Origin of the sequence: Haloferax prahovense DSM 18310 (genome assembly GCF_000336815.1) — an archaeon.
Lineage (GTDB): Archaea > Halobacteriota > Halobacteria > Halobacteriales > Haloferacaceae > Haloferax > Haloferax prahovense.
In genome coordinates, this window is sequence record NZ_AOLG01000047.1 from 109298 (window position 1) to 328698 (window position 219401).

The window sequence follows — 219401 nt, forward strand, 5'->3', positions numbered from 1 at the left end:
GGAAGCCGCAGGCTTCGGTGGTACAGCCCGGCGTGTCGGCGCGCGGGTAGAAGTAGACCACGACGTGTTCGCCGCGGAGGTCGGAAAGCGAGACGAGGTCGCCGCGCTGGTCGGGCAGTTCGAAGTCGGGGGCGTCGTCGCCAATGTCGAGCATAGCCACCAGTTCCGGCGGCGGAAAGAAGGGTCTTTCTCAGTCGAGTTTCTCGGCCGCGCCGCGCTCGACCAGCGGGTCGGCGTTGGCCGCCGGAAGCGTCACCACGTCCTCGGTGGCGAGGTCGTACTCGCGCTCGTCGACGCCGAGGATGGTCCCTACGTCGGCGGTGATGCGGACCGTCTCGCGCTCGTCGGCGAGACCGGAAAGCGGGTCGTCGGCGGACGGTTCAACCGTGTCGGTATCGCCCGCTGACGGGGCCGCGGTCTCCGAGTCTGGTTCGTCCGGCGGAACCGCGGGACCGGAGTCCGAGGGGCCGGAATCGGTCGACACCGCGGCGGCCTCGGTGGCCGGTCGGCCGGGGTCCGGTTGGGGCGTCGACTGCGCGCCCGAAGCGTCGTCGCCGGTTCCGCCGCCCATCGCGTCCGCGAGCACGTCGCCCGCGGCCGAGTCGCCGGTGGGGGTCTCGGAGCCGTCAGCGTCGGTGCCAATGCCGGTCGGCGCGGTCTCCGGGTCGGGTTCGTCCGGTGGAACCGCGGGTCCGGAATCGCCGGGCGCGCCCGGTTCCGCGGTCGTCACGTCGGTCGCGGAAACGGCGTCCTTCGGGGAGTCGGCGGCCGACACGTCTTCGAGCGCGGAGAGCACCGTGCCGCGGTTCTCCTCGATGCGGTCGACGAGGTCGTCGAACAGCCGCTTTTCCTCGTGGGTCAGCCCGTCCGTCTCGGAGGACATCCCCGCGGCCGCGAAGCTCGCGGCCTTGACGACCTTGCCGACGCGGCGCTCGTAGATGGAGGTGACGACCTCCTCCGCGGTCTCGATTTCGTCCGTGAGCCGCCGAATCTCCGGCGAGTAGTGGGTGCCGAGCTGTTCGGCCTTCTGCTCGCGTTTCGCCTTCTGCTCGGCGATGAACTCCGCGACGTCCTCGTAGAACGACTCGCGGAGGTGCTGTAGGCTGTCTTTCTGTCGCTCCGTCCGAAGCACGCTCCTGAGGTCGTCTACGTTCATTCTGTCACCTTCTCGGCTCGACCGCGAGTCATGAGAAACACGCCGAGGCTCTCGTCTACCGACTGCACGCCGGAGTCGAGTGTAAAGCTATCGCCGTCGAACTCGACCTCGCCGGGGTCGGTCACTCTGACGGCGATGTCGCGGCCGCGGAAGCGGTCCGGGACCGCATCGGAGAGGGGGTCGAAGTCGTCGATTTCGTCGCGGTCGAGCGGTTCGACGACGAGTCCCGACCCGCCGTGGAGGCTCTTCGGGAGGCGAATCAGCCGTTTCGTGTCGGTCGTCACGGGTTCGTCTATCGGCGAGGTCTCGTCCTCGACGGTCTCGTGGGCGAGCGCCTCGACCAGCGTCCGGACGCCCGGGCCGCCGGCCTCGACGTTGCCCTCGCGGACGGCGTCGGGGTTGTTCCGGAACGCGCCGAGAATCGTTTTCGCGCGCCCGTCGCCGATACCGTCGAGTTCCTTCAACCGCGAGAGCGCGGCGTCTTCTTCCATCTCCAACAGCGCGTCCACGAACGCGAGGAGTCGCCGGTGGGTCCGCCGGCCCCACCCGCCCTCGGTTCGGAGGACGCGCTGGGTCGTCGTCCCGTGCTGTCGCGTCTCGACGAGCGCGTCGAAGTCGAGGTCGATGGCGCGGATGTAATCGACCACCTCGCGGCGGGCCTCGCTGTCGAGGCCGCGGACCGATTCGTCGCGCACGTGGACGTGGTAGCCGCGGCCGCCGGAGAATACGGCCTGCATCTCCTCGAACGCGAAGTCGTCTTCGAGGAGGCTCAGCAGGTCGAGAAGGGCCTCCTTCCCGGCGTCGAGCATATCGGCGTACCCCGTCGTCTCGGGGTCGACGCCGGGGAGGTGGTCCGCGTCGATGTCGAAGACGAGGTCGGCCTCGCGCCAGTCCTTGTCGTCCATCGAGGCCGCGCCGGGGTCCGAAAACCGGGCCGACGAGAAGTAGACGTGCCGGGGCGCGCTCCGGGCGAGGTAGTCCGAGAGGTCGCCGAGGTCGAGAAGCGACTGGTGGCGGTGCATCCGCGTGCCGCCGGCCGACCACGGGATGACCCCCCACTCCCGTTCGCCCGGCGCGGGCGGGAGCGGAACGTCGGTGCTCCGGTAGTAGTCACCGAAGCGACCTTCGAGGTACTCACGAGTGCGCCCGTCCATACATCTCGGGTTCCAGAGGCGCGGGTAAAGCCATTACGTCTCCCCACGGCCGTGGTCGTTTCTCTCACGTCCGTGATGTGAGTATGCTTATCATTGACGTTCGTGTATGAAGCGGTGTGACCGACATGGAGTACACCTACCTCGGCGACACCGGCCTCGAAGTCTCACGGCTCTGTCTGGGCTGTATGAACTTCGGCTCCAGCGCGGAGTGGATGATGAACGACAGGCAGGCGAGTCTCGACCTCCTCGACAACGCGCTCGACGCCGGCATCAACTTCCTCGACACGGCGAACGCCTACTCCCGCGGGGAGTCGGAGGAAATCGTCGGCGAGGCCATCGCCGAGCGCGACCGCGAGGAGCTCGCCATCGCGACGAAGGTTTACTTCCCGATGGGTGACGGGCCGAACAAGTCCGGGCTCTCGCGCAAGCACATCATCGACCAGGCGCACGCGAGCCTCGACCGACTCGGCACCGACTACATCGACCTCTACCAGATACACCGCTGGGACGACGGCGTTCCCATCGAGGAGACGCTCTCGGCGCTCGACTACCTCGTCGAAGAGGGGCTCGTCCGCTACGTCGGCGCGAGCACGATGACCTCGTACCAGTTCACGAGGGCGCTGTACACCGCCGACGTGGAGAACTTCGAACGCTTCGCCTGCATGCAACCGGAGTACAACGCGGTCGACCGCCACGAGGAGGCGAACCTGCTTCCGGTCTGCGAGGGCGAGGGCATCGGCGTCATCCCGTGGTCGCCGCTCGCGGGCGGCTTCCTCACGGGCAAGTACGAGCGCGACGCCGAGGTCCCGGCGGACACGCGCGCGGACTCGGACGAGTACACGTCGAACCGCTTTACCGACGAGAACTGGGGCATCCTCGACGCGATTCGCTCGCTCGCCGAGGAGAAAGGGGCGACGCCCGCGCAGGTGTCGCTCGCGTGGCTCCTCCACAAACCCGTCGTGGACGCGCCCATCATCGGGCCGCGCCGACTCGACCACCTCGAAGAGAACGTCGGCGCGCTCGACGTGGACCTGAGTGAAAACGATATCGAGCGAATCGAAGCCCCAAAGACGCCGCGGTGGCCCGCGCCGGGTAAAGACTAAGCGTCAACGGCGCTATATTTTATAAACAATCGTTACAAATACTCTATTGATTGAATTCCGGACTGCCGAGACTATTGACAAGTAATTTACTACAACACCGGTAGTGGCCAGCACCAAAACTATAAATAATCACTAATTGTAGAATACAGACTGTAATGGTTGATGCTGACTCACGCAAGGGCAAGCGTACTGGCGTCTCTCGACGCAATTTTGTGAAGGCGGCCGGCGCATCGGGCGTCGCCGTCGGACTGGCCGGGTGCATTAGCACCGGCGGTGGAGACGGCAACGGCGGCGGAAACGGTGGCACCGACACCGACACCGACACGCCGATTAACACCGAAGAGACCACCGACGACATCACGCTTCAGTGGGCCGCCGACACCCGCGTCGCGGAGGCGGAAGAGGAAGTCGTGCAGGCGCTCCGGGACGCCGGCCTCCCGGAGAACATCGATATCGACATCCTCGCCGGGTCGCAGGTGACGGACAACCGGCAGGCACAGTACCAGCAGTGGCTCTCCGGTGGTCGCTCGGAGCCGACGCTGCTCATGATGGACAGCGGGTGGACGATTCCGTTCATCGCGCGGAACCAACTGCAGAACCTCTCGCAGTCGCTCCCGGAGGAGATGACCAGTACCATCGAAGAGGAGTACTTCGAGGCCAGCGTCTCGACGGCGAAGGGGTCGAACGGCGACCTCTACGGCCAGCCGCTGTTCCCCGACTTCCCGACGGTCCAGTACCGAAAGGACCTGCTCCGAAACGCGGGCTACACCGACGAGGACTTCTCGACGTGGGCGACCGAGTCCATGTCGTGGGAAGACTTCTCGCGCGTCACGAAGGAGGCGCTCGACGCCAACCCCGACATCGAGAACGGGTTCACGTTCCAGGCGAACGTCTACGAGGGCCTGTCGTGCTGTGACTTCAACGAGTTCATGACCTCGTACGGCGGCGCGTACTTCGGCGGCCGCGAGAACCTGTTCGGCCCCATCGGTGACCGCCCCATCACGGTCGAAGAAGAGCCGGTCATCAACGCGATTCGGATGGTCCGGACGCTCATCCACGGCGAGGACGACGAGTACGCCCTCGACGGCATCACGGGCGGCATCTCGCCCGAGGCGGTCCTCCAGTGGACCGAGGACCCGTCCCGACAGCCCTTCACGACGGGCAACGCGGTCATGCACCGCAACTGGCCGTACTCCATCGTCATCAACGGCGCGGAGCCGTCGGAGGAGAACGACCAGACCGGCTTCGGCGAGGACCTCGGCGTCATGCCGATTCCGTACGGCGTCACCGCCGACGAGGCCCAGTACGAGGGCACCGGCGGCCCCGTCGCCGCCCTCGGCGGCTGGCACATGACGATGAACCCGAACTCCTCGGACGAACAGAAGCAGGCCGCGGTGCAGGTGCTTCGGACGATGCAGACCGAGCAGTTCCAGCTGGACATGTTCCGCATCATCGGCTGGATTCCGCCGCGCCCGTCGCTGCTCGAATCCGACCAGGCCGCCGAGGTGCCCATCATCGGCCGCTACCTCGACGCCCTGAAGGTCGCCGGCGAGAACGCGATTCCCCGCCCGGTCACCGTCGTTTGGCCGCAGCAGTCCGGCCGCATCTCCCAGGAGGTCAACGCCGCGTTCGCCCAGGAGAAATCCCCCGAACAGGCGATGTCCGACCTCGCATCACAGCTCGAACAGATCGAGCAGAACGCGTAGAGCAACGTCTTTACCGAGACGTAACAAACATACACGTTATCATTTGACATGGCTACCGAACAACAATCAGGGGAGACACTTTCCGACACCCGGAGGAGCGGCCCGTACGCCTCGGCCATCAACTGGATGGAGTCGCTTTCCGAGACGCAGTTCGCGTACCTGCTTCTGACGCCCGCACTCGTCCTCTTGGGGGTAATCGCCGTCTACCCGCTGGTCTCGACGTTCAGCATGTCGCTGTTCGCCGACCGGCTGACGGGGACCGCGCGACTCGGCGAGTTCGTCGGACTGCAGAACTACGTGGACCTGTTCACCGGCGCGCGCAACTACGCGCTTCCGTCGCAGTTCCTCCCGACGTTCAGCTCGGAGTTCCCCTTCGTCACGAACATCTACTCCAGCGCGCTCGCGGTGACGCTCATCTTCACCGTGTTCAGCGTGCTGTTCGAAACGCTCATCGGCTTCGGTCAGGCGCTCATCCTCGACCAGGACTTCCGCGGTCGCCGCTGGGTCCGCGTCGCCATCATCATCCCGTGGGCCGTTCCTATCGTCATCCAGGGGATGATCTGGTACCTGATGTTCCAGCCGAACATCGGATTCCTCGTCGGCACGAGCGAGAACCCGGCGCTGTTGAACCAGCTCGGTCTCATCGGCACGACGCCGCTTCGGAACACCGCCGACGCGCTGTTCCTCATCATCGTGGCCGACGTGTGGAAGACCTCGGCGTTCATGGCGCTTCTCATCCTCGCGGGGATGCAGAGCATCGACCGGTCGCTGTACGACGTGGCGAAGGTCGCCGGCGCGTCGCGCTGGCAGCAGTTCAAGCTCATCACCTTCCCGCTCATCCTGCCGACGGTGCTCGTGGCGATGCTGTTCCGCACTATCGACGCGATGCGCGTCTACGGTATCATCCAGACCATGGCCGGCTGCCAGACGGTCCCGTCGTTGTCGTGTCTCGTCGTCACGACGTTCAACACGCCGCTGTACGGGACCTCGGCGACCGTTGCGTTCGTCACCGCGGGCATCATCGCCGTCGTGGTCTCGGTGTACATCGTGAACTTCGCTAGCGAGGGTCTCTAAGATGTCCAGCGAAACTTCGGGAGCCGGCATCGGCTCCGACGACGCCGACATGGAACAGGGGCCGCTCGGCCGCTGGGTCGACTCCGCCATCAAGAACCCCGACAGGGTCTACCGCGCGATGTTCTACGTCGCGATGCTGTTCTTCCTGGTGACGACCCTGTTCCCGTTCTACTGGCTGCTCGTGCTCGCGCTCACGCCGAACAACCTCATCGCCAACATGGGGCTCGTACCGAAGGGGTTCAACCCCGAGGTGTTCCTCGCGATGTTCGAACGGGTGCCGTTCCACCTGTACATGTTCAACAGCTTCGTGCTGGGCATCACGACCACCGTGCTCGTGTTGCTCATCGCCAGCCTCGCGGGGTACGTCTTCGGCCGCCTCCGGTTCCCCGGAAAGGGCGTGCTGATGCTCGGCATCCTCGCCATCAGCTACTTCCCGCCGGCGGCGTTCCTCATCCCGCTTTTCGAACTGTTCACCGGGAACACGGCGATTAGCATCGGGATGGTGACGATATCGACGCCGGACCTGTTCAACACGCCGGCACCGATGGTGTTCCCGTTCAGCGCGCTGTTCCTGCCGCTGTCGATATTCATCCTCACGACCTTCTACGGGCAGATTCCCGACGGGTTGGAGGACGCGGCGCGGGNGGGCGCGCTGTTCCGCGTCATCGTGCCGCTTTCGGCACCCGGCGTGGCGACCGCGGGCGTCCTCACGTTCATCAGCGTCTACAACGAGTTCTTCTTCTCGTTCCTGATGAACAACGGCGAGGCCGACTCGTGGGCGCCCATCGTCGCGGGTATCCTGAAGTATCAGGGGCAGTTCGACACCCCGTACAACCTGATGGCCGCCGCCTCCATCGTGGGGGTCTTACCCGTGGCCATCCTTGTCATCATCGCGCAGGAACGCATCGTGAGTGGACTGACTGCAGGAGCGCTGAAGGAGTAACCATGGGAGACGTAACACTCGAACACGTAAGCAAGTACTACGACGACGTAACGGCGGTCGACGACATGAACCTCGACATCGAAGACGGAGAATTCATCTGTCTCGTCGGTCCGTCGGGGTGCGGGAAGTCGACGACCATGGAGATGATTGCGGGCCTCACCATCCCCTCCGAGGGGAAGGTGTTCATCGGCGACCGCGAGGTGACGAACCTCCCGCCGAAGGACCGCGGGGTCGCGATGGTGTTCCAGAACATCGCGCTGTTCCCCCACATGGACGTCTACGACAACATCTCCTTCGGGCTCCGCCTCCGCAACTACGACAAGGAGGAAATCGAGCGCCGCGTCGAGCGCGCCGCCGAAATCGTTCAACTCCAGGGAATGCTCGAACGCATGCCCGACGAGATGTCCGGCGGGCAGCGACAGCGCGTCGCCATCGCCCGCGCCATCGTCCGCAATCCCGGCGTCTTTCTGATGGACGAGCCGCTGGCGAACCTCGACGCGAAGCTCCGGGTCCACATGCGGACCGAACTCCAGCGCCTACACAAGGAACTGGACACGACCATCATCTACGTCACCCACGACCAGGCGGAGGCGATGACGATGTCCGACCGCATCGCGGTCATCGACTCGGGACAGCTCCAGCAGATCGACCCGCCGCTGGTCTGTTACAACGAACCCGCGAACCTGTTCGTCGCCGGCTTCATCGGCTCGCCGTCGATGAACTTCCTCAACGGCGAGGTCACGGAAGGCGGGTTCGTCTCGACCAACATCGACGTGGAGTTCGACCCCGCGAACCTCGGCATCGAGGCGGGGACCGACGTCACGATGGGCATCCGCCCCGAGGACGTGTACCTCGTCGGCGACGAGGCGCTCGTGTCGAACCCCAGCCACAGTATCGATGCCGTGACCGACGTGCTCGAACCGATGGGCGACGAGATATTCGTCTACCTGAAGCTCTCGGAGTCGGCCGAGACGAACCTCGAAGACACGAGCGGCGTCGCCAACGACCAACTGCTGATGAGCGTCGCACCCGACACCGACATCGAGGAGGACGAGGACGTGACGGTCGTCCTCGACCGCTCGCGCGTCCACCTCTTCGACACCGAGACGGGCGAGGCCATCAGCCACGGCATCGAGACGCCCGTCCAGACGAGCGGCGCGCCCGGCACGGAAGCGGAAAGCGACGACTGACGCGCCCGTAAAACGGCTCGTGTCGGTTCGTCTCCGGTCGCCCGCTCGCAACTCGCACAGCCCGCACAACGCTTATCGGAGCCACACCACATCACACATCCATGGTCAACGAACTCGGTCTGTTCTACCTCGGCGGGATGACGGTCCTGTTTTTCTTCTGGGCCTACGGCATCGTCTCGTTCCTCCTCGACCTGAAGAACAAGTTCATCCCGAAGGGCAAGCAGTACCTCCGCGGGCGACGCCGACTCAAGGAGGAAAAGCGCCGCGAGGAAGAGCGCAAAGAGCGCGAAGAACAGCTCTACTGACGCCCAGTCTCGACCCGTGCCAGTCGCCTCGTCCCGCCTCGTCGTTCGCCTCACCCCGCGTCCCGAACGCCGTCTGACCGGGCGCTCGCGGTCGATTCTGGCAATTCAGACCAAAGAACGTGAAACTTAACACCACCTGTAGTTAATCATCGAATCATGAGTACGGAATCATCGGTCCGAGTCGGTATCGTCGGACTCGGAAACATCGGACACCACCACGCAGACCGCCTCGCCGACCTCGGCGCGACTCTCGTCGGCGGCCTCGACATCCAGGCGGACGCCCGTCGCCGCTTCGCGGAGAAGTACGACGTGAACACCTACGAGGAGAAGTCGGAGCTGTTCGGGGAGGTCGACGCGGTCATCATCACCACGCCGAACCGCTTCCACGAGGAGTACGCCGTCGCCGCGCTCGACGCGGGCCTCGACGTGCTGCTCGAAAAGCCGCTCGCGCACTCGCTCGAATCGGCCGAGCGAATCGCCGAGGCGGCCGAGGAGGCCGACGGCTTCTGCATGGTCGGCTTCAACAACCGCTTTGCCAACCCCGTCGAGGTCGTCCGCCACCACTACGAGGAGGGCCGCTTCGGCGACGTCACCCACGTCGAGGCCAACTACGTCCGCCGCCGCGGCATCCCCGGCCGCGGGTCGTGGTTCACCTCCAAGAAAGTCGCCGGCGGCGGTTCGCTCATCGACATCGGCGTCCACGCCATCGACCTCGCGCTCTACTTCCTCGACTTCCCCGAGGTCGTCGAGGTCTCCGGCGTCACCCGCTCGGAGTTCGGCGACCGCGACGACTACACCTTCGTCGAGATGTGGGGCGACGACGTCGGGCCGGAGGCGTTCGACGTGGACGACTCCGCGAGCGCCTTCATCCGCACCGAGGAGGGGACGACCATCTCCCTCGAAGTCGCGTGGGCGACGAACCGCCCGACCAACGACGAGTTCTTCCTCCGCGGCACGGAGGGCGGCGTGCGCTTCGACCGCGCGAGCCACGACCTCCAGTTCTACGAGGACGGCGTCGGCGGCGGCAACCACCTCTCGACGGCCGACGTAGAGACGCAGGACAACGACACCCACAAGACCGAACAGGAGGCGTTCCTCGCGGCCGTCGCCGAGGGCGAACACCCCGGCCGCAACACGGTCGAACAGGGGCTCGCCGTCCAGCGCGTCATCGACGCCATCTACCGCTCGTCGGAGACGGGGAAGGCGGTCCGCCTCGACGCGGTCGAGACCGAGACGCCCCCGGCGAACTGACCACCGCGAACGCGAACACCTCTCAGTCCCACTTTTCACACCATGTCCGTCATCGACTCACTCAAGCGCCCGGAACACACCGGCGAGAACCGCTGTCTCCCGTGTACCGCCGTCAACGTCGCGCTGGTCGTCCTCGTCGGCCTCGCGGTCAGCGTGCTCTCGCCGCTGGTCGGTTTCGTCGTCCTCGTCGGCGGCGCGCTCGCAGTGTACCTGCGGGGCTACGTCGTCCCCGGCACGCCCTCGTTCGCGCCCCGAGTCGTCTCTGCGCTCGGTCTCGCCGGCTACTTCGACCACGGCGTCGACGCCCCCGACCGCCGGTCGGAGTCGCTCGACGCCAACGTCGACCCCGACGTGATGCTCTCGACGCTCCTGAACGCCGGGGTGCTCGTCGAGGAGGAAGACGGCCTGTTCCTCGCCGACGACGCCCGCGAGGAGTGGGAGTCGACGATGGCGACGCTCCGGAAGACCACGGACGAGGAACTCGCCGAGGCAGTCGCCAACGCGGTCCCGTTCGAGGCGACCGTCGACGCCGAGTTCGGAGGCATCTCGCTAGACGGCCCCTCGATGTCCGTGTGGATTTCCCGGCCGCAGGCCATCGCGGACGTGGCGACGCTCTACACGGTCGTCGAGCGCGGCGTCGACCCGATGGTCGCGCTCGCGGCCACGGAACCGATGCGGATGTTCACCGAGGTCTGTCCGGACTGCGGCGGCGCGGTCGAGGAGACGACGACGCGCAACTGCTGCGGCGGCACCGCGGGGCTGTACGACTCGCCGGAACACGAGGTCCTCGGCTGTGCGGACTGCGGCGCGGTCGTCTACGAGTTCCCCGACGAGTAGCCGTCGCTGGCGGGGACTAGTCGAGCGGAAAAGACGCGAGCGGAAACTGACGACGCGGCTTCAGACGATTTCGTCGCGGTTCGGAACCTCGTCGCGGCCGAGCAGAATCTCCTGTCCTTCGACGTCTTCGAGCGCGGCGACCAGCCCGCCGACCTCGACGACGCCCTCTTCGGTCTCGATGTGGAGCGACGCGACCTCCTCCGTGTCCTCGAAGGCCGTCTCGATGACGCGCCCTTCGACCACGATGGGGTCGCCGGTCTCGATGTCGCGGCCGGAGACGGAGGCGTAGAAGTCGCCTTCTATCTCGCGGATGTCCTTGACGGCCCGGCGGATGGAGGCGTAGCGGCGCGGGAACGGCCGGCGCTTGCCGTTGGCGACGATGGTCTCGGCGGTGCTCCAGAGGACGGTCCCGAAGAAGCCGCTCACGAGGAAGCCGAGCGCGGAGCGGTTGAAGATGACGCCGTAGCGGTCGCGGTCGTCGCGGAGGGCGTCTTGGGTCGCGTAGATGGAGTACTCGCCGTCGGCGACCGCGAGGACGGGCGAGGTGATGCCGCGGCGGGCGCGGGCGATGGTCGCCACGTCGAGGTAGTTGAACTCGTCCGGGTCGGGCGCGCGGGAGGCGGGCGTGACGAGCAGGTCGATGCTGACGCCGCTGTCGATGGCCGCCGCGAGGTCATCGCGGAAGCGACGAAGCAGGTCGGGCGTCAACGAGAGCACGAGTTCGTACTCCGCGGCCTCGATAATCTCCTCGATGTAGCGGAGGATGGTCGACCGCGACTTGACGAGCGAGACGGCCTCGGTGTCGCGGGCCGGGGCGGTGTAGCGCGCCTCTAACTCCTCGATGAGCTCCTCCAGCGAGGTCTTGACGTTCGCGAAGGCGTCGTCGGGATCGACTGCGACGATTTTCATCGGCCGCGACTCGCGGAGCTCGACGAGGCCGCGGTCCGACAGGCTCCGGACCGTGTCGTACACCCGCGGCTGGGGGATGCTGGTTCGGTCGGCGATTTCGCTCGCCGTCAACTGTCCGTGTTCGAGGACGGCCAGATACGCGTCTATCTCGTACTCGCCGAGGTTGAAGCGCTCACCGACTCGCTCCATGGTGAGCCGCAGTTCGTCAGCCATGGTCGTGACGTGTACGGCATCACCTAAATCATTTACTGAAATCCGAGTAGCACAAAATTCCGAAAACAAGTGGCACAAACGGTAGCAGACCGGCTGTCGGACGCTATTTGACGGCGGGCGGGTCGGCGCTCACATGTACATCCGGTCGTCGGGGAGGTCGGCCTCGCTGTCGTGGAGTCGCTCGGCGAGTTCGGCGTAGTACTGCTGGACCTCGGCCGCGAACGACTCCAGCGGCGAGGAGTCGACGCCGAGGTCGTACACCTCGTTGGCGGCGTCGACGAGTCGAATCGTCGCCTCTACGTCGGGGACTTGAGCGTGAACCGGCGTGACGTAGACGCCGACGCCGAGGGGCGACCCGATGCCGCGCTCGACGAGCGCCGCGTTGGTGCCGTCGAAGAAGCCCCGACCCATCGGAGGGATGTCGCTGTCGGCGAGTCGCGCTTCGCGGTAGTCGTCGGTGGCGATGTAGAACACGCGGTGTTCGTCGGGGCCGTGAGCCATCGGAATCCCCGAGAGGACCGCGAGTTCCTCGACTTGATTGTGCTCTGTCCACTCGAGGATGGCGTTGCCGAACTGGGTGCCGTGGACGGCCGGGACGAACAGCTCGCCGACGAGGACGGTCACGTCGAGGTCCTCGCGGGAGAACAGCCGGGTGTGATGCCGAGGGCGGCCGTTCTCGAATGGAGTCACCGCCGGGAGGCCCTCGACGGTGAGGTGGCCAGTCTGTTCGAGGTCGAGGTGGTCGACGATGAAGTCGACGGCCGTGAGACCGGCGAGTCCGAACGACGAGAAGCCGCAGAGGAGCGCTCGGCTGGGCGGCGTCTCGTGGGTGATGCGGAAGTCCGGTCCGGGCGTCGTCACGTGGTTCATGCGCTCTCTACGCCCCGGTGACACTTAGCCGTTCACCGCGACCGGAACCCTCGGAGTAACAACCCTTTTTTCACCGCTCCCCGTTGCGGTTTCCATGGACGGAGTCGAGGGGGTTGCCGACGCGTCGGATGCGGTCGGCGGGACGCTGACGGCGGGGAGTCACGTCGCGGTCGCCCCGCTCCAGTCGACGGCAATCGAGCCGCCGGCGTTCGTGCCGGACTACCTCCTGTTTCCGGGGTGGCGCATCGCCGTCGCTCTCGTTATCGTCTCCCTGGCGGTCGGGCTCTCGAAGTACATCGTCCGCCTGCTCGGACGACCGATCGCCCGGCAGTTCCGGCGGCAGAGTGTCGCCCAGACGGTCCTCCGAATCGTCCGGCTCACCATCGTCCTCCTCGGCGTCGGCCTCGGGGCGAACGTCCTCGGCCTCGAACTCGGCGACATCGTCCTCTCGGTGACGGTGTTCTCGGCGGTGCTCGGTATCGTCCTCGCCCCCATCGTCGGGAGCATCATCAACGGGGTGTTCGTCCTCTCGGACCAGCCGTTCGAAATCGGCGACATGATAGAACTCGACGACGGCACGAAGGGCTTCATCGACGAGATAACCCTGAGCTACACGAAGATATTCACCCTCGACAACACGTTTCTGGTGATGTCGAACTCGAACATCCGCGACCGCGACGTCATCAACTACTCCGCGGAGGACGAGCGGACCCGCCTGTCGCTCGACGTGCTCGTCACCTACGAGTCCGACATCGACGCCGCCCGCGACCTCGTCGAGCGCGCCGCCCGCGACTGCGACGCCGTGGTCGAAGGCGGCCCCGACATCCGCATCGGGAGCGCCCGCTACCCGGCGAAGCCGACCGCCTACATCAACTCCTACGCCGACAACGGCGTCCTCCTGCGCCTCCGCTACTGGGCGCTGAAGCCGTACAAAATCGGTCGCATCCAGTCAGAGGTCCAGACGCGGCTCTGGACGCTCGTCGAGGAGTCCGAGGCGACCGTCGAGTTCGCCTACCCGCACACCCACCTCGTCTTCGACGAGACGAGCGGGAGCCTCCACGTCACCGGCGACGAGGCCGCGAACCGGAGACACGCCACCGCGTCGCCGGCACCGGGAGCGCCCGTCCAGCAGGTCTCTGACGGCGAGGGTGTCGACACCCCGGAAACCCCAACTGATGCGACCGACGCCACGGAGTCGACGGACGCCGAGTTGACGGACGCCGAGTCGACGGACACCGAGTCGACGAACACCGCCGACGACTGACGAGAAACGGCGAACACAGTCGGGACTGAGGCCGCGTCGAAAGCGGAAAAACGAATCCGAACCGAGAGTCGCCGGCTCAGTCGTCCGCGCGGACGGTGATGACCGTGCAGTCGAGCTTTTCGCGGAGGAACACGTCGATGTCGGGGTCGTCGAGGAACCGCCGGAGCATCCGCCGCCAGCGGCTCGCCTGTTTCGACCCGATAACGACGATGTCGGCCTCCTCGGCGGCGACCTCTTCGAGAATCGTCTCCTCGACGAGGAAGCCTCGGCGGACCACGTAGCGCGCGCGGACGAGCGGGCCGAACTCGGCTTCGACCGCCCGCTTGAGTTCGGTCCGCGTGACGCCGCGGTTCGACTGGTAGAGGTCGACGTGGAGGACCGTCAGCTCGGCGTCGCGCTCGCGCGCGACGCGGACGGCCTCTTCGAGCGTCGCCCGGGAGTGCTTCGAGAGGGGGTACCGAACCGGGACCACGACCCGTGTCATACTCCGAGACCACTCGCCGGGCGTGCGTGAACCTTTCCCTCTCGGTCGGCTTGGCCGGCGGACGCGCGCCCGTCTCCGGCCCTTCGACCGCGCTCAGTCGTCGGCGCGGGTGGCCGACCGGCGCTCGATGCGCCCTTCGACCGCGGCGTCGAAGCCGACCTCGCGGGCGTAGCGCGCCAGCGCGTCGTGCTGTATCTCGAACTCGCCGACGCGGTGGGCCTGCGTGATGGCCGGGAACTCCTGTGTGCTGTGGAGCAGGTAGTCGCTCGTGGCGACGGTGTAGCGCGCCTCTGGGTCGATTGGCTCGCCGCCGACGAACGCCGCGACGACCTCGTCGCGGTCGTCGTCCCAGACGATGCGCGCGCCGCTGACGTGGGCGTGCCACCAGTCCGGTTCGCCGAATCCCATCTCGGCCCCGCGGGCGGCCCCGAACGCCGCCAGTAGCTCCGTGCCGGTCACCTCGGCGACGACGAGGTGCTCCTCGAAGGGGACGAGGCTCACGAGGTCGGCGTGGGTCACCTCGGGACCGATGGGCGGGCCGGAGCGGATGCCGCCGCTGTTCTGCAGCCCCACGTCCGCGCCGGTCGCCCAGCGGTAGGCGTCGGCGATTGCGTTGCCGACGCGGCACTCGCCGGCTGCGACGGTCTCCTCGGCGCGGTCCATGGGGCGGTCGATTCGACAGAGCACCTCGTCGAGGCCGGCGGCGTCGACTCGACCCGCCAGCGCCGCGACCAGCCCCTCGTCGGCCCGGTACTCGGCGGTCCGGTGGCGGACCGTCTCGATTCTGTCGGCGGCGACGCGGACCTCCCAGACGACGTGGCCGTTCGCGCCGGGGCGGACGACCGGCACGCCGTCGACCACGTCGTCGCGCTCGGCGTGGACGTGGCCCCCGAGGACGAGGTCCACGTCGCACCGGGCGACGAGTTCGTCGTCGCCGCTGCCGAGGTGCGAGAGCGCGACGACGAGGTCCGCGCCGTCGTCTCTGAGCGCGGCGGCCGCGTCGGCGGCGGCCGCGTAGGGGTCGGAGAAGCCGACGTCGGCCGCCTCCGGGTTGATAGTGCCGGTCGCGGGGTCGGTGACGCCGAAGAAGCCGAGGGTCAGCCCGTCCACCTCTCGGGTCGTTCGCGGGACGGTTCCCTCGGCGGCGGCGAACCGGCCGCCGTCCTCGCCGTGGACGTTGCTCGTGACCCACGTCGGCCGGCTCGCGGCGACGAGTTCGCGGGTCCGGCTCGGCCCGTAGTCGAAGTCGTGGTTGCCGAACGTTTCGAGGTCGGCGTCCACGGCGTCGTAGAAGTCGAGCGCCTGTCCGCCGCGCTCGACGAGCGAGAGGACGCCCGGCGCGGTGTTGTCGCCGGTGCCGACCACGAGCGTGTCGTCGCCGTCGAGGGCGCTGACGCAACCCGCGAGGCGGCCGGCGCGCTCGGTGTCGTCGAAGACGTTCTCGATGTCGGAGTAGTGGAGGAGCCGAGGCATTCGCTTCTCGAATGTGGCGGTGCGGGCGGATAAGAAGCCGTCGGGACGGCCCGCGGGCGGGCGAGACGGCGCGGAACCGGCGCGGCCGTCATCGCCTCGACCGAGTGAGCGTCGTCTCTACTCGCCGTCTTCCCCTTCGAGTTCGAACGCGACTTCGACCTCGGCTTGGTACTCTCGGGTCTCGACGGACGCGAGTTCGACGCCGAGTTCCTTTACTTCGACCCAGTGGACGCCCGCGAGCGTCTCCTCGGCGCGGTTAATCGCGTCGTCGACGGCGGCGTCGAAACTCTCTGCACTCCGACCGACAAGGGTGATTTTCTTGAACACCATCTCGTCGGACCCTTCGTCTTACTATCACAAATAATCGTCCCTGATTCGGCGGCGATGGCGGGACGAGCCGGAAGGGTGCGCGGCGGTGCGTGGCGGCGCGCGGCTCACTCGTCGGGCCGATACGGACGCGCCGTCTCGGCTCGCGCCGCGACGCGCGTTCGACCCCACGCCACGGCCGCGGAGTCGTAACTCACGACCAGCGCCTCCGGCCCGCCCATGTGGTCGTAGACGACGAGCGTGACCGACGCCGTCGTCGGTCGGTCCACGACCACGACGCCGTACGACGGGTCGCCCTCGACCGCGGACACGCGGACGCCGGCGTCGACCATGGCGTCGAGCCCGTCGGGGTACCGGTTCGAGAGCCAGTCGAGGGACTCCGCCGAGAGAACGAGCGTGGCGCTGTCACCGAGCCGCGCGAGTTGCTCGTGCGCTTCGGGCCAGATGCTGAACAGGAACGGGCCGTTGAACCCGGAGAGACTCGTCGATTCGCCGAGGTCGAACTCGAGGGGGGAGCACGCTTCCATCGCCGGGAGCTCGCCGGTGCAGACGACCGCGTCGCGGAACAGCGAGGGCGGCGGGTTGACCGATTCCGGGAGGCGGTCGAGCACCGGTTTCGCGTCGAGCACGTTCGCCATCGACCGGAGCGCCTCGTCGTGCGTCTCCAAGGCGACGCGACCCGCGCTCGTGGCGACGAAGCCGCCGTTCGACCGCTCGACGAGTCCGAGTTGAACGAGGCGCTCGACGCCGCGGTCGACGGTGGACCGAGAGACCGAGAGCGCGCGGACGAGGTCGGCCTTCGAAAGCGACTCCGACGAGAGCGCCTGGAGGAGCCGACGGCGGCGGCCGACCGCCTCGAACGCGTCGGCCGCGTCTCCGCCCTCGTCTTCGTCCTCGTCACCAATCCAACTCGACATCGGTGTGAACATCTCAGGGCCTACACAAATGTATATCGGGACTCCGGATATTCGCCCGAAATCGGGGGGCTTGGGCAGACCGACGGCCGCCCCAATATGTCAACGAGCTGTTGATTCGAGCCGTTTCTGCAACGCGCCGACTACGTCGGAGAGGTGTGCGGTCCCCCAGATGGCGACGACGACCCCACCGACGGCGTCGAACACGAGGTCGAGGAGCGTGTCGTCGAGGCCGTACTGCGTCAGCACCGATGCGGTGCCGGCGAGCGAGGCAACCCCCGAGATAGCGAACTCGATGACCTCCCAGAAGACCCCGAACGCGAGCACGAAAAGCAGAATGAAGACGAACATGAATCGCGGTGGCAGGTAGATGTCCGCCGTGTGCTCGTCGACCGCGCGGACGGTCGCGTAGCCGGCGGCCGCGACGACCGACGACGACAGCGCGTGCGTGAGGTGGTCCCACCACCAGACGCCCGCGTAGAAACTGGTCTCCGAACCGGGGAGACCGACCGTACCCAGCGCGTGGAGGAACGCCGCCGTCGATATCCAGAGCGTCAGCCCGGCGTCCATCGGGATGCGGTAGTCGCGTTCGAGTAGCGCCGGGAGGTAGGTCACGCCGAGGCCGACGAGCGCGTTGACGACGATGCCGAGGTTCCCGCGGTCGAGGCCGATGAAGACGAGACCGACGAGGACGACCTGCATCGCCCGCGAGAGCTGGCGCTGGCGTCGCGCGTCGATGCGGAGATACGAGCGAACCCTCACGACGACTCACCGCCCTCTCTCGTGGAGTCGTCGTCAGTTTCCGCCGGACTCACGTCCTCGGCGACATCCGCCACCTCCTCGGGGAGCCGCTTGCGCGAGCCGGCCCGGCGGCGGAAGTAGTACTCGAACAGCAACCCGGCCCCGAGTCCGGCGACGGTGGCGGCGACGAAGTCCCACATCAGCCCCGCCTCGACGACGTGTTCGGGTCGGCCGTTCAACAGCAGGCGCGTCCCGAGATAGAGGTCCGAGAGCCACTGGACGACCGCCCAGACGCCGGCGGCGGCCATCGTGGCGATGACGACGAAGAAGACCGCGAACGAGTGGTTCATCCGGACCGGCGTGAACACGTCGAGTTCGACGGCGACGATGAGCGCGATGGCGGCCACCGCGAGGTACGTCGAGACGCGTCCGGAGAACGTCACGCCGCCGATGGTCTGGCCCCGAACGAGGACGCGAGCGACGAGCGGGAGCGACGCGAGCGCGACGACCTCCCACGGCAGCATCGCTCTCGGTTCGCGGAAGGCGACCGCCGGGACGACGGTGACCGCGGCGACGACGGCCGCGAACCCGCCCCAGACGAGGTCGCCGCCGGTGACGACGCTCCCGACGGCGACGGCGACGAGGAACCCCACGAACAGCCACGCGAGTACCGCGTTGAGCCGTCTACTCCGGACGAATTGCGCCAGCTCCGTCTGTGCGGCCTGCGACATGCCCGTCCGTTAGCGACGGGCTGAGAAAACGTTTGGGCGAAGACGCCCCGTTTCGATTACGTGTTCGTTCCGTGAACGACCTCGTAGTCGTTCCCACCACCGTTCGACACGCCGATGATTGCCCACTCGTATGGAAGGTCGATACCGCGAAGCCGCTCTCGAAGCGCGCTGATGTGGTCGTCCCACGTCACGAAGCAGCGGAACCGATACGGTGTCTCGGTTCCGCCGTCTGCGAGCACCGGACGGCATTCGGTCGCTTCTCGCGAACTCAGTGCGGTCACGTGGACCGTACGCCACTTGCGTTCGGCCAGCATATCGGTTCCGTCGCCCGAGACGGAGTAGCCGAGCCGGCCGAATATCGACCGAGCCTCCTGGACGGGAGGCATCGAAGCCTGGGCCATGCACGTCTACGTACACCCGCACCCCTGATAAAGATTGCCACGGTATGACATACCAATAGTTGACGAACGGTCGCGCCGGCCGCTCGACTACTCGTGAGCGGCGTCCCACTCCTCGGGCTTTCTGACGTTTCCGCAGTTGTTGCACTCGATGCGGGCCATCGTGTCCATCGCGGTGTCGAACGAGTCGCAGTTACCGCAGAGGTAGCCCCATCGGCTCTCGGCGTCCTCGGTCGAGTACACCACGTAGAACGGCCCCTTCGAGCCGCGCTCGGCCTCGTCAGTGGCGACGAAGACAGTCTTGCCGCTCGATACGGTCTGGGTCTGGAGTTCGGCCATGCCACCGATTCGCGCGGGGGTGGCTTAAGAAATTGGTCCCTACGTCCGGAACGACTCGCCGCAGCCGCAACTGCTCTCGGCGTTCGGGTTATCGACGTGGAAGCCCGCGCCCTGCAGGCCGCCCTCGAAGTCGAGGGTGGAGCCGCCGATGTAGTTCATGCTCGCGGGGTCGACGAACACCCGAAGACCGTGCTGTTCGACGACCGTGTCGTCGTCTTCCGGTTCGTTGTCGAAGCGCATCCCGTAGGACAGCCCGGCGCAACCGCCCTGCTGGACGAACAGTCGGAGGCCCGCCACGTCGGTGTCCATCGACTCCCCTTCGAGGAGGGAGACGGCTTCGTCCGCGGCCGCGGGCGTGACCGTGACCGCCACATCGCCGCCGCCACTCGCGGATTCCGTGCTCATACGCCCCACTATACTGTGGGAACGGTTAACTGTGGCGCAGGCGGAACCCGGAGCCGGCCCGGTAGGGTTCGGCTACCGGGCGCAAGTCGAGGAAAAACGAGTCGAACGAGCCGCGTTCGCCTACTCTTCGAACCGCTCGCGGACGCTCTGAGCGTGCGCGTCGAGCCCTTCGGCCTCGGCGAGCGTCGTAATCGTTCCCGAAAGCTCCGACAGTCCCTCGCGGTCGAGGCGCTGGACCGTCGTCGAGCGGACGAAGTGGTCGACAGAGAGCCCACCCTGTCGCTTCGCGCCGCCGCCCGTCGGGAGAACGTGGTTCGTCCCGGAGGCGTAGTCGCCGGCCGCGACGGGCGTGTACGGGCCGAGGAAGACGCTCCCCGCGGAGTCGATGCGGTCCAACAGCGCCTCGTCGTCGTCGGCCTGAATCGTCAGGTGCTCGGCGGCGTACTCCTCGGCGAACAGCACCGCCTCGGACATCGACCGCGCGAGGAGGACGCCCGACGCGTCGCCTTCGAGCGCCGCCTCGATGGTCTCGGTCCGCTCGCGCTCGCCCGCCTGTCGTTCGACCTCCGCGACGACTTCCTCGGCGAGTTCGGCGTCGTCCGTGACGGCGACGACCGACGCGTTCGGGTCGTGTTCGGCCTGCGCGACGAGGTCGGCGGCGACGAACCGCGCCTCGGCGGTCTCGTCGGCGACGACGAGCACCTCGGAGGGACCGGCGAGGAAGTCGATGTCAACGTCACCGCGGACCTCGGCCTTCGCCGCGGTGACCCACTTGTTGCCCGGCCCGACGACCTTCTGGACGGCCTTCACCGTCTCCGTGCCGTAGGCGAGCGCGGCGATGCCCTGCGCGCCGCCGACCGAGTACACCGCGTCCGCGCCCGCGACGTGCATCGCGGCGAGCGTGACGGGGTTCATCTGGTCCGCGGGCGGCGTGGCGACCGCGACGTGTTCGACCCCCGCGACCTTCGCGGGAATGACGCCCATCAGGACGCTCGAGGGGTAGGCGGCGGTGCCGCCGGGGGCGTAGACGCCGACCCGGTCGAGCGGGCGGTACCGACGCCCGAGTTCGCGGGTGCCGGCGTCGCCGAACTCCTCGCGCCAGTCCTCGGGGACCTGTTTTTCGTGGAACTCGCGGACGTTCGCCGCGGCGGCCTCGATGGCCTCGCGCACGTCGTCGTCGATTTCGTCGTAGGCGCGCTCGGCGGCGTCGGTCACGTCGATATTACCGACCTGAACGCCGTCGAACTCGCTTGAGAACTCACGGACCGCCACGTCCCCCTCGCGGTGGACGCGCTCGACGATATCGCGCACGTCGGAGCGAACCTCGCCGACGCCGGCGTCCCGCTCGAAGAAGGCGCGGCGGGCGTCGGTGCCGAGGTCGGCCAGTTCGCGAACCTCGATGTTCATACCTCGGCTTTGCGGCCGGCGCGAAAAGTCGTTGCGGAAGCGGTGGGCGGCGCCCGCGCCTCGCGCCGCGGCCTCGCGCGACTTACGCCACGTCGCGCTGTTCCGTGTACGTCAGCGTCCGGTCGTCGGTCTCGATGGTCGTCTGGACCGTAATCCAGCCGTCGGCCTGCCGGACCGCGAACGCCTCGGAGTACGAGAGTTTGACGCGCTTCGTCGTCGTGTAGGACTCGCCGGCTGCGAGGCCGCCGACCGCTTGGGACCCGCGCCAGACCTCGTCGTCCGGGTCGGTGCTGTTGCCGACGAAGATGCGACTGTAGACGGTGACGCCGGAACTATCGGCGTCCTGCTGGTTGGTTATCGTGCTCGTCACGTCGCGGCACGTCTGGCCGCACTTCTCGATGTTGTCGACGACGACGCCGAACGGCGGCACCGATTCGCTTTCGGCCGCGTCGCCGTCTCCGTCGTCGCTACTGCTGTCTCCGCTCTCGCTGTCACTACTTCCGCTGTCGCTGCTACCGCTATCGCCGCTATCGCCGTCGTCGGGCGGCGCGGTCGTCTGCGTGGGGAACGGTTCGTCTGAGTCGGCGTCGTCGTCGGAGAACGGTCCGATTCCGGTCACGAACGCGGCCGAGACGCCGGCCGTGAGGAGGACCAGAACTGTCGCGGCGACGAGGAGTGTTCGTCTCATAACTGAATTGAAACTTCGTCTTGGACGGCTGTCGTTCAGCTCAGTTGCCGGCTACCTTCGGGTCGCACTTAGTTACGCACCCGAAAAGTCGTCGGCGAGGTCGCTTAGCGAGCCCCCAAGCGACCCGTCGAGGGCCCCGTTCAGGAAGTCGCTAACGAGGTCGTGGATGTCCGAGACGAACTCCGGGGCCGGTCCGGGGAGTTCGCCGGGCGGCCCCTGCTGGCCGGCCTCGGGGCCCGATTGCTGTGCGTTCTCGCTCGGTGCGGCCGCGGCGAGGCCCGCGGTCGCGACGAGAGCCGCGAGCGCGACGCCGACGAGAGTGAGTCTGCGTCGGTTCATGGTGAATCGCTTCGGTCGGCACTCGCGGAGCGACGCTCATGAATACGGGACACCGTGGCGGGCGTTTTGCGTCGGTTTCGCCGAGTTTCGCCGCGGTTCACATCGAATTGCCGCCGGTTCGGGGTCGCTACTGGCGCAACTGCTCGCGCATGGCGGCGAAGCCGGCCTCGGGGTCCACGTCCGCGCCCTGCGCCTCCAGCGCCTCCCCGAGTGCGGTCAGGAGGAACGAGACGTTCTCCGGCCGCGCCGAGTGGCCCATACAGCCGACGCGGAAGATGTCGCCCGCGAGCGCGCCGAGGCCGCCGGCGATTTCGAGGTCGTAGTGGTCGAGGACGTAGTCGATGGCCGCGCCCGCGTCGACGCCGTCGGGGACGAGCACCGCGTTGAGGCTCGGCAGCCAGTACTCGTCTTCGGGGTTGAGGCCGAGGCCCATCGCCTCGACGCCGGCTTTCAGCGCGCCCGCGACCCGGCGGTGGCGCGCCCACCGCTCTTCGATGCCCTCCTCGGCGACCAGACGGAGCGCCTCGCGGATGGCGTAGACGTTGGTGATGGGCGCGGTGTGGTGGTACGAGCGGTCGTCGCCCCAGTAGCCCTCCAAGAGCGACAGGTCGAGGTACCACGAGCGGGGCGACTTCTCCCGCGAGAGCACCTTGTCCATCGCGCGGTCGTTGAGCGTCAGCGGGCTCGCGCCCGGCGGGCACGACAGGCACTTCTGCGGCCCGGAGTAGGCCACGTCGATGCCCCAGTCGTCGACTTCGAGTTCGACCCCGCCCAGCGAGGTGACGGTGTCGGCGACGACGAGCGCGTCGTGGTCGTGGGCGATGCTCGTCAGTTCGGGCACGCCCGGCTGTTTCACGCCCGTCGAGGTCTCGGCGTGGACGAACCCGAACACGTCCGGCTGGTGTTCGTCGAAGGCGTCCTGCACGTCCGCGGGGTCGAGCGGCTCGCCCCACGGCGCGTCCACGTGGACGACCTCGCCGCCGGCGCGCTCGGCCATCGACTCCATGCGTCCGCCGAAGTAACCGTTCGTCGGGACGAGCATCGTGTCACCCGGTTCGACGAGGTTGCCGATGGCCGCCTCCATCGACGCCGACCCGGTCCCCGAGACCGGAATCGTCCACTTGTTGTCGGTGCGGAACGCGTAGCGCATGAGCTCCTGCACCTCGTTCATGATGTCGATAAACGACGGGTCGAGGTGGCCGACGAGCGGCGTGGACATCGCGCGGAGCACGCGCGGGTGGACGTCGCTCGGGCCGGGGCCCATCAGCGTGCGATTCGGCGGGCTGAGTTCGCCGACATCGGGTGCATCGGACATGGTCTGACTGCACGTGCCACGCAAACGGGCAAAAGGGATGTGATTGCGGAACGCTGTGAAAAGGACTCGGCGGGCGACCCCGACCCGTTGGAGGCCAGCCGAGTGCTTCGCGTAGCCCGCTCACCCCGACAGCGCCTGCGCGACCTTCTCTATCGGGTGCGGCGGTCGCCGCGCCGCGTCGTCCCTGTCTTCCAGTTGCGTCCGACACGACGCGCCGGGGGCGACCACCTCGTCGCCCGGGCTCTCGTCCACCTGTTCGAACAGGATGTCACCGATTGCCTTCGAGAGGTCGTAGTGTTCGGCCTCGTAGCCGAAGCTCCCGGCCATGCCGCAACAACTCGAATCGAGGGGGTCGACCTCGTAGCCGACCCGCCGGAGGACGCCCACCGCGTGGTGGTCCTTGTTCAGCGCCTTCTGGTTGCAGTGGCCGTGGTAGGTGAGCGAGCCGAGCGCGCCGCCGTCGGCGACCGCGGAGGCGACGGTTCCGGCCGCGTCGCCGTCGGACGAGCGGCCGCGAATCGGAAGCCCCTCGGCCAGCCGATAGGTGTCGAGGAACTCCATGACGCCGTAGGCGGCCGCCGCGACCGGGGCGACCGCGTCGTCCGGCAGGAGGTCGGCGTACTCATCTTGGAACATCACCGCGTCGGAGGGCTCGACGAAGACGACCGACCAGCCGTTTTCGACCGACGGGCGGAGCGTCTCGACGTTGTGTCCCGCGCGCCGCCGCGCGAGGTCGAGGAAGCCGCCGGAGTAGGCGGCGCGACCGCTCGGCTCGATCCCTTCCGCGAGGCGGACGTGGACCCCGGCCGCCTCAAGCACCCGCACCGCCGCCTTCCCGATTTCGGGCGTGACGTAGTTCGTGTAGGTGTCGGGAAACAGGAGGACGCGGTGGTCGGCTTCGGACGCCGGCACGCGGGGTCGTCGCGCGTCCATCCACGATTCGAGCGTGTCGCGGGTGAACGACGGGAGCGCTCGGTCGGGGGCGATGCCCGCGAGTCGCTCCATCGCGGCCCGCGCGCCCGGTAGCTCGGCCGCCCAGTTCGAGACGGGTGCGAGGGCGCTGCCGACGCCCGCCAACCGGTCGATGTGGGCGAACAGGCGCTCGCGGAGCGACGCGCCCGCCTCTGTGTGGTGGGCGTGTTTCACCTCGGCTTTGAGCTTCGCCAGGTCGACGCCGGTCGGGCAGTCGTTCTGACAGCCCTTACAGCCGACGCAGAGCCCGAGGACCTCCTCTTGGAACCGGTCTGAGTGAATCTCGTCTTCCGGGAGGTCGCCGCTGATTGCGGCGCGGAGCATGTTGGCCCGACCGCGGGTCGTCTCGGCTTCGTCCTTCGAGGCGCGGTAGGTCGGACACATCGTCTCCGACCCGGTCTGCCGACAGGTGCCGCAGCCGTTGCAGAGTTCGACGAGGTGGGAGAAGCCGCTCTCGTCCGAGAAGTCCAGCGTCGTCGCGGGCTCGATGGACTGGTAGGCCGCGCCGTACCGGAGGTTCTCGCGCATGTCCGCGCCGACGCCGCGGTCGCCCTCCGGACCCGGGTCGGAGGGACCGTCCCGATAGACGACGTTCCCGGGGTTCATGCGCCAGTCGGGGTCGAACGCCGTTTTCAGCTCCTTGAACGCGCCCCAGAGTTCGGGGCCGTACATCTTGGGATTCCACTCGGTCCGGGCCATCCCGTCGCCGTGTTCGCCCGAGAAGGCTCCGCGATGGTCCAACACGAGGTCGGTTACGTCGTCGGTGATGGCGCGCATCGTCTCGATGCCCGCGCCGTCTTTCAGGTTCAGAATCGGGCGGATGTGGAGCGTCCCCGCGCCGGCGTGGGCGAAGTACGCGGCCGACGTGCCGTGGTCTTCCAGCACTTCCTCGAACGACTGGACGTACTCCGCGAGTTCCTCGGGCGGGACGCTCGCGTCCTCGATGAACGGGTACGGTTTCGGGTCGCCCGGAAGCGACATGAGAAGCGGAATCGCCGCCTTACGGAGCTTCCAGAGGTCCGCCTGCGCCTCGGGCGTGTACGCCTCGATGGCCTCGAACGCGCCGCCGTCGGCGTCGCCACCGGCCTCGGTGTCGCCGTCTCGCAGGAAGTGGCCGTTCGCCTCGCGAATCACCGCCTCGAAGTCGTCGTGCAGTTCGGAGTCGAACTCCAGCATCAGCGTCGCCGCCGTCCCGTCAGGAATCTCCTCGACGTACTGCGCGTACTCGCTGGACTCGGCGGCCATCCGAAGCACCTCGTCGTCCATGAGTTCGACCGCGCTGGCGTCGAAGTCGAGGGCGTCGGGGACCGCCGCCATCGCCTCCACGAGGTCGTCGTAGGCGTAGAGGACGAGCGCCGTCTCCTCGGGGACCGTCACGAGAGACACGGTGGCCTCGACGACGACGCCGAGGGTGCCCTCCGCGCCGACGAACAGTTTGGAGAGGTTGATGACCGTCTCGCCGTCGTCCGTCTCGGAGACGACCTTGTGGAGGTTGTAGCCCGACACCGACCGCTTGAGGCTCGGATACCGCCGCTCGATTTCCCCCTCGTGTTCCTCGACGAGGCCGAGGACGGTCCGGTAGATGTCGGCTTCGCGGTCGTCTTTGCCGACGATGCGGTCCCACTCGTCGCTCCCGACGACCACGTCGCGGGTGTGGACGACCGACCCGTCGTCGAGGACGACCCGTAACTCCTCGGTGTAGGCGTCGGTGATGCCGTAGCGGACCGAGTGCGCGCCCGTGGAGTTGTTGCCGATGCCGCCGCCGACGGTCGCCCGGTTCGAGGAGGCGGGGTCCGGCGCGAACTTCAGTCCGTGGTCGGCGAGGCGGTCGTCGAGGTCGTCCTGCACCACGCCGGGTTGGACCCGCGCCCGCCGCGCGTCGGGGTCCACGCAGACGATTTCGTCCATGTACTTCGAGCAGTCGATGACGACGCAACCGGGGCCGACGGTCTGTCCCGCCAGCGACGACCCAGCCCCGCGCGGGAGGACGGGAACGTCGTGCTCGGCCGCCGTCCGCACCGCGGCGCGCACGTCGTCCTCGTCGCGGGGGACGACCACCCCCGCCGGGCGCGCTCGGTAAATCGACCCGTCGGTCGCGTACAGCACCTGCGCGTACTCGTCGAAGCGCACCTCGCCGGAGACGACTTCCCGGAGGTCGGCGGCGAGGTCGGCGTGCTCGGCTACGTCGACCACGTCGTAGTCGCGCGACTCCTGAAACCGCCGGAAGTCGCCTCGTTCCTCGTCGTCCGTCTCCGCCGCGATGCGGGTCGCCCGCGAAGGGCCGTCGCCAGACATTATCACGTATAATCGTGCAGGATAGCAAAAACCTGTGTGTGACTCGCCATGTTTGCCAGAAGCGGTAGTCGTTCGCGGCGGACCGGCTTCGTCGCGCGCGGGCCGAGTGTGCTGAGCCGGGTGAGAACCCGTCCTACTGCGGCGGATTCCGGGGGTAGTTCCCGACGCCGGTTCGCAGTTCGCCGTCGGCGACAACCCAGCCCTGGCGGTCCGCTGGGAGGTCGTAGGCGGCGACGTGGTCGACGTACTCGTTGTAGTTCCAGCCGCCGACCCACCACGAGTTCGCGCCGCGGAGTTCGACGCTCACCGAGACGTTCGTCGTCTCGGGGCCGTCGTACTGGACGAACAGCATCGACTCGTAGTCGTAACACCGGGTGTCGTCGCTGTTGCTCGGCCAGTCACACGGGACGAGCCGGGCGTTCTCGCGCGGTTCGAACAGCGGTTCGGTCCCCTCGGGCGCGAGCGTGTCGATGGACTGGTTCACCCGCACGTCGGCGCTGAGGTCTATGGCGTCGTGTTCGACGCGGAGCGTGTCGGAGTCGTTCCGACTGTACTCGCTCGCCGGAATCGGCTCCCAGCGGACGAGCCGGTCGTTCTCGACGACCGCCCGGTAGTACGTTGGGTCGGCGGGAAGCTCGTCGGCCCGGAGGCGGAGCATCGGGCCGTACTCCGTCTCGACCACGTCGTACGCCCAGCCCGTCGGAAGCAGGTACTCGCGGGACTCGACGGCCTCACCGACGGCCGAGGAGCCGTCGCTGACGGGTAGCGGCACGAGGACCGTCACGTTCGAAATCGGCTCGTCGGCCGAGACGCGGACGCTGTAGTCGTACTGGCTCCCGTAGGAGTCGAGGGACGAAAGCCGGCCGAACGCCCAGAGCCCGCCGGCCGCGACCGCGACCACGACGAGCGCGGCGACGACGACGATGCCGAGTGTGCGGAAATTCATCGAAATCACCGGGCAGGTCAGACCGCCCGCTCAGACCGCCGCACCTCCCGCGGCGGTGCCCGCGGTCGACTCCACGAACTCGACGAAGTCGGCGGCGAACGACTCGACTTCGTCCCAGTCGGTGTACTCGTAGTCGCGGGAGGCGTCCGTGTCGCCGGTCGCCCCCTTGGCGATGCGCTTCATCATCATCCGGGTGAGAAAGCCGTACTCCGAGTACCGAAGCGCCCCGCCGAACGCGGCCATCCGCTCCGGGTGCCAGCCGCTCTCTTCGACGAACTCGTCGAGGTACGTCGCGACCTCGGCGCGGGCGTCCTCGTCGTCGAGCGCCGACGACAGCGACACCTGGAAGAACCCGTTGGGCCGCGCCTCGATATCGTCGCGGTGCTCGCGGACGAACTCGTAGACCGGTTTCGAGTGCGCGCCCACGTGAATCGACGACCCGACGAGCACCGCGTCGGCGTCGGCGAGCGCCTCGCTAACGTCCGAATCGGCGACCGAGGCGGTCCTCGCGTCGTGCCCGTGCGCCGCCAGCGCCTCGGCGATGCGCCCGGCTATCTTCTCGGTCTGTCCCTCTTTGCTCCCGTACGCGACGAGTATCGTCCCCATACAGCTCACCGCATACCTGTTGGTTCGCGCACAGCATAACCCCACACACAGCCTCTCACCCCCCGAGAACCGACCGCGACCCGATTCGACGCGAAGCCGGCCGAGTCGACTCCGACCCGCGAGGAGGAACTATTTTGCCCGTCGCCACATCACCTCAGAATACAACTCATGAATACCTCGATGGGAACCTATCTAGTGACGCAGTCGGACCGCTCCGGCGGGCGGTCGACGCCGGACGTGGTGCAGGCCGCGGTCGACGGCGGCGTCGACGTCGTTCAACTCCGGGAGAAGCACGCGAGCGCCCGCGACCGCTACGAGGTCGGTCGCGAGGTTCGGGCCGTGACGGCCGACGCGGGCGTCCCCCTCGTCGTCAACGACCGGGTCGACATCGCGGCGGCCATCGACGCCGACGGCGTCCACCTCGGCGACGACGACGTGCCCGTCTCGGTCGCGCGCGAACAGCTCGGCGACGACGCCATCGTCGGCCGGTCGGTCTCGACCGTCACGGGCGCGAGAACCGCCGAGGAGGCCGGCGCGGACTACCTCGGCGTCGGCGCGGTGTTCGCCACGGACACGAAGGACACCGACCCCGAGCAGTCCGAAATCGGGACCGAGCGGGTGTCGGCCATCGCGGACGCCGTCTCGATTCCGTTCGTCGGCATCGGCGGCGTCACGCCCGACAACGCCGCCGACGTGGTCGCCGCCGGGGCCGACGGCGTCGCGGTCGTCTCGGCTATCACCGCCGCGGACGACCCCACCGACGCGACTCGCCATCTCGCCGACTCGGTCGCCGCCGGGAGGGACCGCCGATGAGCGGACGCGACGACGCGGACGGCGCGGGTGGACCGGGCGGTTCGGGCGACGCGAACGACGTGGGCGGCGTCCCCGACGTGGCGCTGGACGAGGCGCTCGCCGCCGTCGCGGGCGAGCAACCGCTCATCAACTCGGTCACGAACGACGTGACTGTCAACGACGTGGCGAACATCACGCTCTACTGGGGCGGCCTGCCGGTCATGTCCGACGACGAGCGCGAAGTCGGCGACATGGTCGGCATCGCCGACGGCTGTCTGCTCAACATGGGGACCGTGAGCGAGTCCGGCGAGGTGACGATGCTGACCGCCGGCCGCGCCGCGAACGAGGCCGGCGTCCCCCTCGTCGTCGACCCCGTCGGCGTCGGTGCGACCCCGACGCGCGACCGGGTCGCGGACCGCCTCGTCACCGACCTCGACGTTGACGTGCTCAACGGCAACTACGGGGAGATATCCGCGCTCGTCGGCGACGACGCCGAGGTCCGCGGGGTCGAGTCGGTCGGGGAGTACGCCGAAATCGCCGCCGCGGCCGTCGAGTGCGCCCGGAAGACCGGCGCGGTCGTCGTCGCCTCCGGCGAGACCGACATCGTCGCCACCGAGGAGGCCGCCTTCGAGGTCGACGCCGGCCACTCGATGATGGGCGCGGTCGTCGGAACCGGCTGTATGCTCGGCGTGACGCTCGCCGTGTTCGAGGCCGCGCTCGACGACCCGCTTTCGGCGGCGCTCTCCGGGACCGCAGCCTACGGGCTCGCGGGCGAACTCGCCGCCGAGGGCGCGTTCGGCGACTACCGCGGCCCGGCGAGCTACAAAATCGCCTTCCTCGACGCGGTCGCCGGACTCGCGGACGCCTCGACGCCAGACATCGCCGACCGAATCGACCGCATCGAGGTCCGATAGATGCCGGGGGCCGCCCCCGACCCGCGGACGCCGCCGTACGTCCTCACCATCGCCTCCAGCGACTCCGGCGGCGGCGCGGGCATCCAAGCGGACCTGAAGACGATGACTCGGCTCGGCGTCTACGGCGGGTCGGTCATCGTGGCCGCGACGGCCCAGAACACCCGCGGCGTCGAGGGCTCGCACGTCCTCCCGACCGAGTCGATTCGCGCCCAGTACGAGGCCGTCGCCGACGACTTCGACATCGCCGCCGTCAAACTCGGGATGCTGGCGACCGTCGAGGCGGTCGAGACGGTCGCCGACTGCCTCGCCGACTACGACGGCCCGGTCGTCCTCGACCCCGTGATGGTCGCCACCTCCGGCGACCGACTGCTGGACGAAGACGCCGTCGACGCCTACGACGCCCTGTTCGCGCGGGCGACGCTCGCGACCCCGAACGCCGACGAGGCCGAGGCGCTGACGGGCGTGTTCCCCGACTCGCCGGCAGCCGTCTCCGAGGCCGCCGACTGGTTCTTCGACCGGGGCGCCGACGCCGTGCTCCTGAAGGGCGGCCACGTCGCCACCGACGACGACACCGTGGTGGACACGCTCGTCACGCCGACGGAGACGACGACGTTCGTCAATCCGCGCATCGACGCGACGGCGACTCACGGCTCCGGCTGTACGCTTTCGAGCGCCGTCGCCGCCCGCCTCGCCCGCGGCGACAACCTCGCCGACGCCGTCCGGCACGGTATCGAGTTCACGCGCGCAACCCTCGCCGAACCGGCCGACGTGGGTGAGGGTGCGGGGAGCGTGAACCACCTCGTCGGCGTCGGCGACGGCTGGACCCCCGACACGGACGCGCCCGACGGCGACGACTGACCGCCGGTCGCGCCGGCACTCGTCCGAGGTGCTCGCGGCACGCGCCTTTTTCCAGATACGTGTTGTATCACGAACATGGCAGAGAAAGCAGCCGCGAACGCGCTTCGTGCCCGAATCGAGAGTGGCGGCGTCGCGCTCGGCGTCCTCGACAACACCTACAGCCCGACGCTCGTGGAGTTCTACGGCGAGCTCGGCCTCGACTTCGTGTGGCTCGACCTCGAACACGGCGGGCCGAGTCCGCTCGACTCGGGCGCGATGGAGGACCTCCTCCGCGCGGCGGAACGAACCGGCATCGAGCCGCTGGTCCGGCTCCCGACGACGGACCCGGAGTTCGTCCGGAAAGCCCTCGACCTCGGCGTCAGGAACGTCTTCCTCCCGCGCGTGGAGTCGGCCGAGGAGGTCCGCGAGGCGGTTCGGTCGGCCCGATTCACCTACGGCGACGGCCCCGGCGACCGCGGCCTCGCGTCGCCGCGCGCCCGCCGGTGGGGGCTCGCCGACGACTACGTCGCGAGCGAGGACCGCGAGACCCTCGTCGGCGTGACCATCGAGACCGCCGAGTCGCTTTCGGACCTCGACGCGATTCTCGACGTGCCCGAACTGGGCTTCGTCTTCATCGGCCCGTTCGACCTCTCGGTGTCGCTCGGCCACCCCGGAGAGATAGACCACCCCGACGTGCAGGAGGCCGTCGAGCGAGTTCGCTCGGCCGCGGTCGAAGCCGGCGTCCCCGTCGGCGGCCTCGGCTTCGACATGGACGACGTGAACGAGAAGGCGGAAAACGGCTATCGGCTCATCAACCTCGGCAGCACCACCGGCGCGCTCAAGGGCGTCGTCGACGGCTGGTTCGACGCCGCGACGTTCGACCGCGAGGGGTAGCGCCCGCGCCTATCGAGTCGCGTCCGACCCCGAGTCGGACAACCGCATCGCCACGCTGTACATCTCGCCCGCGGACTCCGATTCGACCGCGTCGGCGACGCGCTCGGCCTCGTCGGCGAGCCACTTCCCCATCTCGCCGGGGACTTCAGCCGCCAGCGAGGTCGCCACCGACGCGTGCGCCTCGACGTGGCTCGCGGACCACGGCACCGGGTCGAGCAGGGTCAGTTCGCGGTCGAAGCGCCAGCCGTATCCCGAAAACAGCGCCCTGAGCGCGTCGGCCGGATAGAACGTCAGCGCGGGCCGCCCGCGGGCCAACTGGCTCGCCGCGTTTTCGAGCGCGAACAGCTCTCGAACCGCGGCGTCGTCGGGGAGCGGTTCGTAGTCGTCGAGGACGAGGTGACAGCCGGGCGCGGCGACCCGCGTTAGCTCGCTCGCGACGGCGGCGAGCGACGCGGGACCGACGAGGTTGAACAGCCCGTGAGCGGTGACGACATCGACCGAGTCGTCGGCGAGCGGGAGGCTCCGGACGTCGGCCTCCAGCACCGCGGTTCTCGCTCGGTCCGTCGGCGACGGAGTCACGCGGTCGCGGACGATTGCCGCGTGCTCCGGGTCGTTCGTGACGGCGTAGACGCGCTCCGCGCCCGCGTCGAGGAGTCCGGCGGTAGTGTTGCCGGTCCCCGCGCCGGCCTCCAGACAGACCGCGCCGCGGACCGGACGGTCGTCGAGGGCGGCCGTGACGGTCGTGGGAACGTCCATCGCGGGAATCGAGGGTAGAGCCGTTCGCTCGCTAGTGGTGCAGTTGCTCCGGAACCGGGCTCTCGTCGTGCCGGAGGCGCTCGATGAGGGACCGCTGGGCCGTCTCGTCCATGCCGTTGTACCGCGTCGCGGCGTCGAGGACCATCGCCACGAGCTTCGGGTCGCCCGGCGTGACGACGCTCGTGAGGCCCTGGGCGGCCGCGAAGTCGAACCGCTCCGCGATTTCGCCCGGGGTGTCGACCGGCTCGTACCAGTTGGGGAACGGCCGGTCGGCCTCGGGTAGTTCGTCGGTGTCGGGCCACGGCCCGCGGGCGAACGCCTTGATTCCGAGGGTGCCGATTCCGGCCTCCTCGGCCGCCTCGAAGACGCCCGCGTAGTCGTGTTCGTCGTCGTCCTTGCCGACGACGACGGGGTTCAGCGGGAACATCAGCGTTTCGAGGTCGTCGATGCGGTCGATGGCGTCGCGGATGAGCCCCGGATTCCCGTGACTCGTCAGGCCGATGTGGCCGATTTTCCCCTCGTCTTTCGCCTCGCGGAAGGCCGCGAGCGCCCCGTCGTCCGCCGTGATTTCGTCCAGTTCGGACTCGTATTCGAGGCCGTGGACCTGATAGAGGTCGATGTAGTCGACGCCGAGGCGGTCGAACGAGCGGTCGAGCTTCCGCTTTGCGCCCTCGTAGCCCCGCTCTTGGGTCTTGCAGCCGAGGAAGATGTCCTCGCGGTGCTGACGGAGCTTCGGCCCCAGCTTGAGTTCCGCGTCGCCGTAGGTCGGAGCCACGTCGAAGTGGTTGACGCCCTTCGAGAGGACGTGTTCGACCATCTGGTTCGCGCCCTCCTGTTCGAGCCAGTTGAGCGCGATAGCGCCGAACGTCGCGATACTACTCTCGTGGCCGGTGTCGCCGAGTGCGCGGGTTTGCATACGTCGAACGTCACCGTCGACGGACAAAAACGTGTGTCTCGACAACTAAACTGCCGTCTCTGCGTCCGCGACGCGATAGCGTCACCGCGACCCGGTAACACTCGCGTCAGCGGATACTCAAGTCCTTGCGGCCCGTAGCACCGTCCATGGCAGAACCCACGCCCACACCCGGCATTCACCACGTCACCTGCATCGCGGGCGACCCGCAGCAGAACCTCGACTTCTGGGTCGAGACGCTCGGGCTCCGCCTCGCCAAGCGCTCCATCAATCAGGACGACCCCAGCACGTACCACTTCTTCTTCACGGACGCGGAGGGGACGCCCGGCACGAGCATGACGTTCTTCCCGTGGGAGAACCTCTCGCAGGGGAAGGTCGGCACCGGGCAGGTCTCCCGGACCGCGTTCCGCGTGCCCGAGGGGAGTCTCGACTACTGGGAGGAGCGATTCGACGAGTACGGCGTCGACTACGACGAGCGAGTCGAGCGATTCGGCGAGACGGTCCTCCCCTTCAGCGACCCCGACGGCCTCCCGGTCGAACTGGTCGAAGTCGAAATTCCCGACGACGACCCGACCGTCCCGTGGAGCGAGTTCGTCCCCGAGGAGGCCGCGATTCGCGGCTTCCACTCCGTGACGCTCTGGTTGGCCGACCCCCAGCCCACCGAAGACCTCCTCGAAACGATGGGCTTCGAGCGCGTCGGCACCGAGGAAGCGCAGGGCGACACCCCCGGCGACGAGCGGACGCGGTTCGCCGCGACCGGGAGCGTCGGGACGTACGTGGACGTGTTGCCGACCATCGAGAGCAGTCGACAGGGCCTCGGCACGGTCCACCACGTCGCCTTCCAAACGCCGACCGACGAGGACCAAGAGGCGATGCGCAAGGCCGTCCAGTCGAAGGGCCTGCGCCCGACCGCACAGATCAACCGCCACTGGTTCCGGTCGGTCTACTTCCGCGAGTTCGGCGGCGTGCTGTTCGAACTCGCCACGAGCGGGCCGGGCTACACCGCCGACGAACCCCTCGAGGACCTCGGCGGCCGCCTCGTCCTTCCCGGCGAGTTCGAAGGCCGGCGCGAGCAGATAGAGGCCGGACTGACCGACGTGACGGTCCCGCGGGCCGAGTCCGCCGAGGCCGACGACTAACCCTCGGAATCACCTCGCCCCGGAGCAGTGTTCCGCCCGTCGACGCCGCCCGTTTTGCCCCGTGTTAGCACCCCGTGAGCCACCGCGACGAGTGTCGCAATCACAAGTACCATCATCGCCCGCGACGCAGTGGTCCGTACTTAGGTGGATGACGTGACGGAAAAACGCGAATACACGGACGACTATCAGGACAAGACGCTGTACATCCCCGGTCCGACCGAGGTGCGCGAGGACGTCATCGAGGAGATGTGCCAGCCGATGTTCGGTCACCGGATGGACCGCATGACCGACCTCTATACGACCATCGTCGAGGACACGAAGGAGTTCCTCGGCACGGACAACGACCTGATGATTCTCACGGGGTCGGGCACCGAAATCTGGGAGTCGTCGACGCTCAACCTCGTCGACGAGAACATCCTCGTGCCGACCTGCGGGAGCTTCAGCGAGCGCCACGCGAACGTCGCGGAGCGCCTCGGCAAGAACGTCGACCGCATCGAGTACGAGTGGGGCCAGGCCATCAAGCCCGAGGACATCCGCGAGGCGCTGGAGTCCAGCGACAAGCACTACGACGTGGTCGCCACCGTGATGAACGAGAGTTCGACCGGCATCCGCAACCCCATCGAGGAAATCGGCGACGTGGTCGCCGAGTACCCCGACACCTACTTCGTCGTCGACGCGGTGTCCGCTCTCGGCGGCGACTACGTCGACATCGACGAGCACAACATCGACGTCATCTTCGCCTCGTCGCAGAAGGCGTTCGCCATGCCGCCGGGACTGGCCATCTGCACCGTCAGCGACGACGCCTTCGAACGCGAACTGTCGAAGGACTCGGCGTCGTGGTACGGCGGCTTCCAGCGCGCCCTCGACTACTACGACCGTAAGGGCCAGACCCACTCCACCCCCGCGATTCCCATCATGCTCGCGTACCGCAAGCAGATGAAGTACATGCTCGAAGAGGGCCACGAGGGCCGCGACCAGCGCCACCGCGAGATGGCCGAGTACACCCGCGACTGGGCCTACGAGCGCTTCGACATGTTCCCCGAGGAGGGCTACGAGTCCCAGACCGTCGCCTGCATCGAGAACACGCAGGGAATCGACGTCGCCGCCACCATCGAGGAGGTCTCCGAGAAGTACGACATGGCCTTCTCGAACGGCTACGGCTCCGCGCTCGGCGAGAAGACGTTCCGCATCGGCCACATGGGCGAACACGACGTGGAGTCCATCAAGGCGCTGACCGACGCCATCGAAGACGTGGCCGGCCTGTAACGGCCGCGGCTCACCCCAGATGCCGCACCTACAGTTCGACCTCGACTTCGAGGTCACGGAGCGAGAGGCGAACCAGTTCGCCACCGAGCTGGCCGAGTTGTACGCCGAGCGAATGGACGCCGACACCGACTACGCCGCCGTCACCGTCCGCGAAGTCAAGGCGATTCATCTCGGCCGGGCGACCGACGAGAAGACAGTCGTACTGCAGGCCGATATCCGGGCGGGTCGGTCGGCGGACCGGAAGCGCGAACTCGCCCTCGCGGTCATCGACGCCGTCGCAGAGCGGTTCGGCGTGCCGGAGTCGAACCAGAAGGTCGTCTTCACCGAACACGAGGGGAGGCAGATGATGGGCTACGACCGCGTCGGCGACGACTGGTCCGAGCCGTCCTGACCCTCGTCGGCGGTCCGGAGTTCGACCGCGAAGACGGACCCGCAGGGGTCGTTGTCTTCGACCCACACGTCGCCGCCGTACGTTTCGACGAGCGACTGCACGAGATACAGTCCGAGGCCGGTTCCCCGACTCTCCAGTCCCTTTTCGTCCTTGGCGAAAATCGCTTCTTTCCGCTCGTCCGACACTCCCCGCCCGTCGTCGGCGACGCGGACGACGACGCGGTCTCCTCTCTCGGTCTCCGAGACGGAGATGTCGACAGTCGGTTCGTCTTTGTCGGTGTGCTGGACGGCGTTCGTGAGGAGGTTCCGAAAGACGGACCCGAGCATGTCGTCGGCGAGCACCGCGACCGCGGGTATCTCTGAGTTGACCGTCACGGTCGCGTCCGGGGCCATATCCCGGAGCGACGCGAGTTCGGATTCGAGCACGGGTCGGAGCGGGACCCGCTCGTTTTCGACGCCCCGACCGCCCATCATCTCGGCCATGTCTCGCGCCGTCTCCGTTAGTTCGACCGCGTGATTGGCGCGCTTCCGAACGATTTCGACGTACTCCCGCGCCTCGTTGTCGTCGTCGTCGACGCGCTCGGCGAGCAGTTCCGCGTAGGCGGTCACCAACTGCAGGTCGTTGCGAACGTCGTGGCGGACGACCTGATTCAGCACCTCGAGTTCGTCGCGTTGCGTTTCGAGGAGGCGGTTCTGCTCGCGGAGTTCCGCCTCGTAGCGCTTCCGCGTCGTGATGTCGCGGGCGACGCTCAGCACGACCGTCTCCCCGCGGTAGGTCACGAGGCTCGAACTGATTTCGACGGGGAACTCCCGGCCGTTTTTCGCCCGATGGACCGTCTCGAACACCTGCGTTCCGTCCGTCGGCATCTGGGAGATGAGCGCCGAAGCCTCCTCGTCGCTGAGTCCCGCGTCGATGTCGTGGACTGTCATCGAGAGCAGTTCGTCCCGGGAGTAGCCGAGCAGTTCCACCGCGGTCTCGTTCACCGCGAGGATGTGGCTGTCGATGTCGATGACCCAGACGGTGTCGTTCATCCCGTCGATGAGCTCTTGGTACTCCTCGCGGGCGCGCTTCAGTTTCTGCTCTCGCTCTCGTCGGTCGGTGATGTCCCTCGACACGGCGATGACGCCGACGACCTCGTCGGTCACTCGAAACGGCGCGAAGCGGTAGCTCAGCGTCCGCGATTCGCCGTCAGGGGTGACGAGTTCGGTCTCGCCTTCGAGGCAGTCTACCTCGCCGTCCAAGAGTTGCTGATACGGGTCACCCGTGCGCTCCTCGCGAATCCTCTCGACGAGCAGGCTTCGCTCGCCTTCGAGTTCGGCGGGCGTCGCCCCGTAGAACCCGGCGAGGTAGTCGCTCACGAGTACGAACCGACCGTCGCGGTCGTACAGGCACGCGCCCTCCAGTATCTGTTCGAAGACGCGCTCGTAGACGAGCGACGGGTCGACCGCCCGGCGGCCGGTCGCCGCGACCGCCCGCTCGACTCGGACGGCCAACTCGTCGTACCCCTCCGAGCCTCGCGCCCGGACGTAGTCGGTGACGCCGGCATCGAGGGCGTCGCTCGCCGTCACCTCGTGTTCCCCGTCGGCGACGACGAGAAACGGAAGTTCCACGTCCCGCTTCCGAATCGCGGTGAGGAAGCCGAGCGCGTCCGTCTCCCCGGCGTCGACCGCCGAGACGACACAGTCGAAGTCGGCGTCTTCGAGCAGGTCCAGCGCTCCGGTCGCGGTTCGAACCGTCTCGACCTCGAACTGCGCCTCCCGCCGGCGAACGGCTTCGGCGACCGCCGCCGTGACCCCCAAGCTGGCGACGACGAGAAGTTCTACCGCTCCGCTACCTCCATCGCTCATTACATAGGTCACTCAGGTGCGGCAAATAAAAGGTAGCGTGCCGACCCACCGCGGTTCCGAAATAATCACTCGGTTGTAACACCCAGTAGCAACACTTTTGTGACGACCGCCGAGACCACGACGGCATGAACGAACCAAGACTCGACGTATCGGCGGTAACGGGCGGCAATTGGCGGGGATATCTCTCGGAGATGGGCCCGTCGTGGGTCGCGGGCGCGGTCGCGGCGGGGCCGGCGACGATGGCGACCGTGCTCACGGCCGGCGCGACGTTCGGCTACGCGATGCTGTGGGTCGTGGTGCTCTCGGCGGTCCTCGGCGCGTCGGCGCAGTACCTGTCGATGCGACTCGGCCTGCTCACGGAGGACGGTCTCATTGCCGTGGTCGAACGGGAGTTGGGCGACGGCTGGGCGTGGGTGCTCGTCGCCGACGCGGTGCTGGCCGCGGGGCTGGCCCAACTGGTCATCATGAAGGGTCTGGCTGACGTGAGCGCGACGATAACCGGCGTCGACGCCCGGGTCTGGGGCGTCGCGTGGGCGGTCGTCCTCGCCGCCGGGCTGGCCGGGCGGGGCTACCGCTTCGTCGAACTCCTCGCGAAGGGGCTCGTCGCGGCCGTCGTCGTCGCGTTCCTCGCGTCGCTGTTTTTCGTCCCCATCGACCCGGCGGCCGCGGTCGGCGGGCTCGTGCCGCGCATCCCGGCCGGAGTCGACGGCGCGCTCGTCGCCGCCGGCATCCTCGGCGGCGCGGTCCACATCACGCTCATCACGATGCACTCGTACACGATGCGCGCCCGCGGCTGGACGACCCGCGACTACGGGCTGGCGACGTTCGACGTGGGCGCGTCGATGCTCGTCGCCTTCGGCATCTACAGCCTCGCCATCTTCGTCGTCGCGGCGGGCGTCCTCCACACCCCCGAGGTGGCCGCGAGCGACCTCTCGGCGGTGACGGCCGCGCAGGCGCTCGGCCCGCTGGCGGGCGCGAACGCCAAGTGGCTGTTCCTCCTCGGCCTCTTGGGCGCGGCCGTCTCCACGCTCGGCGGCAACACCGTCGTCCCGCCGTATCTCGTCGCCGACAAACTGGGCTGGGGGACGGACCTCTCCGACGGTCGGTACCGCGCGCTCCTCGCGGGCGTGGCGCTGTTCTCCGGCGTTGGCGCGTTCCTCGGCGGCGCGTTCTTCCCGCTTCTCGTGTTGGTGCTGGCGTTCGGGCTCGTCGGCACGCCCTTCGCCATCGCCGTCGTGCTCGTCCTGCTCAACAGCGACGCGGTCGCGGAGCCGAACTCGACGCTCGCCAACCTCGGCGGGGTCGTCCTGCTGGCCGTGACGACCGTCCTCGCCGCGAACTTCGTCCGCTCGCGGGCGCTGTCCGACCTCGGCGACCCGCTTTCGGTGTTCGTCGTCGCCTTCGCCGCGGCGATGGGGGCGGCGACGCTCGGACTGCTCGGCAAGTTCGTCCGCGAGACCGTCGGGCGACCGACCGCGGCCTGACCGGCAGGCGCTCACTCGCGGGGGGGAATCAAGCGACTTATTTTCGACCCCGACAAGCGACAGAGACGCGACAGTGCCCTCCGAAACAGCCGCGGACGATACTCTCGACGGCGTCGTCCCCGACGACGATGTCCCTGACAGCGACATCTCTGACGACGAACGCGAGGCGCTCTTGACCATCGGCCACGGCGCGGTCGTCGCCTCCGGCGGACAGTCGCTCCAGCGGGCGCTGACGACGGCGACCGAGTACGCGCTCGCACAGGGGTTCGGCCCGGTCGTCTACGGCGTCTACGCGTTCGCGTGGCGAGTCTCCCAGCTCTTGTTCCGTCTCGTGAACTTCGGGTCGGTCCCGACGCTCCAGCGGTACCTCTCCGCACACGACGACGACCCCGCGCGTCAGGGACGAGTGGTGGGGCTGGCGTATCTGACGACGCTCATCGTCGGTCTCGGATTCGCCGGCGGGTTGGTCCTCGCGAGCGGGCGGCTCAACGCCGCGACCGTCTCGCACCCTGACTTCCCGCCGACGATACACCTGTTCGCGGCGCTGGTTATCCTCGTCGGCTTGGTGCAGGTCCACGCGGGAATCCTCAGGGCCGTGCAGTCGGCCCGCGGCGAGGCGCTTTTCAACCGCATCCTCCGCCCGGCGGTCAGGCTGGTGGGGGCCGTCGGCGCGATGGCGCTCGGGTACTCGCTCGTCGGCGTCGCCGGCGCGTTCGTCGTCGGCATGGCCGTGCTCGTCTTGGTGGGCTTTCCGATGGCCGTCTCGGCGAGCGGTATCCGACCCGGTCTTCGCGGCGTGCGCTCCGAGGCCCGGCGGTTCTACAACCACTCCGCGCCCATCGCGCTGAGCAGCCTCGGGAAGGTGTTCCAGAACCGCGTCGACGTGATGCTCGTGGGGTTCCTCCTGACGGCGAAGGCGGCGGGCGTCTACAACGTCGTACTCGTGTTGGTGACGCTGGCGTGGATTCCGCTCCTCTCGTTCAACATGCTCCTGCCGCCGGTCGCGTCGGCGCTCTACGCCGACGACGAGATGGAAACGCTCAACGCGGTGTACACGGCGGTGACGCGGCTCATCGTCACCTGCGTCGTTCCGATACTGGTCGTGCTCACGGTGTACGGGCGGTCGATTCTCTCCGTGTTCGGCCCGAACTTCACGGCGGGCTACGTCCCACTCGTGGTCTACCTCGGCGGCGTCTTAGTCGGGAGCGCCGTCGGCGCGACGGGGTGGCTGCTCATGATGACCGACCACCAGTACGCTCGGATGGCGCTCGACTGGCTGCTCGCCGTGCTGAACACGCTCCTCACGTTCGCGTTCGTCCGGGCGTTCGGCTTGTCGGGCGCGGCGCTCGGAACGGCCGTCGCCATCGCCGTCCAGAACTCGATTCAAGTCGTCCTCCTGCGGCGCTTCGAGGGGCTGTGGCCCTTCGACGCGACGTTTTTCAAGCCGCTCGGCGCGGGCGTCGCGGCGGCCGGTGTCATGTTCTTCGTCCGCGAGGCGTTGGGCGGGGCCGGTGCGGTCGTCGTCGCCACCGGCGCGACGCTGGGCGCGGCGACGTACGTGGTCGCGCTCGTCGCGCTCGGCGTCAACGACCGCGACCGACTCGTGGTGACGGCGTTGGCCGCCCGGTACCGCCGGGCGATACGCGCGGCACTCGGTGAACGGTCCGACACGTTCGGGGACCGATAGCGGCTGCTCGCGGGGCTTCGGATTCGCCACACTCGCGAGTCGGGCCGGCGACTGGCGACTGACGGCTGACGAGCGTCGACGAAGTCTCTCACCGAGAGAAGGTGTCGCCCAGAACACTAACGGCCGGTCTCATCCCGAGGCGGCGTGCCGCGTCGACCGGGAAACCCTCGTGCCGGGCGGTCCGTCTTTCGGGCGCGGACGTTCCGAAGTACGCCGGCGTCTGCCGGCCAGTAGCTGTTGCGTACCCGGGTTCGCCGTGCTGTCATCGCTCCCGAAGCGGGAACACTCGGACGGGGACTTGAGGTACGCAGTCGACCCTAGCGCGCCGGGGGTAAAACGAGTTCCGACCGGCGGGCGTCGTCGCCGGCGAAGAAGACGGCCCGAAGTCGGACGACCTGCCCGTTGACGCGGACGAAGTAGAGACGGTCTTCGGACCGGTCGAACGCCGGGAGCGCGTCGAGGTCCGCGCGGAGGGCGTCGTAGTCGCTCAGGCAGTCGGAGATACTCGACTCGCGCGGGTGGCCCTCGGCGGCGGCTTCGACCACCTTCAGCACCCACGGGCTGTTCGCGACCCGGGGGTCGGCGGCGTCGACGACGGTCGCCCCGTCCGGGGCGTTCCCGACCAGTTCCGCCCGGAGGACGATTTCGGCCGACGTACACCCACGAAGCGACGAGCAGCCGGCGAGGCCGCCGGTCAGCCCGACGCCGACCGCCGCGGCTCCGCGGCGGAGCAGTTGACGGCGAGAGGGTCGACCGGCCATCCACTGACAGAAATTCGGAGAAACTGATAAGTCTTCCGTCGACTACAGCGCGTACTCGTCTTCGCGCAGTTGGACGTACTTGCCCTTGCGGTACTTCACCTTCGTCCGCTGGTACTGCGTGGCGAGTTTGGCGGCGCTGAACCCCGCGCTGAGCTTCGAGGCGCCGAACGCCTTGTAGCCCTCGTCCTTTTCGAGGAGCTTCCGGGCCGCCTTGAACGTCTTGTCCCACTGGCCGGGGCCGTAGTCGTGGACGATTTCGGCCATGGCGACGTTCCGGAGGATTTCGTCGCCGATGGCGTCCTTCCAGCGGTCGTTGTAGTCGTTCAGGTCGCCCTCGGCGGCGAGTTCCCCGGCGATGGCTCCCGTCCGAACGGCGACGTGGTCGCCGCCCTCGTGGAAGGCCGAGGTCGCGCCCATCGCCCCGCCGGTGACGGCGATGCCGGCCGCCGCGGGCGAGTCGATAGGTCGCGTCGAGGAGATGGCGTACGTCTCGGTCCCCTTCGTCTTCCCGCGGTCCTCGACGAGGGGGAAGTCCTCGTCGATGTCGTACTCGTCGCCGTACTCCTGTTCGAGGAGGCGGCGGACGTACTCGCGGCCCTGCGGGATTCGCTCGTCGTCCTCGCGGAGGAGCTTGTACGCCTCGCGGTCTTCGACCTCGTCGATGTCGAGACCGATGGGCATCGTGAGGCCGACCCGGCAGACGTTGTTGTCGTTCGGGAAAATCCACGGATACGCCGTGTGGCCGGGCATGTAGCCCCACCAGAACTTAATCGCGCCGTCGACCTCGTCGAACAGTTCCGGCGGGAACTCGCGGTGTTCCTGATAGGCGATGTGGTTCGCCTCGGTCGACGACAGGCGGTCCGTGATGGGGAACGGAAGCAGGTCGTCGAGCACCTTGTTCGTGACCGTCCGCTGGGGGCCGTCGGCGAGCACGACGAAGTCAGCACCCACGTCCTCGCCGTTGGCGAGGCGGACGACGTGCCGGGGGTCGCCGCCGGCGGCGTCGAGGTCGGTCTCCACGTCGCGGACGGAGGCCTTCACCCGGTACTCCGCGCCGACGTCTTCGGCGCGACTGCGGAGCCAGTCGTCGAACTTCGCCCGGTGGAAGGTGTAGCCGAACTCGTCGTACGAGGAGTCGATGCCGGTGCTCCGAAGGGTCAGCGACTCGTTCGGCCCGATGAACTCCGCGCGGTCGAGGATGTCGAGCACGACGTCGTCGGGGAACTCGTCGGGGTGGATGCCCATGATGTCCACCCAGTAGTCGAGGATACCGGCCGCGTCCGTCGAGTCGGGCCCGAGGCGCGGTCGGTCTGCTCGGGGGACGCCCTTCTCGAGGACCAGGGCGGAGGCCCCGGCCGAGGCCGCGGCGTGTGCCGCCGACGTGCCGGCCGGACCGCCGCCGATGATGGCGACATCTACGCGTTCCATACCGCTACAGCACTTCGCTCGGGTATTAAACCCCCTGAACCGACGCGGCGTCCGACGGTTTCGAGCCGCGCGTCCGCGCGCTGCACCGACCGCGCTCCAGCAACGCCGCGTTCGCAGCTCGACGCGCCGCCGCTCGGCCCTCTCGACGGGAACTCCCCGGTCGATTCCGTGACGTGGCTCACCGCTCTTTCAAAATACTACTACCGATAATCATAGGACTCGATGAATTTCATCGGCGTATGGCGTTTTTGTCAACAGAATCTAGCTGAATACCGGGGCTGATAACTGAGTGCGGAGGTTTATAGCGGAGAGCGCGGTAGCTCCGAGTCAATGACCGCAGACGAGCCGGACGAACCGAGAGAGCCCGTCGTGTTTCGCGACGAGACGGGCGACCTCGTCTTCGTCGACGGCGGCCCCGCCCCACAGGGGTATGCGCCCGTTGCGTGGAGACTCGGTGAAGACGGCTCGCGGTTCGTCGTCGACCCGACAGTCGATGCCGTCGCGGTCACCCGTACGATTTCGAAACGTCGCCCGCGACGGCGGGAGCCCATCGAGTGAGCGTCCACCCGGCCGAATCGGACAGATTCATCACCGACTTCGAGAATCATCGAGCATGTCCGACCCAGACATCGCGGTGCTTCGGCAGAAGATTCACGGCCTGTCTGCCGAGGCGTACGCCGAAACGCTCCGCGAGCGGCTCCCCGACCGCGAGGTCGCCCTCGCCACGACTCCCGCGGAGGAGCGAGACCTCCTCTCCCGCGCGCGAGTCGCGACCGGCTTCGACGCGGACGAAGCGGACCTCGAAGCCGCAGAGAACCTCGACCTGTTCGCCTGCGTGTTCGCCGGCACGGGCCACCTCCCCATCGAGGCGTTCGAGGCTCGCGACGTGGCCGTCACAAACGCCTCCGGTGTCCACGGCCCGAACATCGCCGAGCAGGTCCTCGGCAGCCTCCTCTACTTCGCCCGCCGCTTCCACGTCGCGGAGCGCCAGCAGGACGCCGGCGTCTGGCAGTCGTACCCGACGGTCGAACTGCAGGACTCGACGGTCACCGTCGTCGGTCTCGGCGCGCTCGGCGAGGCGATCGTGGACCGACTCGAACCGTTCGGCGTCGAGACCGTCGGCGTGCGCTACTCGCCGGAGAAGGGCGGCTCGACCGACGAGGTCGTCGGCTTCGACGACGAACAGGGCCTCCACGACGCCTTCGCCCGCGGGGACTACGTCGTCATCGCGTGCCCGCTGACCGACGCCACCCGCGGTCTCGTCGACGCCGACGCGTTCGCGTCGATGGCCCCCGACACCGTCCTCGTCAACGTCGGCCGCGGCCCGGTCGTCGACACCGACGCGCTCGTCTCGCAACTCCGGAGCAACGGCATCCGCGGGGCGGCACTCGACGTGACCGACCCCGAACCACTCCCCTCGGACCACCCGCTTTGGGACTTCGAGAACGTCCTCATCCCCCCCCACAACGCCGGCCACACCCCGAAGTACTGGGAACGCATGGCCGACATCATCGCCGAGAACCTCGACAAACTAGACGCCGGCGACGACGACGACCTGCGGAACCGCGTGGCCTAATCCGAGTCGACTCGGCGACTCCGCGACCCCGCAGTCGGCGACACCGTGACCGAGTTCCGCACCGAAACTGTCAATCCAGTAGCTACTGTCGGTTGCGCCGTGCAGTTCGCATCGTGGCGGTGGAACCGAATCATCGCGTTCTTCGGCGGCGCTGGACTCCTCTTTTTGGTTCCGTGGTCGGGGCTCTCGCCCGCCCTCCCGGAGTGGACGATAGACGTGCTGCTGTCCGTCCCGGTCGGCCTGTGCGTCTACGGGTTCACCGAACAGCCGCGAAAAGTGATTGCGCTGATACCGGTCGGAACCGCACTCGGAATCGGGGGGTTCGCCCTGTACCGGACGTCCGGCGTGCACCTGTTTTGACGACTGTGGTCGCGTCGCGGGAGACGCCGCGGCGACTCGTCGTTACTCGTCGCGCGTGAGCGCGGGATTCGTCACCGCGCCGTTCGCAGCGGAGCCGAAGTCGCGGGCGTACTTCGCCAGCACGCCGGAGGTGTACGCCGGCGGCTTGGGTTCCCAGTCCTCTTTCCGCGCTTCGAGTTCCTCGTCGGAGAGGTCCACGGAGAGTTCGCGGTTCGGGATATCGACGGTCACCTCGTCGCCGTCTTCGAGGAGGCCGATGGGGCCGCCCTCGGTGGCCTCGGGGGCGACGTGGCCGACCATCGGGCCGCGCGTCGCGCCGGAGAACCGGCCGTCGGTGAGAAGCGCCACGTCGTCCTCGTGGCCCTGTCCGACGACGGCCGCGGTGACGCCGAGCATCTCGCGCATGCCGGGGCCGCCGCGCGGACCCTCGTTGCGGATGGCGATGACGTCGCCCTCCTCGATGTGACCCTCCTGCACGTAGCGCATCGCGTCCTCCTCGTTCTCGAAGACGCGGGCGGGGCCGGTGTGGTGGAAGGCGTCGTCGCCGGTCACCTTCAGGACCGCGCCGTCGGGCGCGAGGTTGCCGGTGAGAATCTTGATGGCTCCCTCCTCCTGATACGGCTCGTCGACCGTGTAGAGGAAGTCCGCTTCGAGACCCTCGTCGTCCGGGAGGTCGAGGTGGTCGAGTTCCTCGGCGATGGTGCGACCGGTGACGGTCATCGCGTCGCCGTGGAACAGACCGGCCTCGACGAGACGGCGGATGACGACCGGGATGCCGCCGATTTCGTGGAGGTCGTTCATGACGCGCGTGCCGCCGGGCTGGAGGTTGGCGATTTTCGGCGTGCGTCGGGAGATTTCGTCGAACTCCTCGATGTCGAGGTCGACGCCCGCCTCGGCGGCGAGCGCGAGCAGGTGGAGCACGGCGTTGGTCGACCCGCCGGTGGCGACCTGCAGGGTGATGGCGTTCTCGAAGGACTTCTTCGTGAGGATGTCGGAGGGGCGGCGGTCGTTTTCGACGCAGTCGAGGACGACCTCGCCGGCGTGGCGGGCGTTCTCGTAGCGCTCGTCGGACTCGGCGGGCGCGGAGGCGGAGCCGAGGGGGGCCATTCCGAGCGCCTCGGAGATGGAGGCCATCGTGTTGGCCGTGAACATCCCGCCGCAGGAGCCCGCGCCGGGGCAGGCGTGGCGTTCGAGGTCGTCGAGTTCGTCGGCGCTCATGTCGCCTTCGGCGTAGGTGCCGACGCCCTCGAAGACGTTCTGGACGGTGACCTCGCGGCCCTCGTGCTGGCCGGGCATGATGGAACCGCCGTAGAGGAAGACGGAGGGGAGGTCCGTCCGGATGGCGGCCATCATCATGCCGGGGAGGTTCTTGTCGCAGCCGGCGACGGTGACGAGCGCGTCCATGCGCTCGCCGAAGGAGACGAGTTCGACGGAGTCGGCGATGACCTCGCGGGAGATGAGCGAGGCCTTCATGCCCTCGGTCCCCATGGAGATGGCGTCGGAGATGGTGACGGTCCCGAACTCGATGGGCATCCCGCCCGCGGCGTCGATACCCTCGATGGCCGCGTCGGCAACGTCGTCGAGGTGGACGTTACACGGCGTGATATCGGCGGCGGGGTTCGGCACGCCGACCATCGGCGACGAGAAGTCCTCGTCGTCGAAGCCCATGGCGCGGAACATCGCACGGTGCGGGGCCTTGTCGGGACCCTCCGTGACCTCCGTGCTGCGGAGGTTCGGGTCCTTACCGCTGGAGAACACGTCGTCCGGGTCCTCCTCGCGTGGGGACTGCTGGCTCATACCTCTTCGGAGCGTGTGCGCGAACTTAAATGGCCGCGACTGGGCAGACGTTGCAGTCGGATTCGCCCGAGGACCCCCGATTCTGTGGGCACTTACCTACTCCTCGTCGCGCCGAGCTAGGCCGGTGAGATGCGGCGCTTCCGGGACGATTATCTCCGCGGTCCCGAGTCGGGCGGCGTTTTCGCTCCCCGGCAGACAGAACGTCGGCATCCCGTCGACGACGCCCGCGGTCGCGCGGGTGCCGACGACCTTGGTGCCGATTTCGTCGTACGAGAGCCGCCGGAACAGCTCGCCGAAGCCCGGAAGCGTCTTGTCGAACAACTGGGTCGCCGCCTCGACGGTCCGGTCGTCGGGCGTGACGCCCGTCCCGCCGGTCGTGACCGTCACGTCGACGTCGCCGCGGTCGGCCATCCGCGCGACCGCGGTCTGAATCTCGTCGTAGTCGTCGTCGACGACCCGCCGGACCGACACCGAGTGTCTGGCCTCTCGGAGCAGTTCCGCTATCGCGTCGCCCGCCGGGTCGTCGTCCACGTCGCGGGTGGACGAAACCGTCAGTACCGCCGCGTCGAGGTCGTCGATGTCGTGGTGGTGATGGTCGTGGTCGTGTTCGCCGTCGCCGTGGTGACCGTCGTGGTCGTGGTGATGGCTGTCGTCTCCGGCTCCGTGGCTCTCGCCGTGGTCGTGGTCGCTCACGGCCGCGGCTTCGTCGTCTGGCGATAAAATTCCCGCGTCGGCCCGGCGGTCGCTGGCTCGCGGCGGCCGGCCGGACAGTTCACCGCCGAGCGGTGCGGCTCACTCGCCGTCGGCTTCGTCGAGGTCATCGAGCGTCAGGCGTTCTGCGTTCTCGCGGAGCGTCTCGAACTGCTCGTTGGCCCACTCGACCGCGTCTTCGGTATCGTTGCGGGCGACCCCGCCGAGGCCGGTGTCGGTGTAGACGACGATGCCCGCCTCGTCTTCCGTCACCCAGAGGCCGAACCGGAACGGGACCTCGGCCCGGTAGAGCGTCACCGACTCGTGTCGGAGCTGGTCGGCGATGACCGCGTGAGAGTCCGGAGTGGCGACGAGACGGTCGAACAGCTCGTCGGCGATTATCATCTCGACAACCGTCCCGCCGGCCGTCGCCGTCTCGTAGAACGGGCGGAGCTGACCGACGAGCGCGACCGGGGCGACGCCGTAGACTCGCTCCGCGCTCTCGACGCTCGAAAACAGCTCCTGAATCGCGCTGTCCGGGATGTTCGGACTCGACGTGTGCACCGTCGCGCCCGTCAAGAACGCGGGGTCGAGCGGCGCGTCGACCGGGAGCATCGAGAGGAGGTCTCGGGCCGCGTAGACGCCGCGGAGCGAGTCGAGACACTCGTCGTACGCGTCGAGCGCGCGCCGGCCGACGCACGTCAGTCGGTACTCGCCGTCGCCGCGCTCGACGAGCCCGGCGTCGAGCAGTTCGCGGACGACGCGGTCGACCGTCGAACGCGACGTACCGAGGTCGTCGGCGAGCCCGCGCTTGTCTCGCGGTCGCTCCGCGAGCGCTCGGACGAACGCCGACCGCCTCACGAGCAGACGCGAGAGCTGTGCTGAAGTCCCGTCTCTGGTCACGTGCGTGCCTCTCTTCGGAGCAGGGTCCGACGACTGTCGGCCCGGCTGTTCAGCCCGCTGATCCCGTCGGCGAGCGCGACTGCCAAACCCGACTGTGTTGGGTACCCTGCGTCGTATATATCTTCGCACCGATAGGTTTTGACACCTATGAAATTACGTTAAATGTCGAAATAGAGGAAAGACGATTGGCGTAAACCCACACTTTAGTTCCTACCCTCCCTCGGTGAAGTCGAGATGAAAGCGGTCCAATTCACGGAACACGGCGACCGAGACGTCCTCGAATACGGCGACTTCCCGGACCCGGAGGTCAGCCCCGACGAGGTCCTCGTCGACGTGAAGGCGGCGTCGCTCAACCACCTCGACATCTGGACGCGACGCGGTCTTCCGGGCGTCGAGTTGGAGATGCCGCACATCCCCGGCAGCGACATGGCCGGCGTCGTCACCGAGGTCGGCGAGCGCGTGACCCGGTTCGAGGCGGGCGACCACGTCGCTCTCATCGCGGGCGTCGCCGGCGGCGGCGACGAGTTCTCCCGAAAGGGCGACCCGACGCTCGCGCCGGACTTCCACATCATCGGCGAGCACGTCCGCGGCGTCCACGCCGAGTTCGCGGCGGTTCCCGAGGAGAACCTCGTGCCCGTCCCCGAGGACGTGCCGTGGGAGGTCGCCGGTTCCGCGTCGCTCGTCTTCCAGACCGCGTGGCGGATGCTCGTCGACCGCGGCGAACTGCGCCCCGGCGAGAAGGTGCTCGTCCTCGGCGCGTCCGGCGGCGTCGGGCACGCGGCCGTCCAAATCGCCGACTACGCGGGCGCGGAAGTGTACGCGACCGCCTCCACCGACGAGAAACTGGAGTACGCGAAGGAGTGCGGCGCGGACCACGTCATCAACTACGAGGAGGAGGACTTCTCGAAGGAGATTCGGAAGCTCACGGACGGCCGCGGCGTCGACATGGTCGTCGACCACATCGGCGAAGCGACCTACAAGCAGTCGCTCAAGAGCCTTGTCAAGGGCGGCCGCGTCGTCACCTGCGGGGCGACGACCGGTCCCGACCCGGGCGCGGGCCTCAACTACATCTTCTGGAACCAGCTTTCGGTCATCGGCTCGACGATGGCGACGCCCGGCGAGGCCGACGAAGTGCTCGACCTCGTCTGGGACGGCACCTTCGAACCCCGCATCCGCGAGACGCTTCCCATGAGCGAAATCGACCGCGCGCACGAACTCATCGAGGAGCGACAGGGCTTTGGCAAGGTGGTCGTAATCCCAGATAGTGAGCTCTGACACCACGACTCGGGACGACGCGACCGCCGAGTCCGACACCTACGTCCACCGGCCGGACGGCGTCGCCGTCGGCGGCGGTAGCTCGGAGCCGGAGGCGACCGGCTTCGGTGACCGCGGCTGGGTGCTCGTCGGCGTCGTCGCGCTCTGCTTCCTCGTCATCCCCGGCGCGGTGTACCTCGTGCCGTCGCTCCCAGCGATGGCCGGCCTGCCGTACCTCGCGGCCATGCTGGCCCTGCCGATGCTCCCGGCGCTCGCGCTCGGCCTCGTCGCCGTCTGGTCGATGACCGCGGCGACCCGCGGCGGTGACTGAGCCGACCGACCCGTCGAAACCGCTCTTTCGGGGAGTCGAGACGCGACGCCCGTTTTCGTTTTCACCCCGATTCTCTCGCATCCGAGCCGCGCTCTCGTCTGCCGGTGTCGCACCCGGCCGCCGGCTCTCAGCGGTGGAATTGCGTGCCGATATAAATGGTTCTGACAAGGCTTATCCCGTTCCGTGGGTGACATTCACACGCACAGATGTTCGAACGGTTCTCCAGCAGTTACTTCCTCGGCCGCTTGTACGTCGAACCGTACGACGGAGCCGAGGCGGCGATTCACCGAACGGAACACGAGCGACTCAACGAGTGCGTCTACACGGACGGCCGCGGCGTCGAGCGAGTCGACTACCCGCTCGTGATGAAACTCGACACGGCCCACTTCCCCGTCGTCGGCGACGACGGCGTGCCCTCGGGAACGCTCGCGCTTCCCCGAGACGCCGTGGACGCGGACGCGCTTCCGGACGACAGACCGGTGCTTCTCGCCGACGCCCCGCGGGCCGCCGAGTTGCTCCGGTACGCCGGCTACGACCTCGACGGCCTCGTCCCCGGCGGTCCCGGTGAGACCGGCGGACCCGGCCCGGACCGACCCGACGACAGGCTGGCCTGAGACCCCGACGCCGTCGCGGCGAGCGGGTTCCCGCGCCGTCCGCCTCGCGTCCGAACGCTCAAGTGGTCGGCCCGCACGCGTCCGTGTATGCTGGACGAGTTGTTGGGTCGAGCCGAACTCAAAGCGCGCATCGCCGAGTTGGAAGACGAACGCGACGCGCTAGCCGGGCGTCTGGAGGGCGAGTCCGAGCGCCGAACGGAGGCGGCCCGCGCGCGACAGGAAGCCGAGAAGGAGGTCAACCGCCTCGAAGACCGCATCACCGAACTCGAAGACCGCGTAGAACGCCTCTCGGGCGACGACGACTCTCTCGACTACCGCGGCACCGAGGACCTCCGCGGCGACCGTCTCCGCGAGGTGCTGTCCCGCCTCGACTCGCTTTCGACCGACGCGGAGGGCGCGCTCACCGCCGCCGTCACCGACGACCGCTCGCTCCCCTCGGCCGTCGAGTCCGCCTTCGGCGACCGGGCCTCGCTCGTCCGACGGGCCGCGCCCTGCGTCGCGCTCGCCGACGACGCCGGAGTCGTGACCGTCGCGCTCTCACCGCCGCGGCAACCCGACGGCTTCGACGCGTGGAGCGACGGCTTCGACCTCGACCCGGCGTGGTTCCACCCGACCGAGACCACCGTCGTCGCGCTCGTCCGCGGCGACTTGTTCGCTCTCGGCCGCTACGAGGGCGGCGACCTCTCGTTCGTCGAGGGCTTCGAGAGCGACGTGAAGTCCGCCCACTCGAAAGGCGGGTTCTCGCAGGGGCGATTCGAGCGCATCCGCGAGGGCCAAATCGACGACCACCTCGACCGCTGTCACGAGGCGCTCGACGAGTTCCTCGACGGCGGTTCCGGCGCGGGCGCGGGTGCCGCCGGCGGCGACGTCGACCTCGTCGTCCTCGGCGAGCGGACCGTCCTCGGCGAGTTCCGCGACCGGGCCGCGCTGACCGCGACCGTGGACGCCAGCGGCGACCCCGAAGTGGCGCTCACGGAGGCGTCCAGAGAGTTCTGGACCACGCGGCTCTACCGGCTCTGAGCCGGCGGCGACGCCGCGGTGCGCTCCCTGTCGTCCCGAATAGTCGCAGACGACTCGGCGACGCGACCCGACGGTCGCCGCCGAACCGTCCCACCTTTTAGGGTGGCACGTAGTGTCACCCAGTATGAGCGACCCACAGCGAGTCGTCGTCCTCGCACACGAGAAGTTCCCCGACCGCGCGAAGACCGCCACGGGCGTCCTGAAGTACGCCGACTACGACGTGGTGGCCGTCCTCGACCGCGACAACCCCGGCACCTCCGCCGCCGATCACCGCCGCGACCTCCCCGACGTGCCGGTCGTCTCCTCGATGGCCGACGCGCCCGACGCCGACGCCCTCCTCATCGGCATCTCGCCCATCGGCGGCGCGTTCGACGAGACGTGGCGCGACGACGTTCGCACCGCCCTCGAACGCGGCTGCGACCTCATCTCCGGCCTCCACTACTTCCTCACCGAAGACGAGGAGTTCGTCCGACTCGCCGACGAACACGGCTGCGACATCAACGACGTTCGCAAGCCTCACGACGACCTCGGCGTCGCGCAGGGCAAATCGGCCGACGTGGACGCGGAAGTCGTCCTCACCGTCGGAACCGACTGCTCGGTCGGCAAGATGACCGCGACGCTCGAACTCGTCGAGGCCGCCCGCGAGCGCGGCATCGACGCGGGCTTCATCCCCACCGGCCAGACCGGCATCATGATTGCCGGGTGGGGCAACCCCGTCGACCGCGTCGTGAGCGACTTCACCGCCGGCGCGGTCGAGGAGATGATTCTCAAAAAGGGCGACGAACACGACGTGCTGTTCGTCGAGGGCCAAGGAAGCATCGTCCACCCGGCGTACTCCGCGGTCACCTGCGGCATCCTCCACGGCTCGATGGCCGACAAGCTCGTTCTCTGTCACGAGGCCACCCGCGAGGCGATTCACGGCTACGAGGAGTTCGCCCTGCCCGACCTCTCGGAGTACGTCTCGCTGTACGAGAACCTCGCCGCCCCGGTCCACGAGGCCGACGTGGTCGCCGGGATGCTCAACACCTCCCACGTCGACGACGACGTGGAGGCGGCCGAGGCCGTCGACACCTTCGCCGACGAACTCGGCGTCCCCGCGGTCGACCCCGTCCGGTTCGGCTCGGCCGACCTCGTCGACGAGGTGTTCTAGATGCTCGCGACCGAGTTCGAGCGCGTCTCGATGCCGCTGGCCGAGCCGTTCGGCATCGCCCGCGGCGTCCAGACCGAAGCCGAGAACGTCGTCGTCCGAATCGAGGACGAAGGCGGCATGACGGGCGTCGGCGCGGCCGCCCCGTCGTCGCACTACGGCGAGACCGCCGACACCGTCGAGGCCGTGCTTCCGGACCTGCTCTCGGTGGTCGAGCAGGTCGGCGACGCCCACGCCATCGACCGCATCGAGCGCCGACTGGCCGAGACGGTCCGCCGCAACCCGGCCGCGCGGACCGCCGTGAGCATCGCCCTCCACGACCTCGCGGCCAAGCGCCTCGGCGTCCCGCTGTACCGCCTCTGGGGGCTCGACCCCTCGAAGACGCCCACCTCGTCGTACACCGTCGGCCTCGACGACCTCGACACGATGCGCGAGAAGACCGCGGAGGCCTACGAGGCCGGCTACGACGTGCTCAAGGTCAAACTCGGCACCGACCGCGACAGGGCTATCGTCGAGGCCGTCCGCGACGAGGCCCCCGGCGTGACCATCCGGGTCGACGCCAACGAGGCGTGGACGCCCCGCGAGGCCGTCGAGATGACCGAGTTCCTCGCCGACCACGGCGTCGAGTTCGTCGAACAGCCGGTCCCCGCGGAGGACCGCGAGGGGCTGAAGTTCGTCTACGACCACGGCGCGCTCCCCATCGCGGCCGACGAGTCCTGTATCACGGCCGACGACATCCCGAAAGTCGCCGACCGGGTCGACATCGCGAACCTCAAACTGATGAAGTGCGGCGGCCTCACAGAGGCGAAACGCGCCGTCCACGCCGCCCGCGCCCACGGGCTGGAAGTCATGCTCGGCTGCATGATAGAGACGAACGCCGCCATCGCGGCGGGCTGTCACCTCGCGCCGCTGCTCGACTACGCCGACCTCGACGGCTCGCTCCTCCTCGCGGACGACCCCTACGAGGGCGTCCCGATGCCGAACGGCGAAATCGACCTCGACGCGCTCGACCGCCCGGGAACCGGCGCACAGCGTCGGTGACGCGGACGCGGTGACGCCGCGACGTCGTCGCGGGACCTCCGACTCCCTCAGGACTCCCAGTCGAGGTCGTCTTCGCGGGTCTCCGACCGGAGCACGAACGGCCCGATAGAGAGCGTCCGCTTGGCGACCGTGGAAATTCGGAGAACCGCGGCCGCGAGCACCGCGAAGGGCGCGAGCGAGACGGCCACCACGAACGCGACCGTGAGAAGCAGGTTCGACACGCCGAGCGTCGCGCCCGTAATCGTCGTCGGGTCGTCGAGAAAGAGAATCGCGCCGATGCTCGCCACGAGCGCGGGGACCGCCGCGTAGAACATCGTCCGCGAGAGGTCGACCAGTTCCCACCGGAAATAGAGCGTCTTGACGTGCTCGCGGGCGGGGCCGAACAGTTCGAGCGCGTCGCGAAGCTCCGACAGCGCGGTCTTCGTCTCCGCCGAGAGGTCGGCGTCGTGGACGCGTCGGAGCCGCGCCGCCTGATAGATTTTCCACGAGTAGTTCAGGTCCAGCGCCGCCGACAGCACCGCGAACGTCCCGAACTGCCGGCCTTCCAAGCGCCCCGCGACCGCCTCGGCGTTCGACTCGACCTCCTCGGCGAACTCGCGGACGCGGGTCGTCGGGTCGTCGGCGGCGTCGACGTCGCTCGCGTCCGCGTCGCCGCTCTCGCCCGCGTCACCGTCCGCACCGAGCGTCTCTTCGACCGCCCGCGCCCGCGACGCGATACCCTCGGCCAGTGCGCGCAGGAACGCCGAGGGCTCCGGCGGCGCGACCGGCGCGTCCAGCAGGTCCGCCACGTCCTCGCGGAAGGTCATCGACCCCTTCATCCGGTCGCGCTGGTCGCCCAGCGGGCCAAGTTCGCGCGAGAGCACGAGCTGATTGATGGTGACGACGAGCGTGACACCCGTGATAATCGCGGTGAGAAGCCCCTGCGCGAGCGTTTCGATGGGGTCCGAGGCCTCGACGGCGACCCGGAGCGGGGTCGGGTCCAGTTGGCCGAGGACGACGACGCTACAGAAGATGACGACGAGCGGGGCCGCGGCGACGACGCGGCGGTCCGCGTCGAGGAGGGCGCGTAGTTTCGCGCGGCTCGTCGTCCCGCGCTCCCGCATCGTGTCGTCGGGCTCGCCGGCCGACGGGCCGCCGGTGTTCGACATGGACGAAGCTATCGCGGGGTGGGGTCAAGTGCGTACTGGCGATTAGTCGGAGGGGCGACCGAGTCGCGGGACGGTGGGGGCGGTAGGGGGGCGGAGCGGTTGAGGCGGCGAGAGAGATTGAGACGGCGGGCGTGCTCAGGAGGAAGAGGACGAGTCGTCTTCGTTCTTCAGCTCTTCGAGCTCGGCTTCGACCTCCTCGTCGGCCACGTCGGTCTCGACGTCCACGTCGGCGTCAGCGGCGCTCTCGCTTTCGGCGTCCGACGACCCGGACGACTTACCCATCTCGGCTTTGAGCGTCTCCAGTTCGGTGTCGACCTCGGCGCTGGAGCGACCGGCTTCGAGTTCGCGCTCGATGGAGTCCTTGTCCGACAGGGCGTCGTCGAACGCGCCGGAGTCCATGAGTTCGTCCATCGCGGCCGAGCGGGCCTCCATCTCGTCGGTGCGCTCCTCGGCGCGTTCGAGCGCGCGCCCCACGTCGGCCATCTCGTCGCCGACGCCGGACATCGCCTCGGAGACGCGGCTCGACGCCTCGGCGGCCTCGTAGCGGGCCTTCATCGTCTCTTTTTTCGTGCGGAACTCCTCGATGCGGCTCTGGAGTTCGTCCTTCTTGTTGACGAGCTGGTCCTGCGTCTCCTGCAGGCTGGCGATTTGGGTCTCCAGCTCCTCGATTTGGCTCATCTTCGCCTGCTTCTTTTCGAGCGCCTTGCGCGCGAGGTCCTCGCGGTCCTGCTGGACGGCCTCGCGGGCCTGATCGTTGTGCTTTTCGACGTTCTCTTCGAGGCGGCGCTTCTGAATTTCCAGTCGCTTCTTCTGGGTGGTCAGGTCGGCGATACCCTGTTTGACCTGCTGTAGCTCGTCGCGCATCTTCTCGTAGGAGTAGTCGAGCGTCTCGGTCGGGTCCTCCGCACGGTTGAGGAGGGCGTTTATCTTCGACCGGATGACGTACGACGTGCGAGAGAGAATTCCCATACCCAATTACTACGCGACGTTCGGCTTAAAACCTCACCAGCGCAACCTGTCTCTATGACCGAGACGATTCTCGTTCCCGGGGGGCGCGACGTGCGGGCGACCCTCGACCGCGCCCGCGAAGACGGTGCGGACGGCACGAACGACCCGGCGACCCGAAGCGACGCCGTCGTCGTCGCCTGTCCGCCCCATCCACAACACCAAGGCCACCGCGGCGACGGCCGCCTCGTCGCCGTCAGCGACGCGCTCACCGCCCGCGGCGTCGACTGCCTCCGCTTCGATTACGGCGCGTGGGACGAGGGCTATGGCGAGCGCGCCGACACTCTCCGGGCGGTCGAGTGGGCCGCGGAACGCTACGACCGCATGGGCCTGTTCGGCTTCTCGTTCGGCGGCGCGATGGCGCTCCTCGCGGCCGCCGAGGGCGCGGCCGTGGACGCCGTCTCCGCGCTCGGCCCCGCCGGGCGACTCGCCGACGACCTCGACGCGATCGCGGCCTTCGACCGCATCCCCGTGCCCGTGCAGGTCGTCTACGGCACCCGCGACGACATCGCCGACTGGGAACCCGTCGTCGAGCGCGCCCGCGAGTACCACCAACCGGTCGTCGAGTTCGCGGCCGACCACTTCTTCGTCGGCCAAGAGGCGAAGGTCGCGGCCGCCGTCGCCGACTTCCTCCTCGCGAACCTCGGCGTCGAGTGAGAACGAGGGTGGGAGACGGGGTCGCCTCCGACGCCAGCGACCCGCGACGAAACGACCGATGACAATTCGACCGAACGACATTTTTGACTCGGCTCCGAAGCCGGGCGTATGGTCCCCCGAAAGCGACTCGCCGCCGTCGTCGCCCTTCTCCTCGTCGGCGTCGCGCTGAGTCAGTCGTTCGCCGTCGCCACCTCTACTTCCTCGCTCGAATCGACGTACGAAGCCGACGAGGTGACGGCCGATTCGCCGCCCGGCCTCGTCGCCTCCTACGACCCCGGCGTGGTCAACCTCGCCGCGACGGTCAACCGGACGCCGCAACTCCGAGAGCCGGTCGCCACCGCCGCCCGGACCGGCCGGTACGACGGCGATATCGAGCCCGAGGCGTACATGACCCTCTCGGACGTGAACGAAGACGCCGAGTTCGCGGTCTACGACGGCCGGTACTACCGCTTCTCGCTGAACGTCTCGGGCGACCCGGTCCGTGCGACAATCGAACTCGACCCGACCGACTGGGAGACCGTCGCCGCCACGGCGTCGTCGCCCGCCGCGAACGCCAGCGCCGACGTGCGCGAGGCCATCGACGGCGGCACCGTCACCAACAGTACGTTCGTCGTGCCGGGGCTCTACGAGCGCGGCGACGCGCACTATCTCGTCTCCCCCGCGAACGAGGGCGAGATTCTCGGGAACTTTCTCGCCGTCATCGGTGGGTTCCTGTTCAACCCCATCGGCTGGGCGTACACCGTCGCCGGTCTCGGCCTCCTCGGTGCCATCCGGATGCGCCGCCGCGCCCGCCCGCTGGACCGCCGAACCGCCCTACTGGTCGTCCCCGGCACGCTCGTCGCCATGTGGCTGGCGACGACGCTCACCAACACGGGCTCGCTCGGCATGCGCTACGTCCTCGTTCCCGGCATCGGCGCCGTGACCGCCTTCGGACTGTTCGCCGGCTTCTGCATTCGCCGCGGGTCGTGGAAGTCGCTCGTCGGTTGGAGCGTCGCGCTCACCGTCGTCGTCATCGCGGCCGACGCCGTCGCAATCGGCCTCGTCGGGACGATATTCGGCGCTCTGGGACTCGTCGTCGGCTGGTTCGGGAGCCTGTTGCTCCTTCCGTACGGCTACGCGCTCGCGGCCGATTCCGAGGACGAAGTCGAGGACGGGCCGGGTGCGGTGACGGCCGCGGAGTTGGGTGACGGGTGACTCGGCTCGGTAAGGTGTGAGTGTGTGGAGAAGTCGGGGGGCGGGGTCTCAGTTGTACTCCCGCCACCGATAGCCGCACTCTTGGCACTTGAAAAAGCGCGTCGGCGGTTCGTCGGCAGACCCGGTCTGCTTGATTGTGTACCACGCCTTGGTGTGGCCGCAGTCGTCGCAGTGAACGTCCTTCGCGGTGGGCTTGCCCTCGAACTCCGCGCCCTCTTCGGTCTCGATGAGTTCGTCGCCCGACTGCGCCTCGGTGGAGACGAACTCCGCCGCGAGTTCCTCGTCGCGCTCGGCGGTCCCCCCGCAGTCGTCGTTCGTGCAGGTCATCGCGCCGTTCTGGCTCACCATCATCGAACCGCACTCGTCGCAGAACTGCATACCCGCCGGTAGCGGACCGAGGGCAAAGAAGCTGTCACTCCGCGCTGTCGGGAGAATCAGAACCGACCCGCCGCGCCGCAGTCAGTCGTCTTTCTCGACCATCGGGCAGTTCCGCACCCGGAAGTGGTCGCTGTCTTCGAGTTCGACGATGGTCGTCCCCTCGTGGTGGCACGCGAGCGCCGGCGGGTCGCCGAAGTGCTCGCAGCGCTGGCAGAACTCGGTCTTGGGGACGACGTGGTCCGAGACGCCGTCGGCGTCGTCGACGGGGGTGGCCTCGGCTCCGACGCCGACGCCCGTCGCGCGCTCGTCGTCTTCACCTTCGACGAGCGCCGTCCACACGTCCTCGCGGTCGAGTTCGCCGACCTCGACCGACTCGAAGAGTTCGTCCGTCTCGTCGCGCTGGTCGGTGACGCGCGAGCGAGCGCGGCGTTCGGCCACGCGTCCGGCGAGGTCCGAAAGCGGGGCCGAGTCGGCGTCGTCGCTTCGCCCGTCGCGGCTTCCGTCCGGGGCGCGGACGGCTTCGGCGCTGTCGTCTCCCGGGTCGGCGCGTCCGAATGAGTCGTCGCGGTCGCCGGAGACGGATGGCTCGCCCTCCGCCGCGTCGTCTGTTGAGTTGTCGTCGGTCATCGTCCTCGTGAGTCTTCAGTCGTCGCCGTGTTCGCTCCCCGCCGCGGCACCCTGCTGAGCCGACTCCTCCTCCCGGGAGGCGTATCGGTCGTCGTCGCCGTCGGTCGCGTCGTCGACCACGCCGGTAATCGCCTCGTCGAGGAGGTCGGCGACCTCGTCGGTCGCGCGGGCGTCGTCCGCCGATTCCAGCGCGGGGAGCCGGCCGGTGTGGAGCGTCGCCGACCCGAAGAAACCGGGCGAGGACGACAGCTCGCGGAACGGGGACCGACACGACGGACAGCGGGGCTCCGCGAGCAGGTCCAGGTGGACGGTCTCGTCGCACTCCTCGCATCGCGCTTTCTTCTCGCCGGCCGCGTTCGCGGTGCGGAGGAGTTCGGCGAGCGCCTGTCGTTCGAGGCCGGCGGCTTCGAGGTCGGCCGCCCGACCGCGGAGGTCGAGTAGCGTCCGCGCGACCGTCCGGAGGTTCTCGTCGAGCGTCGCGGTCGTCTCGTCGAGGTAGGTGAGAATCTCCTCGAAGTTCTCGAAGCCGGCGTCGACCCGCTCGTCTAGGTCGGTCACGCGGTTCCGAGCCGCGCGCACGTCGTCGGCCAGTCGGTCGAGTTCGGCGTCTAACTCCGGATGCGTGTGGTCGCGCGGAGCCTTCTCGTCCGCCTCGCGCTTGACCTGCACGACGCGCATCCGAACGTCTGATATCTTCTCGTCCAGTTCGCCTTCGAGCTCATCGACGCGCGCTTCGACCCCGCCGAGGCGGTCCGAGACCGCGTCCGCGCCGTCGAGCGATTCGCCCGCGTCGCTCACGGCGAGCCGATAGGTCCCGAGGGCCCGTGCGAGCACCGTCTCCGGGTCGACGCCCTCCTCGTCGGCGCGCGCCTCGACCCACGTGCGGAGGTCGTCTGGGAGCGACACCCCGTCTTCCCCTTCCATCTTCGTTTCCAGTTTGTCTACGCAGCCTTAAGAACTATCCCCGAATTCGCGACTGTTCGGTGATTCGACAGTCGAATCAACGAATCTTCCGCACGTCGCTCACGTCGAGGCCGCTCTCGTTGATTTCGGTCTCGAACTGCACGATGTTCTCGCTCTCTAACCGGGCGAGCACGCCGCGGAACTCCTGGACGACCATGGTCCGCGCGCGCTTCGACCCCCCGGACTCCCACTCGAAAAGCAGCGAGCCGCCGGTCGCGCCCTTGAGGACGCCGAGTTCGGTCTTCGAGAGCGCCTCGGTGCTCACGAGCACGAGGATGAGCCCGCCCCACTGGTAGGAAGCTTTCTCCAGTCCCTTGATGACCATCGCGATGTCAGACCACGTCATCTCGTCGGACTGGCTCGCCACGAGGTCGGTCAGGGAGTCGATGACGACGAGGTTGCCGGGCGCGTGCTGACTCAGGGTGGTCCCTAGCGCGCCCAGCACGGACTCGCGGTTGTGTCGGTGGCCGAGGTCCTCCAACTTCGTCGGCTGGCCGAGGTACCACTCGCGCGGAATCGGGCTGAGTTGGAAGTACTCCGGCGAGAGGTCGTGGAACTCGATGTGTTCGACCGCGGATTCGACGAGTTCGTCGTCCATCGTGTAACCCATCTCGCGGCGCAGGTACTCCTCGCCGGCGGTAAACGAGACGTAGTGAATCTCCGGCGGCGGCGTCGCGGTGTCCGTGAGCGAGCCGTAGTGGAGGTCGAACAGCTCCTCGTCGGTGTGCGAGAGGGCGTTCATCGTCGCGCTCGTGTAGAGGAACTCCCGAGCGCCCGCGCCGGACTCGCCCGCGAGGAGCACGACGTTCCCCGGGGGTGCGCCGCCGCCGATGATGCTGTCGAGGCGGGGGACGCCGAAGGGGATTTGAGACATATCGAACCCGACTCGGCCGCGTCGGTTAGGCGTTTCGGGGAGCGCGACGCGAGGTTCCGCCGCCGGCGCTCCCGCCCCGTCGCCCCCCGCGCTCACTCCACGCTCGCGCCGCGGTTCCGCCCGCGGGCGACCGAGACGCTTCCGTCGATGTCGGCGTCAGCCAGCGCTGCCCGCCCCGCCTCGACCGCCTCGTCGACGTGGTCGGCGTCGGTCACGCCGTAGACGGTCGGCCCCCACGACGACTGACCCGCGCCGTAGACGACCGGCGACTCGGACAGCGACGAGACGAGCGCGCCGACCGGCGGTCGGTAGACGCCGCCCTGCTCGTCGGCGTACCACGTGCCGTTGAGCCGGCCGACGGACTCGACGGCCTCGCCGAAGCGCTCGGCGGACCCCTCGGCGAGCGCCGGGAGCAGTCGTCTGGTGACGATGCCGGCGATTCGGTCGCCGGTCTGTGCGTCCGCGCGCTCGACGACGGAGCGCATGCTCGACTCCTCGGCCGCGCCGTTGCGGCCGGGGTCCACGTCGGGGACGACGAGCAGGAACCGCCAGCGGTCGGGTATCTCGTGTCGGGCGGCGACCGCCGGCACCGACCACGAACCGTCTTCCGGTCGGTCGGTGGTGAACCGCGCGGTCGGGTGGCCCGCGTCGAGGACGGCCCCGCCGGCTTCGAAGGTGCCGACGCCGACGCCGGAGCGGCCGCCGCGACCCATCTCGGGGGCGAGTCGGCGCACGTCGGCCTCGCGGCCCGTCGCGGCCCCGACCGCCCGCAACACCGCGAGCGCGAGCTGTGTCCCGCTCCCGAGGCCGGCGTGTCGCGGCAGGGTGCGCTCGACCGAGAGGTCGACGCCCTCGACGCCGAGAAGTTCGACCGCCTGCTCGGCGTACTCGCGGGCGGCGGGATGCCGACACCGAACCTCGGACGCGGGCTCGGCGGCGACGACCACCCGCGGCTCGTCGAGCGCGACGCCCACGCCGCCGTAGAGGCGGTCGCGGGCGAGGCTCAGATTGAGGAAGCCGAAGTGGATGCGCGCGCCGGTCGAGACCCGGACCATGTCACCGGCTATCGGCGGGGACGCCAAAAGGGGGTTTCGACCATGGCAACGCGGGCCGGAGTCACCCGCCGCTGTCGGCCGGTTTCGACTCTCGTGGCGGTCGAAGAGGGTGGGCCGAGCGTTCGAAAGCGCAGGAAGAACGAAAGCGGGGCGAACTGAAATCGGGGCCGTGCCGCCGCGGTCGTCGCGCCGCCGGCGAGTAGCAGTCCGGTCGCGCCGAGGCTCTTCAGCATCGTTCGCCGGGAGAAAGACGACAGTTGCAACCGTCATGAAGGTCCATAAAGCCAGCAATATTTCTACAAATCAATTATTGAAAAAACTCTTCGGGTCGAGACAGTCAGGCGTTCCTGACCGTCTCAGACGAGTTCTTCGGCGACCACGTCGACCGAGAGCAGGTTCGGGTCGATGGCGAGGTCGGCCTGCGCCGTGGCGAACTCCGGGAGGGAGTCGTAGGCGTAGGTCACGACGCGCACGTCGGGGTTCAGTTCCTTCGCCACCGAGATGGCCGTCGCGTCGTCCATATCGGTGAGCACGAACAGGTCGGCGTCCTCGATACCGGCCTCGCCGAGCGAGTCGGCGGAGGCGATACCGCTGACGCGGACGACCGTCGCACCCTCGGTTTCGAGCGCCTCGCCGAGTCCGTCCGGGTCGGTCCCCGCGACGACTGCCGTCGTCATTCGTACTCGATGGTCGCCGGCGGTTTGTGGGTCACGTCGTAGACGACGCGGGCGACGTTCTCGTTCGTTCCGGTGATGCGCGACTGGATGCGCTGGAGGGTGTCCCACGGCAGTTCCTGCGCGCGGGCGGTCATGCCGTCGCGCGACTCCACGGAGCGGACCGAGACGATCCAACCGTGGACGCGGTTGTCACCCTTGACGCCGGTGCCCTTGCCGATGACGGCGGCGAACGCCTGCCACGGCTCGTGCTTTTCGGTCTCGTCTTCGACGACGTGACACGCGTCGCGGGCGACCTGCACCTTCTCGGGCGTGACTTCGCCGAGGACGCGGACCGCGAGGCCCGGCCCCGGGAACGGCATCCGCTCGGCGATGATGGACTCGAGGCCGAGCGCGCGGGCGACCTCGCGGACCTCGTCCTTGTAGAGGTCGCGGACGGGTTCGACGATGCCCTCGAAGTCCACCACGTCCGGCAGACCGCCGACGTTGTGGTGGGACTTGATGTTGCCCTCGGACTCGATGCGGTCGGGGTAGATGGTCCCCTGTACGAGGTACTGGGCGTCGGTCTCTTTCGCCTCGCGTTCGAACTCGCGGATGAACTGCTCGCCGATGACCTTGCGCTTTTCTTCGGGGTCGACGACGCCGTCGAGGGCGTCGAAGAATCGGTCCCGGGCGTCGACGACGCGGAGGCTCTCCATGAAGGAGAAGGTGTCCGCAATCTGCTCGGTCTCGCCTTTGCGCATCAGGCCGGTGTCGACGTAGACCGGGGTGAGTTGCTCGCCGACGGCCTCGTAGGCGAGCGTCGCGGCGACCGAGGAGTCCACGCCGCCCGAGAGGGCGATGATGGCGTGCTCGTCGCCGATTTGGTCACGAATCGATGCGGTCGCGTCTTCGATGAATTCGTCTACGTTTACCATTATGCTGTCACCTCTTCGTTGCCGAGTTCGCGCGCGTCGAGTTCGCCGAGGACCGCGCGGAGGAAGCCGAGGAACGGCGGGCTCGCGCGGTCGGGTCGGGAGCGGAACTCGGGGTGGAACTGCGTCCCGAAGAAGAACGGGTGGTTGGTCAGTTCGAGAATCTCCATGCGGTTTTCGGCGCGGCCGGAAAAACGGAGCCCCTCGGACTCGAGTTCGTCGATGAGTTCGGGGTTCACCTCGTAGCGGTGGCGGTGGCGCTCCGTACAGGAGGTGTCGCCGTAGACCGCCTCCGCGAGCGTGCCGGCGTCGATGTCGGTGTCGTGCGCGCCGAGGCGCATCGTGCCGCCCATCTCGTCGACCTCGTACTGCTCGGGCAGGAGGTCGATGACGGGGTACGGCGTGTCGGGGTCGAGTTCGGCCGAGTGGGCGTCCTCGTGGCCGAGGACGTTCCGGGCCTGCTCGACGACGGCCATCTGGAAGCCCAGACAGAGGCCGAGGAACGGGATGTCGTTCTCGCGGGCGTAGCGGATGGCTTCGATTTTCCCGCCGGTTCCGCGGGAGCCGAAGCCGCCGGGGACGACGACGCCGTCGGCGTCCTTCAGGCGCTCTTCGTGCTTGTCGAGCATCTCGTCGGAGTCGACCCAGAGGATGTTCACGTCGACGCCGCACTCGATGCCCGCGTGCTTGAGCGCCTCGTGGATGGACATGTAGGCGTCTTCGAGGGCGTACTTGCCGACGAGCGCGATATCGACCGAGCCGGTTCGGTCGGCCGTGACGAGCTCGCGCCAGCGGCTGTCGCGGTCTTCCTTCGGAAGCGCCTCGTCGGCGATGCCGAGTCGCTCCATGACGTACTCGTCGAGGCCCTCCTCTTCGACCATCAGCGGGACGTGGTAGATGTCCGGCACGTCGGGGTTGGAGAACACGGCGGCGTCCGGCACGTCGCAGAACTGCGCGATTTTGGTCTTCGTCGCCGGTTCGAGCTTGTCGTCGGCGCGGCCGACGAGGATGTCGGGCTGGAGGCCGATGCTCCGAAGCTCCTTGACGGAGTGCTGGGTGGGCTTCGTCTTCTGCTCGCCGTTCTTCGAGTAGGGGACGAGCGTGACGTGCGTGAACAGCACGTCGCCGTCTTCCTCCTCGGAGGCGAACTGGCGGAGCGATTCGAGGAACGGCATCGACTCGATGTCGCCGACGGTGCCGCCGACCTCGACGATACACACGTCGGTCCCCTCGGCCGCCTCGCGGATGCGGCGCTTGATGTCTTCCGTGACGTGCGGGATAATCTGGACCGTCTTCCCGAGGTAGTCGCCGTCGCGCTCCTTCTGGATGACGTGCTGGTAGGTCTTGCCCGTCGTGATGTTGTGGTCGGCGGTCATGTCGACGCCGAGGAACCGCTCGTAGTTCCCGAGGTCGAGGTCGACTTCAGCGCCGTCTTTCAGCACGTACACCTCCCCGTGCTCGTAGGGGTTCATCGTCCCGGCGTCGACGTTCAGGTACGGGTCAATCTTGACCGCGGTGACGTCGAACCCGGCGTTCTTCAGGAGTCGGCCGGTGCTCGCGGCCGTGATACCCTTCCCGAGACCGGACATGACACCCCCGGTTACGAAAATGAACTTGCGCCCCATCTCTGGGTCGTATTCGTCCGTCGGCATACTGACCGTGTGCGAGCGTACTTCAAAACCATTTCGGAGGGAACATCGTGTGCCAGAGCACCGCACGCTCCCGAATCCGCGAGAATCGCGCGACGGCGACGCGACGATGACGCCGACTCGGCGGCGCGTCCCCGGTCAGTCCAGCCTTTTAATGACCCGCGCCGGGTTACCGCCGACGACCACCGAGTCGGGCACGTCCTTCGTGACGACCGCACCCGAGGCGACCACCACGTCGTCGCCGATGGTGACGCCGGGATTGACGACCGCCCGGCCGCCGAGCCACGCGTTGTCGCCGATGGTCACCGGCTCCCCCGACTCGAGGCCCTTGATTCGCTCCGCGGCGTCGAGCGGGTGGGTCGCGGTGTAGATGTGAACGCCCGGCGCGAGCTGGCAGTTGTCGCCGAGCGTGATGGGACACACGTCGAGGAAGACGCAGTCGAAGTTGGCGAAGAACCGCTCGCCGACGCGGATGTTGTAGCCGTAGTCGCAGCGGAACGTCGGCTCGATTTCGAACGAGTCGCCGACCTCCCCGAACAGCTCCCGAATCAGCTCCTCGCGGCGTTCGATTTGGGTCTCGTCGGTCTCGTTGAACAGGCGCGTGAGCCGCCGCGCGCGCTTTCGTTCCGCGACGAGTTCCAGGTCGCTCGCGTCGTACAGTTCGCCCGCGAGCATCTTCTCCTTCTCGGAGGGCATACCCTCGATGACTGGGGGAGCGGTGGTAAGTGTACGCACGACTTCCGCAACCGCAGGATTTGACTCGCCCGCCCACGACCACCCGTGCATGAAGGACTTCCCGCGACTCGGCTTCGGGACGTACAAGCTCGAAGACCGCGACGAGTGCGTCGAGGCCGTCAAGACCGCCCTCGACGTTGGCTACCGCCACGTCGACACGGCCCAGATGTACCACAACGAGGAGTTCGTCGGCGAGGGGCTCGCCGAATCCGACGTCGACATCGACGACGTGTTCGTGGCGACGAAGCTCGACACCGACAACCTCGGCCACGACGACGTGCTGGAGACCGCCCGCGAGTCCGCCGAAAAGCTCGGCGTCGACACCATCGACCTGCTGTACGTTCACTGGCCGCTCGACAGCTACGACGAGGACGAGACGCTCGCGGCCCTCGACGAACTCGTCGAGGAGGGCGTCATCGCCAACGTCGGCCTGAGCAACTTCCGACCCGACCAGCTCGAATCGGCAATCGAGACGCTCGACGCGTCCGTGTTCGCCCACCAGGTCGAGATGCACCCGATGCTCCAGCAGCGCGAACTCCGCGAACACGCCGCGAAACACGACCACCGTCTGGTCGCCTACTCGCCCATCGCGCGCAACCAAGTCGCCGACGAGGCGGTCATCGTCGACATCGCCGAGAAGCACGACGCCTCGCCGGCGCAGGTCGCCCTCGCGTGGCTCATCGAGAAGGGTGCGACGCCCATCCCGAAGGCCGCCTCACCCGACCACATCCGCGACAACTTCGCCGCGCTCGACCTCGACCTCGACGACGAGGACGTGGCCGCCATCGACGACCTCGATTCGACCCACCGCATCGTCGACTTCGAGGAAGCGCCGTGGAACCACGCCTGACCTGAGTCGACTCAACCCTGACCGATACCGGTGACGCTGAGAATCCTCATTTTTCGCCGCGAACGGCCCGCTGTGTGTCGTCTTCGTCACCGACGAATCCCTGATAGAGCGGGCCGTGGGTCCCCGCCACAAACAGGGTGAACATATATGATGGACTCGGCCGTACTGGCGAATATGGTAACGGTGGTGGTGTGCCCGCACTGCGGACAGGAAGTGGAATCGAGATACGAGGGCGACGCCGACTTCGACGGTGTCAGACAGCGGTTAAAAAGCGAGTATCGCGTCGCGCGGCAGACCTGTCCGGTCTGTTCGAACCCGTACGATCTCCGTCGGGCCTAATCGGTTCCGACGGCGCGGCGACGACGGTCTCGGCGGGTGGCCGAGGGCGTCGGCATCGCGTTATCCCGTGTTCTTCATCCCGGCGGCGATTCCTTTGACCGTGAGCCGCAGGGTCTGTTCTTCCTCGTCGGTCCGGTGGGTCTGCGACAGCAGGTGCGTCTGCAGCAGGTTCAGCGGGTCGACGTAGGGGTTGCGGCGGCGGAGGCTCTCTTCGAGCCACTCGCGCTTCAGGAGACTGCTACGCTCGCTGATGTCGAGCATGAGGTCCGCGGCGTCCTCGTACTCCTCGGTGAGGCGGGTGAAGAACTCCTCGCGGAGCTCCTCGTCGGCGAGGTTCGCGTACTCCGTGGCGATTTCGAGGTCGGTGCGCGCCAGCGCCATCGCGGCGTTGTCGAACGTGCTCCGGAAGAACGCCCACTCGTCGTACATCTCGCGGAGGTCGTCCATGTCGCCGCCGTCTTCGAGGAAGGCGTTGACGCCGGCGGCCAGCGAGTACCAGCCGGGGAGGATACACCGCGACTGGGTCCACGAGAACACCCACGGGATGGCGCGGAGGTCCTCGACGCTGCGCTCGTCGGACCGAGAGGCCGGCCGGGAGCCGAGGTTGAGTTCCTCGATGACGGTGATGGGCGTCGCCTGCTCGAAGTAGGAGACGAAACCGTCGGATTCGAGGAGGTTCCGGTACTCCTCGCGGGCGGCGGTCGCCATGGTGTCCATGGCGTCGACCCAGCGGTCGGGCACCTCCTCTTCGGGCGTCCGGATCGCCTGCAGGCGGGCGCGAATCTGGGCGTTGAGCATCTGTTCGAGGTTCCGCTCCGCGATTCGCGGGTTGGCGTACTTCTCGGCGATGGCCTCGCCCTGCTCGGTGAACTTAATCTGTCCCGTGACGGTCTCGTTCGGGAGCGCGAGCATGGCTTCGTTCATCGGACCGCCGCCGCGGGAGATGGAGCCGCCGCGGCCGTGGAACAGCCGCATCGTCACGTCGAAGTCGTCGCAGATGTCGGCGAGGCGGCGCTGGTTCTTGTAGAGGTCCCAGTTGGCCGCGAGGAAGCCGTTTTCCTTGTTCGAATCGGAGTAGCCCAGCATAATCTCCTGGACGTCGTTCCGGGCGGCGAGCGCCGTCCCGTAGGCCTCGTTTTCGAACAGCGTGCCCATGATTCGGCGCGCGCCGTTGAGCGCCGACTCGGTTTCGAGGAGCGGGACCACGTCGATGCCGCAGTGGTCGGGCAGAGAGACCACGCCCGCTTGGTCGGCGAGGAACAGCACTTCGAGGACGTGCGACGGCTCTTCGGTCATCGAGATGCAGTAGGTGTCGATAGCGCCGACGCCGTACTCGCGCTGCCACTCGCCGAGCTTGCGGAACCGGCGGAGGACGCGCTCGGCCGTCTCGGAGATGTCACCGGGGTCTTCGAGGTCGACGACCGGCTCTTCCTGCAAAATCGCGTCGGTGAGGAGTTCGACGCGCTCCTCCTCCGAGCTCCCGTAGTAGTCGAGGCCCTCGTGGGCGAGCGCCTCGTGGACGGCCTCGGTGTGGTTCTCCTGGTGGTCGCGGAGGTCGAGGCTGGCGAGGGTGAAGCCGAACGTGTCGGCCTGCCGCATCAGGGGCTCGACGTACACGTCCGCGACCTGCGCCGCGCCGGTCCGCCGGAGGCTGGCGTCGATGACTTCGAGGTCGGCCAAGAGTTCGCTCTCGTCCGCGTAGCCGTTCGGCCGCACGTCCTCGACGCGGCGGAGTCGCTCGCGCATCAGTTTGAGCTTCTGGCGGTACGGCTCGTTGGGGTAGCGCTCGTCGGCCTCCTCGGCGACGACGGGGAGGAGTTCGCGGTCGGCCTTCAGCGAGCGTTCGAGCTCGTGGCCGGGGTCGATTCGCGTCGCGTCCTGACTCAGCACACCGGAGAGACGTTTGAGCGAGTCGCTGTACTTTTCCAGGGCGACGCTGCGCTGGCGTTCGAGCGTATCCTCTGTCACCTCGGGCGTGACGAACGGGTTGCCGTCGCGGTCGGAGCCTGCCCACGACCGGAACTCGAACAGCTTCGGCACGTCGAGGCCGGGGTACTCGGCCCGAAGCTCCTCTTCGAGTTCCTCGTACACCTCGCCGACAACGTCGAAAAGCGTGTTTTCGAGGTACCACTGGACGTTGCGGGCTTCGTCGGTCGGCTCCGGGCGGCGGTCGCGGACCTGCGAGGTCTGCCAGAGGCTCGTCACCTCGGCGACGACGTGCCGCCACTCCTGGTCGTGTTCGAGGTCGGTGAGGCGGCGCTCGTCGAGCGTCTCCAGCCGGTTGGCGATGGAGCGGAGCTTCGATTTCACCGTCTTGCGGCGGGCCTCGGTCGGGTGCGCCGTGAACGTCGGTTCGATGAGCACGTCTTCGAGGACCCGTCCCAGAAGCTCCTCGTCGACCTCCTCGTCGTCCAGCGCGTCGAGCGTGTCGAGGATACCGTCTTCGAGCGTCCCCTCCTGTGACGCCTCGCGGATGACGCGAACACGCTCGCGCTCCTCGGCGAGGTTGATGAGTTCGAAGTAGGTGGTGAACGCGCGGGCGACGACGCTCTCGCGCTCCGGTTCGAGGTCGCCGACCACGTCGTAGAGCCGCTCGCGCGACCCGGACTCGCCTTTCCGGTAGGCGATGGCCGCCTGCCGAAGCTCTTCGACCGTCTCGAACGACGCCGTCGACGTCTGCGCTTCGAGCACGTCCCCGAGCAACGCCCCGAGCTCGCGAACATCTTGCCGCACGTCTCTGGTGTGCAATCGCATCGTACTCGGATACGAGTAGCACATTCTAAAAGGCCACGAGTAACGTCGAAAATTTGCCCGGAAGTCGGTTCTAAACGAACGTTACGAACGTTTTCGTCCAGTTTTCGACGACCGACGAATTCCGCGCGTTCGAGCGGTCGAACCCCCTCGCTGGCGGCCGTTTCGTGGGGCGTACTACCACGGTGGATTCGTCACGCTTTTACTGGCCGCCTCGAAGGTGGGAGTATGAGCGATAGCGACAAGTACCCCGCCGACTCGGGTCGCCGTCGGTTCGTCAAGGGCGTCGTCGGGGGAGCGGCGCTCGCGGGCGTGGGAACGACAGGCGCGGCCGCCATCAACACCGCAACGTCATCCACCGGGACCGGTGGGGGGCCGACGCAGGCGTACGCCATCGAGAACACCGGCGGTCCCGCACCGCGCGGCATGCCGCAGATTCCGATTGAGATCGACGACGAGGGCTACATCCGCGGCGTCTGGCCGGAGGTACAGACCATCACCCAGAACGGTGTGGATGTCGAACTCGCCCTCACCGAGGACTACCAGGGGACGGGCGTCACCTACTCGCAGGACTGGTACCAGTACTGCGGCGTGCAGACCTACGAGGGCCTGAACCCGACCTACGAGTCTGACAACTACTTCCGCTCCGACAACGGCGGGTACGACTGGCAGTCCGAGACGTACAGCGCCGGCGACCGCCTGAACGTCAACGACTTCGACGAGTACGAGACCTGGGGCAACGGCATCGGACAGGCCGGCATCGGGATGCCCGCGACCGGCACCTGGCGCTCCCAAGACGCCGAGGACACAATTCCGATTCAGGTGCTCCGCTCGACGCGCATCGAGGAGGCCGCCCAAGACAACGAGTGGCTCGCCGCCTCGACGGACCAGGGCGTCATCGCGTGGCTCAACAAGTGTACCCACTTCTGCTGTGTCCCCGGCTACAAGCAGACGGCCAGTTCCGCCACGTTCGGCGGCGAAAACGGGGTCTACTGCCAGTGCCACCAGTCCATCTACGACCCCTTCTCCATCGTCCAGACGCTGTTTACGGCGCTGCCGCGCCCGGGCGAGTAACGACCCTCGAAGCCGCCCTCCCGTTTCGAGTCCGACCGCGACGCGTTCCCGCCGTTTTCTCTTTTCCGACTCCCGAACGACCCGTTTCCGCCCCGACGAGCCGCTCGTTTCGAGCCCGTGGCCTCGTTTTCGTCTTCCGCCCACGAATGCCGACGGAGCCGCCGCTCGCGGGATGTGGGTCGAATCCGAGAATGGTTTCGATTCGCCGGTTCGCTCGGCGCTCCGACGCGCCGGCGCGCTAGCCGCCGCTGACCGGCGGGAAGAGCGCGAGTTCGTCGCCGGCGGCGGCCTCCTCGCCGAGCGCGGCGGCTTCGCCGTTTCGCAGAACGTTGATGTGGTCGTACAGTTCACCGTCGTCGCCGAACACCCGCGATTCGAGCGCCGGGTGCGCCCCGACGAGGGCGTCGAGCGCGTCGCCGACGGTCGCGTCGCCGTCGACGTCGACCCGAACGGTCCGCGTGCCGGCGACTTCCGCGAGGTCGGCGAACAGCTTCCACTCCATACTCCCGTCTCGTCGCCCGGCGCTCATGAGGATTGCGCCCCTGACGACCGCGGCGCGTCGCCGTCGGAGTCGCCGTTTTCGTCTCCGTCTCCGTCTCCGTCTCCGTCGCCCCCGCCGTCAGTTCGGCTCGTGTCGGTCGTCGCCCGGCGTTCGACCTTTCGGAGGACCTCCGGCCGGCCGACGACGTAGAGCGTGTCGCCGGCCGCCAGTTCGCGTCCCCGGCCGGGAATCGCGTCCACCGGGCGGTTCGCCGACCGGATGGCGACAACGGTCGTGTCCACGTCCGAAACCGCCAGTCCGTCGAGGTCTGCACCCGGTGCGACGGTCGTGACCGCCATCGTCTCGTCGGCGTTCCGGAGGAGCGACGCGAACTCGCGGTCGACGTGGGGGTCCGCGGGGAGCGTCACGAGTCGGTACTGCTCGCCGCTCGTCAGGCGGTCGGCGTCCTCCTCGTCGAGGGCGACGGTCGCCACGTCGTCGGCGACGCCGCGAAGTTCGCCGAAGGCGACGCGGGCCGGCGCGGCCGGCGCGTCGGTGCCGCCGTCGGACAACGACCCCGAACCGCTGGGAGGCGTCTCGGTCGTCGGTTCGGCGGACTGGGCCGGTTCAGTCGCGTCGGTCGCTCCCGCGACGGCGTCGCCCGACGGGTCGTTTTCGTCGTCAGCCGCCGGCTTCGGAACCGACCAGACCTGCACGGGGTCGCCGGCGGCCGCGCCGGAACCGGGGTCGCCGCGAATGGCGACCGCGACGGTGCCGGGTGCGAGCGTCGGCCCGAGGCCGGCCGCGCGACTGCCGAGCGCGAGGTACGACACCTCGTTCCCGCTGGCTTCGAACTCCACGTCGACGTGACCGACGCCGTGGTCGTCCTTGATGCGCGTCGCGAGTCGGTCGCGGAGCTCGGCCTCGCTGAGCCGCCGGGGGAACAGCAGCGTCTTGCCGCTCAGTTGGGTCTTGACGGCCTCGCCGACCGGGTCGTACCCCTCGATGTCGCCGATGTCCTCGGGGAGCGTCACCGACGTGACGCGGCCGACGGTCCGGACCAGTCGGCTCACGTCGGCGTCGAGTTCCTTCGCGCCCGCGACGGCGAACACGTCCGTCGCGAGTCGGTCGCCAGCGACGCGGCCGACCGGCGCGATAAGCGCTCCGCCAAGGAGCGACACGGTGTTGAAGAGGACGGTGTCGAGTTGGAACACCTCGGTCTCGGTGCCGGTGGTGAACGCGCCGAACAGGCCGATCGTGTTCAGGTAGAGCGCGACGACCGCCCCGCCGAAGAGGACCGAAAGCGCCCGCGGGATTATCTCCCGGGTGTACCACCGGTAGAGCAGCGAGGCGATCGCCGAGACGACGAACGCGCCGACGACGAGTCCGACGAACCGGAGAATCTGCAGGACGAGCGAGTCGTCCGCCGGCGGAATCGACACCTGTCCGGCGGTCGCCGACCCCCCGACCGCCGCGAGCAGGTCGGCGGCGGGTGCGGCCGAAGCGGGCCCGGCGGCCGAGGCGAGGGCGGCGAACATCACGCGACCGCCTCCTCGAAGCCGGTGAGGTCGCTTCTCGACCCGACCGCATAGAGCGTGTCGCCGGCGGAAATCTCCTGGTCTCCCCGCGGCGCAATCGTCCAGTTCCCGCCGTGGCGGACCGCGAGAACGGCCACACCGTAGCCGTCGCGGACGCCGGCCTTCCCGAGTGTCACCCCGTCAAGTGGGCTCTCGGCGCGGACTGAGAGCCGCGAGAAGCGCTTGCCCGCGCGGCGGAGCAGGGAGACGAGTTCGAACTCCCGGCGGACGCCGCGGGAGGTGACGATGAACCGCTTCACGTCGCTCCCGAGAAGCGATTCGACCTTGCCTCGGTCGACCGCGAGCGTGACGCGGCCTTCGCCGCCGACGGCCGTCGGCGTGCGCGGCGCGGCCTTCGGGGCGTCGTCCTCGTCCTCGTCCTCGTCGGCGTCGCTCGGGGTCTCGACGACCGATTCGACTCCGGCGACGCTCGCCGGGACGGTGCCGCCGTCGGTGACGACGACCACCTCGTCGCCGCGCGCGAGTCCAGTCGGGACGAGCGCCGTCACCGACACCGCGCGCTTGCCCGTCGGGAGGCGCTTCGAGAGACCGCCGACCGGGGCCGCGGCGGAGACGGTCGCACGGGCTCGTTCATCGAGTCTGACCTCGACGGCGGCGAGGTCGAACTCGTTCTGCAGGCGGTCGGCGAACCGCGATTCGAGTTCCACGAGCGGGATGTCGGCGGGGAACGTCCACTCGCCGTTTCGGATACTGGTACGGATGTCCAGTGGGACCGGCGGGTAGCCCTCGATATCGCCGACCTCACCGGTGACGGTGACGCTGACCTGTCCGCGGCCGCCGACGAGTTCGACCACGTCGGTCGAGAGCGACCGCTCGGTGAGCTTTCGCAGCGACATCTTCCGCGGGATGTCGTTGGCGAAGGCGTCCCCGCGGTTGTGCGCGTACAGCGACCCCATCAAGACGACAAGCAGCGCGACCGTCAGCCTGACCTGACTCTCCGACTGGGTGATTGTCGGGTCGGCCAGCGCCATGAGACCGCCGCTCGCGCCCGCGATGGCGACGCTGAGGACGACGACGGCGAGGCCCGGAACGGTGACGCCGGTGACGTAGCGGAAGCCGAATCCGAGGAGCCACGCGACGGCGGCCGGGACGAGCCCGGTGAGAATGCCGAAGTACAGCCCGTAAACGACTTCGACGGGGAGTGAAGCCATGGACCGGTACACTCGCCGACGGAATAAAGACGTGACGACGCGCCCGTGACAGGCCGATACCCGACCGTTTTTGGCCTCGGACGCCAGAACTGGGAGAGACATGGCTTCGGTACGCGAGTGGGTCGGTGCCCGCGCGACGATTGGGACGGTGTTCTTCGCCGCCGTCCTATCGGTCGCCATCGGCATCCTCAACATCAGCTCCCCGGTCACCGGCGGCGTGCTGGCACCGTACATCCCGGAAGCGGTCCGCATCACCGCCGGCTTCACCGGGACGCTGACGGGCTTTCTGCTCCTCGCGAGCGTCTTCGGACTCCGCCGACGCTACCGCGCCGCGTGGTACTCGACCGCGGTGTTGCTCCCGGTGACTGCCGCGCAGGGGCTCATCCAGTCGCCGGAACGGGCGGCACCCCTCGTCGGCCTCTCGCTTATCAGTCTCGCGCTCCTGCTTTTCAACCACAGGGCGTTCGACCGCGACCTCGACCTGACGGCGACACAGCTGTCGGCCCTGCTCGCCATCGCGGGCGCACAGACCTACGCGACCGCCGGGGCGTGGGCGCTCAGAGAGCAGTTCAACGGCATCGACACGCTGTTCGACGCGTTCTACTTCGGCGTCGTCACCGGCAGCACGGTCGGCTACGGCGACATCACGCCACAGACCGCCATCGCAAAGCTGTTCGGCATCTCGGCGCTGTTGCTCACGGTGGCGACGTTCGCTGTGGCGCTCGGTGTCCTGCTCACGCCCGCAATCGAAGCGCGACTCACCAAAGCACTCGGACGCATGACCGAATCACAACTCGACATCCTGGAGAACCACGTCCTCGTCCTCGGCTACGGGGAACTGACAGAACCGATTCTCGAAGAGCTCGGCGACCGCGCCCGCGTCGTCATCGTCACGCCCGACGAGAGCCGCGCCAAGCGCCTCACCGACCGCGGCTACGACGTGGTCACGGACGACCCGAGCGACGAGGAGGCGCTCCAGCGGACCCGCGTGGACGCCGCCCGCTCGGTCGTCGTCGCCACCAACAACGACGCCGAAGACGCGCTGGCCATCCTCACGGCGCGACAGCTCAACCCCGACGTGCACATCGTCGCGGCGGCGACCCAGCGCGAAAACGAGCGAAAGCTCCGCCGCGCCGGGGCCAACACCGTCATCAGCCCGGCGGCGCTCGGCGGTCACTTCCTCGCCGAGTCCGCCGTCGGCGGGAGCGGCCTCGAAACCATCGAGGAACGGCTGCTCGACGAACAGCCCACCGACCCGACCGTAGACGAGACGGTCGAGACGAACGGGAAGGGTGCGGCCGACGAGACCGACGACACCGACGAGACGAACCGCTCGTAACCGCGCGCCGCCTCCGCTCTGACTCTACAACCGCGCGCTCAGTGCCCGCGGTCGAACACCGCAACGTCGCAGTCTATCTCGCGGATTCGCTCGAACGTCGGCGGCGAGATGAACCGCGAGGCGGGCGAGCGGTCGCCGCTGGACCCGAGCACCACGAGGTCGTAGGTGGCGGCGTTCGAGGCGATGAAGTCGGTCACGTCGGAGCGGGCGACCCGCGTCTCGATGTTCCCGTCTGCGGTTTCGACCAGATTGGCGAGTTTCGACTCCGCGGGCCGGCGCTCGACCTCGGAGGAGATGCAGGTCGTGACGCTCACGCTCCCGGTCTGCCCGGCGAGGCGGGTTGCGAAGTCTATCATCGCGTGGGCAGAGTCGCCCGGCCGCGAGACGAGGACGAGGATGCGCCGCCAGCGGGTGGTCTCACCGGTCGAGCGAAACGCCACGGTGTCGTACGACCCGCCGAAGAGGCCGCGGATGTAATCGGAAAGCAGGCCGCGATCCTCCTCGTAGGGCGTCACCACGAGGTCCGAGTTGGTGTTCGCCGCGGCCTCGGTCGTCGCGGTCAACGGGTCGCCGCGGGCGACCGCGACCTCCACGGGCACGCCCAGTCGGGTCCGCAGTTGGTGCGCGCAGGATTCGAGGCGCTCGACCGACGCGTCGGCGTCGGTGTCGAGTTCGCCGCCGGCGTTCGTCTCCGCGTCCGCGTCGCCCTCGGCGGTCGCCGCCGGCGGGAGCACGTCGAGGAGGACGACCTTGCCGGCGCTGTGGGCGGCGGCGAGTCGGGCGGCGAAGAAGGCCGTCTGGGTCGCCGCCTCCCCGCGCATCGGGACGAGCACGTGGTCGTCGCCGCGGACGGTCCCGTAGAGGTACTCCGCGCGGCGCTCGTAGAACTGCTCGCGCCAGATAGTGAACGCGATGGCGATGACGACGCTGGCGAAGAAGATGCTCACCACGTACTCCTCGGGGTTCACGTCGCCCGTGACGAGCGTCAGGAGCGCCGTCGAAAACGCGGAGGGGGCTTCCACGTCGAGGAGCCACGTCGTGACCCCCGCGAGGAAGATGGCGAGCGCCGCCGCCGACGGGTGGACGATTGCGGTCCCCGTCGGGCCGTAGGTCCACCCGGTAAAACCGACCGCGACGAGGCCGCAGAGCGCGCCGATAGTGAGTGCGACGACGAACTTCACCGGCGACGCGTACCGCCCCTCTGGGTCGGAAAACAGCGTGTACGACCCCGACGCGAGCGGCGGGAACAGCAGGAACGAGAGCGTGCTGACCGAGTTGGAGACGAACGTCACCCCGGCGATGAGCACGGGGATGATGAGGAGAATCGAGAGGTGAAGCAGGTTGTTCGTGTTCTCTATCCACCGACCGAACGCCACCATCTCACGCCGCTCTATCCGGCGGAGCCGGGCGCGGAGCGCGCCGGCGCGTGCGACCGCTCGGGCCGCGAGGTGGCGCAGGTCCACGGTTCGGTTACGCGAGGTCGGTGACGGCGTCGAGCGTGATGGAGATGGCGCGCTCGACGTTGTTCTTGGCCTTCTCGGGGAGTTCCTCGTCCGAGTCGGCTCCCTTCTGGGTGCCGGCGACGAGGTTGCCGTCGACCGTGCAGATAGCCCCGGCGCGGAGGCCCTTCCGGCGGGCGAGCGAGAACACCGTCGCGGCCTCCATCTCGATGGCGAGCAAGCCGGCGGCGTTCCAGTCGTCGACGTACTCGTCGGACTCGTTGTAGAACGCGTCGTCGGAGACGATGGGGCCGACGTGGACGTCCTCGTCGTTGGCCTCCGCCGAGTCGACGAGCGACGTGAGCACGTCGTAGTCGGGGACGGCCGGGTAGACTTCGGACTCGTAGCGCTTCGAGGTGCCCTCCTCCTTGGCCGCGCCCGTGGCGACTATCATGTCGCCGACTTCGATGTCCGCCTGCAAGGCACCGATGGTGCCGACGCGGATGAACGTCTCCACGCCGACGCGGGAGAGTTCCTCGATGGCGATGGCCGCCGAGGGGCAGCCGATACCGGTCGAGGAGATGGTGAGCGGGACGCCCTCGTACTCGGCGTTGACGACCTTGTACTCGCGGTTCTGCGCGACTTCCTCGACGTTGTCACACTGCTTCGCGATGCGGTCGACGCGCCCGGGGTCGCCCGGGATGAGCGCGATGTCGTTCACGTCGCCTTCTTCGACGAGGAGATGGGGCTGTTTCGCCATGTACCGACCGACTCGGGTCGCGGGCAAAAACGACGCGGTTCGAACGGGGGCGGGTGCGATCGGCTGGAACGGCCGGCCGACTGCTCGGCCGACCAACCGAGCCGCCGTCACGCGAACCCGGTGAAAAGCGCCGGCGCGAGGACCAGCAACGTCGCGCCGAAGACGAGCGAAGAGCGGAGCCACTGCCCGCGCACCGCCGTCGCGCGCTCCTCGTAGATTCGCCGGCCGGCGCGCGGGAGGACGAAGCGGGCGAACGCGACGTAGATGAACGCCACGACGACCGCGGTCGCGACGAGATGCGACGGGAGGTCGACGCCGGCGACCCCGAGGTCCGGCGCGACGGCGTCGGTCGCGAGGTAGACGAACGCGTAGAGGACGCCGGCGAGCGCGCCGGCGGCGTGGTGGACGACGTTGGCGTCGCCGAAGCTCACCTCGTCGGGCGTCGTCCGTCGGACGACCGCCGCGGCGACGTAGGCGGGGGTAAAGCCCTCGTCCTGTCGCCACATCGGGATGGCCATCACGACCGCGGCCGCGACCCCGACGACCGCGCCGAGGAGCAGTCGCCCGGCGACCGCACCGAGGCTCGACGCGGCGTCGAGGACGGCGACGGCGACCGGGAGCTGGTCTAACATCGTCCCGACGAATGACTGGTGGGGATAAAATTTGTCGGGTCGGAACCGAACGGTGTCGAACCGAGGCGTGCGGTCGGTTCAGCCCTCGACGAGGTCGTCCAGCCGCCGCCAACTGAGTTGCGTCCGCGCGCCCGGCTCGGCCGCGGTGAGCGCGCCGCAGGCGTTGGCGACCGCCAGCGCCCGCTCGTAGGCGGCCCCGTCGAGGCGGGCGGCGATGAAGCCCGAGGCGAAGGCGTCGCCCGCGCCGGTCGTGTCCACCGCGTCGACGGGGTAACCGGGGTGAACGTGTCGGTCGTCGCCGTCTCTGACCTCCGCGCCGCGCGGACCGTGTTTGAGGACGAGCGTCGTCCGCGCGAGCGCCTCGGCGACCTCGGACGGGGGCTCCGAGCCGGCGCTTCGGCCGCGCTCGACCGCCGCCTCGCCGAGCGCGGTTGCGGCCTCTCGGTCGTTGAGAAAGACGTAGTCAACCTCGCGGAGGGCGTCGGCGTAGCCCCGGTCGCCGACGCGCCGACCGGGGTCGAAGCTGACCGTCGTATCCACCTCGTGTGCCCGTCTGGCGAGCGTCGCGGCCGTGTCGGGCGACTGGCTCGTCAGGTGGAGGTGGTCGGCCACCGCGAGCGGGTCGGTCGGGAGGTCGGTCGCCTCGAACGCCTCGTTGACGCCGGGCGAACCGAGGACGAACACCTCGCCAGCGGCGTCGACGACGATGTATTTGACCGTGGTCGGGCCGCGGTCGACGCTGACGACGTGGCGGCAGTCGACGCCCTTCGAAGCGAGTTCGGCGACGGCGGCGTGGCCGTGTTCGTCGTCGCCGACGCTCCCGAGGAGCGCGGCGGGCACGTCGAGACCGACGAGGCCGCTGGCGACGTTGGCGGCGCTCCCGCCGCCCGCGCCGACCCGCGACTCGACGGTCGCCTCGCCGTCGGGCTCCGGCAGCGCGTCCACGCGGAGGGTGACGTCCCAGTTCACGTGGCCGGCGCAGATGACACGGGACATGCGTCCGCGTAGGTCGGTTCGCCGGTGGGATAACTCTCCCGGGTCGGGCGACTACGGAGCGCGGAGAAACAAAGCGTGGACGCGGGGCGCGGTCGCGACCCGGCCCGAACCTCAGCCGGCGATGGCGAACAGCAGGAGGTTGTGGACGCCGGGGCCGAGGCCGACGGCGGCGACGAGACCCAAGAGGAGCGACCCCTCGGTCGGGTCCTCGCGGACGTAGTCGGCGAGCAGGGCGACCACGAAACCGGCCACGACGAGTTTCACGAGGACGAACAGCCAGCCGACGCCGATGACCTCGGCGGTCGGGAGCGCAGCGGCGGCTTCGAGGATGATGCGCGACAGCGGCGTCCGCTCGCCGAATCCGAGCACGTCGATGCCGACGGCGGTCGACAGCGCGTCGAGGGCGTGCCCGAAGATGGCGAGCAGGCCGAGCGACCCCGCGGCGGCCGCCTCGGGTGCGACCCGGGTCACGACTCGCCACGTCAGCGGAGTGACCGCGAGCGCGGCGACGAGGGCGACGCCGGGCCAGACGATGGAGAGCGTGCCGGCGGCCAGACCGATGAACAGCGCGAAGCCCGAGAGTCCGGCGGCGACGAGCAGTCCGGGAACCGCGAGCGCCGTCGGGGAGGCGAGGTCGGCCGCGTCGAGCGCGAGCCACGTCGCGCCGGCGGCGACGGCCACGGAGAGGTAGACCGCGGGCGTGCCGGCGAGCGGTTCGACCGCGGGCGGGAGCGCGTCGATGACGTAGAGGACGTGCAGCGCCGACCCCGACACCATCCACGGGACGAGTGCGGCGACGTGGGCGGGCGTGACCGTCGGGCGCGTGCGGCTCAGTCCGACGCCGACGCCGACGAGTCCCGCGACGAGGACGACGAGGTAGGGAAGCGGCGGGAGCGCGAACCCCTCGGGAAGGATGGCCATGCAGGAGGCGCGGCGGGGCGGCGTGAAAGCCTTACGTTCTTTAGCCTCGGGTCGCCTCGACAGGGTATGAACCGAGCCGACCTCGCCGCCCGCATCGACCACACGGTCCTCGGACCCGAGACGACGATGGCCGACGTGGAGGCCGTCCTCGACGACGCCGACGAGTGGGGGATGAACGCCTGCATCCCGCCGTGCTACGTCGGCGAGGCGAGCGAGTACGCTCCGGACGTGTTGCTGGCGACGGTCGTCGGCTTCCCCCACGGGCAGAACACGACCACGGCCAAGCGCGAGGAGGCCGTCGACGCGTGGCAGGCCGGCGCGGACGAACTGGACATGGTCATCAACGTCGGCCGGCTCAAAGCCGGCGAGGACGAACTCGTGACCGAGGACATCTCCGAGGTCGTCGCGGCCGTCCCGATCCCGGTGAAGGTCATCATCGAGACGTCGCTCCTCACCGAGGAGGAGAAACACCGCGCCTGCGAGGCCGCCGTCGAGGCCGACGCCGCCTTCGTCAAGACCGCCACCGGCTTCGCCGACGGCGGTGCAACGGTCGAAGACGTGGCGCTCATGGCGGAGTACCTGCCCGTCAAGGCCTCCGGCGGGGTCGGCTCCTACGACGAGGCGGTCGCCATGTTCGAAGCCGGCGCGGAGCGCATCGGCGCGTCGTCGGGCGTCGACATCGTCGCCGGCGCGCCCGAGGAATAGGTCGGTCGTCGGCCGATTGGCATCGCGCGGTCGCCGGTGCCCAACATTGATTACTCGACTCCCGAGAACCCAGTACCATGCTCCGAGGCGGGCCGGTCGTTCAAATCGGCGTCATTTTCGTGTCAGTACTGGGGCTTTGGGTCGGCGCGCGGCTGTTGGTCGACGCCGCCGTCCGGTCGGCTCGGAGGTTCGGGCTCTCGGAACTTACCATCGGACTGACAATCGTCGCGATAGGGACCTCGACGCCGGAGCTCTCGGTCGCGGTCGACGCCGCGTACAAGGGTTTGGGCGACATCGCGGTCGCGAACGTCCTCGGTTCGAACATCTACAACCTGGCGTTCGTGTTGGGCGTCATCTCTCTGCTCCGGGTGATTCCGGTCGCGGAGTCGCTCGTCTATCGGGACGGCCTCGCACTGCTGGCGAGCACGCTCCTCGGCGGACTGGTCCTGTTCGACCTCCGGGTCACGAGGCTCGAAGGCGTCCTCTTAGTCGGGGCGTTCGTCGCCTACACGGCGTACCTGCTCCGGGGGTCCCAGTCAGACGGGGACGGCGCGACCGACCAGTCGCTCGGCGACGGCGGCGTGACCCGCCCGATAACCGAACGAATCGACTTCCCCGGACGAGACGCCGTGTTCCTCCTGGGCGGGTTGGGTCTGGTGTTGGTGAGCGGCGACTACATGGTGCTCGCCGCGTCGGGGTTGGCCCGTGGTGCCGGCGTCTCCGAGTGGGTCATCGGCGGGACAATCGTCGCGGCGGGGACGTCGACGCCGGAGTTCGCCGTCTCGCTGGTCGCGCTCCGACAGCGGAGTTTCGGGGTCTCGGTGGGCAACGTCGTCGGCAGCAACATCCTCAACATCACGGGCATCGTCGGCGTCGCGGCGGTCGCTAGCCCGCTCGCGGTGAGCGGGTCGGCGCTCGGAACGTTCGCGTGGCTCGTCGCGGTCACGCTCCTGATAGTCGCCGCGCTCTGGACGGGGCGGGTCCTGTCCCGCTTGGAGGGCGCTTTCTTCGCGACCTCCGAAGTCACCCGGTGGATACTGGGGCTCATCTGAGGGCCCCGGGAGTCCCCTGATGCGGTTCTTTCGGACGACCGCCCTCGCACTCTTCTGTTACTCGGCTCGCAACGCGACGAGCCGTCGCGGCCCGTCGTCGCCGCCGGATTCGAGTACGAACAGCGCGTCGCCCGCCGGCGTCGGGCCGGTCAGCGCGCCGCCCGCGAGTTCGTACCGCCAGCGCTCGGCCCCGATTCGGGTGTCGTCGAGGCCGACGCCGCCCCCAGCATCGTAGGCGACGACGCGGCCGTCGTCGCTCGTGTCCGAGACGAATATCGTGTCGCCGGCACCGGCGGGCGGGGCGAAGAAGTCGTCGCCGGCCTGCCACGCGGGCGACCCCTCGCGCCTGTCGAAGGCGTCGAGGCCGGTCCCGTCGGTCGAAAAGACGCGTCGAGGGCCGACGACGAGCGAACCGTGCGGGGAGGGGTGTTCGCGGTGCCAGTCCACCGCACCGGCGCGGAGGCCGCCTCTGAGCCGGGCGACGCCCGCGCCGAAGAAGCCGGCGAACACGTCGTTCGACTGGGCGACTGCGAGCGACTGCACGCCGCCGGGGAGTTTGGTTCGCCACTGCCCGGTCGCGCCGCGCTCGACGCCCTCGTCTTGGAATGTGAACACTTCGCCGCCCTCCGTGCCGGCGACGACGGTGTCGTACCGGGCCGCGAGGGACCGGACCGCGCCGAACACCTCCTCGCGCCACTCGACGGTCCCGTCGCTGGCGCGGACGCGGTAGAGGTTCCCCGCGGTGTCAGAGACGTAGAGGCGGTCGCGGTCCGGTTCGGGTCTGACGACGGGTGCCCAGACGCTCGACTCGGTCGGCGCGTGCCACGCTTCTTCGCCGTCGTGGGTGTACGCGAGCACGCCGGTTTTGGTCCCGACGTGGCCGATGTAGACGCGCTCCGAATCGACCGTCACCGACGAGCGGAAGCCGCTCTGGGGGTCGCTTTCGACCGACCACAGTTCGGTGCCGTCGGCGACCGAAAACGCTCGGAGGCGCTCGCTGGTCGCGAGGTAGACCGTCTCGCCGAACACGACCGGGCGCGCCAGTTCGATACCGTTGACCTCGACGCCCCACGACTCGCTCGGCTTCGAGGCCGGTCCGGTCGAACGGGGGTTGTAGCCAGTCCCCTCGGGCGAGAAGTACGGGTGCGGCCAGTCGGCGCGGCCGTCGCCGGTGGAGCCCTCGTCGCCGCCGACACAGCCCGCGAGACCGGCGGCCGCGCCGATTCCGAGGGCTCCGAGGAACGTTCGTCTGGATAGGTCCGCGTCGGGTTCCGTCACGACTCCGAACCTCCAGCGTCCGCGGCTGTCCTCGCGGTCGCGTTCGTCCCCGCAGCAGCGGTCGTTCCCGCGGTCGACGCGTCGGGGTCGGCGTCGCCGACGACGGTCAGGCTGAACAGGCCGTCGTCGCGGACGAGCGGGCAGAACACGCGCCGGTTGGTCGCGGCCAGCGAGTGGCCGACGTTGCGGCCGAGCGAAATCGACCAGCGCTCGCGGTCGCCGAAGAGGCCGCGGTCGCCGGTTCGATTCAGGGCGACGAGTTCGCCCTGCCCGGTGCCGACGTAGACCGTGTCGCCGACGATGCTCGCGGCGGAGACGGTCTCTCGCGGGTCGTACTTCCACCGCTCTTCGCCGGTCGCGCTGTCGAGCGCCCGGAGCGACCCGCGGGCGGCGTAGAGGCGCTCGCCGTCGAACGCGAGTCGCTTGTGGACGCCGCGGTCGTCCTCCCAGACCACGTCGCCGTTTCGCCGTTCGAGCGCGGCGATTCGGTCCCAGCCCGCGATGTACACCCGCTCGTCGCCGACGACCGGCGCGACGGGCTCGACCGTTTCGGTCGAGACCTGCCAGAAGGGGCTGCCGCCCGTGCCGAGGCAGTAGAGTCGCTGTCCCTCGGTGACCACGAAGAGCGAATGGAGGTTGACCGCGAGGGGACGCCGAACCGCGCCGAACAGCGACCGCGTCCAGTTGACTTCTCCGGAGTCGATGTCGACCGCGCAGACGCGCTCGTCGTCGAGGCCGAGAAACAGCGTCTCGCGGTCGTTGGAGAACGCCGGCGGCGTCTGCGGACGGCCCGGGAGTTCGATAGTTCGGAACAGCCGACCCGAACGGGCGTGGTAGAGCGCGAGCCGGTTCGGCCCGTGGACCGTCGTGCCGAGCGAGTAGACGACGCCGTCGAGGACGACGGGAGCGGTCCAACGCTCGCCCTGTGCGGCCCACAACTCCTCGCCGGCGGCCGGGGCGATTACTCGCATCGGGTCGCCGGGCGTGTAGCCCACTCCGTCGGCGACGACGGGCTCGGTGGAGTCCATCCCGAAATCGGGTTCGTATTCGATGGTCGGCTCGGAGATGGGAGTCCCCTCGCGGAGGTACGCGGTGTTGGCGTCGTCGTGGGCGTAGGTCCGCCAGCCGCTTTCGAAGCGGACGCCCTCGGCGGAGTCGTCGTCGGTCTGTTCGTCGCCGCCGAGGCAACCGGCGAGGCCGACGGCCGCACCCGACCCGAGTAGTCGAAGTACGTCGCGGCGGCGTGGAGAACCGACGGAAGACGGACTGTGAGCGGCGGACGAAGCGTCGCTGTCGGTCGAGCCCGAGTCGTGGGCGGAGGGCGAACCGGGCGGTGTCCTGCGGGAACGCATCTACCACAACTGCACAACACCGTGACAAGTAACTTTTCGCCGGGAGCGGTGGCGAGGGCGCGAAAGTGAGAGGGGGTGAAAGGAAGTGAAAGGGAGCGTGAGGGCGCGGGAGGAAGGCGAAACGCGGACGAAAAGCAGGAACCGGGGCCGAGTCGGCTCAGGCCGCGGGTCTGGTGCGGCGGGCAGCCGAGCGGTCGTGGAGCATGCTGCCGACCGCACCGCCGATAGCGCCGGGGATGCCCGCGAGGGCGATGACGACGACGGCCGCGGCGAACACGGTCAGGCCGAAGAACGCGCCCGCGAACAGGACGTTCATAATCACGAGGCCGATGGCGACGATAATCGCGCCCAGCGTCGTGCCGACGAGGCCGTTGAGCGCACCGTCGGCCATGCCGGTCGTGACGAGGTAGCCGGCGACGAGACCGCCGATGATACCCGTGAGGAGGTAGCCGACCGTGGGAAGCGTGACGTTCGTGAAGGGAACCGTGAGGCCTCCGAGGATGCCGACGACTACGGTCGCGATGAACCCGTAGGCGATGGCGCGCATGTTGAACTTCATAGCGAATCTAAATACAACTCTTGAGGTAATGAATTATATTCGTCCTCGGGCGGATGATACGGCCGACACGAGACTCATCGGCGACGGAGCGTCCGGTCGGTGCGACGCTCCGCCCACCGTGTTCGTCGGCGTTCGTTGGCTTGTCGGCATCCGCGTCGAGCGGGCGAAGCACTCGGGAGACGATATCACGGGCCGTGGACGCCGGCGGTCTCGGGGGAGACCGCGGCGTTTTTGCCCGCTGACCCGGTACGTGGGATAACCGAATGGCCCGATACCACATCGAGACATACGGCTGCACCTCGAATCGCGGCGAGAGCCGCGCCATCGAGAGCGCGCTCCGCGACGCCGGTCACTACCGCGTCGACGGGCCCGAGGAGGCCGATGTCGCCATCATGAACACCTGTACGGTCGTGGAGAAGACGGAGCGGAACATGCTCCGTCGGGCCAAAGAGCTGGAGTCGGAGACGGCGGACCTCATCATCACCGGCTGCATGGCGCTCGCGCAGGGCAACGACTTCCGTGAGGAGGGCATCGACGCCCAGATTCTCCACTGGGACGACGTGCCCACCGCCGTCACCAACGGCGAGTGTCCCACTCCCGGCCCCGGCGTCGAACCCGTCTTGGACGGCGTCGTCGGCATCCTGCCAATCGCCCGCGGCTGTATGTCGAACTGCTCGTACTGCATCACGAAGTTCGCCACCGGCCGGGTCGATTCCCCGTCGGTCGACGAGAACGTCGAGAAGGCGCGGGCGCTCGTCCACGCCGGCGCGAAGGAACTCCGCATCACGGGCCAGGACACCGGCGTCTACGGCTGGGACAAGGGCGACCGGAAGCTCCCCGAGCTACTGGACCGCATCTGCACCGAAATCGACGGCGAGTTCCGCGTCCGCGTCGGCATGGCCAACCCCGGCGGCGTCCACGGCATCCGCGAGGAACTCGCCGGCGTGTTCGCCGAACACGACAAGCTCTACAACTTCATCCACGCGCCGGTGCAGTCCGGCTCCGACGAGGTGCTCGAACACATGCGTCGCCAGCACCGCGTCGACAAGTTCAGAGAAATCGTCGAGACGTTCGACCGGGAGCTTGCGTACTGGACGCTCTCGACCGACTTCATCGTCGGCTACCCGACCGAGACCGACGAGGACCACGAGCGGTCGATGGAGCTGCTCCGCGAGATTCGCCCCGAGAAGGTCAACGTCACGCGTTTTTCGAAGCGCCCCGGTACCGACGCCGCCGACCTGAAGGGCCTCGGCGGGACGCTCAAAAAGGAGCGCTCCAAGGAGATGTCCGAGGCGAAGATGGACATCGTCGCCGCCGCCTACGACGAGATGGTCGGCACGGAGCGCGAGGTGCTCGTCGTCGAGGAGGGCACCGGCGATTCCGTGAAGTGCCGCGACGAGGCCTACCGACAGATAATCGTCCAGAACGCGACCGAACACGGCCTCGAACCCGGCGACTTCGCCCGCGTGAAGGTGACCGCCCACCAGACCGTCTACGCCTTCGCCGAACCGGTCGAGGCACAGCCCGACCCGCGCGAGCCCACCGCTGCCTAAGCGGTCGATTCCCCGCCGATTCCCCGCCGACCGCACTCGTTTCTCAGCGCTCGTCGCGCCCCCGAACGCCGTCCTCGCCGACCCGGAGAAACATCCCTTTGGACGCCGGCGCGGTCGGTTCGAACCCCCAGCGCTCGTAGTAGCCGTCCACGTCGGCCAGGAGGTTCACGAACGCCGACGGCGGGGCCTCGCGGTCGAGGTAGTCCACGAGCGCGTCCATCACGCGGGTGCCGAGCCCGCGGCCCTGATGGTCGGGGTGAACCGCCACGTCGACGACCTGAAAGACGGTGCCGCCGTCGCCGACGAGCCGACCCATGCCGACGACGCGCTCGTCCGAGTCGTCGCCGCGGGCCACGTCAGCGTCGCTATCGCGGTCACCGCCGTCGAAGACGACGCGCACGCCGAACGTCGTGTTCGGAACGCCGCGCTCGGCGGCCGCGAGCGACCGGGGAGGCATTCCGGCGGCGTCGCGGAGGGCGACGTACGTTTCGGGGTCGGGAAACTCGGTGACGAGGCGGTAGTCGTCGGTCACGATTCGACCGTCGCGCCGCCCGGTCCTAACGGTTTCTCTCCGCCGAACCCAGCAACAGATTGATAGCGACCCGCGGGGTGACAGCACCCGTGTCCGACGACAGCCCATCGGAGCCCCGAACGTTCGCGAGAGACGCGCTGGAGACGGTCGCTATCGTCGTCGCGGTCGGCGCGGTGCTCTTCGCGGTGAGCGGCGTGTGGCCCCCGATGGTCGCCATCGAGAGCGGGAGCATGCAACCCACGCTCGAACGCGGCGACCTCGTCGTCGTGACCGCGGAGGGTCGCTACGGCGGCCCCGCGGCCGACGACTACGGCGTCGTCACGGCCAACGCGAGCGAGGGCTACGGACGGCTCGGTGGGCCGGGCGACGTCGTCGTCTACGACGCGCCGTCGCACCCCACACCCATCATCCACCGCGCCGTCTTCTGGGTCGAGGAGGGCGAGAACTGGTACGACCGGGCCAACGAGTCCTACGTGAGCGGCGCGGACTCCTGTGCGGAGCTTCTGAACTGTCCCGCGCCGCACGCCGGCTACGTCACCCGCGGGGACAACAACGACTACTACGACCAAGCGCAGGGTATCACCGTGCCGGTCCGCCCCGACTGGGTGCGGGCGAAAGGCCAGTTCCACGTGCCGTACCTCGGAGCGCTACGGCTGGAAGCCGAGAAACTGTTCTGAACACCCCCCGACGCGTCAGCGACCGTCGCCGCCGTCGGGCGAGAACATGGTGTAGCGGTCCGTCTCGTCGTCTTCCTTCCACTCGCCGAGTTCCCGCGGGTCGATGTGGACGAACACGTCGTCGACCTCGTCGATGTTCCGAATCGCCTGGACGACCCACGTCTCGATGTCGTGGGCCTCGGTAATCGTCATGTCGCCTTCGACCTCGATGTGGAGGCTCACGTCGATTTCGGGGCCGACGTAGTGGGCGACCACGTCGTGTGCGCCGTAGACGTCGGGGTGCGACAGGGCGGTCTGGACGATGAGCGCCCGGAGGTACTCCGGCGGGGCGGCCCCGACGAGGTAGTTCACGTTGTCGCGGACGATTTCGTAGCCGGTGTAGACGATGCCGATGGAGACGACCATGGCGGCCAGCGGGTCCAAGATTGGGTAGCCGAACTGCCCGCCGATCACGCCGACGAGCGCCGCCCCAGCGGTGAGGATGTCGTTTCGGTTGTCGACGCCGGCGGCGACGAGCGCGGGCGAGTTCTGCTCGCGGCCGACCGAGTAGCAGTAGCGGTAGAGGACGTACTTGGCCGCCGCCGCGACGACGAGGACGACGACGCCGAGCATCCCCGCGTCTCCGCCGTAGGCTCCGGCGAGGATGCTGGACGTGCTCTGCCAGAGAATCGCCCCGCCGGCGGCGAAGATACCGACCGCGACGAAAAGCGAGATGAACGGCTCGATGCGCTCGTGGCCGTGGGGGTGTTCCCAGTCCGGCGGCTTCGTCGTCAGGTAGAGGCCGCCGAGGATGATGGTGCTGTAGACAACGTCCGCGAGGCTGTTGACCGCCTCGGACCCGAGGGCCAGACTCCCGGTCGTCCACCACACGCCGCCCTTCCCGAGGACGAGAAGCAGGTTCGCCACGAGGACGACGAATCCGACTCGACGGATGGCCCGCTTTCGCTCCATTACCGTGGCTTTCGGGAGTGGGGTTCAAATGCGCTTCGGGCCGGAGCGGCCCATTAGATGCACTTGATGCGAGTTTTAGAGTCAGTCTAATCCGAAGTGAACCGCGTCGTCGTCGCCGTCGACGACCGCGCCGTCGAGGCCGGCGAACGCCTCGTGAAGTTGGTCGTAGGAGTCGTCGAGGGCCTGCACGAGCACTTTCGTGTCGGAGATGACCGGCATGAAGTTCGTGTCGCCGCTCCACCGCGGGACGACGTGGGTGTGGAGGTGGTCGTCGATGGAACCGCCGGCGGCCGACCCGCCGAGGTTCTCGCCCGCGTTGCAGCCGTCGGGGTCGAAGGCGGCGTCCAACGCGGCGAGCGTCTTCGATTTGAGCCGCGCGTGGTCGAGGAGCTCCGCGTCGGAGAGGGCGGCGAACTCGCCGGTGTGGCGGTACGGGATGACCATGACGTGGCCCGGCGCGTAGGGGTAGTTGTTCAGGAGGACGAACGAGTGCGGGGAGCGAGCGACGATTTTGCTCTCCCTGTCGTCGTCGCGTTCGGGGAGCGCACAGAAGGGACAGCGGTCGTCGTCCGGGTCGTCGGCGTCGGCCGCGTCTTGGTCGTCGTCGCGGGCGACCCACTCGATGCGCCACGGGGCGAACAGTTGGTCCATGGCGGCCCAACGGGACCGGACGTGCAAGCCGTTTCGGTCTCGGAGCGGTCGATACCGACCTCGAGCCCGACGCCGACCCCGACTTCGTCCGATTACCGCGTGAGGTTCTCGTAGCCGTCTTCGGTGACGATGATGGTGTCTTCGGCCTGTCCGACCAGCGCGCCCTCCTCTTCTTTCAGGACGGGGTAGCCGCGCAGGATGCCCTGTTGTTCGAGCCGGCGGATGGCCATCTCGGAGCGGCCGCCCTCGAACCAGCGACCCGCGAAGGGGAGCAGTTTGTACTTCTCGCGGACCTCGTCGAGCAGTTTGCGCGACATGCGGTCGCGGACCGAGCGGTCGTTGACGAGGCTGTAAATCTCGTTTTTCGAGCCCTCGGTGACCTTGCCGGAGCCGTCGGTGGCGAACGGTTCGATGGCGACCACGTCGCCGACTTCGAGTTCGACGCCGCGCTCTGCGCCGCGGTTCGGGATGGTCGGGTCGGTGTGGGCGTCCCACTGTTCGACGCCGTGGCCCGAGAGATTGAGGACGGGCGTGTAGCCGTAGCCGCGAATCGCGTCCTCGATTTCCGCGCCGATTTTCCCGGTGTGTGCGCCCGCTTCGACCATGTCGAGGGCGGCGTCGAGCGCCTCTTCGGCGGACTCGACGAGTTCGTCGTTGCCCGAGAGGTCGACGGTCACGGCGGAGTCGGCGATGTAGCCGTCGACGTGGACACCGACGTCGAGACAGACCATGTCCTCGCCGAACACGGTGTCGTCGTCGCGGCCGGGGCTGGCGTGCGACGCCTCCTCGTTGACGCTGATGTTGACCGGAAAGGCGCAGCCGTCGGCGAGTTCGCGGATGCGACCTTCGGCGTACTCGGCGACTTCGAGGTGGGTGACGCCGGGTTCGACCATCTCGGCCGACTCGTCCAGCACCGTGCGCAGGACCTCCCCTGCCTCTCGATACTTCTCGACCGTCTCGTCGTCGAGGGGTCCGATGCTCATGGTCGCGACTTCGCGGCCGCGCCGGAAAGCGATTGCGGGATGGCCGGCGACTGAGCGCGGGCCGCCGCAGCCGACTCGGACACCATGCGAGACAAACGCTCTCACGTCTATATAGCACAACATTCCGAAACTAGCAACCCTTTCTTAGGTAGCCGTGCTCAGAAACAGGAGAGAACGTTTCCAATGAGTGTCCCATCCTTCCATCCCGACGTCGCCGAGCAACACCTTCGAGTCGACATCGACGACTGGGACGACGTGTACGTCGTCGGCGACGTACACGGGTGTCTGCCGGCGCTCGAACGCCTCGTCGATCGGCTCGACCCGTCCGAGGACGACCTCGTCGTCTTCGTCGGCGACCTCGTGCGGAAGGGGCCGGACAGCAAGGGCGTCGTGGACTACGTCCGCGAGCGCGACAACTTCCTGACCGTCCGCGGCAACAACGAAGAAAAGCTCATCCGGGGCACGAAGGAGATAGACGCGCTGACCGACGACGACCTCGAGTGGATTTCGAACCTCCCGGTCGCCATCACGTGGGACGGGGCCATCGTCGTCCACGGTGGCATCCATCCCGAGAAACCGCTGTCCGAACACGACATCGACGCCCTCGAAAACACCCGGGCGATGAACCCCGGCGACAGCTACGACGGCCCGTTCTGGTTCGAACACTACGAGGGCCCCGAGCGCGTCTTCTTCGGCCACACCGTCATGGCCCACCCCGCCGTCTTCGAGCACGCGATGGGTCTCGACACGGGCGCGGTCTACGGCGGCGCGCTCACGGCCTACGACCTCCGCGCCGACGAACTCGTCGCCGTCGAGTCCGAGGTCACCCACGAGTCACGCAAGGACTCGAAGATTCTCGAACCGCGCCAGCCCGCGCTGGTCTGAGCCGCGCCGGGGCGGAGGCGGCGAACTAAAGGTCGCCGCCGAACCATCTCCTCTCAGCACATGTCCGACGACGAGGCTCGCGGCGGCGACTCGCAGGCCCGGCAGAGTCAGACGACCGCGCCGGTCCGCGTCCGCGAGCGCGGAGACGGCGAGTCGACCTCAGCCGACGCCGACCTCACCGACCCCGCGCTGTACCTCAACCGCGAACTCAGCGAACTCGCCTTCCACGAGCGCGTCCTCCACGAGGCGGTCGACGACCGCAACCCGCTTTTCGAGCGCGTCAAGTTCCTCTCGATTCTCACCTCGAACCTCGACGAGTTCTTCATGAAGCGCGTCGGCGGCCTGAAACAGCAGATGGCCGCCGGCGTGAGCGAACTGTCGCCCGACGGTCGGACGCCGAGCCGACAGTGGTCGCTCGTCCTCGACCGCGCCCGCGACCTGCTCGACCGGCAGTCGGCCTGCTTTCACGACCTCGTCCGACCCGCGCTCGCCGACGCGGGCATCGAAATCGTCGGCTACGACGACCTCGCGCCCGACGAGCGGGCGGCGCTCCGCGACTACTTCGAGGCCTCGGTCCTGCCGACGCTCACGCCCCTGACGTTCGACCCGGCGCACCCGTTCCCGTTCATCTCGAACCTCTCGCTGTCGCTCGCGGTCCGGACGACCGAGGGCGACGACGAGCCGACGAAGTTCTCGCGGGTCAAGGTCCCCGGCAACCGCCCGCGACTCGTCAACGTCGACGAGCGCGTCGGCGACGCGGACGGGGCGACCGTCGCCGATGCCTCCACCACCGAATCCGCCGGCTCAGCCGCTCCGGTAAGGTTCGTCCCGCTCGTGGCCGTCATCGAGCGCAACATCGAACTCCTGTTTCCGAACGTCGACGTCGTCGACACCTCGGCGTTCAGGGTGACGCGGAACGCCGAGGTCCGCCGGAACGAGGAGGTCGCCGAGGGCCTCATCGCCACGATAGAGGACGTGCTCCGCCAGCGTCGGTTCGCCACGGTCGTTCGGCTGGAAGTCCAGTTGGGCACGCCCGAGGCGGTCCGCGACCTGCTCGCGGAACAGCTCGACGTGGACGACCCCGAGGTGTTCGAGCGCGACCTGCCGCTGGACTACGGGGCGCTCACGTCGCTTTTCGACCTCGACCGCCCGGAACTCGAAGTCGAGCCGTGGACGCCGCAGCCCCACCCGCGGTTCGCCGGGCGCTCCGCCGACGACCCCGAGTCGGTGTTCGCCGAAATCGCCCGGAAGGACGTGCTCGTCCACCACCCGTACCACTCGTTTACGGGCACGGTGGGAACGTTCCTCGCGGCCGCCGCGGCCGACCCGGACGTGCTGGCCATCAAAGCCACCATCTACCGGACCGCGCCGGACTCCGAGGTCATCGAGACGCTCATCGAGGCCGCGAAGAACGGCAAGCAGGTCGCGGTGATGGTCGAACTCAAAGCGCGGTTCGACGAGGAGAACAACCTCCGGTGGGTCCGCCGCCTCGAAGAGGAGGGCATCCACGTCGCCTACGGCACTATCGGGCTGAAAACCCACTCGAAGACGGCGCTCGTCGTCCGCGAGGAAGACGACGAGGTGCGACTGTACTCCCACGTCGCCACCGGGAACTACCACTCCCAGACGGCGAAGCTCTACACCGACCTCGGGCTGTTCACGACCGACCCCGACATCGGTCACGACCTCGTGCGCCTGTTCAACTTCTTCACCGGCCACTCGCGGCAGGAGACCTACCGGAAACTGCTGGTCGCGCCGACGAACCTCCGCGAGGAGATGACTCGGCTCGTCCGCCGGGAGGCCGACCACGCCCGCGCCGGCCGCGACGCCCGCATCGTCGCCAAGATGAACTCCCTCGAAGACCCCGCGATGGTCCGCGAACTCTACGAGGCGTCGATGGCGGGCGTCGATATCGACCTCGTGGTCCGGGGCATCTGCCGGCTCAGGCCCGGCATCGAGGGGCTCTCGGAGAACGTCTCGGTGTCGAGCGTCGTCGGGCGGTTCCTCGAACACTCGCGTATCTTCTACTTCGAGAACGGGGGCGAGCCGGACTACTACGTCGGTTCCGCGGACTGGATGACTCGCAACCTCGACCGTCGGGTCGAGGCCGTCGCGCCCGTCGAGGACCCCGAGCACCGCGCGGAACTCGACGCCGTCCTCGACGCGCTCCTGTCGGACAACCGCCGGCGCTGGGTGATGGACGCCGACGGTCGGTACGAACAGCGCCGACCCGGCGACGACGAGCGGGTCAGAGAGGCCCACCGAGAGCTGATGGACCGGGCGTTCGGCGAGGCGTACCGGGCGGGCGACGACTGACCAAAAAAGACCGATTCAGGCGCTCGGTTGCACCCGCGCGAGCACGTCGCCGCGGTCGAAGTCGCCTCCCTCGGCGACGAGTATCTCCGTGACCGTCCCCGTCGCCGGCGCGGCCACGTCGATGCTCACCTTCTCGACCTGTATCTCGCAGAGCGTCTCGCCCTCGTCGACCGCCGAGCCCTCGCGGACGAACCAGTTGGCGAGGTAGCCCTCGACCACGTCGTCCGCGTCGTCGGGCCAGACAGACGCCGAATCGACGTCGATGGCGTCCGTCATGCGCGACCTCCGTCTGGTTCCGACGCTCCCGTCATTCGTGGAGTTCGCGGACGGCCGCCGCGATGTCCTCGGTGCCGGGGTTGACTTCGTCTTCCAGCGAGCGGGCGTAAGGAATCGGCACGTCCGGGATGGCGAGACGCTTGACGGCCGAGAGGTCGTCCAGCGCGCCCTCGGCGGCCCGCGCGATGATTTCCCCCGTCACGCCGAACGACTGGTAGTCCTCGTCGACGACGAGGAGTTTGCCGGTCTTGCGGACCGAGTCGAGCACCGTCTCGGTGTCGAGAGGCACGAGCGTCCGGAGGTCGATGACCTCGGCGTCGATGCCGTCGTCGTCGAGCTGTTCCGCGGCCTCCATCGCCCGGTGGACGTGCAGGCCGAGGGTGACCACGGTCACGTCGTCGCCGGGGCGCTTCACGTCCGCCTCGCCGAACGGAATCGTGTAGTCGTCCTTGGGAACCCCAGTCTTCGGGCCCGAGGGCGAGGGCATCCAGCCGAGGCCCATGAGGCGCTTGTGGAACATGTAGACGACCGGGTCGTCGTCGCGGATGGCGCTGTGCATCAGCCCCTTGGCGTCGTAGGCCGTCGAGGGGACGACGACTTTCATCCCCGGCAGGTGGGCGAAGGTCCCGTAGAGCGTCTGGGAGTGCTGGCCGGCGTCGTTGTAGGTGCCGCCGACGGCCGTAGTCAGCACCATGGGGACGGAGAACGACCCGCCGCTCATGTAGGTGTTCTTCGCCATGTTGTTGTAGAGCTGGTCCATGGCGACGCCGAAGAAGTCGACGAACATCAGTTCGGCAATCGGGCGCATGCCGGCCTGTGCGGCCCCGACGGCCGCGCCGAGGTAGGCCGTCTCGCTGATGGGAACGTCCATCACGCGGTCGCGACCGAACTCGTCCAAGAGGCCCGTCGTACTGGAGAAGATGCCGCCGTAGTCGGCGACGTCCTCGCCCATGTAGAACACCTCCTCGTTCTCGCGCATCTCCCACGCGATGGCTTCCACCATCGCCCGGCTCATGGTCAGTTCGCGGTCCGTCTCGGTCGCCTCCGTGTAGTCTCGTGATTCGGTCGCCATCAGTTGTCACCTCCCGTCTCGTCGGCGTCACCCGACGCGTCTGTCGCGCTCCCGCCGTCCGTCGCCGCCTGCGCCGGCGGGTTCGTAAACACGTTCTCGTACGCCTCCTCCGGGTCCGGTTCGGGCTGTTCTTTGGCCCACGAAATCGCCTCCTCGACCCGCTCGTGGGCGCGCTCGCGAATCTCGTCGAGTTCGTCGTCGGTCACGCCGTGCGAGCGGAGGTCCTCGGCGAGTCGCTCGATGGAGTCGCGCTGTTTCGCGCGGTCGATGTCGGCCTCCGGGCGGTACGCCTCGGCGTCGCCCATGAAGTGACCCATCCGGCGGTGGACCTGCACCTCGATGAGCGTCGGCCCGTTGCCGTCGCGGGCGCGCATCACGGCCTCGCCCGCGGCCTCGTAGACCGCCGTGGCGTCGTCGGAGTCGATGCGGACGCCCGGCAGGTCGAAGCCGGCGGCGCGCTGTGCGCCGTTCTGCACGTCGGTCACGCGGTCTTTCGGCATGCTGATCGCCCAGTCGTTGTCCTCGACGACGAAGACGACCGGGAGGTCGTGGACCGCCGCGAGGTTCAGCGATTCGAGGAAGCCGCCCTGGTCGATAGCGCCCTCGCCGAGGAAGGCGACGGCGACCGAGTCGGTGTTCCGCTTTTTCGCGGCCATCGCCGCGCCGACCGCCGGCGGACAGCCCTGCGCGATGATGCCCGAACACGCGAAGTTCACGTCGGGGTCGAACAGGTGCATGTGGCCGCCCTTCCCGCGGCACAGCCCCGTCTTCCGGCCGAAAATCTCGGCCGTCATGCGCTTGAGGTCGACGCCCTTCGCGATGGCGATGTGGTGCGGTCGGTGCGGCGCGGTCACCGTGTCGTCGTCGCGGAGGTGCATGCAGACGCCCGCCCCGGACGCCTCGTGGCCGGCCGCGAGGTGCAGTTCGCCGGGAATCGGCCCCGCCGAGATGTCGAACGCCGGCTGTTTGCCGACGAGGTACTCGTCCACCAGTCGCTCCTCGTAGTGCCGAGCGGTCACCATCTGCTCGTACATCGTCTGTAGGTCGGTAACACTCACCATGGTTGGCGTCCGGGTGTACTCCCGTAGAACTATTAACATTAATTGTGTAAGTCATGACCATCAGAACGAGCGGACTGCGGATTCACGCGAAGCGACGGGTCGAGACAGGTCTAAGCCCGACTCGAGCGTATCGTCTCGTATGAACGACACGACCGCGAACCTCGTCTCGATACCCGTCGGCGACGCGGTGCTGGAGGGCGACCTCCGCGTTCCGTCCGGGGCGTCGGGACTCGTGGTGTTCGCCCACGGCAGCGGCAGCAGCCGCAAGAGCCCGCGGAACACCTTCGTCGCCGAGGTCATCCGCGACCGCGGGCTCGGGACGCTCCTTTTCGACCTGCTCACGGAGTCGGAAGACGAGACGTACGAGACGCGGTTCGACATCCCGCTTCTGACCGAGCGACTGCTCGGCGCGACCGAGTGGCTCCGCGGCCGCGACGACGCCGCCACCCTCGACTACGGCTACTTCGGGTCGAGCACCGGTGCGGCGGCGGCGGTCCTCGCGGCGGCCGACCTCGGCGACGACGCCGGCGCGGTCGTCTCTCGCGGCGGGCGCGTCGACCTCGCGGAGTCGCGGCTCGGCGACGTGACGGCACCGACGCTGTTCGTCGTCGGCGGTGCCGACGAGCCGGTTTTGAGCCTGAACCGCGACGCGTTCGACCGACTGGACTGCGAGAAGTCGCTGGCGGTCATCGACGGCGCGGGCCACCTGTTCGAGGGGCCGGGCGAACTGGACGAGGTGGCCGACCTCGCCGCCGACTGGTTCGAGAGCCACCTCGGCTGAGGGCGTCGCCCGCGGTCGCCGGCGACCACGGAGCGGCGGGTCGGGACGGTCAGCGCGAGAACTTGCGGTCCTTCGCGGGGTCTTCGACGACGACCCACCAGCGGACGTCCTCCTTGGGGTGGCGGCGCTCGACGTGTTCGTCGAGTCGCTCCCCGGAGTCGAAATCGCGGCCGCAGCGGTTGCAGCGGTGGTGTCTGTTGGCCATGGGTACGGATACGCCGTCGATGCTGATCAACATATATGGGTGGCCGCTTCCGACGCGACCGAACTGTTGTAGACGGCCTGAACCGGTACGTTTAGAACGGTTTATTCGAAAAACACCGCTCAATGACAGAACCCGAGTCGACGGAGCTCGACGAATCCGTTCGCGAGGCCGTCGAACGGTCACGAAGCGGCGCGCCGGCGGTCGGTTCGGTGGTTCGAGACCGGTTTTCGTCCGACGAGGTGTTCCAGCGCATCGTCGCGGCCGCGGACGAGGAGATAACCTCCGGCGCGCGGGAACTGTTCTTCAGCGCCCTCGCCGCGGGCTTCGCGATTACGATCACGTTCCTCCTCTACGTCTCGATGAAAGCGTCCACCGGCGGCGACCCGGTGTTAAGTGCGATGCTCTACCCGCTCGGGTTCATCTACATCATCATCGGGGGCTATCAGCTCTACACCGAGAACACGCTCCCGCCGGTCGCGTTGACGCTGGAGCGGTTGGCCAGTATCCCCGCGCTCTTGCGTAACTGGGTCGTCGTCCTCGCGGGGAACCTCTTCGGCGGGACGCTCGGTGCGGCCGCCCTCGCCTTCGGCGGCGTCCTCTCGCCGGAAGCCGCGAACGCGGCGCTCGAACTCGCTCAGAAGGGCGTCGAGACGCCCTGGTGGAGTCTCTTCTTCAAGGCCGCGTTCGCCGGCCTCATCGTCGCCGGCGTCGTCTGGGTCACCTTCGCCGCCCGCGACACCATCTCTCGCCTCGTCGTCGTCTACCTCGCGTTCCTCGCGGTTCCGCTGGGTGGCCTCTTCCACGTCGTCGTCTCCTACACCGAGATGGTCTACCTCGTGATGAACGGCCAGCTGGCGTTCCTCGTCGGCTTAACCGAGTTCGTCGTCCCCGTGCTGTTGGGCAACACCTTCGGCGGCGTCGTCCTCGTCACCGTCGTCAACTACTTCCAGACGACGGAAAACCGGTTGGAATCCGCTCGCTTCGAGGGGGCGAAACGACAGCTCTCGGTTCGCGAGTGGGTGCTGGGTGGGCTCGCGGGACGGTCGTACGTCCCGCTCATCGAGACCGAAGAGGGAACCGAAGACCACCCGGACTCCTACCGGGTCGTCGTCCCCATCGCGAATCCGCGGACCGAGTCGCACGTCGTCGAACTCGCCTGCGCGCTCGCGAAGTCGAAAGAGGACGCTATCGTCGATATCGTCCACGTGGTGCAGGTCCCCTCGCGCGTCTCGCAACGCTACGGTGCCGCACAGAACCAGCGGATTATCGCACACTCCAACGAGCAGCTCGAAGACGCTCGCGAACGCGCTGCCGGCTACGATATCGAAGCCCGGACGTCGACCGTCGTCTCACACCGCTCGTTCGAGGAGATATTCACCGTCGCCCGACGCAAAGACGCGGACCTCGTCGTCATGGGCTGGAGCAACGACCGAATCTGGGCGGGGGGACGTGCAGAGCGGACGATGAGCGAGTTGACGAGTCGCCTGCCCTGTGATTTCCTCGTCCTCAACGACCGGAACTACGACACCAGTCGACTCCTCTTGCCGACGGTCGATAGCGCCCACTCGGCGCTCAGCGCCGAAGTCGCGAAATCCCTCCACTCGACCGTCGGGTCGGAGGTGACGCTCCTTCACGTCGTCGACGGCCCGGACGACCGCGAACGGGGCGAGGCGTTCCTCTCCGACTGGGCGACCGAACACGGCCTGCAGGACGCGGCGCGAATCGTCGACGATTCCGGCGACATCGAACGAGCCATCGCCGACCGGGCCGACAGCCACTCGATGGTGCTGATGGGAGCGACCGAACGGGGCCTTCTCACTCGACTCCTGACCGACTCGCTGCACCTCGACGTGGTCAACGACACCGACCACGCGGTTCTCTTGGTGGAGCGCGCCACCGACCGAAGCCTCAGGCAGCGTCTGTTCGGACGCTGAGGCGGTCGGCTACTCTCCTCGCGGCCGTTCGCTCTCTGCAACTCAGTAGCGTCGGCATTCGAACTGGTCGCCCGCGACCGCGCCGTTTTTGTAACCGTAGGAGAGACAAATACGCATGAGTTCAGACGCCGACCAGGCGATAACGGTCTACTCGGACTACGTGTGTCCCTTTTGCTACCTCGGGAGGCAGTCCCTGTCGCAGTATCAAGAGACGAGAGACGAGGAACTCGATATCGACTGGCATCCGTTCGACCTGCGGAGTCAGAAGCGCCGCCCCGACGGAAGCATCGACTTCTCGGTCGACGACGGAAAAGACGAAGACTACTACGAGCAAGCGAGGCAGGGAGTCCGTCGGTTACAAGAGCGGTACGGCGTCGAGATGAACCTGGAACTCGGGACCGACGTGGACTCGCTTCCGGCGCAAATCGTCTCGTACTACCTGAAGGAACACGCCGACTACGAGACGTGGCTCGCGTTCGACGAGTCGGTCTTCGAGGCGCTCTGGCAGGACGGCAAAGACATCGGCGACGAGGCGGTACTCGTCGAACTCGCCGAATCGGTGGGCGTCGACGGCGAGGAAGTCACGTCCGCGCTCGACGACGAAACGCTTCGGACCGAAGTGCGCGAACGATTCAGTGAGGCCCAGCGACACGGCGTCACCGGTGTCCCAACGTTCGCGTACGAGGGCTACGCCGCGAGAGGTGCAGTTCCGCCGGAACAGCTAGCGCGACTCGTCGAGGGCGCGTAGACACCGGACGACCGACCAACGAGACCGACAGCGCTCGAAGAGTCGTCGCGCCCGCCGGCCGGTTCACCCGGCGGTGTTCGTTTCGAGCATCCGACGGAGCGCGACTTCCATCTCCTCGAACTCCGAGAGTTCGAGTTCGTCGGTGGTGACGATGACGCCGCGGTCCCCGGCGACGACGCGGCCGACGAACCCGTCCGAGAAGACGCGAAGGGTGAACTCGTACTCGCCGAACTCCGGACGCTCGCCGTTCCTGCCGGCGTTGTAGGTCTCCTGTGGTCCGAACCCGGTGCGCTCGCTCTCGACGAGTTCGGATTTGGCCGCGCGCGCCGCGGCCTCGTCGCCGCCGTAGAGGTCCCGCCGGACGTACAGTACGTCGAAATCGTCGCGGGTGAAGTGGACGATGCTTCGGAGAGAATCCCCGAGGGTCGTTCGGCAGGTGGAGACGAGGGCGTCGGCGACGCTCCCGGTGATTGTCGGCGTTGATTCGGTCACAGGAGTAGATAGCACGCCACAGTATTTGGCCGCCTCGCCTCTCTCACCACCCGGTTGCCGCGCCGCTCGGCCCGGCGCGGTTCAGGCCAGTCGGAACCGCGTGTCGGTGAGTTCCGCCGAGACCTCCCAGAGCCGTGCGGCAGTCTCCGGGTCTCTGGCGCGGTCGCTCGGCTCCGCGATGCCGGGGTTGCCGCGCATGCCGAACAGCCCCTGCGGGCCGACGTACTCCCCGCTTTCGACGGCCGGCGACGTGGCGGCGTACAGAAGCGGGAGCGCGCCCATCTCGGCCGACTGGGCGAATATCGCGTTGCCGAGTTTGCTCATCCAGTACCGGAGTGTCGACCCGGACGCCTCGGGGCCGCGGAACTGGAGGTTCGTGTCGGCGTAGCCGGGATGTGCGCCCACGCTCAGCACGTCGTCGATGCCCGCGGCGGTCAGCCGGCGGTCGAGTTCGAACGCGAAAAGCAGGTTCGCGAGCTTGCTCTGGGCGTAGGCGTCCCACTCGTCGTAGTCGCGTTCGCCCTGCAGGTCGTCGAAGTCCATCCGGCCGCGCTCGTGGAGGCCGCTCGACATCGCGACGAGTCGCGTCTCGCCGGGCGTGTCGCGGAGCGTCGGAAACAGGCGGGCGCTCAGGACGAAGTGACCGAGGTGGTTCACGCCGAACTGCGTCTCGAAGCCCTGTGCGGTCTCCCGCCGGGGAATCGCCATCACGCCGGCGTTGTTGCAGAGGGCGTGTAACGCCCCGTGTTCGGCGGCGAACTCGTCGGCGAACCGCCGAACCGAATCGAGGTCGGCGAGGTCGAGTTCCGAGAGGGTCAGCGAGGCCGCCGGCACCGAGTCGCGGATGTCGGCCATCGCGTCCTCGCCTCGGTCGAGGCTCCGGCAGGCCATGACGACGTGCGCGCCTTTCTCGGCGAACAGGCGCGTCGCCTCGAAGCCGAGGCCGCTGTTCGCGCCGGTGACGATGACGGTCTTCCCCGAGAGGTCGGGAGCGTCGGCCGCGGTCCAATCGCTCATGGGGAACTGCAAGGACCGAACCGAGTAAACCGTGGCGGCGACCGCCGGCGCGGCCGGGCGAGCGGTCGCAGACGCTCGATTGAGACTACTTCGACGCGGTGCTGGTCTGCATCCCGTCGGAGTTGTACGCCGAGCCGAAGCCCTCGTCGTCGAGGAGGATGATCCCCGCCGACGACCCGGTGAGTTCGCCGAACTCCTCGATGGCGAGGTCGGCCGCGGTCTGGGCGTCGCAGCCGCGTTCGAGGTGGCCGACCGCCCTGCGAGCGAGCGTCACGCGCGCGATGTCTTCTCCCGCTCCCGTGGTCGACGCGCCGCCAGCGGGGGAGGCGTAGAAGCCCGAGCCGATTTGGGGTACGTCGCCGACGCGGCCGGCGAGGGCGAACCAGCGGCCGCCGGTCGAGGTCGCGGAGGCGAACGTCTCGCCGTCGGTGGCGACCGCCCCGACCGTGTCGTGACCGGGAAGGCGAACATCGTGAGCCGAGCGGTCACTGCTTGCTGAGGTTCCCTCAGAATTGTCGTGGCCGGGCAGGCGAACGTCGTGAGCCGAGCGGCCACTGCCTGCCGAGGTCTCCTCGGAACTGTCGTGCGCCGGCAGATAACCGTCGCCCGCCTCGGCCGTCGGGTCGCTCGTGCTACCGCCGAATCGGTCGGCCAGCCACGCGAGGTGTTCGCTGGGCGAGCCCTCGGGCGCGTCCGCGTTCGCCCAGCGCTCGCGGGTCTCGTCGGTGAAGAGGTCGACGCCGGTCTCGACGCCCGCGTCGGCGGCGAAGTCGACCGCCGGCTCGCCCGTTAGGAGGACGTGCGGGGTGTCTTCGAGGACCGCGCGCGCGACGGAGACGGCGTGTTCGACGCCCTCCATGCCGGAGGCCGCGCCGGCGCGTCGGTCGCTCAGCATGACGCCCGCGTCGGTGCGGACGACGCCGTCGGACTGGACCGCGCCGCCGACGCCCGCGTTGAACCGGTGGTCCGATTCGAGGACGCGGACTGCGGTCTCGACCGCCGAAAGCGGGTCGGGTTCGCTCGCGCCCGCGTCGGCCGCGTCGTCCAGGACGGCCTGTCTGGGTTCCGGTTCGCCGGGGATGCCGCCGGCACCGCCGTGGAGGATAATTCGCATACGAGGGTGTCTTCGGAGCGCGGTCCTAAACGTATCGACCGACGAATAGAGCGATACTTGCACTTCGCCGTCGATAACGGCAGGACTTTTACACCGCACTGGAAAACCCAAATTGTTCATGAGCTACGACCAGATTGAGGTTCCGGACGACGGCGAGAAAATCACGGTCGACGAGGAGACGGGCGAGCTCTCCGTCCCCGACAACCCGATTATTCCGATCATCCACGGCGACGGAATCGGAACGGACGTCGGCCCCGCCGCACAGAAGGTCCTCGACGCCGCCGCCGAGGCGACCGGCCGCTCTGTCTCTTGGATGCGCGTCTACGCCGGTTCGTCCGCCCGCGACAAGTACGACGAGAACCTCCCGGAGGACACGGTAAGCGCCATCCGCAACCACCGCGTCGCAATCAAGGGCCCGCTCACGACACCCGTCGGTGCCGGCTTCCGCTCGCTCAACGTCGCGCTCCGCAAGAAGCTCGACCTCTACGCGAACGTCCGCCCGACCTACCACCTCGACGGCGTCCCGTCGCCCGTGAAGAACCCCTCGGCGATGGACATGGTCACGTTCCGCGAGAACACCGAAGACGTGTACGCCGGCATCGAGTGGGAAGCCGGCACCGACGAGGTCCAGAAGGTCAAGGAATTCGTCGAAGAAGAGATGGGCGCGGACGGCGTCATCCACGACGGTCCCGTCGGCATCGGCATCAAGCCCATCACCGAGTTCGGGACGAAGCGCCTCGTCCGCGAGGCTATCGAGTACGCCCTCGAAAACGACCGCCCGTCGGTCACGCTCGTCCACAAGGGCAACATCATGAAGTTCACCGAGGGTGCCTTCCGTGACTGGGGCTACGAACTCGCAGAAGAGGAGTTCGGCGACGTCACCATCACCGAAGACGAACTGTGGGAAGAGTACGACGGCGAGCGTCCCGAGGACAAGGTCGTCGTCAAGGACCGCATCGCCGACAACATGCTCCAGCAGCTTCTCACCCGCACCGCCGACTACGACGTCATCGCCACGATGAACCTCAACGGCGACTACATGTCCGACGCCGCCGGCGCGCAGATCGGTGGTCTCGGCATCGCCCCCGGCGCGAACTTCGGCGAGGGTCTCTGCCTCGCAGAGCCCGTCCACGGCTCCGCGCCCAAGTACGCCGGCCAGGACAAGGTCAACCCGACCGCGATGATTCTCTCCGGCCGCCTCATGTTCGAATACATGGGCTGGAAGGACGCCGGCAAGCTCATCCGCGACGCCGTCGAGAAGACCATCTCGGACGGCGACGTCACCTACGACCTCGAACGCCAGATCGAGGGCGGCAACAAGCTCGCCACGAGCGAGTACGCCGACAAGGTCGTCGAGAATATTCAGGAACTCGCGTAAGCGAACACACCACTTCTCTCTCGCGGCATCGACGCCGCAGTTCTTTCGCGCCGACTACAGTCGATTCGGGTCCCGCCAGCGCTGAATCCGGTTCCACAGGGGGCGGACGAACCCGAAGACAACCGCGCCGGCGGTGTCGGCGACGATGTCGACGCCCGTGTCCTCCAAGTAGACAGAGCGGGGCCACTCGACCCAGAAGCCGGTGAACAGACGCTCGTACACCTCGAACCACGTGCCGATGGCGGCGACCGCCATCGGGAGGACGACGAGGAGCGCGACCCGCGAGTGGAGCAGGCGGGGGTTGAGGACGTAGAGGACCGCCGCGACGCCGAACCCGGAGGCGGCGTGGACGAGGATGTCCCACCACCAGATGCGGGTGTAGAGAAACAGCGCCATGCTCGTGAAGTGCGTCGCGGTGACGGCGCCTCCGAACACCGCGACGGCGGCCATCTCTCGGGGGCGTTCTTCCCACCCCGCCAGCACCATCTCGTCCCAGGTGCGCCTCAGCATGCGCGAGGGGGTGCGCGGGTCGCGCCGAGTACGGTGTGGAGGTTCGGTGCCGGGTCTTCTGCGAGCGGAGGCATAGACGAGAGATAGGACATCATCAATATGTACGTTTTCCCGACGAAGCAACACGTTTGGGGTTAAATTAACCACCTCGACGGGAGCATCGCGTCCAGAGTCAGCGGTTCGACGGGGAGTCGTCGTCCGCCTTCTCGCCGCCGTCGGAGCGGAGGTGACCGGCGCTGCGCGGCGAGTCGCCGCGGGGGGAATCTGCCCGCGCCCGCGACCTGAGGACGCCCTCGACGAGGACGAAAAAGCCGAGGCCGCCGACCACGTCGACCACGAGGTCAATCGCGGTGTCCTCGAGGTAGTAGGCCATCGACCAGCCCCACCAGAAGTCCTTGAACAGGTACTCGTACACCTCGAAGCCCGCGCCGATGGCGAGGATGACGCCGGCGACAACCACCGGGGCGCGATCGCCCCGGAAGGTCCGCGGGAACACGAGGAACAACACGCCCGCGACGCCGAAGCCCGAAAGCGAGTGGGTGAGCACGTCCCACCACCAGATTCTCGTGTAGATGTCGTAGGCGAGCCCGCCGAAGTGGAGCGCGCTGACGACCGCCGCCCAGACGCCAACGAACACCCACAGCCACGGCTCGCGTGCGAGCTTCGAGTGACTCATGGTCGCCCGCTGCTCGGCGGGGTATCCGGGGTGTTCGGCGCGCCGGGCGCTATCCATAGAGGAAGTACGCGGGGGAAGGGCATAGTTAGGGACTACCGTCTATCGGATGGTGACACCGGACTGATAAATGCTTTCTCCTCATGTGTTTCGAACGAAACGTTCCGGGACTCGTTCGAGAGACCCCACCCCGACGGCCCGTCAGGGAGATTCTAACGGGGGGTCGCGCTCGGCGTCAGTCCAGCCACGGCGGGTTGTCCCGCGGCGGCGAAAACACGTCGATGCCGACGACGGTCTCGTCGCCGCGGTTCTCCGCGCCGTGGAGTTCGCCGCCTGCGAGCGAGTAGGCGTCGCCGGGACCGACGACGAGTTCCTCGCCGTCGTCGCCGACGAGGAACGTCAGTTCGCCGGCGACGATGTAGCCGACCTGCTCGTGTGGGTGGTCGTGAACCGGGACGGCCGCGCCGGGTTCGATGCGGAAGTGCTGGACGTTCATCTTCTCCCCGCCCGCGAGGAGCGAGAGGGAGACGCCGTCGGCCGCCTCGGCGGACGGCGCGTCGTCGAGTGAAACTCGGTCCATGGTGGCAAGCCACAGGGAACGGGGATAAATCCGCCGGGGAGGCGCCGCGGGGGTCGTCACCCGCGAGGGGTTCACGGTCGCTTCCGCTCCCGAACGTTCAAATCCGACGCCGCGGAACATCGGCGTATGTACGCGGTCGTGGGGTGTACGGACTGCGCGAACATGTGGCTCCTTTCGGACCCCGACGGGTCGAAGACGGCGACGTGTCCGCGGTGCGGCAGGCGACACCAGACGAAAAAGCTCCGGCGGTTCTTCGAGTCCGATGACCGGGACGCCGCGCGGCAGGCGCGGTCGGCGCTCTTGGCGAAGAAACACGGCGACAGCGAGGCGTTCGCGCAGGTCGAACACGTCTCGGAGCTCGACCGGCGGGTCGAGGAGTCGGGCGTCGACGACCGCGAGTACCTCGAAGGCTCGGGACTCGACGCCGACGAGGTGTTCGAGGCGGGCGAGGCCGCCTCTCGCGGTCGGAACTCGTCGGCGGCGTCGCCCGACCGCCTGACGGTCGTCCGCGAGGCGGTTCGGGATGGCGACCGTCCGACCGAGGAGGAAATCGTCGCGACTGCGGTCGAACGCGGCGTCCCGGACGACCGCGCCCGCGACCTGCTCGACAAACTCCGGCGGCGCGGCGAGGTGTCGGAGTCGCGGGGCCGACACCGACTGGTCTGAGCGTCGCGGCGGGCGACCGGTACAAAGGGGCCGCGAGCGCGTCCACCTCAGAGCGCGCCGAGCAACTTCGCCACGGTCAGCGCGGAGGCGACGACGCCGAGGGCCAACTTCACCAGCCTGAGCGCGAGCGCCAACCGCCGCGCGTCGTCGTAGTCGTCGGGCGATTCGGGGTCGGTACTGCGTGTAGAGAGTGGCATGGGAGGGGATGGGTTGTGGACACGCCCGCGGGTGCTGCCCGACGGACGCGTTTTCATCGTTTCCGCGGAAACGGAATAAACGCGAGCCACGGGTGCGGGGTGAAAGTGAAAGTGGACGTCGATGACTGAATCCGTCGATACAGGTCTGTGGGAAGCGAATAACGGCTGTTTAGTCGTCTCCGACAGCGGTGAAACTGAAACCGGGTTCGGATTACCGGCCGAGTTCGGCGTGGGCGCTGGAGAGGTGCCGCGAGGCGAGCGCGGAGAGGAGCGAGAGTTCGCCCGCGAGGGAGCCGACGGCGATGCATTCGGCGAGGGCGTCGGCGTTGGAGCCGGCGGGGTCGCCGCCGCCGCTGACGCCGAGGATATCGAGGCCCTCGGACTGCGTCGGGAGCTTCGTGCCGCCGCCGACGGTGCCGACTTCGAGGGAGGCGATAGAGACCGAGACGTAGAGGTCGCCGTCCTGCACCTCGGCGGTCGTGATGGCGTTCGCGCCCTCGACGACCTGCGCCTCGTCCTGTCCGGTGGCGAGGAACATCGCGGCGACGACGTTGGCGACGTGGGCGTTGAAGCCGAGGCTCGCGGCCTTCGCGGAGCCGACGAGATTCTTGCGGGTGTTGAGTTCCGCGACCGCCTCGGGCGTGGTGTGCAGGCGCGCTTCGACGACTTCGCGCGGGATGCGCACGTCGGCGGTGACGCTCCGTCCGCGCCCCTCGACGGCGTTGATTGCGGCGGGCTTCTTGTCGGTACAGAGGTTGCCCGAGAGGGCGACGAGTGAGGCGGTCGTCTCTTCTTCGACGACGCCGCAGGCGGCCTCGGTGGCGATGGTGGCCATGTTCATTCCCATCGCGTCCTTGGTGTCGTAGCGGAACCGCAGGTAGACCGAGTTGCCGACGACGTACGGCGTCACGTCGAGGAGTTCGCCGTGGTTCGTCGTCTCCTCGGCGGCTTCCTTCAGCGCCGCGAAGTTGTCGCGGGTCCACGAGACGAGCGCCTCGGCCTCGGCCACGTCGGCGACGCGGAACACGGGCGCGCGGGTCATCCCGGACTTGAGGACGCGAGCGGTCGCGCCGCCGGCGCTGTTGATGACCGAACAGCCGCGGTTGACCGACGCGAGGAGCGCGCCCTCGGTGGTCGCGAGCGGGAGGTACTTCTCGCCGGAGACGGAGCCGCCGTCGACCGAAACGGGGCCGGCGACGCCCATCGGCACCTGAATCGCGCCGACCATGTTCTCGATGGCCGACTCGGCGGCTTCGGCGGGGAAGCCGTAGTTCCCGACCGCGTCGAGCGACGCGCCGGACTGCGATTCGACGAGCAACCGGCGCGCCTCGGCGGCGGTGTCGGCGTCGGCGTGCGCTTCGAGTTCGTGGAGGCGGAGTTCGCCCTCCCGAACGCGGTCGGCGAGGGACGCGGCGTCTGTCATGCTCCGACGTTTTCCGCGCCGGCCCTAACGCGTTCCGGTTCTTTCAACGGTCGCTGTCCGGCTGCCTCCCGAACCGTTTTGCCCTCCCGCGTCGGGGTCGAACGTATGACCGCGGCAGCGGACCTCGTACTGACGAACGCGGAGGTACACACGCTCGGGTCGCCCGACGAAACCCACGAAGCCGTCGCCGTCCGCGACGGCGAGGTCGTCCGCGTCGGCCGCGCGTTCGACGTGGAACTGCTCGTCGGCGTCGAGACGCGGGTCGTCGACTGCGAGGGACGAGTCGTCCTCCCCGGCTTCATCGACGCCCACACGCACCTCCCGATGGTCGGCCGGTCGCTCGTCCACGCCGACCTCTCCACCGCCGACTCCGCGGCGGAGGCGGTCGAACTGCTCCGCGAGCGAGCCGCCGAAGTCGAAGCCGACGACGGCGGAGCCGGCGGTGATGGGGCCAGCGGCGGCGGGACCGGCGACGAGACCGACTGGGTGCTCGGCTACGGCTACGACGAGAGCACGTGGGACGAATCCAGGTATCTCACCCGCGACGACCTCGACGCCGTCTCCGAGTCGCTTCCCGTGGTCGCCTTCCGCGAGGACCTCCACACCGCCGGCGTCAACTCGGTCGTCCTCGACCGCTACGCCGACGAGATGCCCGACGCGGGCGTGCAGACCGCCGGCCGAGACGCTGTTTCCGAGGGTGTCGGCGACGGCGACGCCGCCGGCGAGCCGACGGGCGTCGTCGTCGAGGGCGCGGTCGACGTGCTCCGCGAGGCGACCGAACCGGGCCGCGAGGAGATGGCGGCGCTCGTCCGCGCCGCGCAGTCGTACGCGACCGCCCGCGGGGTCACCGGCGTCCACGACATGGTCCGTGGCTCCCGCGCTCCCGAGGTCTACCGTGACCTCGACGAAGCCGGCGAACTGGACCTCCGCGTCCGAATCAACTACTGGTCGGACCACCTCGACGCGCTCCGCGAGGTCGGCCTGCGGACGAACCACGGAGGCGGAAGCCACCGCGACCTCGTCACCGTCGGCGCGATAAAGACGTTCACCGACGGGAGCTTCGGCGGCCGGACCGCGAAGCTCACCGAACCGTACGCCGACGCCGCGGGTGACCCCGCCGCGGCCGACGACGAGACGGGCCAGTGGGTCGTCGACCCCGAAGAACTCCGCGAACTCGTCGCCGACGCGGACGAGTCGAGCTACCAGCTCACCGCGCACGCCATCGGCGACGCGGCCATCGACGCGGTTCTCGCGGCGTACGAGGAGACCGACGACCCCGGCTCGGCCCGCCACCGGGTCGAACACGTCGAACTCGCCTCCGACGAGGCCATCGAGCGGTTCGCCGAACTTGGCGTCGTCGCCTCGGTCCAGCCGAACTTTCTGAAGTGGGCCGACGAGGGCGGCCTCTACGACGCCCGCCTCGGCGAGCGACGCCTGCGAACCAACCGCTACCGCGACCTGCTCGACGCCGGGGTCGACCTCGCGTTCGGGAGCGACTGCATGCCGCTCGGGCCGCTTCTCGGCGTCGACCTCGCCACCGACCACCCGAACCCCGACCAGTCGCTCACCGTCACCGAGGCGCTCCGGGCGTACACGTCCGGCGCGGCCTACGCCGGCTTCGACGAGGACCGACTGGGAACCGTCGCGGCAGGCACCGCCGCGGACCTCGTCGTCCTCGACGAGTCGCCGTGGGAAACCGACTCGATTCGCGACGTCGCGGTCTCGATGACCGTCGTGGACGGTCGCGTCGTCTTCGAACGCGACTGAACGAGAAATCGCCATCGACGGAGGAGTACATTCGAAGAAAATTATTCTTCAACCGAGTAGACGACGTTCGAGGGTTCTGAACCCAATCAGACTGAAGTACCACCGACCAATCGGGGCTGAAGAGAATCTTTACTGGTGGGTTGCGAGTATTGAAGAAAAATATTTTTCAATAAGGGCCGATGATTGGACTTCTACCGTGGTGACCAATCGTGGTTGAATTACAGTCGGTCGGGTTCGAGTCGGAGCTCAGCCTGTTCAAATACGACACGCTCGAACAGCTTCCGGAGAGCCACCGCGACCTCGACGAGGCCGCCCGCTCCCGGCGAATCGCCGCCGCCCGCGAGGAGCTCGGCGACCGGGTTATCGTGCTCGGACACAACTACCAGCGACGCGAAATCGTCGAGCACGCGGACTTCATCGGCGACTCCTACGAGCTCTCGAAGCGCGCCGCCGAGTCCGATGCCGAGTACGTCGTCTTCGCCGGCGTGACGTTCATGGCCGAGAGCGCGGACATCATCACCGACGACGACCAGACGGTGATTCTCCCGTCGATGGAGGCGTCGTGTCCGATGGCCGGGATGGCCGAGGCCGTGCAGGTCGACTCCGCGTGGGAGACGCTCGTCGAGGAGTCCGGCGGCAAGGACATCGTCCCCGTGACGTACATGAACTCCTACGCAGACCTGAAGGCGTTCTGCGCCTCCCACGGCGGGCTCATCTGCACCTCCTCGAACGCCACCGACGCCTTCGAATGGGCCTTCGAGCGCGGCGACGCCGTGCTGTTCCTGCCCGACAAGCACCTCGGGCGCAACACGGCCGACGAACTCGGCATCGACGAAGTCGTCGAGTGGGACCCGTGGGCCGGCGACGTGGCCGAGTCGATGGGTGCCGCCGGCGAGGTCGAACCCGAGGTTCCCGACCTCGGCGACGCCGAGGTCATCCTCTGGGACGGCTACTGTCAGGTCCACGAGCGCTTCCGGGTCGACCACGTCGAGGAGGCGCAGGCCGACGGCGCGAAGGTCGTCGCCCACCCCGAGTGCCGCCCGAGCGTCGTCGCGGCCGCCGACGAGGTCGGCTCGACGAGCCACATCTGCGACGTCATCGAGAACGCCGCCCCCGGCGAGACGTGGGCCATCGGCACCGAAGTCCACCTCGCGCGACACCTCGCGCGCTGGCACCCCGAGGTCGACGTGCGGCCGCTCTGCGGCGACGCCTGTATGGACTGCAACGCCATGCGGCAGGTCGACCCCAACTACCTGACGTGGGTGCTCGAAGAACTCGCCGCGGGCCACGAACCCAACGTCGTCGAGGTCGCGCCCGAGGAGAAGGAACTCGCCGCGGTCGCGCTCGACCGCATGCTCGAACTATGAAGGCCGACGTGCTCGTCGTCGGCTCCGGTATCGCCGGCTGTGCCGCCGCCCTCGCCGCCGCCCGCGAGGGGGCCGACGTGCTGGTCGTCACGAAGGCGACCGAGCCCGAGGACGCCGCGTCCGACTGGGCGCAGGGCGGCATCGCCGTCACCCAGTCCGCGCCCGAGGAGTTCGCCGCCGACATCCGCCGGGCGAGCGACGGCACCGCCGACCCCGAGGCGGTCGAGACGCTCGTCTCCGAGTCCCGAGCCGTCGTCGAGGACGTGCTCTTGGACACGCTCGGCGTCGAGTTCGACGCGGTGGGCGGCGGCACCGACGGCACCGGCGCCGCCGACTTCGACCTCGCCCGCGAGGCGGGCCACTCCAGCCGCCGCATCCTCCACGTCGACGCCAGCACCGGCGCACACGTCCTCCGGCCGTTTCTCCAGCACCTCTCGGCCCGCGACGGCGTGCGCATCGTCGACGACGCGACGGCGCTCGACCTCCTGACCGAGGAGGGAACCGTCCGCGGCGCGACCGTCCTCGCCGACGGCGAGGTCGAACCTGTGTTCGCCGGAGCGACCGTCCTCGCCACCGGCGGCATCGGCGACTGTTACGCCCGGTCGACCAACCCCGCGGGCGCGACCGGCGACGGCGTGGCGATGGCCGCCCTCGCCGGCGCGACCGTCTCGAACATGCAGTACGTCCAGTTCCACCCGACGGCGTACGACCCCCGGACTGACCCCCAGGCCGACGACGCGCAACCGTTCCTCGTCAGCGAAGCCGTTCGCGGCGAGGGCGCGGCCCTGCGCGACGCCGACGGCCGCCGATTCATGCCTGACGTGCACGAAGACGCCGAACTCGCCCCCCGAGACGTGGTCGCCCGCGCCGTCTCTCGCGCCCGCGACCGAACCGGCCGCGTCGTCCTCGACGTGTCCGACCTCGACTTCCGCGAGGAGTTCCCCGACCTCGCGGCGCTCTGCGACGACCGCGGCGTCGACCTCGACGCCGGTATCCCCGTCGCCCCGAGCGAGCACTTCCTCTGCGGCGGCGTCGCCGTCGACGACCGCGGCAGGACCTCGCTGTCCCGCCTGTTCGCCGCCGGCGAGTGCGCCCGCACCGGCGTCCACGGCGCGAACCGACTCGCCTCGACCAGCCTGCTCGAAGGGCTCGTCTGGGGCGTTCGCGCCGGCGAGACCGCGGCCGAGCGGGGCCGCGGCGAAGCCGAGGTCGTCGAGTACGCGTCGCCGCGCGACTCCGACCCGGCGCTGCCCGACGCCTTCGCCGACACGAAGTTCGACCGCCTCGGGCGAACGATGGACGGGTTCGTCGGCATCGAGCGCACCCCCGATGGGCTCGGGACCGCGCGGGCTCGGCTCCGCCGCCTGAAGGGCGAGGTCGACGCCTACGCCCGCACCCGCGTCTCGCGGTCCATCTACGAACTCCGGAACGCCTGCGTCTCGTCGCTCCTCGTCGCCCGCGCGGCCGCCGACGCGCCGTCGGCCGGCTGTCACTCGCTGGTCGACCCGGACGGAAGCGAGGAAAGTGACGACGCGGGTCAGGGGGTGACCCCGAGTGCTGACGACTGAGACCGTCGAGCGCTGGCTGGCCGAGGACGTCGGCCACCGCGACGTGACGAACGACGTGCCCGGTGACACCACCGGGCGACTCGTGGCGAAGGAGCCGGCGGTCGCCGCCGGTCTCGACGCCGCCGTCGCCGTCTTCGACTCCCTCGGCGTCGAGGCCGAGCGAGCGGTCGAAGTCGGCGACGCGGTCGAAGCGGGTGACGAGGTTCTCCGGGTCGAAGGCGACGCCCAGAGCGTCCTCCGCGGCGAGCGCGTCGCCGCCAACGTCGTCGGCCACGCCTCCGGGGTCGCGACCACGACTCGCGAGGCAGTCGACGCCGCCCGCGAGGTTTCCAACTCGGTTCGAGTGGCGGCGACCCGCAAGACCACGCCCGGCCTCCGCGGCGTCGAAAAGCGCGCCGTCGTCGCCGGCGGCGGCGACACCCACCGCCTCACGCTCTCGGGGATGGTGATGGTCAAGGACAACCACGTCGCCGAACTCGGCTTGGAGGAGGCGGTCAACCGCTTCGCCGAGCGCAAGTCGTTCGCCACGAAGCTCGAAGTCGAAGTCGAGACGCCCGAGATGGGCGAGCGCGCCGCGGCCGCCGGAGCCGACATCGTCCTGTTCGACAATCTCCCGCCCGAGGCGGTCCGCGAGGGCGTCTCCCGGCTCCCCGAGGGCGTCATCGCCGAGGCCAGCGGCGGCATCACGCCGGAGACGCTCCCCGCCTACGCCGACACCGGCGTCGACGTGGTCTCGATGGGGTGGCTCACCCACAGCGCGCCGAGTTCGGACTTCTCCTTCCGGACCGGGTGAGCTGGGCGCCCCGCCAGCCGCGCCGAAGGGAAAACCCCTTACTTTCGGTCGTCGCACTCGCGGGCAATGGGCTTCTTCGACGACCTCCGCGACCGCATCGAGGCGACAGACAGCGTCGTCTCGGTCGGCCTCGACGCCGACATCGACCGTATCCCCGACCACCTCCTCGACAAGGACCTCCCGCGGTGGGCGTTCAACCGCCGCATCATCGACGCGACCCACGAGCACGCCGCGGCGTTCAAGCCGAACGCGGCGTTCTACGAGGACGAAGACGGCTGGCGCTCCCTGCGCGAGACCATCGCCTACGCCCACGGCAAGGGCGTGCCGGTACTCCTCGACGCCAAGCGCGCCGACATCGGCAACACGACCCGCAAGTACGCCGACCTGCTCGACGACGCCGACGCCATCACGGTCAACCCCTACATGGGCCGCGACTCCATCCAGCCGTTCCTCGCCCGCGAGGACAAGGGCGTGTTCGTCCTCTGCCGCACCTCGAACCCCGGCGGCTCCGACCTCCAGTCGCTCGAACTCGATTCGGGAGAACCCCTCTACGAGCGCGTCGCGGCGCTCTGCGACCTCTGGAACGAACACGGGAACGTCGGCCTCGTCGTCGGCGCGACCGGTCCCGACGAACTGGAACACCTCCGCGAACAGGTGCCCGACCTGCCCTTCCTCGTCCCCGGCGTGGGGGCGCAGGGCGGCGACGCCGAGGCCGCCGTCGAGTTCGGTCTCGCCGACGGCGTCGGCCTCGTGAACTCCTCGCGCGGCATCATCTTCGCCGGCGAGGACGACGGCGAGGACTTCGACAAGGCCGCCGGACAGGCGGCAAAGCGCCTCAAAAAGCGGCTGAACCAGTACCGTTGAGTCGGCGCGGGCGCTCGATTTTCGGCAGGTGACTCGTCGGCAGGTGACTCCCCGGCGAGACGTTTACCACCGTGCGCCCCTAACTGCGGCCGTGGACCGAGACCGACTCGTCATGGGGCTCGCGGCGGTGTTCGCGGGAATCACCATGCTCCTCGTCGTGTTGGCGTTCGCCTACCAACAGCTCCTGTTGCTGTTCGTCGCCATCCCCTTCGGCGCGACGACGTACTTCATGTACGCCCACGTCAGCGGCCGCCTCGAAGAGCGGTTCCGCCGGACGCGCGTCCGCGCCGACGCCGGGCGCGGCGGGTTCGGCTTCCGGTCGGAGCGACGGCGGGGCGACCGCCGACAGACCGGCGGCTTCGGCGCGGGTCCCCGCGGCGACCCCCAAGAGGGACCGCGAGCCGGGCGATTCGGCCCTAACGTCGGTCCCGACGGCGGGTTCGACGGCGGTCGGCGGAGACGGCGCGCCCGCGACGGAAGCGGGACGCGAGTCCGCCCGCCGCGGCGCGGTATGAGTCGGCAGAAAGCCCTCGAAACGCTCGGCCTCGACGACGACGACGCCTCCGAGGACGAGGTGAAGGCGGCCTACCGGAAGCGAGTCAAAGAGACCCACCCCGACTCGAAGACCGGCGACGAAGAGGCCTTCAAGCGCGTCAACCGCGCCTACGAGCGCCTGACCGAGTAACACGGTTTCCTTTTCACCCGCATTCGACCGCCACGAGCCCCGACGAGCGCCCCCGCGTCGGTTCCGTCTCGATTGCGGTACGTTCTCATGGTAATGGCTACCGCGGAAAGCGTTTTAACGGTCGGTTTCCTACCCGCTTCCATGAGCGCGGATCGGGCCCTCTTGGATGAGGCCCTCGAGCGCGGTGAGGAAGAAGGCGGCAACGTCGAGTTCAAAGAACGCCTCACCCGCGCCGTTCACCTGTCCGACGGCCGGATGGAGTCGCTCGCGGCTCAGCTCCGACACCGAGTGCTCTCCGGCGACGGCGTGGCGACCTACGTGGTCGGCGTCACCGACGACGGCGGCATCGCCGGCATCCCGCCGGACGACTTCTCCGAGACCATGGACGTGTTGTCGCTTCTGGCCGAGGAGGCCGGCGCGCACATCGAAGACGTGGAGACGTGGGGCGTCGGCGATTCGGCCGAGCGCGGCCTCGTCGGCGTCGCGACCATCCGCGAGGGGGCGATGCTCGACGTGGACGACGACCACATCGTCGTCGGCACCGCGGGCCACGTCGACCACGGGAAGTCCACCCTCGTCGGCTCGCTCGTGACCGGACAGGCCGACAACGGCAACGGCGGCACGCGGTCGTTCCTCGACGTGCAACCCCACGAGGTCGAACGCGGACTGTCGGCGGACCTCTCGTACGCCGTCTACGGCTTTTCGGACGACGGCCCGGTCCACATGCGAAACCCCCACCGGAAGTCCGACCGGGCGCAGATCGTTCAGGAGGCCGACCGGCTGGTCTCGTTCGTCGACACCGTCGGCCACGAGCCGTGGCTCCGGACGACGATTCGCGGCCTCGTCGGTCAGCGTCTCGACTACGGCCTGCTCGTCGTCGCCGCCGACGACGGCCCGACGCGGACGACCCGCGAACACCTCGGCATCCTGCTCGCGATGGAGCTACCGACGGTCGTCGCCATTACGAAGGTCGACGCCGTCTCCGAGGAGCGCGCCGCCGAGGTGGAACGCGAGGTCGAGCGACTCCTCCGCGACGTGGGTCGGACGCCCCTGAGCGTCGAGCGCCACGGCGTCGAGGCCGCGGTCGAAGAGATAAGCGAGTCGGTCGTCCCGCTGTTCCTGACGAGCGCGGTCACGATGGACGGCCTCGGCGACCTCGACCAGTTGTTCGAGTCGCTCCCGAAGCGCAGCGCCGCGGAGGGTGACTTCAAGATGTACATCGACCGTACCTACTCGGTCACGGGCGTCGGCGCGGTCGCCTCGGGCACGGTCAACTCCGGGGCGGTCGAGGCCGGCGACAAACTGCTCTTGGGGCCGATGTCCGACGGCGAGTTCCGCGAGGTCGAGGTCCGCTCCATCGAGATGCACTACCACCGGGTCGACCGGGCCAACGCCGGCCGCATCGTCGGTATCGCCCTCAAGGGCGTCCGCGAGTCCGAAATCGAACGCGGGATGGTGCTCCTCCCGGCCGACTCGGAGCCCACCGCCGTCCGCGAGTTCGAGGCCGACGTGATGGTTCTCAACCACCCGACGCGGATTCAGGAGGGCTACGAGCCCGTGGTCCACCTCGAAACCATCTCCGAGGCGGCCGTCTTCCACCCTGACGGGGGGCGGCTCCTGCCGGGCGACACCGGTACGACCCGCGTGGAGTTCAAGTTCCGACCGTACTTCGTCGAGGAGGGCCAGCGGTTCGTCTTCCGCGAGGGCCGGTCCAAGGGCGTCGGGACCGTGACGAAGGTCGACTAACGTAACACGGGCGGCGACGCGGATTCGTCCCCGCCGGCGGTCAAGACGATTCTTCGACCGGGGTGTAGCCGCCCGGTTTTCTCGCCGCCGCGCCGAACAGCACCGCCCAGTCGAGCAGCCGCGCGACCCTGTCTCGCCAGCGAGATTCCCACCCGTCGGGGTCGCGGTGGCGCTCCCAGTTCGGGACGGCCGGCTCGAACGCGTCGAAGACCGCGTCGGCAGACCTCGGCTCGTCGCCGAGCGCGTCGAGGGCCTCTCTCGCGCCGAAGACGTTCGCCTCGAAGGCGGCCCGCAAGGCGTCCCGCGTCGGGTCGTCGCGGACGCGCTCGAAGCCGCGGCTCACCTCGCGAGCGAGGCCGAGCGACTGGCAGAACACGAGCCAGTCGCGGCCCTCGTCGGGCGTCACGTCGAGTCGGTTCGCCACCCGGCCGCAGCAGTCGTCTTCGGAGCCCGGAATCAGGGGCACCGCGCGGTGGGCGTCCCACAGTCGGTCGAGGGAGTCCGGCGCGGGCGGGACCGGTTTGCGCCTCACAGTCCGAACGAGTCGGCGAGCACGTCCTCGTCGGTCTCGCCGAGGGTGTACGTCGGGCCGTCGACCACGTCGACGGTGACCTGCGCGGGGCCGAACACGTCGGGGTCGACCTCGCCGAAGTCCCAGTCGGCGTCCTCGAACAGTTGTTCGAACGGCACGCCGTAGTCGGGTCCGGCCGTGGAAATCGCGCGGTCGAAGTCGTCGAAATCCTCGCTGACGGTGACGTGGACGCGCCCGCCGTAGGCGACGGCGTCGTTCGTCCGTCCCATGGCGACGCTCTCGTCGTAGCTGACGGGGGCGAGCGGGGCGGAGCCGTTGATAGAGAGGACGTTCGTCGGGTCGTAGCCCGCCTCGAAGAGGTTGAACACGGCGAGTTCGGCCGCGCGGGCCGCGCCCGTGACGCTCCCGACGAGCGAGCCGGTCGCGTAGGTCGGCAGGAAGACGGCGCTCGGTTCGAGACCGGTCGTCTCCGCGACGTGTTCCGCGACCTCGTCGGTCGGGAGGTCGATGCTCTCGACGGAGAGGACCGTCAGGTCGAACTCGTCGTAGTAGCCGAGGTGGTGGAACTCCTCTTCCTCGCCGACCAGCGCGCGTGCGGGGCCGGAGCCGAGGCCGTCGAAGTCGTCGAAGGTGAGCTCCCAGCCGGCCTTCTGCGAGCAGAGGAGAGCCAGCGCGGGGCGGTCGGTGGAGAGTTCGACGTGCGGGCGGGGCGTGCCGGCGACCTCGCCCATCCGCGTCTGTACCGTGGCGAGACCCGCGGTCTGAATCTCCGCGAGGAGCATCCCCGCCTCGACACCGCCGTCGGCGTCGACGCCGAAGTCGATGACCGTCGCGCCCGAGTCGAGTTCGTAGCCCTCGATGCCGAGTTCCCCGGCGAAATCGAGCGCCTCGTCGACCAGTTCGATGGCCATCCGATTGATGCTGTCCATGCGAGGCGATTGCGCGCCTTCGGCTAAAGGGTTTGTCAGTCACCCACCGCTCCGGGGCGCGTGGACGTGCCACGTGGGGCGGGTCGCGGGAATGCGCGGCGGGTCGCCGCGCCCCCGTGCGACACTATTCGCGGTCGCTTCTCGCTTCCCGACCGAGGTGGGCTTCGACCGCGTCGACCTTGTCGGCGGCCGTCTGGTCCTTCGTGCGCTTGTCGTCTATCTTCAGGAACGTGCTCACGCGGTCGCCGTCGACCGCCTTGTGGGCCGCGCCGACCGCCGCGAGCAGTTCGTCGATGTCGTCGGCCTCGATGACCGTCCCCATCGGGTTCGTCTCGTAGGACACCTCGAAGTCGTCGAGGGCCGCGACCGCCTTGGCGACCTCGCCCGACATGCTCCCTTCGACGACCGGTGCGACGCTCAGCATCGCGATGACTGTCATGGTCGAACCCACGCGCCACGCGGTAGTAAAACGGAGTGGACCGAGACGGCCGATTCGACGACGGAACCGACGAGGCTATCCCCTCGAGCAGCCACAGGTTCCGATATGTTCCAGAGCGAACTCACTCGGGTGGCACTCGTCGTGGGGGCGAACGTTGTCGGCGGGGTGACCCTCGGCTCGGCCATCGGCGGAACGGTCGGCTACGCGGCGGAGTGGACCGCGACGGGCGCCGTCTTGGGGCTGGCAGTCGCCGTCTTCGCCGCCCGACGATAGCCGCCTCCGCACCCCCGACTTGGCGGCGCATCGCGCTTTTCTCGTCGGCCGACGTATCAGTGTCCATGAATCCGCGTGTCACGAGAGCGCTCACGCTCGGCCGGGCCATCGTCTACGAGGTGCGAACCGAGCGGCTCACCTTCATGGCGGGAAGCATCGCTTACGGGGCGTTCGTCTCGCTGTTACCGCTGTTCCTGCTCGTCCTCGCGGCCGTCTCCGCCACCGGCGACAGCGGCCTCCGCGAGGGCGTCATCGCCGTCATCCAGTCCGTGTTGACCCCCGGCGTGGGCGACGTTATCATCGCCGAACTGGAATCGTCGACCCAACTGGCGAGCCTCTCGCTCGTCGGGGTGCTCGTGTTGGTGTGGGGGACGCTTCGCATCTTCCGCGGCCTCGACACCGCCTTCTCGGACATCTACGAGTCGGAGGCGGCCAACACCTTCGCCGACCAGCTCTCCGACGGCATCGTCGTCCTCGTCACCGTCGCCGTCGCCGTCGTCGCCGGCGCGCTCATCGAGTCCGCGCTCCCGGCGCTCGACGGGGCGCTCGGATGGGTCGTCTACCGCGGGCTCCTCGTGGTCGTCCTGTTCGTGACGTTCTACCCGATGTACTACATCTTCCCCGACGAGGACGTGACCTACCTCGAAGTCGTCCCCGGGACCCTCGTCGCCGCCGTCGGGCTGACGACCTTCGAGTCGCTGTTCCGGCTCTACGTCGAGTTCAGTAGCCGCGCGCCCGAGTCGAGCGTCGTCGCCGGCATCCTCGTCCTCCTGACGTGGCTCTACTTCAGCGGGCTCGTCATCCTCCTCGGCGCGGCCGTCAACGCGGTGCTGTCGAACCGCTCGCGCGACGTGAACGTCCGCCCACTGTTCGGCGGCGTCCCCCTCGACTCGCAGACCGACGCAGTGACTCGTGGCGAGGTGACGGCCGCCATCGAACGACTCGACCACCTCGTGGCGGCCGCTCCGCACGAGGACCTGACGGTTCGCGTCGGCGACGAGTCCGTCACGCTCCCCCGGCCCGAACGGGTCGTCGTCGACACCGAAACCAGTCGATTCCTGCCGGAGGGGCCTGTCAGACTGGAACTCCGATGGTCCTCGTGGCCTGACAGTCAGGAGGAGTGATGACGGGCGTTATGTGGCTGGCGTGCGTATGCGACACTATGGCAATAAAGACCCCTGCCCGACCGACTCAGCCGGCGCGACCGCTCGAACGGGACCGAACGAGGTGGGAGGCCGTGGAGACGACCGCCGAGACCGCCTCCCGCGCGGTTCGGCCTCCGACCGTCGTCGAACACCGACGACTGCCCGAGAAGGACTTCGGCGAGGCGCGACTCGTCTGGCGCTGTGACGACTGCGGCGAACTCGGCTCGCTGACCTCGTTCCCGACGGGGTGTCCCGACTGCGGCGCGGGTCGCGAGGCGCTGTTTTACTTCACCGAGGACTGACGCCTCGGTCGAGCGCGGTCCGCCACCGGCCGACCGCGACCGTTTTCCCGCCGGCCGACGACCCCCGGATATGTATCTCTCTCACCCCGTCCGTCGCATGCGCGACGACCCCCTCGACGACGAGGTCGCGGAACTCCGCGTCGAACCCGCGGACGACGACGCCCGCGCCGCGCTCGAAACCCGCGTCGAGTCGCTCGGCGGCAGCCTCGAACGCGAACTCCGGTTCGGCGGCGTCGTGGTCTCGATCGCCGAATCCGCCGTTTCTGACCTCTGCGAACTCGACGGCATCGAACGAATCGAGACGGTGGACACGCTCGGATATTGATTCTTCGCCCACGCGTGCGAGGCCAGAATCGCGAATGGTGTCAACTATTTAGTGTATCCTCTGCGGACGTGCCGTATGGTCTCCCTCCATTCCCGCGTCACGCGAGTGGTCGGCGTCGTCGCCGCCGCCGTCGGCGCGTCCGCCGCGCTCTCCGCCAGCGAGTTCGGCATCGAACTCCGTGAGAGCACCGCGCCCGCGTCGCTCATCACACGCCTCGCCACCCGGTCGCCGCTCGAATTCGGCGCGCTACTCGTCGTGTTCGCGGCCGTTATCGCCCTCGTGACGTTTCCGACCGAGTCATGAGCGTGCTCGCCGACCTCGGGGGCGTTCCCCTACTCGTCGCGTACCTGTTGCTCCTCGCGGGCACGGGCGTGCAGTACCGACGCGGAGCGCTCTCCGCCACGCGGGCGGTTCTCCTCGTCGGGATGTGTCTCACGTGGCTCTCGTACGCCCTCTTACAGGTGACGCAGTCCGGGACCGTGCCGACGGGAACGCCGCTCAACTACGCCCTCGACGCGCTCGCCGTCGTTGTCCTCATCGTCGGCGTGGCCGCGATGGTCTGGTGGTGGCGAGCGCGGGACGAAACGTGAGTTCTCGGGGACGCGACGAGACGCGTCGCTGACCGAGTTGAATTCAGAGAAGTGCGTCGGCTGGGATTTGAACCTCAGTCGCTCTGCTCACTCCGTTCGCGTCGCTCCCTGATTCAAATCCCACCGGGCCGCATTCACAACTCATAGTCCGACCGACACGCACAGCGGTCGCTCGGAAGGTAGATTCGTTGTAGAAGTGCGTCGGCTGGGATTTGAACCCAGGTTGTGACCATGGCAAGGTCACGTGATACCACTACACTACCGACGCATGTGGTGGAAGTGCGCTGGCTGGGATTTGAACCCAGGTTGTGACCATGGCAAGGTCACGTGATACCACTACACTACCAGCGCATTCCGCGTGTATCGTGGCGTGCTGCTGCGTTACTCGATAGTGTCGGGTTGATAAATAAGACTTGCGAAACGGGGGAGAAATCGGGCGACGGCGCGCCACCTGCTACCACGTGAGATTCGCCTTCGCCGACCTGTCGTCGACCGTGTAATTACGTACCACGCGTCATTCGCCAATCGTCCACAAACTGGGTCGTGGGACGCTCTATCACCCCAGAACGGATTCGCTACTCTTTTAGGTAGGCCCCCGGTACAAACGCCACAGTCTAGACGAGACGAGGATGAACCCGGCATGAAACTCAGCGTACTCGTGCCGTCCTCACTCGTCCGGGAAGCCGAAGATCAACGCGAGGCAACTCGCAAACTCGGCTACGTCGCCCGCGCGGCGGCGGTCTTCCGGGCGAACGAACTCGTCGTCTTCCCCGACGAAGACGGCGAGAACAAGTGGGGCGGCGAGTTCGTCGAAACCGTACTTCGGTACGCCGCGACGCCCCCTTACCTCCGCAAAGAGGTCTGGGGCAAGCGCGACGAACTCCGCTACGCTGGTATCCTGCCGCCCGTTCTCGTGGCGTCTACGACCGCGGACGACTCTGACGAGTCGCCCGCGTTGCGAGAAGGAATCGTGACCGAGGTCGGACCTGACGACCGCGTTCGGGTCAATTGCGGAATGCAACACCCGATCTCCCTGTTCGTCCCTCCCGGGATGGACCTCACAGAGGGAGAGCGCGTCGCTGTCAGGATCTCTTCGCGAGAACCGGTCCGTGCGCGGATCGTCGACGAGCCCCTCCCGGGCTTCGACGTATCCCGCATGGACCTCACGGAAGCACTCGGCAGGCCAGATGCGGGCGTGCGAATCGCCACGTCTCGCTATGGCGAACCGCTGTCGGTCCCCACATTGGGTGACTTGACGGCCCGCATCACCGATGTCGGCGGCATGACCGTCGTCTTCGGGTCGCCGGGCCGTGGGCTTCCGGACATGCTCGGGATGTCTCCCGAGGATGTTGCAGACGTCGAACCTTCCGTTGGTCCGGGGTTCGACCTCTGGCTCAATACGATTCCGCGACAGGGCAGCGAGGTCGTGCGAACAGAAGAAGCGATGTTCGCCTCCCTCGCCTCCCTGACACTCACGGAGTGAATCCATGCCACAACCAAGCAGACCACGAAAAGGCTCGATGGGCTTCAGCCCCCGCAAGCGTGTGACCAAAGAGGTCCCGCGTATCAAGTCGTGGCCAAGTGACGACGGTTCCCCTGCACTGCAGGGATTCGCTGGCTACAAGGCCGGTATGACCCACGTCATGATGGTCAACGACGAGGCCGACTCCCCCCGCGAGGGAATGGAGGAGTCCGTCCCGGTGACCGTCGTCGAGACGCCGCCGATGCGCGCCGTCGCCCTTCGCGCCTACGAGCAGACGCCGTACGGTATGAAGCCGCAGACCGAGGTCTGGACGGACGAGTTCCACGACGAACTCGACCGCGTCCTCGACCTGCCGGCAGAGAACACGTTCGACTCGGACGCCGACGCGCTTCGCGAGGCCGTCGAGGCCGGCGAAGTCGATGACCTCCGCGTCATCACGCACACGGTGCCCGCCGAGCTCGCGAACGTGCCCAAGAAGAAGCCCGACGTGATGGAGACTCGCGTCGGTGGCGGCTCCATGGTGGAGCGCGCCGACTTCGCCCTCGACCTCGTTGCCGAGGGCGGCGAACACGAGATGTCCGACGTGTTCCGCGCCGGCGAGTACCTCGACGCCGCGGGTGTCACGAAGGGTAAGGGTACGCAGGGTCCCGTCAAGCGATGGGGCGTCCAGAAGCGTAAGGGCAAGCACGCCCGCCAGGGCTGGAGACGCCGTATTGGCAACCTCGGCCCCTGGAACCCGTCCCGTGTCCGCTCTACGGTTCCGCAGCTCGGTCAGACTGGGTACCACCAGCGCACCGAGCTCAACAAGCGCCTCATCGACCTCGGTGAGGGTGACGAAGCCTCCGTCGAAGGTGGCTTCGTCAACTACGGCGAGGTCGACGGCTCCTACGCGCTCATCAAGGGCTCGCTGCCGGGCCCCAACAAGCGCCTTCTGCGGTTCCGCCCGGCCATCCGGCCGAACGACCAGCCGCGCCTCGACCCCGAGGTGCGCTACGTCTCTACCGCATCGAACCAGGGATAATCCATGCAGGCAACTATCCGAGACCTGAACGGCGACGACGCGGGCAGCATCGACCTGCCCGAGGTCTTCGAGACGGCTTACCGTCCCGACCTCATCAAGCGTGCCGTCATCGCCGCGCAGGCAAACCGAAAACAGCCGTACGGTGCCGACCCCTACGCCGGACTTCGAACCCCGGCAGAGTCCATGGGCAGCGGCCGTGGGATGTCCCACGACCCACGCCAGAACGGCGTCGCCCGACGCGTCCCGCACGCCGTCTCCGGCCGTCGCGCTCACCCGCCGAAGGCCGAGAAGGACCAGGGGAAGGAGATCAACACGAAGGAGCGTAAGCTCGCTGTCCGCTCGGCGCTCGCCGCCACGACGGACTCCGAGCTGGTCGCCGAGCGCGGTCACCGCTTCGACGACGACGTCGAGCTCCCCCTCGTCGTCTCCGACGACTTCGAGGACCTCGTCAAGACGAAGGAGGTCGTCGACCTCCTGCAGTCGCTCGGCGTCTACGACGACATCGAGCGCTCCGAGGAGAACAAGAAGGTCAAAGGCGGCCAAGGCAAGCTCCGCGGTCGCAAGTACACCCGTCCGAAGTCCATTCTCTTCGTGACGGCCGAGGAGCCCTCGAAGGCCGCTCGCAACCTCGCCGGCGTCGACGTCGCCACCGCGGCGAACGTCTCCGCCGAGGACCTCGCGCCCGGCACCCACGCCGGTCGCCTCACGCTCTTCACCGAGAGCGCGCTCGAGGAGGTCGCAGAACGATGAGCATCATCGAACACCCGCTGGTCACGGAGAAGGCGATGAACCAGATGGACTTCGACAACAAGCTCCAGTTCATCGTCCACATCGACTCGACGAAGTCCGACGTGAAGGACGAAGTCCAGTCGCGCTACGACGTGACCGTCGAGAAGGTCAACACGCAGGTCACGATGAAAGGCAAGAAGAAAGCAACAGTTCGTCTCTCTGAAGACGACGACGCGCAGGAAGTCGCGTCGCGTATCGGGGTGTTCTAACAATGGGACGCCGAATTCAGGGCCAGCGTCGTGGTCGCGGTACGTCCACCTTCCGGGCGCCGTCGCACCGCTACAAGGCCGAACTGTCGCACAAGAAGTCCGAGGAGAAAGACACCATCACGGGCACGGTCGTCGGCATCGAGCACGACCCCGCACGCAGCGCGCCCATCGCCCTCGTCGAGTTCGAGGACGAACAGCGCATGATTCTCGCGCCCGAGGGTGTCACCGTCGGCGAAGAGCTTCAGATCGGCGTTTCCGCCGAAATCAAGCCCGGCAACACGCTGCCGCTCGCCGAGATTCCCGAGGGTGTCCCCGTCTGTAACGTCGAGCACCAGCCCGGCGACGGCGGGAAGTTCGCCCGCGCCTCCGGCGTGAGCGCGCAGCTTCTCTCGCACGACCGCAAGGTCGCCATCGTGAAGCTCCCGTCGGGCGAGGTCAAGCGCCTCAACCCCAACTGCCGAGCCACCATCGGCGTCGTCGCCGGCGGCGGCCGCACGGAGAAGCCCTTCGTCAAGGCAGGCAAGAAGTACCACAAGATGAAAGCGCGCGGTATCAAGTGGCCGCGCGTGCGTGGTGTTGCTATGAACGCCGTCGACCACCCGTTCGGTGGCGGTGGCCGGCAGCACCCCGGTCAGCCGAAGTCCGTCTCGCGGAACGCTCCGCCGGGCCGGAAGGTCGGTGACATCGCCTCCAAACGCACCGGTCGCGGTGGCAAGGGAGGTAAGTAACCATGAGTACGCAATACCGCACCGGCCGCGAAGGTGAGTTCACCTACCGCGGCTACACGCTCGACGAGCTGCAGGACATGGAGCTCGACGAGGTCACGGAACTGCTCCCCGCTCGTCAGCGGCGAACCATCACCCGAGGCCTGTCGGCCGAGCACGAGAAACTGCTCGCGAAGGCTCAGGACAAGACGGAAGAGGAGACGGCTAACACGCCGATTCGAACGCACCTGCGTGACATGCCGATTCTCCCCGAATTCGTCGGTCTCACCTTCGCCGTCTACACCGGCCAGGAGTTCGAACGCACCCAGATTCAGCCCGAGATGATCGGTCACTACCTGGGCGAGTTCCAGCTGACCCGTAGCTCGGTCGAGCACGGTCAGGCCGGTATCGGCGCGACCCGGTCTTCGAAGTTCGTGCCCCTCAAGTAAACCATGGGAATCAACTACAGCGTCGAGGCCGACCCGGACACCACGGCCAAGGGGATGCTCCGGGACCGGCCCATCAGCATCAAGCACAGCAAGGCCATCTCCCGAGCCATCAAGGGGATGCCCGTCGCCGACGCAGAGGAGTACCTCGAAGCCGTCATCGACGGCGAGCGGTCGGTTCCGTTCAAGCAGCACAACTCCGGTGTCGGTCACCGAAGCGACATCGACGGCTGGGACGCGGGACGGTACCCCGAGAAGGCGTCCAAGGCGTTCCTCGAACTCCTCGAAAACGTTCGCAACAACGCGACCGAACAAGGGTTCGACGGACCGGCCATGGAGATCAAGCACGTCGCCGCCCACAAGGTCGGCGAACGTCAGGGTCGCAAGCCCCGCGCCTTCGGTCGGGCGGACCCGTGGAACACCCCAATCTGTGACGTCGAACTCATCATCGAAGAGGTCGAGGAATAATGGCTGACGAACACCAATTCATCGAGAACGGACTGCAGCGGTCCCAGATCGACGAGTTCTTCGCAGAAGAGCTCGGCCGAGCGGGCTACGGCGGCATGGACGTCGCCAAGACGCCGATGGGCACCCAGATCGTGCTCAAGGCCGAAAAGCCCGGGATGGTCATCGGGAAAGGCGGGAAGAACATCCGTAAGGTCACCCGCGAACTCGAAGAGCGATTCAACCTCGACGACCCCCAGATCGACGTGCAGGAAGTCGACGAGCCGGACCTCAACGCCCGGATCGTCGCCGACCGCCTCGCCAACGCGCTCGAGCGCGGCTGGTACTTCCGTAAGGCGGGCCACACGACCATCGACCGCATCATGGACGCCGGCGCCCTCGGTGCCGAAATCGTCCTCTCCGGTAAGGTCACGGGCGCTCGCTCCCGCGTTGAGAAGTTCAACCGCGGCTACATCAAGCACAACGGCGAGCCCGCACAGGAGATCGTCGACGAGGGCCAGGGCGTCGCAGTCATGAAGCTCGGCACCATCGGCGTGACGGTCAAGATCATCCCGCCGGGTGCGAAGCTCCCCGACGACTTCGAAGTCGAGGAAGACGCGAACCCCGAAGCGGTCGAACAGATCGAAGAGACCGAGAGCGTCGAGGACCTCCTCGAAGAGGAGCCGGAGGAGGTTCCGGACGTCTCCGAGGAGGCCGACGCCGAGACGGACGCAGTCGACGAAGACGTCGTCGAGGAAGCGGCCGTCGAAGCGGTCGAAGAAGAAGTCGTCGACGAAGCCGACGACGAGGACGACGAAGCGGTCGAGGAAGTCGTCGACGACGACGAAGAACTCGACGAAGACGTCGCCGAAGAGGCGGCCGACCTCGTCGCGGAGATGGAAGACGACGACGAAGAAGAAACGGAGGAAGAATAAATGGCGATCCTCTACACCGAAGAGATTCGCGACATGACGCCCGCAGAGCGCACCGCCGAGCTCGAAGAGCTCGAGACGGAGCTGCTCAACGCGAAGGCCGTGCAGGCCGCGGGAGGCGCGCCGGAGAACCCCGGCCGCGTCTCTGAACTGAAGAAGACCATCGCCCGAATCAAGACGATTCAGGGCGAAGAAGGCGACCTCGACGAAGAATAAAATGCCACTTACACCCGAGACCCTCACGCGACACGAGCTCAACGGCCTCCACGTGGAGGTCGTCGACGCGGCGAACCCCGACCTCGTCGGGATAGCCGGTCGCATCGTCGTCGAGACGATGCACACGCTCATGGTCGACGACGGGTCCCGGGTGCGGCAGGTGCCGAAACGAGGGGCGACCTTCGAATTCGAGATTCCGCGTACAGATGAAGCCGCCGGCGCCGCGAAGGCGTCGGGGACCGCGTCCAAACTTCGGTCGGATACTACTGGCGGATTTGATGCCAGTCAGTCTGATCGGCTCGCCGACTCATCATCGGCAGCTTCCCCTTCAGGGAATTGCGAGGGCGCGGCCTACGTTACGGTGGATGGCGCACAACTGCTCTCACGACCCGCCCTGCGCACCGAAACTACAGGTGACTCGAAATGGCGATAGGACTTGACGTTCCAATGCCTCCGGAACCTGACGATTCCGAGGCTTACGACTACGAAAAATGTCCGTTCTACGGCTCGCTCTCCGTCCGGGGTCAGACCCTGGAGGGGACAGTCGTCTCGACGGACATGGCAAAGACCGTCATCGTCGAGCGGGAGTACGACGTATTCGTTCCGAAGTACGACCGCTACATGAAGCGACGTTCCCGCATCCCGGCACACGTGCCGGGCGTGCTCGACGACGTCGCTGTCGGTGACGAAGTAACGATTGCGGAGACCCGACCTCTCTCGAAGACGAAATCCCACGTCGTCGTCGAGATTATCGGAGGTGACGAGTGATGGAAGCGCTCAAAGCGGACATCACCAAGGGTGTCGCCCGTGGCTCGCTGGTCACGTGCGCCGACAACACCGGCGCTCGTGAACTGAAGATTATCAGCGTCGCGGGTTACTCCGGCACGAAGAACCGCCACCCCAAGGCAGGCATCGGGAACAAGGTGACCGTCTCGGTCACCAAAGGTACCCCCGAGATGCGCCGCCAGGTGCTCGAAGCGGTCATCGTCCGCCAGCGGAAATCCATCCGCCGGCCCGATGGCACGCGTGTGAAGTTCGAGGACAACGCCGCCGTCATCATCGACGAGATGGAAGAGCCTCGCGGGACCGAAATCAAGGGTCCCGTCGCACGCGAAGTCGCCGAGCGCTTCGGGAGTATCGCATCGACGGCTACGATGATTGTATAGTATGACTCGACAACCGCGCAAACAGCGAACCCAGATTCGCGACGCGCCGCTCCACGAGCGGCAAAAGCAGGTCCGCGCACCGCTGTCGGACGACCTCAGCGAGGAGTACGGCAGCCGTAACGTCCGCGTCAACGCGGGCGACACGGTCGAGGTGCTCCGCGGCGACTTCGCCGGCGAAGAAAGCGAAGTCACCGAGGTCGACCTCACCGACGCCGTCATCTACGTCGACGGCGTCACCGTTGAGAAAGCCGACGGCGAGGAGGTCCCACGCCCCCTTCAGGCCAGTAACGTCCGCGTGACGGAACTGGACCTCGAAGACGACGTGCGCGAGGCCCGACTCAAGGAGGATAACGAATGACTCGACACCAGAAGCGACTGTCCGTACCGAAGTCCTGGCCGGTCGAGCGCAAGACAGGCACGTTCACGGTCAAGGCCGGAGCGGGTCCGCACGGCGAAGAGGGGGTTCCCCTCCTCATCGTCCTGCGCGACGTGCTCGGCTACGTGGACTCGAAAAAGGAGGCCCAGTACGCCCTCAACCACCAGAGCATTCTGGTCAACGGCGACGTGGCCTCCGACGTCCGCCGTCCTATCGGGATGTTCGACATCCTGGCGTTCGTCCAGCGAGAGGAGTACTACCGCGTCTTCCCCGACGAGGGAGGCCGCCTGGCGCTGACCCCCATCGACGCCGACTCGGCATCCAGCCGTCTCGGTAAGATCGTGAACAAGACGCAGGTCGGCGGTGGCGACTTCCAGCTGACGCTCCACGACGGGGCGACCCTCATCGTCGAGGACGCCTCGGAGTACAGCGGCAAGGACTCCATCGTCGTCGACAACGAGACGAAGGACGTCGTCGCGCACTTCCCCTACGAAGAAGGCGCGCTCGTCACGGCCGTCAACGGGCGGCACTCCGGCGAGATCGGCGAAATCACCGAGATTATCGTCACGCCCGGAAGCGGAAACAACTCCGTTGTCGTCGAGACCGAAGACGGCGAGTTCGAGACGGTCGAACAGTACGTCGTCGTCATCGACGAGAACTTCACGGGTTCGGACGACGAGTCCGAAGCACGTCAGGCTACTGACGGCGGTGATGACGAATGAGCGAGGCTGACTTCCACGCGATGCGCGACCCGCGCATCGAGAAGGTCGTCGTCCACATGGGCGTCGGCGAAGGTGGTCGCGAACTCGCGAAGGCCGAGGACATCCTCGAGGAGATCACCGGTCAGGAGAGCGTTCGCACGATCTCCGGCCGCGCCTCGCAGGACTTCGGCGTCCGCCGCGGCGAACCCGTCGGCGCGAAGGTCACCCTCCGTGGTGACACCGCCGTCGAGTTCCTCGAAACCGCACTCCCCATCGCGGACCTCTCCGTCTCGTCGTTCGACCAGACGGGCAACTTCGGCTTCGGCGTCGAAGAGCACACGGAGTTCCCGAGCCAGGAGTACGACCCGCAGATCGGTATCTACGGGCTGGACGTGACGGTCAACCTCGTCCGCCCCGGCTACCGAGTGAAAAAGCGCGACAAGCGTTCCCGTCAGATTCCGTCGTCCCACCGGATGACCGTCGAGGACGCCGTCGCGTTCATCGAGTCCACGTTCGACGTGGAGGTTGAAGAATGAGCGATAGCGAAACAGAACAGACGGGCGAGCACGCATCCCGCCGCACCGGCCAGGAGAACGAGTGCCGGCGCTGCGGTCGAAAGCAGGGACTTGTCAGCAAGTACGACATCAACCTGTGCCGCCAGTGCTTCCGAGAGATCGCCCGCGAGATGGGATTCAAGAAGTACCGATAAGCAATGGCTGACAACGACCCACTCAGTAGCGCTCTCTCCGGTGTGGACAACGCCGAGAGCGTCGGACATCTGTCCCACGAGATCCAGCCCGCCTCCAACATCATCGGCTCCGTCCTCGAGGTCTTCTACGACCGCGGGTACATCGACGGCTTCGAGTTCGTCGACGACGGCAAGGCCGGTCTGTTCGAGGTCGAACTGAAAGGCGCAATCAACGATTGTGGCGTCGTCAAGCCCCGGTATTCCGCCGGAGCCGACGACTTCGAGAAATGGGAGAAGCGATTCCTCCCCGCCCGTGACTACGGCGCGCTCATCGTCACGACGAGCCACGGCGTCATGAGCCATTACGAGGCCCGCGAGAAGGGCATCGGTGGCCAGATCATCGCCTACGTCTACTAGAACAATGAGCCGAATAGAAATCGAAACCCCAGACGAGGTATCCGCCGAGGTCAAAAACCTCGAGCTCACCATCGAGGGCCCCAACGGAAGCGTCACCAAGCGCCTCTGGTACCCGAACGTCTCGGTCTCCGCCGAAGACGACGCTATCGTCATCGAGAGCGACGTCGAGAACGCGAAGACCAACGCGACCATCGGTACCTTCGAGAGCCACGTGAACAACATGCTTCACGGCGCGACCGAGGGGTGGGAGTACAAGATGGAAGTCCACTACGCTCACTTCCCGATGCAGGTTAGCGTCGAAGGCAGCGACGTGGTCATCAAGAACTTCCTCGGCGAGAAGTCCCCGCGACGAGCGCAGATTCGCGGCGACACGGACGTACAGGTCGACGGCGAAGAACTCACCCTGACGGGCTCCAACAAGGAGGACGTCGGGCAGACCGCCGCCGACATCGAACAACTCACCCGCGTCAAGGACAAGGACACTCGCGTGTTCACCGACGGCGTGTACATCATCCAGAAACCGCAGACTGGTGATGCCTAATGTCGGAAGCAATCACCGAACTCGAAGACATCAGCGGCGTCGGCCCGTCGAAGGCCGACGCGCTCCGCGAAGCCGGCTTCGAGAGCGTCGACGACGTACAGGCCGCGAGCCAGTCCGAACTGGCCGAGGTCGACGGCATCGGTAACGCGCTCGCCGCGCGTATCAAAGCCGACGTCGGTGGCCTCGAGGTCTCCGACGAGGCCGAGGCCGAAGTCGAAGACGAGTCCGAAGCCGAGCCAGAGGAAGAGGAAGCCGAAGAGGTCGAGACGGAGCTTCAGCCCCGCGGTCACGCGGACAAGAAGCCCCAGCTCGACGAGGAAACCGCGGAAGCCCTGGCGCAGAAGCGCCGCGAGGGCAAGCCGCAGTTCAATCGGCAGGACCACCACAAGAAGAAGCGCACGCCCACGTCGTGGCGTCGCCCCCGTGGTGGGCTCTCCAAACAGCGTATCGGCATCAAGGGCAAGGGCCCCAAGGTCGAGGCGGGCTACCGCACGCCGAAGGCCGCCCGCGGCCTACACCCGTCGGGCTTCGAGGAGGTCCGCGTGTTCAACACGGACGACCTCGAAGGCATCGACGGCGATACGCAGGCAGTTCGCATCGCCTCCTCGGTCGGCGCGCGCAAGCGCGAGCGTATCGAGGAAGCGTGTGAGGACCGCGAGATTCGCGTCCTCAACCCCACCTACGTCGAAGTCGAGGTGGACAACTGATGACGGACCTCAAAGCGCAGAAGCGAATGGCGGCCGACGTCCTTGACGTCGGCAAGGGTCGAGTTTGGTTCGACCCAGAGGAACAGGCCGAAATCGCGGAGGCCATCACGCGCGAAGACATCCGTGAACTCGTCGACGAGGGCACGATTCGCGCCAAGGACGCCAAGGGCAACTCGAAGGGTCGCGCACGCGAGCGCGCCGCCAAGCGTTCCTACGGTCACCGCAAGGGTGCCGGCTCCCGCAAGGGCCGTTCCGGCGCTCGACAGAACAAGAAAGACGCATGGGTCAGCCGAATCCGCGCCCAGCGCCGTCGCCTGAAGGAGCTTCGCGAGGACGGAACGCTCGACCGTTCCCAGTACCGCTCGCTCTACAACAAGGCGTCCGGTGGCGAATTCGATAGCGTGGACCGGCTCGAAGCGTACATTCAGAACAACTACCAGGTGGAGATTCAATAATGGCGACCGGACCACGATACAAGGTTCCGATGCGGCGTCGCCGCGAAGTCCGGACCGATTACCATCAAAGGTTGCGCCTGCTGAAATCGGGCAAGCCCCGCCTCGTTGCTCGCGTGAGCAACAAGCACGTCAGGGCGCAGCTGGTCACTCCGGGCCCGCAGGGCGACGAGACCCACGCTGCAGCGACCTCTGCCGACCTCGACGAGTACGGCTGGGAAGCCCCCACGGGCAACCTCCCGAGCGCGTACCTCACGGGGTATCTGGCAGGTAAGCGGGCGCTGGCCGCCGGCGTCGAGGAAGCGGTCCTCGACATCGGCCTCAACACGGCCACGCCCGGAAACAAGGTCTTCGCGGTGCAGGAGGGTGCTATCGACGCTGGCCTCGAAATCCCCCACAACGACGCAGTACTCGCTGATTGGGACCGCAACCGCGGTGTCCACATCGCCGAGTACGCAGAGCAGCTCGACGAGCCGCTCTACAGTGGAGACTTCGATGCCACGAACCTCCCCGACCACTTCGACGAAGTGCTCGGGAACCTTCAGGAGGACGAATGAGCAGAAATAACAACGGCTGGGAGCCGCGAACGCGGCTCGGCCGCATGGTGCAGAACGGCGACGTCACGTCGATGGACCAGGCGCTCGAGACGGGACTTCCGCTCAAGGAACCCCAGCTCGTCGACCAGCTCCTTCCCGGACTGGACGACGAGGTGCTCGACATCAACATGGTCCAGCGCATGACCGACTCCGGCCGCCGGGTGAAGTTCCGGTGTGTCGTCGCAGTCGGGAACCGTGACGGCTACCTCGGCTACGCTGAGGCCCGCGACGACCAGGTCGGCGGTGCCATCCAGAAAGCCATCGAGGTGGCGAAACTGAACATCATCAAGGTAGACCGCGGCTCGGGGTCGTGGGAAGACCGCGCAGGCGGCCTCAACTCCCTCTCGCGCAAGGCAGAGGGGAAGGCCGGCTCCGTGACGGTCCGCATCATCCCCGCCCCGCAGGGTCTCGGCCTCGCGGCCGCAGAGACCGTCCGGAACATCCTCGAACTCGCCGGCATCCAGGACGCCTGGACCAAGAGCGACGGGAACACCCGGACCACGGTCAACCTCGCGAAGGCGACCTACAACGCGCTCAAGAACGCGTCGCAGTCCCGTACGCCCCAGCGCGCTCGTGAAGTGCGTCAGGAGGTGCGCGAATAATGCAGGCTATCGTTCAGCTTCGCGGTGAAGTCAACATCGCACAGGACGTCCGCGACACGCTCACGATGCTCAACATCCACCGCGTGAACCACGCGACGTTCGTGCCGGAAACGGACGCCTACCGCGGGATGATCTCGAAGGTCAACGACTTCGTCGCGCACGGCGAGCCGAGCGTCGACGTCGTCGAGACCCTCATCAGCACGCGCGCCGAGCCCGAGCAGGGCGACGGCGACATCACCGACGAGTGGGTCTCCGAGAACACCGACTACGACGACGTGGCCGCGCTCGCGCAGGCCATCGTCGACGAGGAGACGACGCTGCGAAAGCAGGGCGTCTCGCCCGTGCTCCGTCTGCACCCGCCGCGCGGCGGTCACCGCGGACAGAAGCACGTCACCAAGGAAGGTGGCCAACTCGGAAAGCACAGCACCGAACAGATCGACGAGCTCCTGGAGGACATGCGATGACGTCCAAGAAGCGACGCCAACGCGGTTCCCGCACGCACAGCGGCGGTACGCACAAGAACCGACGCGGTGCTGGTCACCGCGGCGGTCGCGGCCGCGCCGGACGCGACAAACACGAGTTCCACAACTACGAGCCGCTCGGCAAGCACGGCTTCAAGCGACCGGACGTCCTGCAGGACGACGTCGCCGAAGTCAAGATCCAGAAGCTCGACGAGGACGCGGCGCTCCTCGCGGCCGACGGAGTCGCCGAGAAGGACGGCGACACCTACACCATCGACGCCCGTGACGTGGCCGAGGACGGCTGGGAAGCGGACGTCGTGAAGGTGCTCGGTGGTGGGCAGGTTCGTAACGAACTGCACGTCGTCGCCGACGCCTTCACCGCCGGTGCCGTCGAACTTATCGAAGAGGCGGGCGGCAACGCCGAACTCTCCGAACGCGCCGAAGAAGCGGCGGAGGCCGAGGAATCGGCCGACGCCGACGAGGACGACGAGGAATAAATCATGGGATGGAAGGACGCCGCCGAACCAGTGCTGGCGCGGATGCCCGCAGTCGCCCGACCGGAGGGACACGTACCGTTCCGCCGGAAGCTCGGGTGGACTGGCGGGATCCTCGTTCTGTACTTCTTCCTGACGAACGTGACGCTGTTCGGTGTCGACGCCGCGACCGCGAACGACCTGTTCGGTCGGTTCCGGTCCATCTTGGCCGGCCAGCAGGGCTCGGTGCTCCAACTGGGTATCGGCCCAATCGTCACGGCGAGCATCGTCCTACAACTGCTTGGCGGTGCTGACCTGCTCGGGCTCGACACGGACAACAACCCGCGCGACCAGATCCTCTACCAGGGACTGCAGAAGCTGCTCGTCGGGGTCATGATCGTCCTGACGGGTCTGCCGATGGTGTTTGCCGGCAACTTCCTGCCGGCCGACCAGGCCGTAGCGGCGTCGCTCGGCATCGGTACGCTCGGCGTGAAGGGACTCATCTTCGCGCAGATCGCCGTCGGTGGTGTCCTCATCCTGTTCATGGACGAGATCGTCAGCAAGTGGGGCGTCGGCTCCGGGGTCGGCCTGTTCATTATCGCCGGCGTCAGCCAGCAGCTCGTCGGTGGGCTGTTCAGTTGGGAGGGCCTCGGCGGCGCGTCCGGGTTCTTCCCGACGTGGATCGGTATCGTCACCGGTGCCATCGAACTGCCTGCCTCGCCGACCGACCTGCTGTCGACGATCTTCCTCGGTCAGGGACAGCTGCTCGCGCTCATCACGACGGTGCTCATCTTCGGCATCGTCGTCTACGCCGAGAGCGTCCGCGTCGAGATTCCCCTCTCGCACGCCCGCGTGAAGGGTGCCCGCGGTCGCTTCCCGGTCAAGCTCATCTACGCGAGCGTCCTGCCGATGATCCTCGTTCGCGCCCTGCAGGCGAACATCCAGTTCCTCGGGCGCATCCTCAACAACTCGTGGGCCGCCATGCCAGCGTGGCTCGGCCAGTACACGAGCGGACAGGTCACCGGTGGCCTGTTCTACTACCTCGCGCCCATCCAGTCGCGGTCCGACTGGATGTGGTTCCTCGGGCTCACGTCGGCCGACCCGCTCGACATCGCCATCCGCGTGCTCATCGACCTGGTCTTCATGATCGTCGGTGGCGCGGTGTTCGCGATATTCTGGGTCGAGACGACGGGTATGGGTCCGGAATCGACCGCGCGACAGATTCAGAACTCCGGGATGCAGATTCCCGGGTTCCGACGCAACCCGCAGGTCATCGAGAAGGTCATGGAGCGGTACATCCCGCAAGTGACCGTCATCGGTGGCGCGCTCGTCGGCCTGCTCGCCGTCATGGCGAACATGCTCGGCACCATCGGCGCAGTCTCCGGGACGGGGCTGCTCCTTACGGTCTCCATCACGTACAAGCTGTACGAGGAGATCGCGGAGGAACAGCTCATGGAGATGCACCCGATGATGCGCCAGATGTTTGGCTCGGAATAAACACTGAGCCAACAACCCGGAGAAAATCTCCGGTTCGGTTTTTCTTTCGCAGCGCTTGACACATTTGCGGACGTTTAAGTCAGTCTGTTCGACCACGATGAGCCATGAGGCCATCTGGTCGGGATCTCGACATTGACGAAATCTCTACGCACGTCCACCTCGAAGTCTCGAAAGAGAAGAAAGCCCAGTGGTTGAAACACGCATTCGAACACTACCGTGGCAACCTGACCGCTCTGATTGAATCAGCGGTCGATAACACCGTCTCCTCTCGCTGGGTTTTGGAAGACGATACAGAGTCGGAGACACGAGTGGATCTCACTCCTCTCGAATCAGAGTTGGGCGAGCTGAAAGAACAGGTATCCTCAATCTCCAGTGAGATGTACAAATCGTCTCAGGAAGATATGGAAAATCTCTCTCGCATGGAGTTCCTGCGACTGGCTGCTGATGTGCAAGATTTGTTGCCCATTGTCTGGAACCCCAATTCTCTGCCCGACATAGACGAGACATCACGTCAGTCGCTTGAAAACGATGACGTGCCTTTGACCACAGCCCCGGATATTGCTTCACATATCGATGTTTCTGAGAGACTTGTCCGTCAGGCCTGTCGGCATCTCGAACAAGAGGAACCCAACGTTGATAGTGTAGTGAGAGACGGTGTGCGCTGTTGGTTCCAGACGCCAGACGAACCAGACGTCCGAGAGCAGATTGTTGAGACGGATGATACAGATTGGTCTTCGGAGGTGAACGATGATTAGAAACGAAAAGGGTGAGTTCGGGTCCAAGTACATTTTGGAGCAGTATACTGACCTGTACGACGATTATTCTGAATGGATAGAGCCGAACGTGGTAAAACAGACAACTTGTGATCGGCTTCAGGCTGGCGTCCGTGCATGGCTTTCATGGTGTGAAGAGAATGACGTTGACCCACTCGAAGTCGAAGAGAATGATGTTCGAGGTTATATTGTCGAAGGGCTTTCAAAATACGCCGATACTACGCTCATCAGGCGTGTAGCGACGATTTCAAAGTATTACCACTATCATCTCCATGACCCGAACTCGGGTGTAAACATCGAGAAGAATCCAACTGCGGGAATCAATCTGAGAAGAGACTACGATGTCAGACAAACTGCGGAATATGTCCGTGTACTGAGCAGGCAAGGAAAAAGCGACAAAATTGCATTGCCGTTCGAGAAACTCAAACCAATTTTCTCGGAGGTGGCAGGTAAAGACCCGATTTCGGTTCGAAACGAACTCATCTGCAGATTGTTGTGGCAAACAGCACTCCGAAGCGACGAGTTGTCACGTATTCGCATCGATAATATCGACTTTGAAGAGCGAGACATCAAAATTCGATCATCGAAGCTGAATAAGAAAGACCATCCACGGCTCTACCATCGACACGTCTGGTGGGAGAAGAACCTCGACCAGCTCATGTTCAAGTGGCTTGAAACGCACCGGTCACGGTCTTCGAAGTACGCTGAAGAGAGTCCGTACCTGTTCTTGACGACTCACAGTGAACAGATGCGACCAAGCCATATCAGCCGAATAGTCAAAGAAGCGGCACATGCCGCTGGGATTCAGGAACCATTGACACGGGAGTCATCAGGAGCCGTGGAACAGTGGCTCATCACAGGCCACCGGCTTCGGCACAGTCGTATCACACAGCTGGTTAATGAGACGGACATGGATCTGAACTGGGTTCGTATGATGGCAGGTCATGCCAAGATAGATACTACGCTACAGTATGTGCGCGAGGACTGGGGGCTTGCACACGACGCGTATCATGACGCGACCGAGGGTTGATTGGTTACCCGGATAAAGCAGGAATCTTCCTCGTATTCCATCGCAATCGATGGTTCGAGGGGTAAACCTGATGAATTAATGCCGTTAAGTCAATTGCTGTACTTCTGTTCTGCGTCGTGTTCGGCGCGTATGAGGGTGTGAACGCCATCGTCGATTCCCTCTCGCAGAACAGTTCTTCCGGGGTTCGTCAGTGTGTAGTACGAATAAGTCCCTTTCCGGTCAGTATTCGGGTCACGTCGCTGTTTGATGAGCGCAACTCGCATCAGGTCTCTGAGCTTGTCGTGGATGTCGTCCACATCGGCGGAATCAAGCGTCTCAACCAACTCGTTCTGGCTGAGTCGGTCGTTCTCCTCCAGAATTTCGAGGATGTCGGTTGCGAGTTCTGTTGACGCAACTTCTTGCATTCGTTCGTAGTCCTCCGAGTCGAAAATACTGCCTTCGGGAAGGTCGATGTCGTCTCTGTCGAGATCCATGCATGGTTTTCAATTTCCGGGGTTAGAAGACTTCTCCCAGTAAAATATTTACACTTAACAGAGTGGCGAAGACCGCGACGACATCCTTAGTAACCACGTTCTGGCTAGTATCAGAAACCGCCACCGCCCAACTCCAGAACCCGACGTGCTACATCCCCTACACCCACAATCACCAGCAGAAGCACGGTGAATCCTACCTCACGGTTCCCTGCCCAGACATCGAACAACCAGTCGCCGGGAACAGGTGCTAACCCGGTTACTACGAAACCCCACATAACGACCACGACACAGAGGACACCGACAGTACCCGCGAGAATTTTCTGACCGGGATTCATCTTCTCATCAAGCTAAGGTAGCCGATTACGAGTGTAATACCTCCAAATGCGAATCCCGCTATCGTGACAACTGTGTTCCCAGCACTAATCCGAACGGTGTCTGCGAGACCGGACCATGGCCCTCCTGTTGCCTCCATTGGTATCCCGAGGATGAGAAGTCCAATAATTGCGAGTAGAAACGCAATAACAGCGGTAGCGATACTGCTGACTACGTTCACAGTCGAACCAGTTGGCGTAACAGAATAAAGATGCTGCCGTGTTCGGAGTCTTTCTACAGAAACTCGCGAAGTCGACGCCGACATCCTTCGAACCGACCGTCTGAGCCACTCTCTTAAACGTTGATATTCTACTGGAGAAGGCTTCTAAGGCCCGAACTCAAACATTGAGGTATGGATAACGACATCCCAAGCGAGGTCAGCGACGACGTGCTTACAGACGACAACGACAGTTCTCTGGAAGACCATCTACTGTGGCTTAACGTTGCATCCGACCCTGCTTGTTTTACAATTCTGCATTTTTTATATAAATCAGACTTCGGATTGACCTTTGGTGAACTCATAGACAAAACAGAACTCAGTGAAGACGATTTACTGTATCATCTTGACGCGCTCCAAACAGCCAGACTCATCCACGATTGGACACACGACGTGGAGAAAACATACCGAATCCCTCCCTACTACAAAATAAACGAAGTTGGACGTATGGTCCACAAATCGGTCACATACCTCCTACATCGAGAACGCGAGTACCACTTCAAAGACGAGTAACCGCGCCACTCTACTAAATATTTATTTCACTACGTGGCTCGCGTATATTCTGTTCCCTCACGAATCTCATTCAATGGCCGACATCCTCGAACAAGCCGAGAGCGACCTACTTGCTGACGACAATCCACTGCCACTCGAACACCACTTGCGAGTCCTTGATGTCGCCGTCAGCGCTCCCGTCCGTTTCGCTCTCCTTCACTGTCTCTACACCGCAGACAACGGATTAAGCAGAACAGAACTCGCAGACTCAACAGGACTCGATGGCGACGAACTCGACAACCAACTCCACCTCCTCATGGATGTCAACCTCATCACTGGATAGACCCACCACACCACTGAGCTTGGCACTCACGAGCATTGTGAAATCACAGGCACAGGACACGTCATCTATGACGCTATTACCCACATTCTCGACCGTGAAAGAGATGCTGCCAACCACTTCCGAAGCGAGTAACCGCTGCGAACCCCTAAGTGAACTAAGGGTTTTTAGGTAACTAATCAACAGTCGACGGTACAATGGGTCGCATTAACATCGAAATCCCAGACGATCTGCACCAACAACTCCGAACCGAAAGCGCCGTCAAGAATGTCCCAATCAAAATGATTGTCATCAGGGCACTCAGGGACCACTCCGACTCTGTCGACCTCGATGTCGACCCCGCAATGCTCGACTGACACCCGGAGGAAACCTCAAAAAAGAGATTAATTTCGACCTGAATATCACATAACCCTATTACTGAGACGAACATCATGAGATAAACATCACCTATCCATGAAAATATGATTATCAATAAACACCCATCCAAATCAACGAACAGTATACTACAGAGGTAACCAGACGAATCCATGTGACGACCCCCTCCCGAGAACAGTCAATGGTATTTGTGAACAAAGATAGGAATCGGCCACAAACTCATCGAACAGTCAGTAGACATTATCTGCAACCAGAGAGTAGACCAATCCGGGGCGTCACCGACATCCAACTCATTTGGGCTTTCGGGTCACGACGCCCCGCACGCGGAACTACATGTGTCGAACGACATCTACCCAGACAGAACCCACTCCTCGAAGGGACCACCGTCCGGAAAGAAACTACTTGCTGGGCGAATCCGAGTTCCGGTACTCGTTGAGATTGACGTTAACTTCCGTTCGAAAGTAGCGACAGATTGCTCGTACAGCACCATTCATCTCGTCCAACTGACCCTGCAACGCTCTATGTATGGATTCGAGAGTCTCGTTGGTCTCCTCCATTTCTTCCCGCAACCCTGCGTTCTCTGCTTCGAGCGACTCTACCCTGTCTTCGAGTCGCCGGACGCGTTCTTCGACAGGGAGACCGTCACCGAGACCGTCGAAATTCCACGATGACAGGAACTCTCGCCCCTCATCGGTCAGGGTTGCGACTTTCACGTTGATGGTTTCATTCTTGCTCCACGGTTCGGTCGATAGAGAGGCCAAACCGGCGTGTTGAAGCCATTCGAACCTGCGACGGGTGTAGTCGTTGTCGCGGAGGTGGAGGCGTGATTTCGCTTCGCTGGTAGTCTTGTCGCCATCGTCGTGGAGGAGGCGGAGGATGTCGATGGCGTCAGTGTCGAGCTTCTGGTTGTTGACAGAGACCAATTCAGTCATACATAAAAATGTATGATTTCTGATTATTTATACTTGTTCCACGCGCAAACTCTACGAGTCACGCGCCGCGCGTAGACAGTAACGTGTGACCCACCGGTCACGAGCCAACACGAGTAGCCCGCCAACAATCCAAATCTGCTCCGTCAATAATAACCTCCCCGTGAACGGGGGTCCCCCCTCACAGGCGAGAGCAAGGGAGACTCTCAACAACGACCCGAACACTAATCTTGAGAATCCGAGGAATCACCCCAACCGGGATCAACCCCTCCAGCAACAAACCCATCCCACGTTGCCTCCTCAATCTCGAAAACCTCCCCGCAGTCATCGTCCAAATGCCCATACTTCTCCTCATAGATGTCGCGGTCAGTCCACTTCGTGTGGCACTCATCCAGTAACTCATGCATCTCCCTATCCCGAACCTCAATCACAGACCAATCCGACAGTTCAACCTCGGTAGGGTACTCGTCATCGTCAACATCGTCTGGAGCAACCCAGTGGTTTGGACGGTCAACATTACTGGCCGCACCGTAGTATGGCATACACAGAAACTTCGAACTGCCGTTCATTTAGACCCCTCTTGAGTCCGCAACCCCACCGACGGGAAACAAGCGAACAACCGTGAACACCTTCATGCGACGAAGATATGCGTGTTGCGCTGCACGTAGACTCGTAATCAACACAGTCCTCGAACAGGATGTTGGTGGGGTTGTGGAGCGGTGTAACTCTTAATCGCGGAGACTCAGTAGCGTCGACTGCGTGCGTGAAACACGGTCAGCATGCTGCCGATAGAACCCTGAGTTCGTTGTGCGCGTCTTCTGGGATTTCTTGATTCATGCGTCCCATGTTCGTCCCGGTTCATAACGATAGTAATCAACCTAATAAACCGTCCGATATGACCACTTTCAGTGCCCAAAGCCCACGATTTCAATGTTTGCGGGTGGGGTGTGGAAAAGGCTGGATAATCGTCGAACACCACGAACACCGAACGCATCCTCCCGCTGCGACACGCTTCACTTTCACCGAGCCTATCCCCGAGATATAACCCTTCAAACACCCATATTTACCAGTATGGGAGTTAGCGATTCTGAAACTGAAACCATCCGGCTCGATGAAGCGCCCGAGTACACCCCGCGCCGCCTCATCTACGACGACCACGACCTCACCGCCGACGACATCCCTCGCACCTTGCACGGACGGCGGCCAAAAAGCGGGATGTGGCAGGAACGAGTCGGAGTCCATGGCTTGAGAGCGAGAGGCGCAGTCGCAGAACGGAGCGTCGATCTCTTCGGGGACACCTACAACCCCCATTATGGGAAATTGCCGGGAGACCTCTCACACCTCTCTACTGATGAACTTCTCGAACTGGACAAAGTCGAGGACGACTTCACAGGATTCGAAATGGATGCAGTCGGCATCTCAGTCTATAACGTCGCAGGGGCAGGGAGATGGGAACTAATCTGTCTCGAAAGCAAAGACAAAGACCCAGCGAAAGGAGGCGTCGTCACATCATCAGAGGTGAGTCGTCTCGTCAGCCTGTCAGAAGCCGCAAACGCAACTGCTGTTATGCTTCGTTCGTGTCCGATGACAAAGCCAGCGAGACGCATGGCGACCCTGAACAGAGTCCAAGATTTCACCCTAACTGAATGGATACAGTGCGATCACACCTCGCAAAACCCGCGCGACAAACTATTCAACCGATTCGGACACGGAGAAGGACGCGCAGACACGAGGTCAGTCATGTGGCACACCTATGTAGACGTGCCTCCCGCGTGCGAGTTGTTCGACACTGAGAACAACGACATCACAGCAACAGACAATTATCGAACATACAGAGACACCTCTGAGAAGTAACGACAGCGACCGTTTACATGTTCACACAGATACCTCAACCATGACACTCCCAGAAAACCTGCTCGACACGCTGTTCGTCCGCGACGTGTTCGACATCCAGTCCGAGACGTGGGGGGACGGGTTCGAGGTCCTGCTCACCGACTCCACGCCCATCCTCCCCTCGCCAGTCATGCAGGAGATTCTCGCCACCGACTACGCCATCCGCGACGCCTACATGGAAACCAACGACTCCCTCCGCCTCTACCTATACCCCGAGGACAAGATTCTCGAACAACGCGAGAACGACCGTCGCGCCGTCGATGTCGACCCGGAACCGATTCCTTTGGCCGACTGGCTCGCAGAAGGCTAACCCACACACGGGGTTGTAACTGTAACCCGTCGAAAGAACACGTCTCACCGCTGAAAAACCGGTTTTTGTTTCTACGACTCACCGTACGCCGGACAGCCGTCACCCGAGCAATTTAGGCATCGCGACCGATTCCGCAACGCAGGCGCACCACATCACGAGCAGAGGCCGAACATAACCAGTTATCTCGCGTCCACCATCTCCACGCTCCCCACCAGACCCTTAATCGCCGCCCGGATCTGACTGTTCGTCACCCCTACATCGTCCAGAATCGCATCCAGCAACCACTCGTCACCCGTCGAAACCGGCCCCGAGGATGACGCGATAACCGTTCCCGAGGGGTTTTCGAGGTCGTAGTTCGTCGCCGTCGTCCGCTTCAATTTGTATCCAGTCGTATCCATGTGTAGCGTCTCCGTGTCGTCCACCGCATCCAGTTAAATGGCTGTGCGAGCTGCCGACCCCGGTCAATCACGGCAGCCCGAGAACCGTCGCCTCCAGCGTAATGTTTCCAGAGTCGGTGAAGAACCGGATGTCGTTCAGCGAGGCATCAGTGAGGTCGATATGCCAGCCACCGAACCTATACCCATTTTTGAGAGTGTTAATATTATTGGCATATGTCGCGCCCTGCCCAGTCCACTGCCCATTAAACAGCAGGTCACCCGAAACCTCCCCTTTTTGCATAGTGAACTGCGGGACATCATCAACGAGGCCGAGTTCGCTGTAAGAGAAATATATCACGAAGAATCGAAGACTGTCGCCGTCATCTTTCAAAGGCGGACGCTGATAGAGTATTACGACGGGAAACTCCCGCATATCCTTTAGCGGGAAACGGCTTCGTGAATCAGTGGCGTTCTCGTTGTCTTCCGGTCGGACGCGGAAACCCCGGCACAACTTCTCCGGGCGATTAACACCACCTCCTCTGCCAGTCGTTTTGATTTCTCGCCACTTTCGGTTGGTTTGTTAGTTTCGTTGTTGGGAGCTTAACAACGAATCATACAATTTCTGTCTATATTCTTGGTGTTTAAGCCCGCCAGATTAATCAAGGCACAGCAAACTCAATTCAAATACCCAGAAAAGCGGTCGCGTCCACTGAAGAATACTTCTGAAAATCACGACCGCATACATGTCCACAGTTACAACGCATTTCAAAAGCGGCTACCAGTACGACTCTACGAACGTCTGCAATCGGGAGGAGCGAAATGTCTGAGCCGGAATTGGTCCTCACGACCAAACCAAGTGACGATCCAGTGGCAAGTTCGCCGCCAACCCTTACTACATCCAAGGACCTTCACCAGTACCTCTTCAATCCATGGAAGACTGGTCTGACTAACACACTCATCAAAGCGACCCATGATGTTGTCGCCGGCTCCGATTGTCATACTGAGGCGCTCCGTGACGCCGGCGTAAAGGCACGTTATGGTGCCTACGCAGCCACCATCGCTGCTGGCTGGTGTCATCCACGATATGTCGAGATTCTCTACTCGTCGCGGTCGATTTCGAAGCTCAAAGAGAAATTCAGTCCCTTCTGGTTGGCAACCCACACAACTCGGCAATTAGCCAAAGGCACACTCATTATGGGGGCTACCCCTCGGGGGAGCCTTGAACAGGTATACAACGGTCCTTTTGCAGTCTTTCGTGCCTCGACAATCACACCTAGAGTCAACATCCAGATTGACGAGACCCTGTGGGACCACAGACGTTCAACTCGCAATCGCCTTGTCCAGTACCTCGTCCAGATGGCCAAGGGATGTCAAGTTCACGTTGTCGGTCCGACATACTGGATCAACCATCTCTATCGCGATCACCGGGACCAATTATCCACCGCTGTTAGCGAAATCCGCGACCCAGAACAAATAGGTGGTTACCACATAGGGGACCAAGTCTGGGAACAGGTCCGTGCTGCCCTCGCAGACTGCCCCCCGTCAAACGACATTTGGACCCTCGTGAAACTGTTGAATAACCGCGAGAATGGGCTGTACTCCTATCGAGAACTGTATCAACGTCCTGAACTCCCCGGTGGCAATAGTCGCAAGCGACAACTCATCGCTGACCTCTACCAGTATTCACTTGCTGAGCGAGTCACGGTGGCCGGAGATTCTCACGTCGCCCTGCTTCCCGCCGGAGAGGTTGCTTATCAACGCTACCAGCAAGAGTATGGTGAACAAACGCAGTTGGAGGGTTTCACTCGTGTCTGACCAACACCCAACCCCAAACACTCCAGACAATAACCGTGTAGAAAGCGTGGTTGGGTCTAAAGAACACCCCTCAAATCGATACCCCGTTTCCACCTTACGCCCACACGAACATGTTGCATGTGTAGTTGCCCCCCCCGCCAAGGGTCTCGGTATCGTTAATTGTCCTATCGACAAGCGGTCGGACCCACGACAACCTGCGTGGAGTTACGTCAAAAGCAGAGATGAGTTGGTTGTCTCGGCACAATACGAGAACCCACTTCAGTACGCAGTAAGCATCGCACGAGCGTTAACCTGCGAGCGGACGTGGCAGTACGTGCTTCCTCCAGAGCGACTGGCTGGCGACACTACCGATGAACGACCTCTCGAGGATATTCCTCACGACATCCTTCGTAACGCACGCTGCATGGGTTATCTTGACGACGTGGATTTCACCGGCGTTAATTACGTCGACGCTCTTCGTAAGGCACGCGACGACTTGTTAAGTCTCACCCGTCAATTGCACGGCGTCACTGACGACGATGAGCGACAACTCCGCAGTCGTATTCTCCGCAACGCACACGGGTTAATGGGGACAACAATGCACCTGCTCGATTTGTTCAGCGTCAGTGTCACCCGCGAGCTTCGTCTCCCCTTCTACAGTCGCGACTTCCACAGCGACGGCCACGACAATCGAAGGCGAAATGACCTTCTTCGGTTCCTAATGACTGCACTTCCAATCAGCAGCCGATATGGGCACTATTCAACTCAGCGTGTCCTGTTTGAGTCACGAGACGAGAAGCGGACGTCCATCCTAGGTGCGCCGACGTCAAGTAGTGAGCATCCGATTGGCGAATTGATTGGACAATGGACTATCGTTGGCCGGGGTGTCAACCGGCTCGTTCCCTATTTGGAAGATGTTCTTCGGAATCCTAACGAACTTCAAATCGACGGCGAGAACTTCACTGAGTTTCGTGTTGACTTCCGAATTGAATCCGACTGGATGCGGGAAAAAGCGACAGAAGCAGTTCATCGGATGTCGACACGACGGGGACGAACGGCCAACCGACAAATCGTCTGTGTATTGAGTTCTTTTCTCCGAAGCGTATACGACGTGTGTAGGGCACTTTCTGCCCTTCCGCGTCTGGACGAGCCATCAAGTACAGCGTTATCGACCGACGATTGCAGGTATGCGATGTCGACGCTACCCCCAAATCGTATTCTTCCCGGTGCGACTCCGACACAGTCTAAGATAATCCACGCACTGTTCGGTTCTGACGGTCCTCTTATCCAGAAAGAGTTGGCTGAGCGAGCAGATGTGAGTTCGCAGTCAATCCGGAACAACCGCGAAGCACTGCTTCTCTTCGACATCATTGAGCGGGCAGATCAGCGTTATCAACTTACGTTTGACATCGAAGGAGGCAGTCCAGTAACTCCATGGTTTGTAAAAGATGGAATCACACTTCACGATGTGCTTCGGGACGCTACAAGGAGTTTGCTTGAAGATGAAAAACGACTGAGTGATCTGACTGACTCATTTGGCTCCGCATTCTATTGGCCCACGGCGATAGAACCGATTACCGATGAATGGTCATGGATGCCTCCTTTCATACGGTACGTAGGAGCGTATGTCTGTGAGGATTTCTTTGCCCGCTCACTCGATAATGGACAGATGGGTGTTCCGACTGCAACGATGACTGGGTTTGGGGACTTTCCGTCCCAAACGTCCCTCTCGTCTTTTAACGGGACCTAAGTCGACTTATTGGTCAAAAACACGCGTATTGCTGGTGGAGAGCCAAAGCAGTATGAAGTAAATCGGGAGTTATTGGAACCCGTTCAATTCTTCTTTTCACAGTCATTCAGGTAGTCTTCAGCACGTTTGATTTCTCCTGCGGTCTTAGCGAGGAACTGCTCGAATGAGTTGTATTGTGTGTGGAGACCGTATTCTGCGTACATTTCAATCATGGTACTCAGCGCAACACCGGCGATGAGGTCAGGGCTGACATTGTTTTTTAATGCTCGATACATGTTGAGGTTCGCATCACGAGTGTAAGCGACAGCTGGATTGGTCACTTCAATCCCTGTGATCTCTGTGATTTCATCAATAGTCATTGAGCTTTCGTAGTCGTTGTAATCAAACTCGGTTGCCGAATCGGACATTACATGTTCAAGAATGTCGGTGTTTTGTTTGGTGGTTGCGGACGGCGTTCTGCTCGGTAGATTAGCACCGTTACCCCTCCAGCTTGTTGTTTCAACTCACGGACGCTGGAAGAATGTCGATATTGTAGAACTCGTTGGCGATGGGGAATGCACGGATGTTGTTGAATCTATATCGCCATTCAGTAAGCTAGCAAAATCGCTGTGGGTTTCTCTGAGTACGACTACCGAGCAAGCATTTCTGGCTCTACTAAGGAGTCAAGGAAGCTGTTGATTCCATTTGCGATTAATCGACGACGTTCCCCGAGGAAGTCTTCGTAATTTTCCATCTCCCAGAGTCTTTCATCGACAGGTACAAACGCTGGCTCTAACGCATTTGGATATTCCGTACTAACAGTCGGGAGATATTCTGATGGTGGCGAGTCGAAAATGCCGAGATTCCCACTCTTAGTTAATGGAACACGGTTAGCTATCTCATTCACGCGCTTTTTGTCGTAGTGATTACTTCCGGTATCATATCCCGCTTGAGATAGCTGCGCTCTTGGGAAGATATGGTGGCTCTGGATAGAGTAATCGTCCCCCACTGGCTGTGAAAGGTCGATTCCGTTTCGCCAATCAACACCTTCGTTGGCCCGGATTACAATCTGCATCATGTTGTATAGTGGATGGCGAATACCCCGCATATCGAGATTCTCTGGTGAAACGTGAGGATCTCCTTCCTCCTCTTTCAACGTCGTTATCAGAGCTGCAATCGGTTCGTCACCCTTGAGAACATTCAAGTCCTGCAGTAAGCTGGCGTCAAGTCCTCGCGTATGGCGACGCTGCAGCAGAGCGGCATACATCCAATACAACATTCGGTTCCGTTCGTTCGCTGACCGGAACTCACCATCTTGCATTGAGAGATACCCGATGATCGGAATAAGGACATAGGGCGTGTTGAGGTCCTTTGTTGAGTAAATGTACGCGTGGTCTCGTAGAACGTTAAGGACGTAATCAATTATCTGGGAGAGGTCGTTCCAGCCAGATTGTAGCTGTTCACGCGAGAGATCGTGAAGGTGTTCGAACTCTGCACTCTGGTTGATTACTGCATTCATCGATCGCACGAGGAACGTTAAATCGAAACTGAAACCAATCTGGTCTAGCCGGGAAAGTTTATTTTTGAAATTCCGTCGAGTTTCTGGCCATGCACTCACCATATGCGCCAGTGCAATGTCTGCGTCGCTGAGAGCAGTACCTTGGCTGTTTACTCTGTCGAAGACGGTGAGTGCTTCGCGAAGGGATGACTCATCGTCAACATGCATTATCGGAAATTCATCATTCCTGATTTCCTGTAGGGCTGTGAGATTTGCTTGGTACTCTTGGAATAGTTCAAACGAAGGCCCAGAGTCCCCTGAAACCTCTTCTACGATCTCTCCTACGTTGACACCACCGCTTATGAAGCAGTCTGTGACTTTTACCCATCGAGGATTCCCTTGCATCTCGGCTTTTTTGTAATACTTCAGCTCTTGTGTATCGAGATTATAATGGAGATTTCGGGGGTCGTTGTCGATGCTAGAATAGTACGGCGGTAAGTCGTCTTTGATGAGGAGATACAGGACCGTGAGCCGTTGTTGCCCATCCAGCAATACGCTCACTCGATTCCCGGATGGTATACTTGGGGAGTTCTTCAAAGCGGGTGGGTTGTCTGTAGCCCACAGTAAGAGAGACCCTGTGGGGTATCCTTCCATTAAGGAATCGACGAGGAGTTTAGACTGATCTCTATCCCAAGTGAACTCCCGCTGAAATTCAGGAAGGACGATCTCATTGTGTGCAATCTGATTTAGTAGATGACCGACATCCTCACTCATAATCCATCTTAACAGACAGGTCACCTACAATGAGCATAGTATTTTCCCTAGGGTTACCCCCCATTCCAAACAAGACGTCCGGTTATCATCGTGTGTGTAAACTTCGCACCTACGAGTGCATTCTCTCCGAGTTGCGTCCAAGCAAATTTGGCCTGAATTATACTCAAGATAGTTCATGTTGGTAACCGTGCTTGAGATCTCGCTATAGTGGTCGGTGCCGCACCACCCTGTCACGAGTGTCACGAGAGTCGGTTGTTTATAAACACACTCTCTCCCCACTTTGTCACGAGAAACGCCCCAAAGGTGTACCCCTCCCGCAGAACACCTTACTAAGATTATTATTTGAGAAACTTTTAACTTCTTATGTTTAATAACGTACCCGTAGTCCTCTTTTAGCCGTGGTTAGTGGAAGACGCTAACCCGGCAAAAGATGCACTCGATCCCCCCACCCACACCTTCGGAGCGTCTCTCGTGACAAAGTGGGGAGAGAGTGTGTTTATAAAAGAACGCCTCTCACGACACTAATGACACTCGTGACACGGTGGTCCAGTCAATTGCGTCTCCGAAACGATGTTAATCGAGATGCAACTCGGATTTTATCTCCTCGGGAGAGTTCATTCCATGCCTCAGAAGTGCTGGGTAGAAGCGCTTGTTTTTGGGTAATTTCACGCCAAAGCGTTCCTCGTGCTTGTTATTGAGTTCGTTATAGAGGTCATTGACCTCTCGAACGACATCCGTGCCGACATACATGGAGAAATGCTTCCTGTCTTTGACTGTGTCTTCTGATGTCTTCTCTGAGGTATCAGTGCTACGCCCCTGATTGGTCTGGGATTCTTCTGTGACAGTTCCCGGACCTGTCTCTTGGCCATCCTCATTCGACGATAACCCAGATTGGATGACCTGCTGAACATCTGCTTTACGACGTTGTTTGTTCTCACGTCCTTCACTAACAGAAGAGTCCTTACGCATCAGTACGACCCTCCTGCCACGCTTCATCAACCAGTGACTCAGCAATTCGGAGGTATTCAGCCTCCATATCACAGTCCACTGAATAGGCGAAAATCGACCCGGAATTATCTGCAGCTCGCTGGAGTGCGACCCGAGACCGGACAGCGAAAATCGGCGCAATGCTCTCGAAGGTTTCTTCAAACCAGTCCATCATTTCCTTTGATTCGTTGTCGTAGGATACCTCGTTGCCGACAACACCGACAATGTCGATGTTCGTTGAGTAACCATTCTCTAATGCAGATTTCTGGTGCATCAGAAGTTCGATGGCCTTGATGCTCTTGCTGGTCGGACGTGCCGGGAGGAGGATATGCTCAGCTGCGAGGAACGCGTTATTTGTGAGCGCTCCAAGGTTGGGCGGGCAGTCGATGAGGATGAACTCGTATTCCTTATTGAGTTCGGCCAGAGCGAGCTGAAGACGTTCCTCACGGCGGATGGCGCTGGTGAGTTCGCTTTCCGTTTGGAACATCTGTGCGTGGGCCGGAACAATGTCGAACTCATCGTGCGAACGAATTATTTCGTTGATTTGGTCTTGTTTCGACAGGTCGCTCAAGATGTCGTGCAGTGACATGCCATCGGCATCGTATTCGTTTCCAAGCCCACAGTCTTCGGAAAGATGTCCTTGAGGGTCAAGGTCGATGAGAAGCACGTCGTAGCCGGATTTGGATAATGCCCCACCAACATTCAGCGCGGTTGTGGTCTTCCCACAGCCTCCTTTCTGGTTACCGACCGCGAGGACGAGTGGACTATCTTGCGTGCGATTCTCTTCCGGTGTAGGAGTATTCGTTGACATTGGAGTTAGTTAGTCTGGTAGCGATCTGTGACGTGTCTGGGTGGCTTCTGTGAGACGTCCCTTATCGCTCGCAGGCTATTCTGGAGTATACTGACTCCTGCCATAAGTGTAACTGCTCTGTTATGTTTTGGAATGGGTGTTATAAAGTGCGGTGAAAATGGGGTCTAAACGCCTTTCCCATATACATTGGAACAATCGAATATTGACACAACCAGAGTAATGAACGAGGACTACGAGGCTGAGACTCCCATATCGAGTCGAGAATAGATGGAGGACACCAATTGTGGGCTTTTCACCGAGATCTGAATCTCCACACTGGACGGGGTTGGGTCGGGAGAACGGACACTGCGAACTCCGAATCCGACATCGCCCAAAAAACCTGCACGACAGACTATCGTGGTTGATGTGGAGGATGTCGTTGAACGAAAGACGGACGGTAAAGGGAACTTCACCGTTGACACGGATTACGCGGACGAGACGGTTCGTGTGGCGGTTCTCGGCGTTGAGAAGGGGAAGAGGAATGGTAGCGGATAATCAAACCGTCGAGATCGATCCAGACAAACTTGTCACTGGGTTTCTCAGATCACCGAGAATGAGTGACACGGATGAACGCAATAAGCTCCGTTGGCTGTGGAGCAATAAGTCGTCTTGATTTTAGTCTGAAGTCACCGTAAGCCACTCTCGAAGCGTCTCTTCAGTGGCCGTGATAGATTCCAGAGAACGGTCTCCCGGAAGATCGCACACCGATTCATCAACTGCACCGACCCCAACGACATCAGCGGTATCAAGACTCCCCTCTTCACCAACCACAATTCGCGGCGGTCCTACCTCACGGCGACTACCATAGACCAACTCAACATTCCGGGGATTCGTATCCGAAACCACCGACAATAACGTCTCAAACAGCGGATCACCGGGAAGTAACAGTCGAATCGATGGGAATTGATCCGCAACCTTGGGAGAGAACGTCACCACCACCCCCCGGCCACGTCCCAGAACCGATTGTGCCGTCTCTGTGACCTGCTCCGGTGACTCGACATCATCCTCGTCCAGTGTTTCAAGCACATACGCATTGGTTGATGTTCCAGCAAACTCTTCAGCTCGGTCGTGATTTCGGAGTGCTGTAAACGACCATCCTACCTCCTCGAGCTTCTCTGAATGGAGTAGTAACTGTTCGATGGTCTTGAGTCCAACCGTCGGCTCATAGCGTCGTTCTTCGACACCAACAGATGTGAGTGCGGGGTGCTTCGACCCATCCCACCCGACCAATCCGGCGTCCTCAATGATCTCTTCGCGAGTCGCTGGCTCCTCGGCTCCCTTTGCCAGCCCAGTCTCTTCCTCTCTCTCTTTAGCTTCTGCCGCTCGTTCATCTGCCATTTCTGCGACTCGTTCAGTTGCAGTTCGACTATCGTTGTCGTCAGCACCCATCATCGCATCTTTGAAATCCTGTTCGATGCTGTTCAGTACGGGTCGCATCGGGCCGACGACATTCTCAAAGAGTTCTAGTCGTTCTTCTAACTCCTCGTAGATGTCGCCATCTACACTGTCCTTGTAAGCGTAGTTGATTATCTTCACTACTTCATTGTCCTGCCCAATGCGGTCGATACGTCCTATGCGCTGCTCTACCCGCATCGGATTCCACGGCAGGTCATAGTTTATAAGCGCATCCGCTGTCTGGAGATTGAGTCCCTCACTGGCACTGTCGGTACAGATGAGAATATTCGTACCTCCTTCCTCAGTGAACGACCGCTTGATCGTCTCTTTTCCGACCGACGTCCACTCCCCGCTTTCTGGGTCGTATTGAAAACCACCAGCTCCGCTGTACGTACCTACGTTAGGGTGTGTATCCGTCAGCGTAGTTCGAATGTGTTCTAGCGTATCTTGATACTGAGTGAAGATGATGATGTCGTCAATGGCCTCCTTGCGAAGACTCCGGATGTCTTGGCTGAGTTGTGCTACCTTCGGATCGGTGTGTGTCCGATTGAGGTCATCGACGAACTCTCGAAGCATCTCTCGTTCTGCTTGTACGACACTTGCTGCGTGTCCTTTCGTGGGGCGGTAGGTGTCTAACGTCTCTTGTCCAACTACCTCGTCAATAGTTGCCTCGGTGACACCTGTGTCCTTGCCGAGCGCCGAGACTTCCTCAGTCATATCTTCGACTTCGGCATCAAGTTTGTCTTCCCGGCGTCTGAGGCTCTTTTTGATCGCGTGCAGGCTGCTCGTGAGACGCTGTCGGTACGTCGTCATCACGAATCCAAGGGCGAGTTTCTCCTTGCCCGTCAGCACCTTCTGAGATTCCTCGTAAGTCGTATCGATATACTCCTCGACCTTTTCGTAGAGAGGTTTCGCATCCCCAAGCTCGATTCGCTTCGTCTCGACTGACCGGCTGGGTACGGTATCTGTGAGTAGGCCAAGATTCTTACACTGTTCCAACACAGTCCGGGTGTTGCGGAAGATACGGGATTGGACCGGTGTGGCCCACTCGGAAGCGTCGACAAGTGCCCGCCATCCTGCCGGTCCACAGTCTAAGACGAGTGTTTCTGGGTCATCGAATCGGTTAGACGTCTCGCGTGCCCCGAGCAACTTTTCGACAGCCTTCCGTTCTTTCAACCTGAGCGGGTTCGATTCGATTACTTCGGCTACTTCGTCGTCGTATCCGGGGTGAGCGTTGATGTGATCATGAAGGAGCTTCGCGAACAGTTGTAGGCGGGGTTTGACCTCTCCCTTCTCCAGTTCAAGTTCTTCACGCAGTTTGAGGAGAACATCTTGCCGGTCGTGGGACCCCGAAGAGTTAGAACTGACTTCGCTGAGAGTGGTCTGGAGCGCTCGGCGCGTCTCGAAGAACTCAGTGAACCGCTCTTTGTTATCCCACGATTTGGGTAAATCACACAGTCGTAGGAGGTCGTACAACTCCCCGATGTTCAGTTGCATCGGTGTCGCAGTCAACGCGTAGATGCAAGCTGTCGCTTCCTCCACCTTACTGAGCAGATCGTAGAGTTTGGTATCCTCTCGAGCGCTGTGAGCCTCATCAATCACTGCTAAATCCCAAACGTCACCCTCACCGGACGGGGCGACGTGGTGGTGGTTCTCATCGCGACGAGCGGTGTGCCACGACTGAATAACGACGGTCGGTTGCTCACGCTGAGTAACGAAGTTCCCGATAGGTGTCTCAGACCACTCGTCTGTAGTGGAATCGCCCTCAATTCTCACGCGGTTATCGTTCTCGTCACCAAGAGGTCCGACAAGGTACTCTCCGTCGTATCTCCTGTCGTAGTAGTACGCGTGGATGTTGAACCGGCTGAGCAACTCGTCCTGCCACTGCTGGACGAGTCCTGCGGGGACGAGGAACAACGCATTATCCACTCTCCCCGTATGCACCAGTCGTGAGAGGGTGAGTCCAGCTTCGATGGTCTTTCCGAGACCCACCTCGTCACAGAATAGGAGATTGTTCGGGTAGATGCTGACAGCGGTGTCAGAAATCGTCCGCTGATGCGGCCACGGCGTCACGGTACTCACGTCCTCTGCGAGGTGGAGTCCGCCGGGAGTACGCCCAGCGACCGAGACGGCGGTCGCGACGTCGCCCTCCGAAAGCGCTGATTGCGGTGCGTGCTTTCGGACACGTTCGACGTGGTCCTCAAGCGCACCGTCGGTATCCTTCCAATTGATGAGGTCCTGTTCAGCGGCCTCATCAAGTTCGTGGACATCCACAGAGGGATGGTAGCCGTTCCAAAGCGCGTTGAACGTTGAGACGTCTTCCTTGATGTACTTCTCTTCACCGCGTTCCCACGAACGGTGGACTTTGAACCGCTCGTAATTGTACGTCCACGCGCTCAGCGTCTCGTTGACACTTCCCTCAAAGGTGAGGACGTTTCCATCTTCGTCTTCACCGATCCCGAGCTTCGGATGGAACAACCCATCTCCCGACTTCGGTTCCCCAACTTTGATGTGGAGGTCTCCACGGTCGAGAAGGGTGGCGATGATTGTGAGCTGCGATTCTACCCACGGTGCCAACGGTTCGTTCGCATCGGGAAACATCGCGCCTCTTTCTCGCTCTTGGAGGTCTGCTCCCGCAATGACTCGGATCGTACCACCGGACTCGAGCATAGAATCCACTCCTTCCAGCGCGTCCGCGAGACTCCGGAGACTGAGATACCCTGCCAGTCGATCGTATCGGTTAACCTCGCTCAGAAATGGACGATAGAACGTGTCTATGAGGCTGTTACTGTTGAACCCGCTCTCGTAGACGGGGTTCCAAGTCTGGTCTCGGAGTGTCATGTCCCATGGTCTCCCAGTTCTGCCTGTTGTGTTTCACCGGTCACGTCAATGTGGTCAAGGTTGATGTCGAGATAATCCCCTGTTTCACCAGACATAATGTTGACTAGTGTTTTTCGCATATCTGTTTCACTGGGTAAAACCTCTAAAAGTGCTGAGATCGCGGTTTTAAACTGGCGATCCGATTTCAGTCCGCGCTCAGTTAACCACGTCCACGCAGCAGATGCACCTTGGCGTTCATAGACATGGAGTGCTGCATGAAGTGTGTCAATCGTATACGCATACCGTGTATCTGTTGGATCTACCGGATACTTGACTGAGGATGGGTTATCTGCATCTCCGTCTTGAAGCAAAATAATATCCTGAACACGGTCGTTATGCTGCTTTAATTGAATGTCTCCACTTCTCTTGCCCCAAATTTTGGTAGATCGTTTGATGTCTTCAATATCTACTCCAGCAGCTACGCCTAGTTGGAGACCTTCGTCATAGGGGAAAGTGTCGTTCTCATATATTAACCATGCTAATATATACCAGCGTGTTAATGAATCTAGTTCGCCTAGACCTTCGGTGTTGAGGAACCGTTCAGCGATTACGCTAGTTACTGCTTTTCTTGCCTCGCCAAGTGCTTTGCGAGGACGGATTTCATTCCCCTTCTTATCAACCACTGGGAAAGTCTCTGCATATTTTTGTAATGTGGGCCCATATGCCGCAATTGCCGTGTCTGTTTTTGAAACAACATATCCAGAGTCCAGAATTTTTTCTGCTTCTTGTTTAGCAACGTGATTCAAACTATCTTTGATGTCTTCCCAGAGTGTAGTTTCGTTGTTCTCATTTTCCTGACGCTTGCGCCCTATGAGGAGGATAGAACTATCTGCACTAGATTTGTCCCTCAGCCCGACGCGGTCAGACATTTCAGTTTTAATGGGATGCGTGGCTGTGATTGTAAATCCAGATTGAATCAAAGCTGTGGTGAGGGTATCCCAAGCGTCCATGTCTCGGTGAGTAAACATGACAGTCATTACACCGCCAGAATTGAGAAGCGTATGAATCTCGGCAAAAATACTTTGCATCTTTGTTTCATAATGCTCATCTGCCAATTGTTTCTTTGATTTACCACCTTCATTGACGCCTTCGAATCGATCGGGATTCGCAACTGCTTCGTCATCTTTGTTTGTTAGCTTTGACTGAAACAGGTGTGGGTAATCGCCTTTCAAGTATTCCTTCTGGACAACATAAAATAAATCAGATAACTCTCCATACATAATACTGCTATAGTACGGCGGGTCAACAATTGCGGCATCCACCGTCTCAGGGCCCCATATATCAGATAAGGTTGCTGCATCTTGCGATGCAACTTCTGCGGGGTTCTTGCCAGAAACGTATGATGCTAGTTCGTTATATGACTCAATGGCGTGGTCACTGTTATTTATATACCCTCTTCGAGGGGCAGAAATGTTGTTATCGACGAACATTTTTTTCTGAGAATAGTTGTTCTCACCGAAAATATTCGCCCCATAACCTCGAGTGTCTCGCCAAACTGAAAGACGCGAGTTGTGGTCCACAGACTTGCATACGGGAAACGTAAGCAGTGTGAGTATTAGTTGGGACTTCGTTTTGTTATACGTCTCTCTTATTTCACTAGAGAATTTGTTAAAAGCCCGTAAATATTCGTAATGGGAAACGAGTTGTCGGGGAGTGAAAATGTCTCTCCATTCTGTCATTCCCCAAGTTGTCGGATCATTAGTACGGCTGCTCACATCAATTGGCTCTGTGAGGAATGTTAATAATTCAAAGTCAGATTCTACTCTCTCCGCTGCTTTTTTCATACCCTCTTTATCAATATCCGATCCTGCTCGGAATGCCCAGTTTCCGTTGGGTTCCATATAGTTGACCCCATATACACTATACTCAAATTCGCTAGCAGCCATTTTGGCTTGGATTGTGTCCTCCTCCGTAATCACCCCACAATGAGGACATTCTACGCTCCTTCCACTTACTGGTCCATCGTTCGGGTCAAACTCGTCATCAGAAATGTGTTCCACCTTGACATGATGGTATTCAACTTTCCCATCCGAGTAAGACGGTTTGATTGCGTCCCCCCCTTTCGAGGTCTTGTTCAGCCACCACCTGCTTACTAAGGGTATTTCACCGCTACAAGATTCACATTTGATCAGATAAGTACAAGCTGAGTTTAAGATTTCTCGGCCAGACTCTTCCGTAGGGTAGAAACGGGAGATATTATTTTTTGCTTCTGAATGAATCTTATCTCTCCAATCAAAAATCTCTGGACCGAGCTGCCCGACTTTAGGTGCGTATTCCAAAGCGACCTTGTTAATCAGGAATGGGACTGGGTTCAGTTCATTTGATTTCGCAGGAATCCCATATCTAATCGCCTCAAATGGAATAATTCCTCGGCCAGCGGTAGGGTCCAGAATTGTCGGGAGATTACCACCCCAACCCTTTCTCAAAGTCTCATGAAGTTCCTCTAATTGCGCTTTGGTTGGGGTTTGAGTATTCGGGTTGGGATACCCGTAATGCTCATCTAAAGTTCCAGATGTATTGTTGTCCGTGTACTTTTTTTGTACAAACTGTTGAATATTCGTATCGAGTGCTTTTGGCCCAATTTGTAATAACTTCAGCAGTTTGTCTGGCTCGATCTCACCGGGATATATAGAGCAGAGAATTGCTAAACGGGCTGCGGGAGTTGGCCGAGCGGCAAACCATTTGTGCAGACTCCGTAGCTTGTGATACCTTCCGGATTCCATATCCTTCTCGCTCTCGATGTCGACTGCGGTTAATGGGAGTTGAGACTCGATCGCAACCCGTTCTGGGGCAATCTGTTCGTTATCTTTGACATCTTCGTTAGGTTGGTCCGTCATAGTGTTTGCTTCAAATATGATCTGCGAGTAGTGTTCGTAGTGCCTTTACTCCGTTCGGAGAACTTGGAGACCGTGCCTTAGCATGCCAATAGTAGCACTCGCCAAGACTCATCTGACGGATACCGTCGGCAATCGCTCTCATCCGGTCACGTCGGGAAAGCGGTTTGAGCGCCCGAAAGGCAATTGACAGCCGGACACCTGCCCCCTCGGGTAGTTCAACCGTCGCTGGGTTGCCAGTACAGACTACTTCGGCATTCTTCCCCGCTTCCTTAAGCGTCGGCTCTATCAGATAACTCACCTCGTTGAATGCCACTCCACGGAGTGTGGCTATCTTAATTGCACACCAGCCGTCCCAATCGTATCCAACAGATTCGTCATCGGACGCGATGTCGGCGGGTGTCTCACCGTCTACGATGGCGTCTCCGAGACTGCGAATTGGAATATGGACGGTCTTCTGGCTTCGATTGAACCGAGCCTGCCGAGCGGTGGCGATGTCCTCTGGTGCCAGTTCGTACAAGGTAATCTGATGTCGGTCGTCCACCCGCTCCCGCGTCAACAGAAACGTAGGTCGGTTCCCGTAAGCACCAGTAGTGAACGCGAAGGATTTCCCTTCTACTCCACTTCGGCTCATTTCACTGCTCCTCGCCTGCTGTCGTGTCCTTGATGCGAATGTCTGCTTGCATGGTCACGGTGAAAGCATTGTCCACGGCGAGTAGCTCATCAAGCGAATCGAATGTCTCACTGTAAAGCCTGTTCTCGTCTTCGTTTATAAATTCTATATCGAAGCCCGATTCCGCAACACGCTCACCATCGGGATTAGAGATTCCCTCCGGCTCCATGTTGAATCGACAGTGGTCGGTGAACACCTCCGGATCACCATCGAATGATAAAGTGAACTCTGACCCCGAACCGTCGTCAGCGACGTAGTCGAACCGCATAGTCGTCACATTCGCGAACTCGCCAGACCCACTGAGTCGGTTCGCCGTGAACCACGAACCCTTCCACGCATCAGCGCCTTCGATCCGAATCCAGACGCCCTCTGCAAATGCGGAGAGTTCGTCGGGGTGCCCCCGGTACTCACTCCGTGCCTCAGTAATCTCTTCATCAATGTCTGCACGCATTTCTTGAAGTGCCCGAGAAACGTGTGCCGGAGAGGTTGTCGATGCTTGCACCAATTTGGAGAATGGTTCATCTCCGCATGAGTGGGCCTCGAACTCGGACTTCTTCGTAAACGTCTCGCCACATTCGTCACAAGTCTCCGGCCCCCACTCGATGTCACAGTCGTGGGTTTTGTACGCGGCTTCTGACTCGAACGTTTCGCCACAGTCCTCACAGGTAACGCTCGTATCCCAATCAATCTCACCCTCGTGGGCGTTGACGAGGGCGGTGGCGGATTTGTAAACGCGATGTGTGTCCAAGAGCTTCACATCACCGTAGACGAGTCCCGTTCGGAGATTTCGAGCATCATCAATGTCGTACTGATGGCCGTTGAGTGCCGTACCTTCCTGCACGTATCCGGTCTTAGTATCGTCATTCCAGTAGGCGTATCCGTCATCTGATACGAGTTTTGCGACGGTCTTCCGAAGGGGGACAGGAGAGAGGAGTATCTCGGCATCTGGTCGCTTCCCGAACTGCTCTTCGAGGTCGCGGGTCGTCATCATCTCCGCGCCACTGTTCCAAATCGTTGATTCGAACCATTCGACACCGTATGCTCCTTCTCCTTCGGGGATTATTTTCCCTGCCTCGTCCAATTTCTCGATGGCGCTCTGATGGATAGTGCTGTCCGTCGTTATCGAACGATGCGTGAGGCCATCTGCACTGGCGAAATATAGATGCGTATACGCTTTCTTGATGTCCTGATCAAGCGTCCCTTTGGCGCTGTCGAGTCGCTCAGCGAGTTTGTCCTGTTGCTTGTCGCTCAGGTCGTACTGGTCACCGACTCGCTGTTGGATGTGTTTGATTGCCGCAACTCGTTCGGCAGTCATCTCTGCATCTCTGACGCCATTCTCACCGGCTACGAGGAAGGTGACGTTATTCTTGTAGACACGTTGGGTCCGTTGCCCGCCACTCGATGATGCAGTCCACTTGTAGAGCGTCTGGATTGTCTCAGGGACGTTTTCTGGGTCACGAACGGTCACCGTATCAAAGTCCATTACGCAGAGGTGTGCTTCGTCGGCGGTATCCGGTATCTTATGTGGCTCTTCTGGGCCGACGATAACGTTGAGGCTTCCCTGTCCAATGGCCGTCTCAAGAGCTTCTTCCAGATTCCGACGCGCCAGTCCCGGTTGCATCTGCTCCACGACCGAATCGACGAGTTTCGTCAAGTTTGCCTCGGACTTGAACTGAATCTTCTCGCCGTTATCGCCATGGAGGTAGAAACAGGCGGAGGTTCGCCCTTCTCCGAGGAGATTGTTGAGTGCGTCGTCGTAGTGGGCAAGTTCGACTTCCGTATGAGCGATTGCGTGTCGGAGTGGCCGTCTGGTTGTCCCGCGTCCGCTAGCCCCTGCAACGATACTTTTCCAAAGGATTGCCGTCGTCAGGTGTGTCCCGAGAGGTGGGTGACCCTTCTTCGTCCATGCTCGGTCTTCTTCTTCGGCGTTTGCAGTTCCATCTTCGGAGTAGATGTCGGCCTTGATAGCGGCCTCGAAGTCCATGTCGACGGAGTCGAATAGTCTCAGGAGTGTCGAGCGAACATCACCATCTGCAGGATGGAGATCGAATAAGCGGACAAAGTGGCGGTCAAGTTGCTGGTCATCTTCAGACCAAAGACGATGGACACCCCGAGACAGGAGCTTGAGTGCCCCGCGTGTACGCTGGAAAGATGGGAGAGAGTCCAGCTCTTGAGTTAGAGTGTTGATGACGGTGGGATGAATCGGGTAGCTCTCTTCAAGTCGTTCGCGGTGTGCAGGGCTGGATGCCGAATCTGGGAATGATTGGCGGTCACCCGAATAGAATGAGGCGTAGGTCTTGGCCGTGTGGTCTCGGGCGCTTGAATCAACGCTCTCGAAGAGCCGATGACGGAGAACAGCAGCGATCTCGCTGTCCTCCGTTGGAGTTATCGAACTCTCTGTACGATCGGTGATGTTGTTGAACTCGGAGAGCGCTTCAGAGACGATACCCCGAACGTCCTCTGCCTGTCCAGCGAAAGCGGTGTCTGCGATGCTCAGGACGACCGTTACTTGGTCGGTGTTCTGTGTCGCTGACAACAGCGACATCAGGAACGTGTTAGTCTGTTTGGCGAGTGTGGAGTCCCCGATCTCGACACCAGCGGCTTGTTCGAGATACGCGGCAATCTCGTCAAGGAGAATGAGCGAGGGATTGGAGTGTCGCTCGAAAAGTCGTTCGAGTTTCCCAGTCCCCGGTGGGTTCTGGTTTTCATCGTTCTCACGGAGGAACTCGTACCCCTCTTTTCCGAACAACTGGTAGGCGAGTTCACCCCACATCGTCTTCGTTTTCGGGGCATCGGGGTCTGTGTAATCAGAGCGAGCCTCGATGCCGTCGACATGCGTGCCAACAAAAACTGCTGTGTTCACGTTCAGACCGAGAGCGGCAGCCTCGGTGTAGGCGTCTGCAACTTCTTGATTGTCGATGAAGTCCGAAAGATCGGGGACTGCGTTCGGTGACTCCGCAAGGTGATATGCTGCAATCTGATTGTGAGTCTTCCCGCCACCGAAGGAGGTGTCGAGCCGAAGAATCCCGTTCGTCCCGCTGTAGTCGCCCGAGTGTGAACTGGCAAAGCGGGTTGCGAGTCGGTTTAATAGATCTTGGAGGCCGTCAGTCGCGTAAGTCTTCTCGAAGAAGAGTTTGGGATCAGCGTACACCTTTGGCGCATCATCAGAGTGAGCGACATCCGCGAGACTCGCAGCGAACTGGTCTTCGGCCAGCTCACCCACGAGAACGTCCTGTCGCGGTGTACAGGCATCAAAGATAGTTGGCGTCTCATTGCTCTTCGCCTCAAGGTCAGATGTTGAATCGCTCATTGTAACTGATTTGTCTGGAGTAGATGTTCTGCGTGGAAACACAGTCCCGCTTACAGATGTTATCGAGTTATCGTAATCGGGGTATATATGACTAAGGGTACGGAGAAATGAAACCCGGACAACAGTCCTGTATATCGAGAAAGCATGGTCGATATTTTTACATAATGTCTGTGTAGCCAACTAATATGAGTAGGGATTGGAGTACCTCATTATCGGACCACTCTCCCATTGCACAATCTGTGCTATCGGTTTTGGAGCAATTCGTAGATGAGTTTGGGATACGCGAATGCCCCTCACAAGTTGAATACGTTGTAAGTGGCCGATACTTGGATAGCAGTGAGATAGGGCAACTCCCAGAACGGTTCATTGAGGACCACCTTGTGTGGCCTCTTCTCAATGTACTGGGTTACGAGTATCTGCCTCAACCGGTCGGGTATCCGCGTTGGGGAAATGAAGTTCCAGACTTTGCCATCACAAATTTTGAGACCACTGATGAGTTCGCGTTTATTGGTGAAGTGAAACCCCCAAACAACATCTCTAACGCTCGAGTCCAAGTGAAAAGCTATCTGAAGAAGGACTTGGGTCTTAATACACTTGCAATAGCAACCGACGGGCTGAATTGGGAACTCTATTTTCGACATGAAAAGGGCGAGTGCGTAGTGCCTCTGCTCAAAGTTGGCCTTAGAGCGATTATCTCGAAACTGCAGCGGCGACTATTCGAAAAAGAAAGCTACCGGTCATTTCAAATCCGAGGTGTGCTATCGGACGCTAAAGTTGAACAATTGTACCGGCCAAATCTCGAGAAAAGAGTATCTAACAAGCTTAACGGAACATCTTAAATCTCGCTTCAGTCTCAACAGTTAGAAGAGATACCGATAGCGGTGATTGCTTTCTTTGACGCCGACGGATGTTCCGGTTGTACTCCGCAATCCTATGCTCTTTCGATAAGGTGCCCGAAATTATCAAGGATCGTTTCTGTTTCGACTCTCCTATCTTGACACCACTCAGAGGCCTCTTGCTCACTGAGTGGTTCGATGTCCATCCCAAAAGTCCCGTCAGTATCCTCAAGAATGCCGAACTCTGCCTTTGGTGCGCCTTCTCTGTAAAGGAAATAGTTCCCTTTAGGAGTCTCAAAGAGGACCTCATGCAAGTAATCGTACTCAGTGTGTGCAGGAAGAGGACAGTAATCTGCAATCATTTCCGCACTGGTGGTCTCGTACAGTTTTGAATTGATGATCTGCGACATGATTATTCTCCGGCTGAATCGTTTCTGAAGTCCAACCGGTATGTGAAGGAGCAAGTGCCGACAATCAACGGTTGCGGACGACGAATTTGTGGGAGGATTATACTTTTGGCTGAGGCTATTCTAAAGCAGATTTCCAGCAAAACTTCTTCAGAACAATCATTTGGGACTCATATTTGCAGAACTCGTTGGCGATGACCTCAGCAGAGCGATGACCTCGTGGGTACACACTATTACATTTACTTGATGATCGGCACGAGGACGTCTTTTGGATGAGACTAGCGAAGAATGATCGATTCTACCTTGCGCTCACCGAACACGGGTTATCCAATGCTAACGAAATTCGATACGCAGTTCACCTGAGATTGCTCAAAGGTCAACCACAGATTTTTCAATTACTCAGTTTGCAACCGGTTTTGAAGTCCCTCGTAGATTAACTCCTTAGCGGCTTGGTCGACAGCGTCGTCATCGTTTTCAGACAGTAATTCGATAGCTGTCAAGACTCCATTAGGCAGTTCAATGGTGAGTTCTTCCTCCGCAATTGAATCAAAGCCGTACTCTGCTCGGATAGCTGCGGATACGAAATCCCCAACTGAATCGACCTCTTCTTCATTCGAAACTACCGTTTCAACCATTGCCAAGAGCTTGTCCGGAAGAGTCACCTCAACCGATTCAGCAGATTCCGCCTTGTTCCAGCTCGGACTCGTACCGTCAATCACCCGCTTCAATAGATGTCGGGTGGAATCCTCAACCACAGAATTGAACTCTTTCCCTTGCTGTTCTGCATCAGTCGTCACAATCTGGATTAGAAGAGGTTGGATTGTGATCTCTATTGTATCATCGTCGGATCCGGCCAACGTTGATTGTGTTCCCACATCAGCACTCACACCTTCAACGTGGGAAAACTTCTCACCGAATAAAGAATAGAACTCGGGTTCAGTGAGCGTCGGGATCTCGTTCTCCTCGAAAAACTCAATCTTCTCACTTCCGGGGTTCTTCCCAACGACAAGGACGTCGCTTTGATGAGAGATGTTGTTTGTAACCTTCCCGCCATGGCTTTCGACCAGTTCTGTTGACTCGGAACGGGTTAGCTCAGAAAGCCGTCCTGTAAAAACGACTTTGAGGCCATCCAAGTCTGTTGCGTCAGATATGCCAGCCCCGCCAATTTCGTGTCCGGGTTCCATATCGCTCATCTGATTGCTGATAATCAAGTCTTGGCTCACATATAAATTCACCATCGGGTTAGTCAAAAGTACGTATTCCTCCAACGATTTCTCTCAGACTCCTCAAGGACATCTTTGGGACGTTTCTGGGATACCTTTGGGACATCTCCCAGAACGGTCTGGGATTTCTCAGGGATAGTTCATAGAAATTCAGGGTTCGGCCATCACTGTTTGTGAATTTCTGTGTTTAACCCTAAACAAGGAACCCTACAAACCGGGCCAATCAAACCCAGAAGTACCTGTCTTCACGTCTAACCATCTACTGCTGAATGTGTGAGCAAGTGAAAACGGACTCGAGATTTCTTATTTGAGGGATTGTCAATCGTAAGGTCGTATGAATTGTTCTCGACTACGAAGGACGCATCGAAACTTGAAGTCGATAGTTGACTACCCACCTCATCAAAATACGCCTGTTGTCCATCTCTGAATTTTATGAACTCATCTCCAGAAAAGAGATAGATGTCCATTGCTGGTCCAGAAAGAACCTCCACTTCGTATTGTATACGGACCTGTTTTGGCGTAGCTTCCCAATCTATAGAATCACCCTCTGTTGCGAGGAGTCGAAGGATGTGAAACGTGACCATTGTTCCGGGAGCTATTTCTAACTCGACCGGATCACGGCTCGCGAAGTATTCGCGATCAGTTGGTTCTGGTGCAGATTCCGTTCTCTCTTGGAGTCTTTGGACAGATCTGACAGCCCCTCTGATCGCTGCTCCACGCAAACATCCAGAAAGAGATGCTGCCACTGCAAGCCCGGATATTCCCAGAAATTTGCGTCGAGATTCCATAGCGGTATTACACACAGCAGATATTTATATCGAATTGATATTTGTTGTTGGCTGATAACTAGTGGACAGCAACCACTTCGTGGACTGCCTGTTCAAGAGATCGGGGGTTGAAGAGATACACCAGCACATTTCGAACGTTGCTACCACCACGGAGGCTGAAATCTACTAGTACTGGAAGTGGATCAGAGAGTGTTGTCGTTCCCCCGACTGACACTGTTAGTCTTCTCAGACTGGCTTCCAATTATGCTTAAATCGGGGTGCCTGTATCAAGTCTAAGACTTATGTGCCGGTACGCAGTACTATCATGTATGAGTACCGTGAAGGCGATTAGTAAAAAGGAGCTACTTCCCCTCCTCCTTATGGACAATGGAGAGGAAGAAACGGTGAGTGGCATCACTAGGCTCCAAAAGCTCGTCTTCTTAGCTCAACATGGGGGCCTTGATGAGGATCCCATTCCCAACCTCAAGGAACAAGTTAGTTTCCACTATGTGGCTCATGATTATGGGCCGTTCTCTAAGGAACTGTATGATGTGCTTGATCAGCTTGCCGAAAAGAATCTGATTAACAAAGAGAAGACGACGACAAAAAGCGGGAACACCCGCTATGAGTTCTCCCTGAGCGACGAGGGGAAAGAAGTTCTCAAACACTCCAAAGAACAGTATGCCGATAACGACCGAAACATCCTAAAAGGTATTCAAATTCGGTATGGAGATATGCCGCTATTCGAGTTGCTTGATAAAGTCTACGCAGAGTTCCCGGAGTACGCTAAAAACTCGAAGTTAGCATAGTATTCTGTTTAGTCTGACTTTCCGAAGGAAATAACCCACTAGCTATTGACTGGATGGGTAGATGATACCGCTGCAGAACGGACTCTTTTCATTATCTCTTTTAGGTGCAGTGGCCCTACCCCTGTTGTTTATTGTTCCCGGAGTTGCGGCAATCCGTGTTGCTGGATGGACAACTAAACGGAGAGAGGACCACGACCGAGTTGAGATAATATTCTTCAGCTTAGTGTTCAGTATTGTCTCCTTGGTCATTCTGTATTTATTAGCATCAGTACTGAAATGGGACTGGATTACAGCAGGGGATGTAACCCGACTTGAGCTTTCGGCTGTGATCGGGTGGTATCTTGCTCATCTAGTGGTCGCAGGAACTATCGGAGCCATCTTTGGTTCATTTTCTTACAACTACATCTATGAGAATCAGTTTCGGGACCACTACGATAGTTGGGATTTTGCTTTCCAGTTTATACATCAATCTAGCGACGTTGTTGTCAAAACTACTAGTGGTGATTGGATTCAAGGACACGCGATTCAGTCTGGTTCCTCGAATGAGACTCGAGACCTGCTACTCGCCTACCCTCGATGGGGTGAGAAACCGGAAGATCTCGACATAGAACGGGAAGAGTTCAGTTCACAAGATGAGAATGATTCAACTCCGTCTAATGTTGCAGAGGCAGAGATGCCCAACCCGGATGATGTCGAAACTTTCGACCCAGAGGATGCAAGACGTAAACCTGCTCTGGGGCAATATCTGTACGTCAACGAACCTGACATCGAGACCGTGACTTTTCTAGAAGAATCTGATGAGGATCCGGACGGAACTCTGTTTGACAAAGATCAACTTCAGCAACGAGCGGGGCTGCTCTATGAGCAGTTAGAGGTGGACTCGGCGGTGAACCAATTAGCAAGAGTGTATCCACGTCTGGTGGGTTCGAAGATGCAGACCATTGTCTCAGTCTTCTCGGTAGTATTATTCTTTGCAATACTCTTAATTCCAGAGCTATGGGTCCCTATTCCAAGAACTCCGATTAGTACTTTCCAACTTGTGGGGGCGACAGGCGTTGGAATGGTTGTAGGCCTACGACAAGTCGAACGTAAATCACTGACTCCGTTGGAATTTTTCTTTGTGTTTCCCCTCGCTATTCTGTTAGCCATCATATTTGGTGGTTACTCAGTTGTAATGATATTCACCCACCCAGTCTGCCGAATTAATGTCCTCTCGCGAATCTCTACAACCACATTCTTACTCGTTGGTTTTGCCACTGGTGTTGTGTTAGTTCACGTCGTATCCCAAGTCAAACACCGCTACGGCGTTCGTCCGGGGTGGTACGTGATGACAATATTGGGTATTCTAAACATCGTTCTTACCAGCCTCATATTCGGTTTCTTCTCTCCAACATTGGGCCAACTTGCGACTGTCTTCTGTGGAACCATTGCTACACTTTTATTTGTTGACCGTATTCAAAGAGGGGTCGCTGGGAGATACAATGACTGGCCAGAATTTTGGGTGAATTGCATCAAACTTGGTGGCGAACTGGCTATTACTACTCTCCTCATATGGAACGCCCTCTACTATGACGGTGCTGTCCAGTTCGTTTTGGTGACAGTATTATTCATAGTCGGCTTGTTGGCCTACTGGTCCTTGACCCTGCAAGGATTACACAAAGCATGGTCAAGTTAGAATCCTTGTTCATCGCATGTTTGGCACTACGAGAATAGTCAGAATTGATGTCGTCTAACTTCGTGGTGGACAAAGTCGCAGAACTGTACTAGCACATTTCGACCTTGTTGCTACGAAGGCTGAGATTTGCTAGTACGAACAAGTGGCGTCAGGGAAAGAAGGGAACACAAGTAGGGTTGATCTTTGCTAACCCTTCGACTGGGGCAGAAGAACGGGGTTAAGCGTACCCTCGTTTCTTGCTGAGTTTGGTGTCGTTGCTCATGGCTCCCAAGACGTTAGACTGTACGCGTTCGTTTGCCGTCCGGGGTGGTACGGAACATTGCCGTACTGGACTGCTAGCCAGTCGATGTCGAATCTGTCGACAAGCGCCTGCGGTCGCTCATTATTCGGACCGATGGTTCCCCACCCTGCGACAACCTCGTCCGCGTTGTCAACCATATGCTGAAGAAATTGGTCGTTTAGGGGGCCAACAGGGTCATCGGCGTCTTGTAGTTCTCCGGGATACCGGTTCTGGTACGCCCAAACGTTTGCAACGACACAACTCCCGTACCCCTCTTTTCCGGAGTAGTGGGCGATCTTTTTCATTGTTTTATCAGCTGTGATGCCATCGGCGTACGACGGGTTACAGCAAATCCACGGGAGGGGCTGTTTCTCGTCGTCCCACACCATCCAAATGTAGTAGCGGTAGTCCCCGTCGTTACTGAATACAGCACCCATTCGCTCAATGGGGAGGCGAGGGCCATCCTTCAGATTAACAACTAGGTCGATATCCTTGTTTGTCTGTATAATCGTGTCTGGCAAGTCTGGGGGATAGAGCGACGATTCTTCAAACCTCATTGACTCAAATATTTTGACAGTAAGTATAAAGATGTGCCCCGGATGAAATCTGCTATTGTAATCTCGTGTCTTTGTTTCAGAATTATTTGATAAGAAGAACCACAACTCGATATTCGACGTAATCTGGATAGACTCGTTAAACGTCTATCTGAGGCGACGTGGAGATCGGACTATACTTTTTCTAATAAGGTTGCTTTCTTCTCTTCAAATTCATCATCCGAGAGGATTCCTTCATCATGTAACTCCTTCAATTTCTTGAGCTGGTCGAGGGGATCTGGCTCGGAAGATTCAGTATTTTGGATGACTTGTGGTTGGTTCGCTTCGGAGATTTTCTGTCGGATGAAGCGAACTGCATCCCGCACTTCGTCTTTTCCGGGTTCGTGCGCTTCGATGTGATACGTCTGACCTGCTGTTTGAAGGGTAAGCCGTTTATTCACTAATCCAGTATCAAGGTCAACACTGGTGATATTTGAGTATGGAATGGACCGCTCGTCACTGCCTAATATCTGGGGGACTTTGATTGCTACACGACGGTCTGTGATTGCTGCTCGCACCCATCCTTTAGTACCTGATTTCCGACTTCGGTCATCTCCCCAAAGAGAGTTTCCTGCACCCGACCCCTCGACGTCAACAGTTGACCCCCGAGTAATGTAGTGAACCTTCTCATCAGAGTCTAATATATCTCTTATTTTTTTGAACCGTTCTTTGGTGACATAGCCACCTTGAGGATTAACGTCGAGTGCTTCATCGGTGGAGATTGATTCGTCTGTAGGGTCCCAGACTTGCTGGAGGCCCGAAATTACCGTAGTGTCGACCGACGAATTGCCTGCCTCAGCCGCTTTTTCCAGAACATACTCACTAGCGGCCAGAACCTCATCATAATCCGTTTTCCCTGCAATGTAGACGATATATTCCGCCTCGTTCGTGAAGATGGATAGCCGCTGTTTTGAGAGGCCCTTGTTCGTTTCAGTATCTTCTACGGCGCCGTAATTCAGGGCTTCTCCTTGGTTTCCATTTGTGATGAGTAGTATCCTCTCATCAGTTATGAGACAAATAGTCCGGTAGTCGCTCGACATACCCCCTCCGACATTTTCGCTACCTTTCGTCAGCCCTTTGTTTGGAATATAGAAGTAATAGTGTGGCTGTTCTCCGTCGTGTAGGAGATCAATGAGCGGCTGTTTGGATAAATGATCTAAACCCAACATCGACCCTGACGTTGTTGTGAGTCGTTTCGATGTGACTGAATCACCGTTTGCTGCAGCCGCCAACTCTTCGGCTGGCCCGTCCGGTTTACTACTGCCCAAGATACCCATACGATATTGTCTTCAACAGATGACTTAATCTAATGTGTGAATTTCAACGAGTTCAGAAGCTAATTAAACACTTTTCAATTAGAGTGGGGTGGTGTTTTCCTCGGAACTGCAGATTTAACCCTGTAGCAGCCTTGAGGGGTTGTTCCTCTGCGAGATTCTTGATTGAGTGTCACTTCACAACCCGAAATACACAAGCACGACTCTTGAGTGCTGAACTACCAATGAACGCCGAGTACATCCGAACATCCCGCCCGCCCAAAGAGACTCGGCTTATTACCGCATTCCAGTGGATGATCTCAGCAGCGCTCTTGTTCCCTACTGTCGGAAGTGGAGTTGTCCTCGTAGCCAGTAACGTGACTAGTTGGTCGCCCACTGAACTCCTCCTTTGGAGTCCTCGACTCCTCGAACTGCTCTTCGTGTTCACTATCTTGGGCGGCTTAGTCAGTGGTGCCTACTGGCCGGTTTTCAACGGACACTCAACAGCACGCGAACAAGCCCTGTTTGAGTCCCGACGTAGGAGCGCCATGATGTTATCCGGTGGCCTCGCACTGTTCGGGGTCCTCTCACTGCTTAATGTCACGACAGTCACGGACTTACTACAGAATATGTTCGTGGTTGGATCAACGATGCTCGTTTGCATTTACATGTATGCGTATGAGGTTGGTGGCTGACGAGTTTGATTGTGGTCTAATACTCGTTGCCTGTCCTTCGTCTAACCCGTATTGGGGTTGATGCCATGAAGTGAGATACCGGATCTGTTGTAACCCTCCAGCCAGTAATAGTTTGTTGAGACTGTGTCGATTACAGTGGATACAAACAACCTCCATCTGTCCCTTACTGCTTTCTCACCAATTGTTAAGGAGGGAGTATGCTACCGCCAGCGCACCGACTACCATGGCAGAAATCGCGAAATCGCTGATTGTCCCTATTGCTTCGGGAATCTGAGCGAATATACCTGAGGTTGGGAAAAATGGCCACAAGGCAACAAGAACCAGACCTACGGTGAGCGGGAGGAGAACAGATTTTCCAATATTTTCAAGATTCACCGTCCAGCCCCTCGAAGAATCAAGATCGCAGTTACGGCGATACCAGTTCCACCAATCGCTAACGTGAGCGCGTCAGCCGCATCAATCAGGAGGTTTTCGCCCGTTCCAGCAAGGGAACCAGTTATCGTGATAGTTTGATTGAACTCTGAGAACAGGTAGATGCCGAGCATGACGACTATCGTCGTAATGACGACGGTGACGACTGCGCCAACCGGGTCGCCTTGTCCACGATCGCCCCTCATATCAATGACAAGTAAAATACAGAGTCTTTTGAGTTTTCCTACGTGGAGAAGTTGAGATTGGCCATGAGAGTGTCGTACTAGCACATCTCGATTGTTATTTTGGCTGAGGTATGCCGGGGATTGTGAGTCGTCGCCCCCGCTGTTAACGAACTAAAGGAGTGGACTGTGTTATTTTATCAAGGAGATTGTACATTGAGAAATCTATGGAACATATCTCATCGGGTCTCATCATGTGTGGACTGTTCATAGACATATTTGGTGCATTGTTAATCGCATTTCCAGATGTGCCTGACTTGGCAAATAAACGGGAGATGGGCGCACTTCGGTCTGCACGAGACAAAATGAATAACGGCTCTCTCGATCCTAGGGACAGTGGCTTCGATGAAGTTAAAGCTATTTTGGAAAATTCAACTCCGGTTGAAACTGCTAACGAAAAACCAAATCCGGACTATGTGAAAATCACAAAAACGAGCCGGAGTGGACTCGCAGCGAAGGAATCTCACGAATCGGATGTGAATTTGGGAGACGAATACATTGAAGGTCATTACCAACCCGCTGGTCACTTCGCATATTCTGACTTCTTCAGAGTCTCACCGGTATATGAGAAAATCAGAGAACGCATAGAAAACGACGAGACAAAAGTGCGATCGGGAGGGTTCATGTTACTGTCGATAGGATTCATATTACAAATATTTGGCACGGCAATGTAGTAAACAAAGAGGTTCACAGACTGTCAAGGGTCAAAGATTAGGAAACATACAGTACGGTTTGGGAAACATCTATACTTCAGGTTTGTTTTGAAGTTCACATGACAAAGGGGCCAGAAGATTTCTTTTCAGAACACGAGATGGAGGTGATAAAAAGCGAATCAATGAGATGGGGAGTCGAAGTAGACTACCACCAAGTAATCGAGGAAATGCAGAGTGTCGGATTTTATCTTGAAGACTGGGAGTCGCACCCAAGTGAATTTCTCAATCTCCCTCTCGAGACCCAGTTAGCAATAACGTTCCGAACGATGAGGCAACCTCACAAAAAGGTTGAGCAGTACCTTATCAAAAACCACAAAAAAACAATACAGTCCGGTCTCAGCCTAATCAAGGGATACGACGAATACTGGCGTTTTGAACCGTGTATCCTGAAATTACGAGAGATGGACCACGACTCACTGACATACTTATTGGAATATCTTGAGTCATTTTTTGAGACGGACTACTTCCACACGTTGAACCAACATAAGACAGTGGTACTCGACAAGCGAGAATATTGGAATCAAGATGAGACCAGTTCACAGAACACCATTCTTGGAAAAGAGATTTTCAACGAAGCATCGAGTCTGTTTGAGTCCGGATTTCCAAACTTGCTGGCAATGAAGCGGATTCTTGACGGAGAATGTCCAAAAAACGATGACCTGCAAAATCTCAGGGCATCCTCAGTCAGACGAGAATTAACTGATCGAGATGACGCTAATAGTGCCTATTTTGACCTGATCGTTGAGGGATATGATAACCAATTACGGAATGCGATGGCGCACGGGAGTTTCTTGAATGACCCGTCCAATAAGGAAATTCGAATCCCCACTAGAAATCTAACGTACTCGTATGAGCAATTCAATAATGCAGTCGCTGCAGCAATAGCAAACTCTGTCTTTTTAACTGGACTTTTCTATGCACTTGTACAGGAGAGTTGCTCACCTGAGACGGAGCATTCCTGATACGCCCAAATTCAACGGTGTATGTGAACACGAATGAAATGTCGGAGTCTCGTGTTTGACGAGGTGATCTATACTAGCACATTTCGACCTTTCTGTTATCACGGACAACCTTCACACGACCGCTCACCTTGGTTGGTCCAATTCCTATTGACAGACCCACAACAATACCTAGTCAGTATCATCTTCCAGCAAAGAGTTCCGGTATGTTGTGAAAATGTTGTACAATGACGAATGATGCGCAACATGTTCGGCTCCGAATAGCGGGCACCGACGCGCTTGACTGCCGCCGCACGCTCGCGGCGAACGTCACTTCCACATCACCTCATTTCTGACGCGCTCGCACCGAGAGCGGCGCGGCCGCCTCGGATCGCCCGTACCGCCGGACAATCCGGTCACTTTTGACTGCCGCCGCCGGAACAGCGGGGTATGCACGAGGGGCGACTCGCAGTCGACATCGAGACGGCCAGCCCGAACGGCCCGCCGAGCGACTTCCGGAACACCGACGACTTCGAGTTGGTCGCCGTCGGCCTCGGCCACCGTGGCGACGGCGACGACCCCGAGGTCGAAGTCGAAGTGCTCCTCCGCGACGGCGACTGGTCGCTTGAACACACCGCCGACCTCCTCCGACGGGTCGTCGAGTGGTGCGAGGCGCGCGACGAGGGCGTCGTCACCTACAACGGCGAGTACTTCGACGAACACCACCTCCGCGCGTGGGCCGACCGCGTCGCCGACGCCGGCGTCTGGGCGGACGCGCCGCGTCGAATCGACGCGCTGTTCGCCGACCACGTCGACCTCGGAACCCTCGCCGCGGACGCGTACCCGGAGGCGGTCCGTCCGAACCGCGACATTCCGGCGCTGTGGAAGGCGTGCAAGGAAGCCGGCGTCGACCAGCCGACCGTCTGGTACGACGACTACGACCTCCCGGCGGGCTACCTCGAACGCCTCGGCATCGAGGACGGCCACGTCAAGGGAGCCCACGTCGGGGAGGCGTTGGGCGAGGCGTACGTCGACGGCGTGGTCGCGGGGCTCGACCACACGCGGACGCACGCCGAACTCACTCGGCTCCTCGTCGACTACGCCGCCGGTGACATCGAACCGCTGTTTTCGCTCCACGACGCGCTCCGCCGGGCCGACGCGAGCGCGGACTGAGTCGTTTCGCCCCTGCCGACCCGGCCCGACGCCGTCGTCGGACCCGCGCGTCGTCCTGTCTCGCGGCAAACGTTTAGCCGCCGGCAGTCGTATCGCGTGGTATGAACGACCTCGAACCGGCGGCCGCCGTCGAGGAGGCGCTCCGCGGCAACGGCATCAGCGTCGAGTCAGTCTCGCTCGACGACGCCGTCTCGCTGACCTATCTCACGGCGTTCCCGGACGTCGAACCCGACCACGGCGAAGTCGGCCGCGCCGTCACGGCCTTCCTCGACCTCGCTCGCGACGACGAGTTCAACCCGAGGACCGTCGAGGCGACGGTGCTCCGAAGCGAGGGCGACGTGCAGGCGACGTGGACGCTCGAAGCCGACTGGATTCGCGCGTACAACGACTACTCGCTGGGCGACGAGGAACTGTCCCAACGCGTTCTCGACAGCCTCTACGAGGAGGGAGACGCGTGAGTGCGTGGCGTCACCGCGGCGAGCCCTCCGCCGCGCGCGGCCCGCGTCGGCCCTCGCACTTCGAGTACTCGCGCGTCTCGCTGACCTTCGAGAGCGAGGGGACGAACTGCGCGGGCTGGCTCTATCGCCCCGACGGCGTCGAGTCGCCGCCGGTAGTCGTCATGGCGGGCGAACTCGCGGCGGAGCGTCGCTTCGGGCTTCGACCCTACGCCGAGCGACTGGCCGAGGCGGGCTACGCGGCGTTCCTCTTCGACTACCGGAACACCGGTGACTCCGACGGGGAGCCCCGGAATCTCGTAGCCCCCGACTCGCAGGTCGCCGACTGGCACGCCGCGCTCGACGGACTCCGCGGGCGCGACGAAATCGACTCGCGCTCGCTCGTCCTCTGGGGTGCGGGGCTCTCCGGCGGCTACGCGCTCCGCGCGGCGGCCGAAGACGGTCGGGTCGCCGCGGTCGTCGCCCAGAACCCCATGCTCGACGGAAAGGCGGTCACGCGGGGCCGAGGCGTCAAAGGGACGCTCGCGACGGTCGCGGCCGCCGTTCGCGACAAACTCCAGTCGCGGCTCCTCGGCCCGTATCGCGTCCCCGTCGTCGGCGACGGCTCGTCGATGGCGGTCTTCGAGGACCCCGGCGTGCGCGCCGCCTACCGCGACCTCGTGCCGCCGGGGAGCGCGTGGCGCGACGAGACGCCCGCTCGGCTGTTCCTCTCGCTGCTCCGCTACCGGGCGCTCCCCGACCCGGAGGCCGTCACCTGCCCGACGCTCCTCGTCTCGGGGGCGCGCGATGACCTCGCGCCCGCCGACGCGGTGGCCGACCTCGCCGACGAGCTACCGGAGTCGACGCTGGTCGAACTCCCCGCCGGCCACTTCGACCACTACGACCGGGCGTTCGAACAGACGTTCGGCCACCTCCTGTCGTTCCTCCGAACGGTTCGCTGACGGGGGACAAGTCACCCCGTTGAACGCTCGCGCGAACCATTATGTCCTCGCCCGGCCTATACCACACAGAAATGTCCACATCCACACGTTTCGTCTCGTTGTTCCTCGCCGTCGCGCTCGTCGCGGTGGCCGCGTCCGCGCCGGTGTTCGCACAGGAGTCCGAGACGCCGAGCGACGAGGAGATGCAACAGCTCCTCGAAGAGGGCGTCGCGCTGTACAACGACAACGTCGAACAGCTCGACGTCTCGTTCGCCCGAAGCCTCATCGCGGGGAAGACGGTGAACGTCTACGTCGAAGACGGCGACGAGACGCACGTGTTCTCGGCGTCGGTGCAAGACGACATGCGCATCGACGACATCTCGACCGGTCCCAACGACGAGGCGTCGACTCGAATCACGACGGACCGACAGACCCTCGAAACCATCGCCGACTCGTCTGACCCGCTCGCCGAGGTTCAAGACGCTCTCGCCGACGATCGCATCCGCGTCTCCGGCGAACGGGGTCACCCCGTCGACCAGGTCGTCTGGACCGTCGCCAACACGTTCAAGGGCTTCTTCCTCTGAACACGGGCAGAACCGAACTTCGTCCGACCCCGTCTTTTCTCCGCGTCATCGCGTCCGTAACCCACTTTGCCGCCTCCCCCGTCTCTCCGTCGATGACGTTCACGCGCACGGTCGAACTCGACGGCCACATCATCGACTCGGGGATGATGCAACAGGCCATGGGCATCGTGATGGACCTCGGGGGGGACTTCGACGTCGAGCAGTTCGACGTCGGCCGGCAGAAAGACGAGACCTCCTACTGCCGGATGTCGGTGTCCGCGGACGACCGCGAGACGCTCCAGGAGATACTGCACGAACTCCACCAAATCGGCGCGAACCTCACTGACCCCGTCGACGCGCGCGTCGAGGCCTCGCCCGCCGACCGGGTCGTCCCCGTGGGCTTTTACTCGACGACGAACCACCCGACCGACGTTCGGTATCAAGGCGAGTGGCTCCCGGTCGAGGACATCGAGATGGACTGCGCGATAGTCGTCGAGGAGACCGACGACGGCCCGCGGGCCTACACGAAGGTCCTCAACGGCATCGAGGAGGGCGACCTCGTCGTCACCGACGAGGCGGGGATTCGCGTCAAGCCGCCGGAGCGCCCCCGAGACGCCTCCGGTCCCTTCGGGTTCATGCAGGGCGGCGTCTCCTCGGAGCGACCGTCGGAGTCGCTCATCGGCGAGGTGGCCGACGCGCTCCGCGAGACCAAAGCCGATGGCGGGAACGTCCTCGTCGTCGCCGGGCCGGCGCTCATCCACTCGGGCGGCGGCGACGCCCTCGCAGAACTCGTCCGCGAGGGCTACGTGGACATGATTTCCGCCGGTAACGGCTTCGCCACCCACGACATCGAACGCGGGCTGTACGGCACCTCTCTCGGGATGGACATGGAGACGATGGAACACCCCCGAAAGGGACACAAACACCACATCTACACCATCAGCGAGGTCATCCGCGCCGGCGGTATCGCCGAGGCCGTCGAGGAGGGACTCATCAAAGAGGGCGTGATGTACGAGTGCGTGAAAAACGACGTGCCGTACGTCCTCGCGGGGTCGATTCGAGACGACGGCCCGCTTCCGGACACCATCACCGACACCATCGAGGCGCAGAACGCCATCCGCGAGCAGGCCCACCGCGCCGACATGGTGCTCATGCTCTCGACGCTCCTGCACTCGGTCGCCGTCGGCAACTGCTTGCCCTCGACGGCGAAGACCGTCTGCGTGGACATCAACCCCGCGACCGTCACGCAACTGCTCGACCGCGGCTCCTCGCAGGCCATCGGCATGGTCACGGACATCGGGACGTTCGTGCCGACGCTCGCCGAGAAGGTGCTCGAAGCCGACGGCGAGAGCTGAGCGGGTCGCGTCGTGCGCCCCCGTCTGACGTGTCTATTATGACCCCGGGTGGCCTCTCGTGTCCTGTATGCAACCCACAGCAGCGCGAGTGCTTCTCGCGGCACTCATGGTTCTCCTCGCCGGGTGCGGGGGCGGCGTCGGCGGCGACGCCACGACCGCAACCGACGCATCGACGGGTGCGACAGACGCGACCGCGACAGCCACCGACGGCGAATCGGCCGACCAGAGCGGCGACGGCGACGCCGAACGGGCCTCGTTTTCGTTCAACGGGACGTGGGACCAGCGGTACCGGACCGGGCAGTACTACCGCTACGACATCACGAGTCCGAGCATCGATGGCACCGCTACCTACGAGTGGGAGGTCGTCTCCGCGACCGACGACGAGGTGACGATTCGGACGAAACTGGTCACGCCCAACACGACGAGCGAGCAGACCGTGAGCGCGCCGCCGGACGAGATTTACGGCGAACTCGCCGGAAGCCCGTCGGGGTCGGTCGCTACCATCGGCTTCGACTCGCCGTACTACAGCGGGGTCGACGGCGAGACGCTCCGCGTCGGCGACGGCTGGGAGGCCTCGGGCGAAAACGGCAACGTGAGCTTCAAAGTCGAGGAGATATCCACCTACGCCGGCCTGGAGTGCGCGAACTTCGTCGTCCGGACGAACGGGAGCGTCTTCTGGGAGAGCTGCGTCACGCCGGAGAGCCCGCTGCCGGGCTACATGGCGTTCTACGAGGAGGAAGGCGACGAAGAGCCCGCGTTCGAGATGGTGCTCGTCGAGTACCGAGCCGGAGACTAACGCGGCCGCGGGCGACCTCGGACGCGACGATTAGACTTTTTCCAGCGGGACGACCGCCATCGGGATGTTCGAGTTCAACAGCACGTCCTGTGCCGTGCTGCCGAAGACGATTTTCGAGGTCGGATTGCGCTTTCGGACGCCGATGACGATTTCGTCCGCGTCCTGTTCGTCGGCGCACTGGAGGATGTCGTCGGCGGCGTCGTTACCGCGGATGTACTGGTGAGTCTCCACGTCCACGAGGTCGCCGAGGCGGGAGACGACGACGTTCAGGGCGTCCTCGCCGTCGCGAACGTCCTCGCTGTCGGTCTCGTCGCCGCCGCGGTGGGAGTTGACGACGTGGAGCACGTCGCCGGCGTCGATTCGTCGCGAGAGATAGTCGCAGACTTCGGCGCTGGTGTGGACCGAGTTCGTCCCGATAACGTATGTTGCCATGCCACATATCGCTACGCCGTCCTATAAAAATCCACGCCCGACCGCGCTCGTCAGGCCTGCTTCATCATCGCCAGCACGTCGTCTCTCGTCATCTCTTTTCCGTGCTCGTCGTGGGCGTGGTGCTGAATCACTTTCACGACCTCGTTTCTGTTCTCGGAGGTCACGCTGAACCCGCACGAACACGTCGCCTGTTGCATCGCCTTCGACATGGTAGCAGAGATAGGCGCCCCGAGAGCAAAGCGTGTGTTCACACTCGTCGTGACACTCCCGCTGACGGGCGGGTCCCCGCGGCCACGGTGTCTCTGCGGCCGTGGTCTCGCCGTTGTGTCGCCCGCTCCGCCAACCCATCGGGGACAAAACATATACCCGACCGTAAATGTCAGTCGGGTATGGAAAGAAACGCCCTCCTCACGGCCGGGGCGGTCGGCGTCGTCGTCGTGGCGCTCGTCGCCGCCGCCGTCGTTCCGGGGGTCGTCGCGGACCCGACCGACGACGGCCCCGTCCGTCCCGGACCGGTGGACGTCGCCGGCGTCTCCATCGCGGCCGGACAGGCGACGGGGGAGACGGTCACGCTCGAAATCGAGACCAGAATCGACCACCGAGGTAACCCCACGCAGAACGTGAGCGTCCTCGTCCGCGCCGTCGACGCCGAGTCGGGGCTGTTGACGACGACGCAGGAACTCGACGTCGGGACGCTCTCCAAGGACGGTGAGGTGGCGACGACGACCAACCTCACGGTCCCCCGCGAGGGCGGCTACGACATCGAGGTCGTCCTCTACAGCGACGACGAGCGGGTCGACCAGGCGCGAAAGAGCGTCCGCGGCGTCTCGGCCATCAAGCCGCCGTACCTCCGGTCGACCACCTCGTTCACCGACAGCGAGGCGCTCCCGCCCGTCTCCTTCGCCATCGCCGAGGCCGGCGAGGACCGGACGACGCTCGACCTGACGGCGACGCTGACGAACGCCGGCGACGACCCGGCCGAGGACCTCTCGGTGCTGTTCGTCCTCCGGCAGGCCGAATCGAACATCGTGGCCTCCCGGACGACGGTCGACGCGGGGACCATCGCGGCCGGCCGGACCGAGACGGTGGACGCGTCGGCGAGCGTCCCGAACGACTACAACTACTACATCGACGCCGTGTTGCTCCGCGACGGGGTCGTCATCGACACCGCCCGCGGCGCGGCGAACCTGAACCCAACGAGGACGATTAGCGTGAACCAGACCAGAGAGGACGTGGAACTCCGCGTCGAAGACTTCGAGAACGGCGACGGCGGCGACGCGCCGCAGCGAACCGACTACGAGCGGACCGAGACCTCCTCGGCGGCACCGGGCTTCGGCCCGATAGTGGCCGTCGTCGGACTTCTCGTGGCCGTCTTCGCCACCCGGAGGTGGTCGAAATGAGCGACGAGACGCGGACGGAGGGAGCGCAGTCGACGACTGACGAGCCACCGACGACCGACGATGACGCGTCCGGGGTGGACAGACTTCGAGAGCCCACACCGGACCCGACCGACGAGGAAGAAGGCGAGAACCGCGAGTTCGCGGAGCGGATGCGCCGCTACCTCGACTACGCGGTCCTCGCGGGACTGCTGTTGCTCGCGCTCATCGCGGCGCTACAGTTCTACCTCAACGCCAGCCAGACCATCACGACGTGGGTGAACCCCGAGTACCGCGCGCCGTTCCAAGCGGCGTTCAACCTCGTGTTGCTCCTCGGGGCGGCGCTCGGCGTCTCCATCCAGCTTCGCCGGCTGACGAGCGACTGAGCGGTCGCCGAGGTAGCTCTCGCCACACACACAGTTTTCAGGCCGCCGCCCGACACCTTTGTGTGAACTTCCTTTTCGTGTCGGCGGACGCCGCGCTCATCACCGACCTCGCGTGGCAGGTCCACAGAGAGGGCCACGACGTTCGGTACTACATCGAAGCCGAGCGCGACAAAGAGATCGGCGACGGCTTCGTCCCGAAGACCGACGACTGGCGCGCGGAGGTCGAGTGGGCCGACGTGACCGTCTTCGACGACATCTGGGTCGGCTCCGACATCGGCACCGGCGCGCTGGCGCAGGAACTCCGCGAGGAGGGACACGCCGTCGTCGGCGGGACGCCCAACACCGACCGCCTCGAAGAGGACCGCGGCTACGCGATGGACGTGCTGGAGTCCCACGGCGTGAACACGGTCGAACAGCGCGTCTTCCACGACTTCGACGAGGGCATCGAGTACGTCCGGCGGAACCGCGCCCCCTACGTCATCAAGCCGCTCGGCGAGGTGCAGAACGTCAAGCGACTCCTCTACGTCGGCAACGAGGACGACGGCAGCGACGTGGTCGAGGTGCTCCGCGCGTACAAGCAGGCGTGGGGCCACCGAATGAAGGGCTTTCAGCTCCAGCGGAAGGTCGAAGGCGTCGAAATCGCCGTCTGTGGCTTCTTCAACGGGGAGACGTTCGTCGACCCGGTGAACTTCAACTTCGAGCACAAGAAACTGTTTCCGGGCAACATCGGCCCCTCGACCGGCGAGATGGGAACCTCGATGTTCTGGGCCGGGCGGAACCGGCTGTTCGAGGAGACGCTGGGTCGACTCGAATCGTGGCTCGCCGAGGAGGGCTACGTCGGGAGCATCGACATCAACTGCATCGTCAACGAACACGGCATCTATCCGCTGGAGTTCACGCCGCGGTTCGGCTACCCGACGATTACGCTCCAAGAAGAGTCCTTCGAGTCGTCGACGGCGCAGTTCTTCTACGACCTCGCCCACGGCAACGACCCCGAACTATCGGTCCACGGCGGCTACCAGATCGCGGTCCGCATCGTCCTGCCGCCGTTTCCCTTCACCGACGAGAAGACCTACGACGAGAACTCCCGCAACGCGGCGGTCGTCTTCGAGACCGACAGCCGCGAGGGCGTCCACATCGAGGACGCGAAACTCGTCGACGGGCAGTGGCGCGCCGCCGGCGAGAGCGGCATCCCGCTCGTCGTCACCGGGAAGGGCGAGACGATGCAGGAGGCGAGAAAACAGGCGTACGACCGCGTCGACGACATCGTCATCCCGAACCTGTACTACCGCGACGACATCGGCGAGCGCTGGATAGACGGCGACGGCGACCGACTGCTCGCGTGGGGCTACCTCGGCCCGACCGGCCAGTAGTCGATTAGTTGAGCACCAGCCACGCGACGAAGACGGCGAGCCCGCCGACGGCGGTGCTCACCGCGGCGTGGAACCGGAGACGGTCGAGAATCGCGTGGGCGTGGCCGTCTTCGACCGACAGCAGTTCGTGAATCTCGCTACCGATTTCACAGCGCGGGAGGAAGTCCATGGCGACGTGGAGGAAGACGCCGGAGGCGAAGCCGAAGACGAGCCCGCGGAAGGCACCGGTCGCCGGGAGCGACACGGCGCTGGAGACGATGGCGGCGATGCCGAGACCCGCCGCGGGGAGGAGAAGCGGGGCGACGGATTTGCCCTGTCCCGAGAGCCGCCGGGCGGCGGCGTAGCCGGCCGGGCCTTTGTGCGAGACGATGGCGAGTCCGAGGCCGACGCCCACGTCGATGTTCCCGTAGACGATACCGATAATCGCGCCCGCGGAGATGGCGTGCGCCGAGAGTTCGGTCACGGTGCGGTCAACGGGGAAGTCCATGTGGGCGAAGCGGTGGCCGACGGTGTGAGCGGCGAAGCCGGCGAGGATGCCGAAGGCGATGCCGAAGCCGCCGAACTGGGTGTGGTGGCCGAGCGCCTGCGGGACCAGAAACACCGCGGCGCTCGTCACCATCGCGCCGCTGGCGAGGCCGTAGCCCCAGACGAGTCCCTCGGCGTGCTCGGCCCGGCTGCGCGCGCCGAAGGGCGCGGCGAGCGCCATCGCGCCGAAGGCGGCCCACGAGACGACGAGCAGGTTCCACGCCTCGGCGCTCGCGGCGTACGCGGAGAGCGCGACGAGTGCCACGACGCTCCCCACGCCGATGGCCGTCGAACGGTTCATATTGTGAACGAACTGGTTCGGATTAATAAGGGGCGCGGTTCCGGCGGGATGGGGGAGTCGAAGCTGCGAGAACCCTCACCGCGTCGCTTTCTTCCAGACCCTGCGGTCCGCGATGTCGCCGTCGAACTCGGCGGGGTCGGCGTCGGTCGCCGCCCAGACGAACAGGTCGGCTACGTCGTCGGGGTCGCGGCCCTGTCCGCCGGTGAGGTCGGTGGCGACGAGACCGGGGTCGACCACGGTCACGGTCTGGTCGCAGTCGGCGGCGAACTGTCGGACGAGCGCCTCGGCGGCCGCCTTGGAGACGGCGTACGCCCCCATTCCCGGCTTCGCCTCACGAGCGATTGAGCCGGAGGGCACGAGGATGCGCCCGTCGTCGGCCATGTGCGGGAGCGCCTCTTTGACCGCCGCGAAGACGCCGCGAACGTTGGTCCGGAGCGTGTCGTCGAACGCCGCGTAGGACTCTTCGGGCGCGGGCATCTCGCCGGGCGTCCCGTGGGCGACGGCGGCGTTGGCGACGAGCACGTCGATGTGCCCGCCGGCGCGGGCCGCCGTCTCCATCAGTCGCTCCATGTCGAGTTCGTCGCGCACGTCGGCGCGGACGGCGCTCGCGGTCCCGCCGTCGGCCTCGATGTCGTCGACGACCGACTGGAGGGCGTCGCCGTCGCGGGCGCAGGCGACGACCGTCGCGCCGGCGCGACCGAGGGCGCGCGCGACCGCCGCGCCGATTCCGGAACTCGCGCCTGTGACCACCGCGGTGGTGTCGTTCATGCGGGGCCGTAAGGAGGGACCGAGCCTAAAGCTACCCCCCGACGGCGGTCGATTCGGTCAGTCGATTTATGTTCTCTACGTCCTTACGAACGGACATGAATTCTGTCTCGGCTCTCGACTCCCTCGCCGGCGAGTCCGTCGTCGTCGTCGGCGGCGGGTTCGGCGGCCTCTCGACGGCGTGCTACCTCGCGGACGCCGGTGCCGACGTGACGCTGTTGGAGAAGAACGAACAGCTCGGCGGCCGAGCCAGCACGCTCGAACGCGACGGCTTCCGGTTCGACATGGGGCCGTCGTGGTACCTCATGCCCGACGTGTTCGAGCGCTTCTTCGCCTACTTCGGCAAGCGGCCCGAGGACTACTACGGGCTGACCCGACTCGACCCGCACTACCGCATCTTCTTCAAGGACGGCGACCGCGTGGACATGCTCCCCGAGGTCGAGGCCAACAAGGCCACCTTCGAGTCCTACGAGCCCGGCGCGGGCGACAGGCTCGACGACTACCTCCGGAAGGCCGAGCGGAACTACCGCATCGGGATGGAGCACTTCGTCTACACCGACCGCCCGGAGCTGACCGACTACATCGACCTCGACGTGTTCCGGTACTCGTGGGGGCTGTCGCTCGTCGGCTCGATGCAGGACCACGTCGAGAAGTACTTCGACCACCCGAAGCTCCAGCAGATAATGCAGTACACGCTGGTGTTCCTCGGCGGCGCGCCGAACAACACGCCGGCGCTCTACAACCTCATGAGCCACGTGGACTTCAACATGGGCGTCTACTACCCCGACGGCGGCCTCGCGGGCGTCGTCGACGCCATCGTCGACCTCGCCGAGGAGCTGGGCGTCGAGTTCCACACCGACTCGCCCGTGGCCGAAATCGCCGGTCGCCGCGGCGGGTTCGCCGTCCGCACCGAAGACGGCCGCGAGTTCCTCTGCGACCAGGTCGTCTCCGACGCCGACTACGCCCACACCGAACAGGAACTCCTCCCGGAGAAGAAGCGCCAGTACGACGCCGACTACTGGGACTCCCGAACGTACGCCCCCTCGGCGTTTCTGCTCTACCTCGGCGTCGAGGGCGACGTGGACGAACTCGCCCACCACACGCTCGTGTTACCCACCGACTGGGACGACCACTTCGAGACGATATTCGAAGACCCCGCGTGGCCCGACGACCCCGCGTACTACCTCTGTGTCCCCTCGAAGACCGACGACACGGTCGCTCCGGAGGGCCACAGCAACCTGTTCGCGCTCGTCCCCATCGCGGCCGGGCTGGAGGACACGCCGGAACTCCGCGAGAGCTACCGCGACCTCGTCCTCGCCGACATCGCCGACAACACCGGCGTCGACCTCCGCGACAGAATCGTCGTCGAGGAGTCGTTCTGCGTGAACGACTTCAAGGAGCGCTACAACAGCACGCAGGGAACCGCCCTCGGACTCGCCCACACGCTGTTCCAGACGGCGCTCCTCCGCCCGCCGCACGGCTCCGAGACGGTCGACGGCCTCTACTTCACCGGCTCGTTTACCACGCCGGGCATCGGCGTCCCGATGTGTCTCATCAGCGGTCAACTCACCGCCGAGGAGATGGCCGAAGACGCGAGATGAGCGCCGATATGGCCGCACAGAGCGAGTCCGGCGAGGGCGGCGACGACGGACGAGCAGACGGCGGTCTCCGAGACCGACTCGTCTACCTCGCGGTCCTCTCGCGGCCCCGGTTCTGGCTCTACCTCGCCGGCCCCGTCGTCGTCGGCGTCGCGGCCGCCGCGAGCGCCCCCGCCGACCTGTTCGGCCTCGAACCCGTCGCCCTGTTCGCGTACTTCCTCGTCCCCGCGAACGTCTTTCTCTACGGCGTCAACGACGTGTTCGACGCCGACGTGGACGAAGCGAACCCGAAGAAGGACGACCGCGAGGCCCGCTGGCGCGGCGACCCCGTGAACACCGTCGTCGTCGCCGCGAGCGGCCTGCTCGGAGTCGGCCTGTTCGCCGTCGCTCCGCGGGTGGCGTGGCCGTGGCTCGCCGCGCACTTCTTCCTCGCCGTCGAGTACAGCGCGCCGCCGTTTCGGTTCAAGACGACGCCGCTTCTCGACTCGGTCTCGAACGGCCTGTACGTCCTGCCGGGCGTCGCCGCCTACGCGGCCGTTTCGGGGTCGAACCCCCCGATGCTCGCCGTCGCGGGCGCGTGGCTCTGGACGATGGGGATGCACACGTTCTCCGCGATTCCCGACATCGAGCCGGACCGCGAGGCCGGCATTCGAACGACCGCGACGGCCCTCGGCGAGCGGCGGACCTACTGGTACTGCGCCGCGACGTGGGTTCTCGCGGCCGTCGCCTTCGCCGCGGTCGACCCCCGACTCGGCGCGCTCTTGGCGGCCTATCCGGTCGTCGTCCTCGGTATCGCCACCTCCGGCGTCGACGTGGACCGGGCGTACTGGTGGTACCCCGTTATCAACACCGTCGTCGGCATGCTCATCACCCTCGGGGCTCTCTGGAGGCTCGTCAATGGGTGAACCGGAGGTGCGGCCGTGAGCGCGAGCGACCTGCGAGCGCGGCTGCCGTCTACCCGCGGTGAAGCGGAGGCGGCGCTCGACCGACTCGTGCGCGACAACCGCTTTACTATCTCGGTGTTCTTCCCGCTGAACGGCGCGGTGCTCCTCGTCGCCAGCGCGATGGGCTGGCTCCCCGACCCGCTGGCGTTCAACGCGTTTCTCATCCTCCTCGGGACGTTCGTGATGCGCTCGCCGCTCATCGTGGGCGTCCTCCCGCTCGTGACCAGACGTGCCGCTCTCGGCGTCGGCGCGCTCACCGCGTACGCCTACGCCATCGAGTACACCGGCGTCACCACGGGCTGGCCGTACGGCTGGTTCCACTACGGCGTCGACCTCGGGCCGACGGTCGCCGGGGTTCCTATCGGCTTGCCGGTGTTTTTCATCCCGCTCGTCATGAACGCCTACCTGCTGTGTCTGCTCTTGCTGGGCGACCGCGCCCGCAACGGGGCCGTCCGCCTCGGCGTCGTCATCGCGGCCGTCCTCGCCATGGACGTGGTGCTGGACCCCGGCGCGGTCGCGCTCGGCTTCTGGGAGTACTACCGCCTCGCCGACGACGCGGTGCTGTTCTACGGCGTCCCGCTTTCGAACTACGCCGGTTGGGTCGTCAGCGCGACCGTCGCCGTCGTCGCGCTCGATTGGTCGTTCGACCGCGAGGCGCTTCTCGCGCGACTCGACCGCACGGAGTTCATGCTCGACGACCTGGTGAGCTTCGTCATCCTCTGGGGCGGCATCAACGCGTGGTTCGGCAACTGGATTCCCGTCGCGGTCGCGGCGCTGTTCGGCGTCGGACTGCTCAAGACGGACCGGTTCGACTCGCGGCTTCTGCGGCTTCCGCGGCGGTTGCCGTGGCGCTCCTGAACGGCGGGATTCCCTCGCGCTCGCGCCCGTCTGTCGCGGCCCCAGCGCTGTCTCTCAGTCGGATTCGACGCCGCGACGCCGGCCCCGATAGGCGGCTCCGAGCCGTTTCCACTTGAGCAGGCCGAAGCCGAGGAGGACGAACCCGAAGCCGACGAGCGTGGTCGCGGTCACGGGCTCCGTGAACAGAAGCCAACTGTACACCGTCCCGAAGCCGGCGATGGCGTAGGTGACGAGGTTGAGCTCGACGGAACCGAGTCGGGGGAGAAGCGAGAAGTACAGCAGGTAGCCGACCGCGCTCACGAAGACGCCGAGATAGACGAGACCGACGACGCCCGCCGGCGACGCGTCGACCCCCGCCAGCGACTCCGTCGGACTCGCCGCGCTCGCGAGATGGGTCGCGGCGGCTCCGACGACCATCGCCCACGCGGTCTGGGTGGCGAACGGCATCTCGGTCTCGATTCGCTGGGCGAGCACGCCGCCGAGCGCGAAGGACGCCGCGGCGAGCACCAGTATCGCCTGCCCCGCGGCGTTCCCCGCGAGGAGGTTCGACGGGTTCGGGTCGGTGATGACGACTAAGCCGAGGAAGCCGACGACGACGCCGAGCAGTTCGACCGGGCCGAATCGCTCGTCGGGCAGAAACAGCTTCGCGAACCCGACGGTCAGTATCGGAATCAGCCCCGCGAGCACCGAGGCGACCGCGCTCGGGACGGTCTGCTGGCCGACGTTCTGGAGGACCCCGTAGCCCCCGAGCGTCAGGAGACCGGCGACCGAGACGGCCGCCCAGTCGCCTCGTGTGCGGGGTCGCCAGTAATCGGTGCGTCGCCCCGCGTACAGCAACAGGAGGACCGCCCCGATGTCGAGCCGGAGCGCGGCGTACAGAATCGGCGGGAACGACCCCAGCCCGACCGTCACCGCGGGGTAGGTGCCACCCCAGACCGCCGCCAAGAACACGAACAGGACGGCGTTCCGGTATCGACCGGCGAGGAGTTGGCTACCGACCATGACGAGGGACGGTGTGTGAAGCCGGCGTCGCGGGCGCGGTCGAGTCAGCGGTTCGCGGTGGCGTGTCGAGAATCGATCTCGGCTCGTCGGCGGTCGAGAGCGATGCGTCGGCGTGTGCGCTCATCACCGGGACCTACGCCCGCGAGCCGGGAGAACCGGAGGGTTAGGATGCTAACCCCCGTCGCCGGGCCGCGCAGCCGGCGGGTCGCGGTCGGCGTCGAGACCGGCGAGCGCGGAGACGGCGGCCCCGAGGAGCTTTCGCTCCGCACGGCGGAGCGTCTTCGAGATGGCGACGTCGGAGACGCCACAGCGGTCGCCGAGAGAGGCGAGCGACTCGCCCCGCGGCGTCTCGTAGTAGCCGTGTTCGACCGCGGTTCGGAGCACCCGCGCCTCCGTCTCGGTGAGTCGCTCACAGCCGTCGAGGAGCGTCGCGGCCTCGTGGAAGTTCCGGAAGACGGCGGCCGCACCCGAGTCTGTGAGCGGCGTCTGCTCGACGACGGTGAGTTCGTAGCGGCGGTCGAGCGAGTCGAGAGTGGCCGCCGCGGCATCCGGCTCGGCGAACCCGAGGTGCCACCGTTCCCAGCCGTCCCTGTCGCGGAACGGAGCGATGACAGCGCCGCCGTTGGCCATGACCGTCTCGATGGCGACGGTCTCTTCGAGCACGACGTGGGCCGTCGCGTGCGACCCGCGCTTCCACTTCAGTTCGAAGCGGCGCACCCCGTCGGCGTCTCTGAGCGCGCGGATGCCGGCCTCTAACTGCGACCGCCCCGGCGACGAGGCTTCGACCCAGAGGTCGCACTGGCCGGTTTCGGGCGAGAGATTCCAGTACGGCGTGGTCAGCGTCACGTCGTGCGCGGCGGTCACCCGTCCCAGCGGACAGTCGTCTAACCGGGTGTCGAGGGTGACGCGATGCATGCCGGGGGCTCTCTCGGCCACCCAGTAAATCTTTCAGTCGCGGAAAAATCGCGCGTCGCTCAGTCCGAGCCCCAGCGGTTCAGCGACCGGAGCCAGCCGGAGACGCGCCCGCTCCGTCGGCTGCGGCCGATCCGCGTCGAACCGGGGCCGAAATCAGCGTCGAGGTCGTCGTCGTCCGGGTAGGGGACGACGCTGACGGCCTTGAACACGGCCACGGGGTCGCGCCAGACGGCCCAGTACGCCGCGGTCTTCGCGAGGAGCGTGAGCTTCCGCCCGAAGCTCAGTTCGGGCGTCGCCGTGAGCGTGTCGTAGCCGAGGTTCCGAATCGACCGGTGGTGGTCGGCGTACAGCACCGCCGAGAGGAGCACCGGGAACTGGCAGTCCGCCGGGAGGTACTCGATGCCGGCGACGCCGTCGCGGTACAGCGACTCCGTTCGACGGAGTTCGTCGCGCATCACGTCGGCGACGCGCTCGTCGAACTCGAGGTCGAGTATCTGTTCGGCGTCGACGCCGTGGCGGTCGAGCGTCGTCCGCGGGAGGTACACCCGGTCGCGCTCGACCACGTCTTCGCCCACGTCGCGCAGGAAGTTCGACATCTGGAACGCCTGTCCCAGCGCCGTCGCGTGCGGGAGCGCCGCCTCGGGGTCGTCGGGACGCATGACGTCGGTCATCATCCGACCGACCGCGGAGGCCGACCCGTCCATGTACGTCTCAAGTTCGTCGTAGGTCTCGTAGCGGTCTTTTTCGATGTCCGACTCCATCGCGTCGATGAAGACGTTCACGTCGTCGGGGTCGATACCGTAGCGCTCTCTGAGTTCGGCGAACGCCGACAGGACGGGGTCGTCGGTCTCGACCTCGCCGAGCGCCTCGGCGCGGAGGTGTTCGAGACGCTCGCGCTGTTGTGCCGGCGGCGCGGTCTCCTCGGCGTCGACGACCTCGTCGGCGACCCGAAAGAACGCGTACAGCACGTACGTGGCGTGTCTGACGCGCTCCGGGAGGAGGCGCGTCGCGAAGTAAAACGTCTTTCCCGTCCGCTGTTGGATGTCTTTTCCCGCCTCGACCTGTGATTCGTTGAGCATCGTTTCGTGTACGTGGCCGCATCCGTCTCGGGACCAACTGAGCTGACCGGGGAGGACAGTCATTCGTTAGGTCTCCGCCGACATAACGCTTCGTGCTGTCGTGAAATCAACCCGCGAACCCGCCGACTTCGCAGTGGTACCAGCGCGGGCGTCTCCTGTCAGGTTTCGTTACCAGAACGTGTCGCTGCAGTCGTAGACGACCCCGTGTTCCGGGCAGACGTACTTGCAGTGGCGGTGGTCCATCGATGTGCCGCAGAAGGGACAGGGCCGTCCCTTCGGAGACTCGATGGCACACGCGTTCCGTCCGGTGTCGTCGTCCATACGAGTTTTCGTAGGACGCGACCGACATATCCCTTACTGCCGTCGGGGGGTCCTGCCGGTTCGAGTCGGTCCGCCGGTGAGGCCGAGTCGGTTCCGTCTCGGACACCGGCGAGCGCTGTCGGGGCGGCGGCACCGACCGACTCGGCGCGCCCGGAGACTCCACCCGAATTTGGTACGGAACTGGAACAACGCTCATGTGCGGTCGTCGCCGAGTCGAACTCGTCGCGTCGAACGGCACCCGCGAGAATAATACCGCGCTCGACCAATCAACCAAACGAACAGTCGATGGAGAAGGCGCTTTGGTATCTGCTCACGGCGACCCGCGGCGGCGAGAACCGCGTCCGCATCATCCGCGCCCTCTCGGAGCGCCCGCAGAACGCGAACCGCCTCGCCGACGAACTCGACGTGGGCTACAAGACCGTCAGACACCACCTCGACGCCCTCGAATCCCACGGGGTCGTCGAGGCCGGCGGCGACAAGTACGGACGGCTGTACTTCCTCACCGACCAGTTCGAACGGTACCGCGACACCTTCGAAGAAATCACGACACACCTCGAATGACCATGGCAATGGACACCCAAATCATGGCGGCCAGCGCCCTCTCGGGCGCGAACATCGTCTTCCTCGCGGCGCTGACCGCCGTGTGGATTCGCAACTACCGGACGTTCCGCACCTCGCTCGTCCTCGGTCTGCTCGCGTTCGCCGTCGTCATGCTCGTCGAGAACGCCGTCGCGCTCTACTTCTTTTTCACCATGCAGAGCCTCTACTCCGGGGACCCCCACGTCCAGCAGGCCGTGTTGGTCCTCCGCGGCCTCCAACTCGTCGCGCTGACGTTCCTGACCTACGTGACGGTCCGGTGAGCGACCCGGCGGTATCGACCTTCGGCCCTCGCCCCGGTCCGAATTTGGTACAGAGTCGACCCCGATTCGTCACGGAGTCACCCCGAATCTCGAAAAACCGCCTTTAGCCGGTCTCGCGTCTTCGTTGTCGTGGCACCGACCACACGTGAGACCAATGACGGACACGACGACTCCGACGACGCGACGAACCGTACTCGGACTGACCGGCGCGGGCGTGCTGGCCGCCCTCGCCGGCTGTTTGGGTAGTGCGAGCCTGCCGGGCCAATCGACCGGAAACGGAAACAGCCAGTCCGCGCGAACCTACCGCGTGACCGTGGCGAACCTGACGACCGGACAGCCGTTTACCCCGCCGGCGGTGGTCGCCCACCGCGCCGGCGTGGAACTGTTCGCCGTCGGCGACCCGGCGAGCGACGCCATCAGAGAACTCGCCGAGAACGGGAACCTCGGCCCGCTCGGTGAGCTGGCCGAAGCGAGCGACGACGTTCGCGGCGTCGCGGTCGGCGACGCGCCGCTCGTCCCCGACGAACTCCCGGCGAGCGAGATGTTTCCCGCGGCCGCGACGCTCGAACTGGAGACCGACGCCAGCGGCGCGTACCTCTCGTTCGTCAGCATGCTCATCGGCACGAACGACGGGTTCGCCGGCCTCGACACCGTCCCGCTCCCGGAGCGGGTCAACGAGTCGCGGTCGTACTTCGCGGCCAGCTACGACGCCGGAACCGAGGTCAACACCGAGGCGTACGGCGACATGGTCCCCCCTGCACAGGCCCTCTACGGCATCGACTCCGGGACCGACGGAACCGGCATGAGCGACCCCGACCTCGCCGAGAACGGTGTTATCGCGCCGCACGCGGGTATCGTCGGCGACGGCGACCTCGACCCCACCGTCTACGGCTGGGACGACCCCGTCGCGCTGGTTCAGGTCGAACGACTCGACTGAGTCGGCCGCGACCTGACTTCTCGACCGCTGAAACGCCGTCGCTCGCGGGTCACGAGCGTCGTCGGAGAACAAAAACCGAGGCGTGGACGCCGTCGGAAGCGAACGACCGGGGGCGGTCGTCCGGTGAAACCACGTAGCGTACCACGCGGCGAGTGCAGGGAGGCCCGACCGCGCGATGCTGTTGCAGCCGCGTCTACCCGTTGTCGGAGCGCGTTGAACCGCTCTGGTGGTGATGGTGGTGGTGGGGGGCATCCGGTCGGCGAGAGACCGACGCGAACGGGAGGGTCTCTGACAACGGCGATTACCAGTTCGTTATCACTCGTCAAAGCTGTACCGGTGGTTCGAGAGCCGGGCCATCGGACATCGACGGGCTCGGATTCGGCACTAAGACGGCGTTTCACGCCCCCTGTACTCGTGTTACCTACCGAAATGTCACCGGTGTCGGTCCCGAGTGACGGCGCTTCGCGCGTCGGCTCTCGGCCGGTTCACTCGTCGCCCCCGTCGCCGAACTTCGCGTACGGCCGGCGGTGAGTGTTCCGAATCAGATCCTCGTCGGAGACGCGAAGCCCCAGTTCGTCTAACTCCTCGCCGATTCGACTGAGGTCGTCGCCGTCGACGCCGATAGCTCGGACCATGACGTTTCGCTCGCCGGTCATCACCTCCTGTACCTCGACGACGCCGGGGACCGCGGCGGCGGCCTCGGCCAACTCCTCGCGCTCCGGAATCGGGGCCGTACAGACGATGAGCGTGTACAGTTGGTACCCCGCGCGCTCGTAGTCCACGTCGGCGTGGTAGCCGCGGACCACTCCGTCGGCTTCGAGTCGCTGGATACGGTTTCGGACGGTGCTCGCCGAGGCGTCGAGTTTGTCGGCGATGTCGGTCGACGACGTGCGGCGCGCCTCCGACTGCAACGTGTACAGTATCTTCCTGTCCAGCGCGTCGAGTTCTCGACTCGTCATTCGTCTGGTCGTCTGTCGCCCGCGACATTAACCCTCCCGGCATCGTTGTCAGAAGCTTAGTTTAAACTAGATAATATGCGACTCCCGACAATATACTACATATACTTCCGGACGGCCGATGCTTTCTAACGGGTCGAACGCGAACGAAGGGGACACCGACACAGATGAACCCAACAGAGATCGGTATACGCCTCGTCGCGGGGGCGTTGCTCATCCTCACGAACGGTTTCTTCGTGGCCATCGAGTTCGCGCTGACGCGCGCCCGCCAGTTCACCGAGTCCGAGTTCGTCGACGGCGACTCCCGACTCGAACGGGCCTGGGAGATGACCCAGGAGCTCGAACTGTATCTCACGACCTGCCAAGTCGGAATCACGGCGTCGAGCATCGCCGTGGGTATCGTCGCCGAGCCCGCGCTGGCGTCGCTGTTCGAACCGCTACTCGAGCCGCTGTTCGCCGGCACGACGCTCGCGACCATCGGTGCCGGCGCGCTCCTCGCCTACCTGATCATCAACCTCCTCCACCTCACCCACGGCGAGCAGACGCCGACGTACCTCGGCGTCGAGCGCTCCCGAATGGTCTGTCGCTACGGGGCGGCGCCGCTGCACTGGTTCTACGTCGCCATCTCGCCCGTCATCAAGTTCGGCGACTGGGTCGCCAAGTGGACGCTCAAGCTCTTCGGCATCGAGATGTCGGGCGCGTGGCTCGAGACCGAAGCCGAGGTAATCGAGTCCCGGGGTCAGCTCCGCGAGCGCCTCCACTCCCTGCTCGAGGAGGGCGAACTCCCCGAAGAACGCCGCGACGAGGTCCTCAGCGCGCTGGACGTGGACGAACTCTCCATCAGCGAAATCATGATTCCGAGCGACGACATCGTCTCGCTCTCGGCGACGGCGACGCCCGGCGAGAACTTCGACCGGATTCGGAACACGCCCCACACCCGGTTCCCGCTCGTCGGCGAGTCGCTCACCGACTTCCGCGGCGTCGTCTACGCGCCCTCCATCATCGACAACTTCGAGGCGCTCCGCGCCGGCGAGCGCTCGTTCGACGAAATCGCCGCGCCGACGATGACGCTCGCCGCCGACACGAACGTCAGCGACGCGTTCGACCAGTTCCAAGCGGAAGACCAGGAACTCGCGCTCGTCCTTCGGGACGGCGAAGTCGTCGGCCTCCTCACGGCGACCGACGCGCTCGAAGCCGTCATGGGCGAACTCGACGACCCGCTCGACTAGCGTCGCAGACGACGTTTTCGACGTTTTTTCAGACGCGACGCGTCGCTCACAGCGACGTGATTTCGCGGAAAACGGGCGCGGCCGTGACGACTCACGGACGGCTCTGCGTGCGTGACGAATCGAAGAATGCCCGGGGTGGGCTCCGAACCCACGATCTCCGCATGTCCCAGGTGCGAAGCCGGCATGACTTCGCGAGGGGCGGAGGCTTCCAAGGCGTTCCGCACCGATTGTGAAACCCTATGAGTGCGGCGCTATGTCCAGCTAAGCCACCCGGGCTCAACTTCCCGTTGTGTGCTGGTTGTATTTAAGCTTCTCATCTCCGACGACCGCGAGGCGAGTCACCACGCCACTCGATTCGCGTCATCACCCGCGGATTTATGTCCCAACACCGGGTGCACACACGCATGAGCCAACCGGAGATCGTCCAGTCCGTCCTCGGAGAGGAAGACGTGGTGACGCGCGTCCACCTCGGGGGCGAGGACGAACTGTTTGTGACTCCGACGCGGACGCTCGTCTATCGGGCCGAAGGCCTCCTCTCGGACGAGTCCGTCGACGAATTCTCGCACGCCGCGGAGCGACTGTCCGTCAAGGAAGGGCGACGAAAAGCGAAGCTATCGCTCGACTACGGTCTCGACGGGAGCGAGACGTTCTCGATGTCCTCGAAGCGGCTCGACGACGCGCTCCAGCCTATCGTCGAGGGCGTTCTCGCGGCAGCCGGCGTGACCGACGAGGAAGGCGAGCGCGTCGTCCAGACGTTCCGTTTCAGCGAACTCACGTTCGTCGTCACCGACGCCCGCGTCGTCCGGCACATCGGCAGCGCGGTCTGGGACGAAGACTACGAATCGTACCGCTACGCCGACGTGACCGACCTCGAATTCGAGTCGGGGAGCGTCGCCACGACGGTCGTGCTCACCGTCGACGGCCGCCAAGAGCGGTTCAAGATTCCCAACGAGGAGGCGCGGCTCGTCCGCGAGAAACTCGCGCGTGCGCTGTGCGACTACCACGGCGTCGGCAGTCTCGAGGAGTTCCGCGTCCAGATGGAGAAAGCGCGGGCGAACGACGAGTCCGCCGACGCCGCCGCCGACCGCGACAACACCGACTTCGGCGCGGGCCCCGACCCGCTGAGCGCGAACCCCGGAGAACTGTCCGACGAACCGGCGAACGGCACCCGCGCCGAGGGTGACGCGCCCGCCGAGCCGAGCCAACAGACCGCCCGCACGCAGTCCGTCGAAGCCCCGTCCGCGACCGGCGCGGTGGCGGAGGCGAAGCAGGCCGCCGAGTCGGCGTCGACCGAGTCGGCGTCGGGCAACGTCGCCGACGCCGCGGACCTCGGGTTCGAAGGCTCCGGCTTCGAGTCGGCCGCCGAGTCCGAGTCGGCGGACTCCGGCGCTGTCGATGCCGACTACGCCGAACTCGCCGACGAAATCGAGTCGCTCCGCGAGGTCGTCGAGGCCCAAAGCGAGCAGATTCGCCACCAGCAGGAGCTGGTCGAACAGCTCATCGAAGAACTCCGCCGCGGGCGGTAACCGCGGCAGTTCGCCCCCGACGACCGCCCGGACACCTATTCCCGCCCGAGCACTTTCCTGATACACGACGAGCCGAAGGGCCCGAGTTCGCCGGACTCGAACGTCACGAAGTGGCCGGTGGAGATGGACGCGCCGCAGCGGCGGCAGTCGAAGTCGCCCTCGCGCTGGACGACCTGACTCTCGAATCTGACGAACGTGCCGCCGCGGTTGTGACGGACGCGGCCGCCGTCGCGCTCGATGATGCCCCGAAGCTCCGCCGTGTCGAGGATGTCGCGCGTGAGCGTCGGGTCCGTGGTGACCGTCTCGATGCGGTCGACGACCTCGGCGAGGGAGAGTTCGTCGGCTTCGAGGTGCGCGAGGAGGTCGAGCGCGAGTTCGACGCGCTCGTCGCGTGTGGGCTCGGTCACGGTTCGGGAGCCAATCGAACCGGGTCGGGCTAAAGCCCTCCGAAGCACAAAGCGTTTGGTCGCGGCGCGACGACCGACTCCAGAGCTTCCGTGCCCCGTCCGCGTCTCGCCGCCGGCCTCGCGCTCGCGGCCGTCGTCGCCGGTCTCCTGTTCGCGTCTCCAGACGCCGTCATCGCGCGCGCGGCGTGGGTCGCAGCCGACCCCGTCCGACTCGTCGCCGTCGTGAGCGCGCTCGCGCTCGTCCGCCCGCTTCTCGCGTGGCCGACGACGCTCCTCGCGCTCGTCGTGGGCTACGGCCTCGGCCCGGTCGGCGCGCCGTTCGCGCTGGCGCTCATCGTCCTCACGAGCGTCCCGCCGTTCCTTTTCGCGCGGCGCTACCGCGGAACGACCAGACTGGCCGATGTCGGCGAGCGGACCGTCGAGCAGACGGGGTCGGTCAAGGGCGTGGCCGCGAGCCGCCTGCTTCCGGTCCCCTCCGACGTGGTGTCGGTCGCGGCGGGCGTCGCCAACGTCCGACTCGGCGCGTTCGCGCTCGGAACCGCCGTCGGCGAACTCCCGTGGGCTGTCGCGGGCGTCATCGCCGGCGCGTCGGTCGAGACGCTTACGACCGAGTCGCTGGCCGCGACCGTCCGCCCGGAGTTCGTCGTGCTCGCGGCGGTCGCGGGCGTCTCGATGCTCGTCCCGACCGCGTACCGTCGCTACCGGGGCGAGTCCGGCGCGTAGGTGAACTCGAAAATAGAGAGCGTAGAGGTACGTAGCGCGCGCGAGCGGCGGTCCTATTCTAACAGCGACTCGCCGGTCATCGCGGCCGGCTGGTCGACGCCGACGAGTTCGAGGATGGTCGGCGCGATGTCGCACAGCGAACCGCCCTCGCGGACGGTCCGGCCGCCCGAAAGCGGGTGGTCGGGGTCGAGGTCGGCGGCGTCGCCCTCGACGGCCTCGTCCCCGGCGTCGTTCTCCGCGGCCGCCTCGTCGTCGCGGTCGGCCGCGAGGTAGACGAACGGGACGGGGTTGAACGTGTGGGCCGTGTGCGGGTCGTCCTCGGTGCCCATGTCGTCGGCGTTGCCGTGGTCGGCGGTGATACAGACGTGGCCGCCGTGAGCGCGGACGCTCTCGACGAGCCGCCCGAGCTGTTCGTCGACCGCCTCGACCGCCTCGATGGCGGCCTCGTAGTCGCCGGTGTGGCCGACCATGTCGGGGTTGGCGTAGTTGAGAACCATCACGTTCGGGTCGTCGGACTCGATGATGCCGATGGCCGTATCGGTGAGCTCCGCTGCGGACATCTCGGGCTGGAGGTCGTAGGTCGGCACGTCGGGGCTCTCGACGATGTTCCGAATCTCGCCGTCGAACTCGACCTCGCGGCCGCCGTTGAGGAAGTAGGTGACGTGAGGGTACTTCTCGGACTCGGCCATGCGCAGTTGCGTCATGTCCGCCTCGGCGAGCACCTCGCCGAGCGTGTCTTCGGGCTGTTCCGGCGGGTAGGCGACCGAGACGTCGAACGTCTTGTCGTACTGCGTCATCGTCGTCATGAGAAGCTCCGGCGGCGTCGTCTCGAACTCCCAGACGGGCTCGATGTCGCAGAGCATCCGCACGAGCTGTCGCGCGCGGTCCGCGCGGAAGTTGAAGAAGATGACCGAATCGCCGTCTTCGAGGGCGGGCGCGTCGTCGACGACGGTCGGCTCGACGAACTCGTCGGTGTCGCCGCGGTCGTACGACTCGGTGACGGCGTCGACGGCGGTGTCGGCGGTCCACTCCGCCTCGCGCTCGATGATGGCGTCGTAGGCGCGCTTGGTGCGCTCCCAGTTCTGGTCGCGGTCCATCGCGTAGTAGCGCCCGGAGACGGTGGCGACGCCACCGGTTCCCTGCTCCTCGGCGACGGCTTCGAGGTCCGAGAGGTACGCCTCGCCGCCGGTGGGACTGGTGTCGCGACCGTCGGTAAAGGCGTGGGTGACGGCGTCGACGCCGCGGTCGGCGGCGAGTTCGATGAGCGCGTGGAGGTGTTGTTGGTCGGAGTGGACGCCGCCGTCTGAGACGAGGCCCATGAGGTGCACGCGGCCGTCGTGTTCGTCGGCGTGGTCGTAGGCGGCCGTGATGGCCTCGTTCTCGAAGAACGAGCCGTCGTCGATGCTGTCGCCGATGCGGGTGTACGCCTGCTTGACGACCCGGCCGGCCCCGATGTTGAGGTGGCCGACTTCGCTGTTGCCCATCTGGCCGTCCGGAAGGCCGACGCGCCGGCCGTCGACGATGAGCGTCCCGAACGCGCCCGCGTCGCGGTAGCGGTCGAAGTTCGGCGTGTCCGCCGCCTTGATAGCGTCGCGGCGGTCGTGGTCGCCGAGTCCCCACCCGTCGAGGATGATGAGTGCTGCGTCCATGCGTCGCCGTTCGGCGCGCCGGGCTAACTGTCCTTTGCTCCCGACATGGAATGACAACGTGTCGCGTACGGAGATGAGAGGGCGGCGTTCGCGCCCCGACGGGGGTTCGCGCCGCCCCAACCGCCCCCGCTGCTCCCGCCCCGACGGCCTTTTCTTTCGGGGCGTCGTCCGACTCGGCGATGGGTCTACGCGACTTCGACCTCGACGCGGCGGTCGACGACTGGACGGAGTACTACCTCGGGAACGGCCCGAGCCTCGTCGTCTTCCTCGTCCTCAACGCCGCCGCGTTCCTCGTCGGGGTGAGCTTCTACGTCCACTCCGACCCCGCGCTGTCGGACCTGCCGACGTTCCTCTACCCGCTTTTCGGCGACTCGCCGACCGCCCTCGCGCTGATGACGCTGTCGGCCGCGACGCTGCTTCCGAACCTCGGCCGCCGCGTCGCCGACGCGCCGGTCAACCGACCGCTCGCGTACCTCCACACGCTCGCGTTCGTCTGGCTCGTCAAGTACGGCGTCTGGACGGTCGTCGCGCTCAACCTCCGGCCCGACCTCTACGTCGGCTTCTCCGGGGCTGCGCTGTGGGACTACTGGGGCATCATGCTCACCCACGCGGGCTTTCTCGCGCTCGCCCTCGTCGTCCCGCGCTACGGCGCGACCACCAAGGGCGCACTCGGGTTCGCCCTCACCCTTGCGCTCGTCAACGACGTGTTCGACTACGGTCTCGGCTACTACCCGCCGCTGAAGTACGAGGCGGGGGCGCTCCTCGCGGGTATCACCGTCGCCCTCTCGTTCCTCGCGGTGTTCCTCGCCTCCCGGGCGTTCGACCGTCTCTCAGAGACGCCGGAGACGGCCCCGTGAGCGCCCCGGGACCGCCCCGACAGCGCCCCGTGAGTCACAATCGCTAATCGCATGACGGCGCGGAGTATCACATGAGTCAGGCTTTTCCCCGCCCGCAGTCTATGACCTCGTAATGGACTCCGCGGTACTGCTTGACCTACTCGGGAACGAAAACCGCCGGCGCATCCTGCGGTTGCTCTCGCACAAACCGTGCTACGTCACCGAGATAAGCGAGTACCTCGGCGTCAGCCCCAAGGCCGTCATCGACCACCTCCGAAAGCTGGAGGACGCGGGACTCATCGAGTCGCGCACCGACGACCAGCGGCGCAAGTACTTCCACATCTCACGAAATCTCCGACTGGAGGTGAACGTCTCGCCGTACGGGTTCGGCGCGAAGAGCGCCTACCCGCCGAGTCCGAGCCTCGACATGGCCGGACGCTGTCCGCACGTGACGCTCGAAGTCGAGAACGCCGGGAGTGACGACGTCTCGGAACTAGCGCGCGAACTCGGAAAACTGGAGGAACTCGACAACGAACTCTCCTTGGCCCAGCGGTGGGTACAGGGCCGCATCACCGACGTGCTCGACCGCCTCAACGACCGCCTCGGCGTCGACGCCGACAGCAGGTTCTACGCGGAGATTCTCGCCGCGCTCGCCAACGGGTCGAACACCGTCCGCGGCATCGCGAAGGACCTCAACGCGGACCCCGCGGTCGTCGACAGCGCGCTGCACCACCTCGCCGACGGCGGTCTGGTCGCCCACAACGGCGACCGCTGGCGAATCGACTAACGCCTACAACTCCTCTGTCAGGCCCGCCCGAAGGTCGCGGCCGAAGTAGTGACCGACCAGCCCCGCGAGCCCACCGCTCGCCGCGCCGACGCCCGCGATGGCGACGCCGTAGTCCGCGAGCAGTTGGACCGCGAAGGGCGCGAACACGGCGAACAGCGTCGAGAGGACGAACGCGAGGCCCGCGGCGATTGCGCCGGCGAGCACGACCTCCGTGTAGCGTCGCTTCGACCCGACGAGGCCGAGGACGAAGCCGGCGGCAGCGATGCCGACGAACCGCCCGACGAAACCGACGATGGGAATCGCGCCGCCGACGAGCAGTCCGCCGATGGAGAGCAGGAGCGCCGCGAGGAACACGCGCGGGGAGAACAGCCCGCTGAGGCGACCGCCGCCGGACGAGGCGGAGCGCTCCGCCCGCATCGAATCGTCGCTCTCGCGGTTCACGCCGGAGAGCAGGTCGTCGACGGACTGCTCAGACTCCCGTTGGTCCGACCGTTGCATGTGTACAGGGTCGCGGGCGAGCCTGATGGCTCTTGTGCCGGTTGGTCAGCCGCGGTGACTGTTCGGCGTCGCGTGACGGTGCGCCGCCCGGCTCGGTCCTACGCGTTGCGGCCGAGGATGAAGTACAGGACGAGTCCCAAAAGCGGCGCGAGGAAGACGACGACCGCCCAGAGGAACGCCGGGTGACTGCTGTTTCGCTTCGCGTCACTGTACGTCCACACCACCATCCCGAGGAACAGGAGGAAAAACAGCAGGCCGACGACGAGCGCGCCTGCGCCGCCCGACTGGAGGGGTATCGTGGGGAGCATACGCTGGCCGACGGACGGTCCGGTAAAATGTCTTGTGTCCGTTATGTCGGTGGTGCGTCCGTCTCCCTCGTTTCGCTCGGTCGGTTCGGTTGCGCTCCAGTCGCCGTACCGAGTCGCGAGCGAAGCGAGCTACTCGGCTTTTTCCCTCCAGGTTTTTGCCGTGAGCGGGTCGCCTCCGGCGACCCCGAACGGTAAAAAGGTGGGTTTGAAGTCTGCCCCCACGGTATCCCGCGATATGAACGCAGGGGACCGCGTCCGCGTCACCCGCGCGGACGTCACGAACGAAGGCGTACTCATGCCGTCTTCCACCGAGGACCATCTCGTCGTCAAACTCGACGGCGGGTACAACGTCGGCATCGCCCGCGAGGGAGCCGACGTGGACGTGCTCGAAACCGACGTGTACGACATCGAAGACGCACAGTCCGAGGGCGACGGCACCTCCGAAATCGAGTTCGACGACGACCTCCCGACCGTCTCGCTCATCTCGACCGGCGGGACAATCGCCTCGACGGTCGACTATCGAACGGGCGCGGTGACCGCGCAGTTCGACGCCGAGGACGTGCTCCGGGCCGTCCCCGACCTCGCGGGCCGGGCGAACTACCGCGGCCGCGTCGTCGCCAACATCCTCTCGGAGAACATGACGACAGACGTGTGGGTCGACCTCGCCGAGGCCATCGCCGAGGAAATCGAGGCCGGGGCCGACGGCGTCGTCGTCATGCACGGCACCGACACGATGCAGTTCTCCGCGTCGGCGATGTCGTTCATGCTCGACACGCCCGTCCCCATCGTCTTCACGGGCAGTCAGCGCTCGGCCGACCGCCCCTCGTCGGACAACGTGATGAACGCCGTCTGCGCCGTCGAGGCCGCCAAGGCCGACGCCGCCGAGGTCATGGTCTGCATGCACGCCTCGGAGTCCGACGACGTCTGCGCGCTCCACGAGGGGACGCGCGTCCGCAAGAACCACACCTCCCGGCGCGACGCGTTCGAGACCGTCGGCGCGAAGCCGCTCGGCGAAGTCGACTACGAGGCCGAGGAGGTCACGTTCCGCCGCGACTACGCCCCCCGCGGCGAGGCCGACCTCGCGCTCCACGCCGACATCGAGTCCGAGGTGGAACTCGTGAAGTTCACGCCGGGGATGGACCCCGCGGCGCTCGACTACCTCGACGGGAAGGCCGGCGTCGTCATCGAGGGGACGGGCCTCGGCCACGTCCACACCGACCTCATCCCGCGGTTCGAGGAACTCGTGGAAGACGGAACCACGGTCGCCATGACCTCGCAGTGTCTCGACGGCCGCGTCTGCGACCGCGTCTACGACACCGGCCGCGACCTGCTCGACGCCGGCGTCGTTGAGGCGGGCGACACGCTCCCCGGCACGGCGAAGGTGAAGCTCATGTGGTCGCTCGCCAACCTCTCCGACCCAGCCGGCGCGATGGGCCGGAACCTCGAAGGCGAGCTGACCCAGCGCTCCGTCCCGTGGGAGTGAACTGATGGAGATTCGACCCGCGCGACCCGAGGACTACGACGCGGTCGCCGCGTTCACCCGCGACACGTGGGCCGACCGCGGCGGGTCGGACTACATCCCCGACATCTACCACGACTGGATTTCCCCCGGCGAGTTGGACCAGGCGACGCTCCTCGTGGACATGGGCGAGGAGACGCCCTCCGACGATGTGGCCGCCATCGCGCAGGTCGTCATGCTCTCGGAGTACGAGGGCTGGGCGCAGGGGATGCGCGTCGCGCCCGACTACCGCGAGCAGGGGCTCGCGACCCGGCTGTCGCACGCGCTTCTCGACTGGGCGCGCGAGCGGGGGGCGCGCCGCGTCCGCAACATGATTCACTCGTGGAACGTCCCGAGCCTCGCCAACGCCCGCACGGTCGGGTTCGACCCCGGCGTCGAGTTCCGCTGGGCGACGCCCGAACCGGACGCGACCGCCGAGCCGGAGACGGCGGTCGGCGACGACGCCGACGCCGCGTGGGCCTACTGGACCGGGTGCGAGGCGCGAACCGCGCTGTCGGGGCTCGCGCTCGACCCCGTCGAGTCGTGGGCGCTCTCCGAACTCACCCGCGCGCGCCTCCACGACGCCGCGGCCGACGACCGACTGTTCGTCGTCGGCGACGACTGCACGACAGGCTTCACCTACCGGAACCGAACCTACACCCGCGAACGCGACGACGAGGGCGAGGTGACGTGGGCCGAGTACGCGGTCGCCGCGTGGGACGACGCGCCGGCCTGCGAGTCGCTGTTGGACGCGGTTCGACGCGACGCCGCCTCGGTCGGCGCGGACCGGACGCGCGTCCTGTTCCCCGAGCGAATCGAGTGGATTTCCGACGCGTCGCTCGCCCGGAGCGACCTCGCGGAGGAACCGACGTTCGTGATGGAAGCGGACCTCTCCTGACCGGCGCGTCTCGTTCGCTCCCGGCCGAGCGCGGCCTACTTCCACACGACGCCGCGGACTTCGAAGCGCGCGCCGCCGAGTTCCGAGTCGGCCACGTCGAGTTGCCACCCGTGGAGGTCCGCGATTCGCCGGGCCGTCGAGAGGTGAAGCGAGTCGTAATCGACGCCGAGCAACTGGTTCGGGCTCGCGGCCGTCGCCGCGCGCTCTTCGGACGACGGGTGGGGGCCGTCGTCGTCGACGTAGAAGCCGTCAGCGGTCGTCCCCACGACGACGTCTGAGGATGGCCCGGACGGCGCGTTCCGCTCGAAGCAGTTCGTAAAGAGCGCGACCAAAAAGAGCCCGAGGAGATGGGTGTCGGCCAAGAGCGTCCCGTCGCCGACGACCCGGTAGCTGGCGTCGTTCGCGCCGTCGAGCGACGCGACGGCCCACGCCTGTGCGACGTGCTCGCGAAATCCCACCGGCGCGAGGTCGAGCGTGCTCGGTTGCTCGGCGGCGTCGATACCCCACTCGACGAGCGACTCGATCCGAGAGAGGCTCTCGGAGAGCGCGACGGCGGCGTCGCCGTCGAGCGACGCGAGTCGCTCGGCCGCCTCGATGGCCGTCGTGAGGTTGGTTCTGAGCTCCGACGCGAGCGCGCCGACGAGCGCAGCGAGGTGTTCGTTCTTCTCGTTGACCTGCAGTTCCGCGAGCCGCCTGTCGGTGATGTCGAGGTGGACGACGAGCGCGAAGTTCCCGTGTCGCGGTGTGTCCACCTGGACGACCCGGAGCGCGAACCACCGGTAGACCGTCGGTGAGTGACACGGGTACTCGGCGGTGAAGAGGTCGCGGTCGCCGCGGAGCACCGCGCGGATGCCGTCGGCGACGACGCCCGCGATTTCGTCGACCTCGCGGGCCGCGTCGCACACGTCGAGGTAGTTGACGCCCGTCGAATCGGGGTCACCGACGTAGTCGTTCGCGTCGGCGAACGTCCGCCACGCCCGGTTCGTGTAGACGATATCCCCGTGTCTGTCGAGGAGGGCAATCGTCGCGGGGAACTCTTCGAACCCGCGTTCGATGAGCGAGACGTCGTCCATCACAGAGCGTACGTCGGGAAACCGTTTGACAGTTTCTACCACATCGGGGCCGAGACACGAGCCGCGCCGCTCGCTGGGTGGCGTGTCGGAAAAATCGGCGTTCCTCCGGTCGCGGCCGGGTGCAATCGGCCGCGGATCCGAGTTCGGTCGCGGTTTGGGTGGTCAGTCCGAGGCGACGGCTCGGGGCTTATGCTCGTTTCCCTCTGTACCCGCCATGGCGAGCACGTCGTCGAAGAAGCCGAGCGAGTCGTGGGGGCCGGGATGGGCTTCGGGGTGGTACTGGCGCGTGATGACGCTCAGTTCCTCGCTGGCGAGGCCTTCCGCGGTGTCGTCGTTGACGTTCACCTGCGTCACGTCGAGTTGGTCGCCGGGGTCGGCGACGGTGTAGCCGTGGTTCTGGGTGGTCATGACGACCTTTCCGCTCTGGAGGTCGCGGACGGGCTGGTTGACACCGCGGTGGCCGAAGGCCATCTTCTCGGTGGTGCCGCCGAGCGCGCTGGCGACGATCTGCTGGCCGAGGCAGATACCCGCCAGCGGGACCTCGCCGGCGAACTCCTCGACGAGTTCGCGCGTCGCGGTGTAGTTTTCGGGGTCGCCGGGGCCGTTGGAGATGAACAGCACGTCGGGTTCGAGCGCGGTTACGTCCTCGGCGTCCGCGTCGTAGGGAAGCACGTGGACCGTGGCGCCGCGGTCGACGAGAGAGTCAACGATGGAGCCCTTCGCGCCGCAGTCGACGAGCGCGACGGTGGTGTCGCCGTCGCCCTCGAACGTCGTCAGCTCGGTCGTGGTGACCTGCGCGCCGATGTCGACGTGCTCGCTCATGCCCTTACACTGCGCGAGTTCTTCCTTCGCGTCCTCGGGGGTCACGTCCTCGCCGACGGCGATTCCGACCTTCATCGCGCCCTCCTCGCGGATGGACGTGACGAGGTCGCGCGTGTCGAGGTGGTCGACCGCCGGGACGCCCTCGTCGGCGAGCCACTCGACGACCTCCTCGGTGAACTCGCGTGCGACGGCCGCCCGAGGGTGGACCCGGTCGGACTCGAATCGCTCGGCTCGGACGCCGTAGTTCCCGATGAGGGGGTACGAGAAGGTGAGCACTTGTTCTTCGTACGAAGGGTCGGTCAGACTCTCTTCGTATCCCGTATATGCGGTTGTGAACACCAGTTCACCGCGTGTGCGCCCCGGAACACGGCCACGCGCTTCGACCACGCGACCGTCTTCCAGCGCCAGATAGGCGTCCGACATTACGAGAAACGAACGGAACACGGGTGCATAAGTGTTACTTTCGAAGTCGAGTTACGAAATTCGTAATCGGTAAGTCGCTGGGGACGGCACGTGAGATATGGACGAGCTTGACCGACGTATCCTCGATATCCTTCGACGGGACGCTCGGACCCCCAACACGGAGATCGCGGCCGAAGTCGGGACCTCTGAGGGGACCGTCAGAAACCGCGTCGAGCGGTTGGTCGAGGAGGGCGTCATCGAGCGCTTTACGATTTCGACCCGCACGGGGAACCTGAAGGCGATGATAGAGGTGACCGTCGCGGTCGACGTCGACACCAACGACGTGTCCGAGCTGATGGCCGACTGGAAGGACGTGGACTTCGTCTGGCAGGTCTCCGGCGAGGAGGACATCGTCCTCGTCGTCGACGCCGCCGACACCCGCGCCGTCAACGACCTCATCACCCGCGCCCGCGAGCACGACGACGTGAAGAGCACGAAGACCCGCCTGATTCTCGACGAGCGCCTCGGCTAATCCCGCGCCGCCGCCGCGTGGTCCGCGGTTCGCATCGAAGCTTAGTTGACCCCCGACTCCGACGGAAGGCACATGAGCAACGCAGCGGCCGACGAGGCTACTGAACTCCACAAGAACGCAGCGCAGGACGTCATCGCCGTCGACTCCGACGACAACGCCGAGGGGACGGTCAACCGACTCGACGCCCACACGGGCGACGGCATCCGCCACCGCGCCTTCACCTGCCTCGTGTTCAACGAGGAGGGACAGATACTCCTCGCCCAGCGCGCGCCCAACAAGCGCCTGTGGGACACCTCCTGGGACGGCACCGTCGCCTCCCACCCCGTCGAGGGCCAGACCCAAGAGGAAGCCACCGAAGAGCGCCTCGAAGAGGAACTCGGCATCTCGCCCGACCAGTACTCCGACCTCCGCGTCACGGACAAGTTCGAGTACAAGCGCTACTACGAGAACGCCGGGCTGGAGTGGGAAGTCTGTGCCGTCCTGAAGGTCACGCTCGAAGACACCACGCTCGACCCCGACGAAGAGGAAATCGCGGGCATGCTCTGGGCGGATTACGAGCACCTCCACGACAACCCCGAGTGGTACCGCCAACTGCGTCTCTGTCCGTGGTTCGAAATCGCCATGCGCCGTGACTTCGAGTAGGCTCTCTCTCGCAGCTGACGCGCGGGACTCGATTCTCTCGCACGCCCGCGAGGGTGCCGCCGGCGACCCGCCCGCCGAGGTCTGCGGCGTCCTCGCCGGCGACAGCGACGCGCGCACCGTCACCGCCGCCCACCCCGTTTCGAACGTCGCCGACGACCCACGGGTCGCCTACGAACTCGACCCCGAGGAGACGGTTTCGATTCTCGAAGCCATCGAGTCCGCGGGCGACGACGCGGTCGGCTTCTACCACTCGCACCCCGAGTCCGACCCGGTCCCGAGCGCGACGGACCGGGAACAGGCGTCGTGGCCGGGATACGTCTATCTCATCTGCTCGCCCGACGGCCGGATGACCGCCCACGAGTGGACCGGCGACGAGTTCGACGAACTCACTATCGCGGTCGAGTGATCCGTCGGCCTCCCGAACCTCGCCGGTACGCCGCGACCGCCGGCACGCTTCGGTGAGAATATCCTTTCTCAGTTCACAGACGCAGCCATGGAACCCGACCGCTACGACGACCTCGACGGACAGGTCGCGCTCGTCACCGGCGCGAACCGAGGTATCGGCCGCCAGATAGCCGAGAACCTCCGCGACCGCGGCGCGACGGTGTACGCGGGGTCGCGCAGCGTCACCAACGAGACGCCGGAGGAGACGGAGCGAGTCCTCCTCGACGTGACCCAAGAAGGGGACATCGAGGAGGTCGTCGACGGCATCTTCGCCGACCAGAACCGCCTCGACATCCTCGTCAACAACGCCGGCGTCGGCGGCGAGGGCGAGGACATCGTCGCCGAGTCGACCGAGCGAATCGACCGCACCCTCGGCGTCAACCTCCGCGGGCCGATGCTCCTGTGCAAGCACGCGGTTCCCCTTCTCCTCCAGTCCGACGGCGGCCGCGTCGTCAACGTCTCGTCCGGCATGGGCGCGCTCGGCGAGGAACAGTCCGGCGGGTCGCCCGCGTACCGAATCTCGAAGACCGGCCTCAACGGCCTCACGGCCTACCTCGACGGCCAGTACGGCGACGACGGCCTCATCGCCAACTCGGTGTGTCCCGGCTGGGTCCGCACCGACATGGGCGGCGAGGAGGCCAACCGGCCGGTCGAGAAGGGCGCGGAGACGCCGACGTGGCTCGCCACGTTCAAGCCCGGCGCGCCCGCGGGGAAGTTCTGGCGCGACAAGGAAGTCATCGACTGGTAAGCGACCGACCCCCCGCCGCGACCCTCACGTGACGCCGCCGCTCTGCTTCTCGAACGCCTCGTATGCTTCCCCGTCCAGAATCTCGCGGAAGTGCTCGACCGCCCGGTACACGTCCTCGAAGCCGACGTAGGCCGGCGCGGGAGCCATCCGGACGACGTTCGGTTGACGGAAGTCCACGATGACGCCCCGCTCCTTGAGCGCGAGGCTGACGCGGTAGGCCTCGGGGTGCTCGACCGCGACGTGGCCGCCGCGGGCCGCGGGGTCACGCGGGGTGCCGACCTCGCACTCCGGCAGTCGCTCGTCCACGAGGGCGATGAGGTAGTCCGTGAGCGCCAGCGACTTCTCGCGCAGGGCGGCCACGCCGCCGGCGTCCTCGACGACGTCGAGCGCGCCGTCGAGGGGGGCTGCGGACAGCACCGGGACCGTCCCCGACTGGAACGCGCCGGCCGACTGCGCCGGTTCGTAGGTCATCGCCATGTCGAACTGCGTCTCCTTGTCGTTGCCCCACCAGCCGGCGAGCGCGGGCGTGACGCCGAAGTGGCGCTCGTTGACGTAGAGGCCGGCGATGGAGCCGGGACCAGCGTTGAGGTACTTGTAGTGACACCAGACCGCGAAATCGACGCCGACCTCGGAGAGCCGGTGCGGGACCGCGCCGACCGAGTGCGCGAGGTCGAAGCCGGCCAGCGCGCCGGCCTCGTGAGCGGCTTCGGTGATGGCCTCGATGTCGAACAGCTGGCCGCTCCGGTAGAGGACCGACGGGAGAAACACCATCCCCACGTCGTCGTCGATGGCGTCGAGCACGTCCTCGGTCTCGATGGTCCGCCCGTCACGGCTCTCGATCACGCGGAGCGCCTCGTCGGGATCGCGGCCGGCGTGCCGGAGTTGCGCGCGAATCGCGTAGTGGTCCGTCGGGAAGTCGAGGTCGTCGACGACGATGTTCTCGCCGCGGGCGGGGTCGTAGAACGTCCCGACGAGCGCGTGGATGTTGACCGTCGTGGAGTTGGCGACCACGACTTCGTCGGGCTTCGCGCCGACGAGCGGGGCGAGTCGCTCGCCCAGGCGCTCGCCGTAGGTGAACCACTCCGGGTCGGCGTCGGTCCACCCGCGGATGGCGAGGTCGCGCCACTCGTCGACGACGCGTTCGAGCGCCGCCTCCGCGTCGACAGACAGCGGGCCGAGCGAGTTGCCGTCCATGTACAGTTCGCCCTCGGGGACGTAAAAGCGGTCGCGGAGGTCCGAAAGCGGGTCCGCCGCGTCCATCTCGCGGGCGGTCTCGACGGTGGGGTCGTCGGTCATACGCGTGTCGAAGCGCCGGCGCGACAAGTAGATTCACGACCCGCACGGCGTGGTGTTTTTCACGGTCGCCCGCGGCCCACCGGTATGGTTCGCTCCGACGGCGACTCCCGACCCGACCCCGACGACCCCGACGACGGCGATTTTAACGACTCGTCTGCCATCGGGGTCGCCGACCGCGCGGCCGACCTCGACCCGCAGGCTCACGCCGCCGTCGCCGAGGTCGAGCGTCTGGGCCTCCCCGAGTGGTCCGCGCTCGGCGTCGAGAGCGCCCGCCGGGTCGAAGACGAGGTGTTCTCGGCCGGCGACGCGCCCGAGGTCGCCCGCGTTACGAACTTCGCAATCGACGGCGAGAGCGGGGACGGGGCCGCCTCGACCCACGAGATTCCGCTTCGCGTCTACCACCCCGAACCCGGCGAGACGCGCCCCGCGGTCGCGTTCTTCCACGGCGGCCTCTGGGCGATGGGCACGCTGGACTCCATCGACGGCGTCTGCCGACGACTGGCGGTCCGTTCGGGCCGCGTCGTCGTCTCGGTCGACTACCGACTCGCGCCCGAGTACCCGTTTCCCGCCGGCCTCGACGACTGCGTGCGGGCGGTCGAGTGGCTCGCCGAACGCGGCGCGTCCGTCGGGGCCGACCCCGACCGAGTCGCCGTCGCGGGGACCAGCGCCGGCGGGAATCTCGCGGCCGCCGTCTGCCTCCACGCCCGCGAGTTCGACGGCCCGACCATCGAGAAACAGGTCCTCCAGTACCCGATGACCGACTGCTCGGCCGACCACGACTCGCTCCGGGAGAACGCCGACGGCCCGCTTCTCACCCGCCGCGACGTGCTGTGGGCCCACGACACCTACCTTCGGAACCCGGTTGACCGCCACAACCCCTTCGCCGCGCCGCTCCGGGCCGACTCGCACGCCGACCTCCCGCCGGCGCACGTCGTCACCGCCGGCTTCGACCCGCTTCGAGACGAGGGCGCGGCCTACGCGTCGGCGCTCGACGCCGCGGGGCCCGACGTCGTCCACGACCACGAGGCTGCCATGCCGCACGGCTTTCTGAGCCTCGCGGCCGACGTCGACGCGGCGGACGCGGCGCTCGACCGGGTCGCGGACGCGCTGGAAAACGAGGGCTGAGTCTGCTTATTCGGCGTCGGCGTTCGCTTGCTCGGCCTCGCGGGCGAGTCGGTCGTAGGCGGCCCACGAGGGGTCAACGTCGGGGTGCTCGATGCGCTCGCCGTCGACGACGACGCCCTCGCCCGCGACGACGGTGCCGGCGACGCCGACGGGGGTGCCGCGGGCGTCGAGCGCGGCGACCACGTCGTCCGTGACGTCGGGGTCCGTGGCGACGACGAGCGACCCGGCGGTGGTCGAGCGCCACGGGTCGATGCCGAGGAAGTCGCAGGTCTCGCGGACGCCGGGCCGGAACGGGATGCTCGACTCGTCGATTTCGAGTTGGACGCCCGCGCTCTCGGCGATTTCGTTGAGCGCGCCGTGGACGCCGCACTCGGTGGCGTCGTGCATGGCGTGGACACCGCGGCCGCCGGCGGCCGAGACGGTCATCGCGTCGCGGACCGCGTCGGTCTCGTCGAGTCGCGCCTGCGCGTCGGCGAGCACGTCATCGTCGAGGTCGACGAAGGCGTCCGGAAACAGCGTCGTCAGGAGGCCAGTCGCCTCGACGCCGGGGCCCTTCGTCACGAGCACGTCGTCGCCGGGTCTCGCGCCGTCCGGGCGGACCACGTCGTCGTGGTCACCGACGGCGAGGGCGGTCGCGCCGCCGACCCACGGGTACGAACAGCCAGCGTAGCGGGCGGTGTGGCCGGTGACGATGCTGACGCCGAGGTCGTCGGCCTCGGCGTGCATCGCCCCCCAGAGTTCGGCGAACTGCTCGTCGGTCATCTCGGGCGGGAGCGTAAAGGAGACGGCGAGGTGCGAGGGGTCCAGCCCCGAGACGGCGATGTCCGAGAGGACGATGTCGATGGCGAACCGGCCCGCGCGCTCGAAACCGAGCGCGGGGAGCACGGAGACGGGGTCGGTCGCGATGGCGACGGCGGTGCCGTCGATGTCGAGGAGGCCGAAGTCGACGCCGTGGGTCGGGCCGAGCGCCACGTCGTCGCGGGCCGCGCCCAACCGCGGGTAGATGTACTCGTCGAAGAACTCGCGGTCGACCTTTCCGAGGTCGGTCATACGCGACCTGCGGGGGCCGCGAGTAAGAACGTACTCATCCGGCGACGACGGGTCCGGCCCGGTGGGGTTCGAGGCCCGGTCGTCGGCGCGGTCGCTCGCCGGTCGAAAGGTGGGACGGTCCCCCGTCCCTGCTCATGAAGAGACGCGGAGACGGTTCGAAGGGGCATGGAAAGTCCCACCACCGGACTGCTCCCGCGTCGGTTCAACGTGCACGCCGGACGTACAAGAACCTCGCTAAGTTCCCTCGATGGACCTATATAGCTTCAACGAGCAGCCGGCAAATACTGCCTCCATTGGTCGAAATCGCCGGCGGAGCTCAGACCGGGCGATGGCCCGCCTCGTCGGGGGTGTTGTTCGGCGTTCGCCACGCGTCGTCGAGGTGCTCGACGAGTGCGCGGGCGACGGCCACCGGCTCCTCGTGGTGGACCCAGTGGGTCGCCTCGTCGAACGTCTTGAGGTGGCCGTCTTCGCAGAACGCGAGGCTCTCGCGCGCCATCTTCGGCCGGAGGAACCGGTCTCGGGTCCCCCAGACGACGAGCGTCGGGGGCTCGACCGTCTCGACGCGGGGCCGCGGGCGCTCGCGGGCGACCGCCCGGTACCAGTCGACCATCGAGCCGTAGGCTCCGGAGACCGACCACGCGGCGCGATAGCAGTCGAGGTCGGTCGCCGAGAACGTGCCGGGGAGCGCGGTGCCGGTCATCGTCCGCTCCAAGACGGCCCAGTCGCCGACGGGGGCGACGAGCTCGGGGAGCTTCGGCAGTTGGAAGAACAAGACGTACCAGCTCCGAAGCTGTTGGCCCGGGTCGCGTCTGAGGTGGCGGGCGAGCACTACCGGGTGCGGGAGGTTCATCGCGGTGAGAGAACGCACCCGGTCGCGGTGGTGGAGCGCGGTCCACCACGCCACCGCGCCACCCCAGTCGTGACCGACGACGTGGACCTTCTCGTAGCCGAGCGCGTCCGCGACGCCGACCACGTCACCGGCGAGTTCGTCGATGCTGTACCACTCGACGCCCGAGGGGCGGTCGCTCAGGTTGTAGCCGCGCTGGTCGAGCGCGACGACCCGGTAGCCCGCTTCGGTCAACGGGCGGAGGTAGTCCGCCCACGCGTACCAACACTCCGGAAAGCCGTGGAGGAGGACGACGAGTTCGCCGTCTTCCGGTCCGGCTTCAACCGCGTGGAGCGTGACCTCGCCCGCGTCGATGCGGCGGCTCGTCGCCTCGACGGACAGCTCCGCGTCGTCGCACGACAGCCCCGATTGCTTCGCCATACCCCTCGCTACGGCGGCGAAGGACAAATGTGCCGCGGCGGCGCGAGAGGCCATCGGCGGCGAGAAAACGGGTCGCTTCCGCGGCGCCGTTCGGACTACCCGAACAGGCGCTCCCTGATGCTCCGAGCGCGACTCCGTTCGGCCAGGAGGACCGAACACTCCACGTCGTCGACGACGTCCATGACGACGGTGCCGCGGACGAGCCGCGAGAGGAGGCCGCGTTCCGTCGCGCCGACGACGAGCAGCGACGCGTCGGTCGCGTGCGACTCGATAGCCCTCTCGACGTCGCCGGTCTCGACGGTGAGCGTGGCATCTCCGAGACCGCGCTCGTCGGCCCACTCGCGGAGGAACTGCTCACCCGCGTCCCTGTCGTCGGCGACGTGGAGGTTGATGTAGTAGTACGCGCCGCCGGATTTCGGCATCGCGGTGCCCAGTTCGCTGGCGGACATGGCGGTCAAGAGCGCGATGACGCCGCCGAGAACGAACGCGGCGGCCGCGAGCGGCCCGGCCTGTTGGACCGCGGCCCCCGGAAGCACGAAGATGCCCGCGCCGATCATCGTCCCGATACCGATAGTCAACGCCGCGAGCGGGCCGAGGTCTTTGGCGAGTTCCTCGTCTGTCATGTTTCACCGTCTTCGTCGGCGTCGCCCGCCGGCAGCACGACCACGGGACGGTCGCTGTGCCGAATCAACTCCTCGCGGACCGCGCCCGAAAAGAGGTCCCACCACGAGCGGCCGCCGCGCGGGGTGAAGACGATGGCCGTCGCGTCGGCCTCGCGAGCCGCTTCGAGAATGGCGTCGCCGACGTCGGTCGCGAATCGGAGGTCGGTCTGAAGTTCGATGCCGGCGTCGTCCGCGGCGCGGCGGGCGATATCGAACAGTTCCTCCGCAACCTCCTCACGCTGTTCGACGCCGGCTTTGTCCGGCGCGCCGCCCGCCTTCTCGATGACGTGGACGACAGAGGCTCGACCATCGGCCGCCGCGATGCGCGGGAACGCGGTGGCACAGGTGATATCGGCGTCGTCCGCGTTCGCGAGCGGGAGCAGCGGGCGAGAGAACAGCGACTCGACGTGTTCAGTCATGGGTTGTGCGGCAATAGATGTAGAAGTTCGCAAACCGGGGCACAGCGTCGAAGCGAATCGAACGCGGAGGGAACGCGCCCGCTCAGACGGCGGTGACCCACGCCCGGTACGCCTCGTCGCGGCCGTAGACCGCCTGAAAGACGCGGTCTGCGAAGCCGGCGAGGCGGTTCGCGTCCGAGCGGGCGGTGATGCGGACGTTCGTCCCCTCGGCCTCCTCGGGGCTCTCCAGTTGGTCGATTCGGAACTCGGGGAACTCCGTGAGCAGCCCCTTGAGCCGGTCGAGTTCCTCGTCGGTCACGTCCATGTTGAACGTCTGGTCGGCGAACTGAATCCACGGGCCGGGCCCCTCGCCGTCGACGTCGGCGAGGCGTTCGGCCTCGATGGTGAGAAAGGCGCTGCCGCGGTCGCGGTGCGCCGACACGGCGTCGGCGAAGAGCTTTCGGCGCTCGCGCGCGGTGTCGGCCTCGAATCGGGTCATGCGACCTGCTACACCCGCGCGGTACAAAAACGGCCCGCGTCGGGGCGGTGAGTCTCGGACGGCGGAGCGACCGGAACGGCCGTCAGCGCGTCAGAACAGCGCGAGAACCGCGGCGAGCGCGAGCGCGCTGATGGTGAGCAGTTGCAGTCCGAGGACGGCGAGCGGAGCCGCGCCCGTCTGTCGCATCGCGTCGAGCCGAACGTCGAGGCCGAGGCCGACGAACGCGAGCGCGAACAGTGCGTCGCTGGCGGTGCCGACGGTCGCGAGCGTCGCCTCCGAGAGGAGGCCGAGGTTGGCGACGGCGGCGACGGCGACGAAGCCGACGAGGAACCGGGGAACGCCGTCGAAGACGGCGCGCAGACCGGTGGCTGCCTCCTCCGCCCGGCCGGCGTAGCGAACCGCGTAGGCGACGGCGACGAAGCCGAGCATGGAGTTTCGCGCAAGTTTGGTCACGGTCGCCCAGCGACCGGCGACCTCGGAGTGGGCGAAGCCGGCCGCGGTGACGGGGCCGGTGCTGAACATGCTCAGGCCGGCCCAGATACCGAACTGGCGACCGGACAGCGGAAGCAGGTCGCCGGCGATGGGGAACACCGCGAGGGTGAGCGCGTCGAACAGGAGGACCGCGGCGACGACGTGGGTGAGGGACTCACCGTCGGCGTCGATGGTGCCGGCGATGGCGGTGGCCGCGGAGACGCCGCAGACGCTCGCGCCGGCCGCGAGGAGCGACCCGGTCTTGTCGGCGAGGCCGAACACGCGCCCGGCGACGGCCTCGACGAGGAGGACGCCGGCGGCGACGGTGACGACGACGAGCGCGACGAGCACCGGTCCGGAGGCGACGAGTTCGTCGATTGCGATGCGAGCGCCGAGCAGGACGATACCCGTTTCGAGGAGGAGCTTCTGCGTGTCGACGCCGGGGCGCACCCAGTCGGGAACGCCGACCGTGTTGGCGACGACAGCCCCGAAGAGCACGCCGAGCAGGAGCGCGTTGACGCCGGGGACGAAGCCGGCGACGAGCGCCGCCGCCCCCGCGAGGACGACGAGGAGGCCGACGCCCGGTGCGAGTCGCGCGAGCCGGCCGATGCCGGCGTCCGAGCTCTCCCCGGCGCTCACGGCCCGAGCGTCGCGAGGACGGTCACGACGACGAGACCGAGGGCGGTCGCGCGCCAGCCGCGTTCGAGCGTACACCACAGACCGTACGCGCGCTCGACGGTGGCCGCGCCGAACGCGTCGCGCATGAGGGACGAATCGCGCATCTGTCGGTGCCACGAGGGCCGCGCCGTTGAACGTGTCGCTTCCGTCTGCGAAACCGGCAACAAAACCCGCCAACACCGCGGTGGGACGGCCGTGAGAGCTGTAGAACGACGAACAAGGAGCAACATTGTCTCATTCCTCTGACCGCCGCCGTCGCAGAACTCAGTACGTATCTTCAACACTATATGCTCTCGCCGGATGGGGTCAGATATGGGAAAGCGCATCCTCCTGCTCGGAGCGCCGGGCGCAGGTAAGGGCACACAGTCGAAGCGGCTCGCCGAGACCTACGGCGTCGAACACGTCACCACCGGCGACGCGCTGCGCGCGAACAAGGACATGGAGACCGAGTACGGGACGCCCCGCTCGTTCATGGAGAAGGGCGAACTCGTCCCCGACGCGGTCGTCAACGAAATCGTCGAGGCCGCGCTGGAAGACGCCGACGGCTACGTCCTCGACGGCTACCCGCGGAACCTCTCGCAGGCGGAGTACCTCACCGAGATCACCGACCTCGACGCGGTCATCTACCTGAAGGTCGCCGAGTCCGAACTCGTCGAGCGCCTCACCGGCCGCCGCGTCTGCGACGACTGCGGCACGAACTTCCACGTGAAGTTCAACCAGCCCGAAGCGGAGGGCGTCTGCGACGACTGCGGCGGCGAACTCGTCCAGCGCGACGACGACACCGAAGAGACGGTCCGCGAGCGTCTGTCGGTGTTCAAGGAGAACACCGAGCCGGTCATCGAACACTACCGCGACGAGGGCGTCCTCGTCGAGGTCGACGGCGAACAGACCCCCGACGAGGTCTTCGAGGACGTCCGGACCGTCGTCGACGACGCGTAAGCGCGCACACGGAACGACGCTTTTCACCGACTATACTCGGAGCGCCGGCGCTGTCGCCGGCGCGCCCGCTCTCGTCTCCAGAGTAAAACCTTGATAACAGCCGGTTGCTAAAGGGCCGGTAATGGCACGAATCGAATCTCGGGTGCGCGACCTCGTCGGCTCCGACGCCGACATGCGCGCCGCCGTCGAAACCGTCCTCGAACGGGCGGACGACGGAGAAGTCGAGTGGGCCGACGTTCGCGACGAGCTCACGAGCGGCCAGTGGGGTCGCCTCATCGAGAAAGGTATCCTCGTCGACGGCGACGAGGGGTTCCGGCTCGCCGACGCGGCGGAGACCCGCGCCGGCCTCGAAGACGACACGTCCGACTCCGGCGGCTCGTCGTCGTCCTCGTCGGCCGACACCGACACCGGCGACTCCTCGTGGTCGAAGTACGACAAGGGCGCGGCCGTCGTCACGGTCGGCCTGTTCCTCGGCTACTCGGTCGCCGAGGTTCGGAACGTCATCGGCGGCGTGATGGACGTGGCGCTCGGCCCGCTGGCCGACATGCTCCCGTTCTACGCCGTCGTGATGGTCCTCGCGCTCGCGACCGGCCTCTACTCCACGCTCCTGCAGGCGAACCTCATGGACATGGAGAAGATGGGCATGTATCAAGAGCGGATGAAGGACATCCAACAGCGGCAGAAGGACGCCAAGGAGCGCGGCGACGACGCGGCGCTCGAGAAGATTCAAGAAGAGCAGATGGAGGCGATGGGCGACCAGATGGGCATGTTCAAAGAGCAGTTCCGCCCGATGGTCTGGATCATGTTCCTCACCATCCCGGTGTTCCTCTGGATGTACTGGGCCATCGGCGTCGGCGGGGGCTCCGACCCGCACATCGTCACCGAGAACATCGTGCTCCCGCTCGTCGGGTCCGTCGAGTGGAAGCAGGGTGTCATCGGGCCGATGCAGGCGTGGATTGTCTGGTACTTCCTCTGCTCGATGGGCTTCACCCAGATCATCCGCAAGAGCCTGAACATCGACATGTCGCCGTCGGCGTCGTAAGCCGACCCGAGCGACTCGAAACGACTCCGTTTCTCTCTCCGTTTCCGCGTCTCACCACCCTCGGTTCTCTCCCACTCTCCCCCGTGAGAAGCCTCCGCAGGGGCGGTCGGCAACGATAACACCTTTTAGCCGACCGCACCCAGCATGGATATGTTACTGACCGTCTCCGGACCACCGGGCAGCGGGAAAAGCACGACCGCCGCCGCGCTCGCCGAGGCGTTCGACCTCGAACACATAAGCGGCGGGGACATCTTCCGCGAGCTCGCCGCCGAGCGCGACATGACCGCCGTCGAGTTCAACAAACTCGCCGAGGAGGACGACCAAATCGACCGCGACCTCGACCGCCGCCTCCGCGACATCGCCCTCGACCGCGACGACGTGCTCCTCGAATCTCGCCTCGCCGGCTGGCTCGCCGGGGACGCCGCAGACCTCCGCTTTTGGCTCGACGCCCCCGTCGACGTTCGCGCCGAGCGCATCGCCGACCGCGAGGACAAAGCGCCCGATATCGCCCGCGAGGAGACGACGACCCGCGAGGCGAGCGAGGCCAAGCGGTACGACGCCTACTACGACATCGACATCACGGACCTCTCTATCTACGATATCGCGCTCAACACCGCCCGTTGGGGGCCCGACGAGGTGACGGCCGTCTGCATCGCCGCGGTCGACTCCTACGACCCCAAGGCCGACGAGGGCAAGTACCCCGTCGAAGGCGTCCGCTACGACTTCTGACCATGCTCCGAGACCCGCCCGAAGACCGGAGCGTCGACGACCTGCTGTCGTTCGGCGTCGTCAACCTCGACAAGCCGCCGGGGCCGTCGGCCCACCAGGTAACCGGGTGGGTCCGCGATATGGCCGACGTCGACCGCGCCGCTCACTCGGGGACGCTCGACCCGAAGGTGACCGGCTGTCTCCCCACGCTCCTCGGCGACGCGACCCGCATGGCGCAGGTGTTCCTCGAAGGCTCGAAGGAGTACGTCTCCGTGCTCGAACTCCACGGGCCCGCGCCGGCCGACATCGACTCGACCGTCGCCGAGTTCGAATCGAAGCTCTACCAGAAGCCCCCGCGGAAGTCCGCCGTCTCGCGCCGCCTCCGCGTCCGCGAGGTGTACGACCTCGACCTCCTCGAAGTGAAAGACAGACAGGCGCTGTTGCGCATCCGCTGTGAGTCGGGGACGTACATCCGAAAGCTGTGTCACGACCTCGGACTCGCGCTCGGCACCGGCGGCCACATGGGCCACCTCCGCCGGACCGCGACCACTCCCTTCGACGACGCGGACCTCGTGACGCTCCACGACCTCGCAGACGCGCTCGCGTTCGCGGAGGAGGGCGACGAGTCGTGGCTCCGCGACGTGGTCTCGCCCGCCGAGCGGGCGCTGTCGCACCTCCCATCGGTCACCATCGCCAACAGCGCGGCCCGCGAAGTCGCCAACGGCGCACCCGTCTACGCGCCCGGCGTCTTCGACGTCGACGCCGACGCCTCCCGCGGCGACCTCGTCGCCTGTTTCACCGACGACGGTTCGGCCGTCTGTCTGGGCGAACTCGTCGGCGACGCGGACGCCGACGCCGGCGAGGTCGTCTCGCTGGAAGCCGTGTTAGTCTGAGACCGCTTCGCGCTACTTTCTCCGGCGCTTTTTCTCCGCGTCCGCG

The 219401-nt window shown here is 65.0% G+C and carries 242 protein-coding genes and 3 tRNA genes (2 of these 245 running past the window's edge); 128 read left to right on the forward strand and 117 right to left on the reverse strand.

All coding sequences use genetic code 11. The features are described 5' to 3' along the window. The 3 genes in view from bcp to priS are tightly spaced (at most 36 nt apart) and all read right to left on the reverse strand, a layout consistent with a single transcriptional unit that may run on beyond the window. Positions 1–154, reverse strand: partial view of a thioredoxin-dependent thiol peroxidase gene (bcp, locus tag C457_RS12370; protein WP_008095077.1) — the start only. 314 nt of this gene lie to the left of the window's left edge; 154 of the gene's 468 nt are visible here — the first part of the coding sequence; its start codon is at positions 152–154; its stop codon lies off the left edge, out of view. A gap of 36 nt (positions 155–190) precedes the next feature. Next, positions 191–1156 (reverse strand): DNA replication complex subunit Gins51, encoded by a 966-nt coding sequence (locus tag C457_RS12375; RefSeq protein ID WP_008095080.1) that lies wholly within the window; start codon positions 1154–1156, stop codon positions 191–193. Next, entirely contained in the window at positions 1153–2310 is a 1158-nt protein-coding gene (gene priS, locus C457_RS12380; protein WP_008095082.1) for a DNA primase small subunit PriS, read from the reverse strand. The genes C457_RS12375 and priS overlap by 4 nt, the downstream gene beginning before the upstream one ends. A 125-nt stretch (positions 2311–2435) precedes the next feature. Here priS and C457_RS12385 point away from each other — a divergent pair, with 125 nt between their 5' ends. The 8 genes from C457_RS12385 to C457_RS12420 all read left to right on the forward strand — a co-directional run bounded on the left by C457_RS12385 (position 2436) and on the right by C457_RS12420 (position 10719). Further along, positions 2436–3413 (forward strand): aldo/keto reductase, encoded by a 978-nt coding sequence (locus C457_RS12385; protein ID WP_049913603.1) that lies wholly within the window; start codon positions 2436–2438, stop codon positions 3411–3413. A 155-nt stretch (positions 3414–3568) separates the two neighbouring features. Next, positions 3569–5119, forward strand: coding sequence for a substrate-binding domain-containing protein (locus tag C457_RS12390; protein WP_083864295.1), 1551 nt, complete (start codon positions 3569–3571; stop codon positions 5117–5119). A 126-nt stretch (positions 5120–5245) separates the two neighbouring features. Beyond that, the gene (locus C457_RS12395) at positions 5246–6193 is read left to right on the forward strand and encodes a carbohydrate ABC transporter permease (RefSeq protein WP_008095088.1); all 948 of its coding nucleotides are present in this window, start codon (positions 5246–5248) and stop codon (positions 6191–6193) included. A 1-nt stretch (position 6194) separates the two neighbouring features. Beyond that, positions 6195–7136 (forward strand): carbohydrate ABC transporter permease, encoded by a 942-nt coding sequence (locus C457_RS12400; protein ID WP_008095090.1) that lies wholly within the window; start codon positions 6195–6197, stop codon positions 7134–7136. A 2-nt stretch (positions 7137–7138) separates the two neighbouring features. After that, complete coding sequence (locus C457_RS12405; protein WP_008095091.1) at positions 7139–8326, forward strand: ABC transporter ATP-binding protein; 1188 nt, start codon at positions 7139–7141, stop codon at positions 8324–8326. A 101-nt stretch (positions 8327–8427) separates the two neighbouring features. Further along, positions 8428–8631, forward strand: a complete 204-nt coding sequence (locus tag C457_RS12410) for a hypothetical protein (protein WP_004042869.1) — start codon at positions 8428–8430, stop codon at positions 8629–8631. A 156-nt stretch (positions 8632–8787) separates the two neighbouring features. Continuing rightward, positions 8788–9882 carry a Gfo/Idh/MocA family protein gene (locus C457_RS12415; protein WP_008095092.1) on the forward strand — a complete coding sequence of 365 codons (1095 nt, stop codon included), beginning with the start codon at positions 8788–8790 and terminating at the stop codon, positions 9880–9882. Between the two features lie 42 nt (positions 9883–9924). Further along, positions 9925–10719, forward strand: coding sequence for a hypothetical protein (locus C457_RS12420; protein ID WP_008095093.1), 795 nt, complete (start codon positions 9925–9927; stop codon positions 10717–10719). A gap of 60 nt (positions 10720–10779) precedes the next feature. On the opposite strand, the gene trmB is transcribed toward C457_RS12420, so the two are convergent. Then, positions 10780–11841, reverse strand: a complete 1062-nt coding sequence (gene trmB / locus C457_RS12425) for an HTH-type sugar sensing transcriptional regulator TrmB (RefSeq protein WP_004974690.1) — start codon at positions 11839–11841, stop codon at positions 10780–10782. Positions 11842–11970: 129 nt separating this feature from the next. After that, entirely contained in the window at positions 11971–12711 is a 741-nt protein-coding gene (locus C457_RS12430) for a proteasome assembly chaperone family protein (protein WP_008095094.1), read from the reverse strand. A 94-nt stretch (positions 12712–12805) separates the two neighbouring features. Here C457_RS12430 and C457_RS12435 point away from each other — a divergent pair, with 94 nt between their 5' ends. Beyond that, complete coding sequence (locus C457_RS12435) at positions 12806–13975, forward strand: mechanosensitive ion channel family protein (RefSeq protein WP_008095095.1); 1170 nt, start codon at positions 12806–12808, stop codon at positions 13973–13975. Positions 13976–14051: 76 nt separating this feature from the next. On the opposite strand, the gene C457_RS12440 is transcribed toward C457_RS12435, so the two are convergent. The 16 genes from C457_RS12440 to C457_RS12515 all read right to left on the reverse strand — a co-directional run bounded on the left by C457_RS12440 (position 14052) and on the right by C457_RS12515 (position 28355). Continuing rightward, complete coding sequence (locus C457_RS12440) at positions 14052–14459, reverse strand: universal stress protein (protein WP_004974696.1); 408 nt, start codon at positions 14457–14459, stop codon at positions 14052–14054. A gap of 93 nt (positions 14460–14552) precedes the next feature. Then, positions 14553–15932, reverse strand: coding sequence for a bifunctional metallophosphatase/5'-nucleotidase (locus tag C457_RS12445; RefSeq protein WP_008095096.1), 1380 nt, complete (start codon positions 15930–15932; stop codon positions 14553–14555). A 117-nt stretch (positions 15933–16049) separates the two neighbouring features. Then, positions 16050–16262, reverse strand: a complete 213-nt coding sequence (locus C457_RS12450) for a dodecin (RefSeq protein ID WP_004042852.1) — start codon at positions 16260–16262, stop codon at positions 16050–16052. A 104-nt stretch (positions 16263–16366) separates the two neighbouring features. Continuing rightward, positions 16367–17176: a helix-turn-helix transcriptional regulator gene (locus C457_RS12455; RefSeq protein WP_008095097.1), complete on the reverse strand. Its 810-nt coding sequence runs from the start codon at positions 17174–17176 to the stop codon at positions 16367–16369. Positions 17177–17275: 99 nt separating this feature from the next. Next, positions 17276–17935, reverse strand: a complete 660-nt coding sequence (locus tag C457_RS12460; RefSeq protein ID WP_008095098.1) for a hypothetical protein — start codon at positions 17933–17935, stop codon at positions 17276–17278. Continuing rightward, positions 17932–18645, reverse strand: a complete 714-nt coding sequence (locus C457_RS12465; RefSeq protein WP_008095101.1) for a hypothetical protein — start codon at positions 18643–18645, stop codon at positions 17932–17934. Before C457_RS12465 ends, C457_RS12460 begins: the two co-directional genes overlap by 4 nt. Positions 18646–18701: 56 nt before the next feature. After that, positions 18702–19046, reverse strand: a complete 345-nt coding sequence (locus tag C457_RS12470) for a DUF7116 family protein (RefSeq protein ID WP_004974708.1) — start codon at positions 19044–19046, stop codon at positions 18702–18704. An 87-nt stretch (positions 19047–19133) separates the two neighbouring features. Next, positions 19134–19382 carry a DUF5816 domain-containing protein gene (locus C457_RS12475; RefSeq protein WP_004974710.1) on the reverse strand — a complete coding sequence of 83 codons (249 nt, stop codon included), beginning with the start codon at positions 19380–19382 and terminating at the stop codon, positions 19134–19136. 39 nt (positions 19383–19421) lie between these two features. After that, positions 19422–19787, reverse strand: a complete 366-nt coding sequence (locus C457_RS12480) for a HesB/IscA family protein (protein WP_008095106.1) — start codon at positions 19785–19787, stop codon at positions 19422–19424. Between the two features lie 120 nt (positions 19788–19907). Then, positions 19908–21188 carry a histidinol dehydrogenase gene (gene hisD, locus C457_RS12485; protein ID WP_193363437.1) on the reverse strand — a complete coding sequence of 427 codons (1281 nt, stop codon included), beginning with the start codon at positions 21186–21188 and terminating at the stop codon, positions 19908–19910. An 88-nt stretch (positions 21189–21276) separates the two neighbouring features. After that, complete coding sequence (locus C457_RS12490; RefSeq protein ID WP_008095110.1) at positions 21277–21882, reverse strand: hypothetical protein; 606 nt, start codon at positions 21880–21882, stop codon at positions 21277–21279. A gap of 72 nt (positions 21883–21954) precedes the next feature. Beyond that, complete coding sequence (locus tag C457_RS12495) at positions 21955–22221, reverse strand: hypothetical protein (RefSeq protein WP_008095113.1); 267 nt, start codon at positions 22219–22221, stop codon at positions 21955–21957. 127 nt (positions 22222–22348) lie between these two features. Further along, positions 22349–23485, reverse strand: a complete 1137-nt coding sequence (locus tag C457_RS12500) for a pyridoxal-phosphate-dependent aminotransferase family protein (protein WP_008095115.1) — start codon at positions 23483–23485, stop codon at positions 22349–22351. 171 nt (positions 23486–23656) lie between these two features. Then, positions 23657–26803: an FAD-binding and (Fe-S)-binding domain-containing protein gene (locus C457_RS12505; RefSeq protein ID WP_008095118.1), complete on the reverse strand. Its 3147-nt coding sequence runs from the start codon at positions 26801–26803 to the stop codon at positions 23657–23659. A 133-nt stretch (positions 26804–26936) separates the two neighbouring features. Next, positions 26937–27749, reverse strand: coding sequence for a hypothetical protein (locus tag C457_RS12510; protein ID WP_008095120.1), 813 nt, complete (start codon positions 27747–27749; stop codon positions 26937–26939). Positions 27750–27779: 30 nt separating this feature from the next. Beyond that, complete coding sequence (locus C457_RS12515; protein ID WP_008095122.1) at positions 27780–28355, reverse strand: flavodoxin domain-containing protein; 576 nt, start codon at positions 28353–28355, stop codon at positions 27780–27782. A gap of 180 nt (positions 28356–28535) precedes the next feature. On the opposite strand from C457_RS12515, the gene thiE reads away from it, so the two are divergent. From thiE to C457_RS12535, 4 genes are all read left to right on the forward strand, one after another. Continuing rightward, entirely contained in the window at positions 28536–29168 is a 633-nt protein-coding gene (gene thiE / locus C457_RS12520) for a thiamine phosphate synthase (protein ID WP_181950686.1), read from the forward strand. Beyond that, positions 29165–30061: a hydroxyethylthiazole kinase gene (gene thiM, locus C457_RS12525; RefSeq protein WP_008095125.1), complete on the forward strand. Its 897-nt coding sequence runs from the start codon at positions 29165–29167 to the stop codon at positions 30059–30061. The genes thiE and thiM overlap by 4 nt, the downstream gene beginning before the upstream one ends. Continuing rightward, positions 30062–30919, forward strand: coding sequence for a bifunctional hydroxymethylpyrimidine kinase/phosphomethylpyrimidine kinase (thiD, locus tag C457_RS12530; RefSeq protein ID WP_008095128.1), 858 nt, complete (start codon positions 30062–30064; stop codon positions 30917–30919). A 75-nt stretch (positions 30920–30994) separates the two neighbouring features. After that, positions 30995–31792 (forward strand): HpcH/HpaI aldolase family protein, encoded by a 798-nt coding sequence (locus C457_RS12535; RefSeq protein ID WP_008095130.1) that lies wholly within the window; start codon positions 30995–30997, stop codon positions 31790–31792. A 9-nt stretch (positions 31793–31801) separates the two neighbouring features. On the opposite strand, the gene C457_RS12540 is transcribed toward C457_RS12535, so the two are convergent. Together C457_RS12540 and C457_RS12545 are read right to left on the reverse strand one after the other, a co-directional pair. Then, the gene (locus C457_RS12540) at positions 31802–32548 is read right to left on the reverse strand and encodes a class I SAM-dependent methyltransferase (protein ID WP_008095131.1); all 747 of its coding nucleotides are present in this window, start codon (positions 32546–32548) and stop codon (positions 31802–31804) included. A gap of 31 nt (positions 32549–32579) precedes the next feature. Then, a complete protein-coding gene (locus tag C457_RS12545; RefSeq protein ID WP_008095133.1) occupies positions 32580–33464 on the reverse strand; it encodes an aldo/keto reductase in 885 nt (294 codons plus the stop codon). A 146-nt stretch (positions 33465–33610) separates the two neighbouring features. Here C457_RS12545 and C457_RS12550 point away from each other — a divergent pair, with 146 nt between their 5' ends. The 3 genes from C457_RS12550 (at position 33611) to C457_RS12560 (ending at position 36257) form a co-directional block, all read left to right on the forward strand. After that, positions 33611–34600 carry a ring-cleaving dioxygenase gene (locus C457_RS12550; protein WP_008095135.1) on the forward strand — a complete coding sequence of 330 codons (990 nt, stop codon included), beginning with the start codon at positions 33611–33613 and terminating at the stop codon, positions 34598–34600. 153 nt (positions 34601–34753) lie between these two features. Further along, the gene (locus tag C457_RS12555; protein WP_008095137.1) at positions 34754–35866 is read left to right on the forward strand and encodes a pyridoxal-phosphate-dependent aminotransferase family protein; all 1113 of its coding nucleotides are present in this window, start codon (positions 34754–34756) and stop codon (positions 35864–35866) included. A 19-nt stretch (positions 35867–35885) separates the two neighbouring features. Next, positions 35886–36257: a tautomerase family protein gene (locus C457_RS12560; RefSeq protein WP_008095139.1), complete on the forward strand. Its 372-nt coding sequence runs from the start codon at positions 35886–35888 to the stop codon at positions 36255–36257. On the opposite strand, the gene C457_RS12565 is transcribed toward C457_RS12560, so the two are convergent. Then, entirely contained in the window at positions 36218–38104 is a 1887-nt protein-coding gene (locus tag C457_RS12565) for a PAS domain S-box protein (protein ID WP_049913572.1), read from the reverse strand. The genes C457_RS12560 and C457_RS12565 overlap by 40 nt on opposite strands. A 125-nt stretch (positions 38105–38229) precedes the next feature. On the opposite strand from C457_RS12565, the gene C457_RS12570 reads away from it, so the two are divergent. Then, positions 38230–39588 carry an NRAMP family divalent metal transporter gene (locus C457_RS12570; RefSeq protein WP_049913573.1) on the forward strand — a complete coding sequence of 453 codons (1359 nt, stop codon included), beginning with the start codon at positions 38230–38232 and terminating at the stop codon, positions 39586–39588. Between the two features lie 73 nt (positions 39589–39661). Next, the gene (locus C457_RS12575) at positions 39662–41275 is read left to right on the forward strand and encodes a lipopolysaccharide biosynthesis protein (RefSeq protein ID WP_008095144.1); all 1614 of its coding nucleotides are present in this window, start codon (positions 39662–39664) and stop codon (positions 41273–41275) included. A 317-nt stretch (positions 41276–41592) separates the two neighbouring features. On the opposite strand, the gene C457_RS12580 is transcribed toward C457_RS12575, so the two are convergent. Both C457_RS12580 and C457_RS12585 read right to left on the reverse strand, forming a co-directional pair. Further along, a complete protein-coding gene (locus tag C457_RS12580; protein WP_008095146.1) occupies positions 41593–42036 on the reverse strand; it encodes a hypothetical protein in 444 nt (147 codons plus the stop codon). A gap of 42 nt (positions 42037–42078) precedes the next feature. Then, on the reverse strand, positions 42079–43464 hold the full coding sequence (locus C457_RS12585) for an NAD(P)/FAD-dependent oxidoreductase (protein WP_008095148.1): 1386 nt from the start codon (positions 43462–43464) through the stop codon (positions 42079–42081). Positions 43465–43794: 330 nt separating this feature from the next. Between C457_RS12585 and C457_RS12590 the strand changes: the two genes are divergently transcribed. From C457_RS12590 to C457_RS12600, 3 genes are all read left to right on the forward strand, one after another. Further along, a complete protein-coding gene (locus C457_RS12590; protein WP_004974750.1) occupies positions 43795–44022 on the forward strand; it encodes a hypothetical protein in 228 nt (75 codons plus the stop codon). 55 nt (positions 44023–44077) lie between these two features. Continuing rightward, positions 44078–45040 (forward strand): D-2-hydroxyacid dehydrogenase, encoded by a 963-nt coding sequence (locus C457_RS12595; protein ID WP_008095151.1) that lies wholly within the window; start codon positions 44078–44080, stop codon positions 45038–45040. 99 nt (positions 45041–45139) lie between these two features. Then, positions 45140–45400: a hypothetical protein gene (locus C457_RS12600; RefSeq protein WP_008095153.1), complete on the forward strand. Its 261-nt coding sequence runs from the start codon at positions 45140–45142 to the stop codon at positions 45398–45400. Between the two features lie 42 nt (positions 45401–45442). Here C457_RS12600 and ilvD read toward each other — a convergent pair whose 3' ends face one another. The 3 genes from ilvD to C457_RS12615 form a co-directional block, all read right to left on the reverse strand. After that, positions 45443–47197: a dihydroxy-acid dehydratase gene (ilvD, locus tag C457_RS12605; RefSeq protein WP_008095155.1), complete on the reverse strand. Its 1755-nt coding sequence runs from the start codon at positions 47195–47197 to the stop codon at positions 45443–45445. A gap of 96 nt (positions 47198–47293) precedes the next feature. Beyond that, entirely contained in the window at positions 47294–47890 is a 597-nt protein-coding gene (locus tag C457_RS12610; protein WP_008095156.1) for a MogA/MoaB family molybdenum cofactor biosynthesis protein, read from the reverse strand. A 99-nt stretch (positions 47891–47989) separates the two neighbouring features. Continuing rightward, positions 47990–48790 (reverse strand): helix-turn-helix transcriptional regulator, encoded by an 801-nt coding sequence (locus tag C457_RS12615; protein WP_049913574.1) that lies wholly within the window; start codon positions 48788–48790, stop codon positions 47990–47992. Positions 48791–49024: 234 nt separating this feature from the next. Between C457_RS12615 and C457_RS12620 the strand changes: the two genes are divergently transcribed. The 6 genes from C457_RS12620 (at position 49025) to C457_RS12645 (ending at position 54197) form a co-directional block, all read left to right on the forward strand. Further along, positions 49025–50065: a zinc-binding dehydrogenase gene (locus tag C457_RS12620; protein WP_008095158.1), complete on the forward strand. Its 1041-nt coding sequence runs from the start codon at positions 49025–49027 to the stop codon at positions 50063–50065. Then, a complete protein-coding gene (locus C457_RS12625; RefSeq protein ID WP_008095159.1) occupies positions 50055–50375 on the forward strand; it encodes a hypothetical protein in 321 nt (106 codons plus the stop codon). Before C457_RS12620 ends, C457_RS12625 begins: the two co-directional genes overlap by 11 nt. Before the next feature lie 206 nt (positions 50376–50581). Further along, positions 50582–50989 carry a DUF5802 family protein gene (locus tag C457_RS12630; protein ID WP_008095160.1) on the forward strand — a complete coding sequence of 136 codons (408 nt, stop codon included), beginning with the start codon at positions 50582–50584 and terminating at the stop codon, positions 50987–50989. 87 nt (positions 50990–51076) lie between these two features. Beyond that, positions 51077–52009, forward strand: coding sequence for a Vms1/Ankzf1 family peptidyl-tRNA hydrolase (locus C457_RS12635; RefSeq protein WP_008095161.1), 933 nt, complete (start codon positions 51077–51079; stop codon positions 52007–52009). 124 nt (positions 52010–52133) lie between these two features. After that, the gene (locus C457_RS12640) at positions 52134–53159 is read left to right on the forward strand and encodes a DUF1611 domain-containing protein (RefSeq protein WP_008095162.1); all 1026 of its coding nucleotides are present in this window, start codon (positions 52134–52136) and stop codon (positions 53157–53159) included. Next, positions 53160–54197 (forward strand): dipeptide epimerase, encoded by a 1038-nt coding sequence (locus C457_RS12645; protein ID WP_008095163.1) that lies wholly within the window; start codon positions 53160–53162, stop codon positions 54195–54197. 47 nt (positions 54198–54244) lie between these two features. Here the strand turns inward: C457_RS12645 and C457_RS12650 are convergent, their stop codons facing one another. Together C457_RS12650 and C457_RS12655 are read right to left on the reverse strand one after the other, a co-directional pair. Next, positions 54245–55345 (reverse strand): hypothetical protein, encoded by a 1101-nt coding sequence (locus tag C457_RS12650; protein ID WP_008095166.1) that lies wholly within the window; start codon positions 55343–55345, stop codon positions 54245–54247. Positions 55346–55480: 135 nt separating this feature from the next. Next, complete coding sequence (locus C457_RS12655; RefSeq protein WP_008095168.1) at positions 55481–56314, reverse strand: PspA/IM30 family protein; 834 nt, start codon at positions 56312–56314, stop codon at positions 55481–55483. A gap of 54 nt (positions 56315–56368) precedes the next feature. Between C457_RS12655 and C457_RS12660 the strand changes: the two genes are divergently transcribed. Then, entirely contained in the window at positions 56369–57007 is a 639-nt protein-coding gene (locus tag C457_RS12660) for a dienelactone hydrolase family protein (protein ID WP_008095170.1), read from the forward strand. A 108-nt stretch (positions 57008–57115) separates the two neighbouring features. Further along, the gene (locus C457_RS12665; RefSeq protein WP_008095171.1) at positions 57116–58201 is read left to right on the forward strand and encodes a hypothetical protein; all 1086 of its coding nucleotides are present in this window, start codon (positions 57116–57118) and stop codon (positions 58199–58201) included. Positions 58202–58249: 48 nt separating this feature from the next. On the opposite strand, the gene C457_RS12670 is transcribed toward C457_RS12665, so the two are convergent. From C457_RS12670 to C457_RS12710, 9 genes are all read right to left on the reverse strand, one after another. Continuing rightward, positions 58250–58579, reverse strand: coding sequence for a transcription factor S (locus tag C457_RS12670; RefSeq protein ID WP_004042747.1), 330 nt, complete (start codon positions 58577–58579; stop codon positions 58250–58252). 81 nt (positions 58580–58660) lie between these two features. Beyond that, entirely contained in the window at positions 58661–59206 is a 546-nt protein-coding gene (locus tag C457_RS12675) for a hypothetical protein (protein ID WP_008095174.1), read from the reverse strand. Between the two features lie 15 nt (positions 59207–59221). Then, positions 59222–60130 carry a hypothetical protein gene (locus tag C457_RS12680; RefSeq protein ID WP_008095176.1) on the reverse strand — a complete coding sequence of 303 codons (909 nt, stop codon included), beginning with the start codon at positions 60128–60130 and terminating at the stop codon, positions 59222–59224. Between the two features lie 76 nt (positions 60131–60206). Continuing rightward, a complete protein-coding gene (locus tag C457_RS12685) occupies positions 60207–61043 on the reverse strand; it encodes an RAD55 family ATPase (RefSeq protein ID WP_008095177.1) in 837 nt (278 codons plus the stop codon). Between the two features lie 92 nt (positions 61044–61135). Further along, positions 61136–62098: a beta-ribofuranosylaminobenzene 5'-phosphate synthase family protein gene (locus C457_RS12690; protein ID WP_008095178.1), complete on the reverse strand. Its 963-nt coding sequence runs from the start codon at positions 62096–62098 to the stop codon at positions 61136–61138. A gap of 356 nt (positions 62099–62454) precedes the next feature. Continuing rightward, positions 62455–62775: a DUF7126 family protein gene (locus C457_RS12695; RefSeq protein WP_008095179.1), complete on the reverse strand. Its 321-nt coding sequence runs from the start codon at positions 62773–62775 to the stop codon at positions 62455–62457. After that, entirely contained in the window at positions 62772–63689 is a 918-nt protein-coding gene (guaA, locus tag C457_RS12700) for a glutamine-hydrolyzing GMP synthase (RefSeq protein ID WP_008095180.1), read from the reverse strand. The genes C457_RS12695 and guaA overlap by 4 nt, the downstream gene beginning before the upstream one ends. After that, positions 63689–65338: a glutamine hydrolyzing CTP synthase gene (pyrG, locus tag C457_RS12705; RefSeq protein WP_008095181.1), complete on the reverse strand. Its 1650-nt coding sequence runs from the start codon at positions 65336–65338 to the stop codon at positions 63689–63691. The genes guaA and pyrG overlap by 1 nt, the downstream gene beginning before the upstream one ends. A 135-nt stretch (positions 65339–65473) precedes the next feature. Then, the gene (locus tag C457_RS12710) at positions 65474–66031 is read right to left on the reverse strand and encodes a maltose acetyltransferase domain-containing protein (protein ID WP_008095182.1); all 558 of its coding nucleotides are present in this window, start codon (positions 66029–66031) and stop codon (positions 65474–65476) included. Between the two features lie 88 nt (positions 66032–66119). On the opposite strand from C457_RS12710, the gene C457_RS12715 reads away from it, so the two are divergent. Next, positions 66120–66920, forward strand: coding sequence for an aldo/keto reductase (locus C457_RS12715; protein WP_008095183.1), 801 nt, complete (start codon positions 66120–66122; stop codon positions 66918–66920). A 399-nt stretch (positions 66921–67319) separates the two neighbouring features. On the opposite strand, the gene ppc is transcribed toward C457_RS12715, so the two are convergent. Beyond that, on the reverse strand, positions 67320–70013 hold the full coding sequence (ppc, locus tag C457_RS12725) for a phosphoenolpyruvate carboxylase (RefSeq protein WP_004974804.1): 2694 nt from the start codon (positions 70011–70013) through the stop codon (positions 67320–67322). A 225-nt stretch (positions 70014–70238) separates the two neighbouring features. Between ppc and C457_RS12730 the strand changes: the two genes are divergently transcribed. Continuing rightward, positions 70239–71084, forward strand: coding sequence for a hypothetical protein (locus tag C457_RS12730; RefSeq protein WP_008095186.1), 846 nt, complete (start codon positions 70239–70241; stop codon positions 71082–71084). Between the two features lie 238 nt (positions 71085–71322). Here C457_RS12730 and samp1 read toward each other — a convergent pair whose 3' ends face one another. The 3 genes from samp1 to C457_RS12745 are packed head-to-tail and all read right to left on the reverse strand — an operon-like array spanning position 71323 to position 74314. After that, positions 71323–71586, reverse strand: a complete 264-nt coding sequence (gene samp1 / locus C457_RS12735; RefSeq protein WP_008095188.1) for a ubiquitin-like modifier protein SAMP1 — start codon at positions 71584–71586, stop codon at positions 71323–71325. A 23-nt stretch (positions 71587–71609) separates the two neighbouring features. Further along, positions 71610–73103 (reverse strand): cation:proton antiporter regulatory subunit, encoded by a 1494-nt coding sequence (locus C457_RS12740; protein WP_008095190.1) that lies wholly within the window; start codon positions 73101–73103, stop codon positions 71610–71612. Continuing rightward, positions 73103–74314 carry a potassium channel family protein gene (locus C457_RS12745; RefSeq protein WP_008095193.1) on the reverse strand — a complete coding sequence of 404 codons (1212 nt, stop codon included), beginning with the start codon at positions 74312–74314 and terminating at the stop codon, positions 73103–73105. Before C457_RS12745 ends, C457_RS12740 begins: the two co-directional genes overlap by 1 nt. 100 nt (positions 74315–74414) lie before the next feature. Here C457_RS12745 and C457_RS12750 point away from each other — a divergent pair, with 100 nt between their 5' ends. Then, positions 74415–75653 carry an NAD-binding protein gene (locus C457_RS12750; RefSeq protein WP_008095195.1) on the forward strand — a complete coding sequence of 413 codons (1239 nt, stop codon included), beginning with the start codon at positions 74415–74417 and terminating at the stop codon, positions 75651–75653. A gap of 38 nt (positions 75654–75691) precedes the next feature. Here the strand turns inward: C457_RS12750 and C457_RS12755 are convergent, their stop codons facing one another. From C457_RS12755 to C457_RS12775, 5 genes are all read right to left on the reverse strand, one after another. Beyond that, complete coding sequence (locus C457_RS12755) at positions 75692–77116, reverse strand: universal stress protein (protein ID WP_008095197.1); 1425 nt, start codon at positions 77114–77116, stop codon at positions 75692–75694. Between the two features lie 7 nt (positions 77117–77123). Beyond that, the gene (locus tag C457_RS12760; protein WP_008095198.1) at positions 77124–77852 is read right to left on the reverse strand and encodes a nucleoside phosphorylase; all 729 of its coding nucleotides are present in this window, start codon (positions 77850–77852) and stop codon (positions 77124–77126) included. 107 nt (positions 77853–77959) lie between these two features. Beyond that, on the reverse strand, positions 77960–78484 hold the full coding sequence (locus C457_RS12765; RefSeq protein WP_008095199.1) for a hypothetical protein: 525 nt from the start codon (positions 78482–78484) through the stop codon (positions 77960–77962). A 78-nt stretch (positions 78485–78562) separates the two neighbouring features. Continuing rightward, complete coding sequence (locus tag C457_RS12770) at positions 78563–79480, reverse strand: carbohydrate kinase family protein (RefSeq protein ID WP_008095200.1); 918 nt, start codon at positions 79478–79480, stop codon at positions 78563–78565. A 111-nt stretch (positions 79481–79591) separates the two neighbouring features. Further along, complete coding sequence (locus C457_RS12775) at positions 79592–80401, reverse strand: DUF63 family protein (RefSeq protein WP_008095201.1); 810 nt, start codon at positions 80399–80401, stop codon at positions 79592–79594. A gap of 66 nt (positions 80402–80467) precedes the next feature. On the opposite strand from C457_RS12775, the gene deoC reads away from it, so the two are divergent. After that, positions 80468–81106, forward strand: a complete 639-nt coding sequence (gene deoC, locus C457_RS12780) for a deoxyribose-phosphate aldolase (protein WP_008095202.1) — start codon at positions 80468–80470, stop codon at positions 81104–81106. A gap of 77 nt (positions 81107–81183) precedes the next feature. Further along, positions 81184–82158, forward strand: a complete 975-nt coding sequence (locus C457_RS12785) for a sodium:calcium antiporter (RefSeq protein WP_008095203.1) — start codon at positions 81184–81186, stop codon at positions 82156–82158. 57 nt (positions 82159–82215) lie between these two features. Here the strand turns inward: C457_RS12785 and C457_RS12790 are convergent, their stop codons facing one another. The 3 genes from C457_RS12790 to C457_RS12800 all read right to left on the reverse strand — a co-directional run bounded on the left by C457_RS12790 (position 82216) and on the right by C457_RS12800 (position 85347). Beyond that, the gene (locus C457_RS12790) at positions 82216–83436 is read right to left on the reverse strand and encodes an outer membrane protein assembly factor BamB family protein (RefSeq protein WP_008095204.1); all 1221 of its coding nucleotides are present in this window, start codon (positions 83434–83436) and stop codon (positions 82216–82218) included. Beyond that, positions 83433–84788: a PQQ-binding-like beta-propeller repeat protein gene (locus C457_RS12795; RefSeq protein WP_008095205.1), complete on the reverse strand. Its 1356-nt coding sequence runs from the start codon at positions 84786–84788 to the stop codon at positions 83433–83435. Before C457_RS12795 ends, C457_RS12790 begins: the two co-directional genes overlap by 4 nt. Positions 84789–84945: 157 nt before the next feature. Then, entirely contained in the window at positions 84946–85347 is a 402-nt protein-coding gene (locus tag C457_RS12800; RefSeq protein ID WP_008095206.1) for a DUF5518 domain-containing protein, read from the reverse strand. A gap of 263 nt (positions 85348–85610) precedes the next feature. Between C457_RS12800 and C457_RS12805 the strand changes: the two genes are divergently transcribed. After that, the gene (locus C457_RS12805; RefSeq protein WP_008095208.1) at positions 85611–86900 is read left to right on the forward strand and encodes a tRNA (N(6)-L-threonylcarbamoyladenosine(37)-C(2))-methylthiotransferase; all 1290 of its coding nucleotides are present in this window, start codon (positions 85611–85613) and stop codon (positions 86898–86900) included. A 43-nt stretch (positions 86901–86943) separates the two neighbouring features. On the opposite strand, the gene C457_RS12810 is transcribed toward C457_RS12805, so the two are convergent. Continuing rightward, on the reverse strand, positions 86944–87432 hold the full coding sequence (locus C457_RS12810) for a GNAT family N-acetyltransferase (protein WP_008095210.1): 489 nt from the start codon (positions 87430–87432) through the stop codon (positions 86944–86946). Positions 87433–87521: 89 nt separating this feature from the next. On the opposite strand from C457_RS12810, the gene C457_RS12815 reads away from it, so the two are divergent. After that, positions 87522–88109, forward strand: a complete 588-nt coding sequence (locus C457_RS12815; RefSeq protein ID WP_008095213.1) for a S26 family signal peptidase — start codon at positions 87522–87524, stop codon at positions 88107–88109. Positions 88110–88124: 15 nt separating this feature from the next. Here C457_RS12815 and C457_RS12820 read toward each other — a convergent pair whose 3' ends face one another. The 3 genes from C457_RS12820 to map all read right to left on the reverse strand — a co-directional run bounded on the left by C457_RS12820 (position 88125) and on the right by map (position 90694). Next, on the reverse strand, positions 88125–89060 hold the full coding sequence (locus C457_RS12820) for a cation diffusion facilitator family transporter (protein ID WP_008095215.1): 936 nt from the start codon (positions 89058–89060) through the stop codon (positions 88125–88127). 81 nt (positions 89061–89141) lie between these two features. Continuing rightward, positions 89142–89711 (reverse strand): HIT family protein, encoded by a 570-nt coding sequence (locus tag C457_RS12825; protein ID WP_008095217.1) that lies wholly within the window; start codon positions 89709–89711, stop codon positions 89142–89144. A 92-nt stretch (positions 89712–89803) separates the two neighbouring features. Further along, entirely contained in the window at positions 89804–90694 is an 891-nt protein-coding gene (gene map / locus C457_RS12830; protein WP_008095218.1) for a type II methionyl aminopeptidase, read from the reverse strand. Positions 90695–90877: 183 nt separating this feature from the next. Between map and C457_RS12835 the strand changes: the two genes are divergently transcribed. Continuing rightward, complete coding sequence (locus tag C457_RS12835; protein WP_008095220.1) at positions 90878–91579, forward strand: metallophosphoesterase family protein; 702 nt, start codon at positions 90878–90880, stop codon at positions 91577–91579. Between the two features lie 60 nt (positions 91580–91639). Next, complete coding sequence (ppk1, locus tag C457_RS12840; RefSeq protein WP_008095222.1) at positions 91640–93895, forward strand: polyphosphate kinase 1; 2256 nt, start codon at positions 91640–91642, stop codon at positions 93893–93895. A gap of 15 nt (positions 93896–93910) precedes the next feature. Here ppk1 and C457_RS12845 read toward each other — a convergent pair whose 3' ends face one another. From C457_RS12845 to C457_RS12855, 3 genes are read right to left on the reverse strand one after another with little or no spacing between them, the layout of a single operon-like run. Beyond that, positions 93911–94171 carry a lipoyl domain-containing protein gene (locus tag C457_RS12845; RefSeq protein ID WP_008095224.1) on the reverse strand — a complete coding sequence of 87 codons (261 nt, stop codon included), beginning with the start codon at positions 94169–94171 and terminating at the stop codon, positions 93911–93913. 31 nt (positions 94172–94202) lie between these two features. Continuing rightward, positions 94203–95243 carry an alpha-ketoacid dehydrogenase subunit beta gene (locus C457_RS12850; RefSeq protein WP_008095226.1) on the reverse strand — a complete coding sequence of 347 codons (1041 nt, stop codon included), beginning with the start codon at positions 95241–95243 and terminating at the stop codon, positions 94203–94205. After that, positions 95243–96277, reverse strand: a complete 1035-nt coding sequence (locus C457_RS12855) for a thiamine pyrophosphate-dependent dehydrogenase E1 component subunit alpha (RefSeq protein WP_008095229.1) — start codon at positions 96275–96277, stop codon at positions 95243–95245. The genes C457_RS12850 and C457_RS12855 overlap by 1 nt, the downstream gene beginning before the upstream one ends. A gap of 166 nt (positions 96278–96443) precedes the next feature. Between C457_RS12855 and C457_RS12860 the strand changes: the two genes are divergently transcribed. After that, a complete protein-coding gene (locus C457_RS12860; protein WP_008095231.1) occupies positions 96444–97085 on the forward strand; it encodes a dienelactone hydrolase family protein in 642 nt (213 codons plus the stop codon). Between the two features lie 49 nt (positions 97086–97134). Here the strand turns inward: C457_RS12860 and C457_RS20650 are convergent, their stop codons facing one another. Continuing rightward, positions 97135–97290: a hypothetical protein gene (locus tag C457_RS20650; protein ID WP_008095233.1), complete on the reverse strand. Its 156-nt coding sequence runs from the start codon at positions 97288–97290 to the stop codon at positions 97135–97137. A gap of 122 nt (positions 97291–97412) precedes the next feature. Between C457_RS20650 and C457_RS12865 the strand changes: the two genes are divergently transcribed. Both C457_RS12865 and C457_RS12870 read left to right on the forward strand, forming a co-directional pair. Continuing rightward, positions 97413–99224 carry a formate/nitrite transporter family protein gene (locus tag C457_RS12865; protein ID WP_008095235.1) on the forward strand — a complete coding sequence of 604 codons (1812 nt, stop codon included), beginning with the start codon at positions 97413–97415 and terminating at the stop codon, positions 99222–99224. A gap of 115 nt (positions 99225–99339) precedes the next feature. Beyond that, positions 99340–99972, forward strand: coding sequence for a DsbA family oxidoreductase (locus tag C457_RS12870; protein WP_008095237.1), 633 nt, complete (start codon positions 99340–99342; stop codon positions 99970–99972). A 63-nt stretch (positions 99973–100035) separates the two neighbouring features. Here C457_RS12870 and C457_RS12875 read toward each other — a convergent pair whose 3' ends face one another. The 3 genes from C457_RS12875 to C457_RS12885 form a co-directional block, all read right to left on the reverse strand. Further along, positions 100036–100464: a DUF7522 family protein gene (locus tag C457_RS12875; RefSeq protein ID WP_008095239.1), complete on the reverse strand. Its 429-nt coding sequence runs from the start codon at positions 100462–100464 to the stop codon at positions 100036–100038. A gap of 81 nt (positions 100465–100545) precedes the next feature. Next, positions 100546–101481, reverse strand: coding sequence for an oxidoreductase (locus C457_RS12880; RefSeq protein WP_008095241.1), 936 nt, complete (start codon positions 101479–101481; stop codon positions 100546–100548). Positions 101482–101566: 85 nt separating this feature from the next. After that, entirely contained in the window at positions 101567–102595 is a 1029-nt protein-coding gene (locus C457_RS12885) for an isoaspartyl peptidase/L-asparaginase (protein WP_004042661.1), read from the reverse strand. Positions 102596–102713: 118 nt separating this feature from the next. Between C457_RS12885 and icd the strand changes: the two genes are divergently transcribed. Further along, positions 102714–103973, forward strand: coding sequence for an isocitrate dehydrogenase (NADP(+)) (gene icd, locus C457_RS12890; RefSeq protein WP_008095245.1), 1260 nt, complete (start codon positions 102714–102716; stop codon positions 103971–103973). A gap of 54 nt (positions 103974–104027) precedes the next feature. Here icd and C457_RS12895 read toward each other — a convergent pair whose 3' ends face one another. The 3 genes from C457_RS12895 to C457_RS12905 all read right to left on the reverse strand — a co-directional run bounded on the left by C457_RS12895 (position 104028) and on the right by C457_RS12905 (position 105736). After that, entirely contained in the window at positions 104028–104483 is a 456-nt protein-coding gene (locus C457_RS12895; protein ID WP_049913576.1) for a hypothetical protein, read from the reverse strand. Between the two features lie 172 nt (positions 104484–104655). Beyond that, complete coding sequence (locus tag C457_RS12900; protein ID WP_008095249.1) at positions 104656–105159, reverse strand: hypothetical protein; 504 nt, start codon at positions 105157–105159, stop codon at positions 104656–104658. Positions 105160–105391: 232 nt separating this feature from the next. Next, positions 105392–105736 (reverse strand): cupin domain-containing protein, encoded by a 345-nt coding sequence (locus tag C457_RS12905; RefSeq protein ID WP_008095252.1) that lies wholly within the window; start codon positions 105734–105736, stop codon positions 105392–105394. A 126-nt stretch (positions 105737–105862) separates the two neighbouring features. Here C457_RS12905 and C457_RS12910 point away from each other — a divergent pair, with 126 nt between their 5' ends. Then, positions 105863–106402, forward strand: coding sequence for a DUF5817 domain-containing protein (locus tag C457_RS12910; protein ID WP_008095253.1), 540 nt, complete (start codon positions 105863–105865; stop codon positions 106400–106402). Positions 106403–106449: 47 nt separating this feature from the next. Here C457_RS12910 and C457_RS20360 read toward each other — a convergent pair whose 3' ends face one another. Beyond that, positions 106450–106599 (reverse strand): hypothetical protein, encoded by a 150-nt coding sequence (locus C457_RS20360; RefSeq protein WP_156037882.1) that lies wholly within the window; start codon positions 106597–106599, stop codon positions 106450–106452. Between the two features lie 211 nt (positions 106600–106810). Then, on the reverse strand, positions 106811–108022 hold the full coding sequence (gene hmgA / locus C457_RS12915; RefSeq protein WP_008095255.1) for a hydroxymethylglutaryl-CoA reductase (NADPH): 1212 nt from the start codon (positions 108020–108022) through the stop codon (positions 106811–106813). Positions 108023–108127: 105 nt separating this feature from the next. On the opposite strand from hmgA, the gene C457_RS12920 reads away from it, so the two are divergent. The 7 genes from C457_RS12920 (at position 108128) to C457_RS12950 (ending at position 116812) form a co-directional block, all read left to right on the forward strand. Next, positions 108128–109789: an amidohydrolase gene (locus tag C457_RS12920; RefSeq protein ID WP_008095257.1), complete on the forward strand. Its 1662-nt coding sequence runs from the start codon at positions 108128–108130 to the stop codon at positions 109787–109789. Positions 109790–109998: 209 nt separating this feature from the next. Continuing rightward, positions 109999–111156 (forward strand): quinolinate synthase NadA, encoded by a 1158-nt coding sequence (gene nadA, locus C457_RS12925; RefSeq protein WP_008095260.1) that lies wholly within the window; start codon positions 109999–110001, stop codon positions 111154–111156. Continuing rightward, on the forward strand, positions 111153–112724 hold the full coding sequence (locus tag C457_RS12930) for an L-aspartate oxidase (protein ID WP_008095262.1): 1572 nt from the start codon (positions 111153–111155) through the stop codon (positions 112722–112724). The genes nadA and C457_RS12930 overlap by 4 nt, the downstream gene beginning before the upstream one ends. Further along, a complete protein-coding gene (nadC, locus tag C457_RS12935; protein WP_008095264.1) occupies positions 112711–113517 on the forward strand; it encodes a carboxylating nicotinate-nucleotide diphosphorylase in 807 nt (268 codons plus the stop codon). The genes C457_RS12930 and nadC overlap by 14 nt, the downstream gene beginning before the upstream one ends. A 66-nt stretch (positions 113518–113583) precedes the next feature. Next, positions 113584–114381, forward strand: a complete 798-nt coding sequence (gene pyrF, locus C457_RS12940; protein ID WP_008095265.1) for an orotidine-5'-phosphate decarboxylase — start codon at positions 113584–113586, stop codon at positions 114379–114381. Between the two features lie 91 nt (positions 114382–114472). After that, a complete protein-coding gene (locus C457_RS12945; protein ID WP_008095266.1) occupies positions 114473–115066 on the forward strand; it encodes a J domain-containing protein in 594 nt (197 codons plus the stop codon). A 141-nt stretch (positions 115067–115207) separates the two neighbouring features. Continuing rightward, on the forward strand, positions 115208–116812 hold the full coding sequence (locus C457_RS12950; RefSeq protein ID WP_008095267.1) for a GTPBP1 family GTP-binding protein: 1605 nt from the start codon (positions 115208–115210) through the stop codon (positions 116810–116812). A gap of 40 nt (positions 116813–116852) precedes the next feature. Here C457_RS12950 and C457_RS12955 read toward each other — a convergent pair whose 3' ends face one another. The 3 genes from C457_RS12955 to C457_RS12965 form a co-directional block, all read right to left on the reverse strand. Continuing rightward, positions 116853–117344 (reverse strand): hypothetical protein, encoded by a 492-nt coding sequence (locus C457_RS12955; RefSeq protein WP_008095268.1) that lies wholly within the window; start codon positions 117342–117344, stop codon positions 116853–116855. Further along, positions 117341–118273, reverse strand: a complete 933-nt coding sequence (gene mch, locus C457_RS12960; RefSeq protein ID WP_008095269.1) for a methenyltetrahydromethanopterin cyclohydrolase — start codon at positions 118271–118273, stop codon at positions 117341–117343. The genes C457_RS12955 and mch overlap by 4 nt, the downstream gene beginning before the upstream one ends. Positions 118274–118397: 124 nt before the next feature. After that, a complete protein-coding gene (locus C457_RS12965) occupies positions 118398–118712 on the reverse strand; it encodes an MTH1187 family thiamine-binding protein (protein ID WP_004062408.1) in 315 nt (104 codons plus the stop codon). A gap of 105 nt (positions 118713–118817) precedes the next feature. Between C457_RS12965 and C457_RS20655 the strand changes: the two genes are divergently transcribed. The 6 genes from C457_RS20655 to C457_RS12990 all read left to right on the forward strand — a co-directional run bounded on the left by C457_RS20655 (position 118818) and on the right by C457_RS12990 (position 121347). Further along, positions 118818–118985, forward strand: coding sequence for a hypothetical protein (locus C457_RS20655; protein ID WP_162832772.1), 168 nt, complete (start codon positions 118818–118820; stop codon positions 118983–118985). 65 nt (positions 118986–119050) lie between these two features. Next, entirely contained in the window at positions 119051–120109 is a 1059-nt protein-coding gene (locus C457_RS12970) for a YihY/virulence factor BrkB family protein (RefSeq protein WP_008095272.1), read from the forward strand. 38 nt (positions 120110–120147) lie between these two features. Then, complete coding sequence (locus tag C457_RS12975; protein WP_049913578.1) at positions 120148–120432, forward strand: DUF7130 family rubredoxin-like protein; 285 nt, start codon at positions 120148–120150, stop codon at positions 120430–120432. Between the two features lie 70 nt (positions 120433–120502). Beyond that, complete coding sequence (locus C457_RS12980) at positions 120503–120757, forward strand: hypothetical protein (protein ID WP_008095276.1); 255 nt, start codon at positions 120503–120505, stop codon at positions 120755–120757. A gap of 75 nt (positions 120758–120832) precedes the next feature. Continuing rightward, a complete protein-coding gene (locus tag C457_RS12985; RefSeq protein ID WP_008095278.1) occupies positions 120833–121060 on the forward strand; it encodes a hypothetical protein in 228 nt (75 codons plus the stop codon). Next, the gene (locus C457_RS12990) at positions 121057–121347 is read left to right on the forward strand and encodes a hypothetical protein (RefSeq protein ID WP_008095280.1); all 291 of its coding nucleotides are present in this window, start codon (positions 121057–121059) and stop codon (positions 121345–121347) included. The genes C457_RS12985 and C457_RS12990 overlap by 4 nt, the downstream gene beginning before the upstream one ends. A 197-nt stretch (positions 121348–121544) precedes the next feature. Here the strand turns inward: C457_RS12990 and C457_RS12995 are convergent. Both C457_RS12995 and C457_RS13000 read right to left on the reverse strand, forming a co-directional pair. Next, positions 121545–121615, reverse strand: a tRNA-Gly gene (locus tag C457_RS12995). A 12-nt stretch (positions 121616–121627) separates the two neighbouring features. Further along, positions 121628–121698: transfer RNA gene (locus C457_RS13000), tRNA-Gly, on the reverse strand. Between the two features lie 289 nt (positions 121699–121987). Here C457_RS13000 and C457_RS13005 point away from each other — a divergent pair. The 27 genes from C457_RS13005 (at position 121988) to C457_RS13135 (ending at position 138071) form a co-directional block, all read left to right on the forward strand. Further along, positions 121988–122830 carry a putative RNA uridine N3 methyltransferase gene (locus tag C457_RS13005; RefSeq protein ID WP_008095282.1) on the forward strand — a complete coding sequence of 281 codons (843 nt, stop codon included), beginning with the start codon at positions 121988–121990 and terminating at the stop codon, positions 122828–122830. A 4-nt stretch (positions 122831–122834) separates the two neighbouring features. Next, positions 122835–123851 carry a 50S ribosomal protein L3 gene (locus C457_RS13010; RefSeq protein WP_004974909.1) on the forward strand — a complete coding sequence of 339 codons (1017 nt, stop codon included), beginning with the start codon at positions 122835–122837 and terminating at the stop codon, positions 123849–123851. A gap of 3 nt (positions 123852–123854) precedes the next feature. Continuing rightward, complete coding sequence (rpl4p, locus tag C457_RS13015) at positions 123855–124601, forward strand: 50S ribosomal protein L4 (RefSeq protein WP_008095285.1); 747 nt, start codon at positions 123855–123857, stop codon at positions 124599–124601. Beyond that, positions 124598–124849 carry a 50S ribosomal protein L23 gene (locus C457_RS13020; RefSeq protein WP_004974911.1) on the forward strand — a complete coding sequence of 84 codons (252 nt, stop codon included), beginning with the start codon at positions 124598–124600 and terminating at the stop codon, positions 124847–124849. Before rpl4p ends, C457_RS13020 begins: the two co-directional genes overlap by 4 nt. 2 nt (positions 124850–124851) lie before the next feature. Then, positions 124852–125577: a 50S ribosomal protein L2 gene (locus C457_RS13025; protein ID WP_004974912.1), complete on the forward strand. Its 726-nt coding sequence runs from the start codon at positions 124852–124854 to the stop codon at positions 125575–125577. Positions 125578–125579: 2 nt separating this feature from the next. Then, complete coding sequence (locus C457_RS13030) at positions 125580–126002, forward strand: 30S ribosomal protein S19 (protein ID WP_008095287.1); 423 nt, start codon at positions 125580–125582, stop codon at positions 126000–126002. 3 nt (positions 126003–126005) lie between these two features. After that, positions 126006–126467, forward strand: coding sequence for a 50S ribosomal protein L22 (locus C457_RS13035; protein WP_004042608.1), 462 nt, complete (start codon positions 126006–126008; stop codon positions 126465–126467). Next, complete coding sequence (locus tag C457_RS13040) at positions 126467–127378, forward strand: 30S ribosomal protein S3 (protein WP_008095290.1); 912 nt, start codon at positions 126467–126469, stop codon at positions 127376–127378. The genes C457_RS13035 and C457_RS13040 overlap by 1 nt, the downstream gene beginning before the upstream one ends. Then, positions 127379–127591, forward strand: coding sequence for a 50S ribosomal protein L29 (gene rpmC / locus C457_RS13045; RefSeq protein ID WP_004062417.1), 213 nt, complete (start codon positions 127379–127381; stop codon positions 127589–127591). Between the two features lies 1 nt (position 127592). After that, entirely contained in the window at positions 127593–128024 is a 432-nt protein-coding gene (locus C457_RS13050; protein ID WP_008095291.1) for a ribonuclease P protein component 1, read from the forward strand. Next, positions 128015–128359, forward strand: a complete 345-nt coding sequence (locus C457_RS13055; protein WP_042663561.1) for a 30S ribosomal protein S17 — start codon at positions 128015–128017, stop codon at positions 128357–128359. Before C457_RS13050 ends, C457_RS13055 begins: the two co-directional genes overlap by 10 nt. Next, the gene (locus C457_RS13060) at positions 128359–128757 is read left to right on the forward strand and encodes a 50S ribosomal protein L14 (protein WP_004974917.1); all 399 of its coding nucleotides are present in this window, start codon (positions 128359–128361) and stop codon (positions 128755–128757) included. The genes C457_RS13055 and C457_RS13060 overlap by 1 nt, the downstream gene beginning before the upstream one ends. Position 128758: 1 nt before the next feature. Continuing rightward, positions 128759–129115 carry a 50S ribosomal protein L24 gene (gene rplX / locus C457_RS13065; RefSeq protein ID WP_004974918.1) on the forward strand — a complete coding sequence of 119 codons (357 nt, stop codon included), beginning with the start codon at positions 128759–128761 and terminating at the stop codon, positions 129113–129115. Further along, positions 129112–129855: a 30S ribosomal protein S4e gene (locus C457_RS13070; protein WP_008095292.1), complete on the forward strand. Its 744-nt coding sequence runs from the start codon at positions 129112–129114 to the stop codon at positions 129853–129855. Before rplX ends, C457_RS13070 begins: the two co-directional genes overlap by 4 nt. Further along, positions 129852–130370, forward strand: a complete 519-nt coding sequence (locus C457_RS13075) for a 50S ribosomal protein L5 (RefSeq protein ID WP_004974920.1) — start codon at positions 129852–129854, stop codon at positions 130368–130370. Before C457_RS13070 ends, C457_RS13075 begins: the two co-directional genes overlap by 4 nt. Next, the gene (locus tag C457_RS13080; protein ID WP_004042587.1) at positions 130367–130543 is read left to right on the forward strand and encodes a 30S ribosomal protein S14; all 177 of its coding nucleotides are present in this window, start codon (positions 130367–130369) and stop codon (positions 130541–130543) included. The genes C457_RS13075 and C457_RS13080 overlap by 4 nt, the downstream gene beginning before the upstream one ends. A 3-nt stretch (positions 130544–130546) precedes the next feature. Beyond that, on the forward strand, positions 130547–130939 hold the full coding sequence (locus C457_RS13085; protein ID WP_004042581.1) for a 30S ribosomal protein S8: 393 nt from the start codon (positions 130547–130549) through the stop codon (positions 130937–130939). A 4-nt stretch (positions 130940–130943) separates the two neighbouring features. Next, positions 130944–131480 (forward strand): 50S ribosomal protein L6, encoded by a 537-nt coding sequence (locus C457_RS13090; protein WP_008095296.1) that lies wholly within the window; start codon positions 130944–130946, stop codon positions 131478–131480. After that, complete coding sequence (locus tag C457_RS13095; RefSeq protein ID WP_008095298.1) at positions 131480–132187, forward strand: 50S ribosomal protein L32e; 708 nt, start codon at positions 131480–131482, stop codon at positions 132185–132187. The genes C457_RS13090 and C457_RS13095 overlap by 1 nt, the downstream gene beginning before the upstream one ends. After that, positions 132187–132642, forward strand: coding sequence for a 50S ribosomal protein L19e (locus C457_RS13100; protein ID WP_008095301.1), 456 nt, complete (start codon positions 132187–132189; stop codon positions 132640–132642). Before C457_RS13095 ends, C457_RS13100 begins: the two co-directional genes overlap by 1 nt. Further along, positions 132642–133196 (forward strand): 50S ribosomal protein L18, encoded by a 555-nt coding sequence (locus tag C457_RS13105; protein ID WP_004969595.1) that lies wholly within the window; start codon positions 132642–132644, stop codon positions 133194–133196. Before C457_RS13100 ends, C457_RS13105 begins: the two co-directional genes overlap by 1 nt. After that, positions 133193–133837 carry a 30S ribosomal protein S5 gene (locus C457_RS13110; RefSeq protein WP_049905066.1) on the forward strand — a complete coding sequence of 215 codons (645 nt, stop codon included), beginning with the start codon at positions 133193–133195 and terminating at the stop codon, positions 133835–133837. The genes C457_RS13105 and C457_RS13110 overlap by 4 nt, the downstream gene beginning before the upstream one ends. Next, positions 133837–134301, forward strand: a complete 465-nt coding sequence (locus C457_RS13115; RefSeq protein ID WP_008095305.1) for a 50S ribosomal protein L30 — start codon at positions 133837–133839, stop codon at positions 134299–134301. The genes C457_RS13110 and C457_RS13115 overlap by 1 nt, the downstream gene beginning before the upstream one ends. Further along, the gene (locus C457_RS13120; protein ID WP_004974953.1) at positions 134298–134795 is read left to right on the forward strand and encodes an uL15m family ribosomal protein; all 498 of its coding nucleotides are present in this window, start codon (positions 134298–134300) and stop codon (positions 134793–134795) included. The genes C457_RS13115 and C457_RS13120 overlap by 4 nt, the downstream gene beginning before the upstream one ends. Positions 134796–134798: 3 nt before the next feature. Beyond that, positions 134799–136268 (forward strand): preprotein translocase subunit SecY, encoded by a 1470-nt coding sequence (secY, locus tag C457_RS13125; protein ID WP_008095306.1) that lies wholly within the window; start codon positions 134799–134801, stop codon positions 136266–136268. Positions 136269–136372: 104 nt separating this feature from the next. Then, positions 136373–137023 (forward strand): hypothetical protein, encoded by a 651-nt coding sequence (locus C457_RS13130; RefSeq protein WP_008095307.1) that lies wholly within the window; start codon positions 136373–136375, stop codon positions 137021–137023. After that, the gene (locus C457_RS13135; RefSeq protein ID WP_049913579.1) at positions 137016–138071 is read left to right on the forward strand and encodes a tyrosine-type recombinase/integrase; all 1056 of its coding nucleotides are present in this window, start codon (positions 137016–137018) and stop codon (positions 138069–138071) included. Before C457_RS13130 ends, C457_RS13135 begins: the two co-directional genes overlap by 8 nt. Positions 138072–138160: 89 nt before the next feature. Here the strand turns inward: C457_RS13135 and C457_RS13140 are convergent, their stop codons facing one another. Further along, positions 138161–138544, reverse strand: a complete 384-nt coding sequence (locus C457_RS13140; protein ID WP_008095309.1) for a hypothetical protein — start codon at positions 138542–138544, stop codon at positions 138161–138163. Positions 138545–139268: 724 nt separating this feature from the next. Between C457_RS13140 and C457_RS13145 the strand changes: the two genes are divergently transcribed. From C457_RS13145 to C457_RS20365, 3 genes are all read left to right on the forward strand, one after another. Beyond that, the gene (locus C457_RS13145; protein ID WP_008095310.1) at positions 139269–139646 is read left to right on the forward strand and encodes a hypothetical protein; all 378 of its coding nucleotides are present in this window, start codon (positions 139269–139271) and stop codon (positions 139644–139646) included. Between the two features lie 73 nt (positions 139647–139719). Continuing rightward, positions 139720–139968 carry a hypothetical protein gene (locus C457_RS20100; protein WP_152420011.1) on the forward strand — a complete coding sequence of 83 codons (249 nt, stop codon included), beginning with the start codon at positions 139720–139722 and terminating at the stop codon, positions 139966–139968. Positions 139969–140162: 194 nt separating this feature from the next. Continuing rightward, entirely contained in the window at positions 140163–140321 is a 159-nt protein-coding gene (locus tag C457_RS20365; protein WP_161611446.1) for a hypothetical protein, read from the forward strand. A gap of 417 nt (positions 140322–140738) precedes the next feature. Here the strand turns inward: C457_RS20365 and C457_RS13150 are convergent, their stop codons facing one another. Together C457_RS13150 and C457_RS13155 are read right to left on the reverse strand one after the other, a co-directional pair. Then, positions 140739–141272 carry a hypothetical protein gene (locus C457_RS13150; protein ID WP_008095314.1) on the reverse strand — a complete coding sequence of 178 codons (534 nt, stop codon included), beginning with the start codon at positions 141270–141272 and terminating at the stop codon, positions 140739–140741. Between the two features lie 221 nt (positions 141273–141493). Continuing rightward, positions 141494–141811, reverse strand: coding sequence for a hypothetical protein (locus C457_RS13155; protein ID WP_008095315.1), 318 nt, complete (start codon positions 141809–141811; stop codon positions 141494–141496). A gap of 529 nt (positions 141812–142340) precedes the next feature. On the opposite strand from C457_RS13155, the gene C457_RS20105 reads away from it, so the two are divergent. After that, the gene (locus tag C457_RS20105; RefSeq protein WP_152420012.1) at positions 142341–143123 is read left to right on the forward strand and encodes a hypothetical protein; all 783 of its coding nucleotides are present in this window, start codon (positions 142341–142343) and stop codon (positions 143121–143123) included. 40 nt (positions 143124–143163) lie between these two features. Then, positions 143164–143472, forward strand: coding sequence for a hypothetical protein (locus C457_RS13160; protein WP_008095316.1), 309 nt, complete (start codon positions 143164–143166; stop codon positions 143470–143472). Positions 143473–143651: 179 nt separating this feature from the next. Here the strand turns inward: C457_RS13160 and C457_RS13165 are convergent, their stop codons facing one another. Both C457_RS13165 and C457_RS13170 read right to left on the reverse strand, forming a co-directional pair. Continuing rightward, positions 143652–143894: a hypothetical protein gene (locus tag C457_RS13165; protein WP_049913580.1), complete on the reverse strand. Its 243-nt coding sequence runs from the start codon at positions 143892–143894 to the stop codon at positions 143652–143654. 43 nt (positions 143895–143937) lie between these two features. After that, positions 143938–144282 carry a hypothetical protein gene (locus C457_RS13170; RefSeq protein WP_008095318.1) on the reverse strand — a complete coding sequence of 115 codons (345 nt, stop codon included), beginning with the start codon at positions 144280–144282 and terminating at the stop codon, positions 143938–143940. A 386-nt stretch (positions 144283–144668) separates the two neighbouring features. On the opposite strand from C457_RS13170, the gene C457_RS20110 reads away from it, so the two are divergent. Next, complete coding sequence (locus C457_RS20110) at positions 144669–145664, forward strand: hypothetical protein (protein ID WP_152420013.1); 996 nt, start codon at positions 144669–144671, stop codon at positions 145662–145664. 313 nt (positions 145665–145977) lie between these two features. Further along, positions 145978–147393 (forward strand): hypothetical protein, encoded by a 1416-nt coding sequence (locus tag C457_RS20115; RefSeq protein WP_152420014.1) that lies wholly within the window; start codon positions 145978–145980, stop codon positions 147391–147393. Between the two features lie 83 nt (positions 147394–147476). Here the strand turns inward: C457_RS20115 and C457_RS13175 are convergent, their stop codons facing one another. The 4 genes from C457_RS13175 to C457_RS13180 form a co-directional block, all read right to left on the reverse strand. After that, complete coding sequence (locus tag C457_RS13175) at positions 147477–147800, reverse strand: hypothetical protein (protein ID WP_008095319.1); 324 nt, start codon at positions 147798–147800, stop codon at positions 147477–147479. Positions 147801–148021: 221 nt separating this feature from the next. After that, complete coding sequence (locus tag C457_RS19725; protein ID WP_008095320.1) at positions 148022–149644, reverse strand: GmrSD restriction endonuclease domain-containing protein; 1623 nt, start codon at positions 149642–149644, stop codon at positions 148022–148024. Between the two features lie 573 nt (positions 149645–150217). Continuing rightward, on the reverse strand, positions 150218–150613 hold the full coding sequence (locus tag C457_RS20120; RefSeq protein ID WP_152420015.1) for a hypothetical protein: 396 nt from the start codon (positions 150611–150613) through the stop codon (positions 150218–150220). Then, entirely contained in the window at positions 150606–151442 is an 837-nt protein-coding gene (locus C457_RS13180; RefSeq protein ID WP_049913581.1) for a ParA family protein, read from the reverse strand. Before C457_RS13180 ends, C457_RS20120 begins: the two co-directional genes overlap by 8 nt. Before the next feature lie 396 nt (positions 151443–151838). Here C457_RS13180 and C457_RS20370 point away from each other — a divergent pair, with 396 nt between their 5' ends. Beyond that, complete coding sequence (locus tag C457_RS20370; RefSeq protein WP_161611447.1) at positions 151839–151976, forward strand: hypothetical protein; 138 nt, start codon at positions 151839–151841, stop codon at positions 151974–151976. Positions 151977–152096: 120 nt separating this feature from the next. Here the strand turns inward: C457_RS20370 and C457_RS13185 are convergent, their stop codons facing one another. Genes C457_RS13185 through C457_RS13190 form a run of 4 tightly spaced genes read right to left on the reverse strand, consistent with a single transcriptional unit; the run spans position 152097 to position 162573 of the window. Beyond that, positions 152097–155717 carry a DEAD/DEAH box helicase gene (locus C457_RS13185; RefSeq protein ID WP_008095323.1) on the reverse strand — a complete coding sequence of 1207 codons (3621 nt, stop codon included), beginning with the start codon at positions 155715–155717 and terminating at the stop codon, positions 152097–152099. Continuing rightward, positions 155714–158593: a DUF1156 domain-containing protein gene (locus C457_RS19730; RefSeq protein WP_008095325.1), complete on the reverse strand. Its 2880-nt coding sequence runs from the start codon at positions 158591–158593 to the stop codon at positions 155714–155716. Before C457_RS19730 ends, C457_RS13185 begins: the two co-directional genes overlap by 4 nt. Positions 158594–158603: 10 nt before the next feature. Further along, positions 158604–159224, reverse strand: a complete 621-nt coding sequence (locus tag C457_RS19735) for a DUF7680 family protein (RefSeq protein WP_083864296.1) — start codon at positions 159222–159224, stop codon at positions 158604–158606. Position 159225: 1 nt separating this feature from the next. Beyond that, complete coding sequence (locus C457_RS13190) at positions 159226–162573, reverse strand: ATP-binding protein (RefSeq protein WP_008095328.1); 3348 nt, start codon at positions 162571–162573, stop codon at positions 159226–159228. Between the two features lie 185 nt (positions 162574–162758). Between C457_RS13190 and C457_RS20125 the strand changes: the two genes are divergently transcribed. Next, the gene (locus C457_RS20125; RefSeq protein ID WP_152420016.1) at positions 162759–163412 is read left to right on the forward strand and encodes a hypothetical protein; all 654 of its coding nucleotides are present in this window, start codon (positions 162759–162761) and stop codon (positions 163410–163412) included. A gap of 92 nt (positions 163413–163504) precedes the next feature. On the opposite strand, the gene C457_RS13200 is transcribed toward C457_RS20125, so the two are convergent. The 3 genes from C457_RS13200 to C457_RS20130 all read right to left on the reverse strand — a co-directional run bounded on the left by C457_RS13200 (position 163505) and on the right by C457_RS20130 (position 165827). Next, complete coding sequence (locus C457_RS13200) at positions 163505–163819, reverse strand: hypothetical protein (RefSeq protein ID WP_008095333.1); 315 nt, start codon at positions 163817–163819, stop codon at positions 163505–163507. Positions 163820–164211: 392 nt separating this feature from the next. Then, complete coding sequence (locus C457_RS13205) at positions 164212–165009, reverse strand: BRCT domain-containing protein (protein WP_161611448.1); 798 nt, start codon at positions 165007–165009, stop codon at positions 164212–164214. 281 nt (positions 165010–165290) lie between these two features. After that, complete coding sequence (locus C457_RS20130) at positions 165291–165827, reverse strand: hypothetical protein (protein WP_152420018.1); 537 nt, start codon at positions 165825–165827, stop codon at positions 165291–165293. Positions 165828–166135: 308 nt separating this feature from the next. Here C457_RS20130 and C457_RS13210 point away from each other — a divergent pair, with 308 nt between their 5' ends. Together C457_RS13210 and C457_RS20135 are read left to right on the forward strand one after the other, a co-directional pair. Next, positions 166136–166615: a type II toxin-antitoxin system antitoxin SocA domain-containing protein gene (locus C457_RS13210; RefSeq protein ID WP_008095336.1), complete on the forward strand. Its 480-nt coding sequence runs from the start codon at positions 166136–166138 to the stop codon at positions 166613–166615. Positions 166616–166676: 61 nt separating this feature from the next. Next, on the forward strand, positions 166677–168290 hold the full coding sequence (locus C457_RS20135) for a DUF6338 family protein (protein WP_152420019.1): 1614 nt from the start codon (positions 166677–166679) through the stop codon (positions 168288–168290). 258 nt (positions 168291–168548) lie between these two features. Here the strand turns inward: C457_RS20135 and C457_RS13215 are convergent, their stop codons facing one another. Further along, complete coding sequence (locus tag C457_RS13215) at positions 168549–169127, reverse strand: DUF1643 domain-containing protein (RefSeq protein ID WP_008095338.1); 579 nt, start codon at positions 169125–169127, stop codon at positions 168549–168551. A 170-nt stretch (positions 169128–169297) separates the two neighbouring features. Then, positions 169298–170440 carry a PH domain-containing protein gene (locus C457_RS19740; RefSeq protein WP_008095340.1) on the reverse strand — a complete coding sequence of 381 codons (1143 nt, stop codon included), beginning with the start codon at positions 170438–170440 and terminating at the stop codon, positions 169298–169300. Between the two features lie 221 nt (positions 170441–170661). Between C457_RS19740 and C457_RS13220 the strand changes: the two genes are divergently transcribed. Continuing rightward, entirely contained in the window at positions 170662–171111 is a 450-nt protein-coding gene (locus C457_RS13220; protein WP_008095342.1) for a hypothetical protein, read from the forward strand. A gap of 371 nt (positions 171112–171482) precedes the next feature. Here the strand turns inward: C457_RS13220 and C457_RS20375 are convergent, their stop codons facing one another. Continuing rightward, positions 171483–171728, reverse strand: coding sequence for a hypothetical protein (locus C457_RS20375; protein ID WP_008095344.1), 246 nt, complete (start codon positions 171726–171728; stop codon positions 171483–171485). A gap of 230 nt (positions 171729–171958) precedes the next feature. On the opposite strand from C457_RS20375, the gene C457_RS20140 reads away from it, so the two are divergent. The 8 genes from C457_RS20140 (at position 171959) to C457_RS13255 (ending at position 178677) form a co-directional block, all read left to right on the forward strand. Continuing rightward, on the forward strand, positions 171959–172438 hold the full coding sequence (locus tag C457_RS20140) for a hypothetical protein (protein WP_161611449.1): 480 nt from the start codon (positions 171959–171961) through the stop codon (positions 172436–172438). A gap of 98 nt (positions 172439–172536) precedes the next feature. Next, entirely contained in the window at positions 172537–173439 is a 903-nt protein-coding gene (locus C457_RS20145) for a hypothetical protein (RefSeq protein ID WP_152420021.1), read from the forward strand. A gap of 426 nt (positions 173440–173865) precedes the next feature. Then, positions 173866–174588 (forward strand): hypothetical protein, encoded by a 723-nt coding sequence (locus tag C457_RS13230; RefSeq protein WP_008095346.1) that lies wholly within the window; start codon positions 173866–173868, stop codon positions 174586–174588. 101 nt (positions 174589–174689) lie between these two features. Beyond that, complete coding sequence (locus C457_RS13235) at positions 174690–175046, forward strand: hypothetical protein (RefSeq protein ID WP_004974960.1); 357 nt, start codon at positions 174690–174692, stop codon at positions 175044–175046. Beyond that, positions 175043–175984 (forward strand): alpha/beta hydrolase, encoded by a 942-nt coding sequence (locus C457_RS13240; RefSeq protein WP_008095349.1) that lies wholly within the window; start codon positions 175043–175045, stop codon positions 175982–175984. The genes C457_RS13235 and C457_RS13240 overlap by 4 nt, the downstream gene beginning before the upstream one ends. A 71-nt stretch (positions 175985–176055) precedes the next feature. Further along, positions 176056–176547 (forward strand): hypothetical protein, encoded by a 492-nt coding sequence (locus C457_RS13245; RefSeq protein WP_049905067.1) that lies wholly within the window; start codon positions 176056–176058, stop codon positions 176545–176547. A gap of 92 nt (positions 176548–176639) precedes the next feature. Continuing rightward, positions 176640–177881 carry an ornithine cyclodeaminase gene (locus tag C457_RS13250; RefSeq protein WP_008095352.1) on the forward strand — a complete coding sequence of 414 codons (1242 nt, stop codon included), beginning with the start codon at positions 176640–176642 and terminating at the stop codon, positions 177879–177881. Between the two features lie 106 nt (positions 177882–177987). Beyond that, positions 177988–178677 carry a hypothetical protein gene (locus tag C457_RS13255; protein WP_008095354.1) on the forward strand — a complete coding sequence of 230 codons (690 nt, stop codon included), beginning with the start codon at positions 177988–177990 and terminating at the stop codon, positions 178675–178677. A 30-nt stretch (positions 178678–178707) separates the two neighbouring features. Here the strand turns inward: C457_RS13255 and C457_RS13260 are convergent, their stop codons facing one another. Beyond that, a complete protein-coding gene (locus C457_RS13260) occupies positions 178708–179109 on the reverse strand; it encodes a universal stress protein (RefSeq protein ID WP_008095356.1) in 402 nt (133 codons plus the stop codon). Positions 179110–179159: 50 nt separating this feature from the next. Next, positions 179160–179318 carry a DUF1059 domain-containing protein gene (locus C457_RS20380; RefSeq protein WP_158544173.1) on the reverse strand — a complete coding sequence of 53 codons (159 nt, stop codon included), beginning with the start codon at positions 179316–179318 and terminating at the stop codon, positions 179160–179162. Between the two features lie 180 nt (positions 179319–179498). Here C457_RS20380 and C457_RS13265 point away from each other — a divergent pair, with 180 nt between their 5' ends. The 3 genes from C457_RS13265 to C457_RS13275 all read left to right on the forward strand — a co-directional run bounded on the left by C457_RS13265 (position 179499) and on the right by C457_RS13275 (position 182244). Next, positions 179499–180509, forward strand: coding sequence for a DUF7490 domain-containing protein (locus tag C457_RS13265; RefSeq protein ID WP_008095358.1), 1011 nt, complete (start codon positions 179499–179501; stop codon positions 180507–180509). After that, positions 180506–180871 (forward strand): hypothetical protein, encoded by a 366-nt coding sequence (locus tag C457_RS13270; protein WP_115819784.1) that lies wholly within the window; start codon positions 180506–180508, stop codon positions 180869–180871. Before C457_RS13265 ends, C457_RS13270 begins: the two co-directional genes overlap by 4 nt. 62 nt (positions 180872–180933) lie before the next feature. Next, on the forward strand, positions 180934–182244 hold the full coding sequence (locus C457_RS13275; RefSeq protein ID WP_008095362.1) for a phosphoribosylamine--glycine ligase: 1311 nt from the start codon (positions 180934–180936) through the stop codon (positions 182242–182244). Positions 182245–182248: 4 nt separating this feature from the next. Here the strand turns inward: C457_RS13275 and C457_RS13280 are convergent, their stop codons facing one another. Continuing rightward, the gene (locus tag C457_RS13280; RefSeq protein WP_008095364.1) at positions 182249–183070 is read right to left on the reverse strand and encodes a hypothetical protein; all 822 of its coding nucleotides are present in this window, start codon (positions 183068–183070) and stop codon (positions 182249–182251) included. Positions 183071–183145: 75 nt separating this feature from the next. Next, the gene (locus C457_RS13285) at positions 183146–183838 is read right to left on the reverse strand and encodes an SDR family NAD(P)-dependent oxidoreductase (RefSeq protein WP_008095366.1); all 693 of its coding nucleotides are present in this window, start codon (positions 183836–183838) and stop codon (positions 183146–183148) included. Between the two features lie 95 nt (positions 183839–183933). On the opposite strand from C457_RS13285, the gene C457_RS13290 reads away from it, so the two are divergent. From C457_RS13290 to cruF, 3 genes are read left to right on the forward strand one after another with little or no spacing between them, the layout of a single operon-like run. Beyond that, the gene (locus C457_RS13290) at positions 183934–185436 is read left to right on the forward strand and encodes a phytoene desaturase family protein (RefSeq protein WP_008095367.1); all 1503 of its coding nucleotides are present in this window, start codon (positions 183934–183936) and stop codon (positions 185434–185436) included. Beyond that, complete coding sequence (locus C457_RS13295; RefSeq protein WP_008095369.1) at positions 185433–186338, forward strand: prenyltransferase; 906 nt, start codon at positions 185433–185435, stop codon at positions 186336–186338. Before C457_RS13290 ends, C457_RS13295 begins: the two co-directional genes overlap by 4 nt. Before the next feature lie 15 nt (positions 186339–186353). Further along, positions 186354–187235 carry a bisanhydrobacterioruberin hydratase gene (gene cruF / locus C457_RS13300; RefSeq protein WP_008095371.1) on the forward strand — a complete coding sequence of 294 codons (882 nt, stop codon included), beginning with the start codon at positions 186354–186356 and terminating at the stop codon, positions 187233–187235. A 54-nt stretch (positions 187236–187289) separates the two neighbouring features. Here cruF and C457_RS13305 read toward each other — a convergent pair whose 3' ends face one another. From C457_RS13305 to C457_RS20660, 4 genes are all read right to left on the reverse strand, one after another. Next, the gene (locus tag C457_RS13305; RefSeq protein ID WP_008095373.1) at positions 187290–188237 is read right to left on the reverse strand and encodes a DMT family transporter; all 948 of its coding nucleotides are present in this window, start codon (positions 188235–188237) and stop codon (positions 187290–187292) included. A gap of 171 nt (positions 188238–188408) precedes the next feature. Then, on the reverse strand, positions 188409–189152 hold the full coding sequence (locus C457_RS13310) for a helix-turn-helix domain-containing protein (protein ID WP_008095375.1): 744 nt from the start codon (positions 189150–189152) through the stop codon (positions 188409–188411). Positions 189153–189211: 59 nt separating this feature from the next. Further along, positions 189212–190231 (reverse strand): phytoene/squalene synthase family protein, encoded by a 1020-nt coding sequence (locus C457_RS13315; RefSeq protein ID WP_008095376.1) that lies wholly within the window; start codon positions 190229–190231, stop codon positions 189212–189214. 168 nt (positions 190232–190399) lie between these two features. Continuing rightward, positions 190400–190552 carry an HVO_2523 family zinc finger protein gene (locus C457_RS20660; RefSeq protein ID WP_004974999.1) on the reverse strand — a complete coding sequence of 51 codons (153 nt, stop codon included), beginning with the start codon at positions 190550–190552 and terminating at the stop codon, positions 190400–190402. 285 nt (positions 190553–190837) lie between these two features. Here C457_RS20660 and C457_RS13320 point away from each other — a divergent pair, with 285 nt between their 5' ends. From C457_RS13320 to C457_RS13330, 3 genes are all read left to right on the forward strand, one after another. Further along, positions 190838–191113, forward strand: coding sequence for an ArsR/SmtB family transcription factor (locus C457_RS13320; protein WP_004975000.1), 276 nt, complete (start codon positions 190838–190840; stop codon positions 191111–191113). An 8-nt stretch (positions 191114–191121) separates the two neighbouring features. After that, on the forward strand, positions 191122–191412 hold the full coding sequence (locus C457_RS13325) for a hypothetical protein (protein ID WP_008095377.1): 291 nt from the start codon (positions 191122–191124) through the stop codon (positions 191410–191412). Between the two features lie 154 nt (positions 191413–191566). Then, on the forward strand, positions 191567–192349 hold the full coding sequence (locus C457_RS13330; protein WP_008095378.1) for a spondin domain-containing protein: 783 nt from the start codon (positions 191567–191569) through the stop codon (positions 192347–192349). A gap of 485 nt (positions 192350–192834) precedes the next feature. Here the strand turns inward: C457_RS13330 and C457_RS13335 are convergent, their stop codons facing one another. Then, a complete protein-coding gene (locus C457_RS13335; protein ID WP_004975004.1) occupies positions 192835–193308 on the reverse strand; it encodes an Lrp/AsnC family transcriptional regulator in 474 nt (157 codons plus the stop codon). A 164-nt stretch (positions 193309–193472) separates the two neighbouring features. Between C457_RS13335 and C457_RS13340 the strand changes: the two genes are divergently transcribed. Further along, complete coding sequence (locus tag C457_RS13340; protein ID WP_008095379.1) at positions 193473–194534, forward strand: CNNM domain-containing protein; 1062 nt, start codon at positions 193473–193475, stop codon at positions 194532–194534. 127 nt (positions 194535–194661) lie between these two features. Here C457_RS13340 and C457_RS20155 read toward each other — a convergent pair. Next, a tRNA-Met gene (locus tag C457_RS20155) sits at positions 194662–194810 on the reverse strand. Positions 194811–194938: 128 nt separating this feature from the next. Between C457_RS20155 and C457_RS13345 the strand changes: the two genes are divergently transcribed. Beyond that, positions 194939–196060 (forward strand): DUF7115 domain-containing protein, encoded by a 1122-nt coding sequence (locus C457_RS13345; protein WP_008095380.1) that lies wholly within the window; start codon positions 194939–194941, stop codon positions 196058–196060. Between the two features lie 35 nt (positions 196061–196095). Here the strand turns inward: C457_RS13345 and C457_RS13350 are convergent, their stop codons facing one another. Then, on the reverse strand, positions 196096–196467 hold the full coding sequence (locus C457_RS13350) for a DUF5830 family protein (RefSeq protein WP_008095381.1): 372 nt from the start codon (positions 196465–196467) through the stop codon (positions 196096–196098). A gap of 90 nt (positions 196468–196557) precedes the next feature. Here C457_RS13350 and C457_RS13355 point away from each other — a divergent pair, with 90 nt between their 5' ends. Further along, positions 196558–197190, forward strand: coding sequence for a TVP38/TMEM64 family protein (locus C457_RS13355; RefSeq protein WP_008095383.1), 633 nt, complete (start codon positions 196558–196560; stop codon positions 197188–197190). 53 nt (positions 197191–197243) lie between these two features. Here C457_RS13355 and gpmI read toward each other — a convergent pair whose 3' ends face one another. Continuing rightward, a complete protein-coding gene (gpmI, locus tag C457_RS13360; RefSeq protein WP_008095385.1) occupies positions 197244–198839 on the reverse strand; it encodes a 2,3-bisphosphoglycerate-independent phosphoglycerate mutase in 1596 nt (531 codons plus the stop codon). A 179-nt stretch (positions 198840–199018) separates the two neighbouring features. On the opposite strand from gpmI, the gene C457_RS13365 reads away from it, so the two are divergent. Continuing rightward, positions 199019–199696: a DUF1405 domain-containing protein gene (locus C457_RS13365; protein ID WP_008095387.1), complete on the forward strand. Its 678-nt coding sequence runs from the start codon at positions 199019–199021 to the stop codon at positions 199694–199696. A 112-nt stretch (positions 199697–199808) separates the two neighbouring features. Beyond that, positions 199809–200462 carry an ArsR/SmtB family transcription factor gene (locus tag C457_RS13370; protein ID WP_008095389.1) on the forward strand — a complete coding sequence of 218 codons (654 nt, stop codon included), beginning with the start codon at positions 199809–199811 and terminating at the stop codon, positions 200460–200462. 3 nt (positions 200463–200465) lie between these two features. Here the strand turns inward: C457_RS13370 and C457_RS13375 are convergent, their stop codons facing one another. Both C457_RS13375 and C457_RS13380 read right to left on the reverse strand, forming a co-directional pair. Then, positions 200466–200960 carry a hypothetical protein gene (locus C457_RS13375; protein ID WP_008095391.1) on the reverse strand — a complete coding sequence of 165 codons (495 nt, stop codon included), beginning with the start codon at positions 200958–200960 and terminating at the stop codon, positions 200466–200468. Positions 200961–201058: 98 nt separating this feature from the next. After that, positions 201059–201268: a PLDc N-terminal domain-containing protein gene (locus C457_RS13380; RefSeq protein WP_008095393.1), complete on the reverse strand. Its 210-nt coding sequence runs from the start codon at positions 201266–201268 to the stop codon at positions 201059–201061. 235 nt (positions 201269–201503) lie between these two features. On the opposite strand from C457_RS13380, the gene gatD reads away from it, so the two are divergent. Together gatD and C457_RS13390 are read left to right on the forward strand one after the other, a co-directional pair. Continuing rightward, positions 201504–202751 (forward strand): Glu-tRNA(Gln) amidotransferase subunit GatD, encoded by a 1248-nt coding sequence (gatD, locus tag C457_RS13385; protein ID WP_008095394.1) that lies wholly within the window; start codon positions 201504–201506, stop codon positions 202749–202751. Positions 202752–202755: 4 nt separating this feature from the next. Next, the gene (locus tag C457_RS13390; protein WP_008095397.1) at positions 202756–203664 is read left to right on the forward strand and encodes a GNAT family N-acetyltransferase; all 909 of its coding nucleotides are present in this window, start codon (positions 202756–202758) and stop codon (positions 203662–203664) included. A gap of 35 nt (positions 203665–203699) precedes the next feature. On the opposite strand, the gene C457_RS13395 is transcribed toward C457_RS13390, so the two are convergent. Continuing rightward, complete coding sequence (locus tag C457_RS13395; protein WP_008095400.1) at positions 203700–204737, reverse strand: PAS domain-containing protein; 1038 nt, start codon at positions 204735–204737, stop codon at positions 203700–203702. 162 nt (positions 204738–204899) lie between these two features. Next, entirely contained in the window at positions 204900–205982 is a 1083-nt protein-coding gene (carA, locus tag C457_RS13400; RefSeq protein WP_049913586.1) for a glutamine-hydrolyzing carbamoyl-phosphate synthase small subunit, read from the reverse strand. Between the two features lie 97 nt (positions 205983–206079). Between carA and C457_RS13405 the strand changes: the two genes are divergently transcribed. The 4 genes from C457_RS13405 (at position 206080) to C457_RS13420 (ending at position 208327) form a co-directional block, all read left to right on the forward strand. Further along, positions 206080–206493, forward strand: coding sequence for an Lrp/AsnC family transcriptional regulator (locus C457_RS13405; RefSeq protein ID WP_004042482.1), 414 nt, complete (start codon positions 206080–206082; stop codon positions 206491–206493). Between the two features lie 72 nt (positions 206494–206565). Then, the gene (locus C457_RS13410; protein WP_008095408.1) at positions 206566–207135 is read left to right on the forward strand and encodes an NUDIX hydrolase; all 570 of its coding nucleotides are present in this window, start codon (positions 206566–206568) and stop codon (positions 207133–207135) included. After that, a complete protein-coding gene (locus C457_RS13415) occupies positions 207122–207541 on the forward strand; it encodes a desampylase (protein ID WP_008095410.1) in 420 nt (139 codons plus the stop codon). The genes C457_RS13410 and C457_RS13415 overlap by 14 nt, the downstream gene beginning before the upstream one ends. 87 nt (positions 207542–207628) lie before the next feature. Next, a complete protein-coding gene (locus tag C457_RS13420) occupies positions 207629–208327 on the forward strand; it encodes an SDR family NAD(P)-dependent oxidoreductase (protein ID WP_008095411.1) in 699 nt (232 codons plus the stop codon). Positions 208328–208351: 24 nt separating this feature from the next. Here C457_RS13420 and kynU read toward each other — a convergent pair whose 3' ends face one another. Next, positions 208352–209623: a kynureninase gene (kynU, locus tag C457_RS13425; protein WP_008095412.1), complete on the reverse strand. Its 1272-nt coding sequence runs from the start codon at positions 209621–209623 to the stop codon at positions 208352–208354. Between the two features lie 84 nt (positions 209624–209707). On the opposite strand from kynU, the gene C457_RS13430 reads away from it, so the two are divergent. After that, positions 209708–210748 carry an alpha/beta hydrolase gene (locus C457_RS13430; protein ID WP_008095413.1) on the forward strand — a complete coding sequence of 347 codons (1041 nt, stop codon included), beginning with the start codon at positions 209708–209710 and terminating at the stop codon, positions 210746–210748. 6 nt (positions 210749–210754) lie between these two features. Here C457_RS13430 and C457_RS13435 read toward each other — a convergent pair whose 3' ends face one another. The 7 genes from C457_RS13435 to C457_RS20385 all read right to left on the reverse strand — a co-directional run bounded on the left by C457_RS13435 (position 210755) and on the right by C457_RS20385 (position 215877). Next, a complete protein-coding gene (locus C457_RS13435) occupies positions 210755–211798 on the reverse strand; it encodes a HypE family hydrogenase expression/formation protein (RefSeq protein WP_008095414.1) in 1044 nt (347 codons plus the stop codon). 316 nt (positions 211799–212114) lie between these two features. Next, positions 212115–213065 carry an alpha/beta fold hydrolase gene (locus C457_RS13440; RefSeq protein WP_008095416.1) on the reverse strand — a complete coding sequence of 317 codons (951 nt, stop codon included), beginning with the start codon at positions 213063–213065 and terminating at the stop codon, positions 212115–212117. A 95-nt stretch (positions 213066–213160) separates the two neighbouring features. Continuing rightward, complete coding sequence (locus C457_RS13445) at positions 213161–213688, reverse strand: amino acid permease (protein ID WP_008095418.1); 528 nt, start codon at positions 213686–213688, stop codon at positions 213161–213163. Next, positions 213685–214146, reverse strand: coding sequence for a universal stress protein (locus C457_RS13450; protein ID WP_008095420.1), 462 nt, complete (start codon positions 214144–214146; stop codon positions 213685–213687). The genes C457_RS13445 and C457_RS13450 overlap by 4 nt, the downstream gene beginning before the upstream one ends. Before the next feature lie 82 nt (positions 214147–214228). Further along, positions 214229–214624 carry a hypothetical protein gene (locus tag C457_RS13455; protein WP_008095422.1) on the reverse strand — a complete coding sequence of 132 codons (396 nt, stop codon included), beginning with the start codon at positions 214622–214624 and terminating at the stop codon, positions 214229–214231. 90 nt (positions 214625–214714) lie between these two features. Further along, positions 214715–215734 carry a YeiH family protein gene (locus C457_RS13460; RefSeq protein ID WP_008095423.1) on the reverse strand — a complete coding sequence of 340 codons (1020 nt, stop codon included), beginning with the start codon at positions 215732–215734 and terminating at the stop codon, positions 214715–214717. Continuing rightward, a complete protein-coding gene (locus C457_RS20385) occupies positions 215731–215877 on the reverse strand; it encodes a hypothetical protein (protein ID WP_156037881.1) in 147 nt (48 codons plus the stop codon). Before C457_RS20385 ends, C457_RS13460 begins: the two co-directional genes overlap by 4 nt. Positions 215878–216085: 208 nt before the next feature. Between C457_RS20385 and C457_RS13465 the strand changes: the two genes are divergently transcribed. From C457_RS13465 to C457_RS13480, 4 genes are all read left to right on the forward strand, one after another. Beyond that, on the forward strand, positions 216086–216712 hold the full coding sequence (locus tag C457_RS13465) for an adenylate kinase (RefSeq protein WP_008095425.1): 627 nt from the start codon (positions 216086–216088) through the stop codon (positions 216710–216712). A gap of 121 nt (positions 216713–216833) precedes the next feature. Then, entirely contained in the window at positions 216834–217754 is a 921-nt protein-coding gene (locus tag C457_RS13470) for a DUF106 domain-containing protein (RefSeq protein ID WP_008095426.1), read from the forward strand. 150 nt (positions 217755–217904) lie between these two features. Next, entirely contained in the window at positions 217905–218483 is a 579-nt protein-coding gene (cmk, locus tag C457_RS13475) for a (d)CMP kinase (RefSeq protein ID WP_008095427.1), read from the forward strand. A gap of 2 nt (positions 218484–218485) precedes the next feature. Continuing rightward, the gene (locus C457_RS13480; protein WP_008095428.1) at positions 218486–219355 is read left to right on the forward strand and encodes an RNA-guided pseudouridylation complex pseudouridine synthase subunit Cbf5; all 870 of its coding nucleotides are present in this window, start codon (positions 218486–218488) and stop codon (positions 219353–219355) included. Positions 219356–219367: 12 nt separating this feature from the next. On the opposite strand, the gene C457_RS13485 is transcribed toward C457_RS13480, so the two are convergent. Further along, a protein-coding gene (locus C457_RS13485; protein ID WP_008095429.1) for a hypothetical protein crosses the window boundary here: on the reverse strand, positions 219368–219401 show its 3' portion. It continues 251 nt past the right edge of the window; 34 of the gene's 285 nt are visible here — the last part of the coding sequence; the start codon falls outside the window, past its right edge; it ends in the stop codon at positions 219368–219370.

What these genes read in the sequence shown, in the direction of transcription:
- C457_RS12375 (WP_008095080.1), bottom strand. Translation starts at nt 1,156, where the DNA reads ATGAACGTAGACGACCTCAGGAGCGTGCTTCGGACGGAGCGACAGAAA.
- priS (WP_008095082.1), bottom strand. Translation starts at nt 2,310, where the DNA reads ATGGACGGGCGCACTCGTGAGTACCTCGAAGGTCGCTTCGGTGACTAC.
- C457_RS12385 (WP_049913603.1), top strand. Translation starts at nt 2,436, where the DNA reads ATGGAGTACACCTACCTCGGCGACACCGGCCTCGAAGTCTCACGGCTC.
- C457_RS12390 (WP_083864295.1), top strand. Translation starts at nt 3,569, where the DNA reads ATGGTTGATGCTGACTCACGCAAGGGCAAGCGTACTGGCGTCTCTCGA.
- C457_RS12395 (WP_008095088.1), top strand. Translation starts at nt 5,246, where the DNA reads ATGGAGTCGCTTTCCGAGACGCAGTTCGCGTACCTGCTTCTGACGCCC.
- C457_RS12405 (WP_008095091.1), top strand. Translation starts at nt 7,139, where the DNA reads ATGGGAGACGTAACACTCGAACACGTAAGCAAGTACTACGACGACGTA.
- C457_RS12410 (WP_004042869.1), top strand. Translation starts at nt 8,428, where the DNA reads ATGGTCAACGAACTCGGTCTGTTCTACCTCGGCGGGATGACGGTCCTG.
- C457_RS12415 (WP_008095092.1), top strand. Translation starts at nt 8,788, where the DNA reads ATGAGTACGGAATCATCGGTCCGAGTCGGTATCGTCGGACTCGGAAAC.
- C457_RS12420 (WP_008095093.1), top strand. Translation starts at nt 9,925, where the DNA reads ATGTCCGTCATCGACTCACTCAAGCGCCCGGAACACACCGGCGAGAAC.
- trmB (WP_004974690.1), bottom strand. Translation starts at nt 11,841, where the DNA reads ATGGCTGACGAACTGCGGCTCACCATGGAGCGAGTCGGTGAGCGCTTC.
- C457_RS12430 (WP_008095094.1), bottom strand. Translation starts at nt 12,711, where the DNA reads ATGAACCACGTGACGACGCCCGGACCGGACTTCCGCATCACCCACGAG.
- C457_RS12435 (WP_008095095.1), top strand. Translation starts at nt 12,806, where the DNA reads ATGGACGGAGTCGAGGGGGTTGCCGACGCGTCGGATGCGGTCGGCGGG.
- C457_RS12440 (WP_004974696.1), bottom strand. Translation starts at nt 14,459, where the DNA reads ATGACACGGGTCGTGGTCCCGGTTCGGTACCCCCTCTCGAAGCACTCC.
- C457_RS12445 (WP_008095096.1), bottom strand. Translation starts at nt 15,932, where the DNA reads ATGCCTCGGCTCCTCCACTACTCCGACATCGAGAACGTCTTCGACGAC.
- C457_RS12450 (WP_004042852.1), bottom strand. Translation starts at nt 16,262, where the DNA reads ATGGTGTTCAAGAAAATCACCCTTGTCGGTCGGAGTGCAGAGAGTTTC.
- C457_RS12455 (WP_008095097.1), bottom strand. Translation starts at nt 17,176, where the DNA reads ATGTCGAGTTGGATTGGTGACGAGGACGAAGACGAGGGCGGAGACGCG.
- C457_RS12465 (WP_008095101.1), bottom strand. Translation starts at nt 18,645, where the DNA reads ATGTCGCAGGCCGCACAGACGGAGCTGGCGCAATTCGTCCGGAGTAGA.
- C457_RS12470 (WP_004974708.1), bottom strand. Translation starts at nt 19,046, where the DNA reads ATGGCCCAGGCTTCGATGCCTCCCGTCCAGGAGGCTCGGTCGATATTC.
- C457_RS12475 (WP_004974710.1), bottom strand. Translation starts at nt 19,382, where the DNA reads ATGGCCGAACTCCAGACCCAGACCGTATCGAGCGGCAAGACTGTCTTC.
- C457_RS12480 (WP_008095106.1), bottom strand. Translation starts at nt 19,787, where the DNA reads ATGAGCACGGAATCCGCGAGTGGCGGCGGCGATGTGGCGGTCACGGTC.
- C457_RS12490 (WP_008095110.1), bottom strand. Translation starts at nt 21,882, where the DNA reads ATGAGACGAACACTCCTCGTCGCCGCGACAGTTCTGGTCCTCCTCACG.
- C457_RS12495 (WP_008095113.1), bottom strand. Translation starts at nt 22,221, where the DNA reads ATGAACCGACGCAGACTCACTCTCGTCGGCGTCGCGCTCGCGGCTCTC.
- C457_RS12500 (WP_008095115.1), bottom strand. Translation starts at nt 23,485, where the DNA reads ATGGGCCCCGGCCCGAGCGACGTCCACCCGCGCGTGCTCCGCGCGATG.
- C457_RS12505 (WP_008095118.1), bottom strand. Translation starts at nt 26,803, where the DNA reads ATGTCTGGCGACGGCCCTTCGCGGGCGACCCGCATCGCGGCGGAGACG.
- C457_RS12510 (WP_008095120.1), bottom strand. Translation starts at nt 27,749, where the DNA reads ATGAATTTCCGCACACTCGGCATCGTCGTCGTCGCCGCGCTCGTCGTG.
- C457_RS12515 (WP_008095122.1), bottom strand. Translation starts at nt 28,355, where the DNA reads ATGGGGACGATACTCGTCGCGTACGGGAGCAAAGAGGGACAGACCGAG.
- thiE (WP_181950686.1), top strand. Translation starts at nt 28,536, where the DNA reads ATGGGAACCTATCTAGTGACGCAGTCGGACCGCTCCGGCGGGCGGTCG.
- thiM (WP_008095125.1), top strand. Translation starts at nt 29,165, where the DNA reads ATGAGCGGACGCGACGACGCGGACGGCGCGGGTGGACCGGGCGGTTCG.
- thiD (WP_008095128.1), top strand. Translation starts at nt 30,062, where the DNA reads ATGCCGGGGGCCGCCCCCGACCCGCGGACGCCGCCGTACGTCCTCACC.
- C457_RS12535 (WP_008095130.1), top strand. Translation starts at nt 30,995, where the DNA reads ATGGCAGAGAAAGCAGCCGCGAACGCGCTTCGTGCCCGAATCGAGAGT.
- C457_RS12540 (WP_008095131.1), bottom strand. Translation starts at nt 32,548, where the DNA reads ATGGACGTTCCCACGACCGTCACGGCCGCCCTCGACGACCGTCCGGTC.
- C457_RS12545 (WP_008095133.1), bottom strand. Translation starts at nt 33,464, where the DNA reads ATGCAAACCCGCGCACTCGGCGACACCGGCCACGAGAGTAGTATCGCG.
- C457_RS12550 (WP_008095135.1), top strand. Translation starts at nt 33,611, where the DNA reads ATGGCAGAACCCACGCCCACACCCGGCATTCACCACGTCACCTGCATC.
- C457_RS12560 (WP_008095139.1), top strand. Translation starts at nt 35,886, where the DNA reads ATGCCGCACCTACAGTTCGACCTCGACTTCGAGGTCACGGAGCGAGAG.
- C457_RS12565 (WP_049913572.1), bottom strand. Translation starts at nt 38,104, where the DNA reads ATGAGCGATGGAGGTAGCGGAGCGGTAGAACTTCTCGTCGTCGCCAGC.
- C457_RS12570 (WP_049913573.1), top strand. Translation starts at nt 38,230, where the DNA reads ATGAACGAACCAAGACTCGACGTATCGGCGGTAACGGGCGGCAATTGG.
- C457_RS12580 (WP_008095146.1), bottom strand. Translation starts at nt 42,036, where the DNA reads ATGGCCGGTCGACCCTCTCGCCGTCAACTGCTCCGCCGCGGAGCCGCG.
- C457_RS12585 (WP_008095148.1), bottom strand. Translation starts at nt 43,464, where the DNA reads ATGGAACGCGTAGATGTCGCCATCATCGGCGGCGGTCCGGCCGGCACG.
- C457_RS12590 (WP_004974750.1), top strand. Translation starts at nt 43,795, where the DNA reads ATGACCGCAGACGAGCCGGACGAACCGAGAGAGCCCGTCGTGTTTCGC.
- C457_RS12595 (WP_008095151.1), top strand. Translation starts at nt 44,078, where the DNA reads ATGTCCGACCCAGACATCGCGGTGCTTCGGCAGAAGATTCACGGCCTG.
- ilvD (WP_008095155.1), bottom strand. Translation starts at nt 47,197, where the DNA reads ATGAGCCAGCAGTCCCCACGCGAGGAGGACCCGGACGACGTGTTCTCC.
- C457_RS12620 (WP_008095158.1), top strand. Translation starts at nt 49,025, where the DNA reads ATGAAAGCGGTCCAATTCACGGAACACGGCGACCGAGACGTCCTCGAA.
- C457_RS12630 (WP_008095160.1), top strand. Translation starts at nt 50,582, where the DNA reads ATGTTCGAACGGTTCTCCAGCAGTTACTTCCTCGGCCGCTTGTACGTC.
- C457_RS12635 (WP_008095161.1), top strand. Translation starts at nt 51,077, where the DNA reads ATGCTGGACGAGTTGTTGGGTCGAGCCGAACTCAAAGCGCGCATCGCC.
- C457_RS12640 (WP_008095162.1), top strand. Translation starts at nt 52,134, where the DNA reads ATGAGCGACCCACAGCGAGTCGTCGTCCTCGCACACGAGAAGTTCCCC.
- C457_RS12645 (WP_008095163.1), top strand. Translation starts at nt 53,160, where the DNA reads ATGCTCGCGACCGAGTTCGAGCGCGTCTCGATGCCGCTGGCCGAGCCG.
- C457_RS12650 (WP_008095166.1), bottom strand. Translation starts at nt 55,345, where the DNA reads ATGTCGAACACCGGCGGCCCGTCGGCCGGCGAGCCCGACGACACGATG.
- C457_RS12655 (WP_008095168.1), bottom strand. Translation starts at nt 56,314, where the DNA reads ATGGGAATTCTCTCTCGCACGTCGTACGTCATCCGGTCGAAGATAAAC.
- C457_RS12660 (WP_008095170.1), top strand. Translation starts at nt 56,369, where the DNA reads ATGACCGAGACGATTCTCGTTCCCGGGGGGCGCGACGTGCGGGCGACC.
- C457_RS12665 (WP_008095171.1), top strand. Translation starts at nt 57,116, where the DNA reads ATGGTCCCCCGAAAGCGACTCGCCGCCGTCGTCGCCCTTCTCCTCGTC.
- C457_RS12670 (WP_004042747.1), bottom strand. Translation starts at nt 58,579, where the DNA reads ATGCAGTTCTGCGACGAGTGCGGTTCGATGATGGTGAGCCAGAACGGC.
- C457_RS12675 (WP_008095174.1), bottom strand. Translation starts at nt 59,206, where the DNA reads ATGACCGACGACAACTCAACAGACGACGCGGCGGAGGGCGAGCCATCC.
- C457_RS12680 (WP_008095176.1), bottom strand. Translation starts at nt 60,130, where the DNA reads ATGGAAGGGGAAGACGGGGTGTCGCTCCCAGACGACCTCCGCACGTGG.
- C457_RS12685 (WP_008095177.1), bottom strand. Translation starts at nt 61,043, where the DNA reads ATGTCTCAAATCCCCTTCGGCGTCCCCCGCCTCGACAGCATCATCGGC.
- C457_RS12690 (WP_008095178.1), bottom strand. Translation starts at nt 62,098, where the DNA reads ATGGTCCGGGTCTCGACCGGCGCGCGCATCCACTTCGGCTTCCTCAAT.
- C457_RS12695 (WP_008095179.1), bottom strand. Translation starts at nt 62,775, where the DNA reads ATGACGACGGCAGTCGTCGCGGGGACCGACCCGGACGGACTCGGCGAG.
- guaA (WP_008095180.1), bottom strand. Translation starts at nt 63,689, where the DNA reads ATGGTAAACGTAGACGAATTCATCGAAGACGCGACCGCATCGATTCGT.
- pyrG (WP_008095181.1), bottom strand. Translation starts at nt 65,338, where the DNA reads ATGCCGACGGACGAATACGACCCAGAGATGGGGCGCAAGTTCATTTTC.
- C457_RS12710 (WP_008095182.1), bottom strand. Translation starts at nt 66,031, where the DNA reads ATGCCCTCCGAGAAGGAGAAGATGCTCGCGGGCGAACTGTACGACGCG.
- C457_RS12715 (WP_008095183.1), top strand. Translation starts at nt 66,120, where the DNA reads ATGAAGGACTTCCCGCGACTCGGCTTCGGGACGTACAAGCTCGAAGAC.
- ppc (WP_004974804.1), bottom strand. Translation starts at nt 70,013, where the DNA reads ATGCGATTGCACACCAGAGACGTGCGGCAAGATGTTCGCGAGCTCGGG.
- C457_RS12730 (WP_008095186.1), top strand. Translation starts at nt 70,239, where the DNA reads ATGAGCGATAGCGACAAGTACCCCGCCGACTCGGGTCGCCGTCGGTTC.
- samp1 (WP_008095188.1), bottom strand. Translation starts at nt 71,586, where the DNA reads ATGGAGTGGAAGCTGTTCGCCGACCTCGCGGAAGTCGCCGGCACGCGG.
- C457_RS12740 (WP_008095190.1), bottom strand. Translation starts at nt 73,103, where the DNA reads ATGTTCGCCGCCCTCGCCTCGGCCGCCGGGCCCGCTTCGGCCGCACCC.
- C457_RS12745 (WP_008095193.1), bottom strand. Translation starts at nt 74,314, where the DNA reads ATGGCTTCACTCCCCGTCGAAGTCGTTTACGGGCTGTACTTCGGCATT.
- C457_RS12750 (WP_008095195.1), top strand. Translation starts at nt 74,415, where the DNA reads ATGGCTTCGGTACGCGAGTGGGTCGGTGCCCGCGCGACGATTGGGACG.
- C457_RS12760 (WP_008095198.1), bottom strand. Translation starts at nt 77,852, where the DNA reads ATGGCGAAACAGCCCCATCTCCTCGTCGAAGAAGGCGACGTGAACGAC.
- C457_RS12765 (WP_008095199.1), bottom strand. Translation starts at nt 78,484, where the DNA reads ATGTTAGACCAGCTCCCGGTCGCCGTCGCCGTCCTCGACGCCGCGTCG.
- C457_RS12770 (WP_008095200.1), bottom strand. Translation starts at nt 79,480, where the DNA reads ATGTCCCGTGTCATCTGCGCCGGCCACGTGAACTGGGACGTCACCCTC.
- C457_RS12775 (WP_008095201.1), bottom strand. Translation starts at nt 80,401, where the DNA reads ATGGCCATCCTTCCCGAGGGGTTCGCGCTCCCGCCGCTTCCCTACCTC.
- deoC (WP_008095202.1), top strand. Translation starts at nt 80,468, where the DNA reads ATGAACCGAGCCGACCTCGCCGCCCGCATCGACCACACGGTCCTCGGA.
- C457_RS12785 (WP_008095203.1), top strand. Translation starts at nt 81,184, where the DNA reads ATGCTCCGAGGCGGGCCGGTCGTTCAAATCGGCGTCATTTTCGTGTCA.
- C457_RS12795 (WP_008095205.1), bottom strand. Translation starts at nt 84,788, where the DNA reads ATGCGTTCCCGCAGGACACCGCCCGGTTCGCCCTCCGCCCACGACTCG.
- C457_RS12800 (WP_008095206.1), bottom strand. Translation starts at nt 85,347, where the DNA reads ATGAAGTTCAACATGCGCGCCATCGCCTACGGGTTCATCGCGACCGTA.
- C457_RS12805 (WP_008095208.1), top strand. Translation starts at nt 85,611, where the DNA reads ATGGCCCGATACCACATCGAGACATACGGCTGCACCTCGAATCGCGGC.
- C457_RS12820 (WP_008095215.1), bottom strand. Translation starts at nt 89,060, where the DNA reads ATGGAGCGAAAGCGGGCCATCCGTCGAGTCGGATTCGTCGTCCTCGTG.
- C457_RS12825 (WP_008095217.1), bottom strand. Translation starts at nt 89,711, where the DNA reads ATGGACCAACTGTTCGCCCCGTGGCGCATCGAGTGGGTCGCCCGCGAC.
- map (WP_008095218.1), bottom strand. Translation starts at nt 90,694, where the DNA reads ATGAGCATCGGACCCCTCGACGACGAGACGGTCGAGAAGTATCGAGAG.
- C457_RS12835 (WP_008095220.1), top strand. Translation starts at nt 90,878, where the DNA reads ATGAGTGTCCCATCCTTCCATCCCGACGTCGCCGAGCAACACCTTCGA.
- ppk1 (WP_008095222.1), top strand. Translation starts at nt 91,640, where the DNA reads ATGTCCGACGACGAGGCTCGCGGCGGCGACTCGCAGGCCCGGCAGAGT.
- C457_RS12845 (WP_008095224.1), bottom strand. Translation starts at nt 94,171, where the DNA reads ATGACGGACGCCATCGACGTCGATTCGGCGTCTGTCTGGCCCGACGAC.
- C457_RS12850 (WP_008095226.1), bottom strand. Translation starts at nt 95,243, where the DNA reads ATGGCGACCGAATCACGAGACTACACGGAGGCGACCGAGACGGACCGC.
- C457_RS12855 (WP_008095229.1), bottom strand. Translation starts at nt 96,277, where the DNA reads ATGTACGAGCAGATGGTGACCGCTCGGCACTACGAGGAGCGACTGGTG.
- C457_RS12860 (WP_008095231.1), top strand. Translation starts at nt 96,444, where the DNA reads ATGAACGACACGACCGCGAACCTCGTCTCGATACCCGTCGGCGACGCG.
- C457_RS20650 (WP_008095233.1), bottom strand. Translation starts at nt 97,290, where the DNA reads ATGGCCAACAGACACCACCGCTGCAACCGCTGCGGCCGCGATTTCGAC.
- C457_RS12865 (WP_008095235.1), top strand. Translation starts at nt 97,413, where the DNA reads ATGACAGAACCCGAGTCGACGGAGCTCGACGAATCCGTTCGCGAGGCC.
- C457_RS12870 (WP_008095237.1), top strand. Translation starts at nt 99,340, where the DNA reads ATGAGTTCAGACGCCGACCAGGCGATAACGGTCTACTCGGACTACGTG.
- C457_RS12880 (WP_008095241.1), bottom strand. Translation starts at nt 101,481, where the DNA reads ATGAGCGATTGGACCGCGGCCGACGCTCCCGACCTCTCGGGGAAGACC.
- C457_RS12885 (WP_004042661.1), bottom strand. Translation starts at nt 102,595, where the DNA reads ATGCGAATTATCCTCCACGGCGGTGCCGGCGGCATCCCCGGCGAACCG.
- icd (WP_008095245.1), top strand. Translation starts at nt 102,714, where the DNA reads ATGAGCTACGACCAGATTGAGGTTCCGGACGACGGCGAGAAAATCACG.
- C457_RS12895 (WP_049913576.1), bottom strand. Translation starts at nt 104,483, where the DNA reads ATGCTGAGGCGCACCTGGGACGAGATGGTGCTGGCGGGGTGGGAAGAA.
- C457_RS12900 (WP_008095249.1), bottom strand. Translation starts at nt 105,159, where the DNA reads ATGAGTCACTCGAAGCTCGCACGCGAGCCGTGGCTGTGGGTGTTCGTT.
- C457_RS12905 (WP_008095252.1), bottom strand. Translation starts at nt 105,736, where the DNA reads ATGGACCGAGTTTCACTCGACGACGCGCCGTCCGCCGAGGCGGCCGAC.
- C457_RS12910 (WP_008095253.1), top strand. Translation starts at nt 105,863, where the DNA reads ATGTACGCGGTCGTGGGGTGTACGGACTGCGCGAACATGTGGCTCCTT.
- C457_RS20360 (WP_156037882.1), bottom strand. Translation starts at nt 106,599, where the DNA reads ATGCCACTCTCTACACGCAGTACCGACCCCGAATCGCCCGACGACTAC.
- hmgA (WP_008095255.1), bottom strand. Translation starts at nt 108,022, where the DNA reads ATGACAGACGCCGCGTCCCTCGCCGACCGCGTTCGGGAGGGCGAACTC.
- C457_RS12920 (WP_008095257.1), top strand. Translation starts at nt 108,128, where the DNA reads ATGACCGCGGCAGCGGACCTCGTACTGACGAACGCGGAGGTACACACG.
- C457_RS12930 (WP_008095262.1), top strand. Translation starts at nt 111,153, where the DNA reads ATGAAGGCCGACGTGCTCGTCGTCGGCTCCGGTATCGCCGGCTGTGCC.
- pyrF (WP_008095265.1), top strand. Translation starts at nt 113,584, where the DNA reads ATGGGCTTCTTCGACGACCTCCGCGACCGCATCGAGGCGACAGACAGC.
- C457_RS12950 (WP_008095267.1), top strand. Translation starts at nt 115,208, where the DNA reads ATGAGCGCGGATCGGGCCCTCTTGGATGAGGCCCTCGAGCGCGGTGAG.
- mch (WP_008095269.1), bottom strand. Translation starts at nt 118,273, where the DNA reads ATGGACAGCATCAATCGGATGGCCATCGAACTGGTCGACGAGGCGCTC.
- C457_RS12965 (WP_004062408.1), bottom strand. Translation starts at nt 118,712, where the DNA reads ATGACAGTCATCGCGATGCTGAGCGTCGCACCGGTCGTCGAAGGGAGC.
- C457_RS20655 (WP_162832772.1), top strand. Translation starts at nt 118,818, where the DNA reads ATGTTCCAGAGCGAACTCACTCGGGTGGCACTCGTCGTGGGGGCGAAC.
- C457_RS12970 (WP_008095272.1), top strand. Translation starts at nt 119,051, where the DNA reads ATGAATCCGCGTGTCACGAGAGCGCTCACGCTCGGCCGGGCCATCGTC.
- C457_RS12975 (WP_049913578.1), top strand. Translation starts at nt 120,148, where the DNA reads ATGGCAATAAAGACCCCTGCCCGACCGACTCAGCCGGCGCGACCGCTC.
- C457_RS12980 (WP_008095276.1), top strand. Translation starts at nt 120,503, where the DNA reads ATGTATCTCTCTCACCCCGTCCGTCGCATGCGCGACGACCCCCTCGAC.
- C457_RS12985 (WP_008095278.1), top strand. Translation starts at nt 120,833, where the DNA reads ATGGTCTCCCTCCATTCCCGCGTCACGCGAGTGGTCGGCGTCGTCGCC.
- C457_RS12990 (WP_008095280.1), top strand. Translation starts at nt 121,057, where the DNA reads ATGAGCGTGCTCGCCGACCTCGGGGGCGTTCCCCTACTCGTCGCGTAC.
- C457_RS13005 (WP_008095282.1), top strand. Translation starts at nt 121,988, where the DNA reads ATGAAACTCAGCGTACTCGTGCCGTCCTCACTCGTCCGGGAAGCCGAA.
- C457_RS13010 (WP_004974909.1), top strand. Translation starts at nt 122,835, where the DNA reads ATGCCACAACCAAGCAGACCACGAAAAGGCTCGATGGGCTTCAGCCCC.
- rpl4p (WP_008095285.1), top strand. Translation starts at nt 123,855, where the DNA reads ATGCAGGCAACTATCCGAGACCTGAACGGCGACGACGCGGGCAGCATC.
- C457_RS13020 (WP_004974911.1), top strand. Translation starts at nt 124,598, where the DNA reads ATGAGCATCATCGAACACCCGCTGGTCACGGAGAAGGCGATGAACCAG.
- C457_RS13025 (WP_004974912.1), top strand. Translation starts at nt 124,852, where the DNA reads ATGGGACGCCGAATTCAGGGCCAGCGTCGTGGTCGCGGTACGTCCACC.
- C457_RS13030 (WP_008095287.1), top strand. Translation starts at nt 125,580, where the DNA reads ATGAGTACGCAATACCGCACCGGCCGCGAAGGTGAGTTCACCTACCGC.
- C457_RS13035 (WP_004042608.1), top strand. Translation starts at nt 126,006, where the DNA reads ATGGGAATCAACTACAGCGTCGAGGCCGACCCGGACACCACGGCCAAG.
- C457_RS13040 (WP_008095290.1), top strand. Translation starts at nt 126,467, where the DNA reads ATGGCTGACGAACACCAATTCATCGAGAACGGACTGCAGCGGTCCCAG.
- rpmC (WP_004062417.1), top strand. Translation starts at nt 127,379, where the DNA reads ATGGCGATCCTCTACACCGAAGAGATTCGCGACATGACGCCCGCAGAG.
- C457_RS13050 (WP_008095291.1), top strand. Translation starts at nt 127,593, where the DNA reads ATGCCACTTACACCCGAGACCCTCACGCGACACGAGCTCAACGGCCTC.
- C457_RS13055 (WP_042663561.1), top strand. Translation starts at nt 128,015, where the DNA reads ATGGCGATAGGACTTGACGTTCCAATGCCTCCGGAACCTGACGATTCC.
- C457_RS13060 (WP_004974917.1), top strand. Translation starts at nt 128,359, where the DNA reads ATGGAAGCGCTCAAAGCGGACATCACCAAGGGTGTCGCCCGTGGCTCG.
- rplX (WP_004974918.1), top strand. Translation starts at nt 128,759, where the DNA reads ATGACTCGACAACCGCGCAAACAGCGAACCCAGATTCGCGACGCGCCG.
- C457_RS13070 (WP_008095292.1), top strand. Translation starts at nt 129,112, where the DNA reads ATGACTCGACACCAGAAGCGACTGTCCGTACCGAAGTCCTGGCCGGTC.
- C457_RS13075 (WP_004974920.1), top strand. Translation starts at nt 129,852, where the DNA reads ATGAGCGAGGCTGACTTCCACGCGATGCGCGACCCGCGCATCGAGAAG.
- C457_RS13080 (WP_004042587.1), top strand. Translation starts at nt 130,367, where the DNA reads ATGAGCGATAGCGAAACAGAACAGACGGGCGAGCACGCATCCCGCCGC.
- C457_RS13085 (WP_004042581.1), top strand. Translation starts at nt 130,547, where the DNA reads ATGGCTGACAACGACCCACTCAGTAGCGCTCTCTCCGGTGTGGACAAC.
- C457_RS13090 (WP_008095296.1), top strand. Translation starts at nt 130,944, where the DNA reads ATGAGCCGAATAGAAATCGAAACCCCAGACGAGGTATCCGCCGAGGTC.
- C457_RS13095 (WP_008095298.1), top strand. Translation starts at nt 131,480, where the DNA reads ATGTCGGAAGCAATCACCGAACTCGAAGACATCAGCGGCGTCGGCCCG.
- C457_RS13100 (WP_008095301.1), top strand. Translation starts at nt 132,187, where the DNA reads ATGACGGACCTCAAAGCGCAGAAGCGAATGGCGGCCGACGTCCTTGAC.
- C457_RS13105 (WP_004969595.1), top strand. Translation starts at nt 132,642, where the DNA reads ATGGCGACCGGACCACGATACAAGGTTCCGATGCGGCGTCGCCGCGAA.
- C457_RS13110 (WP_049905066.1), top strand. Translation starts at nt 133,193, where the DNA reads ATGAGCAGAAATAACAACGGCTGGGAGCCGCGAACGCGGCTCGGCCGC.
- C457_RS13115 (WP_008095305.1), top strand. Translation starts at nt 133,837, where the DNA reads ATGCAGGCTATCGTTCAGCTTCGCGGTGAAGTCAACATCGCACAGGAC.
- C457_RS13120 (WP_004974953.1), top strand. Translation starts at nt 134,298, where the DNA reads ATGACGTCCAAGAAGCGACGCCAACGCGGTTCCCGCACGCACAGCGGC.
- secY (WP_008095306.1), top strand. Translation starts at nt 134,799, where the DNA reads ATGGGATGGAAGGACGCCGCCGAACCAGTGCTGGCGCGGATGCCCGCA.
- C457_RS13130 (WP_008095307.1), top strand. Translation starts at nt 136,373, where the DNA reads ATGAGGCCATCTGGTCGGGATCTCGACATTGACGAAATCTCTACGCAC.
- C457_RS13135 (WP_049913579.1), top strand. Translation starts at nt 137,016, where the DNA reads ATGATTAGAAACGAAAAGGGTGAGTTCGGGTCCAAGTACATTTTGGAG.
- C457_RS13140 (WP_008095309.1), bottom strand. Translation starts at nt 138,544, where the DNA reads ATGGATCTCGACAGAGACGACATCGACCTTCCCGAAGGCAGTATTTTC.
- C457_RS13145 (WP_008095310.1), top strand. Translation starts at nt 139,269, where the DNA reads ATGGATAACGACATCCCAAGCGAGGTCAGCGACGACGTGCTTACAGAC.
- C457_RS20100 (WP_152420011.1), top strand. Translation starts at nt 139,720, where the DNA reads ATGGCCGACATCCTCGAACAAGCCGAGAGCGACCTACTTGCTGACGAC.
- C457_RS20365 (WP_161611446.1), top strand. Translation starts at nt 140,163, where the DNA reads ATGGGTCGCATTAACATCGAAATCCCAGACGATCTGCACCAACAACTC.
- C457_RS13150 (WP_008095314.1), bottom strand. Translation starts at nt 141,272, where the DNA reads ATGACTGAATTGGTCTCTGTCAACAACCAGAAGCTCGACACTGACGCC.
- C457_RS13155 (WP_008095315.1), bottom strand. Translation starts at nt 141,811, where the DNA reads ATGCCATACTACGGTGCGGCCAGTAATGTTGACCGTCCAAACCACTGG.
- C457_RS20105 (WP_152420012.1), top strand. Translation starts at nt 142,341, where the DNA reads ATGGGAGTTAGCGATTCTGAAACTGAAACCATCCGGCTCGATGAAGCG.
- C457_RS13160 (WP_008095316.1), top strand. Translation starts at nt 143,164, where the DNA reads ATGACACTCCCAGAAAACCTGCTCGACACGCTGTTCGTCCGCGACGTG.
- C457_RS13170 (WP_008095318.1), bottom strand. Translation starts at nt 144,282, where the DNA reads ATGCGGGAGTTTCCCGTCGTAATACTCTATCAGCGTCCGCCTTTGAAA.
- C457_RS20110 (WP_152420013.1), top strand. Translation starts at nt 144,669, where the DNA reads ATGTCTGAGCCGGAATTGGTCCTCACGACCAAACCAAGTGACGATCCA.
- C457_RS13175 (WP_008095319.1), bottom strand. Translation starts at nt 147,800, where the DNA reads ATGTCCGATTCGGCAACCGAGTTTGATTACAACGACTACGAAAGCTCA.
- C457_RS19725 (WP_008095320.1), bottom strand. Translation starts at nt 149,644, where the DNA reads ATGAGTGAGGATGTCGGTCATCTACTAAATCAGATTGCACACAATGAG.
- C457_RS20120 (WP_152420015.1), bottom strand. Translation starts at nt 150,613, where the DNA reads ATGCGTAAGGACTCTTCTGTTAGTGAAGGACGTGAGAACAAACAACGT.
- C457_RS13180 (WP_049913581.1), bottom strand. Translation starts at nt 151,442, where the DNA reads ATGTCAACGAATACTCCTACACCGGAAGAGAATCGCACGCAAGATAGT.
- C457_RS13185 (WP_008095323.1), bottom strand. Translation starts at nt 155,717, where the DNA reads ATGACACTCCGAGACCAGACTTGGAACCCCGTCTACGAGAGCGGGTTC.
- C457_RS19730 (WP_008095325.1), bottom strand. Translation starts at nt 158,593, where the DNA reads ATGACGGACCAACCTAACGAAGATGTCAAAGATAACGAACAGATTGCC.
- C457_RS19735 (WP_083864296.1), bottom strand. Translation starts at nt 159,224, where the DNA reads ATGAGCCGAAGTGGAGTAGAAGGGAAATCCTTCGCGTTCACTACTGGT.
- C457_RS13190 (WP_008095328.1), bottom strand. Translation starts at nt 162,573, where the DNA reads ATGAGCGATTCAACATCTGACCTTGAGGCGAAGAGCAATGAGACGCCA.
- C457_RS20125 (WP_152420016.1), top strand. Translation starts at nt 162,759, where the DNA reads ATGAGTAGGGATTGGAGTACCTCATTATCGGACCACTCTCCCATTGCA.
- C457_RS13200 (WP_008095333.1), bottom strand. Translation starts at nt 163,819, where the DNA reads ATGTCGCAGATCATCAATTCAAAACTGTACGAGACCACCAGTGCGGAA.
- C457_RS13205 (WP_161611448.1), bottom strand. Translation starts at nt 165,009, where the DNA reads ATGAGCGATATGGAACCCGGACACGAAATTGGCGGGGCTGGCATATCT.
- C457_RS20130 (WP_152420018.1), bottom strand. Translation starts at nt 165,827, where the DNA reads ATGGAATCTCGACGCAAATTTCTGGGAATATCCGGGCTTGCAGTGGCA.
- C457_RS13210 (WP_008095336.1), top strand. Translation starts at nt 166,136, where the DNA reads ATGAGTACCGTGAAGGCGATTAGTAAAAAGGAGCTACTTCCCCTCCTC.
- C457_RS20135 (WP_152420019.1), top strand. Translation starts at nt 166,677, where the DNA reads ATGATACCGCTGCAGAACGGACTCTTTTCATTATCTCTTTTAGGTGCA.
- C457_RS13215 (WP_008095338.1), bottom strand. Translation starts at nt 169,127, where the DNA reads ATGAGGTTTGAAGAATCGTCGCTCTATCCCCCAGACTTGCCAGACACG.
- C457_RS19740 (WP_008095340.1), bottom strand. Translation starts at nt 170,440, where the DNA reads ATGGGTATCTTGGGCAGTAGTAAACCGGACGGGCCAGCCGAAGAGTTG.
- C457_RS13220 (WP_008095342.1), top strand. Translation starts at nt 170,662, where the DNA reads ATGAACGCCGAGTACATCCGAACATCCCGCCCGCCCAAAGAGACTCGG.
- C457_RS20375 (WP_008095344.1), bottom strand. Translation starts at nt 171,728, where the DNA reads ATGAGGGGCGATCGTGGACAAGGCGACCCGGTTGGCGCAGTCGTCACC.
- C457_RS20140 (WP_161611449.1), top strand. Translation starts at nt 171,959, where the DNA reads ATGTGTGGACTGTTCATAGACATATTTGGTGCATTGTTAATCGCATTT.
- C457_RS20145 (WP_152420021.1), top strand. Translation starts at nt 172,537, where the DNA reads ATGACAAAGGGGCCAGAAGATTTCTTTTCAGAACACGAGATGGAGGTG.
- C457_RS13230 (WP_008095346.1), top strand. Translation starts at nt 173,866, where the DNA reads ATGCACGAGGGGCGACTCGCAGTCGACATCGAGACGGCCAGCCCGAAC.
- C457_RS13235 (WP_004974960.1), top strand. Translation starts at nt 174,690, where the DNA reads ATGAACGACCTCGAACCGGCGGCCGCCGTCGAGGAGGCGCTCCGCGGC.
- C457_RS13245 (WP_049905067.1), top strand. Translation starts at nt 176,056, where the DNA reads ATGTCCACATCCACACGTTTCGTCTCGTTGTTCCTCGCCGTCGCGCTC.
- C457_RS13250 (WP_008095352.1), top strand. Translation starts at nt 176,640, where the DNA reads ATGACGTTCACGCGCACGGTCGAACTCGACGGCCACATCATCGACTCG.
- C457_RS13255 (WP_008095354.1), top strand. Translation starts at nt 177,988, where the DNA reads ATGGTTCTCCTCGCCGGGTGCGGGGGCGGCGTCGGCGGCGACGCCACG.
- C457_RS13260 (WP_008095356.1), bottom strand. Translation starts at nt 179,109, where the DNA reads ATGGCAACATACGTTATCGGGACGAACTCGGTCCACACCAGCGCCGAA.
- C457_RS20380 (WP_158544173.1), bottom strand. Translation starts at nt 179,318, where the DNA reads ATGTCGAAGGCGATGCAACAGGCGACGTGTTCGTGCGGGTTCAGCGTG.
- C457_RS13265 (WP_008095358.1), top strand. Translation starts at nt 179,499, where the DNA reads ATGGAAAGAAACGCCCTCCTCACGGCCGGGGCGGTCGGCGTCGTCGTC.
- C457_RS13270 (WP_115819784.1), top strand. Translation starts at nt 180,506, where the DNA reads ATGAGCGACGAGACGCGGACGGAGGGAGCGCAGTCGACGACTGACGAG.
- C457_RS13280 (WP_008095364.1), bottom strand. Translation starts at nt 183,070, where the DNA reads ATGAACCGTTCGACGGCCATCGGCGTGGGGAGCGTCGTGGCACTCGTC.
- C457_RS13285 (WP_008095366.1), bottom strand. Translation starts at nt 183,838, where the DNA reads ATGAACGACACCACCGCGGTGGTCACAGGCGCGAGTTCCGGAATCGGC.
- C457_RS13290 (WP_008095367.1), top strand. Translation starts at nt 183,934, where the DNA reads ATGAATTCTGTCTCGGCTCTCGACTCCCTCGCCGGCGAGTCCGTCGTC.
- C457_RS13295 (WP_008095369.1), top strand. Translation starts at nt 185,433, where the DNA reads ATGAGCGCCGATATGGCCGCACAGAGCGAGTCCGGCGAGGGCGGCGAC.
- C457_RS13305 (WP_008095373.1), bottom strand. Translation starts at nt 188,237, where the DNA reads ATGGTCGGTAGCCAACTCCTCGCCGGTCGATACCGGAACGCCGTCCTG.
- C457_RS13310 (WP_008095375.1), bottom strand. Translation starts at nt 189,152, where the DNA reads ATGCATCGCGTCACCCTCGACACCCGGTTAGACGACTGTCCGCTGGGA.
- C457_RS13315 (WP_008095376.1), bottom strand. Translation starts at nt 190,231, where the DNA reads ATGCTCAACGAATCACAGGTCGAGGCGGGAAAAGACATCCAACAGCGG.
- C457_RS20660 (WP_004974999.1), bottom strand. Translation starts at nt 190,552, where the DNA reads ATGGACGACGACACCGGACGGAACGCGTGTGCCATCGAGTCTCCGAAG.
- C457_RS13320 (WP_004975000.1), top strand. Translation starts at nt 190,838, where the DNA reads ATGGAGAAGGCGCTTTGGTATCTGCTCACGGCGACCCGCGGCGGCGAG.
- C457_RS13325 (WP_008095377.1), top strand. Translation starts at nt 191,122, where the DNA reads ATGGACACCCAAATCATGGCGGCCAGCGCCCTCTCGGGCGCGAACATC.
- C457_RS13330 (WP_008095378.1), top strand. Translation starts at nt 191,567, where the DNA reads ATGACGGACACGACGACTCCGACGACGCGACGAACCGTACTCGGACTG.
- C457_RS13335 (WP_004975004.1), bottom strand. Translation starts at nt 193,308, where the DNA reads ATGACGAGTCGAGAACTCGACGCGCTGGACAGGAAGATACTGTACACG.
- C457_RS13340 (WP_008095379.1), top strand. Translation starts at nt 193,473, where the DNA reads ATGAACCCAACAGAGATCGGTATACGCCTCGTCGCGGGGGCGTTGCTC.
- C457_RS13345 (WP_008095380.1), top strand. Translation starts at nt 194,939, where the DNA reads ATGAGCCAACCGGAGATCGTCCAGTCCGTCCTCGGAGAGGAAGACGTG.
- gpmI (WP_008095385.1), bottom strand. Translation starts at nt 198,839, where the DNA reads ATGGACGCAGCACTCATCATCCTCGACGGGTGGGGACTCGGCGACCAC.
- C457_RS13365 (WP_008095387.1), top strand. Translation starts at nt 199,019, where the DNA reads ATGGGTCTACGCGACTTCGACCTCGACGCGGCGGTCGACGACTGGACG.
- C457_RS13370 (WP_008095389.1), top strand. Translation starts at nt 199,809, where the DNA reads ATGGACTCCGCGGTACTGCTTGACCTACTCGGGAACGAAAACCGCCGG.
- C457_RS13375 (WP_008095391.1), bottom strand. Translation starts at nt 200,960, where the DNA reads ATGCAACGGTCGGACCAACGGGAGTCTGAGCAGTCCGTCGACGACCTG.
- C457_RS13380 (WP_008095393.1), bottom strand. Translation starts at nt 201,268, where the DNA reads ATGCTCCCCACGATACCCCTCCAGTCGGGCGGCGCAGGCGCGCTCGTC.
- gatD (WP_008095394.1), top strand. Translation starts at nt 201,504, where the DNA reads ATGAACGCAGGGGACCGCGTCCGCGTCACCCGCGCGGACGTCACGAAC.
- C457_RS13390 (WP_008095397.1), top strand. Translation starts at nt 202,756, where the DNA reads ATGGAGATTCGACCCGCGCGACCCGAGGACTACGACGCGGTCGCCGCG.
- C457_RS13395 (WP_008095400.1), bottom strand. Translation starts at nt 204,737, where the DNA reads ATGGACGACGTCTCGCTCATCGAACGCGGGTTCGAAGAGTTCCCCGCG.
- carA (WP_049913586.1), bottom strand. Translation starts at nt 205,982, where the DNA reads ATGTCGGACGCCTATCTGGCGCTGGAAGACGGTCGCGTGGTCGAAGCG.
- C457_RS13405 (WP_004042482.1), top strand. Translation starts at nt 206,080, where the DNA reads ATGGACGAGCTTGACCGACGTATCCTCGATATCCTTCGACGGGACGCT.
- C457_RS13410 (WP_008095408.1), top strand. Translation starts at nt 206,566, where the DNA reads ATGAGCAACGCAGCGGCCGACGAGGCTACTGAACTCCACAAGAACGCA.
- C457_RS13420 (WP_008095411.1), top strand. Translation starts at nt 207,629, where the DNA reads ATGGAACCCGACCGCTACGACGACCTCGACGGACAGGTCGCGCTCGTC.
- kynU (WP_008095412.1), bottom strand. Translation starts at nt 209,623, where the DNA reads ATGACCGACGACCCCACCGTCGAGACCGCCCGCGAGATGGACGCGGCG.
- C457_RS13430 (WP_008095413.1), top strand. Translation starts at nt 209,708, where the DNA reads ATGGTTCGCTCCGACGGCGACTCCCGACCCGACCCCGACGACCCCGAC.
- C457_RS13435 (WP_008095414.1), bottom strand. Translation starts at nt 211,798, where the DNA reads ATGACCGACCTCGGAAAGGTCGACCGCGAGTTCTTCGACGAGTACATC.
- C457_RS13440 (WP_008095416.1), bottom strand. Translation starts at nt 213,065, where the DNA reads ATGGCGAAGCAATCGGGGCTGTCGTGCGACGACGCGGAGCTGTCCGTC.
- C457_RS13445 (WP_008095418.1), bottom strand. Translation starts at nt 213,688, where the DNA reads ATGACAGACGAGGAACTCGCCAAAGACCTCGGCCCGCTCGCGGCGTTG.
- C457_RS13450 (WP_008095420.1), bottom strand. Translation starts at nt 214,146, where the DNA reads ATGACTGAACACGTCGAGTCGCTGTTCTCTCGCCCGCTGCTCCCGCTC.
- C457_RS13455 (WP_008095422.1), bottom strand. Translation starts at nt 214,624, where the DNA reads ATGACCCGATTCGAGGCCGACACCGCGCGCGAGCGCCGAAAGCTCTTC.
- C457_RS20385 (WP_156037881.1), bottom strand. Translation starts at nt 215,877, where the DNA reads ATGCGCGATTCGTCCCTCATGCGCGACGCGTTCGGCGCGGCCACCGTC.
- C457_RS13465 (WP_008095425.1), top strand. Translation starts at nt 216,086, where the DNA reads ATGGGAAAGCGCATCCTCCTGCTCGGAGCGCCGGGCGCAGGTAAGGGC.
- C457_RS13470 (WP_008095426.1), top strand. Translation starts at nt 216,834, where the DNA reads ATGGCACGAATCGAATCTCGGGTGCGCGACCTCGTCGGCTCCGACGCC.
- cmk (WP_008095427.1), top strand. Translation starts at nt 217,905, where the DNA reads ATGTTACTGACCGTCTCCGGACCACCGGGCAGCGGGAAAAGCACGACC.
- C457_RS13480 (WP_008095428.1), top strand. Translation starts at nt 218,486, where the DNA reads ATGCTCCGAGACCCGCCCGAAGACCGGAGCGTCGACGACCTGCTGTCG.